The following is a 230,686-nucleotide window of genomic DNA, read 5'->3' as shown; positions in this document are numbered from 1 at the left end:
TGGATTGTGGACGAACCGCGAAAGTGCTTGTCGCATCATCGTTTCGCGTGCGTCGTTCACGTGGGTTGCGTGCGGATGCTGCGTGGACGGGCGGGGGAATCGCTGTTTGGAGTGCTGCTGCGTGTGGATGGCCGTGGACTATGTGGAGTGCCGGACAGTTTCCCTCACGCGGTCCACACGATTTCTGAACTCTGCGCTTTCCTTCATTGTCTCGGCCACGCGCTCGAGCGAGTGGATGACCGTGGAGTGGTCTCGCCCACCGAAGGCCTGGCCGATTTCGACGAGCTGCAGACCGAGGATCTCCCGGGCCAGGTACATGGCGACCTGGCGGGGAATGGTCAGGGTCTTGGTGCGGGTTTTCGATTGCAGCCCTTCGACCGTGACTCCCCACTCGGAGGCGACGCGCTGCTGAATCAGGGCCATGCGGCTCTGGCGCTCGGGGCGCACCGGCGGACCGTCCGGCGCGCGCAGCTTGTCGCGCAGCGCTTCGCGGGCCAGGTCCACGGTCACGACGCGGTGCTTGAGTGACGCGTAGGCCAGCAGCTTGATGATCGAGCCCTCGAGCTCGCGCACGTTCGACTGCACGTGGTCTGCGATGAAGTGCAGTACGTCATCGGGGATCGTGTGCTCGAGGTGATCCTGTTCCGCCTTGCGACGCAGGATGGCGATGCGGTGCTCGAGATCTGGCTGGCCGATGTCGGCCACCATGCCCCAGGCGAATCGCGACGCGAGGCGCGCCTCGAGCTTCGGGATCTCGGAGGGCGGGCGGTCCGAGGTCAGCACGATCTGGCGGCCGGCCTCGTAGAGCGCATTGAAGGTGTGGAAGAACTCTTCCTGTGTGGAGTTCTTGCCGCCAATGAAGTGCACGTCGTCGACGAGGAAGAGATCCGTCTCGCGATAGCGCCGGCGAAAGTCGTGCATCGCGCCCTTGCCGATGGACGTGATGACGTCGTTGGTGAACTGCTCGGTCGTGATGTAGGTGACGCGGGTCTGCGGGGCGCGCTTGAGGATGTCGTGCGCGATGGCCTGCATCAGGTGCGTCTTGCCCAGCCCAGTGGGTCCGTAGAAGAAGAGCGGGTTGTAGGTCTTCCCTGGGGCCTGGGCGACGGCCATCGCGGCGGCAGCGGCGAGGTCGTTGGACTTGCCGATGACGAAGGTGTCGAAGGAGTAGCGGTCGTTCAGCGAGCTGAGCGTGACGTTCTCAGGCGCCTTTTCTGGCTCTATGGTGGCTCTTTCCTGTCCTCTTTCTGGCACGAAAAGGTCCATCTGGCTGCGCTGCAAGCGCTCCTGCTGCACGCGCAGCGCAATCTTCAATGGCTGCCCAAGCGCCACCGGAGCCAGCGACTCGAGCAGCGCCTGGTGCTTGCGCTCGTTCCACTCGACCGAAAACTGGTCGGGTGCATTCAGGGTCAGCGCCTCGCCGGAGAACTCCGCCGGGGTGAGGGGTGACAACCAGGTCTCAACTATGTGATCCGGCAGTTCTGTTCGCGCGCGATCCAGCAGGCGCGACCACACATCGGTGGGGGATAAAGACATCAGGGCAGGAGCGAGCCGATTGTGGAAATCCGAAGGGACGCGAACCTACCCCCCGCCTGTGGATAAGTCAACGCTCGTGACTCCAAACCAGTGCTGCCCAGATGGTTCGCCCGTTGACGTAACCCTAGAGCCGGACTACGTTTAGCGGTCTGTCCGCGATGTGATTTCAGCCTTTTTGGAGCAACGATGGGGAAGCCGACGTATCGCCCGCGCAATAAGCGTCGTATCAAGACGCACGGATTCCGCGCGCGCATGGAAACCAAGTGGGGGCGTGAAGTGCTCAGCCGGCGCCGCAAGAAGGGCCGCAAGCGCTTGACGGTGAAGCTCCCGTCGAAGTACGCGGGCGTCTGAGGATCCACGCCGCGTGGCGTCGCCTCAGCGGCTGACGCGCACGGCCGACCTCGAGCTGGTCCGCCGCGAAGGGAAGCGAGTCCGAACCGCGCTGCTCGAGGTTCGGGTACTCGCTTCCCTTCTTCGTGCGCATCGCATCGGCATCATCGTGCCGCGCCACAAGCAGAGTGCGGTCGCACGCAACCGCCTCAAGCGTCGCCTGCGCGAACTCGCGCGTCGCGAATGGTCGAGCGCGCTACAACCGCTGCCGCCCCACGATGTCGTGCTCCGCGCGGCGCCGGCGGCCTACGCGGCCGACTTCACGCGGCTCGCGCGCGAGATGCAGAAACTTGGCGCGCGCGTCGCCGAGGTCGCGGCGTGAAGACGCTGCTTGTGCTGTTCGTCCGCGCGTACCAGGCGGTGCTCTCGCCCCTGCTGCCCGCGGCCTGTCGTTATCATCCGACGTGTTCGCACTACGCGATCGAGGCGCTCGAGAAACACGGGGCGCTGCGCGGTTCGTGGCTCGCCGCGAAGCGCATCGCCCGCTGCCATCCGTTCCGGCCGGGGGGCTTTGACCCCGTGCCCGACCCGCCGTCCCCACGCCCGACCACCAGTCGAGATGGATAAGCGTTTCTTCCTGGCCCTGTTGCTGACCGGCGCCGTTGTCATCGCCACGCCGCTGATCTTCCGGCAGCCCGTGCCACCCCCCACCGCGATCGCGTCGCTCGAGGGTGGAGACACCCTTCCGGTCGCGACGGCACCGACGCCTGCCGGTGGCGATGCCGCGCCCGCCACCGCCAGTGCCGCCGCCGCGACCCCAACGATGGGACCAGCCGCGAACACCGCCGCGAGCGCACCGGCCGTCGTGGCGGAGACGCTGACGCTCGCCAACGACCTCGCGACCTATCGTTTCAGCACACTCGGCGCGCGCTTCCTTGGCGCGGAACTGCCGCGCTTCGACAAGCTCGGCGAGGACAACGGCACGGTGCAGCTGGAGCACGGCGCTGAGCCGATGCTCGCGTTCCGCCTGATCGCCGGCGGCGACACCATCGCCCTCGACCGCATCGCGTTCCGTTCGATGCGTGAGACGAGCGAGGCCGGCGAGCGCCTGGTGTTCGACGCCTCGCTGGGGGCGGCGTCCACGCTGCGCATCGCGTACACGCTGGCACCGGACAACTACCTCACCCAAGTGACGGTCACGGCGAGCGGCCTGGCGCAGCCGGCGTTCCTGCTCTCCGACCTGCCGACCGGGTTCACGTCGCAGGAAGCCGACACGCAGGAGGACGCCCGACACCTCGCCTACGCGTTCAAGCCGCAGTCGTCGGGCGCCGAGCGCGTGGACTTCCGCAAGCCCGATCCGGGCGAGCGGCTGTTGCGGAGCGGGCCGCACACCTGGGTCGTGGCGAAGAGCAAGTATTTCCTCGTCGGCCTGCTGGCACCGTCCACGGAAGGCTCGCCGCTGGCGGAGCTGCACGTGACCGGCGCCGTGCGCGTGAACAAGATCGCGATGCGCGCGACGGGTACGGTGGTCTCCCCCCTCGCGAACGGCAGCGTCGCCTACGAGCTCTACGCCGGTCCACAGGAGTGGGAACGGATGGTGGCGATGGGTCGCGACTTCGAGAACGCGAACCCGTATGGCGGCTGGATCAGCGGCGTCGTGCAGCCCTTCGCGACCATCGTGATGCGCATCCTGCTCTGGATGAAGCGTACGCTCAACGTCGAGTACGGCTGGATCCTTGTGCTCTTCGGTGTGGCCATCCGCTTGATGATGTGGCCACTCAACACGCGCATGATGCGCTCGCAGATGGCGATGCAGCGTGTGGCGCCACTGATCCAGGAAGCGCAGAACAAGCACAAGGGCGATCCGGAGAGGCAGCGCGAGGCCGTGATGAAGGTCTACGCGGACGCCGGCGTGAGCCCCTTCTCGGCGTTCTCGGGTTGCCTGCCGATGCTGATTCCGATGCCGATCCTCTTTGCGCTGTTCTTCGTGTTCCAGAACACGATCGAGTTCCGCGGCGTGCCCTTCCTGTGGCTGGCGGACATCTCGCTCAAGGATCCGTTCTACATCCTGCCGCTGGCAATGGGCCTCTCGATGTACGCGCTCTCGTGGGTCGGAATGCGCAACGTGCCGCCGAACCCGCAGACGAAGATGATGTCGTACCTGATGCCGGTCATCCTGACGGTGGCGCTGCTCAACTTCGCCTCGGGCCTCAACCTCTACTACACGGTGCAGAACCTGGCCGCGTTGCCGCAGCAGTGGCTGATCGCCAACGAGCGCGCGAAGAACGCAGCGCCCCAGCCGGTGGCCGCGGCGAAGGGTGGAGGCCGGTCGCGGAAGTCCTGAGATGCGCGGCGACACGATCGTCGCGCAGGCGACGGCGGCGGGCCGTGCCGCCGTCGCCCTCATACGGCTGAGTGGTCCCGATGCGCGCGGCATTGCCGCGCGCATCGGCGTTTCAGGGGATCTCGTGCCGCGACGCGCGACGCGCGTCCGGCTGCACGACTGCGATGACGCCAGCACGGCGCTCGACGACGCGCTGGTGACGCTCTTTGTGGCGCCGCACTCGTTCACGGGCGAGAATCTCATCGAGTTCGGTGTGCACGGCGGCAGCTACGTGGCCCAGGCGCTGCTCGGGGCATTGATGGCCGCCGGCGCGCGGCCCGCACTGGCCGGCGAGTTCACCGAGCGCGCCGTGCGTCACGGCAAGCTCGACCTCCTGCAGGCGGAGGCGGTGGCCGACTTGATCGACGCACGCTCGCGGGCCACGCACCGCGCCGCGCTGCGCCAGCTCTCGGGCGCGCTGTCGCGCCGGCTGCTCGCGCTGCGCGAGGCGTTGATCGCCGTCGAGGCGTTGATTGCCTACGACCTCGACTTTCCCGAGGAGGACGACGGCCCGCAGCCGCGCGCACGCGCGGTGTCGGCGGCCGCGGAGGTGTTGGCCGCCCTCGACGCTCTCGGCGCGACCCTGCCAGCCAGCGAGCTTGGCCGCGACGGCGTGGCGGTGGTGCTCGCGGGCGCGCCGAACGCCGGCAAGTCGTCGCTGCTCAACGTGCTCGTGGGCGATGCGCGCGCAATCGTGAGCGAGGTGCCCGGGACCACGCGTGATGCCATCGAGGTGCTGGTGGATGCGCATCCGTACCCCTGGCGGCTCGTGGACACCGCGGGGCTGCGCAGTAGCGATGATGCGGTCGAGCGGCTGGGGCTCGAGGTCAGCGCGCGCTGGTTGGCGCGGGCGCAGATTGTCCTGGTCTGCGGCGAGGACGCCACCGCCTTGGCGGTAGCCGAGCGTGCCGTGGCACAACAACTCTCGGCGGGCGCGAACAACTCCGCGGCCGGCGCCGAGCATTCGCCACAATTGGTCGTGGTGCGCACCAAGGCCGACCTCGCCAGCGACGCGACGCCGACGCCTCCGCACGCGGTAGAGGTCAGCGCGCTGACGGGCGAAGGCCTGGACGCGCTACGTGCCGCCATCACGGCGGCGGTGCAGCAAGCCTATCCAGAACCGCCAGAAGATCAGCCGATGGTGACGCGTGCCCGACACGCCGCGGCAATTGCCGCCGCACGTGAGGAGGTCGCGGCCTTCCGCGATGCCTGGGCTGCCGATGTCCTGCCGGCGCCCGTTGCCGCCACGCACCTGCGCGCGGCCATCCACGCACTCGACGAGCTCACTGGCGCGATCGACGTGGACGAGGTGCTGGAGCGGGTGTTCCGGGCGTTTTGTGTAGGGAAGTAGGACGGAGGTGGAAGGACGAAAGTGAACATCGCGCGCACCGTCGTTCTCCTTCGTCCTCCGTCCTTCGTCCCAAATGACAACGCGCGGCCGGCCCCGGAGCCGGTCGCGCGTGTCCACCTAGCGGTTCGCCCGTTCGTCTAAGCTGTGCGAGCGGCCGCGTCGGCGAATTCGAGAAGTTCTTCGGCCTCGGCCCGGAGTGCCCAGGCGATGCCGCGTTCGTTGATTGCGCTTTCCACCATCTGCGCGCCGAGGTAGTAGCCGGCGCGCTCCGGCAGGACGTGACGCTGCACCGTGCGTGCCTCGTCACTCATCCCGCCCGAGAGCCAGCGCAGGCGAAGGCCGAGACCCGCCCGGTCGAGGTCGTCGGCCACCGCCCGCGCGAGTACGGATTCGAGCTCGCGTACGCGCGCGTATTGCTTGCGCTGATATCCGAAGTATTCCCAGGGCGCGTGCCCGGGGCTGACCAGGCGCGAGGCGTGCACGGCGAGTCCCTCGTTCACGAGGTGCTCGCGGAGCGTGGCCACGCGTCCGGTTTCCCAATAGGAGTAGAAGCCGCCGCCGGCGGCGACGGTGCGGCGCAGTTCGGCGCGGCTGCGCGGCGAGGTATAGCGCACGCCGTGCGCGAGCTCGTGCGCCAGCCACATCGGGATCAGCTCGGGGTCGAGCCCAAGTCCGCGCGTCTGCGTGTTCGCAACGCTGGTGAAGTGCTCGAGGCAGACGAAGGCGACGGCGCGCCCATTGACCACCAGCTCGCCGGCGTTGGCGGCGCCGACGCCGCACATCAGCACGACGTCGACGGTGGAGTCGATTTCAAAGAGCTCGGTGCACGCGGCCTCGGCCTGCTTGGCGAGTGCGACGACATCGGTGCGCTCGAGCATCGCGCGAAGGTCGCTGCGGTCGGCGCGTACGGTCTCGCGCACGACGTCCTGGAAGTGCGGGCCGACGGGTTCGATGACGTAGTTGTGCCAGTACGCCGCGAGCAGCGGACGGTTCGCCTCGAAGTACCGATGATACGCTGCGACGGGATCAACGCTTTGCAGAGCGGCGAAGAAGTCCGGTAGCAGGTTGATGAGCATTCGGCGGGATTGAGGCGTGAGCGGTCGTGATGGGGTCGACCGAACCCGGCGGAACGATACCGAACCTCGTGAATCCAGACAAGAGGACGTGGATCGAAGCAAAAGGTGAAAGGACGAAGGACGAAGGTGAGCTAAGTCACTTTCGTCCTTCGGCCTTCAGACTCCGTCAGCTATCGTGTCCCGAACAACCGATCGCCGGCGTCGCCGAGGCCAGGGAGGATGTAACCGTTCGCGTTGAGCTCGCGATCGAGCGCGGCGGCGAAGATCGGCACGTCCGGATGCGCGGCGTGCAACCGCTTCACGCCTTCCGGAGCGGCGACGAGACAGAGGAACTTGATGCGCGTCGCGCCCGCACGCTTGAGTGATGCGACGGCGCTTGCCGCACTGCCGCCGGTGGCGAGCATCGGATCCAACAGGAAGAAATCACGCTCGGCGGCGTCGCCCGGGACCTTGAAGTAGTAGTCCACCGGCTCGAGCGTGTCGTGGTCGCGGTACAGACCGATATGCCCGACGCGCGCGTTCGGCACGAGGCGAAGAATGCCTTCGACCATTCCGAGCCCAGCGCGCAGGATCGGCACCAGCGTCAGCTTCTTCCCCGCGACCTTGTAGCCGGTCATCGACTCCAGCGGCGTGTCCACCGAGACGGGGCCGAGCGGCAGATCGGCCGTGGCCTCGTAGGCCATCAGCATCGCAATCTCGTCCACCAGCTCCTTGAAGATCTTGGTGGGCGTCGCCTGGTCGCGCAGCAGCGCGAGCTTGTGTTGCACCAGGGGGTGCGAGACGACGGTGAGGCCGGGCAGCGCGGGGGTGGTCGGCATAGGCGAGAAGGTAGTAACTTCGGCGCGATGAAAGAATATCAGGCGGTGATCCTGCGGCTGACGCGCCACCAGCGCGAGGACGAGGACGCATTGACCGACCTCCTGAATGAACGCAGCCGCGGCGGCTGGACGCCAACGATGATGACGCAGGACGGCCAGCGCCTGACGCTGGTCTTTGCGCGAGACGCCGAGCCGGAGCGCTAGTGCGGCTCCAGTTCGTGGGGGCAGCCCGTGAGGTGACGGGGTCAGCGCACCTGCTCCACGTCCACGGCCGGACGATTCTCCTGGACTGCGGCCTGTTCCAGGGACGCCGAGCGGAGTCGACGGCCAAGAACCGGAAGCTTCCGTACGCCGTGGACCGGATCGATGCCGTGGTGCTCTCGCACGCGCACATCGACCACGCCGGGCGACTGCCGTTTCTCGTGAAGGAGGGCTATCGCGGCGCCATCCACAGCACCGTGGCCACGCGCGACCTTTGCGAGGTGATGCTGGCCGACTCCGCCCACATCCAGGAGAAGGACGCGGACTTCCTGGCGCGGCACCGGAAGGAGCGCATCGAGCCGCTCTACGACCTGCGCGACGTCTCGACCACCATCACGCAGATGCGTCCGCATCGGTATCACGACCGCTTCGAGGTGATCCCGGGCGTGACCGGCCGCTACGTGGACGCCGGGCACATCCTCGGGTCCGCGTCCGTGGAGTTGGAGTGGGAGGAGGACGGCGCGACCCGCCGGCTCGGCTTCAGCGGCGACGTCGGGCGCGAAGGCCTCGCCATCATCCGCGACCCGGAGCCGCTGGAGCGGCTCGACTGGATGATCATGGAGTCGACCTACGGCGACCGCGACCACAGCAGCGTCGCTGGCGCGCGCGAGGCGTTGGGAAAGATCGTGAGTGAGACGGCAGCGCGCGGAGGACGCGTGCTCATCCCGGCCTTCGCCGTCGGGCGCACACAGGAACTCCTCTACAACCTCCACGCACTGGTTCGCGCGGGGCAGATTCCGCGCATTCCGATCGTCATCGACAGCCCCTTGGCCACGGAAGCCACGGCGGTGTTTCGCGAGAACGCCGGCGACTTCGACACCAGCGAGCCCTTGGTGCGGAGCACCAACGGCAACGGCGACGCGTTGTTCGACTTCGACCTCGTGCAGTTCACGCCGAACGTCGAGGATTCCAAGGCGATGATGCGGCGCAGCGGGCCGATGATCGTGATTGCTGCCTCGGGGATGTGTGAGTCGGGACGCATCCTGCACCACTTGGCCCACAGCGCGCCGGACCCCCGCTCGACGATCCTCATTGTCGGCTTCCAGGCCGAGCACACGCTCGGTCGCCGCATCGTGGAACGCGCCCCGCAGCTAAAGATCTTCGGGGAGATGGTGACGCGTCGCGCGGACGTGCAGGTGCTCAACGGCTACAGCGCGCACGCCGACCGTGGGGAGCTCGAGGGCTGGCTTGGCGCCGCACGCGAGAGCTCGCCCAAGCTGCAGGACGTCTTCTTGGTCCACGGCGAGCCGAAGGCGCAGGACGCGCTTGCCGAGCGGCTGCAGGCGCTCGGGTACGCCGTGAGCTGTCCAACGCCCGGATCCAATGTCACGCGCTGATGCGCGCGCCAAGATTCTCGAGGGCGCCATCACCCTCGGTGCGTCGCAAGGCGTCGGCGCGCTGAGCCTCCAGGGCATTGCGACGGCAGCCGGAGTCAGCAAGCCGTTGGTGCTCTATCACTTCGGCGACAAGGACGGCGTGTTGCGCGCCCTTGGCGATGCTTTGGTCGCGTCGGACGTGGCGCAGCTGGAGAACGCCGCGGCATCCGATGACGTGCTCGAGTCGTGGCGGTCGCTTGCGCGCAGCGCGGAGCACTCTGGGCGTCGGGCGTTGTTGGCCGCACTTCAGCTTGAAGCCGCCGTTCAGCCGGCTGCGGGTGGGTGGCGCCAGGCGCGCCTCGCCCAAGCGACCGCCGTCGCGCTGACGATCCTCCGAAGCGCGGGACTCACGCCGCGCCACGCGCCGACGCTGCTCGGCACGATGGTGTTGCATCAGCTTGATGGACTCGCCGTGTCAGCGAAGGCCGGTGAGATGGCCCTCGACGCATCGGACGCCCGACAGGACGCGTTCGCCCTGGCCCTACTGGCCCTCGGCGACTGAGCATCCGAGCGCTCCCGCGGGTAGTTTGCACTGATGTCGCCGCGCACTGCCTGGTCGATTCGCCGTCGAGTGGTTCTCACGCTCGGCGGCGTGCTTTGTCTGGGCTGGATGGCGTCGGCGGTGGCTGTGCTTCGTGCGGCCACACACGACCAGGCGGTTGGCGACGATGCTCGGTCGGATGCGATCGTCGTGCTGGGCGCGGCGCAGTATCGAGGACGTCCATCTCCGGTCCTGCGCGCACGCCTGGATCACGCCGTTGGGCTGTATGCGCGTGGCCTGGCGCCCCGCATCGTGATGACGGGCGGGATCGCCGAGGGAGATACGGCGTCCGAAGCCATGGTCGCGCGGGCGTACGCCCTCGAGGCCGGCGTTCCCGACTCGGCGATTCTGCTGGAGAACGAGGGGCGCACCACCGGGCAGAGCCTGGAGCGCGTGGCGCGACTCCTCGAGGCGCGCCGTCTGGGCTCGGTGATTCTCGTCTCGGATCCGTTCCACGTCCTGCGCGCGGGGCGCATCGCCCGTCGGTACGGACTTGAGGTTCGAACCTCGCCGACCCGCACCGACGATGCCTGGCAACGCGTGGGTCGGCAGCCCGGCTACTTCTTTGGCGAGACGGTGAAGGCACCGCTGGCCTTCATCCTGAATTGGTAGGGGCGTGACCGCGGGCGCGCTGCACATCCCCATCGTGGAGCATCGGCTGGCGAACGGGCTGCGCGTGATCCTCTCGGAGGACCACGCCACGCCGATCGTGGCCGTGAACCTCTGGTACCACGTCGGATCGGCAAACGAGCGGGTGGGGCGCACGGGCTTCGCGCACCTATTTGAGCATATGCTCTTCCAGGGCAGCGCGAACGTAGGGGCGAACGAACACTTCGAGCTCATCCAGCGTGCGGGCGGCACCTGCAACGGCAGCACGTGGTTGGATCGCACGAACTACTACGAGACCGTGCCCGCCCATCAGCTCGAGCTGGCCCTCTGGCTCGAGGCCGACCGGATGGCACGCCTGCTGCCGGCAATGACGCAGGAGAAGCTCGACACGCAGCGCGACGTGGTGAAGAACGAGCGGCGCTGGTCGGTGGACAACCAGCCCTACGGCACCTGGTGGGAGCGATTGCCTGCGCTGTGCTTCCCACCGGAGCATCCCTTTCACCACTCGCTGATCGGGTCGATGGACGACCTGTCAGCGGCGAGCCTCGACGATGTCGCGGCGTTCTTCCGCACGTTCTACACGCCGGACAATGCTGTGCTGAGCATCGTGGGCGACTTCGAAGCGACGTCTGCGATGGCGATGGTCGAGCGGCACTTCGGCGGCATCTCGCGCGGTGCCGGGCGGCCTGAGCTTCCGCCGATGGCGCTACCGGCACGTTTCGGATCCTGGCGCCGCGAGACGGTGGAGGACGACGTGGCCGCCGTGCGCAGCTTCCTGGCGTTCCGTGTCCCGCCGGCAGGCAGCGACGCGTGGTACGCGCTCAGTCTGCTGGGCGCGGTGCTCGGCATGGGCGAGGCGGCGCGACTGCCCCGGGCCTTGGTTCGCGAACAGGCGGTGGCATCGGATGCTGGCGCCTACACCTTCGACCTCGCAAAGGGCAGCGACCTGCTCATCTGCGATGTGACGGCGCGGCCGGGCGTGTCGGCGGAGGCGATTGGCGCGGCCCTCGAGGCGGAGATCGAGCGTCTGCGCGCGTCGGGGGTGTCCGAGCCGGAACGCGCCCGTGCGCTGGCGCTGGCCAAGAGCGGCTGGGTGGCCGGCTTGCAGTCGGCGGGGTCGCGTGCCGATAAATTATCGCAGTACGCTACTTATTTCGGCGATGCCCAGTTGGTGAACGAGGAGCTGGCGCGCTACGAGGCCGTCAGTTGCGCGGCGATGCACGAGGCCGCGCAGTCGCTGCTTGGCGAGGACAACCGCGTGACGCTGACCTTCGTGCCGCGCAGCGTCGACCAGGCGAAGGCCGACGGGTCGGGTCCCGGTGCGGCGGCAACCCAGGCAACCGGCGGGTCGGCGTGAGTGGCTCCCCGCGACCCGAGGCCGCAGCGGTGCGGCCGTACCAGTTCCCGGCAGTCCATCGCCACCGGTTGGGGAACGGCCTGCGCGTGGTCGTCGCCCCGATGCAGCGCCTGCCGCTCGTGACGGCGATGGCGCTGGTGGATGCCGGCGCCGTGGAGGATCCCGTGGGCGCCGAGGGGCTGGCGGCGCTCACGGCGCGCACGCTCGACGAAGGCAGCGGATCGCTGGACGGCGCCGCCCTCACGGAACTCTTCGAGTCCTTGGGCACGGCGTTCGAGGCCTCCGCGGACTGGGACAGCAGCGTGGCGCGCATCACGGTGATGCCGCAGCACCTCGATAGCGCCTTCGCCCGGTTCGCTGAGGTGCTGCGCGCACCGAGTTTCCCGGATCGGGATGTGGCGCGGCGGCGCGACGAGCGCCTAGATGATTTGGCGCAGGCGCTCGCCGAACCGCGCGGCCTCGCGGATATGCGCTTTGTTGGGTTCCTCTACGAACCGACTGCGCGGTTCGCACATCCTGCCGGCGGTGACCGACGCAGCGTGTCGCTCCTTGATCGCGACGGCGTGCGGAGTTTCCACGCCACGCGCTATCGGCCGGCGGTGACGACGCTTGTATTTGTCGGCGACATCACGCCGGAGGATGCACTGCGCCTCGCGGAGTCCCGATTCGGCGACTGGCAGGGCGCGCCAGCGGCACCCACGGCGGCTGCGGCGGACGCCGTGCGCAGGGGTCGACGCAGCGTACTCGTGGCAAAGCCTGGCGCGCCGCAGTCGGAGCTGCGCATCGGGCATCGCGGCGTGCCGCGCGGCCACCCGGACTACCTAGCGATCGTCGTGATGAATGCGATCTTGGGCGGCCTGTTCTCGTCGCGCATAAATCTCAATCTTCGCGAGCGCAACGCGTTCACGTACGGCGCGTCGTCGGGCTTCGATTGGCGCCGCGCGGCCGGTCCCTTCGTCGTGAGCACGGCGGTGCAGAGCGACGTGACGGACCGGGCCGTGCAGGAGGTGCTGCGCGAGCTGGACGCGATTCGCGAGTCGCCACCGACGGCGAACGAGCTCAGTCTCGCCACCGACTATCTCGCCGGCGTGTTTCCCATTCGCTATGAGACGACCGCCGCGGTGGCCGGCGCCATTGGCGGTGCGATCGTCTACGGACTGCCGGACAATTGGTTCGAGACCTATCGCGACCGCGTGCAGGCGGTGACAGCGGCGGATGTGCACGCGGCTGCGCGTGCGGTGATCGATCCCGGCCAACTGTTGGTGCTGGCGGTGGGTGACGCCGACGCCGTGTCCAAACCGCTGGAGTCCATCGAGCACGGAGCGCTAAAGGTTGTCATGGCTACCGACGATCCGACGGAGACCGGCACGGCGTGATGCCGTCCACCCAGAGCCCCCACGAGGACAGATGACACAGGAGCCGGGACGCATCGATGGCGCGCGTGCGTGGCAGCATCGCTTTCTCGATGCGCACGTGGACCGCGTGCGATTTCCGGATGGAAGCGAGGGCGAACAGGTCCTGATCCATCATCCGGGCGCATCTGCCGTGGTGCCGGTGTTGAGCGATGCGCGCGGCGAGGATCCACAGCTGCTAATGATTCGGCAGTATCGCTACGCGACGGGCGGATATCTCTGGGAGATCCCGGCCGGACGACTCGAGCCGAACGAGGAACCGATTCGCTGCGCGGAGCGCGAGCTGCTGGAGGAGACGGGATGTCGCTGCGAGCGACTGGTTCCGCTCACGAGCATGTGGACGACGCCAGGCTTCACGAACGAGAAGATCCACCTGTTCATGGCAACCGGGCTCACCCATGGCGAGGCGGCGCGGGAGGCCGACGAGTTTATGGAGGTGGTGCCGCTCCAGATGTCGAAGGCCCTGGAGATGATTCGTGACGGCGAAATCACCGATGCAAAGACAATGATCGCCCTTCTATATGTAGCGGGGTTCTCTGGCGTCCTCGAAAAGTGACACGAGAGTTCCTTCTGGGGGACAGAATCCAACATTAAGTGGCGATTAACACGTTGTAAATCAACAACTTAGGCGCCTTTCCCGGCTGGCACGGCCCCTGCCTTCCATATCGACGGGGGAACACCGACCGACTTCTCATCACGAGGAGACTATGGGAAGCGCAGCCAGGAAGCTCCAGGATCGCCAGGTAGAGTATCGCCCGCTCACCGACCTCAAGACGCTCGATGATGGCGCGTTGGTGACCGAATACTTGCTTGGTCAGACCCGCGCGTTCGACGCGCTGGTGGATCGCTATCAGCACCGCCTGCTGAACTTCATTTACCGAACCGTGGGCGACCGCGAGCGCTCCGAGGACCTCGTGCAAGAGGCCTTCATCCGCGTGCACCGGCACATCGCCCGGTTCGACCACTCGAAGAAGTTCTCGACCTGGATCTACACGATCGCGTCGAACCTCGCGAAGAACGAGCTCCGCAACCGCTCGCGCAATCCGCTGGTGCTGTACCAGACGCTGACGTCGAGCTGGGACGACGACGAGCGCCCGCTGGAGTTCGAGGACTCGTCGATGCGTCCCGACGACATGTACCGCAAGCGGCACATCCGCTCGCTGGTCGAGCAGACGGTCGCCCAGCTGCCGGAGCATCATCGCGAGGTGTTCGTGCTTCGCGAGCTCGAGGGCAAGTCCTATGAAGAGATCGCCGACATCACGCACTGCAACCTCGGCACCGTGAAGTCCCGCCTGAACCGGGCGCGGGCCAGCTTCGCCGAGATCATCGAGCCGGACCTGCGGTAGGAGTAGCACTAGCACGGAAGGGGGGTGGGACCTCCGAAGGCACACCGCAGCCGGAACGCGAAACGTCCTCCAGGGTACCGGAGGGCGTTTCGTACTTTCGGTCCTTCGGTCGGTCCCCCACCGTTCCGTGCCATGATGCCCTGCTCCGATTTTCGCGCCCGCCATCTCGCTTGGCTCGACGCATCCCTCGACGCCCCCGTGGCGCAGCGGATGCGCACCCACGCCGATTCCTGCCCCCGCTGCCAGCGCTTTGACGCGTCCGTGCGGCTGGGGCTCTTGCTCGCCCGCCACACGCAGCCACTGCGGTTCTCGTCGCTCGCGCGTGCGCGGCTGCAGTCGCGACTGAAGGCGCAGCCGCGCGCGGAGCCGCGCCCTACCGGCGCCGCTATATTGCCCTCCTATGGCAGCGGCGACGCACAAGGCGTTCAAGGCAGCATTGGAGTTGGGGGAGTTCGCCCCGGTGTACGTCTTCCACGGTGCGGATGACTACCTGAAGGAGGAGGCGACGCGCGCGTTGGTGGCGCGCGCGACGGACCCCTCCACGCGCGACTTCAACTGCGATCTGTTGCGCGGCGGCGAGATCGACGTTGCTGCGCTCTCCAGCGCGCTAGAGGCGCTCCCAATGTTGGCCGAGCGTCGCGTGGTGGTGCTGCGCGATCCGGCGGCGATGCGGAAGCCGCTGACGGAACGCCTGAAGGCCTATCTCAAGAAGCCGGCGGCCGAGACGCTGCTTGTGTTGGTCGTGCCAGGCGGCAGTAAGGTCGACGCCTGGATGAGCGCCGATGCCGCGGCGCTGGAGTTCAAGGCGCTCGAAGGCGCCGACCTCGCCAAGTGGATTGCGCACGAGGCCCGCACGCATTTGAAGTCGAGCATCACCGCGGAGGCGGCCGAGCGGTTGGCGACCTACGGCGGCAGTGATCTCGCCCTACTCGCGGGTGAGCTGCGGAAGCTCGCCGCCTATTCGGGAAGCGAGACGATCGACGCGGCGGCAGTGGAAGCCATCACCGGCGTGCGTCCGGGCGTGTCGCTCGGCGATCTCTTGGATCGTGCGGCGTCTCGTGACGCGACCGGTGCCGCAGCGCTGGTGGGCGAAGTGCTGGCGCAGCCAAAGCAGTCGGGCGTCACGACAGTAATGGCGCTGACGGCGCAGATGCTGGCGATTGGCTGGGGCGTGGCCGCGCGCGCGCGAGGATTGCCGCAGCACCGGATGGAAAGCGAGTTCTTCGGATTGCTAAAAGCAGGCGGCGGTGTGTACACCGGGCGCGCCTGGGGCGAGGCCGTGAAGTGCTGGGCGCGCGCGGTGCCGAAGTGGAGTCTCGAGGAAGTCGCGCGTGCGATGCCACACCTGCACGCCGCCGACGCAGCGCTGAAGGACAGCAAGGTTTCGAGCGAGGAGCAGATCGTGACGTCACTGCTGTTGGCCATCGTGCCGGCGGCGAGCCGGAGGCGCGCCGCGTGAACACTCGATGCAACAATCCATTCGCTGTCCTAGCGCTGCTGGTCTGTGCAGCCATGGCTGCCGCCGCACCGCTTGCCGCGCAGGGCGCGCTCGCAGACTCCGCCGCCGCCGCGGCGCGACGCGACGCGTTTCTGCGCGCGCAGCAGCAGGTGAATCTCGGACGCGGGGCGCAGGGCCGTGCCATTCTCGATTCCCTGTTGAGCGCCACGCCGGCACGCAGCGAGGCCGAAGCGGACGTGCTGTTTTGGCGCGCGACGATCGCCGAGTCTTGGGACGCCGCGCAGCGAGACTACCTGCGCGTGATGCTGGAACACGAGCGCACGCCCCGTGCCGCAGAGGCAATGCTGCGCTTGGCGCAGGGTGAGGCGACGCGCGGGGACCGAGAGGCCGCGCTGCGCTATCTCGACCGGCTGGAGACGCAGGCGCCGGACTCGCCACTGCGCGCGGACGCTGCGCTGTGGAAGGGTCGCATCCTGATTGATCGCGGTGCGCGGCCCGAGGGTTGTGCGGTGCTGCGCTCCGGACGGCCGCTGGTCGCTGCGGGCGCACTTGAACTCGAGAACCAGTACGACTTCCTGCTTCGCGGCTGTGCCCAGACCGTTGCGATGGATACCACTCGCGCTCCTGGCACAGGCGCCGCGGCGACTCCGCCTTCATCGCGTGCGCCCGCCGCGCCTTCGCCCGCAGCTCCCACCAGCGCGCCAGCCACACCCCCGGCGACAACGCCGGCGTCGACGCCAACTGGCAGCGGCCCCTTCTGGTCCGTGCAGGTTGCGGCCTTCCCCGACGCCGCCACGGCCAACAGCTTCGTCGCCGAGATCAAGGGCCGAGGCTATGAAGCGCGCGTGGATGGGACCAGCGCACCGTATCGCGTGCGCTTCGGGCGCTACGCGACACGAGCGGCCGCCGATACGGCAATGCTCGCCTACCGCACCAAGGAGCGGTCGGACGCCTTCGTCGTGCAGGTGCCGCGCGAATGAAATCCGGGGGCGAGACCCCGTTGATGGCGCAGTACCGGGAGATCAAGGCGCGACATCCGGACGCGATCCTGTTTTTCCGAATGGGCGACTTCTACGAAATGTTCTACGACGATGCCGAGGTCGCCGCGCGCGTGCTCGGCCTCACGCTCACGTCGCGCAACAACGGCGGTGCGGCGGAAGTGCCGCTGGCCGGGATTCCGGTGAAGGCGGCCAGCGAGTACCTGCGGCGCTTCGTCTCGCAGGGATTTCGCGTGGCGATCTGCGAGCAGGTCGAGGACCCGAAGCTCGCCAAGGGCATCGTCAAGCGTGAGGTGATCGAGACCATCACGCCGGGCGCGGCGTTCAGCGATGATCTCCTTGATGGAGACCGCAACAACTTTCTCTGCGCGGTTGTCGTGCGCGCGGAAGGCGTGGGCATTGCGGCGGCCGATCTTTCCACGGGCGAGTTTCGCCTCGTCACGGCGCGCGCGGGCGACGCGGACGCGATGCTCGCGCGGTTGTCGCCGCGTGAAGTGCTCGTCGCGGGCAGCGACAGCGGAACGACCGACGACGCGACCGAAGCGCTGATTGCGCCGCTCGGCGCGTTGGTGACGGCGCGCCAGGCCTGGGAGTTCGACCACGAGCGCGCCGCGGACGCGCTCGCACAACAGTTCGCGGTGGCGTCACTCGAAGGCTTTGGGGTGGGCGCGGCTGACAGCCCAGCTGTCGGGGCGGCCGGCGCCTTGTTGCGCTACCTGCGTGAAGTGCAGCCGAGTGGACTGCCGCACCTGGCGCGTCCGAGTGTCGAACGGCCAGGCGGCACGATGCCGTTGGACGAGATGACGCGGCGCAACCTCGAACTCGTGGAGTCGTTGCGTGGGGGCGAGGACACGGCGGGCACCCTGCTCGCAGTGTTGGATCGCACGCAGTCGCCGATGGGCACGCGCTTGCTGCGGCAGTGGATCCTTGCACCGCTCACGGACCGCGCGGCGATCGACGCGCGCCTCGACGCCGTGGAATCGCTGGTGGGCGACGGCACGGCGCGCGCCGCGTTGCGCGAGGCGCTGGATGGCGTGCGCGATGTCGAACGCCTGGCCGGGAAGTCGGCGGCGCAACGCGCCACCCCTCGTGAACTGCGTGCACTTGGCGACTCGCTCGCGCGGTTGCCACAGGTGGCGACCGCGGTTGGGAAGACCTCACGCGCGGGACTGCTTGCTGCGCTCACCGCGGACTGGGACGATGCGGCCGACCTTGCGGCGCGCATCCGCGCGGCGCTGGTCGAGCGTCCGCCACTCAGCTTCGGCGACGGCGAGACCATCGCGCTCGGGGTGGACGCAGAACTCGACGAACTCCGCAGCATTGCGAGCGGCGGCAAGGACGCCATCGCCGCGCTGCAGGCGGAGGAGCGCACGCGCACGGGCATCGGCTCGCTCAAGGTCGGCTACAACCGCGTGTTCGGGTACTACATCGAAATCACGAACGCGCACAAGGACAGCGTGCCGGCCGACTACCAGCGGCGACAGACGTTGACCGGCGCGGAGCGCTACGTGACGCCGGCGCTCAAGGAGTTCGAAGAGAAGGTGTTGGGCGCCACCGAGCGCATCGAGGCGATGGAGCGGCGCCTGTTCGAGGCGCTGCGCAGCGAGGTGGGCGCAGCCATCGTGCGGTTGCAGGCGATCGCGGCACGCGTGGCGCAGCTGGATGTGTTGGCCTCGTTGGCAGAAGTGGCCGTGCGCGAGGGCTATGTGCGACCGGTGGTCGATGACGAAGCCGTGCTGGAGATCGTGCGCGGGCGGCATCCGGTGGTGGAGCGCATGATGCCGCGGGACCAATTCATCCCGAACGACGTGTCGTTGGCGCCCGACGCGCGGATGATCATCCTCACGGGCCCGAACATGGCGGGCAAGAGCACGATCCTCCGGCAAGTCGGACTGCTCGTGCTGATGGCGCAGATGGGCAGCTTCGTGGCGGCGAGCCGTGCGCGCGTGGGCATCGCGGACCGCGTGTTCACGCGCGTGGGAGCCAGCGACAACCTCGTGCGCGGGCAGTCCACCTTCATGGTGGAGATGGCCGAGACCAGCGCCATCCTGCACTCGGCGACGGCGCGGAGCCTTGTGCTGCTCGACGAGATCGGGCGCGGCACGGCGACCTGGGACGGGCTGAGCATCGCCTGGGCGGTCAGCGAACACCTGCACGAGCGGACGCGCTGCAAGACGATCTTTGCGACGCATTACCACGAGCTCACGCAGCTGGCCGACGAATTTGTATCAGTGCGCAACTATAACGTGGCGGTGCAGGAATCCGGGGACCGGATCCTGTTCCTGCACAGTTTGAAGCCGGGCGGCGCTGACCGGTCGTATGGCATCGAGGTCGGGCGCTTGGCGGGCCTCCCGGCGCCGGTGATTGCGCGGGCGCGGACGCTGCTCAAGGTCTTGGAGAGCGAGCAGTTGGTGCCGGCGCTGACGGCAGGGGGGCGCGGCGCCGCCGCCGCGTCGACGACGGGACCGGGCAAGGTGGGAGCGGGGCGGGGACGGGGAGCCGAGCCCGCAGTGGATCAGCTGGCCCTGTTTGCGGCGCCCGACCCGGTGCTGGAGAAGCTCCGCGACGTGGATGCCAACGCGATGACCCCGCTGCAGGCCCTGGCGTTGCTGGCCGAGCTCGCCGACGAGGCGCGCGGCGAGCGGCCCGGAGTCCCGGCGTCTTCCGGCGTCGCTCCGACGGAAGGCCGTGCGTAGATTCGGGGGATGACCGACTCCCTGCGAAATCGCGAACCCTACGGCAACGTCCTCGAGACGATCGCCTGGACGCCACTCATCCGGCTCAACAAGGTCACGGAAGGCATCCGCACGCCCGTGTACGGCAAGGCGGAGTTCTTCAATCCCGGCGGCTCCGTGAAGGACCGCATTGGGTTGCCGATGATCGAGCGCTTCGAAAAGGAGGGCAAGCTCAAGCCCGGCGGCACGATCGTCGAAGGCACGAGTGGCAACACCGGCATCGGACTGGCGATTGCCGCGGCGCTCAAGGGCTACAAGTGCATCTTCACGATGCCGGACAAGATGTCGCAGGAGAAGGTTCGGTTGCTCAAGGCCTTCGGCGCCGAGGTGATCATCACGCCGACCGCGGTGCCGCCGGACCATCCGGACAGCTACACGTCGATGGCCAAGCGCATCGCGAAGGAGACGCCGGGCGCGGTGCTCGCCGACCAGTTCTACAACCAGGCGAATCCGGAGGCGCACTACGCCAGCACGGGTCCTGAGCTCTGGGAGCAGACGGCCGGCAAGATTACGCACTTCGTGGCAGGCGCGGGCACGGGCGGCACCATCACCGGCACGGCGCGCTACCTGAAGAAGAAGAATCCCAAGGTGCAGATCGTTGGCGCGGATCCTGTGGGGTCGATTCTCGCCGAGACCTGGCGCAGTGGCGGCAAGAACAAGGTTGAGGGCGCGCCATACAAGGTGGAGGGCGTGGGCCAGGACAAGATTCCCGGCACGCTCGATCTTTCGCTGGTGGACGAGTACATCAGCGTGAGCGATCGCGACGCGTTCTCGATGGCGCGGCGCCTCACGCGCGAGGAGGGGCTCTTTGTCGGCGGATCCGCGGGGATGATTGCGCACGCCGCGCTCAGCGTGGCGCGACGTGTGAACGATCCCGACGCGTTGGTGGTCACCGTGCTCTGCGATACCGGCGAGCGCTATCTCTCGAAGCTGTTCAACGACGAGTGGATGCGCGAGAACCAGCTGCTGGACGCCGAGAAGGTGACGCTCGGCCAGCTCCTGGGTGCAAAGGGCGGGCAGATCCCTGCGCTGGTGAGCGCGACACCGGGACAGAGCGTGAGGCAGGCGTTGGGCCTGATGAGCCTGCACGACGTGTCGCAGTTGCCGGTGATGGACGGCGCGAACTGCGTGGGCTCGGTGAGTGAGAGCGTGCTGAGCGTGCGCGGGCTCGAGGACACCAAGGTGCTCGAGCGCACGGTGAGTGACGTGATGGACGCGCCGTTCCCCATCGTGGATGCGCAGACGCCGGCCGATGCTGCAGTGAAGCTGCTCGGGCGGAATAACCCCGCCGTGCTGGTGCGCGATCACGGCACGGTGCAGGGCATCCTCACGCGCTCCGACCTCCTGCAGTTCCTGATGGCGCGCTGACGTGAAGATTCTCGTGCTCTTGGGAGGCAGCTCGGCGGAGCGTGAGGTGTCGCTGTCGAGTGGTGGACGGGTCGCGGAGGCGTTGAAGGCGCGCGGACACACGGTGACGACGGCGGATCCGCATCCGGATCCGTTGGCGGTGCTGGATGCCGCGAGACAGGCCGACGTGGTGTGGATGGCGCTGCACGGCGGCACCGGCGAGGACGGCACCATCCAGGCGCTGTTTGACCTTGCCGGCGTGCGCTACACAGGGAGTGGACATCTCGCCAGCGCGCTGGCGATGGACAAGGATTTGTCCAAGCATCTGTTCCGCGCAGCCGGGGTGCTCACGGCGGACTGGCGGATGGTTATCGCAAACTCCGCTCTGGCCACGCGTGACTGGCGGGAACCGGTCTTTGCGACCGAGACGTTCGCCGCGTTGGGGAATCCGGTGGTGGTGAAGCCCTCAAAGCAGGGCTCGACCGTGGGGCTGGATATCGTGAAAGCACCCCAGAAACTGGCGGGGGCGATCGCTGAGGCGTTCAAGCACGACGACGAGGTGATGCTGGAGGGCTACGTGCCCGGTCGCGAGCTCACGGTCGGGGTGCTCGGCGGGGTGGCGCTGCCGGTTGGCGAAATCATCCCCAAGCACGAGATTTACGACTACGAGTGCAAGTACACGCCGGGGATGGCGGAGGAGCTGTTTCCGGCGCCAATCGACGACGTCGTGCGCGACGAGGCACAGCGCCTGGCGCTGGCCGCCTACGCGGCACTCAAGTTGCGAGGCTGTGCGCGCATTGATTTTCGGTTGCATCCGGACGGGCGGCTGTTCTGCCTTGAGGCGAACACGCTGCCCGGCATGACGGGAACGAGCCTGGTGCCGCAGGCGGCGATGGCGGCCGGGATCGACTTTCCCGAACTCTGTGAGCGCATCGCCGTGGAGGCGTTGCGGTCGGTGGGAGGAGACTGAATGAGTGGAAGTATGCCGTTGGCCGCCGCGTTGGCCGGGGTACCGGCCGGTGTGCAGGCGCTGGGCCCCTGGGCCGGGCGTCGGCAGCTGTTCATCAAGTTCGCGGGCGAGGCCGAGACGGCGACGATGTATATGACGCCGGCGTTGATTCGCGAGCTGCAGCGGCAGATGGGGCGCTCGACGTTCCATTCGATCGCGATCGCCGGGCGCGACCCGCTGGGCAGCGTGCCCTTCCTGAAGGCCGCACTCGACGCTGCCGCGCCGAAGATCCCGGTGATGCTGGATACCGACGGCCTGCGGCCGGAGGAGCTGCCGGAGCTGCTCGGGCATCTCGCGCTCGTGCAGGTGACCGTCGAGTTCACGGGCAATGAAGCGGTGCTCGACCACGTGATCGAGACGCTGCGCGTGGCGGCCAAGGGCAAGGTGGCGCACGCGCTGGCGTTGGTGCCGCGCGAGGACACGACGGACTCCGTGCTGATGCGCCTGATCCAGGAGGCGCACAGTGCGAGCGCCGATACGCAGATCGTGATCCAGCCGCCGACCAACGGAGACGGCACGCCGACGCTGGACCGTCGTTGGGCCACGCTGCTGGAGCAGGCGGTATCCGTGCACGCCGACACACGCCTGGCCGTGAAACTTCCGCCGCCGACGGGGCTACGATAGGCTGATGGCCGACTCACCGCCGATTCAGACTGCGCCGACCGCGCCGCACGCCGGAGGATCCTTGATCCCGCCGGCGACGCTGTGGTTCGTGGGCGCGCTGCTCGGCGTGCACTTCCTGCAGTGGACGGTGGTGCAGCCCGAGGCGATGCAGGCGGTGTTCGGGTTCCGTCGAGGCGACCTGGATGCTGGTCGCTGGTGGTCGGTGGCCACCTACGCGCTGGTGCAGCCGTCGGCATTTGTGCTCGCACTCAACGTCTATATGACGGTGCTGTTCGGCCCGCGGCTGGAACGGTTCTGGGGTTCGCGGCGCTTTGCGGGATTCCTGGCACTGGCTGCGTTGGGCGGATGGATCCTGCACCTGTTTGTCGGTGGCGATGCCACGTTGCTGGGTGCGACGGCCGTTGGGTTCGGCGTGCTTGGTGCGCACGCGATGCGCTGGGGCGGCGAGGAGCGGGTATTGGCCGGCGGATTCACCGTGCGCGTGCGCTGGTTGGCCGCGTTCGTGGCCGCGGTGGTGATGCTCAGCGGACTCGAGGAGCCGATCGGCGGCGGGCTGCCGTTCGTCGCGCACCTCGGCGGTCTCGCCGCGGCCTGGGTGTTTGCGCGCACGACCAGCGTGCTGTTCGTGGAGCGATTCCGCGAAGGCGTGTCGGCGATGCCTGACGAGCCGCCCGAAGACCAGCCGCCCCGCGCCGTGCCCAAGACGCTGCCGCGTTCGCGCGCGCAGCGCGAATCGATTGACGATGTCGTGGCGCGCACGAACGCGGAGTCCTCGCGTCGACAGGCCACCCCGACGCGGCGCCGCGCGCCGCGCCCCGAGGAGTCGCAGGATGCCGCCGCCGCGCCGCCGACGTTGGATGCGATCCTCGACAAGATCTCCGCGGAAGGGCTCGACCGGCTGACGCCGGACGAGCGCCGCGTCCTCGACGACCACTCGCGCAAGCTGCGCGACGAATAATCCCGATGCCACAACCGGAACTGCTGGAGACCTTCCCGAATCCGTATCCCGATCGGGACTACGAGATCTTCATGACCACGCCGGAGTTCACGTCGCTGTGCCCGTTGGGCGGCGTGGAGTCGGATGCGGCCGAGTTGGCGCTGCTCAAGGGCGGCGCGCCGGACTTCGCGACGATCAACATCACCTACGTGCCGGACGCGGAGTGCATCGAGCTCAAGTCGCTCAAGCTGTATCTGTGGAGCTTCCGGAACGACGGGATCTTCTATGAGCGGGTAGTGAACCGTATCCTGGACGACCTGGCCGCGAAGGTGAAGCCGCGGTCGTTGAAGGTGGTCGGCGATTTCAATGTGCGGGGTGGGTTGAAGTCGGTGATCAGTGCGGAGTATCGGAAAGCCTAGGGCAGCGCGACGGTCGTCTTGTGGGGCTCGAGGGCGACAGGTAGGCTTCTCGGCGCCGTTCCTCACCTTGCCTTGACTCCGACGATGCGTCTACGAGCCCTTCTGCTGTGCTCCGTGTTGGCGAGCCAGGACCTTGGCGCCCAATCAATCTCGATCACGCCGTTTGGTGGCATCACGCTGCCGATATCCGGGCGCGTGGTGCAGCGCGTGCCTGCTCCGCCAATATCCGGCCTGGACTCCACGTCACTTGTAAATGAGTTCGAGCAGGGGTACACGCTCGGCTTGGCGGTCGATGTCGATCTTGGCGATCGCTTCGGTGCGGCGGCCCTGCTAAGTCTGAACGCTGCCGAGCGCCGCTCACATCAGAGGGAGATTGAGGGTCCCGGTCGCAGCACGGAGGCGCACACGGTTTCGTTCGCGCTCTTGGGGACTGTTCGAGCCCATCCGACCGACCGCTTATTGCTCCGGCTCAGCGCGGGGCCGGAACTCCTGAGTCTGTCTGGCGGCGCAGCGTCCAACGAGGGCGATGTGCTCCCGCCGTACTACCTCGCCGAGAATAGGGTCGTGCTCGGAGGCCTCGGGACCGCCAGCCTGGCCATCGACACGAGAATGGCGACGCTCTCCCTCGGTGCCGCGTATCGATACTACGCTCCACGCTTCGGCACAGGGCCGAAGGGGTTTGTCGTGGAGCCGTCGATAGTGGAGCAGACCGCCGTCAGCCAGCTGGTGCTCTCGCTTGGCGTTCAGCTACGCGCGCGCGGTGGCGAGCGCTAGATCGGCGAAACCGCCCCCGAACTCCACCCAATACTCCCCCGGCGCCCAGCTCCCCAGCGCGGATACGTCCCCATCAACCGCGCTTCAGTGGCGAGCGCCCCGATCTCCGCCACGACCGCCTCGGCCGCCGTATCCCCAACCTGGTGGTCGAACTCGATGAAGAACCGGTAGCTCCACGGTTCTCCCGTCGGCCGCGACTCCAGCCGCCGAATGCTCACCCCGTGCATCGCCAGCGGCGTGAGACACGCCAGCAGCGCGCCGGGCTGATCGCCAGTGGTGACGACAAACATCGTCCGCGCCGGCGTCCCCGCCGGCAACGTCTGCGGCGTGCGCGATATCCCAAGGAACCGCGTCTGATTGTCCGGCCGGTCCTCGATGTCCGCCTTGAGCACCTTGAGCTCGTAGTGCAGCGCCGCCCGACGACTGGCCACCGCCGCCACCGCCGGGTCGGCCACCTTGCTCACGTCCATCGCCGCGCCTGCGGTGTCGTACGACGGGTGCACCTCGAGCTGCGAGTGCTCAGCGAAAAAGATCTGGCACTGCGCCTGCGCTACGGGATGACACAGCACCGTCGTGATGTTCTCGAACTCGGTGTCGGGCGCGCCGAGCAGGCAGTGGTGCACGGCGACCACCGTCTCGGCGACCACGTGCAGGCCCGGCATCGCTGAGATGGCATCGTGGCTGCCGGCGATGCTGCCGGCCATCGTGTTCTCGATGGGGAGCACCCCGCGGTCGGCGACCCCCGCCGCGACCGACGCCGTCACATCGGCGAAGTCGCGGTACGGGAGACGCTGAACATCGCCACCCCACAACTGCTGGATGGCCTCGTCGGAGAACGAGCCGAGCTCGCCCTGGAATGCGATGCGCAGTCGCGCACGGTCACTCACTACTTCATCAGCTCCGCAACAGGGATCACCGTGATGGGGCCAAGGTTGAGGGCCTCGATGCCTGCACGAATCTGCGACAGATCGCCCACGACGACAATCGTGGCGTTGGATGCCGGGATGAGCCGCTGGGCCACGCGCTGCACGTCCGCCGCCGTGACCTTCTCCACCGCGGCCACATACTCGGCGAGGTAGCTCAGCGGGAGATTGAACGCGGCGAGCGAGGTGAGCTCGCCGGCGATCTGCGCCGTGGACTCGAAGTCGCCCGGCACGCCGAGGGCCAGGTAGGCCTTGGCGCGCGCGAGCTCGTCCTCACCGACGGGTGTGTCGCGTAGGGTGTTCATCTCCTTGAAGAACTCAACGAGCGAGCTGTCCGTGACGTTGGTGCGCACCTGCGAGCTGGCCTGCCAGGCGCCGGGCAGCGGGCGGAACTGGAAGCCGGAGCCGGCCCCGTAGGTGTAGCCCTTGGTCTCGCGCAGGTTGCTGTTGAGGCGCGAGGAGAAGGAGCCGCCGAGGATGGTGTTCATCACCATGATGGCGGCGTAGTCGGGCGTGGTGCGCTCGATGCCCGGCGTGCCGATGATGACGACCGACTGTGCGGCGGCCGGCTTGTCGACGAGGATGACGCGACGCTCGGTGTTGCGGACGGGCGTCGCCATCACAGGCGCGGGCGTGCGCTCGGCGCCCATCGCCCGCCAGGCGTTGCTGCCGAAGCGACGGTCGAGCAGCGTGCGCGCTTCCGTCTCGGAGATGTCGCCAACGACGGTGAACGTCGCGCGCGAGGCGCGGTAGGCGCCGGTGTGGAAGGAGCGCACGCTGGCCGAGTCGAGGGCCGCGGTGCTGGTGGAATCACCCGAGAGCGAATTGTGATACGGGTGACCCTTGGGGAAGAGGGCGGTCTCGAAGGCGCGATTGGCGATGGCGCCGGGCTGGTCCTTGGCCTGCAGCAGTCCCGCGAGGCGCAGGTCGCGCTGGCGCTCGACGTCGGCGGACTTGAAGCTGGGGCGCAGCACGACGTCCGCCATCAGGTCAAGCGCCGGTTCGAGATTCCGCTTGGACACGCGCAGCGTGATGCTGGTGTTGTCCCAGGAGGCGTTGCTGGACAGCGTGGCGCCGAGGAAGGCGATCTCGGACTGGAGGGCGTTGGCGTCGCGCGTGCCGGCGCCCTCGCGGATCATCAGGGCCGTGAACGAGGCGAGGCCGGGATGGTCGTTGTCGAGCCGTCCGCCACCGGCCAGCTGCAGCGTAATGTGCACGAGCGGCAGCTCACGCTGCTCGACGACCTTGACGGCGGCACCGCTGCCGAGCCGCGCGGTCTTCACGGCGGGCAGCACGAGCGCTGGCGCGGGCCCGAGGGCTGGTGCCTTCGAGCGGTCGAAGGCCTGCTGTGCGTCGACGGCCTGAGCGCCGAGCGCGAGGCCGGAGACGATGGCGGCGGCGGCCGCGATACGGGTGGCGCGAATCACTGGGCGATCCTCCGCGTGGCGGCGAGCTCCGTCTTGCCCTGCGGGACGACGCTGAGCGTGACGCGGTTGGTGAGGAGGTACTGGCGCACGACGCGCTGCACATCGGCGGCGGTCACGGCGAGGTAGCGGTCGAGGTCCTTCTGGAAGTAGTCGGGCGTGCCGGTGGCGTAGTAGTAGTTGTTCAGCCGGTCGGCCTTGGCGCTCACGAACTCGAGCGAGTTGAGGAACGAGGCCTCGATGGCATTCTTGGCCTGCTCGAGCTCACGCGCCGTGGGCGGTGCGGCGGCGAGCTTGCGCATCTCGGCGTCCACCACGGCCTGCAGGGTGTCGAGGTGCACGCCGGGGCGCGCGGTGGCCATCACCATGAAGTCGCCGTCGAGGCGCTTCGAGGAGTTGAAGGCGTTGGCGTTGGTGGCCAGCGGGCGGTCGTACACGAGGGCCTGCGTGAGCCGCGAGTTGCGTGCGCCGGAGAGGATGTAGGCGGCGATGTCGAGCGCGGCGTCGTCACGCGAGTACTCGGGCACCGTGTGCCAGGCGAGATAGACACGCGGCAACTGCACGCGGTCCTCGAGCACGATCACGGTGTCGCGAAGCGTGAAGGCGGCGGGCTTGGGGCGCTCGATGGCAGGACCGCGCGGGATCTCGCCGAACATCTGGCGCGCGACGCGGCGCACGGAGTCGGCCTTCACGGCGCCGGCCACGACGATGGTCGCGTTGTTGGGCGTGTAGTAGGTGCGGAAAAACTCCTTCACGTCCTCGAGCGAGGCGGCGGAGAGGTCGGCCATCGAGCCGATGGTGCTCCACGAGTACGGATGCCCGCCCGGGTAGATGGCCTTGGTCAGGTTCTCGAAGGCCAGGCCGTAGGGCTGGTTCTCGTAGCTCTGGCGGCGCTCGTTCTTCACGACGTCGCGCTGCAGGTCGACCTTGGGCGCGTCCATCGTCTCGAGCATCCAACCGAGGCGGTCGGCCTCGAGCCACAGCATCAGCGGCAGCGCCGAGGCGGGGCCGGACTCGTAGTAGTTCGTGCGATCGGTGTTGGTGGAGCCGTTGTTGTTGGCGCCGGCCGCTTCGAGCAGGCGATCGAACTGCGGGTAGGGCGCGTTTTCGGAGCCCATGAACATCAGGTGCTCGAAGAGGTGCGCGAAGCCGGTGCGGCCGACCTTCTCGTCACCCGAGCCGACGTGGTACCAGACGTTGGTTGTCACGACGGGGACGGAGTGGTCCTCGTGGATGATCAGCGTGAGGCCGTTGGGGAGGGTGTCGACGGTGACGGGGACGCGGATTTGGGACTCGGCCGCTTGGCTTAGTGCCGCGAGCAAGGCCAGTGATTGCAGGATGCGGGATGCGGGCATTGAAGGCAGTGGTGAGTTGTGAGTTATGAGTTGTAAGAGTTGAGTAGGTCGGGTTCTGGCTTACCACTCACGACTTTGAACTGCTTGGGATGCGGGGATGCGGGACCACGACTACTGCACGCAGTTGCCGCGCGGGTTGGGCTTGGGCTTGTCGACCAGCGGCCGTTCCGCGGCGTTGGCCACGGCGGTCGCCAGTTCAAACGTATACCGGCTCACCTTTGCGAGCTTGTCGAAATCGATGTACTGCACCTCGTCCGTGACCTGATGGTAATCGGCGTGACCGCCGGTGGACATAAACACGATGGGGATGCCGTACCGGGCGTACATATAGTGATCCGAGCGACAGTAGAACTGCTCGGGGTGGCCGGTGGCGTCGTACTGGTAGTCGAAATCCCAGTTGAAGCCCTTCTCGCGGCTGACGCGCTCGACCATATCGCCCAGCTGGGTGGAGAGGCGGCGCGACCCGATGAGCTGGATGTAGTTGGGGCCGCCGTTCACTTCCTCGCCCGGGCCGCCGCGGCCGATCATGTCGAGGTTGAGCTGCGCGACGATCTTGTCGCGGTCGACGGTCGGGTGGTCCGTGAAGTGCTCGGCGCCAAAGAGGCCGAGTTCCTCTCCGGCGTGCCAGACGAAGAGTATGGAGCGCTTGGGGCGCTCGCGTTGGGCAGCGAAGGCGCGGGCGACTTCGAGGATGCCCATCGAGCCGGAGCCGTCGTCGTCGGCGCCGTTGTAGATGGAGTCGAGGCGCGGCGTGGGGTAGAGCGCGCGGATGGAATCCATGTTCACGTGCACCGAGGCGGCTAGCTCGGCTGTGGCGGGGCCGCCGGTCTCGAGTTGCTTGCGGCGGAGTTCCAGCTGGAAGGCGCGCGTGGAGTCGCGGTCCTCGGGCGCGCCGACGCCGACGTGGTCGCTGTGGGCACCGATGGCGACCATCTCTTCGCGCAGCGACGGGTCACTGCCGCGCAGCAGGGCGACGACGTTGTACGACTCGACGGGCTGCGGCTTGAAGCGATACTGGCCCTGGATCGGCGTGCCGGACGCGCCGATGCGCGCGTCGGCAAGATCACCGACACCGAGGATGCGCGCGGCGGTGGCGCGGGTGATGTGCAGGTAGCCCGGCAGTTCGGGGCCACTGGGCGCGCTGCCGTCGTCGAGCACCATCGCTGCGCTGGCCAAGGCGGCGCGCAGCGATGGGTCCATCAGGTCGAAGTTGGCGACGATGATGGCGGCGGCCTGGGCAAACTGCGCCTGCGCCTGGAGCTTGATGACCGTGGAGTTGTCGAGCGGCGTGGAGACGATCACTGCCTTGCCGCGAACGTCCGCGCCACCGAGGAGCCCGGGCGCACCCCAGACTCCGGCGTAGATGACTTCCGCGCCCTCGACCAGGCGTCCGCGCGGGCCTTGGTTGCGTGGGAGGTAGTCCACGTACGGAGTCAGCGTGCTACCGGCGGCCGTGATGGACGATGTCGCGGTATCAAGCACCGTGGTGATGAGCGGGACGCGTTGCAGGAACGTGCCGCTCTCGCCGGCCGGCTCAAGTCCCATCGCGCGCAGCTCGGAGGCGATGTACGCCGTGGCGCGGCGATGGTCAGCGGTTCCGGTAAGCCGACCGCGCATCGAGTCGGCGGTGTAGCGCTCGAGGCGATCACGGAGCGCGGCGGGCGACATCGGCGCGGCGGCAGCAGCGGCGGCACGGGCGGCGGGGCGTTGCTGGGAGGGGAGCGCGAGCGGAGACAGGGTGGCGACGGCCAAGGCGGCAACGGCCGGGGCGGCAAACGCGGCAACGGCGGCCGTGGCGAATGGGCGGCGCATCATACGGGCGAGGTCAGGGGGAGGTGGCGCGTGGTTGTCCAAGATAGGACAGCGTGGACTGGCTCGGGGTTGCCCCGAGGCCCATACGGGCCAAGTGGACCGAAAGTGCCATCCCGTGCGGACTTAGGCCTCCCTTCCGCGCGCCCTCCCCGCTTGAGACCGGGCCTTGGGGTCACTAATATTCGAGGCTACGGCCAGGTAGCTCAGTTGGTAGAGCAGCGGACTGAAAATCCGCGTGTCGCCGGTTCGATTCCGGCCCTGGCCATCCCGAAGTCCACTACGCGCCCGGCAAGTCGCCGGGCGCGTCGTGCGTTGTGGCCACCTGTCCAAGCGTAACGGTGAAGCGTGCGCCGCCCAATGGCGAGCTGTCAACGCGCACGGTGCCGCCGTGGAAACGCGCGCAGGCCACGACCGAGGCTAGGCCAAGGCCCGTCCCGTCCGGCTTGGTAGTGAAGAAGGGTTCCAGGATATGCGCGCGCACCTCAGGCGAGATGCCCGGCCCATTGTCTTCCACAGTGAGAATCCAGCGACCCTCGCCGCCCGCCGTGAGCGTGACGTGAACGTTGGCGTCGGGCCCGGCCGCCTCGGCGGCGTTCAGCACCAGGTTCAGCACGGCACGCTGAATGATCGAGTCGATACCAACATAGAGCGCCTCGGCAGGCAAGGCAGCGTCGATGCGCGCGTGCCGAGCCCGCCGATGCTGGCGTGCGAGTGCGAGCGCTGCCTCAATGGCGGAACAGAGCTCGATCTCCTGCGCGTTCTCCAGCAGCTCGCGCCCGCCAATCTCGAAGAAGCGGCGATTCCATTCGCTGATACGCTTGAGCGCCTTCGACACCTCGTCGGCCATCTCGGTTCGCGTGCGGTCGCCCTCTAACGATTCGCGAAGAAGGCCGAGGTTCATCGTGGCGATGGAGAGGCCGTTGTTGATGTCGTGCGCGATGGTGCGCGCGAAGGTGCCGGCGAGCACGCTGCGCTCGGCGTTGTGCAGGGCGCGTTGCATCCGGCGCGCGCGGGTTTCCTCCGCGAGGCTACGGCGCAGCGCGGTGAGGATGAGTCCGAAGATGAGCAGCGCCGAACCCACGATGAAGCCGAGTCCCTTGAGGATCTCGATGCGCTCGAGCTCTTCTACGGTGCCCGAGGCTTCGCTCGCGAAGTTTGACGAGACGAAGATGTACAGCGACCCCAACACCAAGTACGTGGCAGCCACGAGCAGCGCCGTACGCATCGGCCGTACAGCGGTCGCTTTGCCCGCTGGGTCTGGGGCGCTGCTGAATTCCATTGGGCCTCAACGCTGGAAGTCAGCACCGGGGGCCGCAAGGTGCAGTTTCGCGACAGCGCCGAACGAAGTCCGAAAGCCGCTAAGTCGCGGCTGCCTCGAGGCGCCGAACGCGTCGCCACTCGAGCCAGACCACGACTGACAGCAGCGTGATCGACACGGCGGAGATGGCGCACCAGGGACAGAAGGTGCGGAGCTTGTAGAACTCCGCCCACTTGAGGCGCGTGGTGAAGAGCAGTGCCGGATACACCATCGCCATCAGGGCGAGCGCGCCGCCGCGCGTGTCGGCGAAGCGTGCGCTGGCGGCGACCGCGGCGGTGATGAACAGGACGCTGTAGCCAACCGCGCCGATCAAGGCGACGTCTACTCCAAAGAACCAACTCCACGGCGAGAACTGCACCAAGGCGCAGCCACCGCCGCCGCCGCAAGCGAGTGCGCCGGCCTTGCCGATCTTCCAGAGGTGCAGGTACGTCGCCACGAAGGCGTTGGCGAGTGCGACGAGCGCGACGAGCTGTCGCCAGGAGAGCCCGGGCAGGCCGCGCGAAGTGGTCTGAGCGTCGCTGGACATCGCGGCGTAAGTTAACGGGCCGCTGGCGCGCCGAGCAGTCGGTACGCAGCGATGGCGATGACCGATGAACCGCGGGAGCCCTTGATGTCAGTCTTGCTGGAACGTTTTTCCGACCTGCACTCCCTGAGCGCGCGCCGCCTCGCCATGTACGCTGCCGTGGTCGTCGCCGGTGCGCTGTCAATGGCGGTTACTGCACCAGCCGTGCAGGCCCAGTCCACCGCGGTGGCCTTCACGAACGTCACGGTGCTGCCGATGGATGGCGACCGACGGCTCAGTAACCACACGGTGGTCGTCCAGAATGGGCGCATCGTGGCGATGGGGCCGAGCGCGCGGACGGCGGTGCCCGCGGGCGCGACGCGCATCGATGGGCGCGGCAAGTTCCTCATGCCTGGCCTGGCAGAGATGCACGCGCACGTGCCGCCGGGTAGCCCGACCGACGAGCAGCTGTCCGACATCATGTTCCTCTACGTGGCCAACGGCATCACCGCGATTCGCGGCATGCTCGGTGCCCCGTACCAAATCGAACTGAAGCGCAAGCTTGATAGCGGTGAGATGCTCGGGCCGCGCTTCTATCCAGCGGCGCCATCGCTCAACGGCAACTCGGCGCCGAACCCCGAGGCGGCGCTGCGCCTCGTGCGCGAGGCCAAGGCCACGGGCTACGACCTCGTGAAGATCCACCCCGGCCTCAGCCGTGAGACCTGGGACGTGGCCGTGGCCGAGATGCGGGCGCAGGGACTCACCTTCGGCGGTCACATCCCGTTCGATGTCGGCATTGTGCACGCCATGCGGAGCGGCATGTCCACCATCGACCACGTGGATGGCTACCTCGAGGCCGCGGTGGACTCCTCCGTGTACGGCAGGGCCAGCGATGCGCGCGTGGTGTTCGGCACGGCGGGTTCGCAGCTCGGGGATGTGATCGACGCCGTGAACCCCAGCATGTTCCCGGCCTTGGCGCGCATGTCACGCGAGCGGCAGGTGTGGAACGTGCCGACGATGTACCTCTGGGAGAACTTCTACAACGACCGCACGCCGGAGGAGCTGGGCGCGCTGCCGGAGATGGCCTACGTGTCGCAGGCGCAGGTGAATGCCTGGATGAACCAGAAGCGTAGTCGCGGGCTGGCGGACGAGAACCAGCGCATGACGCCGCCGCGGCGGGCGCGCTACCTCGAACTGCGGCGACAGATGCTCAAGACCTTGGCGGACGAAGGCGCACCGCTGCTGATGGGCACGGACTCGCCGCAGATGTTCAACGTGCCGGGCTTCGCGCTGCACCGCGAGCTGGAGGTGGCGCGCGCCTCTGGGCTCAGCACGTATCAGGTGTTGGAGAGCGGCACGCGGAACGTTGGGCGATATGTGCGCGAGGCGCTCAAGCAGGATGGCGCCTTCGGCACCGTGGCGGTTGGCCAAGCCGCTGATCTGGTGCTGCTGGATGCCGATCCGTTGTCCGACCTCGGCAATCTCACGAAGCGCTCGGGCGTGATGCTGCGCGGCCGCTGGGTGAGCGCGACGGAAATCAGCGCTGGTCTCGAGCGCATCCGGCAGCGTCACGCCGCAGGCCGCGGAGGGAACTAGCGATGGCGAACTGGCTCAAGCGCATCACCCCCGTGCTGCTCGTCGAGGAGATTGAACCCGTCCTCGCGTTTTGGGATCGCCTGGGGTTCGAGAAGACCGCCGAGGTGCCGCACGAAGGGAAGCTCGGCTTTGTGATCTTCGAGAAGAGCGGCCTTGAGGTGATGTACCAGACGCGCGCGAGCGTTGCAGCTGACGTGCCGGCAATGGCGAATGCGCCGCTCTCCGGGACGTTCTTGTTTCTCGAGGTTATGGATCTCGAAGCGACGATCGAGGCCGTGGAGGGCGCGCCCGTGGTGTTCCCGCGCCGCAAGACCTTCTACGGGATGGAAGAGATCTGCGTGCGGGAGCCCGGCGGGAACACTATCACCTTCGCGATGCCGGTGAGCGACTGAATGTGAGGCGCGCGCGGCCACTTGCCGCGCGCACCCTCGCGATCAGGTCCCGAGCTCGTCGAGGCGCGGGTTCACGATGGTGTTGTAGATGCTCCCGAACGTGAAGCTGAGGCCCACGGAGCCCCCGACGCGGAAGTTCGTGGCCAAGGCGCGCTGACGGGTGAGCACTTCCTCGTCGCTGGCGCCACCGCGCGGCAGGTAGAGCTGGTCGTTCACGCGCGCGGCATCGCCGCGCAGCTCGAGCGAGAGCCCACGCGTGAGGCGCAGCTGCGCCCGACCATTGAAGCTGATGTTGTACGTCGCGGCATCGTGCAGGAAATGCGTGTAACGCAGCGAGGCGTCGATCGTGCCCCACTGCTGGCGCGACTCGCCCGCGAGGATGGCGCGCGCGACAGGCCTCGACTCCGTGAGGCGCTCGTAGATCGTGGGTTCGTTGTAGTCGTAGTAGCGACCACCGAGCGCCACGGCGGCGATGAGCTGCCGCGACGTGGCATCGCGCCAGGGGAACACGTTGTACTCGGCCGAGAGGTCGATGCCCGCCGAGGCCTGCTGGTTGCGGAACTCCGAGCGCCCGCCGGTGACGCGCGTGCCGAAGGACCAATGGTCGGTGAGGCTGCGGACCACGCGCGCGCTCACGTCCGTGGAGCGCAGGACGTAGGTGGGAGTGGTGCTGTCCGAGAGCGTAAAGCGATTGCTGCGATACTCCTCGTAGATGTTGAACGAGAGCTTGAGGTCCTCTGTGGTCCGACTCACGTTCACGCTGCCGTTGAGCTGGTAGTTCGAGTTCAAGCTTTCGGCGCCGCCGCTGCCGTTGGCGCGGAGACGGTACACCCAGAAATTCCACGGATCGCGGATCACCTCAGACGGCGCGGCGCCATCGGAGGGCGCATCATAGCGCAGCGTGAAGCGCGCGCTACCGCTGATACGGAGAGCGTACGGGACCAGCCCCAGCTGCAGCACCTGCGCCAGCTGGCGGCGACGCATGTCGTCGGAGCTGTTGGGCGGCACTGCGGTGCGCAGCGTATCCGCGCGGCCCCCGAAGAGTCCGCGGCCCAGCAGCACGATCGTGATCTCGGTGCCACCGGCGGCCGTGCCGAGCCCAGTGATCAGCGCGTGGACGTCAGCGTCGAGCCGGTCCTGCGTCCAGAGCACGAAGGGCAGTTCCGTGACGAAGAAGTTGCGATCGCAGCCGCCGGTGTGGCAGTCAAGAAAGACGCGCACCCGGGGTTCGGAGGCGGGCTCGGCACGCGCGCCCGGGGCGGGGTCGGCCTGCGCAGCGAGCATAGACGGCAACACGGCGCCGAGCGCGAGAAGCGCCAGGCGCCGCCAACGGCGGGGGATGTACATATCTAGGAATATCGGGTGAGCAGCCGAAAACGTTGACTCGGCCTGCATTCGGCAGACGAGAGAGCTCCCGCTCCGTCACGTGCGCGTTCTGCGAGCGGTTCGCTCCGCCCGCAGTGCTCGTCGCGGCGGTGCCGCTGCCTACTCGTGCTGGCGCATTCCCAGGCGCAGGATGCGCTCGAGCAGCTTGGGATACGGCACGTCGTCGAAGGCCGCCGCTGAGGCAAACTCCTCGTGTTCGGCGATATCCGGATTCGGATTCGCCTCGAGGAAGAAGATGCGGTCTTCGGCGTCCACGCGGAAATCGATGCGCGCGTAACCCGAGAGCTCGAGGATGCGGTAGATGCGCTTGCTGTCGTGCAGCAACCGAGCCTCGACCTCGGGGTGCAGTTCCTGCACGGCCTGGATGTAGATGCCCTTCTTGGCTTGGTACTGCGGGTCGTGCTTGGCCTTGGCCGTGGCGATCAACGGTTCGCCGGGCTCGCTCTTCACGGCCTTGAGCTCCCAGGGCGTGAAGGCGACGAGACGATCGTTGCCGAGCACGCTGACATACATCTCGCGGCCCTCGATGAACTGCTCGGCGATGGCGTCCGTGCCGACGCGCTCGTGCACGAAGCGCACGCGCTCGGCGAGCTTCTCGTCCGAGTCCACGACCGAGGCCTGCGAGATGCCGGTGCTCGAGTGCTCAATCAAGGACTTCACGATCAGCGGGAATCCGAGTCGGCTCGGGCGCCGCACCTTGCGACCGACGGGGAAGACCGCGAAGTCCGGCACGCGGATCCTGTGGTAGTGCAGGAGCTTCTTGGAGAGCGCTTTCCCCCGCGAGAGCATGAGTCCGCGCGGGTTGCAGCCCGTGTAGGGCACCTTCATGAGCTCGAGGAAACCGACGACGTTGTGATCGTACGTCGTCTCGCCGTGGAACTCCTCGAGCATGTTGAAGACGATGTCCGGCTTGAGCACGTCCACGGCCTCGCGCACCGGGCGGAGCTCCCACTGCACGCCGAGCACGTGCACATCGTGGCCGAGCTTGCGGAGGTTGGAGACCACGTCGATCTCCGTCTTCAGCTCGAAGGCCTCCTTGGCCGTGAGCGAGCTGATGACGTCCGGCGGGGCGAGGTCCGGATGCGTGAGGACGAGGATGCGGAGTCGTCTCATACGGCAATCCAGTCGCGGCGGCCCTGGCCGACGAGGAAGCCCATCGTGCGGGCGGTGAGCAGCACCATGAAGTCCACGAGGACCTCGCGGTCGCGGCCGACGACGCGCAGGCGCAACTCGCGGCAGCGGCCGATCATGTCAGTGAGCACTTGGTCGAGCGAGAACTGGTATTCGCCGGTCCAGCGCGACACCGTGCGACGGATGTCGGCGCGGTGGTAGCGCAGGAAGGACGCGGCGGTGGGGCGCTTGCGGTGCCGCGGCTCGTTGGAGAAGAGGCGGAGCAAGTCGTGGTCGTAGGTCTTGGGATACTCGACCGAATATATCGCACGCCGCTGCGTGTAGTGCTCAAAAAGCGTCTTCTTGATGTTGCGGATCGGATCGACGACGCGGCGATCACGCGCGGGTGGCGTGGTGCCGGCGATTTCCTTCATCAATCGATCGACGTATTCGAGCTTCTGCAGCGCGGGCCAGCCGGCGTAGCGCCGACGCCAGTCGCTGCGCGGGCGCAGCCACACCGCGAAGGTTTCCGCGAAGTCCTCGTCCGGATGGCTCTGTGCGTACCAGCGGCGGAGGTGCTGCACGAAGCGCTTGCTGGCGGGATTCGGGCGGTAGGCGTCGGGATACTTGGTGGACGACTTGCCGAAGAGCCGCTGCCACTCGCGGCGCCGATGCAGCTGATAGCCGTGCTGGATGGCGTGGCCGCACTCGTGGCGGAAGATCTTCATGCACTCGTAGTGCGAGCCGCCCTCGACTTCGATGAGTTGGTTGCGCTCGAGTCGCACCAGTCGCGGGTGCAGGAGATAGAACGGCACCGCGAAGCCCGAGACGCCGCTGGGCGAGAACCACTCGTCGGAAACCCAGATGTGGGGCTTGAGGCGGATGCCGCGGTCCTCGAGCTCCTGGTGGAGCTCGTCCACGCAGTCGCCGACCCAGGTGCCCTCGAGCGTGACGCCGAGGTCGCGGATGCGGAGCTGCATCAGGCGTTCGTTGGACCAGCGGGTCCAGGGGAAGCGGGGTGCCATGGGGGGAGGAAGTTGCACGTAGGTGCGCCTGGGCGCGAGCGGGACGGGTGGTGCCCTGGCCACCGAACGGATGCATGGGCGGTCATTCGATGCGGCGACGGGGACGGGTGATGCACACCCTGCTTCAGGTCGCACGCATTGCTTAAACCCATCTGTTAGGTTACTGTCCTGATGCCCACGGTGTTACGGAAGGCAGGGTTCCGGGTCGTGATCTTCCTGCCGCCACGAGAGCACGATCCACCCCACGTGCATGTGCGGAATTCCGACGGCGAGGTCGTGATTGAGCTCGCGCGGCCTGATCAGGGGCAGGTGATCCGCTCCGCTGCTGGCATGAAGACGGCCGACGTGGTTCGGGCATTCCGGCTTGTCGAGGAACGCACCGAGTTCCTGCTGGACCACTGGAGGCGGTACCATGGCTAGGACATCCAAGACCACCATTCTGCGGCAGCTAGCGGCAGCGCGCGCTCACGATGCGGCGGAGCGTGTTCGGGGTCGACGTGCGGAGTCCGCCTCCTACGACCGCGACACCGGGCGGGTGATGCTAGAGTTGAGCAACGGCTTCGTGTTTGGCTTTCCGGCTCGGGCGATACCTGCGTTGGCGAAAGCATCGGCCGACGAGCTTGCGGAGGTGGCGATCAGCCCGGGCGGGGGTGCGTTGCACTGGGCCACGCTCGATGCAGACGTTTCCGTGCCGGGCCTGCTGTTGGCGTCAGTTGACCGGCCGTCGCGGTTGCGCGAGTTGGCGCGTCTTGCGGGGCGTTCACGGAGTGCGGCAAAGGCAGCGGCTGCGAGAGCAAACGGGGCGAAGGGTGGTCGCCCGCGGAAGGCAGCTGAGCGTTGAGAGACGGAGTAGCGACGCGCTCTACTCGCTTCGGGCATTGCCGATCTGATTCCCTCGGAGACTTGCATGAGCAAAGAATCGGGTCCGGCTGCGTGGATTGCACCTACCAGCTGTGCCAAAATCAGCCAGTGCTGCAGAGTCGCTCGATTCTACTAGTGGTTTGCCTCAACGCACGCATCGAGTGCCGGCTTCTCGTTCATCGTCCAGGACTCGTCAACACTACCTGAGACGGTGTCCGCACTAACCAACACCGTGAGCTCGTTCCTGCGCCACTGAATGTACCGAAGATGCTCCCGCTCGCACCTGGTCGTTGGGGCGCCTAGCTCCAATGAAACGGCAGCAACAATTGAATCCGCCAAGTGCCGGGCGGTCTGCCATTTGAGCGTATCGCGGTATGTGAATGCCGCCTGTAGGAGGCGTGACGACTTACCGGATCGAACCAGCACAATCTTGGCGCGGGAGGTTGAGTTTGTGCAAAGGTTAAGCACACCCTCGCTCGCCCATCGAATGTCGATTGTCTGCAGGCACCTAGGTTCGTCGAGCTGACCCTCTCGCTGCACTCTGCGGTCGAGGTCGTTCGCGGGCGAGGTGCAGGCGATGCTGAGTGCAAGCAGCAGCGTGGACCGTGCGATCAAAGCCTTCGTTGCCGTCATGGACGACACCCTTTCTGAGGGTAGCTATGATGGTCTTCACGCTTGCACCATCCTACGGCTTGAAGATAGGCATTCTCGAATCCAAGAGCCGTTCCCTCGCTCTCAATATCCGAGTTTCGCATGCGCTGGAGCGGTGTCGATCTGTACGCCGAATGCCCCGTCTCGTGGACAAGAACGGACGCCACGTTCAGCTGAAAGGGCTCCGTTGCCATCGACTGCGCGACCTTCGTGAGATCAACTGTTATCGTGAGCCCGTCGTTCGACGTATTCCCACGTCCGTATTCCGTTGTTGCATTCTGAATCGTATAGACCTCGTCGGACGTCTCCATGTGCTGCATTCGACTCAGTAGAAGCTCAGCTTCCTCGTTTCCGGCGTCGGCAAGTTGCTGAATTGCACGCTTCGCGTGCGCCCAGTTCCTCTGGAGCGTACCGTTCCGGTCGTTCTTCCAAGCAATCGTCAGACCGAATGGGTCGGAGGCATTAACGGGATCACCACCTGCGTATCCGAAAGTGTTGAGCCCGCCAGCAAGGCCAACAGGGTCCGGCTGCGTGGCCGGACCCGATTCGCGGCCCACACCTCAGAATTCCGCTACACCGCGTCGCTCAGACTCGTAAAGCTGAAGTCCCGCGCCTTCACCGCCGGGAACACCGTCCCGCTGTTCGTGCGCACCGCCGGCCCAAGCGCCTCCAGGTTGTTCAGCATGATCAACCCGGAATCATTGAACCGCATGTTCTTGATGGACCGCGAGATCTTTCCGTTCTCCACCAGGAACGTGCCGTCACGGGTGAGGCCAGTATAGACGAGCGTGCGGTTGTTAATCGGCCGCAGGTACCAGAGCCGCGTCACCAGCACGGCGCGCTCGGAGCCGCGGATCATCTCGTCAATCGACGAGCTGCCTCCAAGCATCTTGAAGCCCGCGCCGCCACCGCCGAACCCGCCACCACCGCCACCCGTGGGCGTCTTGCCCGTGCGCTGGGCCCAGTAGCGATCGTAGGCGAGCTGCTTGAGCACGCCGTTCTCGACCCAGACCTGGCGCGCGAGTGGCAGTCCGTCGCCATCGAACGGCGCACCGAGCACCTGCGGATCCGAGGGGTCCGACACGAACGTGACGCGCGAATCGAGAATCCGCTCGCCGAGCTTCGTGCCGCCTGGCTTGGACATCGCCGAACGACCTTCCTCGGCGGCGCGCGCGCTGAAGGTGCCGCGGATTGCACCGAGTAGGTCGGACGAGGCCTGCGGTTCGAAGATCACCGTGTAGCGGCCCGGCTCGATGGCCGCTGGATTGCGCGAGGCGCGCGCCTTCTCGGTCGTGCTGGCAGCGACGGCGCGGAAGTCGATCTTGTTCCAGTCGTTCTCGTCCACGCCGGTCCAAGACGACCCGGTGCCATCCGTGGTGCGCACCGTGAGCGTGTAGTTGGCGCCGGTGCTGCGATGGAAGGCGAACAGGCCCGCGCTGTTGCCGATGGCGCGCGAGCTCGCGTTGCACTCGATGAACCCGGCGACCTGGAGGTCGTTCGCGTTGCGCGAGAGCTCGAGCGCCGTGAGCGCGGCGCGCGCGCGGTCCTCGGCGCTGAGCCGCGCCGTGGAGTCGTACCAGGCAGGAATCGCCTGGTACTGCTGGGGTCCGAGCTCCGGCATGTGCTCGGGGTCCTCGGGCGCGAGACGCGCGAGCGCCTCGGCCTGCGCCACCGCTTGTTCCAAACCGCGCGGCGAGATGTCGTTCGTCAGCACCGTCGCGTTCCGCTTGCCGAAGTACGACGTGATACTGATGCCGGCGTTGTCCGAGATGCCCGAGGTGGACATCTGGTTGTCGGCGAAACGCACGTTGGTGTCGTAGGACGAGTTCACCGAGACGCGGCAGGCGTCGGCCTTGGAGAGCTTGAGCGCGCGCTGCACGATGTCCTCGCACTCGCTGCGCGAGAGGACGATGGGCTCGTCGAGCACGCCGTGACGCTCGGCGTCACGCGTGGCAATGAGGCGCTTGGGCGCGCGGAAGGTATCGGAGAGCGTGCTCACAGGGTCCGCCCCGTGTTGAGGACGTTGATGTTGCGGAAGACGCAGGGCGGGCAGCCGTGCGAGACCGCGTTGGACTGGCCGGGCTGGCCCTTGCCGTCGTTGAAGGTGCCGCCGAGCTCGTAGGAGGACTGGCCACCGATGAGGTCGATGGAGTTCCAGAACTCGCTGGTGCGCATCACGTAGGCCACGTCCTTGAGCTGGCCGACGATCTTTCCACCGCGCACCTCGTAGCAGATCTGCGCGCCGAACTGCGCGTTGTAGCGCTGCTGGTCAATCGAGTACGACGCGCGCCCGATCATCGCGATGCCGCGGTCGGTGGCGGCGATGAGGTCGTTCCACGAACGATCCACGCGCTGGTCGGGCACGATCGACACGTTCGGCATGCGCTGGAACGCGACATCGCTCCAGCTCTGTGCGTACGCACAGCCGTGCGAGCGCACCGGCATGTTGTTCTTCTCGTACCAGGGCCGCAGCCACTCGGCCTGCTCGCGCGTGGTCTGGTAGTCCCAGAAGAGGCCGTTCTTGATGATGTCGAAGTCGTCCGGCTGCACGCCATCGTCGTCGTAGCCGATGGTCGAGAGCGCATTCGGCTGCGAGCGATCGCCGCGGATGGTGAGGTGGTCGGGGCCGAGGCGCAGCTTGCCGAGCACGTCGTCGGGCGGGGCGATGAAGCTGGTGCCCGCGTAGTTGGCCTCGTAGCCCATCGCACGGTCGAGCTCGGTGGGGTGCCCGATGCTCTCGTGGATGGTGAGGAAGAGTTGCGAGGGATGCAGGATGAGGTCCCAGCGCCCGACATCCACCGAGCGCGCGGTGAGCTTCTCGCGCGCTTGTTCGGCCCAGACGGGCGCGTTGGCGACGATGTCGTTCTCGAGCACGTACTCCCAGCCACGCCCCATGGGCTGGATAACCTCGGGGCCGCGCGTGGCGACCTCCGTGCGGTCGTCGGAAATCGCGGTGACGGACATCGTAACCCAGCTGCGCACGACGTCCTGCGCGATCATCGAGCCCTCGGTGTTCGCGTAGGAACGCTCTTCCTTCACGAAGGAGAGGTTGGAATTCACGAAGCGGATGTTCTTGACGCCCATCGCCGCCGCGTTGGCCTTGAGCAGCAGGTCCACCTTCTCCTCGACCGGGACGCTCCAGGGGTCGATCGTGTAGCTCGACTTCCAGCTGGCGTTGGGATGCACGGCCGTGGGTGCCAGCGTGACGATGCGGTCGCGGGCTACGCGGTTGGCCTTGGCCAGTGCCACGGCCTGGCGCGCCGCGCGCGCGACGCCATCGGGCGTGAGGACGCGGGTGGCGGAGAAGCCCCAGGTGCCGTCCACGATCACGCGCACACCGCAGCCGATTGTGTCGGTGTCGAGCACGTTGGTGACCTGTTGCTCGCGGGTGCCGAGGTTCTGGCGGCGCTGGCGCTGCACGCGTGCGTCGGCCCAGGAGGCGCCGGCGAGCTTGGCGGCGTTGAGCGCGGCCATCAGCAGGACCTTCACCTGCGGGTCGGGCTCGGTGGTCGCCGTGAGGATCGGCGAGGCGGTGGTCGCGCCGACTTGGCGCGAGGCGAGGGCGAGGGCGCTGGCGGTGAGGCCGGCGGTCGCGAGGAAGTCGCGGCGGGACGTCATGCGGCAGGTCTCCGGAGGAACGGGCAGCGAGGCGATGCGGGGTGGGAAGTTCGCGTCCGTGCTCGTCACGGGCAAATCTCCACGTGCATCTATGTACGGCGATGCCGGGCGGGACGCTGAGTGCCGTCGGCTCGCGTCTGCGATCTGCGGGCCGACTCTGGCCCGCGCTCAGCCGAGCTGCAGGATCCGGATCAGCAGGATGGCGAGGGCCACCAGGGCGGCGAGCGAAAGCGCCGCGGTGGCCGCCACGCGCGGCCCGACGTGCCGCATGGTCCTAAGGTCCACCGCGAGGCCCAACGCCGCCATGGCCAACAACGTGAGTTGATGCGAGACCGTGCGCACTGCGGCGGCAGCATCATCACCGATCCATTCCATCGTGCGCGCGGCGGCGAGGAGCGCGAAGCCAACTACGAACCACGGCACGACCTGCGTCCAGCGCAGCTTGGGAGCGTCGGCGCGCCGTCCAGCGTGCGTGAGGGCGGCCACGAGCACGACTGGGCCGAGTAGCAACACGCGCGCGAGCTTCACCAACGTCGCCATCTGCCCCGCGACGACACCGACCGGCAGTGCAGCGGCCAAGACCTGCGGCACCGCGTACACCGTGAGCCCAACGAGCACGCCGAACTGCCGTTCCGAGTAGCCAAGCGGCACCATCAACAGCGGCAGGCCAATCACTGCAACCACGCCAAGCACGGCGGTGAACGCGATGGCCGAGGCCACGTGCTCGCGTGGCGCACCGATGGCCGGGGCGACGGCGGCAATGGCCGAGTTGCCGCAAATGGCATTGCCGCAGCCGACCAGCAAGGCCAGCGTGTGCGGCAGTCCGAGTGCGCGCGCGATGCCGTACGCGGCGGCGAGTCCAAGCGCGACCAAGAGCAACACGCCGGCGGCGAGTGCGGGGCCCGCGCGTACCAACGCCGTGAGGTCAACGGAGGCGCCAAGCAAGAACACCGCGACCTCGAGCACTTCCTTGGCTGCGAAGTCGATGCCGGACGCAAAGCGCTCGGCACGCGGAAGCACCGCGCGCACGAGCATGCCGAGCAGGATGGCAATCACCAGCGCGTCCACCACGGGATGCCCGAGCACCCGCGTCTCGGCGGCGGCAAGCGCTGTCGCCACCGCGGCCACCGCCACGGCAAGCGCGAGCCCGGGAACCCGCGCCGTGAACGCGCTCATCGCGCGCTCAGTGCTGAGCCTTCACCGCAGCAACCACGGCCTCTGCCGTGATGCCGTACTCCTGGTAGAGCTTCTGGTACGGCGCGGAGGCACCGAACGTCTCGATGCCGACGATGGCCCCATCCGCACCGACCCAGCGGTACCAGCTCATCGGATGCGCGGCCTCGACGGCCACGCGACGCACGCCGGCGGGTAGCACGGACTCGCGGTACGCCGCGTCCTGCTCGGCGAAGAGCTCCATCGACGGCATCGAGACAACGCGCGTGGCGATGCCCTCGGCGGCGAGCTGAGACTGCGCCTTGAGCGCAATCTCCACTTCGGAGCCTGTGGCAAGTATCACGGCGCTGGGCGTCGAGCCCTCGGGTGCGTCCTTCAGCACGTAGCCACCCTGTGCCAGGCCTCTCGCCGCGCCGTGCGTCGTGCGATCAATCAGCGGCAGCTTCTGACGCGTGAGCACCAAAGCCACCGGTCCCGTGCGATGCTTCACCGCCGCGCGCCAGGCCTCCGCGGTCTCGTTGGCGTCAGCGGGGCGCAGCACGAGCAGGTTCGGGATGCAGCGCAGCGCGGTGAGATGCTCGACCGGCTGGTGCGTGGGTCCGTCCTCGCCGAGTCCGATGGAGTCGTGCGTGAAGACATAGATGACCTGCTGCTTCATCAGGGCGGCGAGGCGGATCGCCGGCCGCATGTAGTCGGCGAAGACGAGGAAGGTGCCGCCGTAGGGAATGATGCCACCGTGCAGCGCCATCCCGTTCATCACGGAGCCCATTGCGTGCTCACGGATGCCGAAATGGAAGTTGCGGCCGCCGCGCTGCGCGGGCTGGTAGACCGCCGAGCCCTTGATGTTGGTGAGGTTGGAGCCGGTGAGGTCGGCCGAGCCACCTATCAACTCCGGCACTGCGGGCGCGATGGCGTTGAGCACGATGCCCGACGCCGCGCGGCTGGCGATGTTGCCGTTCTCGGCCGTGAACTCTGGAATCGCCTTCTCCCAGCCAGCGGGCAGGTCGCCGTGCCAGCGGCGGCCGAGCTCCTTGGCCTCGCTGGGGAAAATCTTCGTGTAGTCAGCGAAGCGGCGCATCCACTCGGCCTGCAGGTTCACACCGCGTTCCTTGGCCAGGCGCCAGTGCGCGAGCGCTGCGTCGGGCACGTGGAAGGGCTCGGTGGACGGCCAGCCGTAACCTTCCTTGGTGAGCCGGATCTCGTCCTTGCCCAGCGGCTCGCCGTGCGCCTTCGCGGTGTCGGCCCGCGTGGGGGCGCCGAAGCCGATGATCGTCCGCGTGATGATCAGCGTGGGGCGCGTGGTGTCGGACTTGGCCGCGGCGATGGCGCTGTCGATCTGCGACTGGTCGTTGACGTCGGCGATGTGCAACACCTGCCAGCCGTAGGCCTCGAAGCGCTTGGCGTGGTCGTCGCTGCAGGACAGATCCGTGCGCCCGTCGATCGTGATGCGGTTGTCATCGAAGAAGCCGATCAGCTTGCCAAGCTTCTGGTGGCCGGCAAACGACGCGGCCTCGTGTGAGATGCCTTCCTGCAGGCAGCCGTCGCCGGCGATGAACCAGGTCCAGTGGTCGATCACGCCGTGGCCATCGCGATTGAACAGCGAGGCGAGGTGCGCCTCGGCGACCGCCATGCCGATGGCGTTGGCGACGCCCTGTCCGAGCGGGCCCGTGGTGGTCTCGACGCCGGCGGTGTGGCCGAACTCTGGGTGGCCAGGCGTGCGGCTGCCCCACTGGCGGAAGTTCTTGAGCTCGTCGAGCGGGAGGTCGTAGCCGCTCAGAAAGAGCGACGAGTAGAGCAGCATCGACGCGTGCCCGGCGGAGAGCACAAAGCGGTCGCGGTCGGGCCAGTGCGGGTCGGCTGGGTTGTGGCGCATGTGCCGGGTAAACAGCGCGTAGGCCAGCGGCGCGAGGGCCATCGGGGTGCCGGGGTGGCCGGACTCGGCTTGCTGGACCGCATCCATCGAGAGGGTGCGGACGGTGTTGATGGCGAGCTGCTGCAGGGCGGCGTCGGTCTGGGGCACGGGCAGGGGCGTGGCGAGGAGGTCTGGGCGGACCCCTAAAACTAGGCCGTTGTGGAAGGGGTCGCGAAGCGCGGTCCTTGCACGCCAGACATATTTGCGTCAATGGCGCGAATCGGTACGGGTGGCGAGGTCGCCACGCTCTCCAAGGAGCTCTCCGATTTCCTGATCGAGTTCTCGATCGGGCTGCACAAGAACGCCATCTATCCGGCTGGGCATCCGCTGCTGGAGAACACCACGGCGGACCTCAGCGCGCGGCTGGCGACCTTGCTGAAGGAGCGTGCGACGCTCTCGCTGGGTGTGGCCCGGCACCAGTTGATCATCGAGGGTGTCGCAACGGACGAAGCCAATCCGGTGCTGCGGGAGCTTGCGGCGCGCTTGCACCGGCACCACCTGGGCGCCGTGAAGTTCACGCACGGCGTGACCGAGGATGAGCTGACGGATATGCTTGCGACGGTGTCGGTCGATGCCGGCCGGCTGCCGCGACCGCTCGGCCTGGAGGGCCCCGAGGTGCTGACCCAGTGGCCGCACATCCGGCTGTTTCCGCTGACCTTCGCGCAGCTGCAGTTGATCGAGGAAGACCCCGGTGCGTCGGAGGAGGGCGACGGCTCGATGCGGGGCGGGGCGGACCGGGGCAACCGCTCGGCGGCGTTGTGGGTGGGGCTGGCCCGCGCGGCGCTGGTGGCCGAGGCCGACCGCTTCGACTCCGACGATGTCGAGAGCGTGGAACCGACCGTGGTGGCGAAGGCGATCGAGGAGCACAAGCGCGATGCCGCCTACGATCAGGTCGTCGTCGGCTACATGCTGCAGATCGCGGAAGAGCTGAAGACACGGAGCGGGCGTGACGCGGCCGCGCTGCAGCGTCGCATCTCGCAACTCGTCGGGCAGCTCTCGCCGGAGACGCTGGAACGTCTGATGCATATGAGCGGCGACCGCCAGCAGCGTCACAAGTTCGTGCTTGACGCCTCGCAAGGGATGGCGGTGGACGCGGTGGTGGAGCTTGTGCGCGCGGCCGCGCACAGTTCGCAGCAGAACGTCTCGCACTCGATGATGCGGATGCTGACCAAGCTCGCCGCGCACGCGGAGGAGGGCTCCGCGCCGATCCGGTCGCAGGCCGACGGTGCGCTACGCGAGCAGGTCGCCAAGCTGCTCGAGGACTGGCAGCTGGACGACCCGAACCCGGATGGCTATCGCGACGCCCTGGAGAAGATGGCGGCAGCCGCGCCGAAGGCCGTTGCGCAGGAGGTGGCGTATCCGATCGAGCCGGAGCGTCTGCTGGCGATGGGGCTGGAGATCGAGACGCTGGGGGAGCAGGTATGGCGTTCAGTGGCCAAGCTGGCGAACGGTCCCGACCTCGGCCCCCTGCTGGACTTGGTGGACAACGCGCCTGCCGAGTGGATGCGTGCCGTGCTGTGGCGACACGTGGCGACGGCGACGCGACTGCGCGAGCAGCTGCTGGTGGACCCGCTGCCGCAGCCGATTCTTGATCGCCTCGTGCGGCAGATGGGTGCGGCTGCGGCATCGCCGCTGCTTGATGCGCTGGAAGGCACATCGGACGAACGCAGCCAACAGACACTGCTCGGCTTGCTGGAGCGCGTGGGCGCCGAGGCCGGGCCGGAGATCCTCGAGCGGCTACAGGCCGTGCGGTGGTCCCTGTTGCGGCCGCTGATTGCGCTGCTGGGACGGCATCCCGAGTGGCAGTCCGGCTACGACGCCGCGGCGTGGATTCTGCATCCGGATGCTGCCGTGAGACGCGAGGCATACCGCCAACAGTTGCGCGACCCGATGACGCGCGACATGGCCATCGTCGCGGCGCTCGGCGACTCGCACGAGGCCAATGTGCGGCTTGCGCTTGGCGCGGCGATGAACAACTGTCCGCGCGAGGCGGCAGCCGTGCTGCGCAACCGTGCGGACGACGACTTGTTGTCCCCAGACCTCCGAGCCCTTGGCATCCGTGCCTTGGCGTCGGCACGTACCGGCGACACTGCGGTCTGGCTCGTTGGCCGGGTGATCCGCACCAGCAAGTTGCTGAGACGTGACGCGTTGGCGCCCAAGTCCCCGGAGATGCTTGCCGCTATCGAAGGCCTGGCCGTGCATTGGCGGGATACTCGTGAGGCGCGCGCTGCGCTGGTACTGGCGCGGGCGAGCAATGATCCTGAGATCACGGCTGCCGCAGCAATGACGTCCCGACCGACCGCTGCCGTCGACACCCCAACTTCGAATCCTGCGATCCGCGAGGAGCCTGACCCATGATGGAGGCCGTTCGCTTCCTGACCTCCTTTGCGCAAGCGCTCGCGACGATGGCCTTGTATCGCGAGGGGCATCCGGCGCGTACCCGCACCATCGAGGCGGCGTACGAACGGCTCGGGCTGCTGCTGGAGGGCGATCCGCGGCCCCGCTTCAGCTTCCTCGGTACGGATGTCATCTACGGAGAGCTGGCGCTGCGCGAGCTCGGCGACTGGGATTGGGGCACGCGCCTGGCCAACGCCGGCGTGCAGCGGCTGGAATTCCAGCGGGCGACGACGCGCGAGGAGTTTGAGGTGTTCCTGGACGAGGTGCTGGCCAGGCTGACGCTGCAGGCCATCGACAGCTCGACGCGGAGCCCCGAGCGGAGGTCGACCATCAAGTTCGGCGCCATCGGCGTCAAGGGCAGTGAGGAGCCCGTGCGCGTGGCGATGCCGCTCCTCGCACCGGAATCCGAGAAGACGTTGCTCTATACGCTCGGCGAGGAAGCCGAGACCGTCCAGTGGATGCACGGCGAGGTGCAGATGACGGGCGATCTGCCACTGGTCGAGGCGGAGAGCGTTGTGCGCTCGTTGTCCCTGGCGATGCACGGGGACCGCAACATCGTGATGCCGCTGGTGCAAATGAAGGAGTTTGACCAATACACCACAACGCACAGCCTCAACGTGAGCGTGCTCACGATGGGGCTGGCGGAGTGGATGGGAATGTCACCCCGTGACGTGCGCGCCTTCGGCGTGGCGGGACTCTTGCACGATCTCGGCAAGGTGCGCATTCCCAAGGAAGTCCTGACCAAGCCGGGCAAGCTGACGGATGAGGAATGGGCGGTGATGCGCCGGCACCCGGTGGACGGGGCCAAGATCATCTACGAGAGCGATCGCGACCTCGATTTGGCGGCCGCGGTCGCGTACGAACACCACATCATGGTCAACGGGCAGGGCTACCCTAAGCGACACTTCGACCGCGGCGTGCACGCGGCGAGCAAGCTTGTCCACGTCTGCGACGTGTACGATGCGTTGCGTACCAACCGCCCGTACCGCGAGGCCTGGGACGCGGAGCGGGTGCTCACGCACATCGAGGCTGGTGCGGGCCCGGATTTTGACGCGGACGCGGCGGCAGCCTTCTGCGCAATGATGCGCCAGTGGGAACGCCGCGAGGCGGTGCTCTCGTGAGCACGTCACGCTTCCGCTCGTTGCAGGATGCCGACAGCCTCCGCTCGTTGGTCGCCAACCTGCGCGAGGCAATCTACATCACCAACGCCCGCGGGCAGGTGCTGGACGCGAACCCGGCATTCTTCTCCCTGCTCGGCGTGCGCTCGCTGGACGACCTCTCCAACTATGGCGCCAACGAGATGGTGGTCGACCCGTCCCGTCGCCTCGCGGAACTCGAGCAGATCGATCGCGACGGCTTCGTGCGCGACTTTGAGCTGCAGCTCGTCCGACCCGACGGTGCGTTGCTGACCGTGCTCGACACGGTCTACTCCGTGCGGGATGAGGACACGGGCGAAACGCTGTTCCACGGCATTCTGGTCGACATCACCCAGCGCAAGGTGCTCGAGGAGGAGCTGCGCCAGCGCAGCGTGCGCGATCCGCTCACCGGCTGCTACAACCGTCGGCATCTGGCCGAGCTCGACGAGGCCCTGAGCCCCGGTGACGAGAGTTGGGGCTGCGTCTTCATCGACATCGACCACTTCAAGCAGTACAACGACCAGTACGGTCACCAGATGGGCGACAACACGCTCATCCGGATGAGCCGATTCCTGATGCGGCAGGTTCGCGCCGAGGAACCGGTGGTGCGCGTGGGCGGCGACGAGTTCGTGGTCATCCTGCGTGGCGCGAGTGAGGGGCAGGTGCGTGGCGTTGCGGAACGCATGCAGGCCTCGGCGCTGCGCACGGCGCCGGTGCCGTTCAGCCTTGGCTGGGCGGTGCGGCAGCCCAGCGAGTCATTGATGTCCACGATGAACCGCGCCGACCAGAACCTGCTGGCGGTGCGTGTGATCGAGCGCACACCCACGCGCCTGGTCCCGGTGACCGACACCCTCGACGAGCGGCGCTGACGGGGCGGGCAGGGGCTGCGCCCCGCCCGTGTGCAAGTTTTTTGACCGGCGACGTCTCCTTGGTGACCCACACCGGGAGACCGTATGTCGTCGTTGGTTCGTTGGACCCTTGGAGCCCTTTTGGTCCTCTTCGCGCGCCCCGTGGATGCGCAGCGGGACCGCCCCGTGGAATGCGAGCGCATCCAGTGCGTGATGGCGCCCTGTCCGCAGCCGCCGTGCGGACGTCCCGTGCTGGACGGACGCGTCGTGCGCACGTCGCGCGAGGTGAAGGTGCGCCTCGAGGGGCGCGTGCTGCGCTACGAAGTCACCGAGCGCTGGACCAACCGCGGGCATCGCATCGGCGAGGCCGACTATGTGCTGCCATTGCCGCGCGGCGCCGCGTTCGAGGACCTGGCGCTGGAGATCGACGGCGAGATGGTGCGCGGCGAGACGCACGGCGCCGGCGAGGCGCGACGCATCTATGAAGAGATCGTGCGCCGCCAGCGGGATCCCGCCTTGGTGGAGTGGATGGATATGGGCGTGCTCCGCACGCGCATCTTCCCCATTCAGCCAGGCGAGACGCGCACGGTGGTCGTGCGCTTCCGCGCCGTGGCGGAGCGGGAAGGCAACGCGCTTCGCGTGGATGTGCCGGCCCCGCGCGGCGATGGTGCTGAAGGGCGCGGCACCACGCTGGTAATGGAGGTGCCCGATGCCGCGGAGTTCGGCGAGATTTGGTCGCCGACGCACGCAGCGACGACTGGACGCCTGGCGATGCGCCGCACGGTGCGCGTCGAGGACGCCGTGGGCACGGTGACCTTGCTGGTGCCTGTGCGCTCCAGTGCCGGTGCGAGCATCAACGTGTTGGCGCACGCACCGGCGCGGCACGATGGCTACGTGTTGATCACGTTGTCGCCGCCGACCACGCGTCGTGCCGCCACACCGCGCGATGTGACCTTCGTGCTCGACGTGTCGGGTTCGATGAGCGGCGAGAAGCTCGCGCAGGCCAAGGCGGCGGGCCGCCAGCTGCTCAACTCGTTGGGCCGCGCGGACCGCTTCCGGCTCGTCGCCTTCTCGGGCGACGTGCAGGAGTACGCCGATGGCTGGACCGCGGCGACGCGCGAGGCGCGGCGTGACGCTGAGGATTGGCTCGATGGACTGAGCGCCGGCGGCGGCACGAACATCCAGGGTGCGCTGCAGCGTGCATTGGAAACGAACGTGCCGAACGGCCGACTTGGGCTCGTGTTGTTCCTGACCGATGGTGCGCCGACGGTTGGTGAGCGGCGCGCGGAACGCCTGGCGTCGCAGGCCGCCGAGCGTCGCGATGGGCAGCGGGTGTTCACCTTCGGACTCGGCGCCGATGTGAATGCGGCGCTCCTGGAGCGGCTGGCGCTCGATGGTGCCGGCACCGCGCACTTCGTACGGCCTGACGAGGACGTGGAGCGCGTGGTCGGCGTCGTGGCGCAGCGGTTGACGGACCCCGTCGCCACGGACCTGCGCATTCGCGCCGACGGCGTGACGCTGCACGCCGTACAGCCGGCGGGCACGATCGATCTGTTCGCCGGGCAGGAGCTGACGATTCTCGCGCGGTATCGCGGCGATGCCAGCCGCGCGCGCGTGCACATCACGGGCCGCACGTCGCAGGGTCCGGTGTCGTGGACGACGACGGCAAGCTTTCCGGCGCGCCGCAGCGCGGATGCGTTCGTGGGACGGCTCTGGGCCACGCAGCGCGTGGGTTGGCTGAGTGCGGAACGTCGCCGCGGTGGCGCGACGTCCGAGCTCGACGCCGAGATCCGTTCGCTCGGCGAGCGCTGGGGCATCCCGACGGAACTGACGTCGTACCTCGTGCTGGAACCGGGGATGGTCGCGCAGGCCCCTGGGCGGCGTGACGCGGTGCAGCCGGTGTTGCGCGCGGCACCCTCCGTCGCAGGAGCGTCGACGGCCAACGGTAGTGCTGGCAGCGGTGCATCGTTGGCGACGCGTGCGGCCGCGCCCGCCTCGCAGCCCGCCGCGACCGAGTTCGAGCGCGCCAAGGCCGCAGCGGAGATGCGCTCGGCTCGCTCCGAGGCCGCGGCCGACATGGCGCTGGCCGATGCTGGATTGCGACGCGCGGGCCAGCGGCTGTTCGCCCTGCGCGACTCGATCTGGGTGGACAGCCGCGAGGCGGCAGCGAATGCGCGTCGGGTGAGCGTGCAGCCCTATTCGGCCGCATACTTTGCCCTGATGGAGCGCATCCCGGAACTTCGCGCGGTGTTTGCCCTGGGCGATCGGCTCGAGGTGCACGCCACCGGCATCACGCTGCTGCTTGAGTCGAGCGGCGTGGCGCGGCTGGCGGATGCCGAGCTCGATCGCATCGCCAACGCTTGGTGAGCTCGGTGGACACGGCCGAACGTCTCTTCGTCACCTACCACGCGATGCTGGTGCGGTACCTCACGCGCCGGCTCGGGGACCGCGATTGGGCGGAAGAGGTGGCGCAGGAGACGTTCGTCCGTGCCCTCCGACAGGAGTCGATCGTGAACGAGCGCGCCTGGGTGTTCACGGTGGCCAACAATCTCGTGCGCGATGGTGCGCGTCGGGATGCGCGGCACCGGCGACAGCTGGAGCTGATGGCTGCCGAGGCACGCGTCGAGCAGGACGCCGAAGAGGCGTCGGCGGAGCAGACCGTGGAGCAAGCCGAGCGCTTGGCGCTGGCGCGTCGCGCGCTGGGGTCGCTGGCCGAACGGGACCGGCAGGCGCTGCTGCTCAAGGAAGAGGGATTGGACTACGGCGAGATTGCCGCAGTCTTGGAGATCGAGAAGAGCTCGGTGGGCACGACGTTGTCACGTGCGCGCCGGAGACTGGCAGAGGCATACGAGGCCCTGGTAGCGGGCCCTGGGGGAGGTCGGCATGTCGCGTCCTGACGAAGGACTCATCCATACCTATCTCGACGGCGAGTGCACGCCGGACGAGGCGGCGCACGTTGAAGCCTTGATCGCGTCGGATCCGGAGTGGGCGGCGGCGGTCGCGGAGGCGCGCGGGTTGGTGGCGGCGTCGTCGCGGATCCTGTCCGCGCTGGATGCCACACCGGGCGGGGTGCTGCCGGCGGGCAACCGCACGTCGGGTGCGATGGCGAGTACGGCTGCAGGTGGTTCTGCGGCAGTGCGCTCGAGCGATCGCCCGCGATTCCGGCTCAAGGCCTGGCATCGTGCAGCGGCGGTCTTGGTGCTGGTCGTGGGGACTTCGTACGCGGTGAACGTCGCCAGGAACGGCGATCTCGTGGACACGTCGGCAACGAACGCGCAGCCGGCGGCGAAGGCGAGTGAGGCGGGTCCGCAGGGCGAAGCGGCGGATGCGAGTCCGACTGACGCTGCGGCGCCTTCGGCCATCTCGCCCGGCGAGACTGAGCGCGCTTCACGCGCGGCCGCCTCGGGCGCTCCCGCCGGCGCGGCTCCCGCGACCGCTACGACGGCTGGCTCAGCCGTTGCAGCGAACACAGCGGTGCCGACGGCAGAGCCGCGTCGCGAACGGCTCGCTGACAGTGGCGAGGTTTCGGCGGCTGCTGTCGCGGCGGCTGCAGTCTCTGCGCAGCGCGAGGCGCTGCGCACGCAGGCCGCCGTATCCGGCGTACGGGCCGAGTCTGAGGCGCGCGAGCGCGCCGGCGCGCAGCGCCTGGCGGCACCAGCGGTTGCTCCCGCGTCCCAGGCGCTGGCAGCAACGAAGGCGCCAGCTGCGGCTCCAGCGCTGCGGCGTGATGCCGCGGCCGAGGCAACGGCAGATGCCGCTGGAGCTGGCGGCGCGGCACTCGTGGCACGACTCGACGGTTGCTGGCTGGTCTCGTCGCCGGACACGGCGCGCGGACTGCTGCGGTCGCCGACGATCCTGCGTCAGGTTGGCGACACGCTCGTGATTCAACTCTCGGCGGGCGCTACCGTCGGGCTGCGCGTGGTCCGCAGCGCTGGCGTGCTACGTGGTGAACTCACCGCCGTGCAGGCGCCGTGCCCGACGCCGTAGCGCACGGCGGCACGCGCGCGTCGGGTTATGGCTCGTCGGGGAAAGCGGTGGCGATGCGGCGCGCGCAGGCGAGCAAGGCGGTCGCGGCCGCCGCGTGAAACATCAGCGTCGCGATGGAACCGCGCACCGCGATGCGGCCACCGACCACGCCGGCGATGGGATCCAGCTCACCGCGCACCACGGACTTCCACACGGCATACGGCGCCGAGAGCACAATCGGCGCACTGAGTTCGTCGGGATTTCGCAGGCGCGCGTCGTGGCAGCGGCCGCGGTCGAGTTGCAGTTCGACGGCCGTCGCTTCGCCGTAGCCGAGCTCCGGAGTTGCGGGCATCACGAAGGCGACCGGCCAGGTCCACTTCGCAGCCGCGCTACGATAGTCGGCGTCCGACTCGATTGCCGTGCGGAAGGCCGCGGCCCAGTCGGCCGTGAACGGGCGATGCATCAACGCGTCAGCGGACGGACCAGATTTCGACGCGGTTCTCGGTAAAGAGCGGGACGGCAACAAGGCGTCGCGCCGCGTCGAATCCGAGATCCGCCGGGCCGGGCAGGCCGCCGCGGAGCCGGGTCACCGTGCTGTCCGAGAGGAGGTGCAGGGCCGAGTCCGCCCAGCTGCTGAAGAGCGCGCGGCCGTCGGGCAGGAGCACGATTCCATCGCCACCGCCGGGGCCGGTGGCCACCACTCGCACGCTGTCGCTGCCCGGTGTCCAGGCGAAGACGCTTGGCGAGTTGAAGCCGACGATCAACCACGCGTTGCGGCCCGCGTCGAAGGCAATGCCGTTGGCGGCGCTTTGGGCAGGCAGCGTGACTGCGGGGCGCGCGTTGCGGCCATTGAGCACGAACACGCGGCTCTGCCCTGAATGGACCACGTTGCCGGAGGCGTCGAACGTCATTCCGGAATCCGTGATGTAGATGCTGCCATCGGCGGCGGCGGCGACATCGTTGAGAAAGGTCGCGCCCTGTGCGGCGAGCTCGAGCGAGGTGACCGCAGTTCCCGTGGTGACATTGAAGGCACGGATGGCATCGATATCCGAGACCCAGAGCGTGTCGCCGACGAGCGCCATACCCTTGGGCGCGTTCAAGGTGATGTCTTCATCGGCCCCGTTGATGAACGGCAATGAATCCATCACCACACCGTCGGCGGTCAGGCGCAGGATGTAGCCGTTGTCGTCTTTCGCCGTCGGCGACCCGTTGATGTTGCTCACATACCAGACGCCTCGGGCGGCGTCCCAAAGCACGGACTCGGGCGTCGCGAGCCCGGCAGACACCACGGCGAACGGCTGGTTCGGGTCCGTGGATGCCGCATCACCACCGCAGGCGATGGCACCGAGGGACAGGGTGAGCGCGGCGAGCGCCAGACGCGTATCGGTAGGCAAGAATGTCATGACCCAGACTGGTGGAGGTTCGGACGGGGAAATGTACGCCCTTGCGCGGCGCCCCCGCCGTCATCAACATCGCGGTCTGCGGTTCAGGTCCCCACCTATCGGAGGTCGTGCTCGTGGCTGTGCGTGCGTCGTGGTCTCGTCTCGCCGTCGTGGTTGGAACGGCTTTCGTCCTGCTGCCGAGCCTCGCGCCGGCACAGCAAGTGGATACGTCAGCCTACCGTGCCCTGCGATGGCGCGAACTGGGGCCTGCGCGTGGCGGCCGCTCCGTGGCGGTGTCCGGTTCCGCGGCGCGGCCGCTCGAGTACTGGATGGGCACCACCGGTGGCGGTGTCTGGAAGACCATCGACGGCGGCATGAACTGGCAGCCGACCACGGACGATGCCTTCGGCGGCACGATAGGCGCCGTGGCTGTCGCGCCGTCGAACCCGGACATCGTCTATGTCGGCGGCGGCGAGACCCACATCCGCGGCAACACCTCGCACGGCGATGGGCTGTGGAAGACCACCGACGGCGGCAAGACCTGGACGCTGATGGGACTGCGCGAGACGCGACATATCGCGCGGATCCGGGTGCATCCCACCAACGCCGACATCGCGTACGTCGGTGCGCTCGGGCACGCCTTCGGTCCGAACCCCGAACGCGGCGTGTTCAAGACCACCGACGGCGGCAAGACCTGGAATCGGATCCTGTTCCGGAACGACTCCACGGGCATCTCGGATCTGGTGATGGATCCGAACGATCCGAACACGCTGTACGCGGCGTTCTGGCACGCGTATCGCCAGCCGTGGTCGCTGAACTCCGGCGGCCCGGGTGGGGGCATCTTCAAGACCACCGACGGTGGCGCCACCTGGCAGGAGATCACGGCCAACCGCGGGCTGCCTAAGGGCGTGTGGGGCAAGGTGGGCCTGGCCGTCTCGGGTGCGAACTCGCGCCGCGTGTGGGCCATCATCGAGAATGATTCCGGCGGTGTGTATCGCTCGGACGACGCCGGTGCGAGCTGGGAGTGGATCAACCGCGACCGCTCGCTGCGCCAGCGCGCCTGGTACTACTCCAAGATCTTCGCCGATCCCAAGGACACGAACGTCGTGTACGGCCTCAACGTCGGCTTCTTCAAGAGCACCGATGGCGGCCGCACGTTCCGCACGCAGCTGCGGCCACCGCACGGCGACAACCACGACATGTGGATTGCGCCGGACAATCCGATGCGGATGGTGGAGGCCAACGACGGCGGCGCCAACGTGAGCAACAATGGCGGTGAGTCCTGGACCGATCAGGAGTTCGCCACGGCGCAGATGTACCACGTCTCCGTGAGCAACCACTTCCCGTACTGGGTCTGCGGTGCGCAGCAGGACAATTCCACGCTCTGCGGGCCCAGCCGGAAGGAAGGCACGATCGCGCGCGCCGACTGGCAGGACGCGGGTGGCGGCGAGTCCGGCTACGTGACGCCGCATCCCACCAACCCGGACATCGTGTTCGCGGGCAGCTACTCGGGCTATCTGACGCGCAAGGACATGCGCACGGGCCTCGAGCGCAACATCAACGCCTGGCCGATGAATCCGATGGGACATTCATCGGAAGACATCACGCACAAGTTCCAGTGGACCTTCCCCATCGTCGTGTCGACGCACGACCCGAAAGTGTTGTATGTGGGCGGCAGCCAGCTCTTCCGCAGTCGCAACGAGGGCCAGAGCTTCGAGATCATCTCGCCGCGGCTGGCGCGGAACGACCCGCGCACACTCGGCGCCTCCGGCGGTCCGATCACCAAGGACCAGACGGGCGTGGAGACCTACGGGACGATCTTCACCTTCGCCGAGTCGCCGCGGAACGCGCAGGTGCTGTGGGCGGGCAGCGATGACGGCCTCATCCATATTTCGCGCAATGGCGGTGGCGCGTGGACCAACGTGACCCCGCGCGGCATCGGTGATTTCACGCGCGTGAGCATGATCGAGGCTTCGCGATACAACGAGGGCACGGCGTATGTCGCGGCCAATCGCTTCCAACTCGACGATTTCGCGCCCTCGCTGTGGAAGACCACGGATTACGGCGCGACGTGGACGAAGATCGTGACCGGCATCGCGCCGGAGCATTTCACGCGCACGATCCGCGAGGACGATGTGCGCCGTGGGCTGCTCTACGCCGGCACGGAGCGTGGTGTGTACGTGAGCTTCGATGACGGCGGCCACTGGCAGCCGCTGCAGCTCAACCTGCCGCCGGTTCCGGTGCACGACCTGGTGGTGAAGGAAGGCGACCTCGTCGCCGGCACGCACGGGCGCTCCTTCTGGATCCTCGACGACCTCTCCGCCCTTCGGCAATACTCGGCAGACGTCGCGCGGAAGCCCGCGCATCTCTACACGCCGCGCGATGCGTATCGCATCCAGTGGGGTGGCGGCGGATTCGGCGGAGGTGGCGGTGGTGGTAATGCGGCGGCGAGTCGCCCGGGTCAGAACCCGCCGAGTGGCGTCACGGTCTACTACAGCGTGGCCAGCGCCAGTCAGCCGGTGAAGCTTGAGTTCATCGCGCCGGATGGCACGGTGATCGACACCTACGAGAATGACGGCCGTCCGCCGCAGCGGGGTCAGGGTGCGGGACAGGGCGGCGGGCAGGGTGGAGGCGGTGGTGGCTTCGGCGGCGGCGGTGCTGCGGCGCGCCCGGGCAACGCGGTCGGTCTCAACGCCTTCACCTGGGACATGCGCTATCCCGACGCGGTGACCTTCCCGGGCATGATCCTCTGGGCGGGCGGCACGCGCGGCCCGATCGCACCGGCCGGCACCTACAGCGTGCGCCTGACCGTGGGCAGCACCGCCCCGCAGACGGCGCCGTTCAAGCTGCTCAACGATCCTCGGACGGACGCGACGGCCGCGGACCTAGTCGCCCAGTTTGAGTTCCTGATCAAGATCCGCGACAAGACCAGCGAGGCGAACAACGCGGTGCGCACGATCCGCAACGTGCGTGCGCAGATCGAGGCACGGATGGAGGAGCTGCCGCGCATCCGGCGCGCCGCGACGCAGCTGCTCACGCAACTGGCCGCGGTCGAGCAGGAGATCTATCAGGTCAAGAACCAGTCGAACCAGGACCCGCTCAACTTCCCCATCAAGCTCAACAACAAGATTGCGTCGCTCAGTGGCGTGGTCTCGTCGGGACCGTATGCGCCGACCGCGCAGTCGGTGGAAGTGTTCGATGTCCTGGTGGAGCTGCTCAAGGTGCAGACCGACCAGCTCGACAAGCTGCTCAAGGAAGATCTTGCGCGGCTCAACCGGCAGATCCGCGCCGGCGGCAAGGAGCCGATCGTGCCAAGCACGGACCTGCCGACTCCGCCACGCGGTCCCGTGGCGGACGATGACGACATGACGGAGATGCCTGCGGCGTGAGCGCGGGCTTCACCGTGCGCGATGCGACCGCCGCCGATTCGGCGGCGGTTCTCGCGCTCAATAACGCGGCGGTGCCCCACGTGAACGCGCTCACGCCGGACGAGTTCACGTGGATCGTCGAGCGCGCGGGGCACTACCGCGTTGCGGAGGACTCCGAGGGCGTGGCGGGGTTTGTGCTCTGCATCCCCTCGGGCCTCGAGTACTGGAGCGCGAACTACAAGTGGTTCGCAGAGCGCTATGACAGTTTCCTGTATCTCGACCGCGTGGTGGTGGCGCCGCGGCTGCGCCGTGCTGGCGTGGGGCGCGCGATGTACGAGGACCTGCACAAGGCCATCGCCCGGCAGTGGCCACGGGTGGCGCTGGAAGTGAACCTACGGCCGCCGAACCCGGTCTCGATCGATTTTCACCAAGCGATGCGTTACGCAGCGGTTGGTGTGCGCGAGTATGACGACGGCGACAAGGCCGTGCAGATGTTCGTTCGCGAGTTCTGAGCCCCCACCCACGATCAGGTCCCTATGCCCACGATCCGCCTCACGTATCTCGCGCTGCTCGCCTTCCTCGCCGCCACGACGCTCGGGGCCCAGCGCCCTGGCGAGCCGGTCTTCCCGTTCAGCACCGAGGAGCGCTACGACGCCTCACGTGTTGCGCCGTATAGCGGCCGGCACGAGGCGATCTATCGGCACATCGACGCGAACCTCGACGCGCATCTTGCGAACATCCAGCGCTGGATTCGACAGCCGTCGATCTCAGCCCAGAGCGTCGGGATCACCGAGATGGCGACCCTGCTGCGCGATGACCTGCGCGCGCTTGGGTTCAAGGAAACTGCATTGATCCCGACCGACGGGCATCCCGGCGTCTGGGGCTACTACGATGCCGGCGCAGCGCACACGCTGGTCGTCTACATGATGTACGACGTGCAGCCGGTGGAGGAGAATTGGCGCGTGCCGCCGTTCGCTGCGGAGCTGGTGGACACGGAGCACGGTCAGGCGTTGATGGGTCGCGGCGCGACCAACCAGAAAGGACCCGAGCGCGCGTTCCTGAATGCGATCAGCTCCATCATTGCCGTCGATGGCAAGCTGCCGGTGAACCTGATGGTGCTGGCGGAGGGCGAGGAGGAACTGGGCTCGCCGCACTATCCGCAGCTGGTCGATCGCTTCGAGGCGCGACTCCGCACCGCGGACGGGGTCTTCTTCCCGTTCAACGCCCAGGCGCCGGACGGATCGATGGCGATGTCCCTGGGCGTGAAGGGCATCCTGTACATGGAGATGGAGTCGCGCGGCGGGAGTTGGGGCGGCCCGACGCGCGCCGAGATCCACGGGTCGTACAAGGTGATCGTGGATGCGCCCGCCTGGCGGCTCACGCAGGCGCTGGCGTCGCTCACCAGCCGCGACGGCAACACCATCGTCGTGCCCAACTACTACGACGGCATCCGGCCGCCCACGCTCGAGGAGCAGCGCTTGATCAATGCGCTGGCCGCCGCCGGCGGCGAGGAGAGCGGCAACCGCGCGCTCAGTGTGGATCGCTACATCGATGGACTCCGTGGTCGCGACCTGCTGGTGCGGCAGTTCTACCACCCCACGCTGAACATCAACGGCATCGCCTCGGGCTACGCCGGCGAAGGCACCAAGACCATCCTCCCGCACCAAGCCATCGCCAAGGTGGACTCACGCTTGCCGATCGGACTGTCACCTGACTCCGCGCTGGCGCGCATCAAGCGTCACCTCGTGGCCGGCGGGTTCGGCGACATCGAAATCCGCCAGCTGTCGGGCTATCCCGCGGCGCAGACGTCGGTCGAGGCACCCATCATCCAGGCCGCGCTATCCGTGTACCGGAAGTACGGCGTGACGCCGACGCTCTCCCCACGCCTCGCCGGCAGCGCCCCGTTCTACCAGTTCACGGAGCGGCTCCGCCTGCCGCTGCTCTTCAGCGGCATGGGCTACGGCACCGGGGCGCACGCGCCGAATGAGTTGATGCTCGTGCGCCCGAAGGCCGGCTCGAAGGTGGCGGGGCTCGCCGAGATCGAGAAGAGTTATGTGGACCTGCTCTTCTCACTGCGCGATGCAGCCGCCTCGGCCCGCCGCTAGCGCAGCGGAGTCACGTAGCGGCGGGGAGCTGGGGCAGGCTCAGTCGTAGCGCAGGGCCTGCATCGGGTCCGTTCGGCTGGCCCGGAGCGCCGGTACATAGCCGGCGCTCAAGGCAACCAGCGCCAACAGCAGCACAGCAAGCGAGAAGACGAGCGGGTCGTGTCCCTCGAGTCCGAAAAGCAGCGACCGCGCGGCACGGCCAAGGCCGATGGCGCCGAGGATGCCGACGCTCGCACCGATGGCGACCATCACCCCGACCTGCCGAAGCACCATGCCCTGGACGCGGACGCGGTCGGCGCCAAGGGCCATCCGCACGCCGATTTCCCGTGTCCGTTGCGACACCGAGTACGCGAGCACGCCATAGAGTCCGACACCGGCCAGGAGCGTGGCGAGCACCGCGAAAGCCGCCGACAGGATAGAGATCAGGCGGTCCATGAACACGTTGTCCCGTAGCTGTTGCGGCATCGTGCGCAGCTCCTCGACCGGCAGCGCGGCATCGATCCGTCGCATGACTGTGGGAATCGTCGTCAACAGCTGTTCCGGTGGAAGCGACGTGTTCACGTAGAAGTACAGGTTGCCGACAAACCGCTCCTGGACCCAGGGCGTATAGAACACCGGCTGGGGCTCTCGCTTCACATCGTTGTACTTGATGTCTGGCAGCAGTCCCACGATCTGGATGGAGAGCGAATCGCGGAGGCCGCCGGAGCGGCCCATGAACTTGCCTACCGCATCGCGACCGAGGTTGAACTTCTCGGCGAAGGCCAGGTTCACGATGGCGACGCGGGCGCCATCCGCGACGTCGGAGGGGAGGAACTCGCGTCCGGCCAGCATCGCCGTACCCATCGTGCGGAAGTATCCCGCGCCAACGGCGTTGTACCGCGAGTTGCAGTCGACGTCCGGTAGGCAGTCGAAGCCTTGCACGCGAACGTTGTTGCCCCAGCTGCTGCCGCCAAGCAGCGGAACAAGGGCGCTGGTCACGCCGGTCACGCCGGGAATCGCGCGCAGCTCCTCCTCAATGCGTGGGTAGAGCGCCTTCACGCTCAGTGTGTCGTACCCGACGCGCAGTGGCGAGACGGCGAAGGTCACCATCTGGTCCACCGACACGCCGAGGTCCACGCGGCTGACGTTGGCGAGGCTCTTGGTGAACAGCCCGGCGGATACCAACAACGCGGTCGAGAGCGCGATCTGCAGCGTCACGAGCGCCGTGCGGAAGCGCGTGGCTGCGCGCCCTCCGGCGATTTGGCCGGCGCCGGCGCGAATGGTGGAAATGAGGTCTGCACGGGTCGAGTGCAGCGCCGGGAAGAGTCCAAACAGAAATCCGGTCGCCAGGGCCAGGACAGCCGAGAACGCAATCATCGAGGGCCGGATGCTGAATACGAAGGTGGAGTTCGAGTCGGCCGGCAGCAGGGCGGACATCCCCTGAAGGGTCCACCACGCGACGACGAGACTGACCACCCCCCCAACGATTGCCAGCACCATCGACTCGGTGAGCAGCTGCGTGAGCAGGTGCCGTCGCGTCGCGCCGAGTGCCAAGCGAACGCCCATCTCCGTGGCGCGCTGCGCGCCGCGCGAGAGCAGGAGGTTCGCGATGTTCGCGCAGGCAATCAGCAGCACGACGCCGGTGATGCCGAAGAGCATCAGCACCGGGGGGCGCGCCTGCTCGAAGATCGAGCTCTGGCCACGGTTGCCGGGCTCGACCACCACTTCCTTGGCCTTGAACCGCTGCATCGTCTGGTCGCTCATCGCGATCTGCAGCGGGGCCTCGACGTCGGCGAGGATTGGGCGCACGATGCCGTCGAGTCCCGCCTTGGCGGCCTCGGGCGAGACGCCGGGCTTGAGTCGGCCGAACACGTAGACCCAGTAGCTGCGCCGATCCTCGAGACCGTTGTAGTCGCTTAGCCAGGTCCGGGACTGCATCGGCACGTAGAACTGCGGCTCCGATCCCAGCGTCGTGCCGGTGAAGCCGTCAGGTGCCACTCCCACGATCGTGAATGCGCGCCCGTTCACCTGCAGGCGCTCCCCGATGACGTCAGGCCGTCCGCCGAATCGCTCCGTCCATAGGCGATGCCCGATCACCGTCACGTTGTTGTCTGCACCGGGTTCGTTGTCCGCCGGCAGCAGCAGACGCCCGAGCGCCGGCTGGAGACCCAGTGTCGGGAAGTAGCCGCCGGTCACCCACACGCCGTCCTGCACGAGGGGCTCGCCGTCAACCGTCAGGCTCGCGCCAAAGGTTCGGTGCCCCGCGATGCCCACAAGCACGGTCTGCTGCGCCTCGAGGTCGCGGAACATCGGATAGGTCCAGATGACCGTGCAATCACCGGCATTGTTGCAGGAGTCGTTGCCTTGGATGGGACCCGGCATACTGAGATTCACCAGTTCCTGCGGGGCGTGCACCGGCAGGTTGCGCAGCAGGATCTGGTCGAACATCGAGAAGATCGCGGTGTTCGCGCCGATGCCGAGCGCCAGCGAAAGTACGGCGACCGTCGTGACGAAGGGCGCCTTCAGGAGCATTCGCATTGCGTAGGTCAGATTGCGCATCGGAGAGGACGGGGAGGGGAGGCCGGCAGAGCTCGGGGGTACTCCGATGGGACAAGCCGTCTCGGCAAAGGGTTGGAGCCGTGGCGACCGCACCCGCTAGCTTTGCGTAGTGACCCAGCGCGACATCCGCGACCTGCTGCTCCTCGGCGCCATCTGGGGCGCGGCCTTCCTCTTCATTCGCATCGCGGTGCCGGAGTTCGGGCCCGTGGCGTTGGTCGAGGTGCGCGTCATCATCGCGGCCCTGGTGCTGCTGGTGCTGGTCGCTTCGCGCCGGCAGATGGACAAGTTCCGCGGCCATTGGGGACCGCTCACGTTGATTGGCGCCATCAACACAGCGATTCCCTTCGCGCTGTTTGCCTATGCCACGCGCACGGTGCCGGCCGGTTTCGCCGCCGTGCTCAACGCGACGGTGCCACTGTGGGGCGCGGTGCTCGGCGGCCTCTTCTTCAAGGAGACGCTGGGCCGCGACCGCGCGATCGGACTGGCGATTGGCTTTGTCGGCGTTGTCGTGCTAGTCGCGCGCGATCTCACGGTGGGCGGCGGGGCGATGGCCATCGGCGCCGCATTGCTTGGCTCCTCGATGTATGCGGCGTCGGCGCACCTTACGCGCCGACTGTTGCCCGGCATTCCGTCCGTCACGATTGCGGCCGGCAGCCTTGTCGCGTCATCGGCCCTGTTGGCCATCCCGACGCTGTTCCTGCTGCCCGCCGCGCAGCCGTCGGTTGGCGCCTGGGGCGCGACCATCGCACTCGCGCTCATCTGCACGGGTGTCGGCTACGTGCTGTACTTCCGACTGCTCGACAACGCCGGCGCCACGGGCGCGATGGCCGTGACCTATCTCATCCCGCTGTTCGGGATGGTCTGGGGCGCGATGTTCCTCAACGAACGCATCACCGCGCCGATGTTGATCGGCTGCGGTTGCATCCTGCTCGGCGTCGCGGCGACGACGGGCCTGCTCAGGCGAAGTCTGGGACGCTAGCGCCGTCGACCGCCATGCCCATCGCGTGGTAGCCCTTGTCCACGTAGAGCGTGGTGCCGGTGATGCCGCTGGCCAGCGGCGAGCAGAGGAAGGTCGCGGCGGTGCCGACCTCGCGCGCATCGAGCGCCTCAGGCAGGGGCGTGTTGGCCTGGCAGTACTTCACCATGTTGTCGATGATGCCGATCGCGCTGGCGGCGCGCGATGCGTACGGGCCCGCGGAAATCGTGTTGACGCGGATGCCGTACTTGCGGCCGGCTTCATAGGCCAACACACGCGTGTCGCTCTCGAGCGCGGCCTTGGCCGAGCTCATGCCGCCGCCGTAGCCGGGGATGGCGCGCTCGCTGGCCATGTACGTGAGCGACGCAATGCTGCCACCCGTGCGCATCAGCGGTCCAAAGGCACGCACCATCGAGACCAGCGAATACGCGCTGGCGCTCAGTGCGGCGAGGTAGCCGGAACGACTGGTGTCCATCAACGCCTTCTTCACCTCGGGGCCGTTGGCCAGCGAGTGCACGAGGATATCCAGCGGCTTCTCCCCGAAGTCTGTCTCCAGGCGCGAGGCGAGTCCGGAAATGGAGAAGTCGCCGACGTCCTTGTAGCGCTTGGATTCGCGCACGTCCTGCGGTGCATCCTCGAGCGTGTCGTAGACGGCGTCGAGTGGATAGATCTTCTCGAACGACAGCAGCGAGCCATCGGGCAGCTTGCGCGACTCGTCCATCTTCCCGCGCTCGAGCAGGTTGAGGAAGATGTTGAGCGCCGGCGGCCAGGTCGCGACGGAAACCGTGGCGCCGGCCTCGATGAGAGCCTTGGCGATGGCAAAGCCGAAGCCGCCGTCATCGGCGACGCCAGCGACGAGGGCACGCTTGCCCGTGAGGTCGAGAGTCAGCATACAGGGAAATGAAGGGAGTTGATGACGCAGGGCAAGGGTGCATTGGCGTGCGCCTACGTGCCCTTGGGAGCCCGTGCGCCGACGTCAGGGATGCGCCGCGCGCCGCAGCCTGTCACGGATGGCATCCCAGGCCGGCGTGTCCGGCGGCGCTTCCACGAGGAGCTCCTCGCAACCGGCCGCATCCGCCGCGTGCAGCGCGTCGTAGAGTCCAGCGCCGTAGCGCTTCGGATCGGCGCCGAGGCTGCGGCTGAAGGCCAGGGCCGCAGCTGGCGCGCCCTCCGACTGGCAGAGGATGATGCCGGTGTGCGAGCTGTCGGCCGCAGCGAGCGCTGTATCGAGCTGTGACGTCTCCAGCAACCGTACCCGCGCGCGCGGCGCGTAGTGCCGCGCCGACTGCCCCGGCGATCGGTGCACCACGTTCCCGCGCGTCGGCGTAAGACGCCGCGCGGTTGGTCCGACAACCGCCTCGATATCCGCGCGCGAGATCATGCCGGGCCGCAGGACTACTGGTCGGCCGCCGCTCACGTCAACAACCGTGCTCTCGATGCCCACCTGCGACCGGCCCGCATCGAGGATGAGCTCGACGGCATCGCCGAGCCCGTTGGCCACCTGCTGCGCGGTGACGGGCGAGACTTCCGTGAACTTGTTCGCACTCGGCGCGGCAAGCGGCGTGTGGCTCGCGCGGATCAGCGCGAGCGCCACGGGATGGTCCGGCACGCGCACACCGAAGGTGTCGAGTCCCGCCGTGACCGCGTCGGGTACGTTTCCGCGTCGGCGTACGATCAGCGTGAGCGGGCCGGGCCAGAATCGTTCAGCCAGGGCCTGCGCCATCCTCGGCCACTCGCTGGCAAGTTCTCGCGCCTGGTCCACCGATGCAACGTGCACGATGAGCGGGCTGTGCTGCGGACGTCCCTTGGCGGCGTAGATGCGCGCCACGGCGGTCGGGTCCAGCGCATCGCCCGCCAAGCCATACACGGTTTCCGTCGGCATCCCGACCAAGCCCCCGCGACGAATGACGCTCGCCGCGCGGGCCACCACCTCCGCATCGGGCGCAGAGGGATCCACCGAGATGATCTGACCGGTCGTCACGTGACTAACCTAGGAGATCCGCGCTGGCGCGGCGCGCGGTCGCGGCCAGCAGCGCCGCCGCCACGAACAGCGCATCCTCGTCCGGATCGAAGCGCGGCGTGTGCACGCCGGCACGGGAGCGCCCCTCGCGCCAGGTGCCGATGCGGGCAAAGCAACCGTCGACCTTCTCCGTATAGAACGCGAAGTCCTCGCCGCCCATGTTCGCGACGGCGAGTTCCTTGAGTGCAGACTCGCCGAGCAGGTCACGCGCGGCATCAGACATCCACGCGGAGCCGCGCCGGCTGTTTACCAAGGGCGGGGTGCCTTCCGTCACCTTTACGGTGGCCGTGAGCCGATGCGTCGCGGCCACCGACTGCGCCAGGTGCTCCAGTTCCTTAAGGAGCAGCGCGCGCGACTCCGGCCGCGTGGCGCGAATGGTGCCGGCGCAGCGCGCCACTTCCGGAATGACGTTCGGCGCCGAGCCGGCGTCGAGCTTGCCGATTGTGATGACGCCCGGCAGGGCGGGGTCGAGGCGGCGCGATACGATGGTTTGCACGTCGCTAACGAACGCCGCCATCCCGACAATGGGATCGATGGTGTCCTGCGGACGCGCGCCGTGTCCGCCGCGGCCATGGAACTCGATCGCGAAGGTGTCCGTGCTCGCCGCCAACGGACCTTCGGTCGCGACGATCTCGCCGACGGCGTAACGCCAGTCCACGTGCGCGCCGAAAACGGCTGCAACGCCATCGAGCCCGCCGTCCGCGATGACCTTGGGTGCGCCTTCCCCGAGCTCTTCGGCCGGTTGCAGCAGGATGCGCACCTCGCCTACAGCCGGGGACCGCGCGAGCAGCAGCCCTGCACCAACCGCCCAGGTGGCGTGCATATCGTGCCCGCAGGCGTGCATCACCCCGTCGTGCTGGGAGGCGAAGGGAAGCCCCGTGCCCTCTTGAATGGGCAGGGCATCAATGTCTCCGCGCAGAGCGACGGCCGGTCCCTTGCCGGCCGTGCCGGGGATCGAGGCGATCAGTCCGGTGTCCGCGACCTCGCGCACATCCGTGATGCCGCAGGCGAGCAACGCCTCGCGCAGCCGAGCCTGCGTCTGCTTCTCCTTCCACGAGAGCTCGGGGCGGCGGTGCAGCGAGCGTCGGAGCTCGACAAGCAAGGTCCGATCCGACTCGCTGAACTGCGCGAGCACGGTGTCGGGCAACAGGGATGGCGGTGCGCTGGTCATTGCGGTCGGAGCTCCTCCGTGCGGACCGTCAGCGACGCGATGCGCTCACGGTCCACGGTGATCCCGATGCCCGGCGCCTCCGACGGCACGGCCACCATTCCCTCGGCGTCCATCGTCCATTCCGGCGTGACGACGTCCTGGGTCCAGTAGCGCGCGCTCGGCGACAGATCGCCGGGCAACGAGAAGTTCGGCAGTGAGGCCAGGGCGACGTTGTAGGCGCGGCCGATGCCGCTCTCCAACATCCCGCCGCACCACACGGGGACGTTCGCCTGCTCGCAGAAGTCGTGGATGGCCAGACTCTGCGCGAACCCGCCCACGCGCCCCGGCTTGATGTTGACGATTCGCCCCGCCCCCAAGGTCACCATGTCCTGCGCCCGCTCGAGCGAGGTGATGGACTCGTCGAGGCAGAGCGGCGTGCGAATCCGACGTTGCAGCTCTGCGTGACGCACGAGGTCGTCGTAGGCCAGGGGCTGCTCGATCATCATCAGGTTGAGCGGATCCAGCGCCGCCAACCGATCGGCATCGTCGAGCGTGTAGGCGTTGTTGGCGTCGGCCATCAGGTGTGCGTCGTCACCGAGGGCCAGACGCACGGCGGCTACCCACTCCACGTCGTGACGCGGTGCGATCTTGAGTTTGATCTTGCGATACCCGGCGTCGCGGGCCGCGGTGGCCTTGGCGATCAGCGTGCGCACGTCCGGTTGGATGCCGATGCTGATGCCCGTCGCGATCCGGCTGCGCGTGCCGCCGAGCAATCGGGCAAGCGGTAGGCCGGCTTGCACGGCGGCCAGTGCCCAACAGCCCATCTCCAACGCGGCCTTGGCCATGTTGTGGCCGCGGACATCGGTCGCCAGCAGCGCATCAACCTTGGTGTGCGACTCGACGGACTTGCCGAGCAGCCGCGGCGCGAGCCAGCGCACGATGGTCGGCCAGGCCGTGTCCAAGGTCTCGGACGAGTAGTTCGGCGCGTCGTCCACCACGCATTCGCTCCAGGTGCTCGCGCCGTCCCGGTCGAAGAGCTCGAGCAGGAGGATGCGTCGCTCACGCATCTCGCCGGAGGAGATGCGGAACGGTTCGCGGAGCGGGAGATGGATCTCCCGCAGGACGATGCGATCGAGGTGGATCACGGCTCCTGCCGGCGCACGAGGAGGTAGGTGCCGCCCGCTTCGTCGGCGACGAAGCCGCGTACGTGGTAGCCGCGCGTCAGGTAGTGCGCGAAGGCGCGACGCGTCGCGAAGCGCCAGCGGCGTGCCGCCGCGATGTCGGCGGCGGCGAGTGCCGTGATGTCGCGCGGGATGCGAACGCCCACGTTGGCGGACATCGCCAACGGTTGCTCCGAGGCGTCGCTGTCCACTACTACAGCAACGTCCGGCGGCAACGCGTCGAGCGCGACCGCCGACTCGGCGGGATTGACCGGCCAAGAGACGATGAAACGGTCCGTGGGCATATCGCCCTGCAACGGCGAGTTGGTGCCCTCGCCGTACATCGCGGCCACGAACTCATCCACGCGCGCGCCCATACGGTTCAGGTTGAGATGCGCGTTCCGCGCCACCAGCGGGTCGTAGGTCCAGTAGATCGTGTGGACGCCGATACTGCGGCAGTGATCGCGCTGGTAGGACTTGAGGCGTTCCCCGAGCCGCTGGCCCTGCGCCTCGGGCCGCACCGCCAGCATGTCGGACCAATGCGCCAGCTTCCCGTTTCTCAAACCGGTGACGCCGAAGACGAAGCCGAGCAGCGTGCCGTCCTCGGCATAGGCGCCAGCCGCCACGCCGCCGGTCTCCTGCGCGACGAGGAGCATCGCGGCGGGGACCTTTTCGGTAAACCCGCGGCCCCAGGTGAGCTCCTGCAGTTCGACGCACTGCGCGCGGTCGGCGTGGTTCTGGAAATGACGGATGATCACGGAATGGACGCGGCCTGCGGTGCGAGTCTCGGTGGTGACCGCTAAACTACGCCCCGTGCACGGTGTTCGCCTGTTGGTCCTTGCAGTGGCAGCCGCATTGTTGCCGGCGTCGGTGACGGCGCAGGTCGCGGCGGATTCGAGCACGCCTCCGCCCCCGGCCTTCAGTGTCGTCGAGTTGCGGCGCTTCGCGTTCGTCGGCCTGCTGGGTGCGGCTGCCTATGCCGGCGATGCGGCCGTGCGTGACGGCGTTCAGGCCTCGGGGCCACAGGGCAATGCAGTGCTCGACGGCCTCGCCGAGTTCGGCAACGCTTGGGGACAACCGGGTGTTGTGGGGCTGGGGCTGGCCATGTGGGGAGGCGGCCTGCTTGCGAAACGGCCAATCGTTGCGAGCTCCGGACTACGGGCTATCGAAGCCATCACCGTGAGTGGTGCGGTGACCAAGCTGCTCAAGGGCAGCTTCGGCCGTGCCCGTCCATATGTCGCGCCGAATGATCGCACGGATTGGCAGCTGTTCCGCGGCTTCGGGCATTCGAACGGCGAGTACGAGGCAATGCCGTCTGGGCACGCCACCGCGGCGTTTGCCTTTGCCGCCGCCGTGACCGGAGAAGTCGCGCATCGGGCTCCGGCGCACGCGCGCTGGGTCGGAATCGCCACCTACTCCGCCGCTGCAGTAACCGCTTATGCGCGCGTGCACGACGATCGGCACTGGCTGAGCGATGTCACGGTGGGCGCCGGGGTCGGCACGGTCACCGGACTCGCCATCGTGCGATGGCACGCGACGCGACCGAACAACGTGATTGACCGTTGGCTGCTCGCGCCGATTCTGGCGCCATCGCCATCGGGTGGTTGGACCCTTGGCCTCAGGGTCAGCCCGCGATGAACGGCATCTTCATCACTGCGGAGCTCGAGGGCGACCTCGCGAAGCGCATTCACGCGCTGCAGGAGGAGTTCGATCCGAAGATGGCGAACCACCTGCCGCCGCACGTGACGCTGACGGGATCGTCGGGGGCCGGACCCCTGCCGCCGGACACGCCGGTCGAGACCATTCGCGCGGCCCTCGAACCGATTGCGGCGACGACCGCGCCCGTGACGCTGAAGTTCGGGCTCCCCGAACGCTTCGTGGGCCGCAACATCGTCTCGCTGCGACTCGATCCGCACGGGCCGCTGCGCGCGCTGCACGAGCGCGTGAAGACCAGCGGGCTGCCGTTCCAGCCGGCGCGCTATCCCTTCACGCCGCATTGCACGCTCAACCTGTTTCCGGCGCTCACGCCCGAGAAGCTGAAGAAGATGCTCGCGGTGCGGATCACGGAGCCGTTCACGATCCGGCTCCTGCACGTCTATCACACCAAGGAACCGCAGCCGCCGACGCTGTTGTTTGAGGTCGCGCTGACGGGATCCTAGCGCAGCGCCTTGGCGATGGCGCCTTCGATGTCCTGCTTCCCGCCAAGGCCGCTGTACACGACCTTGCCCTGCCCATCGAGCACGACCACGTAGCTGGTGGCCGGCACGTCGTAGGCTTCGACCGCGTTGCCGCGCCGGTCATAGAAGTGCGTGAAGCCGCTGAGGTGCTCTGCCACATAGCGACGCACACGCTCGTCGGACTGGTTGACGCCCACAGCCACGCCGACGAAGCGCACACGGTCTTTGTGCTTTGTGAACGCTGCTTCCATCGCCGGCTCCAACTCGCGGCAGTTCGAGCACCAAGTCGCCCAGAACTCGATCACGGTCGGCTTGCCGCCACCGAGTACGGTGCTGAGGTTCGCCGCGCTGCCATCAAGGGTCTCCACCGCGGCGGCGGGAGCCGTCGTGCCGACGGCGAGCCCGAGTTCCTGGGCCGGGCCAGCTGTGGCGGTCAACGCGCTGAGTGCAATCGAGGCAAGCGCGAGTCGGATTGTGGTCTTCATATCAACAGCTTCCCCATTTCAATCAGGTAGTACTGCGCCACGGCAATCATCACGACGCCGAAGCCCTTCTTCACCCAGTTCATCCAGTTGCCGGCCCGCGGCAAGCGCGAGACGGTGCCGCTGAAGAGGCCGACCAGCACGAGCAGCGAGCACATCCCCAACGAGAACACGAGCAGGTACACGAAACCGAGCGTGGGGCTCCCCTGCGAGCCGACCCAGGTGAGGATCGCGGCCATCACCGGCGCACCGCAGGGTGCGGCCACCAACCCAGACATGCTCCCCATCACGAAGGCGCCGCCGGCCCGACCCGCCGTTCCCGCCGTCGCCGCTCGTGCGGCGAGCGCCGCCGGCAGGCGGACCGGAATCACATCGAACATCGCCAGTGCTGCGATGATGAGCACGTTCGCCATCGCAAAATACAGCCACGGGTTCGTGCTGATGGTGCCGAACATGGTGCCCGTGACGCCGGCGATGAGGCCCAGCGTGGAGTACACGGCGGCCAGTCCGAACACATACGCCAGCGTGAGCACCAACGTGCGCCACTTGGGTGGCTTGGCGTCCCCGACCGTCTGCCCGCCAACGATGGCCGCCGTGATGGGGATCATCGGATAGATGCAGGGATTCAGGCTGGTCAGGACGCCCGCGGCAAACACGAGTCCCAGCGCGACGATGGGACTCGAGGAGAGCTGGGCGGTGAGGCCGGAGAAATCCATAAGATGGGCCGCAGGGGAGGAAGCAGGTCCGTCCTAGAAGAATGGCGCATTGCCCGCGCAAGTTCACCCGACGTCGGCCTCGGTGGCCCCACCAGATGGTCCCTGACGAATCGAACCCTCTTGTGCGCCGCGCCCGGCCAGCACATTCTCCCGTCAATGACGGCGACGCGGCGCGCTCGAGGCGCGGACTGGGTGTGGCATTGCCTGCTTGCAGTCGCCGTCCTCGCGTGCGGCGGCCCGCGTGTCACGCCAGATGATCTGGTAGCGGCGCCCGGCAAGCGCGCCGAGGGACCCGCCGGAATGGTTGCGGCCTCCACGCCAGAGGCCGCCGCGGCCGGTGCAGAGATTCTGCGGCGCGGCGGAAACGCGACCGACGCTGCTGTCGCCGTCGCTTTCGCGCTCTCGGTCACGGATATCTCCCAGACGGGACTCGGCGGCGGCGGCGTCTTGATTGCCTACGACGCGCGTGCCCGACGTGCGCAGCATCTGCAGTTCTATCCGCGCACCGGCGCGGACGCCCGCTGGGCGGACACCTTGTCGGAGGGCGCGCAGGCGCCCGCAGGGCGCGCGGCCGGAGTGCCGGGGATGGTCGCCGGGCTGCTCGAGGCGCACGCACGTTTCGGACGACTCCCGCGCGAAGCGGTGATGGCGCCAGCGATTCGCTTGGCGAGCGATGGATTCGTGGTGACACCGCTGCTCTCCCGCACCATCAGCTCGGCCCGACGTCGGCTGGAGTCGGATCCCGCGGCCACGGCGCTGCTGTTGCCCGATGGCGAACCGCTACGGCCGGGCGACCGACTGGTGCAACCGATGCTGGCCTCCACGCTCAGCGCCATCGCGTCAAATGGACCAACGGCGTTCTACAGCGGTGGTGTAGCGGTGCGTTTGGCGGAGAAGGTGCAGGCTGCGGGCGGACTGATTGCCGCCGCCGACCTCGCCGAGTATCGCGTGACGGACGTGCCTCCGCTGTGCGGCGAGTGGCGTGGGCTCACGGTGCTCGCACCGCCGCCCCCGATGGGTGGCGCTCCGTTGCTGGCGATGCTGCAACTCGCCGAGGCGATGGGCGTCACCGCCTCCACAGGCTTGTCGCGTGCGCCCGCGGCGGTGGCGGGTCTCACCGATGCGATCCGGGCCGTGCAGTCCGACGCACGGTGGTGGCGCGGCGATCCCGATGTGATGGCGGTGCCAGCGTTGGGGTTTGCCAGCGCGGCGTATGCGCGCGATCGCATGCGAGTGGCTGCCGGCCCCGTGGCCGACACGATGGCGATCGGTGACCCTTGGCCGTACGAGACTACGCAGGCAGCGGGCAGCTGCGCGGCGTATCCGCGTGCCGCCGCTGTGCGCGGGACGAGCGACCTGCCTGGCAGCGGCGAGTCCGCGGACGCGACAAGCCTCACTTCGCACCTCGCCGTTGTGGATGCCGAAGGAAACGCCGTGTCCGCCACGACCACGGTCGGCGTGCTCTTCGGGTCTGGCGTCTACACAGATGGATTCTTCCTGAACTCAAGTGCGGGCAATCTCGACGATCGTACACGCGGCCCGCGTCGGGTGGCCAACTCCACGATCGCGCCGGCGCTGTTGCTCGACGGTGCAGGGGTGCGCTTGGTCATCGGTGCGGCGGGCTCGCAGTACATCCAGCCCGCCATCACGCAGGTCACCCTGCGGGTGCTGGCGTTTGGGGAGGATCCCTTCCGCGCCATCTCGGCGCCGCGCATCCAGCCCAACCACCTCCGACGTGACGTGGAGGTGGAGCCTGGGTTCGATCCCGACGTCTACGCGGCGCTAGTGACGCGTGGGTATCGCCCGCTGAGCCGCACGGCGGACATCCAGTTTGGCGGTGTGCACGCGATTCTCGTCCGGCCCGACGGCCGGCGAATTGGTGTCGCGGACCCCCGTCGCGACGGTATTGCAGTCAGGCAGTAGCGCAGTCTCCGCAGTCACACATCACTCCCACGGAGGCGTTATGGAGGGATCCCGTTGCATCGCCAGGCTCATCGGCCTCGCGATGCTCGGCGTGTTGGGCCAGGCGTCCGCGCTGGCCGCACAGACCACGGGTCGCATCACGGGCATCGTGACCGACTCGATGACCGGCCTGCCGATCGCCAGCGTGCAGGTGGCGGTGGCGGGTACGCGGTTGGCGACAACGACGGACGAGGCCGGGCGCTACCTGTTGCCCAGCGTGCCCGTGGGAACGCAAGCGCTCGACGCCCGGCGCATCGGCTACCAGCCGACCGTGCAGCGCAACGTGGTGGTGGAAGCCGGCGCCACGGTGACGGTGAACCTGACGCTGAAGCCGACGGTGCTGAATCTCGAGGCGATCGTCGCCACCGGCGTCGTGGACCCGACCAGCGGCACGCGCGTGCCGTTCACCGTAGGGCGCGTGGAGGCCGACAACCTGCCGGTGCCTGCGGGCAACGCGTTGGAGTCCATCCAAGGCAAGATCGCCGGCGTGACGGTGGTGCCCCCGGGGCAGCCGGGCAGCGGCACCAACATCATGCTCCGCACGCCGACGTCCATCAACAAGTCCAACAGTCCCTTGATCGTGATTGACGGCGTGATCCAGAGCCAGAGCTTTGGCGCCGCCAGCGCGGATCTCGAGGCGCTGGACATCGAGAGCATTGAAGTGATCAAGGGCGCGGCGGCCGCCTCGCTCTACGGCTCGCGCGCCCAGTCCGGCGTGATCCAGATCCGCACGAAGCGCGGCGCCGGCCTCGTCGAAGGAGCGACGCAGTTCCAGTTGCGCAGCGAGTTCGGCAGCAGCGAGCTCAATGGCCAGATCAACTGGGCCAAGAATCACTTCTATTCGGTGAACGCGAATGGGGAGTACGTGGACGGCGCGATGGCCGTCGTGCCGCGCACGGCGCGCGTGGCCAAGCCCGTGCACCTGCGGTTCCAAGACGAGACCTACCGCGATCCCATCTACAACCAGGTCAACCGGTTCTTCGACCCTGGCAACTTTGCCAAGAACTCATTGAGCATCGCGCAGAACAACGCGCGGACCAACTGGTTCTTCTCGATCGTGGACAACGCCGAGGACGGCGTGGTGCTCAACAGTGGCCGGTTCTCGCAGCGGGATATGCGGCTGAACCTCGACCACCGGCCCAACGATCGCTTCTCGTTCGCCGTCAGCGGCTACCACAGCGTCTCGAACCGCCAGGAGCTCTACGGCGACACGTTCTTCGACCTCATCAATCAGGCGCCGGACGTGGACCTGCGCACGCCGGACCCGGATGGCACGCCGTTCCTGTTCCAGGGCGACCCGGAAGGCCGTGAGGAGAACCCGTTGTACGTGTTGGCGACGGAGCAGAATCGTCGTCGCCGCGCGCGCACGATGGGATCTGTCGAGGGCCGCTACGTGCCCTTGGGCTGGCTGACGCTCGACGCCAACCTCAGCTATGACCGCTCGGACCGGCGCGTGAACTTCTTCCTCGACCGCGGCCTGAAGACCGAGGGCTTCCCCACCGGCGGCATCGGTGAGATCAGCCAGCTCACCGGCACCACCACGGCGGTGAATGCCTCGGTCAGCGCCAATGCCCTGAAGCAGTTCGGCGACTTCACCCTGCGCTCCACCGCGCGCTGGCTGCTCGAGCGCGAGGACAACCAGGTCACGGACGCCGAGGGCCAGGACCTCGCCGTGCCCGGCGTGAAGAGTCTCGACAACGCGCGCACGCGCTTCGTGTCGAGCACGCAGGAAATGATTGAGGCGCTCGGCTTCTTTGTCACCGCCGGCGCCGACTATCAGGGCAAGTACATCGGCGACGCGCTGGTGCGCCGCGACGGCAGCTCGTTGTTCGGACCCGAGGAGCGCTGGAACACCTACTATCGCTTCAGCGGCGCCTGGCGCATGGCCGAGGAGTCGTGGTGGATGTTCCCGCAGATCGGCGAGTTCAAGCTACGTGCCTCGCGCGGGACCGCCGGCGGACGCCCAAGCTTCAACGACCACTACGAGACGTTCACGTTCACGGCGGCCGGTGGCGTCGAGAAGCAGAACCTCGGCAACGCAGCACTTCGGCCGGAGCTGGCCACGGAAACCGAGATTGGTTTCGACGCCATCTTCCGCGACCGCTACTCACTGCAGCTCAGCTACATCGACACCGAGGTCCAGGACCAGCTGATCCAGATCCCGCTGGCCGGCTTCTTCGGCTACAGCTCGCAGTGGCAGAACGCCGGCACCCTGACCGGCAACACCTGGGAGGCGACGCTTGAGGCGCAGATCTACCGCACGCCACAGTTCAGCTGGCGGGCCGGCCTCGTGTTCGACCGCACGCGCAATCGCGTGAGCGAGTTCGATCGCTCGTGCTTCGTCACCAACACGATCGCGTACCGCTGCGCCGGGGTCACGATGGGCGCGATGTACGGCTTCCGCTGGATCAAGGGCGTGGAGGAACTCCCGCTCGCCGCGCAGGCCTCGGCCGCCGAGTTCGACGTGAACGACGAAGGCCTCCTGGTCTGGGTTGGCGCTGGCAAGACCTATCGCGACGGCGCGGATCCGACGGGCTGGGGCACCTCGGCGACGATCGACGGCCGCACGTACGGGTGGGGCCTGCCGATTGCCCTGCTCGACTCGACGGGGTCGAACGCCCTCGTGCAGATCGGCGATGGCAATCCGCGCTTCCGCTGGGGCATGAACCACAACGTCACCTGGAAGAACTGGGACTTCTTTGCCCTCGTGGACGTGCAGGTGGGCGGCAACGCCTACAACCAGACCAACCAGCGGATGTATCAGTGGGCGCGCTCCGGCGACGTGGACCAGGCTGGACGCCCGGAAGAGCTCAAGAAGACCATCGAGTACTACGTCGCGCTGTACGCGGCCAACAGCCCGAGCGACTACTTCGTGGAGAACAACGGCTTCGTGAAGCTGCGCGAGGTGTCAGTGCGCTATCGCGTGCCGGCGCGCATCCTCGGCATGGCCGGCGGCCTCGGCATCCGCGATGCGTCCATCTCGCTGATTGGCCGCAACCTGCTCACCTGGAGCAAGTACAAGGGCTACGACCCCGAGGTCGGTGGCACGATCGTGCGGCTCGACAGTTTCGACTACCCGCGCTATCGCACGTTCACGACTGCCGTCACCCTCAACTTCTGATCGAGGATCCCATGCGAAAGCTGTCTTTGATCCTCGTGCTCGCGACCAGCGCCTGCCTGGATCTCGACGTCACGAATCCCAACCTGCCGGATCGCAGTCGTGCGACGGCGGACCCGTTCGCCACTGAAACGGTGGTGGCCAGTTCCTTCCGCACCTGGTGGCAGGTGGCGGGGCACGACGACTACCCCTCGTGGGCGTTTTCGACCATGGCGCGTGAGTTCACCTCGGGCTTCGCCGACTTCGGCCAGCTCGAGACCTCGGCCGAACCACGAGGCTCCTGGAACAACAGTCCGGCCAACGCCCGGCGCAACGTCAACGAACTGCCCTGGTTCACCCTGTATCGCACGAACTCGGCGGTGACCGACGCCCTCAGTGCGTTTGACGAGGGCCTGACCATCGGCGACGCCACGCAGACCCTCCGCGCACGTGCCTTCGCCAAGTTCATGCAGGGCGTCGCGCACGGTTACCTGGGTCTCTATTTCGACCAGGCGTTCATTGCCGACGAGGACCTCGACCTCGATACGCTCACGGTGCCGAATCCGCGGCCGTACACGGAAGTCACCGCGGCGGCCATCGCGATGCTGGACGAGGCCATCACGATCGCCGGTGGCGCCGATTTCTCGTTCCCGGCCGACGGGTGGTTCTATACGGCCATGACGCGGGACGAGTTCGTGCGCCTCGCCAACTCGTTCATCGCCAAACTGATGGTCTACTCGGCGCGCACGCCCGCCGAGCGGGCGGCCGTGAACTGGCCAGGTGTCATCACGCGCCTGGACGCCGGGATCGTCACGGACTTCGCGCCGATTGGCCAGGTGGATATCATCTGGGACGACTGGAAGCGTCTGACCGCGCGCGTGCGTACGGCCTCGCGCCCATCCGACTTCGGGCGGCCCAACTATTGGTTGATCGGTCCTGCCGACTCAACCAACGGGTTCGTCAATTGGGTGAATACGGAGTTGAACAGCCGCGTGGCCTTCCAGATGCGGACGCAGGACCGTCGCATTCAAGGTGCCGGTGGGCCCGCCACGCCCGGTTCGTACATGGGCTACAACCTCAACAACATCTTCGCCGCGAGCCGCGGGACGTACCGCTATTCCTGGTACTACATCCACCGCTACGGCTTGGGCACCAGCTGGCAGGACAGCCCGATGCCCGCCGTGCTGGTCTCGGAGATGAACCTGCTGCGCGCCGAGGCGCACATCCGCGGGGGCAACGCCGCGCTCGCGGTGCCGCTGATCAACGCCACACGCACGGCCAATGGCCAGCTGCCCGACGTCACGATCGATGGGCCGCCGGATGTCGCGGGTTGCGTACCGCGCAAGCTGAACGGCGCCTGCGGCAGTCTGTGGGACGCGTTGCGCTACGAGAAGGGGATCGAAGGCATCGGCGTGGATGGTGTCACCGCGTTCTTCGATGCGCGTGGCTGGCAGACCCTGCCCGAGGGCACGCCACTGCACCTGCCGATTCCCGGCTCCGAGCTCGCGACCCTGCAGCTGACCAACTACACCTTCGGTGGTATCGGCGCGCCGTCCTCGGCGCCGGCGCCGAACGGAGAGGCCTGCCCGGTCGCGTTGGCGCGCTGTCCCTAGCGTTCCAGCATAGGCCGGGAACGCCACGGGGTGGCGGCGAGGCAAGGCCTCGCCGCCACCCCGTGGCCATTGTGCCCCGATCGGACGCTCAAGGTGAAAGGTCGTCGCCCTGCCGCAGTCCGAGAATGACGAGCGGAGTGCGGGCTGGGAGCTCACCGCCGTGCCGCAGGTGAAGCACCACGCCGGCGCGCGAAGCACGCAACTGGCTTTCCTGGCCCGCCGCGTTGCGCCAGGTACCCAACAAGTCTCCGGGACTCACCCAGGCGTCCGCGCGCGTCCGCGGCTGCCATCGACCCGCGCCGGAGTCAGAGAGGACGAGGCGCGCGTCGAGGACCTGTCTCATGTTGCGATTCTCGCCCGCGCGCCCGCCGCGCCAGTCAGCGAGGCCGGAATCCACCACGCCGAGTGCGGCGAGCAGCCGCAGGCTGCCTTGGACGAATCGCGCCGTCGCAACGGGACTTTCTTGCGTGGCGCCCGGTTCGAAGACAGTGATGGCCGGCACGTCCGAGAGATGCGCGGCGGTCTGCAGGAAACGAGACTCTGCGAGTAAGCGCGGCCCGCCCTGGTCCCACACAATACTTTCCACCTCCCAACGCTCGGCCATCCACCGCGCGAGAGAGTCCACACGTGGATTGAGGCCGGGTCGCGCTGCGTAGGCGAACGATCCCACCGACTCCTCCCCGTCGGACCCATGGATATCCACCAGATAGTCGCTCTTCGCGACTATATCGCGCATGATTCGCGCGGCCAAGCGCTGGGTCGGGGTGCCGGCGCTGTCGCCGGGGAAGATGCGATTGAGGTTCAGGCTGTCGAGCGGACTCATCTGGGCGAGGCCGGCGCGGAAGCCCGCCACGTTGGCCGGTGCCAGGATCAGCACGCGTCCGGTCCGGATGCGCCCGGGCAGCAGCACGGCCAGCGACTCGGCGGCGTGCACGGCCGCGACCTTTCCGCCGTGTACGCCGGCCACGAGGGCGACCGTGGGACCGGGTCGGTCGCCAACGACAATGCTCAGCGGGAAATCAGGGTCGAGCGCAGCGTCGCTGCCGGTGCAGGACGTCTGCAGCAGGCCGGCAATCGCCACCACGGCGACGAAGACGAGGGCGTGTCGGCGGGCCCTCAGCGGCGCGGCTGCCGAAGGCCGAGCACGCCCCTCGGCTGCGGGTGTCGTGAACCGAGGCCCCGGAGCGATATTTGGACGGAGTATGGAACGACTGATTCGCATCCCTTCAATGTATGTGGCGGCCGCGTTCGTTCTTGCGGCCTTCACGCCAGCGCTTGGCGCGCAAGCGAGCACCGCGTACACGCGCGCCGCCGACTACTCCGAGGAGGAACGCGGCGACGCCGTGCTCGTGATGATCGACGGCAAGGTGGTGTTCGAGCAGTATCCGCGAAACACGTCGCCGGCGCGCACGCACCTGCTGGCCAGCGGCACCAAGAGCTTCGCCGGCGCGCTGGCCATCGCGGCGCAGGCCGATGGCTTGCTCTCGCTGGACGAGCCGGTGGCCAACACACTCCACGAGTGGTCGCGCGATCCATCGCGCAACGGCATCACGATTCGCCAACTCCTCACGCTCACGAGCGGCGTCGAGGGACAGCTCAACCTCGATCCGCCCAGCTACGCCGAGTCCATCACGGCGCAGGTGTCGGCGGCTCCTGGGGAGCGGTTCCAGTACGGGGCGGCACCGTTCCAGATCTTCGGCGAGCTGTTGCGCCGGAAGCTGGCGCCGCGCAACGAGACCGTCGGCGCCTATCTGAAGCGCCGCATCCTGGACCCCGTCGGCATTCGCACCGGGTTCTGGCGCGGCCTCACGCAGGGCCAGCCGCAGCTGCCATCGGGCGCCTATCTCAACGCGCGTGAGTGGGCCAAGTTTGGTGAGCTGATCCGTCGTGGCGGCGAGTGGAATGGCACGCAGGTGCTGCCGCGCGAGGGCGTGGCCGAGATGCTGCGCGGCACCGAGGCCAATCCGGCCTACGGGCTGACCTGGTGGCTGAACGTGCCGATCAGTGACTCATTGCGCGGCGAGATCCGCCAGCTGCGCAACAACTTTGGCGCCATGGAGACCGTGCCCGGCCTCGAGGGCATGGTCACCGCCGCCGGCGCCTTCAAGCAGCGCCTGTACATCATCCCGTCGCGCAACATGGTTGTCGTGCGCTTCGGCAACAGCGTCGGGCCGCAGTTTGATGACGCCCGCTTCCTCGGGCTGCTCACCGGCGCGATTCGCGAGTAGCCGCGATCGCCGTAGGAAGCGACTGTCGTGGCAGTTGCCTCCATCCTCCATCCTCCATCCTTCGTCGTAAACAGCATGGCTCCGCAATTCATCTATGTGATGAAGGGACTCAAGAAGGTCGTCCCCCCATCCCGCATCATCCTCGACGATATCTGGCTGTCCTTCTATCCTGGCGCGAAGATCGGCGTGCTGGGTCCCAACGGTGCGGGCAAGTCTTCGCTGCTGCGCATCATGGCCGGCATCGACAACGAATTCCAAGGCGAAGCCTGGGCCCACAAGGGCACGCGGATCGGCTACCTGCCGCAGGAGCCCGAGCTCGATGAGTCGCTGGACGTGCGCGGCAACGTCGAGCTCGCGGTCAAGGAGCAGCGAAAGGCGCTCGATGAGTTCAACGCGATCTCCGCGCAGTTCGCCGAGCCCGACGCGGACTTCGACAAGCTGATGGAGCGGCAGGCCAAGCTGCAGGAGTACATCGACCAGCACGACCTCTGGAACCTCGACAACAAGATCGACGTGGCGATGGACGCCCTGCGCCTGCCACCGTCGGATTCCGCGGTGACGCATCTCTCCGGTGGCGAGAAGCGCCGCGTGGCGCTCTGCAAGGTGCTGCTCGAGGAGCCGGACATGCTGTTGCTCGACGAGCCGACCAACCACCTGGACGCCGAGTCGGTGGCCTGGCTCGAACATCACCTCGAGCGCTTCCCGGGTACCGTCGTCGCCATCACGCACGACCGCTACTTCCTCGACAACGTGGCGAAGTGGATCCTCGAGCTCGACCGCGGCAAGGGCGTGCCCTACGAGGGCAACTATTCCGGCTGGCTGGAGCAGAAGCAGCAGCGGCTGGCGCAGGAGGAGAAGGCGGCCAGCGCGCGACAGAAGTCGCTGCAGCGAGAGCTCGAGTGGGTGCGCATGGCACCGCGCGCGCGGCAGGCCAAGAACAAGGCACGTCTGCAAGCCTATGAGGAACTGGCCAGCGAGGCACAGAACGATCGCGTGATGCAAAACGAGATCATCATCCCGCCGGCGCCGCGCTTGGGCAACGACGTCGTGCGCGGCAAGAAGCTCAAGAAGGCCTTCGGCGACAAGCTGCTCTTCGACGACCTGAACTTCGACCTGCCGCGCGCGGGCATCGTGGGCATCATCGGCCCCAATGGCGCCGGCAAGACAACGCTGTTCCGCATGATCAACGGCCTCGAGAAGCCCGACGGCGGCGAGCTCACGATCGGCGAGACGGTCAGCATCTCGTACCAGGACCAGCAGCGCACGTTGGAAGGCAAGCGCACGCTGTGGGAGGAGATCTCCGGCGGCCGCGAGCAGATCATGGTCGGCAAGCGCGAACTCAACTCACGCGCCTACGCGTCGAGCTTCAACTTCAAGGGGCCCGACCAGCAGAAACTCGTGGCGAACCTCTCGGGCGGTGAGCGCAACCGTCTGCACCTCGCCAAGACCGTGATGCAAGGCGGCAACCTGCTGTTGCTCGACGAACCGACCAATGACCTCGACGTCGACACGCTGCGCGCGCTGGAGATTGCGCTATTGGACTTTTCTGGCTGCGCCGTGATCATCTCGCACGATCGCTGGTTCCTGGACCGCGTGGCCACGCACATCCTGGCCTTCGAGGGCAACTCCGAGGTCGTCTGGTACGAGGGCAACTACGGCTCGTACATCGAGGACCTGAAACGACGGAAGGGGCCGGACGCGGACCAGCCACATCGGTTGGCGTACAAGAAGTTGGTACGCTAGCTCAACCGGGCGGACGCAGGCGCGTGAGTCGCGCCTGCACGTCCCGCACCTGCGGCTGCAGCGCAGGCTCCGCATCGCGCCAGAGGTCCACGAAGCGCTCGTACTGCGCGATGGCCCCTGCGCGGTCGCCGCGTTGTTCGTACAGCTCGCCAAGCCGCTTGTGGGTCTGGGCTCCAAACAGCGAATAGGGTTCGGGGTTGTCCCCGATGAATGACGTGAACCGTTCGAGCCACACGAGCGACGAGTCGCTGTTCCCGAGTCTATCGAACGCAACGATTCGCCAGACCGCCGACTCCGACTCGTCGATCATCAGGAGCCGGTCCGCCTCTCCAACCCGCGACAGCATTGCGCCCCACTGCGCGCGCGCGCCGGCGAGCAGTCCGTCGAGAAACGCCACGACACCCGCGGAATCGGGACCGAGGTTCGCCCACAGCAACTTGGCCTCACGGTGCGCGCGCAGGGCGAGGGCGCTGTCCCCGGTCAGGGTCGCAAGGCGCAGGATCATGTCCCACGGGCGTTCCGCCGGATCCATCTCTGCCGGCGGGTGGTCGCGCAACGCGCGCGCCAAGGTCGCGCGCGCATCGGCAGGACGCTGCAGCACCGCGACCTGATTGGCCGCGTGCTGCAACTTCAACCCCAGCTGGATGGCGGGGTTGGGCCGCCCCGCGGTGATGAGCTCGGCGCGACGGGCACTCCAGCGCTCGGACTCCTCGGGCCGGCCTCTGGTGCGCGCAACTCCCGCCGAGGCGCCAAACGCCATGATCCGCTGGGAGGCGGAACCATTGGACGCGGCGACGCTCCGCGCAATCGAGTCCATCACGTCAAATCGATTGTGGCCGCGAGCAACCATGAGGTCCGCCAGCCAGAGACGCTCGCTGTTTGGGAACTTCTGCCGCATGTCCTGGCGCACCGAGTCCATAGCCTCGATCTTGCCGTTGTCCATCAGTGCGCCCAACAGGTTGGTCCACGCGTTCGCGAACCGGGTCTCGCCGGCAATCACCCGCCGGCCTAGCTGCTCGGCCAGTTCGTAGTCTCGCCGTCGAGAGGCAATGACGGCCGCATTGTTGAGGCCCGCGACACCCGCCCCCGGAACCCGGGACGCCGCGAGGTACGCGTCGAGCGCGCGCTGCGGATCCTGCCGCGGGCCGTTCGTGTAGTAGTAGCCCTCGGTGAGCAACCGCTCGAGTTCAGTCAGGCGGTCCCGATGGCGAAACGACGCCTCGACAGCGGCGCGGGCGCGGGCTGGATCCAGCCCGTTGTTGTTCAACTCGGCGGCCATCTTGCGCCAGGCCATCGCGAACGACGAGTCGATCTCCACGGCATCCTGCAGGAGCTCGATGCCGCGCATGTAGTTGCCGGTCTCGTCGATCTGCCGCAGGCCCTCGACATACTTCCGCAACGCCGGCAGCGACGAGGTGGTGACGCGGGACAGCTCGTCCGTCTGCCGCACGCGTCGTAGCGATTCGCCCGTCTTGGCGCGCACGGCCTTTGTCAGGCGCCCGAGCGCTGGCAACAAGTCGTCCTCGCCGGAGGCGGTCTCGCGGAAGGTCGCCATCTCCTCGCCGTCGAGCGCCGAGACAAGTCGCCCCGTGAGCACGTAGGAGTTGCCAAGCTTGGAAATCCCGCCATCGAGCACGGCCTTGGCGCCCTCGCGTGTGGCCAGCTCACGCGCCACGTCGAACGGAAGGATCGAATCCTCCCCGCGGCGCATCCGCGCCATCGCCTCGCGCAGCTGCGCGCGCGACAGGATGTCGAGCGACGATGACTGCGCCAGGTCCGTGCGCACCGCCTCGGCCGCAATCGGTCCCAGCGACGGGTCGTCGGATGGGCTGCGGAAGTCCGCGACAACGATTGTCTCGCGATCCCCGAAGCGTCCCGCGCCCTGCAGCGAGGCGAACGGGCCGACGCCGGCCGCACGCATCACCATGAATGCGATGATGGCCAGCGCGAAGCCGCCGACCGCGATGCCGCCGCCGAGCCAGGTCCGACGCCACGAGATGTGCGGGCTGGCCTTGAGCGCCAGCGTCGCCATCGTGCCCTGCGCGCCGACAGAACTGCCGCCACCCGGCGTCCGCTGCGGTGTGGTCGTATAGGTGCGGTGCACCGTCTTCTGCACGTACCAGGTCCCGAGGATGGCTGGCAGTCCGGCCAGCATCACTCCCACGGCACCGGGGAACGTCCAGTCCGGCAGTCCGATGACCTCCCGCGCCGCCCAGGCCGTCAGCGATACGAGCGTGGTCGCGGCGGCCCAAAGGCCCAGCGCGTGCCCGAGTCGGATGCGCCCGCCGGCGAGAATGCTCGGCGCGGCGGCCGCCGCGCCACTCGAGGTAATCGTGTCGAGGACGCGCGTGAGGTCGCTCGCCGCGTGCGGACGTGCGTCGGGCTCCTTCTCCAGACACTGCATCACCAACGCGGCCAGCGCATCCGGGCAGTCGGGACGCAGCGAACGGACATCCTCGGGTCGCTCGCCAAGGTGCGCGGCCAACAGCTTGGCCGGCGAGAGTCCGTGGAACGGCGGACGCCCGGACAGCAGCTCATATGCCATCGTGCCGAACGAGTACAGATCGGCGCGCGCGTCCGTATTGGGGTCGCCCGCGGCCTGCTCGGGTGACATGTAGGTCGGCGTGCCGATGCTCATGCCAGTCATCGTGAGCGCCGGCTTCGCCGCCTCGCCCCCCGTGCGCGCGGCGCTGATGGCCTTGGCGATCCCGAAGTCCGTGACGGTCGCGCTGCCCGCCGAAATCAGCACGTTGTCGGGCTTGATGTCCCGATGCACCACGCCGTGTCCGTGCGCGTATGCCAGCGCACGCGCTGTATCCCGCAGGATGCCAACGACCTCGGTGATGCCCATCGGCCCCTGCGCGAGTCGCTGGCGCAGCGACTCGCCGTCCACATAGGGCATCGTGAACCAAGGCAGGCCATCCACGTCGCCGGCGGTGAGCACGGGCACGACGTGCGGGTGCTGCAGCTGCGCCGCCAGCAGCACCTCACGCCGGAAGCGCTCCACCGAGAGCCCGGCCAGCAGCTCTGGTGCAAGCACCTTGACGACAACGCGGCGATCAAAGGCGCGCTCGCGGGCGAGGTAGGTGCGCGACATGCCGCCGCCACCCAGTTCGCGCTCTATGTCGTAGTTGCCGGCCAGCGCCGTCTGCAGGCGCTGGCGGAGATCATCGGATCCAAGCGGACTCACGGGCGGGAATATGGCCCTCGCACTCAGGGAGGGCCAGCGCGTCTAGTGTCCGTGCGTCCCCGTCATCGATCCGTTGGCGATTCCCAGGTGGTGCGGGGCGTGATGGTCGCCGAGCGCCACCACGCCGATGAAGCCCAATCCGCGGATGCGCGCCACTGCGCGCGCATCACGCGGGTTGCCCGCCACCGCCGTGAACCGCACGCCACCGTCCACGGGTGTTGCCGTCATCACCACGGAGCCGTCTGGCGTGCCGGTGGCGGCGCGCGACGCGGTCATGCGACGAATCGCCTCCAGCGTACGCCCCGCGCCCAGCACCAAGAACGCGGCGCCGCCGTCGATTGCGTCGCTGCGAACCGTTGCCCGCATCGTGACCTCGTCCATGTCGATGAGATGCTGGCGCAGGGCTTCGATGTTCACCTGCGACCAATCCGTGTTCGGATCCGCATCGAGCATCCGCACGATCTCCGCGATGGCTGCGAACGCCGCCTGGCCGCCCTCACGTGGCGCGGCCGCGGGAGTAGCCGGAGCTGCCGCCGCGTGAGTGGCGTGATCGTGCGACTGCGCGTTGAGCGGCATGGTGCCAACAAGGGCGAGCGCGACAACGGTGCTGAGACGGCGCATACCGACCACTCCCGAGAGCAGTGTGAGGGAAAGGCTGAAGGACTGTCACCACGGTTGAGCGGGAAGATATCCGATGGCGAAACAACACGATATGCACATACATAGATATGCACAGCAACGCGCCCATGCGCACGGCGCTTCGGGCGCAGGAGGAAACGATGAGACTCACCCCGTTCTGCCGGACCACCGGCCTTGCCGCGGCCGCCTTGCTGCTGGTCGCCGCGCCGCTCAGCCCGCAGGCCACGCGAGGCCAGGGCCAACAGGCCCCGCGCGTCCCGCCGGCCACGCGCCCGCAGGATCCCGCACAGACCGCGCAGCAGACGCGGCTGATGACCCGCATGCAGGAGACCCTGCAGCGCACCACGCAGTTGCAGGAGCGGGCCCAACGCCTTGCGGAGGCGGCACGCCAGCAGTTGCAGGCGCGTGCGCAGGTCAGCGAGCGCGAGCGGCTGATGCTGCGGACCTGCGAAGGCCTCGAGCAGCAGGCCCAGCAGATGCGGCAGCTCGCCGAGCGCTCCCGCGAGATGATGCAGCACCGCGAGTTCGCACAGGACCGCGACATGCAACGCGACATGGAGCAGTTGCAGACGCGCCTGCGGCGCATGGCCGATGATCTCGAGGGAGCCTTGGGGCTGATGGAACGCGTGCGAACCCGCACGCAGACCCAGACGCAGGTGCCGCCAGCATGACGTGGCGGGCCGGATGCCAGCAGTGCCTCGCCGCTTGGGGAATGACGGCGATACTGCTGGCGTCCGCGCCTGCGTTCGCGCAGGAGTTCGCGGTTTCCGCAGCTGCCCAGACGAGCAGCGGCCGCTTCATCTTCGACGTGCCAACCCTCTCGAACACCATCACGCTTGGCGCATCGCTCAGCGCCGGCCGATTCGGCCTGGATGGCTACTGGCCGCTGCTCATCCAGAATAGCGGTGCCATCACCTACATCGGCGGACAGCCGGTGCCCACCGGTGGCCCGCGATCCGGCGCCCTGGACGGCCGCTCGCGCGGCGAGCGCGTGCCGTTGCGGCGCGGTGGCAGTGGAGCAGGGGTGCTAGTCGACCGCACGGCACTCATCGATTCGGCCGGGCTCGCCGAGGAGCCGGGACCGTATCGCACCTTTGTGGGCGATCCGATCGTTTCGGCGCGGGCCGTGCTGGTCGACGACTATCGCTACGGCCTCCACGCGTCGGTCTCGGCGAAGCTTCCACTTGCCGATCCCACCGACGGCATCGGCACGGGCAAGCTCGACGCCGGCGCAAGCGTGGACGCCACGGCGTACATCGGCCAGGGACTGCTCGGCGTCGGGCTAAGCCATTGGGTGCTGGGAGACCTTCCAGAGCTCCCGCTGCGAGACGTCACGAGCGCGAGCATCTCGGTCGGCCGGACGCTGGGCGCCTCAGGAAGGTGGACGGCCATGCTGGCGGCCTACGCATCGACTTCGGTGCATCCCGATCTGGCCGCACCGGCGTCCGTTGGTGTGGCGCTTGGCCGGCGCCTGGAGAGCGGGCAATCGGTGTTCGTGACGGTTGGCGCCGGGCTTTCGGAGGCCAGCGCCGATTGGAGCGTGGGGCTCAGCTGGCGACTCGCCGAACGCTACCGAGGCGCGCTACCATAAAGGGTGCCGACAGAAACTTGGCACCACCCCCCACCGTAGGTCGCGCCGTATGCCAACACGCATCGTTCGCACCCTGCTCGTCGCGCTCATCGCCGCGAGCCCCCTGCCTGCGCAGGACGCCATCACGACCGACCTCCTTGACCGCTTCGTCACGGCGTATGACGCGGAGAAGGAGAACCTCAAGGCCGCGGAACCGCGCATTGCGGAGATCGAGGAGAAGATCCGCAAGTTCCGGGAGTGCAAGACGGCCTTCGAGGCCGCCGGCTCCGCGACGCGCAGCCGACTGGGTGGCCTCGCGGCCCGCGCGGGAATTCGCGCACGCTGCGGGGCGAACTCCGAGGCCGACATTGCCAAGGAGAAGCAGGAGGTGCTGGACAAGGCCACTGCGGACGCCGCCAGCGGCAGCGGGTTCAATTCCCAGCAGTTCGGCCGACTCAAGACGCGGCTGGAGCGCATCTTCGCCTTTGGCGACCGCGCTGGCCTCAGCGACACGGAGCTCGCCGCGGTGGACGCGCGGCGTGAGCGCTTCTCGAGTCTCTTCGGTGCCTCCGCGGATATGCGCGCGGTGGCGGATGCAATCGCCGCCGTGGGCGGCGCCGGTGCTGCCGGCGCGCGCCCGATGCCGGGTCAGTGGACGGCCGACTACTCGTGGATGTACATCGGCCAGCTCTTCAGCCTGATGTATGGCACCGGGGCCAGCGTCTTCGATGCGCCCTACGAGCCGGGCCAGTGGACGCGCTGGGAGATTGTCGGCGGCAATGGTGACGATGACAAGGGGATGATGGAACGCGCATTCCTCTCACGCACAGAAGACGGTGGCGAATGGTGGCGGATGAAGAGCGTCAGCTCCTACCGCGACGGTAGCCGGGCGCGCGCCGACACCATTGTGCTGGAAGCGCTGTTCAAGCCGGCGGGTGACGGCGTGCAGCAGCTGGTGCGGATGCGCGGACGGATGCCCGGCGAGACCGAGGCCAACGAGATGATGGTGCCCGAGCAGATGACGACGTTGCGGTCGCTGGGCATGTTCGGGTCCCGGCCCACCAAGGAAAGCGTCGAGGGCGCCACCGTCGGCACCGAGCAGGTTCGTACGCCCGCCGGCAGCTTCAGCGCCAAGCACGTGCGTTTCGGCGGCGCAGGGGCGCGACAGAGCTGGTGGCTCACGGATGCAGTGCCGGGCGGATGGATCAAGTACCAGGTGGCCGGTGACGGCGACGACGCCTCGTTCAGCGTGGTGCTGGTCGCGCACGGCACGGGCGCCAAGAGCGAGCTTGGTTCGAAGTAGGATCAGGGTGCGATAGGGTCAGGAGACTGGCAGACGGCGCGATTCGACGTCGTCGCGAGCCGCGTCGGTCGCGGCGCGGGGCCTCGTACGATACGATTGAGGCGTTCGTTCGCCCCCATCCGTCGTGCGAGGCCCCAATGCGTGTGACGCGTCTGTTGCTCGGTCTGCTGCCCATCGCGATTTCCTCGCCCGCCTTGGCGCAGGCGAGTCGCGGCTTCTCGCTCGAGCAGGTGATGGGCGCGCCGTATCCCACGGAGCTCACGGCGGCGGGCGAGCGCATCGCGTGGACGCTCAATGCCCGTGGACAACGCAATGTGTGGGTCGCCGATGGGCCGGCGTTTGAAGCGCGACGCCTGACCGGGTACATCGCGGACGACGGCCAGGCCATTTCCAGCCTGCGCATCTCCCCTGACGGACGCCACGTCGTCTACGTGCGCGGCGGCGACTTCGGCTCCAATTGGGACGACGCGCTGCCCGTGAATCCCATCGGCATGCCGACGTCTTCGCGCACGGAGGTCTGGACCGTTCCGTTCGACGGCGGTACGCCGGTGTCGCTTGGCGAAGGCGAGAACCCAGTGATCTCTCCACGCTCGGATGTCGTGGTGTTCCAGCGGAACCGCCAGCTGTGGCGCGCACCAATCGACGGGTCGACTCCCGCCACGCGCCTGTTCGAATTGCGCGGCAGCAACGCGGATGCCCAGTTCTCACCCGACGGCGCGCGCATCGCCTTCGTCTCCAACCGCGGGACACACGCCTTCATAGGCATCTATATGAATGCGGACACGCCGATTCGCTGGGTGTCGCCCAGCACAAATCGGGATTGGTCCCCGCGCTGGACGCGCGATGGTCGACAACTGGTGTTCGCGCGACGGCACGGCGCTGGTGGGCCACCCAGCGATCCGCGCCGGCCGGACGCGAATCCGTGGAGCATCTGGGTCGCCGATGCGAGTACGGGCCTGGCGCGGCAGCGCTGGACGAGCGACACCACGCCGCGGGGAAGCGTGCCCAGCACGCAGGGCGGCGTGAACCTGCACATCGCGGCGGGGAATCGCATCGTGTTCCTCAGCTACCAGGATGGCTGGCCACACCTGTACTCGATGCCCCTCGATGGGAGCAGCGCGCCCATCCTGCTGACACCGGGCGAGCACATGGCCGAGCACGTCTCGATGTCGCCGGACGGGCGCCACGTACTCTATTCGGGCAATACCGGGCACGCACGTGAGGACATCGACCGTCGACACGTCGTACGCGCTGCCGTGGATCGAGCGGGCATCGAGGTCCTCACGCAGGGCGATGGACTCGAATGGACGCCAGTGGTGTTGGCTAGCGGCAAGATCGCGGCCATCGGCGCGACGCCGCAGCGTGCACCGGTGCCATTCGTGCTCGACGGGCAAGCACGTCGCTGGGTGGGAGACAACCAGGTGCCGGCGGACTTCCCGGCTGCGAGACTGGTGACGCCACGACAGGTCATCTACACGGCGTCGGACGGAGTGCGCGTGCATGCGCAGATCTTCGAACCACCGGCCGGCGGCCCCGCGCGACGGGCGGCAGTGGTCTACGTGCACGGCGGTCCGCCGCGCCAGATGCTCCTGGGTTGGCACTACGGCGACTACTACTGGAACGCCTACCTGATGAACCAGTACCTCGCGAGCCGCGGGTTCGTGGTGCTGGCCATCAACTATCGGCTGGGCATCGGCTACGGCTTCGACTTCCATCGTCCGCCGAATGCCGGCGCGATGGGGGCCAGTGAGTATCTCGATGTGAAGGCAGCGGGCCAGTATTTGCGGGGCCTGCCGACGGTCGATCCCGCGCGCATCGCCATCTATGGCGGATCCTACGGCGGATTCCTCACGGCGCTCGCCCTCGGTCGCGACTCGCAACTCTTTGCCACCGGCGTGGACATCCACGGCGTACACGACCTCACGGTGGACGGCGGCAGCCGGTTCGGCGGGACCTCGTGGCGCTTTGAGCGCTCCGAAGCACAGATGGACTCGCTGGCCCGTCTCGCCTGGGACTCGTCGCCGGTCTCTGCCGTAGGTAGCTGGCGCTCGCCGGTGCTGCTCATCCACGGCGACGACGACCGAAACGTCCGGGTGAGCCAGACCGTAGACCTCGTGCAGCGCCTCCGCCGGCAGGGTGTCCCGTTCGAGGAGATCTTGATTCCAGACGACACGCACCATTGGATGCGCTGGGAGAACCAGCGGCGAGTCAATGCCGCAATTGCGGAGTACTTGGAGCGAATGCTTCAACCGAACCGGTGATATGCGCCTCCTGATTCATCTGGGCCGATGCGTCGGCCGCGCGTTCGTGATTGCCATCGCCACCGCGACGCTGCTTCTCGGGACCAAGGCATCGGCGCAGCCGCTGCAGCTCGTCGTCCTCGGGACCGGGACCCCGAATGCGGATCCCGATCGCAGCGGACCGGCACTGGCGGTGGTACGCGGCGAGCGTTCGTACTTGGTCGATGCCGGCCCCGGCATCGTGCGGCGCGCGGCGTCGGCGGTGCGCGAGCACAACATCGACGCGCTGAGTCCGCCCAACCTCCGCGTGCTATTCTTGACGCACTTGCACTCGGACCACACGGTGGGCCTCCCCGATGTGCTGCTGAGCGCGTGGACGCTGGAGCGCACGGTACCGCTGCGGATCTTTGGGCCGCCGGGCACGAAGGCGATGGTCGAACACCTCCTCGCCGCCTACCGCGAGGACATCCGCAACCGTCTCGACGGACTCGAGCCAGCGAACGAGACCGGATGGCAGGTCGAGGTCACCGAGATCGAACCCGGCCTCGTGTTCGACGATGGCAACGTGCGTGTCCGCGCCTTTGCCGTGCCGCACGGCGACTGGGCCGTCGCCTTCGGCTACCGCTTCGACTCGCCCGACCGCAGCATCGTGATTTCCGGTGACACGCGCGCCAGCGACGCCGTCATCGAGGCCTGCAACGGATGCGACCTCCTGGCCCACGAGGTCTACTCGGCGCTGCGATTTCAGACGCGTCCTCCTGCCTGGCAGCGCTATCACCTCACGGCGCACACCTCCACCACGGAGCTGGCGACGATTGCGACGCGCGCGCAGGCGCGGCAGCTGTTGGTCTACCATCAGCTCTTTTGGGGAACCGATGACGACGGCCTCGTGGCGGAGCTTCGCGCCGCCGGATACCGAGGACCGCTACAGTCGGCGCGCGACCTCGTGATCTACTGACGTCAGCGGCGCGCCGTCCACGCCCAGGAGAGCACGAGGGTGTGGTTGATTTCGTGCGTCTCGCGCGGTGTGATGCGATTCCACTGGTGCATATATCCGACTTCCAGGCGCTGCCGCGGTGAGACGGGGAACGCCAAGCCTGCACCCACACGGTTCTGCAATCGCTTGGCACGGCCGTCCGCGTGTGCGATGGGCACGAAGATCTCATCCCACACAAAGCCGCGGACGGGTCCAGCAGCGAGGCGCCAGGCGCCGAGCGGACGCTGCGCGCGCACGAAGTACCGGGCGCGTTGCGCGTAGCTGGACGGCGTGAGGTCGCCGCCGGGCTGGACGCTGGCGAGCCAGCGCTGCTCCCAGCGTACGCGATGGGAGATGTCGAGATTCCCCAGCCGCTGGGCGATCGTCGCCTGTTGCCAGATGCGGTGTTCACGCAGCGGCGCTGCGCTCGGCGCCGCTCCGTACGGCGCCGTGGCGATGTAGGCGTAGCCGGCGCCCAGTCGCAGGCGTGGGCGCAGGGTGAACTGCACGCCCGGGCGCAGCAGCACTTGCTGCGGATTCGTGGCCATGCCGTCGCGGCGCCAATGGCCGTCGAACCACAGTGCGGTGCGATCCGACACGGCGTGGTCGAGGAACGCGTTGACCCAGACGGCCGATTGCTGAACCGTGGTCCAATCCGACTGGGCGCGCAGGGATGCCGCGGACGCGGCCAAGAGCAAGAGGGAAAGCCGTCGCATACGGAAGAGTAGTCTCTGGGCGCCGCTACTCGCGCACGCAGCCGATGATGCGGTAGTCCACCAGGCGCCCGCGGCGCGCGAAGCGGATCATGCGTCGCGTCAGCTCAATCGGCAGTCCGCGAGCCGACACATTGCGGCAGAATCCGTCCAGCACTGCCTCGCCCGCGCCCTCGCTCCATCGCACGCGCGCGCCAGCGCCGGCGATGGTGGTCTCCAGTTCATCCGTCGTTTCGAGATTCGCCGCTGGCACGTTGACCAGGCGAGCAAGGCCTGCGATGCGCCACGATCCCGCAGCCCGGGCGGCGAAGACAAGATCGGCAATGCCGAGGCGCCCGCCGCTCGGGAGTGCCTGCAGTGACCGCAGCAGCCATTTGCGGCGGGACTCGAAGTGATAGGCACCATCAACGCACACGACGGCGGACACGTCTGCCGCAAGCGAATCGGGCGAGATGCGCTCGGCGCGTTCGCACTCGATGCTGATGCGGTCAGCGAGTCCCCAGTCGACGATCCGTGCGCGCACCACGCGGGCCAGCGCCGCGTCCGGTTCCACGCCAATCACGCGCGCCACCCCAAAGCGCTCCACCCAGAGCCGCAGGGAGTCGCCGTAGCCGCAGGCGTAGTCCACGACCACGTCTCCCGCCCGCAGCTGCGCGGCCTGGCCCACGCGGAATGCCAGCGCCGTAGCGGCCTCCGCGTAGCTCGCGGCGCCCGGCCAGAAGCCGAGGTTCGTCCACATCGAATCCTGCGCGCCGACGTTGAGCGAGGCGGGATCGATCGGCGGGCGCGGGGCGGGCTGCTGGGACACGCCGGAAACATCGCGGGCGCCGGGCGCAAAGACCACCGGGGCGTCCACGAGGCGATATTCCGACGTGCCCACATTCGAGCGCTACGTCGCCATCGGCGACTCATCCACCGAGGGGCTCGAGGACGCCGTGCCCGGCGCCCGCCACCGCGGCTGGGCGGACCGTCTGGCGCAGCACGTGGCCAGCGCGCAGGGGCGAGCGCTGATGTACGCCAACCTCGCCGTGCGCGGCCGCAAGATCCGTGAGGTCCTCGAGGAACAGCTCGCACCCGCGCTCTCCTTTCGCCCAGACTTGGCGAGCGTATTCGCCGGCACCAACGACATCATCCGCTCGCGCGTGGACCTCGACGCGGTCTGCGCCGATCTCCACACGATGCAGCGGGCGCTGCGCGAGATCGGTGCGACGGTGGTCACCATCACCATGCCGGATCTGAGTGAGGTGCTGCCGTTGGCGCGTCGCATCCAGCCGAGACTCGAGGCGTTCAACGCCAGGGTGAGGGAGCTTTCCGTCGACACGGGATCGCTCGTGCTGGACGTCGCCGCGTACCCAGTGGCCAGCGATCCTCGGCTCTGGCACGAGGACCGACTGCACGCCAACAGCGAGGGCCACCGGCGCATCGCTGCCGGGTTGGCGTATCGCCTTGGCCTGCCGGGATTCGGCGAGGAATGGGGGGCGCCGCTCCCGCCGCGCCCAGCGCCCGGGATCGTGGCGAACGCAACGGCGGAACTTCGCTGGGTGCTCGGCTATCTGTTCCCCTGGATCCTGCGCCGCGTCACGGGCCGTTCGTCCGGCGACGGGGTGTCCGCCAAGCGTCCCGCACTCGAACCGGTCCATCCATAGGATGCAGAGCCTTCACGAGATCCCCATCACCACCATCGACGGTGGCGAGCAGACGCTCGAGGCGTACCGGGGGCAGGTGCTCCTGGTCGTCAACGTCGCGAGCCAGTGCGGCTTCACACCGCAGTACACGGGCCTTGAGCATCTGTATCGCGAGTACGCGGATCGCGGATTCGCCGTGCTTGGGTTTCCCTGCAACCAGTTTGGTGCGCAGGAGCCTGGGGACGAGGCGGAAATCAAGCGCTTCTGTTCGCTGCACTACGACGTGACGTTCCCGCTCTTTGCGAAAGTCGAGGTCAACGGAGGCGGCACGCATCCGCTGTACCGCGTCCTCAAGTCGGAGCGGCCTGGGTTGCTGGGCACCGAGGCCATCAAGTGGAACTTCACGAAGTTCCTCGTCGGGCGTGATGGGCAGGTGCTGAAGCGGTTCGCACCGAACGATGAGCCAGCCGAGTTGCGCAGCGCCATCGAGGCAGCGCTTGGCTGACGCCCGCTGGTCGAGCCGGCTGCGCCGCTGGCTCTCACCCTGGAACCTGCTGACGCTCGCGGTGCTCCTCTGGGCCGCACCGCGACTCCTGCCGCACCTCGGCGCGCTGGTCGGCCTGCGCTCGGGGCCGGATGCGGTCCCCGTGTATGCGTATCAAACGCTCGACGGGGGCGCGGTGTCGGCAGATTCGCTGCGCGGCAAGGTGGTGCTCGTGAACTTCTGGGCGACCTGGTGCGCGCCTTGTCGCGCGGAGATGCCGCTGCTTGAAGCAATGTACGAACGTCACCGCGGCGCAGGACTCGTGATCGTCGGGCTTGCGGTCGACCGGGTGTCCACGGACGCCGTCGCGGCCTTCGTACGAGATCGCGGCGTGACCTATCCGATCGCGCACGTGGACGCGAGGGCGGAGGCGGTGTTTGGTGGAGTACGTGGCTATCCGACCTCATTTCTGCTGGACCGCAGCGGGCGCATCCGCCATACCGTGATGGGGCCGATCGGCCCATTGAGCCTTGAGCCGGCGGTGCGCCGACTGCTCGCAGAACCCACGAACCGCTAACGCTGGACCGACTGCGGGCCGGGCACGAGAGGGCTTGACCGAGGCTTCTTTCGGTGATAATATCACTGAATAGTTATATAGCCATACTCTTACAACCTCCGATGCTTCGAGTCCTTTCGATCGCCGGGGCGCTGCTGCTCAGTGCCGCCTCCCCGCTCGCCGCCCAGCTCTCGCTGGCCGACGCGCTTCGCACCGCCGAGTCCTCGGCCTACGCCAACCGCATCGCCACCGCCGAGGCCTCCGCCCAGGCGGCCGGCCTCGCGGCCTACCGTGGGATTCTCCCGACGCTGCGCGTCGAGGCGGGATACCTCGCCACCAACGACCCCATCAACGCCTTCGGCACGACGCTGCGCCAACGTGCCATCACGCCGGCGGACTTCGATCCGGCACGTCTGAACTATCCCGACGCCGCGCGCGCCAAGATGGCCGGGCTCGTGCTCGAGCAGCCCCTGCTGAACGCCGATGCTTGGACCGGCCGCCGGGCCGCCGGTGCCGCGGCCAATGCGAGCGAGGCGATGGCCGCGTGGACGCGCACCGCGACCAGCACCGATGTCATTCGCGCCTACTACGGTGCGACGCTCGCTGCAGAACGTCGCGCGACGCTCGCCGCCGCGCTTCGTGCCGCAGACGCACACGTGGCGCGCGCGCAGGCGCTCGCCGACACCGGCATGGTCACTCGCGCCGACGCCCTCCTCGCTCGCGTGCGCGCCGGCGAAGTGCGCAGCCAGCTTCTCGAGGCCGAGAACGACGCGGCGATGGCGACGCGCGGCCTCGCCACGCTGCTCGGCGCTGACGCACTCGCAGCGCCGTTGCCGGACGCGCTTCCGGCCAGCGCCGCAATCCTGGCCCAGGCGGCGGCCGACAGCGCGGCAAACGCCGGTGCCGCAATCCGCGCCGACGTTACGGCCGCGACTGCCGCCGCCACCGCCACCTCCGCCGATGCGTGGCGCGCCAGATCCTTGTACCTGCCGCGTCTCAACGGCTTCGCCCGCTACGACTGGAACGATGCCGACGCCTGGTTTGCGAACCAGCGCGCCTGGACCGTCGGCGTGATGGCCACGTGGACTCCCTTCGCAGGCGCCAGCGAGATCTCCGAGGTTCGAAGCACGAACGCCCGCGCCGATGCCGCAACGGCTCGTCGCGAGGCCGCCGTTGCCAACGCCGCGCTCGAGCTCGAACGCTCACACGGCCGGCTGCAGGTCGCCATCGCCCGACTCGGCATCGCCGAGGATGCCGTGGCGCAGTCCGCGGAAGCACATCGCATCGTCGCCCGGAAGTACGATGGCGGTCTGGCCACGATCAGCGAGCTCCTCGAGGCCGCCGCCACCGAAACCCAGAGCCGTCTGATGCTGACGATGGCGCGCTACCAGCTCATTGACGCCACCGCCCAGCGCCGCGTGGCGCTCGGCACCGACCCCCGCACGCTCGTCGCGCTCGACGCCGCCCCCACCACTGACAGCAACCGCTGACCTCCACGATGACCATGACCAAGTTCCGTTCCTATTCCGTACTGGCCATCACGGCCGCCTCGCTGTCCCTCGCGGCCTGCACCAGCGCCGATGCACACTCTGCGGCGGCGACGGCTGAGACCGATCTCGCCACGGATGTCGTGGTGGTGACGCTCGCCGATACGCTGCTGCCCGGCGCACTGCCGGTGACCGGCAACGCGACGGCGCTGCGCGAAGCGACGCTCTCGACCAAGCTGATGGCCTCCGTGCTGGCGGTAGATGTGGTTGAGGGCAGCCGTGTGCGCGCCGGCCAGTCGCTGCTGCGCCTCGACGCCAACGACCTCGCCGCCAAGCGCGAGCAGGTCGTGGCGAACCAGGCCGCTGCGCGCGCGATGCACGCGCAGGCCAGCGCGCAGGCCGCCCGCGTTCGCGCCCTGTTCGCTGATGACGCCGCGCCAAAGGCAATGCTCGATGCCGCCGAAGCCGGGTTGGTGCAGGCGGAGTCCGGGCTGCGTGCCGCGGAAGCCGCCGCGCGCGAGCTCGACGCGGTCGCTGCCTATGCCAACATCACCGCGCCGTTCGATGGCGTGGTCACGAAGCGTTTCGTGGATCCGGGCGCCTTTGCCGCACCGGGCGCACCGCTCCTCGCGCTGCAGGATGCCTCGGCGCTCCGCGTGACCGTGTACGTGGCACCGTCCGCCGCTCGCACCGTGCGTGCGGGTGACACCGTGCCGGTGACGATCGAAGGTCAGGCGGATGTCGCCCGCGTCGAGGGCGTGGTGCCCGCCGCCGCAGGTCTCCACGCCGTGAACGCGCTGGTGCGCAACGCGGACGGCCGGCATCTCGCCGGCAGCGCCGCGACCATGTCGTTGCCTTCCGACGCGCGCCGTGTGCTCACGGTGCCGAGCGAGGCGCTGATCCGTGAGGGTGACCTCGTCGGCGTGGTGCTCCGCACGGCCGCTGGCGACGTGCGCCGATGGATCCGCACGGGTGCCACGCTGAACGGGATGGTTGAAGTGACCGCCGGTCTCCGCGCCGGCGACCAGGTGGTCATCCGCACGCCGGCCGGGGTGGAGTAATGGGCATCTCCGGCAAGATCGCGCAGGCCTTCCTGCGCTCACGGCTCACGCCGCTGGTCACCATCGCCGCGTTGGCGATGGGAGTGATCGGCATCCTGGGCACGCCCCGCGAGGAGGAGCCGCAGATCTCGGTGCCGATGATCGACGTGATCGCGGCCCTGCCCGGCGCGACGCCGCAGGAGATCGAGCAGCGCCTTGCCCGCCCGATGGAGAGCAAGCTGCAGGAGCTCCCAGGCGTGGACCACGTGTACTCGATGGCCGGCGACGGCTTCGCGATGATCACGGTGCGCTTTGCGGTGGGTGAGGACCAGGAGCGCAGCGTCGTGCGCGTGCACGCCAAGCTGCTCTCCGCAATGGACGAGGCGCCACAGGGTACGCTGCCGCCGATGGTGAAGCCGCATTCCATCGACGACGTGCCGATCATGGCCCTCACGCTGCATAGCCCGAGCTACGACGCCAATGCGCTCCGTCAGCTGGCGATGCACATCGAAGAAGAGATCCGCACCGTTCCCGAGGTGGCGCAGACCACTGTGATTGGCGGCGCGCCGCAGCAGGTTGAGGTCTGGCTGGATCCTGCGCGGCTGACGGCGCGCGGCGTGACGCCGGGTGAGGTTGCGCTGGCACTCAGGGGCGCGAACGCACGCGTGCAGGCCGGCGAGTTCGCCTCCGGCGGCAACGTGGTGCGCGTGGATGTCGGCAATGCGCTGGGATGCGCCGAGGACGTGGAGGCAGTGATTGTCTCGACGCGTGGCGGCGCTCCGGTGTCGGTGCGCGACGTGGCCACTGTGCGCGAGGGCTTTGGCGACCCGACGACCTACGTGTCGCACCAGGACGCCGCGACCGCGAGCTCGCCCGCCGTGACCATCGCCATCGCCAAGCGCCCCGGCGCCAACGCGACGGCGGTAAGCCACGCAATCCTGTCGCGGGTGGATGAGGCGCGCACGCGCCTGCTGCCCGCCGACGTCTCCCTCGAGGTGACGCGCGACTACGGCGAGACCGCCGGCGAGAAGGCGTCGGAGCTGATCCTCCACCTGCTGATCGCAACGCTCTCCGTCACGCTGCTCATCTGGTGGTTCCTTGGCTGGCGCGAGGCACTGGTCGTGCTGATTGCGGTGCCGGTGACGCTGGCCCTCACGCTGTTCGTGTACTACGCACTGGGCTACACGCTCAACCGCATCACGCTGTTCGCGCTGATCTTCTCGATCGGCATCCTCGTGGATGACGCCATCGTGGTGGTGGAGAATATCTACCGTCATCTCAAGATGGGCGACCGTACGCCCGAGGTGGCGAGCGTCGAGGCCGTGGACGAGGTCGGCAACCCGACCATCCTGGCCACCTTCACCGTGATCGCCGCCATCCTGCCGATGGCGTTCGTGAGCGGGATGATGGGCCCGTACATGCGTCCGATCCCGATCGGCGCCTCCGTAGCGATGCTGGCCTCGCTGGCCGTGGCGTTCATCGTCACGCCGTACCTGGCGTATCTGCTGCTGAAGAACCACGTGAAGCACGACCTCAACGCGGCACCGCACGAGAAGGCGCACGAGGAGGAGGAAGACTCCGCCTTTGGCCGCTTCTACGCGAAGCTGATGAGCGGACTGATGGACAACAACGGCCGTCGCCGGCTCTTCTATGGAAGCGTGGTCGGGCTGTTGCTGGTGTCGGTGGGCCTGGTCGGCATCCGCGCCGTGCAGGTGAAGATGCTGCCCTTCGACAACAAGTCGGAGTTCCAGGTTGTGCTCGACTTGCCGGAGGGCACGCCGCTGGAGACCACGAATGCGGTCGCCGAGGAAGTGGCGCGCTATCTCCGCACGGTGCCCGAGGTGCGCAGCACCGAGGTCTACGCCGGCACGTCGGCGCCGTTCAACTTCAATGGTCTCGTGCGCCACTACTTCATGCGCAGCGGCGCCAACGTCGCCGATGTGCAGGTAAACCTGCTGCCCAAGCACGACCGCGACCGGCAGAGCCACGACATCGCGGTCGCCGTGCGGCCGGGCGTGGTGGAGATCGCCACGCGCTACGGGGCCTCGGCCAAGGTCGCGGAAATCCCGCCGGGCCCGCCGGTGCTCTCGACGCTGGTGGCCGAGGTCTACGCGGGTGACGACGAGACGCGGATCGCCGCGGCCGAGCGCGTGCGCGCGGTGTTCCTCAGCACGCCGGGCGTGGTCGACGTGGACTGGAGCATCGAGGATGCCCAGTCGCGGCAGACCTACACGGTGGACCGCGCCCGCGTGGCCGCCGCCGGGGCGAATGTCGAGCAGGTGACACAGACGCTCTACCTCGGCCTCTCGGGTGCTCCCGCCGGTATGCTCGCCTCGGCCACGGCGCGTGAGATCACGCCGATCGTGCCACGGCTGCCGGAAGTGGACCGCTCGTCAACGGCTGCGCTGCTCGCGCTGCCCGTCGCGACCATGCAGGGTCCGCAGCCACTCGCCCGCTTCGTCGCCGTGCGTGACGGCGTGCGTGAGTCGGTGCGGATGCGGAAGGACCAGCGTCCGACCATCTATGTGACGGGTGACGTCGCTGATGAAGTTGAGGCGCCGGTGTACGCGATTCTCGCGATGAACAAGGCGCTCGACACGATGCGCGTGAACGGACAGCCGATCGGCATCTACAACGCCGAGCCGCCGGCGACGCTGAACGAAGTCGCCATCAAGTGGGACGGCGAGTGGCAGGTGACCATCGAGGTCTTCCGAGACCTGGGCATCGCCTTCGCCATTGTACTGCTGCTGATCTATGTGCTGGTGGTGGGCTGGTTCCAGAGCTTCGCGATACCGCTCGTGATCATGGCGCCGATCCCGCTCACGCTGGTTGGCATCCTGCCGGGCCACGCGGCCAGCGGCGCCTTCTTCACCGCCACGTCGATGATCGGCATGATTGCGCTCGCGGGCATCATCGTCCGCAACTCGATCCTGCTGGTGGACTTCATCCAGCTGGCCGAGGCGCGCGGCCGCTCGCTGCGCGAGGCGGTGCTGGAGGCGGGGGCCGTGCGCTTCCGTCCCATCGCGCTCACCGCGGCCGCGGTCGTGGTCGGCGGGATCGTGATGGTGCTGGATCCGATCTTCCAGGGACTCGCCGTGGCGCTGATGAGCGGTGCCGTCGTCGCGACCCTGCTTACCATGGTCGTGGTGCCGCTGCTCTACTGGGAGCTGCAGCGTCGCCAGACCGCCGTCGCGGAGGGTTAAGCGATGCGGATGTTCGTCCTGATGTATGGCGGGCCCGACGCGGCCCGCGTGCCGGCGCTGCTCGAGCGCCACGGCGTGACGCACTACACGACCTTCGCGGGCGGCCACGGCGTCGGCAGCACCGGCCGCCGCGAGGGTACCCGGGCCTGGCCCGGCGAGACCACGATGCTGATGAGCGTCGTGCCCGACGAGCAGGTGGACGCGCTGAGCGGCGCGCTGGAGTCGGAAGCCAAGGCGCTTCCGGCCGGCGAACGCCTGCACGTCGCCGTGCTTCCCATTGAACGCTTCTTCTGAGGATTCCCCACGTGTGTGCTGACCGAATCATTCGCCGTTTCGCCGGTATCTTTCTCTTGGCCTCGCTCGCGCTGGGCTGGTTCGTGGACCCGCGCTGGTTCCTCTTCACGGCCTTCGTGGGCCTGAACCTGCTGCAGTCGAGCCTGACCGACTTCTGTCCCCTGGAGCGGGTGCTTGGCCGTCTTGGATTCCCCGGCTGCCGCGCCCGCGTGACCGACTCCCCGAGGTCCTGATGGCCAGCTATTTCGCCACGATTCGCTGGACGCGCGGCGACGATGAGTTCCTTCGTCAGAAATACTCGCGCGGCCACACCTGGCATTTCGACGAAGGCATCACCGTGCCGGCGTCCGCGTCACCGCATGTGCTGCGCGCGCCGTTGTCCGTGGCGGCGGCGGTGGACCCGGAGGAGGCGCTGGTGGCCGCACTCTCAAGCTGCCACATGCTGTTCATCCTCTCGTATCTCTCCAAGGCCGGCTTTGTCGCTGAGTCCTACGAGGATCCCGCCGAAGGCGTGATGGAGAAGCGGCCGGACGGCAAGGTGGCGCTCACGCGCGTGACGCTGCGGCCCACCATCACGTTCAAGGGCACCGCGCCGGACGAAGCGACCTACGCGCGACTGCACCACGAGGCGCACGAGGAGTGCTACATCGCCAATTCGGTGAACTTCCCTGTGCTTCTGGAACCGAAGATGGCGGTCGCTACGGCGTAAGGATCCCGCGCACGTCGCGGACGATCACCGCCGAGATCTCCTCGAGCGGCAGGTCGTTTCGATCCGTGCCAAAGGGCTCCTCGACCTCGCCGGCGAGGAGCTCGAGGCCCATCGTGGCAAAGAACGTGAACATGCTGGCGATGATGGTACCGTAGCCGAACTCCTGCACGAGGCCGAAGGGCATCACCAGCGCGTAGAGCACGACGAACTGCTTCACATAGCTCGAGTAGCTGAACGGGATTGGTGTGTTGCGGATGCGCTCGCAGGCGCCGAGCACGTCGTCGAACCCCTGGAGCAGCGGTGCGGTGACGAGTCGTGCGTCGGTGGCGAGCCGGCCCGCCTCGGCATCCACGCGCACTTCCGCGTGCAGCTCGGACAGGATGCGGTTCGGCACATGAGGTCCGGGTGCGCCGCGCTCGCGCCGGAGGTGCGCAGCGAGCGCCGGCGGAAACTCCGCCAGCAGGTCGGCGTACCGGGAGCGCCGTTCGGCAGGTGCCATGGAAAGCTGCCGCGAGAGTCCACGCGAGATGTTCACCAGCTGTCCCCAGAGCTTGCGCCCTTCCCACCAGCGGTCGTAGGCGGTGTTCGTCCGAAAGACGAGCAGCAAGCCGAGGATGATGCCGAGGATGGAGAGGAAGGACGGTCCGAGAGGCACGGCCACGCGGAACACGTCTGTCTCGATCCACACGACAAGTGCAGCCCAGGCGCCGGCGCCAAGCACGTCGAGGAAGAGGGTGCGGAAAATGGGGCTGCGCGGGAAGTCGAAGAGGATGCGCAGCCAGTTCTTGGGGTCGTAGCTGATCATCGCGATATTATATCGTGCCGGTTCACCCCCAGCCCGCCCCTCCCATGCGCATTGCCGCCGCCCTGATCGCCTTCGCCTTTGTCACGCCGCAGCTTGCCGCACAGCAGGCACCGGCGCAGCAGTCGCCACGCCAGCGACAAGTGGTGCCGATGGACTCGGCTCGCGCTTCGCGGCTCTACGTGAGCGACCGGCCGGAGGACCATCCCTGGTCCAACTGGGATCAGGCGGTCTCGAACAAGGCGCGCACCGACAGCATCTTCGCCGCCCGTAGCAGAGGGGTGATGCGCTACGAGAAGATCTCGTACCGATCGAGCGCCGACGGGCTGGAGATCCCGGCCTACGTGTTCTCGCCGCTGCAGACGCGCGGCGCGCGTGGGCACGCTGCGATGGTCTGGGTGCACGGCGGCGTCCACGGCAACTGGGACCAGAATTACCTGCCGTTCATCATCGAGGCCGTGCAGCGTGGTTATGTGATCGTCGCACCGGAGTATCGCGGCAGCACGGGCTACGGGCGCGAATTCCACGAGGCCATCGACTACGGCGGCAAGGAGCTGGACGATGTGGAGTCGGCCGTGGACTACCTGCAGACGCGCGCCGAGGTGGATCCGGCGCGGATCGGCATCATGGGATGGAGCCACGGCGGGTTCATCACGGCGCACCTGCTGATGCGCGGGGACCGTGCACGCTTCGTGGCCGGAGTGGCGATGGTGCCGGTGACGAACCTCGTGTTCCGCCTCTCGTACAAGGGACCCGGCTATCAGCGTTCGTTCGCCACCATGCAGGCGGTGCAGGGGCTGCCGTTCGAGAAGCGCGAGGAGTACATCAAGCGCTCGCCGTACTACCACGTGGACTCGCTCAAGCGGCCGATCCTTGTACACGTGGCGACGAACGACACAGATGTGGACTTCGTCGAGGCGCAGCAGATGATCGACGCGCTGCGCGCACGGAAGCCGGATCTTGCGGAGACGAAGGTCTACGTCGATCCGACGCCCGGACCGGCGAGCGGCGGCCACACGTTCAACCGACGCGTCAACCGCGAGACCCTGCTGCGCGACGACTCGCCGGAGCAGGTTGACTCGTGGAACAAGGTGTGGGCGTTCCTACAGAAGCACCTCAAGCCGTGATGGGTTCGACGTGACCTCCGAGGCGTCGGGACCGCCGGTGCTGGTTGGGCCGGCGGCCAGGCTCAACGACCGCGTCCGCTTCCTCGTGGAGCTGGCGCGGCGCCTGCATCTGGCCGGCGTCTCGGCGTCACGGCTTGAGGGGGCGATGCGCTCGGTTGCTGCGTCGATCGGCGTCCGTGCGGAGATCTGGTCTACGCCCACGGGGCTCTTGCTCTCGCTGAGTGACGCCGGCACGCCGCACGGCACGCAGGAGACGCGCGTGCTGCGTCTCGAGCCGGGCAACATCCACCTCGGCGCGATGGCACGACTGGACACCATCGCCGGCGAGGTGGTCGCCGGTGCGATGTCGGTGGAGGAAGCCTGGGACGCGATGCACGCGCTCGACCGGCCCATCACAACCCGTGAGGAGCTCGTCGGCGTGGCGGCGTTCGGACTGGCAGCGGCGTCCGTCGCTGGACTGCTTCGCACCAGCTGGGTGGACGTGGTGGTGGCGCTCGTGCTGGGCCTCGTCATCGGCTGGATCGACCTCCTGAGCCGCACGCGGCCGCATCTCAATGCGGCATCGGAGGCAGTGGCGGCCCTGGTGGCGACGGCGCTGGCGACCGCGTTCGCGCACTTCGTCGCGCCGCTGTCGCTGCAGACGGTGATCGTCGCGGCTTTGATCGTGCTGATGCCGGGTCTGTCACTGACCACGGCCGTGGCGGAGTTGGCGTCGCAGCAGCTCGTGACTGGGACGACCCGGTTCGCCGGTGCGATGACGGTGTTGCTCAAGCTGACCTTCGGGTCCGTGGCGGCGTCGCAGCTAGTGCTGGCGGCAGGCTGGGCGCCGATGGCCGGCACACCCGAGCCACTACCGCGGGCGGTCGAGTTCGTGGCGGCCATCGCGGCAGCGTTCTCGTTTGCCGTGCTGTTTCGGGCCAGTCGGCGCGACGTCCTGCTGGTCATGGCCAGCGCCATTCTGGGCTACGTCCTGACCCGCATCGGGAGCAGCTGGTTCGGTGTGGTCGCGAGCGGCACCTTCGCGGGCGCCGTGTTCTTCTCATCACTGACGATGGCGGCCTTGGCCAACCTCTATGGGCGGATGGCGAACCGTCCGGGAGCCCTGGTCCGTGTACCGGGAATCATGCTACTCGTGCCCGGCAGTGTGGGATTCCGGGCGCTGGCCTTCGTGATGGAGCGAGACTACACCTTGGGCTTTGACACCCTTGTGGCGGTGCTCAGCGCCGTGCTGGCCTTGGTGGCTGGGCTGCTGTTCGGGAGCCTGCTAGTCCCTCCCCGGCGACATCTATAGAGAGATGTAGGGACGCCCCCGTCAGCGTCCGGCCCCCGGCTGGGGTAAATTGACGGGTCCTGCCCGGGTGACCGGGCCCTTTGTCCGACCGTCCCTCGTGTGTATGCCACGCTTCCGCTTGAGTGCCCTGTTCCTGCTCCTCCTCGCCACGACTGCCTGCCTTGACGGCGGTGTGTTCGTGCCGCGCATCGACGACGTGAGCTTCGCGCCGGAGCTCAATGTCAACATCGCGTTGTCCACGCGAACGGCATCGGGACTCTACTACCGCGACGTCACGGTTGGGACTGGAAACCTGGTCCGCTCCGCCGAGAGCGGCGATTCGGTTTCCGTGCGCTACGAAGGATTCCTACGCAATGCCTACAAGTTCGATGGCAACCTGACCGCCACCGAGCCGCTGCGATTCGTCACGGGCGACGGGACGGTAATCGACGGCTTCGACGAAGGAGTGCGCGGCATGCAGGTGGGTGGCGTGCGCCAGATCATCCTGCCGCCGGCGCTCGCCTACGGCAGCCGCTCGCAGGCCGGCATTCCCCCCAACAGCATCCTGGTGTTCACGGTGACGCTCACGCGCGCGGTCACCCCAGCCCCGACCATCTGATGAGTGACCGCTCGGTGGACATCGCGCGCAGCGACTGGCGCAGCATCATCGCCCGCTACGCAGGCTCGGACATTCGCGTCTCGCTCTGGCAGCTGTCGAGCACGATGTTCCTGCTGTTCGCCGGGCTGTACATCGCCTACGCGATGATGGTGCCGGCGCCCTGGCTCTCGGCGCTGTTGATCCTGCCGCTCGCGGGGCTGTTGATCCGGACCTTCGTGATCATGCACGATTGCGCGCACGGGTCCTTCTTGCCCTGGCCGAAGGTCAACGACGCCATTGGTTTCGTCACGGGCGTCCTGACCTTTACGCCATTCCAGCAGTGGCGACGCGAGCATGCGCTGCACCACGCGTCGTCGGGCGACCTTGACCGTCGCGGCTATGGCGACGTCACGACGCTGACGGTCTCCGAGTACCGCGCGCTGACGTGGTTTGGCCGGCTCAAGTACCGGCTGTATCGCCATCCGTTCGTGCTGTTTGGCGTGGGCCCGCTGCACATGATGGTGCTGCAGCGCTTTCGGATGCCGAGTCTAGCCAGCGGTGCAAAGCAGCTGTGGAACGTGTGGATGACGAACATCGCACTGCTGGCGGTGACGATGTTGCTCATCGTGCTTTTTGGCTGGAAGGTTGCGCTGCTGGTCTATTTCCCCGCGTACTATCTTGCCGCGGCCGGCGGCATCTGGCTCTTCTATGTGCAGCACCAGTTCGAAGAGGCGTACTGGGAGCGCGGCAAGGAATGGGATTACGCCACGGCCGCAATCACGGGCAGCTCGCACCTGCGGATGCCCGGGATCCTGAACTGGTTTACGGGCCACATCGGGCTGCACCACGTGCATCACTTGGGACCGAAGATCCCGAACTACCGCCTCGCTGCCGCGCACGAGGAGAACGAGGTTTTCCACGCGGCTCCCGTGCTGACGATGCGCACGGCGTTCCGTACGCTGCGGCTCACGCTTTGGGATGAGGAGCGGGGGCGGATGATTGGGTTCCGTGAGTTGCGGAAGTTGCCCGTGTAAGCTGGGATTTGCGTGGCGAGGTTTGCCACAGAGGCACAGAGACACAGAGGCCAACGCGCGCGCTCAACCCTCTGTGTCTCTGTGCCTCTGTGGCAAACCCCACCGATCCTGGCCGAGCGACGACAGCATCAGCGCCGCACCGGAGGCCCGTGTGACGCAAAGACGCGCACCGCACCCGAAGTCTCGAACGCGAGCACGTCATAGCGCTCGTAACCGGACGGCGGGCCCTGCTCCATCCCTGGCGACCCGATTGGCATGCCGGGCACGGCGAGCCCGCGGACTTTCGCCTTCTCCGTGAGCAGGCGTTTCACATCGCCGGCGGGCACGTGGCCCTCGATGATGTAACTGCCCACCACCACCGTGTGGCAGGAGGCGAGGCGCGCGGGAACGCCGAGTTCGCGCTTCACTGTCGCGAGGTCTTCGGTGTTCACCGTGCGGACCGTGAAGCCGTTGCTCTTGGCGTGGTCCACCCAGGCGCCGCAGCACCCACAGGAGGGACTCTTGTAGACGGTCATCGTCGGCAGGGCCTGCGCGCCCGGCGCGGTACCCTGCTGTGCGCCCAGCGCACGGCCGGCAAGTGCACCGAGCGCAACGCCACCGAGTGCCGTAGCGCCTGCGCGCAGGAAGTCGCGCCGATCAAATCGATGGGTCATGGCGTTGCTCCCGTGCTGCCGGAGATTCCCGCCAACGCCGTCACGATAAGCAGCGCGAACTGCGGGCCTTTGTAGGAATCCGGCGTCTCGATGTAGAACTCCTCCGTGCCGTGCGCGCCGCCGCCGCGGCCGCCGCCGTTGATCGTGATGGCCGGGATGCCCATCGAGATCGGCAGGTTGGAGTCCGTGCTCGACGCACCAGTGCGCGGGGTCCAGGCGAGCCCGTCGTCCAGCAGTCGGGCCGCCGCCATCGCCGTGCGCACGATGAAGGCCTCGTCGCTCTGGCCGCCCGTCGGGCGGATGCCGATCGTGTCGTACTTCACCGTGATCGGCGCACGCGAGTTGGGCCAGCGCGCCAGTTCCTCGGCGACGGCCGTGTCGACGGCAGCGCGGATCCGACGGTCCATCTCCATGAGGTTCTCCGCGGACTCGGAGCGCATATCCACGTCCATCTGTGCCATCGGCGTGATTGTGTTCACGCTTGTGCCGCCGCGCACGATGCCGACGTTGAAGGTGGTCTTCGAGCCGGATGGTACCTGAAGGTCCGCAATCCGCGCGATGGCGCGCCCCATCGCGTGCATCGGGTTCGTCATGCCGAAGGCGCCGTAGCTGTGGCCGCCGGGGCCTTCGAACGAGATGGTGTAGCGGTGCGATCCGACGGCACGCGAGGTGATGCCGGCGCCGCCCGAGCCATCCACCGAGATGAAGTAGTCTACCTTGCCGGCGTATTCCTTGGTCAGGAGATGCCTCACACCGCGCAGGTTGCCTGGGCCCTCCTCACCGACGTTACCGACGAACAGCACCCGACCCTTCGGGACAATGCCGATCTCCTTGAAGGCCTTGGCGAGCGTGAGGACCACGGCAAGGCCGCGGCAGTCGTCGCCGATACCGGGACCAGCCACGCGGTTCTCGGTGCGCGTGGTCGTGACGTCGGTCCCCTCGGGGAAGACCGTGTCGAGGTGCCCGGCAATCATCACGGTCGGACCGTTGCCGGCACCGAGTTCAGCGATGACGTTTCCTTCAGCGTCGATGCGTGCATTGGCGTAGCCGAACGAGGTCAGGCGCTTACGGAACTCCTCGGCGCGGGCCTGTTCCTTGAAGGGCGGCGCGGGGATCTCGCAGATCGAAATCTGCTGCGCGAGTGTCCAGGCCTGCTGCGACTGGAGCGCCGACATGGCGCGTTGCACGGCGGGGTCGCGGTCGGCGAGCTGTACGGTTTGTGCCGCGAGGGCCGCGGGGAGCAGCAGCGCGGCAAGGACTGGGCTGTGGCGGAGGGAAAGGCTTGGCATATTCAGAATCTACACGGGACTCCCGCGAATGACCGAGCATCCTTGGTTCCGCCACTACGACCCCGGCGTGCCTCGCACGATCGGGTCCTATCCCGCCGGCACGCTGCTGGACGGGATTGTGGAAGCCGTGCGCGAGCGGCCTGGGGCGCCCGCGTTCCATTTCAAGGGCCGGCAGATGTCCTGGCAGGAGCTCGAGGATGCCAGCGATGCCTTCGCGGTGGCCTTGGCGGCCATGGGGGTGGGGCGGGGCGATCGCGTGGCCTGCGTGCTGCCCAACTGTCCGCAGTTCTTCATCGGCGAGTTGGCGGCGTGGAAGCTTGGGGCGGTCTATGTACCGCTGAATCCGATCTATACCGACGACGAGCTCGCCGGGCCGTTGGAGTCCACCGGTGCCAGCGTCGTGCTCGTGCTAAGCGCCTTCTACGAGCGCGTGAAGGCCGTGCAGCGGCGCATACCGGGTGTGCAGCACGTGGTCGTGACGAACATCAAGGAATGGTTTCCGCCGATTTTGCGCGCGCTCTTCACGTTGTTGGTGGAACAGAAGGCAGGGCACCGGGCCACGGTGCAGGAAGGAGATCCCTGGCTTCCGGCGCTGCTCGAGCGGCATCGTGGCCAGCACCCCGATGCCGCTCGCCCGACGCCGGATGACGATGCGATGCTCCTGATGAGTGGCGGAACCACGGGCACGCCGAAGGCGGTCCGCGTACACCACGGCGGGTTGGTGCAGACCGGTACGCAAGTGAACGCCTGGTTGGGTGCCGTGCTCCCGAAGTGGGAGGGCGTGTACTGCCTGCCGCTGCCGATGTTTCACTCGTACGGCGCGTGCGGCGTGCAGTCGGTGTGCTTCCTGGGGCACAATGCCATCGCGCTGGTGCCGAACCCTCGCGACTTCGACGACCTCGTGAAGACGATCGAGCGCACGAAGCCTGCCGTCTTCTGTGGGGTGCCGACGCTCTACAATGCGTTGCTCAACCATCGCCGCGTGAAGGCCGGAAAGGTGGACTTCCGTTCCATGAAGGCCTGCATCTCCGGCGCGGCGCCAATGATGGTCGAGACGATGAAGCGATTCGAAGCGGCCACGGGCGCGCGAATCGTCGAGGGCTACGCGCTGACCGAGAGCGTGCTGGCCGCGACCGTGTCGCCGCTTCGCGGGCCCGTGAAGCCCGGATCGGTCGGCACCCCGTTGCCGGACGTCGAAGTACGGATTGTGGACGCCGACGATGCGTCGAAGCCGATGGCGCTGGGCGAGACAGGTGAAATCCTGCTCGCTGGCCCGCAGATCATGCGCGGCTACTGGAAAAACGACGCCGAGACGCGGGAAATGCTCCGACGCGATGCCGATGGGCGCTGGTGGCTCCATACCGCCGACCTCGGCTATCTCGACGACGACGGATTCCTGTTCATCGTCGACCGCAAGAAGGACCTGATCAAGATGCGTGGGATGCAGGTGTGGCCGCGCGAGATCGAGGAGGTCATTGCCGAGCACCCCGCGGTGCAGGAAGTCGGGGTCCGCGGTTTCCCGGATCCGGCGCAGGGCGAGGTCGCGGTGGCCTTCGTCGTGCGACGCCTTGGCCAGGCGGTAACGGCGCAGGAGATCAGGCAATGGTGCAAGGACCGAATGGCACCGTTCAAGGTGCCGGCTCGCGTGGTGTTCAAGTCGGACCTGCCGAAGAGCATGGTGGGCAAGGTGCTGCGGCGGTTTCTCACCGAAGAGGCATCGCCCGCGTGAAACGGCACGCGCTGTGCGCGCGCACCGCCACGCTCCGTGTGGGAGCGCTGCTGGCAGCGGCGCTGCTGGCCACCGCACTGGGCTGCCACTCGACGGCAGCGTCCCGTTCGTCCGCGGAATCCGCCGCCGCCGCGTCCGCATCGCGGGCTTCGCAGTCACCCGCAGGCGCGGCACGACACGTGGTCCTCATCTCCTTCGACGGCTTCCGCTGGGACTACATCAATCGTCCAGGTGCCGTGAATCTGCGGGCATTGGCGGCGCGGGGTGTCCGCGCCGAGCGCATGCTGCCCGTCTTTCCATCGAAGACGTTCCCAAACCACTACAGCATCGTCACGGGGCTCACGGCCGAGGAACACGGCATCGTGGCGAACGTGATGCGCGACTCGCAGCTGGGGACGTTCCGGACCAGCGACTCGGCCGCACAGGCGGAGTCGCGATGGTGGGGCGGCGAACCCATCTGGGTGACGGCCGAGCGTCAGGGGCGCCGCGCAGCGTCGGCGTCCTGGCCAGGAAGTGAAGCAGCCATCAAGGGTGTTCGCCCGACCTGGTGGAACCACTATTGGCACGAAGAGCCGGCCGACTCAAAGGTGCAGCGCGTCCTCGCCTGGCTCGCGCTGCCCGCCGATTCGGCACCGGCGTTCATCTCGCTGTACTTCCACGACACGGACACGCAGGGCCACAATTTCGGACCGCAGTCACCACAGGTCGATTCGGCGATTGCACACGTGGACAGCGCGCTTGGCGACCTTGTGCGCGGCGTGGCACGCCTTGGAAAACTCGATGACGTGGTGTTCATCGTGGTCAGCGACCACGGGATGGCCGCCACGAGCCTCGACCGCGTGATCCTGCTTGACGACTACATCGATCTCGACAGTGTCGATGTGGTGGATTGGAATCCAGTGGCGGCAATCGCGCCGCGACAGGACGATGAGCAGCGAGTCTACCGGGCGCTGGCCGGGCGACATCCACACCTGCAGGTGTATCGCAAGGCGGAGATTCCCGAACGCTGGCATTTCCGCGCCCATCCACGCATCACGCCGATCGTGGCGGTGGCGGACGAAGGTTGGACCATCACCTCACGCGAGCAGCTGCAACGTTGGCGCGAGCGGGGTGTGCGTCTGGGAGCGACGCACGGATATGACCCTGCACTGGTATCGATGGGAGCGACGTTTGTCGCCGCGGGTCCGGGGCTGGCCGAAGGTCTCGTGCTCCCGCCGTTTCGCAACGTGCACGTGTATCCGCTGATTGCCCATTTGCTCGGGCTTAGGCCGGCAGCGACCTCGGGGTCGCTGGACTCGGTGCGCGCGGCGTTGCGCCCGGTCGGCGTGTCGTCGCCCGCACAATCCATTCCGCCGCGATGAGATTCGGCACCCAGCACGACCAGGCGACGATCACGTAAGCGGGGGCAAATCCCTGCAAGGCGCTGGCGAGGACTGGGAGCTGCAAGCGTAGCGTCACGGCGGCGAGCATCAGTGCGTAGCTGCGGATCATCCACGCGCGGTGTGTCGGGAAGTCGCGGCGCCGGGCGGCGGCGAAGGCCATCGTTGTCGTGACCAGCGTCGCGAGCGCGAGTCCGGAGAACCCGAGCCGGCTGGCGAGCCCGCCGAACGCGAACATTGCCAGCCACAATCCAGCGGCGGCACCGATCCACGAGGCGAGCACATAGGCCTCGCCGATGCGGCGGTGCACCGCGGGGCGCGCGCGCCGGAGGTCGTGCCGGAAGTTGAGGGCGCCCGCGACGAGTGCAATGGCGCCGAAGACCATGTGGAACCAAATGGCCCAAGGCCGGCGATAGAACGACGCAAGCAGTTCCACGCCGAACGCATCGATGCCGCGGAACTGGAAACTGAGCGCATAGCCCGCGACACCGACGGCCAACACTGCCATCAGGCCCCAGGCCGGCGGGGCGGCGCGGCGCACGGCCACGCCTAGAACTCCCTGCGCTTCATCTCCTTGAACATCTTCTCGCGTTCCTGGTCCGCGTCGTCGGTGACGCGCTGCGGAGCCGTGGCATCGTAGGTCTTGTGCTCGATGTTCCGCGGCTTGGCCTGCTTCTGGATCTTCTTGACCAGGTTCTGGATGGACTTGTCGTCGAGTCCTGACACCGTGACCGTCCTTGGGTGGATGCTCCTGAATCCTACCGCGCGCCGAGGCTGGGCAACAGTTGGTCCGTCACCCAGCGGTGGTCGGGGGCCAGCTTGAGCGCCTGCTGCCACTGCTCGCGCGCCTCCGCTGGCCTGTTCAGCTCCTTCAGTGCGATGCCGAGCCAGATGTGGGCATCCACGCGTCCCCAGATGGGGGCAGGACTTCTGTTTGGGTCCTGCGCAAAGAGCCGTACGGCACGTCGCAGCTCCGGCTCACCCTTGGCGGCACCGCCGCCGAACGCGCGGGGTGCGTTGAGGCGCGAGATGCCGTTGAGCAGGGCGACGCGTGGGTCGTTTGGGAGGGCCGCGACCGCCGCATCCAGCAAACGGAATGACCGCGGTCCGAGTCGGATCGCCGAGAATCCTCCAGCGACACCTGCCAACTGCCCTGTGACGGCACCTTCAAGCGCCAGGACCTGCGCGCCGGCGCCAAGGCGCTGCGCGCGCTGGGCTGCCGCGATGGCCTCTTCCAGCAGCGGTCGCGCGTCGCGCGCACGGCCCTCGATGATTGCCGCGCTGGCGCGTCGGTGCAGCGCGTAGGCGAGGTCGTGCGCCAGCCAGGGGTCACCCGCGACGGCAGCGTGTGCCCTCCGCAACCGGACAATTATCGCATCGATGGTTGCCCAGTCGGCGGCGCTCATCGCTCGCTCGACCACCGGTCGGATAGAGTCGACGAGCGCTCGCGTTGAGCCGGCCGCGAGGCTCCCATCGGCGCCGCCCGGCGTGGTCTGTGCACGCGCCGGAAGCGAGAACACGCTGAGGGCGACCAGCAACAGCAACGCGTCGAACGGCACGCGTCGCAGACCCCGCTCGCCGAGCACCAACGCCTTCACCTCCTACATCCGCGGCGCGCGTCGGAACTCGGCGTCGGCATTCCAAGTCGGCCACTCGCGCGAGTTGGCCAGCGCGCGCGTGAACTCGAGCACGATGTTGCTGAGCTGCACCGCGCCCTTGAGGTCCCAGCTGGGATCGTACTCGTCACCCGGCTGATGGTAGCGCTTGGTCGTGTATTCCTCGGCCTGCGCGTTACCCCAGCCGGCGGGGCGTCCGGCGAAGTCCTCGCCCTCTCCGATGCTGACAGACGGCACACCGGCCTTCGCAAAGGAAAAGTGGTCGGAGCGATAGAAATAGCCGCGCTCGGGGAACGCATCCGGCGAGATGCGCATGCCGCGCGGTGCGATGAGTCGCGCGAGCTGGGGGCCGAGCGAGCTCTTGGTGTCGCCGAGCACGGTGAGGTCGCGCGTCTCGCCGAGGACGTTACCGCCGTCCACGTTGAGATTCGCGACCAGTTGCTCCGTGGGCACCACGGGATTCTGCGCGAGGTAGGCGGAGCCCAAGAGTCCACTCTCCTCCGCCGTCACGAACGCGACGAGCACGGATCGCTGCGGCCGGGGACCGGTGGCGAGTGCGCGGGCAATCGCCAGCAAGTCGGCCGTGCCCGAGGCGTTGTCCAGCGCCCCGTTGTAGATCGAGTCGCCATCGACCACCGGGCCGATGCCGAGGTGGTCCCAGTGCGCGGAGAGCATCACGTGCTCGCGACTGGCGTCGCCCGACTGGCCGGCGATGCGTCCGACGACGTTGTGGCTCTCGAGGTGCTGCACGCTGTTGGTGAAGGAGACGTCGAGGCTGAGGCCTGTCTCCACCGGGCGGAAGTTCCGGGACTCTGCGTTGCGCCGGAGCGTCGCGAGGTCGAGGCCAGCCTCGCGAAGCAGGCCGGCGGCGCGGTCTTCCGTGATCCAGCCGCGGAAGCCGAGCGGCGCCGGCAGTTTGGGGTCGCGCGGCAGCATGCGCTGTTCCTTGGCCCAGCTGCCGACGACGGTTGCCCACCCGTAACCCGCCCGATCGGTGTTGTGGATGATCAACATCCCCGCCGCGCCGCGCCGCTCGGCTTCCTCGAACTTGTAGGTCCAGCGGCCGTAGTAGGTCATCGCGGTGCCGCCGAACAGCGTCGGCTCCTGCGGCGGCGCCGGTGGATCGTTGACGAGCACCAGCAGGATCTTGCCCTTCACGTCCACGCCCTTGAAGTCATCCCAGCGGAACTCGGGGGCGTTGACGCCGTACCCGACGAAGACGACCGGGGCCTTGGCACCGCTCCGCGCGTCCGAGGCTCCGGCCCAGGCGACGACGTCCTCGGGATAGCGCAGGCTCGCGGTCGCCTTGCCGGTCACGGCGATACGCATGCCCGCCGCGTCCGCCGCAACGATGTCGATCGGCACGCGTTGGAGGTACGAGTCGCCGTTGCCGGGCTGCACACCGGCGGCCATCAACTGGGCGACGATGTACTGCTCGGTGAGCGAGCCGCCGCGGCTCGCGGGAGCGCGTCCCTCGAGCAAATCGCTCGAGAGGAACTGGATATGCGCGCGGATCTCGGTCTCGGTGATGTCCTGCGCGCGCAGCGCAGGGGATGCGCCCAGGCAAAGTGCGAGCGCGACGAGGGCGCGGGTCTGCGCCCAAGGGCGCGTGGTGAAGAGGGCCTGTGTCATAGGGCGAAAGGTACCCCGTTCACCACGAGCCGGTCGCTGCCAGGCTCAGCCGTCCGTCAACGTCCACACGTAGCGTGCCACCGCCCGCAGCTGTTCCTCCGGCAGCGGGAAGGCGGGCATCAGGCCGAAACGCTCGATGGCGTGCGCAGGCATCTTGGAGTGCTCCGCGGCGGGGGCCTGCACCCAGCGCACAATCGCCTCGATGCCCGCGCTATCAGTGGCAAACGCCTGGCGATAGTGTCGAATCACGTGCGTCATGGGCGGCGCCGTCTTGGCCGGAGGCGAGACGCTGTGACAGGAGGCGCACAGCACCTCGAAGGTGGCCTTGCCGTCCGGGGTCGCCTGCTGGGCCTTGACGGGCGCGCTGGCGAGCGATGCCAATCCAGCGAGCAGCAAGAGGGTCAGAATCGAACGCATCGGTTCTCCATAGGGGTCTGGCGAAAAATGCGCGCGTGCAGTCGCAGTGGAAGTGAGGGAACCCCTCAACCTTGGTCGGAGGCTCTGCGTAAGTTGCGGGCCATGCTTCGACAGCTGCTCTCCATCCCAGTCTTCCTCACGCTGGTGCTGCCGGGCGCGCTTCGTGCGCAGTCGGGTGCCGAGCGGATACCCCGCGTGCGCACCGTATCGCAAAACGTCCGGCTGGACGGCGTGCTCGACGAGCCCGACTGGGCCCTGGCCGATTCCATCTGGGAGTTCCGGCAGAAGGAACCGATGGAGAACGGCGAGCCTACGGAGCGCACGGTGGTACGCCTGCTGGCCACGCCGAGTGGTCTCGTCATCGGTTGGTGGCTGTATGATCGCAACCCGGCGGGCATCGTGCGCACGCAGCTGCGCCGCGACGCGGAGCTGCGTTCCGACGACTACGTGAGCCTGATGATCGACGGGCTGTCCGACAAGCGCAGCGCGTTCTATTTCCGCACGAACTCGAACGGCGCAATGTGGGATGGCGAGCACGTGACCTTCGAGAGCGGCAACGAGGAGTGGGACGGCGTCTGGGATGTGCGCACGCAGATCAACGCCGATGGGTGGACGGCGGAGATGCTCATTCCCTGGGCCACGCTGCGGTATCCGCGTGATGTCGCGCGCATGGGCTTCAACTTCCGTCGCTTCCTGCCGCGCACGAACGAGGAGCTGCTGTGGCGCGGCTGGCGCCGCACAGAGGGTTTTCGTTTTCTCGAGCGAGAAGGGGCCGTTGCCGGCTTTGCGGACCTGCCGCCGCGAGCGCGCGCCGAACTGCGGCCATATGTCCTTGGCCAGGCATCGCCGGCCGAGCGCGCCTTTGCGACCGATGGCAGCTCGAGCATCGTGGCCCCGTCGGCCTCACAGTTTGACGTCGGGCTGGACGTCAAGATTCCCGTGACCAACACGATCACGGCGGACCTCACGTCGAATCCTGATTTCGCCCAGGCCGACGTGGACCGGCAGATCGTGAACCTCACGCGATTCCCACTGTTCTTCCCCGAACGGCGTCCGTTCTTCACGGAAGGCGCCGGCGTGTTCGCGTTCGGGCGGATCGAGCAGACCCAGATGTTCTATTCACGGCGCATCGGGCTGGGGTCCGGTGGCCAGCCGGAGACGATTCCCTTCGGCCTGCGCTCGCAGGGTCGCGCGGGCCCGTATCAGATGGGCGTGCTGGGTGCCGTGACCAGCGGCTCCGACGACGCGCGCGATGCCGTGTTCCGGTTGCGGCGTGATGTCCTCGGCCGCGGCTTCGTCGGGATGATGGCGACATATAGTGACCGTGCGTCGCGGCCAGGCTCGTACGCGGGTGGCGTCGACTTCAACTTGCCGTACATCGTCGGCGAGGATGACAACCTCGTCGTGACAGGCAACGCGGCCTGGAGCCGCGACAGTGCCGGCGGCGCGACGGGTGGCCACTACCTGCTTGCCGTCGACTATCCCAACGACCACGCCGACATCGTGCTGCGCGCTGAGCGCGTGGATTCGGCGTACAACCCGGCGTTGGGCTTCGTCGTGCAGAATGGGATCTATCGGCTGGCGGGGAACACGCAGATCACGCCGCGTCCGCGCAACGCGAGCATCATTCGGCGCTGGGAGTTCAACCTGCTCGGCTACAACGCCGTGTGGGACCTCGGCGGTCGCCTGGACAACGCGCGTTTCAGCGTTCGGCCGCTGGGCATCCGTTTCCAGAGCGGGGACGTTATCGAGGTGAATGCCTGGCGACTGTTCGACGGACCCGTAACGCCGTTCGAGATTACGGATGGAGTCACCATCGCTCCCGGCAACTACTGGTGGGATCGGGTTGAGGTCGTCTACGAGGGCGCCAATATCCGGCCGGTCGTGTTTCGCACGGAGTGGTCAGCCGGAAACTTCTACCGCGGGCGCCGCCTGGACGGCGAGTTCTCACTGCGGCTGCGGCTACAGCCCCACTACGAACTCACGGCCGAGTTGGAGCGCAACGACATCGACTTGCCGGAAGGCTCGTTCGTGGCGCACACGGCGCGGCTCCGTGCGGATTACGCCATCAATCCGCGACTGACCATCACCGGGTTTGCGCAGTATGACGATGAGTCGGACCGTGCCGCGTTGAACGCACGACTGCGCTGGACGCCACGGCCTGGATCGGACCTGTTCGTCGTGTGGAACTCGGTGTGGCCGATGGAGCCGCGCTCGGCGTTTGCATTCACGCAGCCGCAGAATGGGGCGCTGGTGGTGAAGTACACGCACTTCCTGCGGATCTGAGTGGCGCGGACAGACGACGGCGGGGCTGCGCAACTGCGCAGCCCCGCCGTCTTGTTGCCAGGCGAGACGCTAGGGGACTACGGCGCCGTCGCGTTTCCCTCGAAGTATACCGAGAGGACAACCGTCGGGCCCGTGTAGAACGCCTTGAGCAGCTGGTAGCCCTTGGTGCCAAACGTCCACGCGACAGAGGCGGTCCCGTCGGCGCCAGTCACGGACGTCGTCGCGCTGATGCTACCGCCCGTCCGAAGGTCCCAGGTGATCGGGACGCCAGGTACTGGCAGCCCGTTCGCATCCTTCACGATGACCCGCGGCTGGGGCGAAACCGTCGTGCCGGCAGGGGCGCTGACGCCGCTGCCCGCGACGACCTCCATCACCACCGGTGCCCCGACAACCAGCGGCGTCACATCAACCTCAAAGACCACCGAGGTCTCGCCGTTGTTGTCGAACACGACACCCTCGGGCGCGTCACCGCCGACGCCTGGTGTCGCGACGACGGTGTTGAACCCGACGCCGCCAAGCGTCCAGCACACGCCGGCGTTGCCATTGGCGGACGTCGCCGTCGTGGCGGTGGAGCCGAAGCTCCCACAGGTCAGCTCACCCAACGGTCCGCTGCGCGCTGCGATCGTGCCCGGGCTACCCGCGGGGACCTGCCAGGTCACCGGTACGTTCTCGAGGATGGTGCCCTGTCGAGTCGTCACGGAGACGACCGGATAGCACTCCTCGGGCAAGGGATTGCCCACGGGGCGAGTCGTGCAGTCAGCGGTCGGGGGCAGAACCGTCTCAACTCCGCCCTCAGCCATCAGGCTGGACATCGGCAGCATCCGCGTGAACTCAGACACGGTCCCACTGACGCCACCGCCGGCACGAAGTTTCGTGTCGACCGGCTCGAAGGGGCTGAACTCCGACACCGTGCCGCTGACGCCGCCACCGCGGCGCGGCGTATCCTGCACGACCGCATGCAACGGAGTCGGCGAGAGGAGGTTGGCCGCGGCGCGAATCAATCGCGCGCCGAGCGTCAATGCCGGCGCCGGTTCGTCGCAGCTAAGCGGAGTCGGTGGCGGATCTCCGGCCATCGGAGTTGGCGTGATCACCAACACCGAGTCGCCGAGTCCGTGGCCGAGACGAAGGTCCGGGAAGACGTCAACGGGCACGCCTTCGGCGCACACCGTCACCGTGACGTTGTACTTGAGCTTCGTTCCGCCCGCATTCTGCTGCTCGATGCGGATGTAGCCAGGGTAACGGTCGAGCTTGGTAAGGAGACCGAGCTGCGAGTTCTCGTTTCGCGTGATCGTGACGAGTGTCGGCTCGAACACCGGGTCACCGGGGAACGAGATCGCCGAGGTCGAGTCCTCGTCGTAGAGGATCTGCGGCTGGTCAAGCGGGAAGATCAGGCGTGAACTGCCGGCATCGTCGATAGCAATCGGAATGCCAGCGAAGCAGTAGATCGCGTTGACCAGCAAGGTGACTGCGACATCGCCGCCAGGCAGGGGCGAATGCTCGTTCTTGTCGAGTACGAAATCGACGACGTCATGCGCGCGCTTCACGACCTGGTCGCGTTTCCCCTTGCTGACCTGCTGCGCCAGGTTCTCAATCTTTCCACGCACCGAGTTGTAGCTTGGCGACCCCGCTCCAAATGCCGTCTGCGCAAGCGAGAGCAGTGTGCTCAGGCTCGGCGCCGAGCACGAGACTGCCGAGGCATCGCCGATCGCGGTTGCCGCACGTTCGGGACTGGTCGCAACATCCGCGCACGCGGCGACCGCAATCGCAAGCGCAGCGAGGAGTGAGTGACGAAGACTGCGGGGCATTTTCGACCTTCCTGAGGAAGGGAGGGTGACTGACGGAAGGCCCTCAAGTTGGGCCTAAGTCGTTTACCCAGCAAGCGATATGCCATTCATCGCTCGGGGCGACCTGCTCTCCAGGCCGTCGAAAACGTCGAAATCAGCGCGGAGCGCCCACCAACCGCCGGTAGTCCTCTCGGTCCGCGACTCCCCGGAACCACCAGCCCGGATCGTCGCGTAAAGCCAAGGCCCGCTGAGGGTTAGCTGCAATGTATTCGCGGAGCAAGCGCACCGTGCCGTCCCCGTCGCCTGTGATGGCGAGCACAAAGGCGCCGAAGTACGGCAACTCGCGGTTCGGATCCACGGTCGCATCGCCCTGTGACGCCAGCACCACACGCCGGGCGCTGTCGGCGAGTGTCGGGTTGGTCTCAGCGGCCCGGGCCACGGCGCCAGCCGCCAGGATGCGCATCCACAGCCGGGTGCGCAGCGAGTCGCGCGGCGGGGTGCGCTCCACGATGGAGTCGACCAAGGCCCAGGCGCGCGGGATGCTCACGTCGGGTGCCGACGGCATCGTCATCACGTAGAGTCGGCAGCGCAGTGCGCGCGGGTCCATCGGGAAGCGACGCGAGAAGCGGTCGCACCACTCCTTCGCTGCGGCGGCGTTGCCGAGGTCGTACTGCGCGTTGAACGCGCGCGAGAAGTTGAGGTTGGCACCCTCAAGAAACTCGTCAGCCTCGAAGGCGCGGACCGCAGCGAGATAGATGTCGCTGGTGGTCTTGCCAGGAATGGCGGAGTAGGCCGCCGCCAAGGTGGCGTAGGCGCCGGCCTGGTTGCGGTTCAGTGCGGTGGCACGTTCGAGATCGGCCTGTGCGGCGAGCAGCACCCGATCCTTTTCGGCGGCGCTGGAATACGGCAGTGCGATGTAGCTCCAGAAACGCAATGTGCCCCGGGCCTCGAGGGCATCGGCGTCGTTCGCGTTTCGGGTGAGCGCTCGATCCGCGTGCGCAATCCCAGCTTCCACGAGCGAGCGGATGGCGCTCTGATCTCCGCCGACCGTACGCGAGCGCAGGTAGGCCAGCATGGCGCGCATCGCGGTCGGTCGAGACCACGACGCGTCGAGCTCCTCCGAGACGGCGAGGATGGAGTCGGCGGCGGCATACGCCCGTGCGGCGGCATCCGGCTCACCGCGCCGATACGCGTCCTGCATCGCGCGTTGCTGCTGCAACGCGCGCTGCGTGAGCAGCCAGGCGTCCTGGCTGGTTGTCGCGGCACGCTGCAGCTGCACGCGCAACTCCTCACCCAACTGGCGCCGAATGAGATCGGCGGCGATGGTGCCCAGCGAGTCCTCCAGTTGGAAGATGCTGTCGCGGGAGAGGGCGAAACTCGCGCTCTGCAGTCGCACGCCGCTGGCGTCGTCGAGTCGCAGCGCGACCTGCACGCGATTGCCCGATGGCTCCACATCGCCACGCACGAGGAATCCGACGCGCAGGGCGCGGGCGATGCTGTCCACCGCGACGCCCGCGCCGCGGAACGGCTCCACACCGGCCCGCGAGATCACGGTGATGCTGGGGCTGGTCGAGAGCGTCTGGATGAGCCCGTCGGTGAGCGCATCGGCCACGGGCGCCAGCGAGGAGTCACGACTCAGGTCGCCGAACGGCAGCACCGCCAGGCGCCGCGCCTCTTCGCCCAGGACGGCGGTGCCACGCGGCCCGCGCTGCGTGGCGAACCAAACGCCGGCCGCGGCCAGCACCACCACCGCGGCGGCAGTGGCAAGCCCAATTGGCCGGCGGTACCACGGCTCCAGCGGCAGCTGCGGCACGCCCAGAGAAGAGTACCGAGGTGTCGGCGTGCGCCGCGCGTTCATCACGCGCATCGTGCTGGTAGCACCAAACATCCCGCTCAGCAGCTCGGCGAACTGCTGCGCTGTCTGCGGCCGGTCCACCGGCGTCTTGTTCAGCGCGATGAGGATCGCTTCCTCGATTTCCTCCGGCACCGCCTGGCGCACCACCCGGATGCTCGGCGGCTGCTCCATGAGGTGCTTGGCCATGATGGCCATCGCGTTCGGGCCGTTGAACGGCGGCTCGCCCGCGAGCATCTCGTAGAGCATGCAGCCGAGCGAGTAGATGTCCGCCGTCGGGCCGACAGTGTCGCCGGACGACTGCTCGGGCGCCATATAGACCGGCGTGCCCACCGCCATGCCCGTCTGTGTCAGCTTCTGCTGTCCGGCCTCGCTGGCCGCGCGGGCGATGCCGAAGTCGGCGACCAGTGCGTGGTCGCCTGCAAGCAGGATGTTCTCCGGCTTGATGTCGCGGTGCACGATGCCTTGCTCGTGCGCATAGCCGAGCGCGCTGGCCACCTCGAGCGTGATGCGCACCGCGTCCTCGACCGGCAGCATCTTCTCCCGGTCCAACCGGTCGCGCAACGACTCGCCCTTCACGAAGGGCATCACGTAGTAGAGCAGCCCGTCGGCCTCGCCCGAGTCGTAGAGCGCGAGGATGTGCGGGTGCGAGATCTTGGCGGCGACCTTGATCTCGCGCTCGAAACGCTCGCCGCCAATCGTTGCCGCCAGGTCCGGGTGCAGGACCTTGATGGCTACCTCACGGTCGTGCTTGAGGTCGCGGGCGAGAAACACCGTGGCCATGCCGCCGCGGCCCAGCTCACGCTCGATGCCGTAGCGGCTGCCGAGCGACTCGCGGAGCTTGACGAAGGTGTCGGAGACTTCCTGCGGCGCGACACTGCCAATCGGCGTCGCGCGGTACTCCTTCGTCAGGTTCAGCCCGCAGCGGCTACAGAACAGCGCCCCCTCGTCGAGTGGGGCGCCGCAGTTGGCGCAGGTGTTCGGCGTCAGATCGGAATTCCGCGATGGGGTGTGGAAGCCAGCCTCAGGAAAGTGACGATTGTGAACGCATCAAGCAAGCGAAAACGGGGGCGGCGCCGACTGGCGCCGCCCCCGTCTCCCGCCCGCGGTGCGGGCTACTGCTGATCCATCGTCGTACGCGGTGCTTCGCGGACGGTGGGGTAGCGGATGCCAAGCTGTTCCAAGTACGTCCCATACTTCTTGGGGTCGTAGTAGAACTTCTGCAGCTCCGGCTTGAAGCGCTGCATGATGTCAGCGTTCAGCCAAATCGGCGGCTGGTCCGTCGCCGAGATGAACGCCGTGTACTTCTCGTCCTTGGTCTGCACGTCGCGGAAGTAGGTCCAGGCATCGGCCACCACCTGCGGCTTCATCAGGATGTCGAGCATGGTCAGCGCCTGCACCTTGGCGCCCGCCACCGCGCCCTTGTGGGCAATCGGCGTGGCGGAGGCGATGGAGCTCGACCAGTTGTGGCCCGGCAGGCCGGGGATGTTCGACGGATACCGCAGCGTCACGGTCGGGACGTTCCATGACACGTCGCCAATGTCATCCGAGCCTCCTCCCATCCGCTGGCTCTCGGGCACGGGGCCCGGCAGCGTGAACTCGGTGGCGGTCGACAGCCCGCGCGGGTTGCTGCCCAACTCGCGCTGCAGGCCACGGGCCAGCGCCTGGTCGGCCTCGGACCATTCCGGCATGCCCACACGCTTGATGTTCTCGTAGGTCACTTCGGCGATGGTCTTGTTGAAGTGGCCGCTCCAGCCCGAGCCGACGATCATCACGGTGTCGAGCTCGACGTTGGCCATCATCGCTGCACCGCGCGCGATACGGATGCCCTTCTCGAACAGGGCCTTCGTGCGCTCGTAATCGCGCTCGCGGAAGTAGAACCAGATACTCGCTTCGCTGGGCACGACGTTCGGCTGGTCGCCACCATCGCGAATCACGTAGTGCGAACGCGTCGGCAGCTCGTTGTGCTCGCGCTGGTACTCCCAGCCGGTGCCCATCAGCATCGCGGCGTCGAGCGCCGAGCGACCGCGCCACGGCGCGCCGGCGGCGTGCGCGCTGGTGCCCTTGAAGCGGAAGATCGCCGAGACCAGTGCGGTCTGGCCGCTCTGGCCCCAGGAGACGCCGAGGCCATTGCCGACGTGCGTGAAGAGCACGACGTCCGTGTCCCGGAACAGTCCTTCGCGCACAAGGAAGGCCTTGCCGGCCATCTGTTCCTCGGCGATGCCGGGCCAGAGCACGAGCGTCCCTGCAATGCGCTCGCGGATCATCAGTTCCTTCACCACCAACGCTGCGGCGATGTTCACCGACTGGCCCGTGTTGTGGCCTTCGCCGTGTCCGGGCGCGCCCTCAACGATGGCGTCGAGGAAGCCGACGCCCGGCTTGTTGCTGGACTTCGGGATGCCGTCGACGTCGGAGCCGAGTGAGATGACGGGCTTGGCGCCGGCGGGGCTGACCCAGCGCGCCACCCAGGCGCTGGGCATTCCCGCGTAACCACGCGTGATCTGGAAGCCGTTCTGTTCGAGGATGCCCGTGAGGTAGCGCTGCGTCTCGAACTCCTGCATGCCGAGTTCCGAGAACGAGAACTGATGGTCGATGATCTCCTGGATCAGCTTGGCGCGCGCCTCGACCTTGGTGAGGGCCTCGGCCTTGAGGCGTTCCAGCCGCGCGTCGGTGGCCTGCGCCTGCGCGCTCGCGGCCACGAAGCCGGAGGCGAGCGCGAGGACGGCGGCGCGACGGACGAATCGGTGCATCACGGGCTCCTTGCTGGTGGGGTCTGCTTCGGTCTCCCGAGCGCTACGCACGGGCGACGGCGGGGGTTGAGGGTGGGTCGACAGGCGATGAATGTGCAGACAACGCGTCTCCTGTCCACCGCGTACCGTCTCTAATGATGCGACTCTCCATCCTCTCTCGCCGCCTGCACCGCTGGGGTGCCGTGGCCGTGGGCCTGCCGTTCCTGGTGGTGATTGCATCGGGACTCCTGCTCCAGGTGAAGAAGCAGCTGCCCTGGGTGCAGCCGCCCGAGCAGCGCACGGCGGTCTCCATCCCGAACGTGCCCTGGGACCGCGTTCTGGCGGCGGCGCAGGCGCTTCCGGAGGCCAACGTCCGGTCCTGGGACGACATCGACCGCGTGGACGTGCGGCCGTCCAAGGGACTGCTCAAGGTCGTGACGCTTTCGCGCTGGGAGTTGCAGTTGGCGTTGGACGACGGGCGCGTGCTGCAGGCGGCCTATCGGCGGTCGGACCTGATCGAGCAACTTCATGACGGTTCCTTCTTCGGGGATCCGGTGAAACTCTGGGTGTTCTTGCCAGCGGGGGTGATTGTGTTCGGACTGTGGCTGACGGGGCTGTATCTGTGGCTGTTGCCGATCCTCACGCGGCGCAAGCGGGCGCGGCTTGCGGCTCCGGCGGCGGGTGCTGCCGTTGCGCTGCTGGTTGTCGCGATCGGGTTTGCACCCTGGTCCGGCCTGGACGCGCAAGCACGGACGCGGGGAGCAACCGCGACTGCGTACGTCCCCGGCGCGACCTGGGAGCGTCGGTCGCCCGCCGCGATGGGCGTGGACAGCGCAAAGCTCGCTGATGCGATCGCCTTTGCTGTGCAGAACGAGACGCGTGCCTCGCGCGACATGGAGGAGAACCACTACCGCTCCTTCGGGCGTGAGCCGTTCGGCCAAGGCATCGGTCCGTTCAAGCCACGCGGCCCCAACAGCGGCGTCATCCTGCGCGGCGGCTACGTAATTGCCAGCTGGGGCGATCCGGATCGCGTCGACATGACGCACTCGGTGACGAAGTCGTTCCTGTCGTCTGTGGTCGGCATTGCCGTGGACCGCGGGTTGATCGCCTCGATCGACGAGCCGGTCCATCGCTCGCAGGCGCCGACCTACGTGCTGCGCACGGCCGTGGACGGGACGCCTGGCGAGCGCTACGGCCAGCCGCAGTTTCTCGATCCCTGGGGCACGCCGCACAATCGCACGATCACCTGGCGGCACATGCTGCAGCAGAACAGCGATTGGGAGGGCACACTCTGGGGCAAGCCGGAGTGGGCGGACCGTCCGGCGCAGGACGCGTCGACCTGGACCACGCGCGCGCGCAACGCGCCGGGGACCGTGTACGAGTACAACGACGTGCGCGTGAACGTGCTGGCGCTCGCGGCGACAAACATCTGGCGGCGTCCACTGCCCGAAGTGCTCGACGAGTTCGTGATGACGCCGATTGGCGCGTCGCGGTCCTGGCGCTGGTATGGCTACGACAACGCGTGGATCACCTTGGATGGCCGGCCGGCCCAAGTGGTGTCGGGCGGCGGGCACTGGGGCGGCGGGATGTATATCAACGCGTGGGACATGGCGCGATTCGGCCTGCTCACGCAGCGCCGGGGCGTGTGGGGCACGCAGCGCATCCTCTCCGACGCCTGGGTGACGCAGGCGCTCACGCCCAGCGGACCGAACCCCGGCTACGGCTTCATGAACTGGTTCCTGAACACGGATCGCAAGTGGATGCCGAGTGCACCGGCAAGTGCGTTTGGGCACGTCGGCAACGGGACGAACCTTGTGTTCGTGGCACCGGAGCAGGATCTCGTGGTCGTCGTGCGGTGGATTGAGAACCGCAGCATCGATGCGTTCCTCGGGCGGGTGCTTGGAAGCATCGAGCGCTGACGCGGCGGCCGCCGCGCCGCCACGCCCAGTCGCGTCGCAGCAGGCGGAGCAGGCGCTGCGGCGCGCTGAGCTATTGCGTGCCATCGGGCAGAATGAACCGGCGAAGGAGATTCTGCTGCACACCGGCAAGGTCGCGGCCTTCAGCGCAGCGATGCTCTCCTTCGGACTGCCCTTCGCGGGCGTCGCGATGACGGGTTGGGATGTGGTGCGCAGCACGTTGGCGATTGTGGCCGTCACGCTGGTGATGCGGCGGAATCGCGGCGGCAAGGCGAGCGCATTGCTCCAGAACAACTCGATGCGTGAGCCGCCGCTCACGAGCGCGGAGTTTCTCCGTCGCATCGAGGCCTACCGCGCGTCCATCGCGCCGTACGCGCGTCGCAGTACCTTCGGCATTGCCTCAACGCTCGTCGCAACGCTTGGAGCCCTTGGCCTTGGCGAGGTCTACGCCTGGCCCGACGCCGCGTACTTCTGCCTGCTGGTTGGCTTCTGGGGCGGGTTCCTGGTCTCGATGCAGTACCTTCGCTCCAAGGAGAGCGAGGTTGGCCGGTCCACCGGCGCCCACTGCGAACGCTGCGACGCGGCCTGGCTGGGCAGCAGTAATCCCAACCGCCTCGCGAAGCTCATCGAGGACGTACAACGTTGTCCCCACTGCGGAATGCGACTCACCGAGGACGCCTGATGCGTTGGTCGACCCCACTGTTCCTCACGGCCCTCTGTGCCCAGCTGCTCTCGGCCCAGCAGCCGGCACCCGTTTGGTCCCTGCTCATTCGCAACGGCACCGTCGTGGATGGCACGGGCAACGCGCGATACCGTGCCGACGTTGCCATCGCTGGTGACCGCGTCGTCGCGGTGTCGCGCACCTCGCTCGACGCATCGCGCGCCGCACGCGTCATCGACGCCACCGGGCTGATTGTCGCGCCGGGATTCATCGACCTCCACGCGCACCTCGAACCGCTCCTGCGCTTGCCCGACGCGAAGAGCGCGGTCACGCAGGGCGTCACGCTCTCGCTCGGCGGACCGGACGGCAGCGGTCCCTTCCCCCTGGCTCCGTATCTCGACTCCGCACAGGCCGCGGGGCTCGGGATGAACGTCGCCTACCTCGTCGGACACAACACCATCCGCCGCCGCGTGATGGGGACGGCCAACCGCGCGCCAACGGCGGACGAGCTCGCGCGGATGGTCGCGCTCGTGCGCCAGGGCATGGGCGATGGTGCCTTCGGCATCAGCACGGGCCTGCGCTATGTGCCGGGCTACTACTCCAAGACCGACGAGGTCGTCGCCCTCAGCCGCGCCGCCGCCGATTCCGGCGGCATCTACACCTCGCATCTACGCGAGGAAGGACTCGGCTTGCTCGAGGGCGTCGCCGAGGCGATCACGATCGCGCGCGACGCAGGGATTCCGGTCGTGCTCACGCACCACAAGGCCGTGGGCCAGCCGATGTGGGGCAAGAGCGTCGAGACACTACGGATGGTCGATGAGGCCCGTGCCGCCGGACTCGACGTGATGGTCGATCAGTATCCGTATACGGCGTCCAGCACCGGCCTCGCCGTGCTCATCCCGCCCTGGGCACTCGCTGGAGGCGACGCGGCGTTCAAGGCGCGCACCGAGAACCCCGTGCTGCGCGACAGCCTCACGCGCGGCATCATCGGGCTCCTCAAGACGGATCGCGGTGGCGGCGACACGCGCCGCGTGCAGTTCGGGCGCGTGGACTGGGACCGCTCACTCGAAGGCAAGACGCTGTTCGACTGGGCGGAGCGACGCGGCGTTGGCTCGAGCCTTGAGGCAGCCGCGGAGTTGGTGATCGAAGGTGAGTTGAACGGCGGCGCCTCGATGATCTATCACATCATCGACGAAGGCGACGTGCGGCGCATCATGCGGCATCCGCAGGCGATGGTCGCGAGCGATGGCCGTCTCACCGCGCCTGGCGACGGCGTCCCACACCCGCGTGCCTACGGGACGTTTCCGCGCGTGCTCGGCCACTACGTGCGCGAGGAGGGTGTGCTCACGCTGGAGCAGGCGGTGCACAAGATGACGGGGATGCCGGCGGCGCGACTCGGGCTCGCCGGCCAGCGCGGCTGCCTGGCGGTGGGATGCGCCGCAGACGTGGCGATCTTCGACGCGGCCACGGTTGGCAGCCCGGCGACGTTCACGGCGCCGCACCAGTATGCGACGGGAATCCCGTTCGTGATTGTCAACGGCGTACCGGTCGTGGACCAAGGCCGCTTCACCGATCGCCGGCCGGGTCGCGCGTTGCGGAGACCCTAGCTCCCAGAACGTGTGAAGGCTCCCGCGCCACGAGTGACGGCGGGAGCCTACTCCTGCTGGTGAAGTATGGAGTCCCGATTCGTCACCGCTCTCGCGGCCGGGTCCACCTTCTGCTTCGCGCATGACGGCCCACGCGAAGTGCTGCCCTTCAGAACAGCTCGAGTCGTCTCCAGCGACCTGACGACCGGCTCGGTGGGTCCGAATGTCCACCGGGCATTCCGTTCGACGGCGTCCCGCGGAAGAGATCCGTTCGCACACCAGCCGTCGCGCGAACGCAGAATCAATACTCACCCCGCCCTGCGGCCCCGCAATGGCGAAAGTCCCTACGGCGCTGTCGGGCGTTCCCCGTCGCGTGCACGTTCGGCCGCCGCGACGTGCGCGCCCAGCAACAGCGTCCGCAGGTCGTCGGGGGCGCGACCACTCGAGGTGGCCAAGCGCGTCAGTGCGGCGCGCGCGCCGTGCACATCACCGACCTTAAGGCGCGTGACGACTGCGGCATCAATGAACAGGCCTGGCGCCAACCACGCGATGCCGCGGTCACGTTCCTCGATCTGCGTCGGAATCTCCGCGTTCGCCGCCGCCCACTCGTAGCTGGAGGCGGCGCGCAGGAAGCGCACCGCAGACTGCGCACCCTCAGGTGCGCCAGCGCGCGCCATGTAGCGCTCCATCGCCTCGTAGTACCAGGTATACACGCCACCCATCGTGCCCTGGTGCAGGTCGCGCTCGACCGCCAGCGCCTCGGCTAGCCAGAGCTGCCAATCCACCGGTGCCTGGCCGCTGGCCCACTCCAGGCGCAGGCGCTGCAGGCGCAGGCGTGCCACACGCAGGCGTCGCGTGGCGTCGGTCGTGTCCACGCGGGCATCCTCGCGCGCGAGCCGCGTCGCGATCCCCTGCGCGATGAAGCGATTGTGCGTGAGCGCCGGCGCTGGGTCGTTCAGGGGCGCGATCACGCGGCCGCCAAGCGCCGCCGCGAGGTCGTAGCGCTCGACCGGCAGGATACTGAGGCCCCGGGCCTCGTGTCCGAGGAATCGCGCGCGTTCCGCGCCAAGGTCCAGCCGCGGATAGAAATCGCTGTTGACACCCTCGGCGCCGCTCAGGAGCGGGCGCAGTTCGTCCGAGGTGATGAGCCGCGTGCCTTCAAGCAACCGCGGGGTGATGGGCCGAAAGCGTGCGAGATCCTGCGAAATCGCTTCGGAGGCGAACACCGACCAGTCGGGGCGCGGCAGCGACTCCGCGTTCGACGCGACAACCAGCAAGTCGACGTCGTTCGTCAAAAACAGCGAGTAGGAAGCGAAGTGGCGGTCGAGTGCGATCAACACGCTGAGGACCAACTCGTCCTCGATCTCGTAGAGGTGCAGCCACTGACCGAAGACGCCACCGGGCGCGAGATAACCGGACACCCGCGCGTAGAACTCATCCGTGAAGAGGCCCGACACGCCGCTCACCCAGGGGTTCGACGGCTCGGAGAGGATCAGGTCGAACTGGCGGCCCGCCGCCGCGAAGTACGACTTGGCGTCGTCGAACACGAACGTCGAGCGCGGGTCCTCGAACACGCGACGATTTATCGGCAGCAGCAATCGCGAGGCCTCGACCATCTGCGGTTCGATGTCGATTGTCGTGACGCGCTCTACCTGCGGAGACCCGAGCAGCAGATGCGAGGACATCCCGCTGCCGTGTCCGATGACCGCCAATTCCCTTGCTTGCGGTGCGTGCGCCAGCGTGATCATCGGCAGCAGCAGCTGCGTGGCGTCATCGCCTCGCAACGCGGGACGATCCAAGGGATCGACGTCCGCTGGCAGTTCGCGGAACCAGTGTCGCGTCAGCGAGGCGTCGGGCTTGCCGTTCGTGGCAATTGTGAAGCCGCTATCGCCGCCGAACTGCACGCTGACCGAGGCCGTGCGCCCATCCTTGTAGAAGCGAATGTCACGCGAGCCGACTTCCGGCACGGCGCCGTAGCGGAACACGCCGCTGGTCAGCGTGGTGAGGTCGAACGCGGGCGAAAGTACGGCACCGAGCACGACCGCCGCGCCGGCGACGAGCGCCAGCGTCGCCGTGCGCCGCAGGTCGCTCACATCGCGGGCCCGCCACCAGAGCAGCCACACCCCGAGCGCGATGTCCAAGGCGCCGCCGAGGATGAGCAGTCCGCGCAGGCCGAGGAAGGGCAGCAGGATCAGCGAGGCGAGCGCCACCCCAACGATCGATCCCAGCGTGTTCCACGCGTACACCGTCCCGATGGCGCGCTCACCGGCACCCGCGCCCAGCAAGCCGCGCGTGATCAACGGCAGGGTCATGCCCGCGCAGAAGGTCGAGGGCAGCATCACGGCCAGCGCAAACCCGTAGCGCGCCAGGTTAAACACGGCATAGCCGGGCTCGTTGCGCTGGACGGTCTGCATCAGCCCGGCCATCCAATCAAAGGCACCGAGGTAGAGTCCAAGCGTCGCAATGGCCAGCGCGCCCATCGCGAACTGCACGACGCCGAGCAGGCGCAGCGTGTCGTGCGCCTCGTCGGCGAGGTTCCGCACGTACAGCGCGCCCAGCGCCAGTCCAAGGATGAAGGCCGAGAGCATCAACTCGAACGCGTGCGTGGCGCTGCCGAGCACCAGCGAGAGCATCCGGATCCAGGCGATCTCGTAGATGAACGAGGCGACGGCGGTGCCGAAGCTGACGGCGAGCAAAAGCCGGATGAGCTGGACGCGAACGCCGGCACCCTGCAGGTCGCCGCTGCCGACCGGCGCGACGGCCTCGTCCACGAGTGCAGGAGAGGCCGAAGTGCGATCGTCGCCCGCGGCCTCGGTGCCCGGTACCGCCGCGGCGAACGCGCTTTCCTCATCGTCCTGCGCAAGCCGCACCACGCCAAAGGTGCCGAGCGCGACGACGAGGTTGAGGACCGCCGCGACCACAAGGGTGCCCGGCAGTCCGGCGAGTCCAATGAGATAGAAACCAGACACCAAGACGCCGATGGCGGCGCCAAGCGAGTTCGCGAAGTAGAGAAGGCCCAACACCTGTCCCGACCCGGCCAGCTGCGCGGCGGGATCCCCGAGCCGCCGCAGCACGCCGGCGGTCATCAACGGGAAGGTCGTGCCGAGTAGCACCGACTGCGGCACGATGAGCAGCGCGGCCAGCAGCCACTTGCCGACGAGCAGCGTGGCGCCGCCGCCGAGCGCAGGGAACAGCGTGTCGTACGCGAAACCGCTCGCGAAAGAAAAGACATCGTGGAACAGCAGCCCAATCACACCGACGATGCCTTCGACGGCCGCGTACCACAGCAAGGGCGACCGAACCTGCGTGGATCGCCGCGCCGCGAGCGCGGCGCCCGCCGACATCCCGCCCAGGAAGATTACGAGGACGATGACCTGGGCGTAGGCGCTGTGGCCGACAAGGAGCCCGAGGTAGCGGCTCCAGATGCTCTCGTAGATGAGTCCGGCAGCACCGGAGAGGACAAAGAGCAGCGCGAGCAGAGTCGTCATCGGGACGAATCTACTCGCGGATGGGGCTGCCGCCTTACGGTTTCTCGTTCTCCTCGATCCAGACCTTCGTCCAATACATGATCAGCGTGCACGGCGTCCGGGAATCCGACGGCCAGGCGTAGCGCTTGTATGGTTCGGGCACGCGCTCGTAGACGTCGTAGACCTCGATCGAGTGGATCTGGTCCGGACGGATGAGGATCTCTCGCGCGGTGCGCTCGCGTCCGTTGTAGGCCTCCACCAGGCAGCGCCAGCCCGTCGTTGGCGCCACGGTCCAGTCGAGCCGACCCAGCTCCTGGTTGGTGAACGGTACCTTCCGCAGACCGGTGAGGCCCTCGAACATGTCCGACCAGTAGTCAGGTCGCAGCGCACGCAGTTCGTCAGGCCCGCGAAACTGGCCGATCCCGGCGCGGCGCCGGCACTCGAAGCCGTCGTAACGGAATGCGGCACAGCCATCGTGCGAGGTAATGCGCAACGTGTCGATCAACTGGATGGCACGCCGCATCTGAAAATCCATCGACGCCTGGTTGTCATCGCCGATCTGGATGACCCGCTCCTCGGCGCGGTAACCGGGCGAACGCGCCATCACGACCGACTGGCCCCAAGGCAGGCGCGTGAGCGTGTAGCGGCCCTGTGCGTCCGTGCGCGTGCTGCGCTCGGTCTGGATCGCGAACACCTCCACGCCGCGGATTGGATTCCCCAGCGTGTCCGTCACCACGCCGCGCAGAACGCCGCTCTGCGCCTCGAGCGACCTGGGCACGGGCACCGCCAGCAACATCGCCGCAAGCAGAGCGGCGATGGTCATCGACAGCCGTCGCATCAGCATAGACGCAATGTACGCCGGGCGCAGGTCGAAGTGCCGCCGCTCAGGGACGCTTCAGCCGATCGAAGAACAGCTTGCGCGCCTTCGATACCTTCGGGGCCACCACCACCGCGCAGTACGGATTCTGCGGATTCCGCGCGAGGTAGTTGTCGTGGTACGACTCGGCGGGCCAGAACCGGTCGAGCGGCGCAAGCTCAGTCACGACGGGGTCGGCCCAGTGCGCCTGCGCTGCGGCCACCTTCTCGCGGGCGATGCGCGCCTGCTCATCGTCGTGCGTGAAGATTGCCGAGCGATACTGCGGGCCGACATCGTTGCCCTGACGGTCCTTCGTCGTGGGGTCGTGGATCGTGAAGAACACGTCGAGCAAGTCGCCGTAGGAGATCTCTGACGCGTCGAAGCTGACCTGCACGACTTCGGTGTGGCCCGTCTGCTTCCCGCAAACCTGTTCATACGTCGGGTTCGGAACGTGGCCGCCGGCGTAGCCGCTCTTCACGCCGTGTACACCGCGCAACTCGAGGTAGACGGCTTCGAGGCACCAGAAGCATCCGCCGCCCAACGTGGCGAGCTGCGTGCTCACGCGGACTCCTGCGTCACGCCTGGAAACAACGCCGAGAAGCGCTCATAGCCCTCGGCTGCCAGACGCGCCGCCGGGACGAAGCGCAGCGACGCGGAGTTGATGCAGTAGCGCATGCCATGGGGACCCGGGCCATCGGGAAAGACGTGGCCGAGGTGTGAGTCGGCGTCCTTCGAACGCACCTCGACGCGGCGCATGCCGTGCGAGGAATCCTCCTGCGCCGTCACCTGACCCTCAACGAGCGGCTTGGTGAACGAGGGCCAGCCGGTGCCCGAGTCGAACTTGTCCGTCGAGGCAAAGAGCGGCTCGCCCGAGACGACGTCCACATAGATGCCAGGCTCGTGGTGATTCCAGAACTCATTGCGGAACGGCGGCTCGGTCGCGCTGCACTGCGTGACCTCGTACTGCATCGGGGAGAGCTTGGCGGCGAGCTCGGGGTCGTCTGGCTTTCGCTTCATTGTTGGAGCCGGAAGATGATTCTGGACAATGGGATACGAGTCCTTCGCGAGCAACCGGTGGAGGCGGCGTCCGGTTCCGCTGCTTGACAATGCCGAACAAATACCGAAAGATGTCGGCTCCCAGATCCGAGTTCGCGCATTTCGTTACGGTGAAACCCTGACACGACCCCTTTCGTTGTAAGCAAGTGTTCGCTTGCTTTGTGAAAGCGTTCACATGCCACCAATCCTTCGCTCGATGTCTGAACCAACAAAGCAGCAGCTGCTCGACGCCGCGGTGCGCGTCTACGCGGAATCCGGTTTCCGCGGCGCCACGACGCGCAAGATCGCCGAGGCTGCTGGTGTCAACGAAGTCACACTGTTTCGTCTCTTCGGCTCGAAGGCCGCGCTCATTGAAGCGGCGGTCGAAGCCGTCTCCAAAGTCGGTAGCCGCGCGAAGCTGCCGGAGACGCCGCAGGATCCGGTGCGCGAACTCACCGCCTGGGCGGAGCAGGACCATCGTTTCATGCTCGAGATTCGCGGGATGATCCGAATGTCGATGGCAGAGATGGCGGAGCGCCCCGAGTGTGCGGGCACCGCCGCCGACCATCCCTCCAAGTCGTTCCAAGCACTCACGCGCTACATCGAGCGACTCGCTGCAGGCGGCTTCATTCCGTCCGCTGACGACGCGAAGCCTGCCGCCGCGATGCTGATGGGCACCCTGTTCGCCGACGCGATGGGACGCGACATGATGCCCGAGTCTTTTCCACCCGAACGGACGGCCCCAGCCACTTACGTGCGACTCTTCCTCAAATCCATCGGCGCGACGCTCGCCGCGCTGTTGCTGCTCGTGCTGCCACTCACGGGGGCGCTCGCTCAGCAGCCTGCCCAGCCCGCCGCGACCCCACTCTCGCTGGCCGACGCGCTTCAGCTTGCCGAGCGCCGATCCTTGTCGGTGCGCATCGCCGAGGCCGGTACCCAGCGTGCCGCGGGCCAGATGCGGCAGGCCGACGCGCAGCGGCTGCCGCAGGTGAACGGTACGGCCGCATACCAGCGTGCCATTCAGAATCAGTTCCAGGCCATCTCCGAACGCTTCGCGCCGGACACGGGCACGAGCAGCGGTGGGGGACTCGAGAACTCGCCGCTGGCGCAGATCTTCGCGGCGCCGAACACCTTCACGTTCACGGTCTCGGCCACGCAGAACCTGTGGACGGGCGGCAAGGTGAGCGCGGCACGCGCCGGCGCCCGCGCGGGGTCCGAGGCCGCGAGCATCCAGCTCAGCTCGGCGCGCGCGCAGGCGTTGCTGGACGTGGCGCAAGCGTACTTCGACGCCGTCGCAGCCGAGCGGCTGAAGGACATCGCCGACTCGACCCTGGCGCTCACGGAGCGCACGTTGCGACAGGTAGAGCTGGCACGCTCAGTCGGCACGGCGTCGGAGTTCGACCTGCTGCGAGCGCGTGTGACGCGCGACAACCAACGTCCACTCGCCATTCAGGCAACGGGCAACCGCACGGCCGCGCAGCTGCGGCTCAAGCAGTTGCTCGAACTCCCGCTCAACACGCCGCTCACGCTGACCACGCCGATCCGCGACGACTCGTCGATGGTGACGCCGGCATTGGCGCCGGTGGCGCTGGACGCCGCCCGCACCGTCACGCCGGACACGGCAGTCGAGGCCCGCGCCACCGTGCGACAGGCCACGGCGCAGCTCGAGGCGTCGGAGCGCGCGTTGACGGCAGCACGCCTCGCGCCGCTGCCCAACCTGCAGCTCAGCACGACCTACCAGCGCTTCGCCTATCCGCCGGAAGGCACCTTCCTGCCGGGTTCGCTCGACCTCTACTTCCCGAACTGGAACGTCACGCTCGGCCTCTCGTTCCCGATCTTTACCGGCGGCCGCGTGAGCGGTGAGCGCGCCGTGGCGCAGTCGAACGTGCTCGAGGCGCGGGCGCGGCTCGAGCAGGCGCGCGATGGCGCCGAGCTCGACGCCATTCTCTCCGTGACGGCGTTCGAGCAGGCGCAGGCCGCGTATCTCGCGGCGGTCGGCACGGACGCGCAGGCAGAGCAAGCCTACCGCATCGCCGAAGTGCGCTTCGCCGAAGGCATTTCGACGCCCGTCGAGCTGACGGAGGCACGCGTGCAGCTGGAGCAGGCGCGCCTGCAGCGTGTCACCACGGCGCGCGATCTCGAGGTCGCACGACTGCGCCTCGCCCTGCTGAAGGACCTTCCGCTCGCAATCGGAGGTGCCCGCTGATGCCTGGCCACCTCTTCGTCTGTTCATACCTGCAATCCAACACCTCCACACCCGCCCGTCGGGGGATGGCTTCGATGTCTCGCTTCCCGCTGTTCGCTGCACGTACCGTCCTTGCCCTGTCGCTCGCCGCTGCTGCCTGCGGTCGTGGCGATGCCGCCGAGGACGCTGCCTCGGACTCGCGCCCCACGGTCGCCGTCGGGCCTGAGGCCATCGCCGTGGCCGAGCGGACGACGCTCGCGCTCGGTCCGATGCTCTCCGGCACCTTGGTGGCCGAGCGCACAGCGCAGATCCGCGCTGAGGTGCCGGGCGCCGTGTTGACGGTGACCCATGATCCCGGTGACGTGGTCAAGGCCGGTACCTCGCTGGCCAAGATCGACGACCGCGCCATCAATGACGCGTACCTCTCGGCGCGCTCAGGCTTCACGGCGGCGCAGACCGCGGCGGACCTCGCGGCCCGCGAGTTGGACCGCGCAACGAAGCTGCACGCGGCCGGCGCCATCTCCGACCGCGACCTCGAGAATGCCCGTCGGGCGGATCTCTCGGCGCGCTCGATGCTCGACGATGCGCGCGCCCGCCTGTCGGGCGCCGAGAAGCAGCGCGATGCGGCAAACGTGCTCGCGCCCTACGACGGCGTGGTCTCGGACCGCTACATCAATCCGGGTGACATCGTCGCGCCGGGTGCACCGCTGTTTGCCGTGGTCGACCCAAGCACGATGCGTCTCGAGGCCGCCGTGCCCGCGAGCGACCTCGCGATGCTGCGTGTGGGTGCGCGCGTGACGTTCTCGGTCACGGGTTATCCGGGTCGCACGTTCGAAGGCCGCGTGGCCGGCGTGAATCCGCAGGCCGACCCACAGACGCGCCAGGTGCGACTGTTTGTTCGCATCCCCAATGCGGGCCAGCGCCTGGTGGCGGGGCTGTTCGCTGAAGGTCGGGTGGCGTCCGAGGAGCGCGCGGCGCTCACGGTGCCCGTGACGGCGGTCGATCAGCGCGGGCTGGCGCCTGAGGTCGTTCGATTGAAGGACGGACGCACCGAACGCGTCACTGTCTCGCTTGGCGTGCGCGACGCCGCCAGCGAGCGCATCGAGATCATCAGCGGGCTCGCCGTCGGGGACACGATCCTCGTCGGTGCGGCCCTCGGCATTTCTTCCGGGACGCCGCTCCGCGTGAGCGTGCCGTCCGACACCGCCCAGCGCTGAGGCAACGGCGATGTTCATCTCAGATTTCGCAATCAAACGGCCGCTGATCACCATCGTCTCGATGGTGACGCTGGTGGTGTTCGGGCTCTTCTCCTGGTGGCAGCTGGAGACGGACGAGTTCCCGGACGTGCAGCAGCCCATCATCAACGTGGCCATCCCGTATCCGGGTGCGTCGCCCGACGTCGTCGAGCGCGAGGTGCTCGATCGCGTCGAGGAGGCCGTATCCGGCATCTCCGGCGTGGACCGCATCATGGGCGCCGCGCAGGACGGCTTCGCCAACATCACGGTCTTCTTCGTCTTCGAGAAGGACCTGCAGCAGGCCTCGCAGGACATCCGCGACAAGATCAGCTCCATTCGCTCTGACTTGCCGCTGGAAATGAAGGAGCCGGTGCTGACGCGCTTCGACCCGGCGGACCAGCCCATCGTGCAGCTCTCGCTGAACTCGGTGACGCTCGATGCGCCGTCACTGACGCGCATTGCCGACCCCGGCATCACGCGTGTGCTGCGCGGAATCCCCGGCGTGGCCGAGGCAGTGGTACTCGGCGGCGTGGAGCGCGAACTCACGGTGGAGATCCACCCGCACGCGATGGAAGCGGCCGGCATCACCGTCGCGCAGGTCGTGGGTGCGTTGCAGGCGCAGAACCTCGCGACGCCGGTCGGCCGCATTGCCGGCGAACTCGATGAGCGTTCGATCCGCCTCAAGGGCAAGCTGGAAGGGCCCGAGGACTTCCTGCAGCTGGTGGTGGCCGAGAAGGGTGGCCGCGCGATTCGACTTGGCGAAGTGGCCACGGCCCGCGATGGCACGGCCGAGCCGCGCACGGCCGCGCTGTTCAACGGCCGCGAGGCGGTTGGCATCCTGATCAAGAAGGCCAAGGGCTACTCGACGACGGCCGTCGCGGCCAAGGTGCTCGAGGAGATCGAGGCGCTGCGGCCGACGCTGCCGAGCGGCACGACCATCGACTTGGTGCAGAACTCCGGTGACCGCGTGGAGGCATCGGTGGCCAACGTGCAGAGCACGCTGGTCGAGGGTGCGGTGCTCACGGTGTTGGTGGTGTTCCTGTTCCTGAACTCCTGGCGTTCGACGGTCATCACCGGCCTGGCGCTGCCGATTTCCGTGCTCGCCAGCTTCATCGCCGTGTGGGCCTTCGGCTTCACGCTGAACACGATGTCGCTGCTCGGTCTCTCGCTGGCCATCGGCATCCTGATCGACGACGCGATCGTGGTACGAGAAAACATCGTGCGACACGTGGAGATGGGGAAGGACCATTTCCGGGCCGCACACGAGGGCACCGACGAGATCGGACTCGCCGTGGCGGCGACGACCTTCTCGATCGTCTGCGTGTTCGTGCCGATCGGCTTCATGGCGGGGCTTTCGGGCCAGTGGTTCAAGCCCTTCGCCCTGACGATCGCCTGCGCGGTGCTGGTGTCGCTGTTCGTCTCGTTCTCGCTCGACCCGATGCTCTCGGCCTACTGGCCGGACCCGGAGATCGAGGAGGGGCAGCATCGCTTCTGGATCTCGCGCAAGCTGGATGCCTTCAACAAGTGGTTTGACCGCCAGGCGCGGAACTACACGAAGGTGATCGGCTGGGCACTCGATCATCGGCTGGCGATGATCGGTCTCGCGCTCGGCTCGTTGGTCGGCGCGCTGTGGCTGCAGGGCAACTACGGTGGCTTTGGCTTCGTGCCGGTGAGCGACAACTCCGAGGTGGTGATCCAGGTGGAGACGCCGCCGGGGTCGAACCTCGAGTACACGCGCATGAAGACCGAGGAGGCGGCCGCGCTGGCGCGGCGGCATCCCGAGGTGCGCTACACGTTCACGACCATCGGTGCCGGAGGCGGCATGGATCCGTCCGAGGCGCTGGGCGCCGTGGACCTTGGATCCGTGTACGTGCGCATGACGCCGAAGGCTGATCGTGAGATCTCACAGGATCGCTTCGGCGCCACGCTGCGTGAGGAGGTCAAGCAGATCGGCGGCGCCACGGTGGCGGTGTTCACCAGCGGCTGGGGCGGCGCCATCAAGCAGGTGCAGCTGGAACTGCGCGGCTTCGATGGTCGTCAGCTGCAGACGGTGGCGGACACCGTGCTGCAGATCGTGCGCGCCGTTCCGGGTGCGGTGGACGTGGGACTGTCCACGAAGGGTCAGAAGCCCGAACTGGAGATCACGGTCGATCGAGCGCTCGCCGGCTCGATGGGCGTGACGATCGGGCAGATCGCCCAGTCATTGCGGCCCGCTTTTGCGGGTGTGGACGCGGGTGACTGGGTGGACCCCGCCGGCGAGAACCGCAAGGTTCGCGTGCGTCTCGCGCCCGAGGCGCGCAGTCGTGTGGCGGACATCGAGCGCCTGCCGATCTCGGTTGGTGGCCAGGGCGGTGGTCCGGTGCGGATGATGCCGCTGGGTCAGTTGGCCAGCGTCTCGCAGGGCCTCGGTCCCGCGAAGATCTCGCATCTCGACCGCGACAACGTGATCGTCGTGCAGGGCAACGTGTCCGGCGCCTCGTTGGGCGAGGTGACCACGGCCATCACGCGCGAGATGCAGAAGCTGTCGATGCCCGACGGCGTGACCTGGTCGTTCGGCGGCGAGGCCAAGGACCAGGCGCAGGTCTTCGGCGACATGCTCGCGGCGATGGGCATCGCCCTGCTGCTGATGTACCTGATCCTCGTGATGCAGTTCGGCTCGTTCCTCGAGCCGATCGCAATTCTCATCTCGCTGCCGCTGTCGCTGATCGGCGTGGTGTTGGCGCTGCTCGTCACGGGCGACACGCTCAACATCATGTCGATGATCGGTGTGATCCTCCTGATGGGCATCGTGGCGAAGAATGCCATCTTGTTGATCGACTTCGCGAAGTGGGGGCAGGAGCAGGGAATGGAGCGACGCGAGGCCATCATCGAGGCGGGCCGCGTGCGTCTGCGGCCGATCTTGATGACGACCTTCGCGCTCTGTGCCGGCATGATTCCGGTCTCGTTGGGCCTCGGAGAGGGCGCGGACTTCCGCGCGCCGCTGGGCCGCGCGGTGATTGGCGGCGTGCTGACGTCCACGCTGCTCACGCTGCTCGTGATCCCGACGATCTACGAGATCTTCGACGAGTGGCGCGACAAGGTGGCGGGCTGGTTCAACTTCCCGGTGCGGCCGAAGACCGAGGAGTACATGATCCCGGAGCAAGGTTCGTAACTGCTTTGGCCACAGAGGCACAGAGGCACAGAGACATCTCCGTGTCTCTGTGCCTCTGTGGCAATCAGTCAGTTCTTATCCCGTTGCGACCGATGATCGGCCGCATTGACTCAGCCAGGAAACATCGGCCGCGGCATCCGGCGGTGCCGGTGTGCGAAGAGCCAGGCGCGCTGGGCTTCGGTAAGCACGCCAAGGATCTGGTAGTGCAGCTCCAGCACTGCAGGTCGCAGTGTCTCGGCGATCGGGCGGCCGGTGACGAGGATGGCGTGGACCTCTTCACGCGTCGCGCCGTCCGCGCGGGCTGCGCGCGCTTCCTCGAAGATCGCCTTGAGGGCGTCCAGCTCCTCCTGCCACTCCGTGCGGAACGTGAGGCGGAGGGCTTCGATCTCCGCCTTCTGTTCGTCGGTCAGCTTCAGTGAATCGGGCAGCGGCGGCCGGCCTGTGCGGCCGTCAAAGGGGCGGTCACCAGTCTGCGGACCCATCGTGCCTTCCAGCGCCATGCCCGACTCGCCGAACATCTGTAGCGCGTAGTCGTTCTGGATCGCCGCGGCAGCGGGCGTGAGCGGGGTCTCGGTGCAGGCACCGAGCATCAAGGTCGTGGCGACGACGGGAACCAAGAGCTTCTTCAGCATCGAGCACCTCTGGTGGCCACAAGGCCGGTAGTCGCGCGGCAGGGTGGGAGCCTGCGCGGGTTGATGCCCGTTAGAAGCCGCGACTGATTGAACGTTAATCGGGTCTGGAGCGTAGGGCCCGGACTTCGTCGAGCATCCCGTCCCAGAGGGGCAAGGTGCTGCGCCAGAAGAACCGCCGTTGTGGCCCAGGTCGCCCTTCGCGCGCCTGCCAACGGCCGTACCAATCCATATATCGCGTGCGCATGAGTGGAGGCGGCTCGACGCCGACATCCGCGATGTCGCCGGTGACATACGCCACCAGCGGCACCCCGGCGCGTCGCACCACCGCGGGCACTGACGGCGAGAATCCTGTGCGTCGCAGCCGGGCCTCCGCCGCCGGCGTGACGTGGAGACGGAAGGTGGCCAACACCTCCGCACCCTCGAGCGGGGACACTGCGGAGATCCAGTACCAGTATGGCTGCCCGCTTCGCACACGTCGCACCAGCGGGTCGTCAGGTCGCTCCACTTCGAGCGTCACCGGCCAACGACTCGTGAACTCGGTGGAATCGATCACGACGATGCGCTCATCCGTCTCGTGGAACACGACGATGCCAGGCCCACGATGCGGCCAACGACGCCCGCGCAGCCGCTCCCAGCGCTCGCGCATCCAGGACGGAATTTCATCTTCGCTGGCGAGGTCGGCGTACCAGCGCATCAGCCAGCGGTCGTAGCGCGCGCCGAGCAGCGCGCCCATCCGCTCGCCCGCAGGGCTGCCTGCCGTCGGTTGTTCCAGGGTGTTGAACTCCGCGACCAGGGAGCCACCGCGGGCGACGTGCGACTCCAGCAGTTCCACCTCTGGGAGCGAGAGGCCGCCATACACCAACGTTGATCGCTCGAGCGCCGCGAGGCGCGTCGAATGGGCCACGACTTCTGCGCTGTCTCCTGTGTAGACGCCGTAGGCGTCGGCGAGATAGACGAGGTCCACGCCGGCCAGACGCTCAGCGCTGATGGCCTCACCGCGTCTGGCGATGGGGTCATAGCCCAGGTAGTCGCGCGCGACATCCCAGACCTTCCGGCCGTCTGCCGTCGGGACCCGGCGGTGCGTCAGCCAGAATGCCACGCGATCGTGCTCGCCGAAGCTCGCCTGCGGCACGGTCTTGTCCACCACCAGCACGCGAAGCGGAACTGGCGCGGTGAACTCCCAAGCGAGTCGCGGGACAAGCACGGACAGCGCCAGCAGCAGCGCCATGCCGCGCCAGAGCCAGCGCAGGGGATTCCGCAGGGCCGAGCTGCGATCAGCCTTGAATCCGCTCACGCGATGCTCCCGCGCGCGGCGCGGCGATTCGCGTCGACGGTCATCACGAGCGCGACTCCAATGCAGCATCCTGCAGCAACGCCCAGGCGTCGTCCACGTGGCGTTGCTCGGTCCGCAGGTTGCCAATCGCGATACGCAACACATAGCGGCCGCGCAGCTTGGTGTGCGACAGGAACACGCGCCCGCTCGCGTTCACGCGCTCGAGGATGGCGGCATTGTGCCGCTCAAGCGCGTCTTCGTCGTCGATGCCGCGTGGATGATGGCGAAAGCACACGACGGACATCGTGGTCGGCGCCATCGTTTCCCACATCTCGCTACGCTCCACGCGCGCAGCGAACACGCTCGCCATCTGGCAATGCGCACGCAGCCGCGCGCGCAGCCCTTCCAGTCCAAACGCCCGCAACACGAACCAGAGCTTGAGTGCCCGGAACCGGCGCCCCAACTGGAAGCTGTAGTCGCTCAGCGACAGCGCAGAGTCCTGCTCCGTGGTGCGCAGGTACTCGGGTGTCAATGCGAAGGCGCGCCGGAGCACGTCGGGGTGCCGCGTCCACAGAATGGAGCAGTCCATCGGCGTGACCAGCCACTTGTGTGGATTGAGCACCAGGGAGTCCGCGCGCGCCATGCCATCGAATGCCTCGCGGCGTTCGGGCAGCAGCGCCAGTGCGCCACCGTACGCCGCATCCACGTGCAGCCACAGGCCCTCCGTCTCGCAACGGTCGGCGATTGCGGCGATGGGGTCCACCGCGGTACTCGAGGTGCTGCCGAGCGTCGCGACGACAGCCAGCGGCCGGAATCCCGCGGCGCGATCGGCAGCGATTGCGGTATCGAGTGCATCGAGACGCATCCGGAACGCATCGTCCGTGGAAACGCGCACGAGGTTCTGGTGCCCAAGCCCCAGCGTGATCACCGCCTTGTCCACCGACGAATGCGCCTGGTCGGAGCAGTAGACGCGCAGCCTTGGGACGTCCGTCCGCCCGGCCAGTCCGCGCTGCCGGATGTCGAGTGTTGGGTCACGCTCGCGCGCCGCCGCCAATGCCACCAGCGTGTTGGTGGACGCCGTATCGGCGATCATGCCGAACCAGTCGCCGGGAAGCCCCATGGCGTCGCGGAGCCAGCCAACGGTGACCTGCTCCAACTCGGCGAGGGCCGGTGAGGTGCGCCAGAGAATGCCCACCTGGTTTAGCGCCGCGCTCACCAGCTCGCCGAGGATGCCGGGGACGGAACCCGTGTTCGCGAAGTAGGCGAAGAAGCCGGGATGGTTCCAGTGGGTGACGCCGGGCATCAACACGCGATCGAGGTCCGCGATGATGCGCTCGAGCGGCTCCGCGGACTCCGGCGCGTGTAAGGGAAGGCCCGAGCGGATTCCCCCCGGCGCGACGCGGGCGAGCACCGGATAGCGTTCAGGGGAGCCGAGGTAGTCGCGGATCCAGGCGACGAGGCTGTTGGCGTGCCGCTCAAACTCTTCGAGCGGGATGTCACCGAGCGCTGGGGCGGGAGGCAGTTCCGTCACCAGAGAAAGTGAAAAGGTCGGACGTCACCGGGCAACACCCGTGGAGGTGGACGATGTGGGATGCGGACGATCGGCGGCTCGATGCCGCGGTCTCGCTGGGCATCATCACGGCGGCGCAGGCGGTGGAGATTCGTGCGCTGACGCCTGAGCGGCGCGAGGACACGCCGGCGGCTTCACGCTCCGCACCGGCCGCGGCCATCGGCTACGCGCTCGGCGCGCTCACCGTACTCATTTCCATGGCTTGGTTCCTCAGCGACCGCTGGGAATGGCTGGGGCCCGGCGGTGCGCTCGCCGTGAGCCTGCTCTACGCGGCCGTGTTCCTGGTTGTCGCGCGACGCCTACGGCGCGAGTCGTACCCGATGGCGGCGGGTCTCGCCGTCCTGCTGGCGGTGGGAATGACGCCCGTGGGAACGGTCGCGCTACTGGAGCTGTTCGACGTCTTCGCATCCATGCCCGCCGGAGCCTGCAGTTACCCCGAGTTCATCTTCTGGGGTTGTCGAGGGGAGGAGCTTGTTGTGGAGTTGGCCACCCTTGCTGCCGCGTTGATCGCCCTTCGGCGCGTGCGGTTCTCGCCGCTGGTGCTGCCGATCGCCGTGATTGGGCTCCGGTTCCTCTTTCACGTCACGGCAGCCGTCTTCGGCGCCGGACTCGGCGCCGCTACGTTGGGTTGGACCTGGATGATCGGCGGCAGCCTCTTCGCGGTCACGGCCTATGAGACCTCGCGCCGACAGCGCGGCGACCAGGACTTCGCTCTCTGGCTGCACCTCGTGGCCGCGCTCACTGCGGGCGTTGCGAGCGGCATGTTGATCGATGCGTTCGAGGGGTTCCGGCACCTCCTGATTCCCGGTGCGGCAGTGGCCTTTGCCTTCTCCCTGCGGCTCCAGCGTCTTGTGTGGACCTTGCTCGGCTTGATCTGGTTCGTCGCCTACCTCGGCTGGCTCGCGGCCGAGGTGTTCCGCGATACGCCGTTCTTTCCGATCGTGCTCGCGGCGCTGGGCATCGCGGTGATCGTGGCCACGGTGTGGGTCCAACGGCACAGCGCGCGTCTGGTGGCGCGGTTCGGCGCGCTGGGGTCCGATGGCAAGCCAAGCTTCCCGGGAGCGCCGGCCCTGCTCGTGCTGCCGGCGCTTGTGGCGGCCCTGCAACTGCCCGGTGCCTTGACGCTGGATCGGGCAAACCGTCGCGATGCCGATGCGCGGTTGGCAGTCTCCCGGCGACAACAGGCCGCGCGTCGGGACAGCCTGGAGGCGGTCCGACAGGCACGGGAGTCGGGCTCGACGCAGGAAACCCCGCGGGTGACGCGCCCGTAGTGGGCATCGACCCGCATTTCCCCACACGCCGTGCTGCTGACATCCCTCGCCCTCGCCTTCCAAGTCTCCGTTCAGGTCCGCACCGATTCCGGTCAGGCCGGCGGTAGCATCAGCGTCCGTCCGCCGATCCGAGAGCGCATCGAGGTGACGGACGAGCATCGCCGTACGGCGTTCCGCGATGCGGGCGCCCGCGAGATCCTGCTGCGCGCGCGCGCCGCGCGCCTCGAGCAGGACTCGTCGCTGCTGTCGTACGACGTGAAGAGCTACCAGCGGATCTCGGCGGGGATGTCCCTGCGGGAGACTGCCCGCGACCGCCTGATCTTTCGGAGCGAGAACGCCTCCCACGTGCGATGGCAGCGCGGAATCGGGGCACGTGTAGAAGTGCTCGGGGCGCGGCAGGCCGTGCCGATTGTGCAGGGCATTCGCGAGGCCGAGGAGGAGATGCAGCGCGAGCTCGAGGGCGAGGTCGGCGACATGCTGGCCGTGCCGTACTATCCCGGCAAGGACGAGCTCTGGCTCTTTGAGATGGTGGGCAGCAGCGATGGCAACGGCTCGACCATGCTGGTGCATCCGGTGGCCGAGGGCTCGGAAGCCTACTTCACGTTTCGCAGCGGCGACTCCATCACCATCGCGCTGCCCGACGGCAAGCGCATCACGCTGAAGGAGATCATCGCCACGCCACGGCAGGCGGTGTGGAACCTTGTGGTGGGGTCGTTCTGGTTCGAGACGGACGGCTACCACCTCGCGCGCGCCGTGATGCGATTCTCGGCGCCGATGGACATCTGGGAAACGGTGGAGGCGGAGGATCCGGATGCACGGGAAGACATGCCGAGGCCCGTGCGCGCCATGCTCTCGCCGATGAAGGCCGAGATCACGGCCGTGACCATCGAGTACGGCCTGTTCGAACAGCGCTTCTGGCTGCCGCGCACGCAGGGCGCCGAGGGCTATGCCCGCGTGAGCTTCATGCGTGTGCCGTTCAAGATCGAGCAGCGTTACCAGTACCAGACCGTGAATGCCGCGCTGGCACTCGCGCCGCTGCCGGAGCGTCCCGGCACGGATCGCGATTCCTTGCGCCAGAGCCTGTTCGATCGCGGGCTGGATTCCGCGCAAGTGCGGGATTCCGTGCGGTCGTTCTACCGCACACGAGACTCCCTGAGACGGGAGGATCGCCGCAACAGCTGCGCGACGACGGGTTACTGGGAGTCGATCCAGACGCGCGAGAATGGCCAGTTGCGGATGGCGGTGCAGGTGCCCTGCGACATGGCGAAGCTCGCGTCCTCGCCCGAGCTGCCGCCGTCGATCTATGATCCGGGGGAAGAGCTCTTCGGCGCGGCACAGCGGGACGAGTTGCTCAAGCGGCTGGACTTCGGTCTGCAGCCGGCCTGGTCGCCGCAGCGGCCCTCGGTGGAGTATGGGCTCTCGTTCACGCGCTACAACCGCGTGGAGGGCCTGGCGTCGGGTCTCCGCGTGCGGTCGGCGCTCGGTCGAGGGTTGAACGCTCGACTCGATGTGCGGGGGTCCGTGGCGGACCTCCAGTTGAATGGCGAGTTCGGCCTCTCGCGCACAAACGGTCGTACGGAGCTCGAGGCGGCGCTGTTCCGCCGGCTGAACGTGAGTGGTGACTTCGGCGACCCGCTCTCGTTCGGCGCGTCGCTGCCGGCGCTGTTCTACGCGCGCGACGAAGGCTTCTACCATCGGGCCTGGGGTGCTGAGCTTACGCGGCGACACGTGCCCGGCCGCGGGTTTGAGTGGCGCCTGTTCACGGAACAGCAGTGGACCGCGCCGGTGGAGAGCCGCTGGTCGCTGTTCGGTGGTGCGCACGACGATCGCTTCCTAGGCAACGTGGTGGCGGAGAAGGGCTGGTACCACGGCGCCGGCGTTCGTTGGCGCGCGCATCGAGGGCTCGATCCCTCCGGCTGGCGTGCGACTGCGGACCTGCGGCTGGAGGCGGCCACGGGCCAGCAGGACTACCAGCGCGCGTTCCTTGAGACCACGGTCTCCCGCGGCCTCGGCCCGATCTCGGCGTCGATCACCGGCGCTGCGGGTTATAGCGAAGGCGAGCTGCCGCCGCAGCGACTGTTCTTCCTGGGCGGTCTGCAGAGCGTGCGCGGGCAGACGCCCGGAACCATGGTTGGCGAAAGCTTCTGGATGGGGCGACTCGAGCTGGGGAAGGGCAACGTCGCCGCGCGCCCCGTTGTGTTCGCCGACCTCGGCTGGGCCGGCGCGCGCGATGGCTGGAACGCCATCGGTCGCCCGATGAGCGGCGCCGGCATCGGCGCCAGCTTCTTCGACGGGATGTTCAGGGTCGATCTCGCACGGGGCATCTATCCCCGTTGGCAGACGCGTCTCGATTTGTATCTCGAGGCCCGCTTCTAGCGTCCTTCGCAGAAGGCGGTGATGGGACTGGGCCCGATCGCACGATCGGGCCTGTCAGTCTGTGACATTCTCTGCTTGCGGAAATGTTACAGTGACTGCCTCTTAAACAGTCCAGTAGCCGTACGCCCTAGGCTGCTACTTCCCCGACCGATGCTAACGCCGACGCTGACCGCGCCTACCATTGAGGAGACGAACGCCGAGGTCCTGCTTTGGCAGGCCCGGTATCGCGCCATCTTCCTGCCCCTGGTCGGTTTCTCGACCATTGCGCTGAAGTGGTTCGACGTCATTTCGGCGGAGTCGGTGCTTTCCGGGATCTACAGCGAGCGCCAGCTGCTTGGCATCGCGCTCCTGCTGATGGTGTCCTACCTGGCGTTTCATCGAATCGTTGCCTACGCCCTACGGCGCGGCCCACGGGCCGGGAACGGCTTGGTGTTCGCGACCATCGCCAGCGACATGTTGGTGCTCTTTGGCACGGTGGGCCTCGTCACGCCGCCGGAGAACTACCACCGCTCGTTGCTCGTCTCGATCTTCACGGTGCAGATCACCCAGCTCTTCTTCGGCTGGAGTGCGACGATTGCGAACCTCGTGTTCATCGCGATTGGCTACATGGCGCTGATCGGCGTGGCGTCCGAGTACGGCCAACTGATGCAACCCGCCGAGGAGTTGTGGACCCTGGCGCTCTACGGCATCGGCGTACTCGTGTACGTGGGGCTGCAGGGTGAGGTGACGCGCCGCATGCAGGAGCTGATCCAGCTCTTCGGTCGTGCCCAGGAGGGTGACTTCTCCAAGCCGTACGAGGAAACCGGCGAGCGGATGCCGGATCCCGTGACAGTGATCGGCCGCGCATACAACCGGATGCGCGAGCGTCTGCAGGCGATGGTGCTGTCGGACCCGCTCTCCGGTTGCTTCAACCGCCGCGGTCTCAACCAGATGGCCGAACGCGAGGTCTCGCGCGCGATGCGCGGCAAGAAGGAAGTCGCCGTACTGGCCATCGACGTGGACCTCTTCAAGCGCATCAACGACGAGTACGGCCACCTCACGGGCGACGAGGTCATCCGCGAGGTGGGCGAGCTGTTGCAGGACACGGCGCGCGACGTGGACGTGGTAGCGCGCTTCGGCGGCGAGGAGTTCACGATCCTGGCACCGGACTCGGGCGACGAGGGCGCGCTCATCCTCGCCGAGCGCGTGCTGCACGCCTTTCGCGACCACAAGTTCCGCTCGTTGCCTCCGAACGTCCGCATTACGGCCAGTGTCGGAGTCGCGGCCGACCTCGCGCGCGACGACGAGGTGGCCAAGACCCTGCTCGCGCGCGCCGACGAGGCGCTCTATGTCGCCAAGCGGAATGGTCGCAACCGCGCCGTGCTCTGGCACGCGGGCATGCGCGCGTTCGACGGCTCGATGGCGGGACGGCTGCGGCAGTCAACGCCTGGGATGACGCGCACGGTCATTTGAGTCGGACGCGGTGCGCGGCGCCGGCGGGACTCACGACGTGCTAGCGCGGCGGTAGCCGCAGCGCTCCCTCGCCCGTCAACACCGCGTGGCCGGACACGCGCACGGCCGTCACGGCGCCGTCCTTCTTCTCGGCGCGAACCTGCAGCAGGCTGGGGCGCTCCATCTCGATGCCCTGCCGCACGGTCCAGCCGAACTCGGCGTCGCGCTTCGCATCCTTCATTGCGAGCCAACCACCGAAGGCGGCGACGGCGGATCCGGTCGCCGGATCCTCGGGCACGTTGAGGCCGGGCGCGAACATCCGCGCGCGCCAGTGCTGCTCGCCCTGCTCCGGGTCGCGGGCCGCGACAAAAATCTCCGGCGCCCAGGACTTCTTCAGAGTCTGTTCCCAACGGTCGAGCCGGATGCGCGCGCGCGAGACGGCGGCGACGCTCTTGAGCGGCGCGAGCAGAAACGGAATACCGCAGGAGACGGCCTGCGGCGAGTACGTGCCGCCGACGAAATCCGAGGGCTCCAGCGAGAGGATTTCGGCGAGCGTCGTGACCGTGGGCACCGGCGGGCCGACCTCCGGCAGCTTGGCGACGGAGAGTTCGGCCCAGGCCAAGCTCTCCGACTCCATCCGCACCTCCACGGGCACCGTACCGACGCCGAGCTTGAGCGTCAGCCGACCCTCGCGTGCGCCGCCGAGCGCGCCCTCACACAACGCCAGTGCGGCGGAGGTCCCGATGGTCGGATGGCCAGCGAACGGCATCTCCTCGCCCGGCGTGAAGATGCGCACGCGCCGCGTGTGCACAGCGTCGTCACTGGGATAGCAGAACGTCACTTCGGAGAAGTTGAACTCCCGGGTGATGGGGAGCAGCAACTCCTCGGGGATCTCGCGCGCGTCCGGAAAGACGGCGAGCTGGTTGCCGCCGAACATCCGATCGGTGAAGACGTCCAGGGTCAGGTAACGCATGACGGATGACGAAGGACGGAGGACGAAGGTGAACAACCTTCGTCCTCCGTCCTTCGTCCTCTAGCCCATGTGCGGGTAGCGGTAGTCCTTCGCTGGGACGAAGGTCTCCTTCACTGTCCGCGCGCTCACCCAGCGCAGCAGGTTGAGCTTGCTGCCGGCCTTGTCGTTCGTGCCCGATCCACGCGCACCGCCAAATGGCTGCTGGCCGACCACGGCGCCGGTGCACTTGTCGTTGACGTAGAAGTTGCCGGCGCTGTGGCGCAGCGCAGCGTGGGCCTCGCGCACCGCGGCGCGGTCCTGCGCGAACACCGCGCCCGTCAGCCCGTAGTCCGACGTGCCGTCCACCAACTCCAGCGTCTCGGCCCACTTGGCGTCGTCGTACACATACGCCGTGAGCACGGGGCCGAAGATCTCCTCGCACATCAGCTTGTACTTGGGGTCCTTCGCCTCGACCAAGGTCGGACGCACGAACCAGCCCTTCGAACCGTCCGCCGTACCGCCAGCGATGATCGTGGCGTTCTTCTTGGCGTGCGCGAGATAGCCGCTGATGCGGTCGAAGGCGCGCTTGTCGATCACCGCGCCCATGAAGTGCGAGAAGTCGCTCACATCGCCACACGTGATCTCGTCGAGCATGGCCACCACGCGTGCCTTGACCTCCTTCCACAGTGACTTCGGCACGTAGATGCGGCTGGCCGCCGAGCACTTCTGGCCCTGGTACTCGAAGGCGCCGCGCACCACGGCCACCGCAAAGGCCTCCACATCCGCCGATGGGTGCGCGATGATGAAGTCCTTGCCGCCCGTCTCGCCCACGATGCGTGGATACGAGCGGTACTTGCCCATGTTCTGGCCGATGGTGCTCCACATGGAGTTGAACACGCCCGTGCTGCCGGTGAAGTGCACGCCGGCGAGATCACGATGGCTGAGGGCGACCTTGCTGATCTCCACCGGGTCGCCGGGCACGAAGTTGATGACGCCGGGTGGCAGGCCGGCCTCGTGCAGCAGCTGCAGCGTGTGCCAGGCCGAGAGGATGGCCGCACCCGCCGGCTTCCAGAGCACGACGTTGCCCATCAGCGCAGGCGCGGTGGGCAGGTTGCCGCCGATGGCCGTGAAGTTGAACGGCGTCACCGCGTACACGAAGCCCTCGAGCGGCCGGTACTCGCTCTGGTTCCACATACCCGGCGCGCTGATCGGCTGCTCGGCGCAGAGCTCGCGGGCGAAGGCGACGTTGAAGCGGAAGAAGTCCGTCATCTCGCAGGCGGCGTCGATCTCCGACTGGTAGACGGTCTTCGACTGGCCGAGCATCGTCGCGGCGTTGATCGTGTCGCGCCACGGGCCGGCGAGCAGGTCGGCGGCCTTGAGGAACACGGATGCTCGCTCCTCCCAGGTCCACTCGCTCCACTCCCTCCACGCCTTGCGGCCGCTGGCGATTGCCGCCTGCACGTCCTTGGTGGTAGCGCCGTGCCAGGTGGCTGTCACGTGCCTGTGCTTGTGCGGCGAGGTCGCGTTGGTGGTGCTGCCCTTGTGGCGGATCTCCTTGCCGTCGATCACCACGGGGATGTCGGGCCGCTCGCCCTCCATCGCCTTCAGGCGGGCCTGCAGGGACGCGCGCTCGGGCGAGCCGGGAGCGTAGCTGCGGACCGGCTCGTTCACGGTGGCGGGAAGCTGACGAACGCCGTTTGGCGAGTAGGTAGGCATCGCGAAGTCGGGCTGAAGGGGACAGACGTGGAAATCTAATCCCCCACGCGGCGATACTTCAGGGAGATGAAGCGACGATACCTGCTGCCGCTGCTGCTGCTGCCGGCCTGCCTCCCGCAGCCCGTGCGCTGGGACGCCGAGGTCGAGCGGCGCACCGAGACCCTCAAGGACTCTCTGCGCCTCGAGTTCGATGGCGAACGCCTGTCCTTCGCGACCGCGTGGACACCGCCGAGCTGGCCTGAGGACGCGAGTGCCTGTTTGGCGACTCGCCGCGCGGCGCGTGCACCGGGCGATGAGGCCTACGCATCGTGGTTTGCGGTGAAGCCAGACAGCAGCGTGCACTTGCTGGTGGCCCGCTCGGACGACGGAGGCCGGACGTGGAATCCTGCCGTCGTCGCCGACAGCGCCGACGTCGGCCGCGCCGGCTGCAACCGGCCGGTGCCGTTCATCGCAGCGGATTCGCTCAACAACTACGTGCACGTGGTCTACTATCTGGACGCGCGCGAGGGCGCGGGATTGTTCTTCACGCACACGATGGAGCGTGGCGCGCTCTTCCACGAGCCCGTGCCCATCGTGTATGGGGACCGGCCCTCGGCGGCCTCGGTGGCCTCCCGGGGCGACACGGTGGTGGTGGCATACGAGGATCCGAATAGCCGGATGCCTCGGCTCGGACTCGCCCTCTCGCGTGTGCAGGGCCACATTTTCGAGCATCGCATTCCCGCCTCGGATGAGACGGGCGAAGCGACAATGCCGCGCGTGGCGATTCGTGGCCAGCGAATCGCGGTGGCGTGGATTGCCGCGCAGCGCGGCGGCGGGATGCCCCGCACGGCGATCCGGCTTGGGACCCTGGAGTGGTGAACGGCATGCGTATCCTGTTGGCCGATGACGACCCGCTGATGCGGGACTTGTTGGAGGCGGTACTCGCATCCGCGGGGCACGACGTCACCGCGGTGGAGGACGGCGCCGCGGCTTGGGACCGGTACCAGGCGGAACCGTTCCCGCTGCTGCTCTTGGACTGGGAGATGCCAAAGCGCGATGGCCTCCACGTCTGTCGTGCCGTGCGGGAACACGAAAATGGGGAGCACGCCTACATCGTGCTCGTGACGGGCCGCTCGCAAGCGGACGACCTCGAGCAGGTGCTGGATGCCGGTGCCGACGACTACTTGCCGAAGCCGGTGACGCCGAGCGACGTGGCGGCGCGCCTGCGCATCGCGGAGCGCCGGATGGCCGCCGCGGCGGCGCGACGCAGCGCCGAGGAGGAGCTGCGCAAGGCGCGCTATATGGCAGGCATCGGTGAACTGTCATTGGCGCTGCAGCACGAGATCAACAATCCACTCGCGGCGTTGCTGACGACCTCGGCACTGATCACCGGCGGGATGTTGGAGGACCACGAGATCCCCGAGGCGCAGCGCACGATCGAGACGCAGGCACAGCGCATCGCCACGGTGCTCAAGCGCCTGCGCGACGCCAAGGAGCACAAGAGCGTCGAGTACGCGCACGGGCAGCGGATGGTGGACCTCGGCGAGCGCCGCGGGAAGACACCGTGAGCGCGCCGATCATCGGCGTGCATCCGCCGGATGCTGGCGGCATTCCCATCGCGGTGCGCCGCGCGGCAGCGGCGGGCGCAAAGGCCGTGCAGGTGTTCACCGCACCGCCGACGTACTACAACGAGAAGGTCTCGTTCAAGCCGCCGAAGGTGCAGGCCGCGCACGCGGCGCTGGCCGACGTGGGCCTCGCACCATCGGCGGTGTTCGTGCACGCGGCCTACGTGCTCAACACGGCCTCCCCGGAGGAGGAGAAGGCCCTGCGCGCGCGCAACGGCCTCGCCAAGGAGTTTGAGCGCACGACGGCGCTCGCCGCCTACGGCTGCTGCTTTCATCCCGGCTCGGCGGGCGACTCCGCGGCCGAGGACGCGGCAGTGCGCGTGGGCACCGCGATTCGACACGCCGTCGAGTCCGTGGCCGAAACAGGCAGCGGCACGCGGGTCTTGATCGAGAACACGGCGGGCGCCGGCCGTACGATGGGTCGCACCCCCGAGGAGATCGCCATCATGCTCGAGCAGGTGCCACGCGAGCTACGGCACCGCACGGGATATGGCCTCGACACCTGCCACCTCTTTGCCGCCGGGCACCCGATCCACGAGAGCGCCGAGCGGCTGCGCGAGGTGCTTGACACATTCGAACGGGTGATCGGTGAAGCACCGGCGTTTTTCCACCTGAACGACTCGCAGCATCCCTTCGGTTCGAACAAGGACCGCCACGCCTGGATCGGCGAGGGCGCCATCGGGGCGGAGCCGTTCCGCTGGCTGCTGCAGGACCCGCGTACGAGGGGGATTCCCTGCATCCTCGAGACGCCCGCCGAGCGGAAGGAGGTGGCGGATGACGATGCGAGCGCGGACCCCGCGGACACGCGGATGGTGGCGCTGCTGAGCGGATTCCTCGACGGCTGAGTCTTGCAGGCGACGGTCGCCGCCGCGCAGCCGCGGCGCCGACCCTCCGCGCCATTCCGCGATTCCCGAGCGCCGCCGCCCGTGATTCCCGAGGCCGCCCAGAGGGGCGCTCCCTCTACGCGCCTATTGCGCCCAGAGCGACGGGCCTTACCTTCGAGGGCAGATCGCGCAGTGCTCGACCGGGCGTAGCAGCGTGATCCAACACTCTCCCGAGGAGATTGATCGAATGGCTGCCAAGAAGAAGAAGGCCGCGAAGAAGCCGGCAAAGAAGGCCGCGAAGAAGGCCCCCAAGAAGAAGGCCGCGAAGCGGAAGCCGAACGCCGCGTTCATGAAGCCGGTGACGCCGAACGAGAAGCTCGCCGCCGTGGTGGGCGCCTCGCCGCTGCCGCGCACCGAGCTCACCAAGAAGCTCTGGGTCTACATCAAGAAGAACGGCCTGCAGGACAAGAAGAACCGCCGCATGATCAACGCCGACGACAAGCTCAAGGCTGTCTTCGGTGGCAAGGGTCAGGTCTCGATGTTCGACATGACCAAGCTCGTGTCGAAGAACCTCAAGTAACCGAGGTCCTCGCAGACCGCAGAGGGGCGCGCCGCAAGGCGCGCCCCTCTCGTTTTCCCCCTGCCAAACGGCCAGATTCCCTCGGGACGCGGCTGCTGCCGCCCTGTTGCCCATCACCCGACCCGACGTGGCCAAGAAGCGCCCCTCTGCCGCCAGCAAGCCCAAGAACGTCGTCGCTGCCGCCCGGAGCGGTGGCGGCCCACGCGTGGACCCGAGGAAGTTCTGGGAGGGATTCAAGTCCCTCGCGGCGACGGTCGCGATCTTCCTGCTCCTGCGCACCTTCCTCCTCGAGGCCTACCGCATTCCCTCGGGCTCGATGATTCCCACGCTGCTCGTGGGCGATTGGCTGTTCGTGAACAAGCTGCGATTCGGCCCGCACGTGCCGTTCACGCAGACCCGCCTGCCCGGGTACGCCGAGCCGCGGCGTGGGGACGTGGTCGTGTTCGTGTCGCCGTTCCAGGACTGGCGCATCTCGCGCGTGTTTGACCCGAACGACCCGACGCCGACGGTCGTGAAGCGCATGATCGGGATGCCCGGCGACACCCTGTACTCGCGCGAGGGCGTGGTCCACGTCGACGGCGTGCCGCAGCGACTTGGCTACGCGGCCGCTGCCGACGGGGCGCCGGGTGATTGGAGCGACCCTGCCTTCGCCTGGCAGACCCGCGTGTCCCTCGACAGCACGAGATTCGGGCCGGCACCAGCGCGACCGACGCTCGACGACTGGGGACCCTTCGTCGTGCCGGAAGGGCATTACTTCATGATGGGCGACAACCGCTACAACTCGGTGGACGCCCGTTACTACGGCTTCGTCCCGCGCGACAACATCCGCGGCCGTCCGCTGTTCGTGTACTACTCGTGGAACGCCGATGACTCTGACCGCCCGCTGCCGTTCATCACCGACATCCGGTGGTCGCGGCTCGGACACGTGATTCGCTGAGGCCCCCATGCGTCACCTTCGATTCGCCCTCATCGCACTGCTCGTCGCCGCTGGCTCGGTGCCTGCCCAGCAGGCAGCGCCGTCCACGCCAGCCGCGAAGCCCGACCTCGAGTACCTCACGCCGTTCGGCACGCCCTCGCGTCCGTTCTCGCCGGCCGTGCGCGTCGGCGACCTGATCTTCCTCTCGGGTCAGATCGGCACCAACGCGGATGCCGGCGGAACACTGGTCGAGGGGGGCATCGAGGCCGAGACGCGTCAGACGCTGCTGAACATCCGCCGCGTGCTCGAGCTCGTCGGCTCCGGCATGGACCGCGTGGTGAAGTGCACGGTGATGATGGCGGACATGGCCGAGTGGGACCGCATGAACGTCATCTACCGCGAGATGTTCCCGCCGGGTCGCCTGCCGGCGCGCTCTGCGCTGGGGGCGAACAAGCTCGCCCTCGACGCGCGCGTCGAGATCGAGTGCATCGCCACTCGCTAGTTCGAGGGCGCTAGGCGATGCCGCTGCTGCGGGCCACCGCGGCCACCATCCAGCAACTCGACGAGCCGGCGTTCCTGCGGCGCGTCTCGCTGAACCTGCTTTCGATGGCGCTGCTCACCGGCGCGGGCCTGCGGCTCTATCGCACAGCGGTCCTGCAGTTCGGGTGGAGTGATTCCTGGCTCTGGATCGCCGGCACCTTCATCGGCGGCGCGGTCTTCCTCTTCCTGATGGCCACGCTGCACCTCGGCAACTACACGCTGCGCAGCTGGTGGTGGCGGGCGCCGCTGTTTGCGCTGGTCGAAGCTGGCACTGAGATCCTCGTGAGCCTCGGGCTCACGCTCTTCGGACTCGAGGTCGTTGGCTCCGACACCGCGACGATGGAAGACTGGCAAAGCACGTCGATGCGCATCCTGTTCTTCCGCGTGGCCGGCATCACGATCTTCTCGGTGGTGCTGGCGCTGGTGTCCACCCTGGTGCGCCTGATGCTCATGCGAGCTCGGGAGGAGACGAAGTGATGCGCATCCTGCGCACTGCGCTGTTGGCCGTGGTGACCTGCGCGACGACAGCCACCGTTGCCGCCTCTCAGCAACCGCGGCGTCCATTCGGTACCCTGCGCGAGCAGGCCGAGCTGCGCCAACACTGGCTGGAGCGCCGGCTCACCACCGTGCTGCCGGCCCTGATGCGCCGTCACGGGACGGACATGTGGGTGATCCCGATGCGCGAATACAACGAGGACCCGACGTTCTCCTCGTTGGTGTCGCCCACGACCTTCGCCGCGCGACGCCGCACGATCTATGTGTTCTTCGATCGCTGCGCCGCAGACGGTCGCACGGATCCTGGCGACGGCTCCTGCATCGAGCGCATCGCGCTTGGAGGCACCTCGCAGGGCGGGCTCTACGATGCCCGCCGCGCGGCGGCTGCCGTGGACGCAGGGGCAGAAGCCCGGCAGGCGGAGTTGGTGGGTGACGAACAGTGGTCGCTGCTGCGCCAGGTGATCGAGGTGCGGAATCCGCGCGTGATCCAGATCAATGTCTCCAAGACCTTCGCCTTTGCCGACGGCCTCACGGCCGGCGAGCGCGACGGCATGGTCGCGGCGCTCGGACCGACGTGGAGCGCCCGACTGCGCTCCACCGACGCGGTGCCAGTGGAGTTCATCGCCTCGCGGCTGCCCGAGGAGGCGGAGTTTTATCGCGGCCTGCAGGAGCTGGTCTGGAGCCTCACGCAACGGATGTTCTCGGCGGAGGTCGTGAAGCCCGGCGTGACGCGCACGTCGGATCTCGTCTGGTGGTGGCGGCAGCAGGTGAACGACCTCGGGCTCGGTACCTGGTTCCAGCCCAGTGTGAGCGTGCAACGACGCGGCGCCACGGCGGGCACGCTGGGAGAGGACCCCATCATCCAGCGCGGCGATGTGCTCCACTGCGATGTGGGCATCGTGGCACTGGGGTTGGCGACGGACACCCAGCACAACGGCTACGTGTTGATGCCCGGTGAGACGGCGCCGCCGCCGGGCCTGCAGCGCGCGCTGGCCAACGCCAATCGCCTGCAGGACTTCACGATGGAGGAGCTGCGGCCGGGACGCACGGGGAACGAGGTGCTTGCCGCGGCGCTCGGCCGGATGCGTGCCGAGGGAATCGATGGCACGCTCTACTCGCATCCCATTGGCGTGAACGGGCACGGCGCAGGACCGCTGGTCGGTCGCTGGGATGCGCAGGAGGGCGTGCCCGGCAGTGGCGACGCGCGCATCATCCCGAACATGTGGTACTCGATCGAGCTGCAGGCGACGACGCCAGTCCCGGAGTGGGGCGGCCAGCCGGTGCGGATGGCGCAGGAGGAGGACGCCATCATCGGGCCGGACGGGCGGATCCGCTGGGCGCTGAGGCGGCAGGCGAACCTGTTCCTGATCCGCTGAGTTAGTTTCCGCAGATGCGCAAAGGCAAGAAGGAGCTCATCGTCGTCGGCGACCGCGTCCTGATCAAGGTCGAGGACGGCGAGGAGCGCTCGAAGGTGGGCCTGTACCTCCCGGCGACGGCGGTAGAGGGTCAGGCGGTGCAGGGCGGTCGCATCGTGGCCACGGGCCCCGGCACGCCGCTGCCCGAGGTAACGGACCATCTCGACGAGCCTTGGCGCATCGGCAGCCAGAAGGAGACGCGGCACATCCCGATGCAGGCGCAGGTCGGCGATTACGCGCTCTTCTTCCGCAAGGCGGCCGTGGAGATCACGTTCGATAACGAGCGCTACCTGGTGGTACCGCAGGCCGCGCTCCTGGCCCTGAGCCGCGAGTAAGCCGCGGCTTTCCAACGGAGAAGGAGTAGGACACGATGATGTACGACGAACAATGGATCGCGCCAATGCGCGCGGAGATCGAGACGCTTGGCGTGCAGCCGCTCAAGTCGGCGGCGCAGGTGGACGAGGCGCTCACTCAGACGAAGGGCACGCAGCTGGTGGTGGTGAACTCGATGTGCGGCTGCGCGGCTCGCAACATGCGTCCGGCGGTGGCGCTTGCCCTACGCCATGCGACGCTGCCGGAGCACAAGTTCACGGTGTTCGCCGGCAACGACGTGGACGCGACGCGCCAGGCGCGCTCATACTTCTCTGGCTACGCGCCGAGCTCGCCGAGCATCGCGCTGCTCAAGGACGGCAAGCTGGTGCACATGGTGGAGCGCTTCCAGATCGAAGGCCGCTCGGCCGACGCAATCGCTGCGGACCTGACGGCGGCGTTTGACCAGCACTGTGCGTCGGCTGCCGTTTGAGACTGATGCGCTGAGGGAACTGCTTTGCCACAGAGGCACGGAGACACAGAGGGTTGAGCGCGCACGTTGGCCTCTGTGCCCATACCATCGGCAGCTTCAAAGGGGGCTTGGCGGACAGATCATTCCGCCAGGCCCCCTTGGAAGTTGTAGTTGGCATAGACACAGAGGCCTACCTGCGTTCCGACACCTCTGTGTCTCTGTGCCTCTGTGGCAATGCAGTTAGCAGTTCAAGACTGCCGCACCCACCGCAGCAACTCGCGCATCGACGGCCGCTTGCCGTACATGAGCAGGCCCACGCGATAGATCCTCGCGGAAAGCCAGATGGCCGCCACACAGGCCGCCGCCACACCGAGGAGTGACAAGCCAATTTCCGCTGCGGAGACGGGGGTTGCCGTCATCCGCATCGGCATGATGATCGGCGCCGAGAAGGGAATGAACGACAGCCAGGTCGCCATCGAGCCCGTCGGGTTCGTCATCACCGGCTGCACGAAGATGATGCTGAAGATCAGCAGCATCATCACCGGCTGGGCCGCCTGCTGCGCCTCTTCCTGCGAGCTGACCATCGCACCCACGGCCGCGAACAGCGACGCATAGAACGTGTAGCCAAGCACGAAGTACAGCAGCAGCGCAATCAGGACCAGCGTGTCGATGTTGGGGAACGAGATCTGGGGGAAGTTCTGCACGCCCATCATCGAGAAGATGCGGGCGCGCTGCTCCCAGAAGACGATGCCGCTGGCCGTCCAGACCAGCATCTGCGTGAGGCCCACGGCGCCGACGCCCAGGACCTTGCCGGCGAGCAACGTGTCCGGCTTGACGCTCGAGACAATCACCTCGGCCACGCGAGTCGTCTTCTCCTCGAGCACGCCGCGCAGGATGTTCTGGCCGTAGAGGATGATGCTCATATAGAGCAGGAAGGCCACGCCGAAGCCGAAGAAGGTACTGGCCAGCCCAGAGCCGCTGAGTCCCTCGTCGGTGACCTTCTCGCTGGCGATGCGGATGCGCAGGCGCGTGATGGACTCCACCTGGTCCACGTTGAGACCAGCCCCCTCAAGCCGCGACGACAGCACGGCGTTCCGCACTGCGGCCTCGATGGCCTCGATCTGGCCAACCGAGCCGGCGTCGCGGCCGAAGTAGCGCGCGCGGCCGGAGTTTACGACGCCACTGTCGAGCACCAGCACGCCGTTCTCCTCGCGTGCCTGCACCAGCGCAATCATCTCTTGCTCCGTCGCGGCGACCGCGTCCTGCGTCACGGTGTCCACGCGGGCCATCTCGCCCGGGGTGCTGGCCGCCACTTGTGAGGCCGCCAGCCGCTGCGCCACACGCGCGCCCAGTCCGAGGCCGGTGGCGTCGACGATCCGCATGTTCGTCACCCGCGCCTCACGGATATTGCGCACCGAGAGGTAGCCCGGCAGCACCATGATCGCGCCGAAGAAAAACGGGCCGAACAGCGTGACGATGATGAACCACTTCGTGCGTACGCGCTCGAGATACTCGCGCTTCAGTACCGCCCAGAACTTAGCCATGGCCGGTCATCCCCTCCTCGACGCCGGTGGCGCCGACGCGCTGCAGGAAGATCTGGTGCAGCGAGGGCTGCACGCGCTCGAACCGCTGGATGGTCGCGCCCGCGCCCACCAGGCGCTGCAGGAGTACCTGCGCGTCGCCGGTGGCGCTCAACTCGACCTCGAAGTAACGCCCGTGGTCGTCCACGCGGTCCACCAAGGCCCGGTCCTGGAACAGCGCCGAGACGGCGGTGCTCGCGCTGCCGTCGAGCGCCACCGCCACCGTTCGGCCGGCGTTGTTCGCCTTCACCGAGGCAATCGGGCCGTCGAGCACCTTCTCGCCACGCGCGATGATGCACACGGCGTCGCAGAGCCGCTCCGCATTGTCCATCAGGTGGGTGGAGAAGATCACGGTCTTCCCGCGGCGACGAAGCTCCACCACCGTGTCCTTCAGCGCCTGCGCGTTGATTGGGTCGAGGCCGCTGAACGGCTCGTCGAGGATCACGAGTTCCGGATCGTGCAGCAGCGTGCCGATGAACTGCACCTTCTGCTGCATGCCGCGCGAGAGCTCGTCCACCTTGCTCTTGCTCCAATCCTTCTCCGCCGTGCGCAGCGTGAGGCGCTCCAGCCAATCATCGATGCGGATGTCAGCGGTCTTCCTGTCCACGCCCTTGAGTTCACCAAGAAAGCGGAGGATATCGCGCACCGTCATCTTCTTGTAGAGTCCGCGCTCCTCCGGCAGGTAGCCGATGCGGTCGAGCACCGCGCTGTCGCGGTTGGGGCGCCCAAGGATCGTGATGCTGCCCTCGTCGGGTGCGATCACGTTGAGGATCATGCGGATGGTGGTCGTCTTGCCCGCGCCGTTTGGGCCGAGGAGGCCGTAGACGGTGCCACGGGGGACAGCCAGCGAGAGTTGCTGGACCGCGACGTGCTCGGCGTAGCGCTTGGCTACGTCGCGGATCTCGAGTGCGAGATCGGTCATACGTCTGGGGTTGAAGTGCGTGAAAGGTACCAGCCGGACCCCCTGACGGTACTGGTGCGACGGCAGGTGGACTGCGACACTTCGGTATGCGTCCACTCCACGCCCTCCTCGTGCTCGGCCTCGCGTCCTGCGGATCCGGCAGCGCGGCGGAGCCACTCGTGGTCTACAACGCGGGCAGCCTTGCACGACCGATGCGCGCGGTGATGGACAGTTTCGCGCGGCGCGAGCGGGTGCGCGTTGCGCAGGAGAGCGCCGGTTCCCTGGAGACCGCCCGTAAGCTCACGGAACTGGGCAAGGTGCCGGACATCATCGCGCTGGCCGACGTGGCCGTCTTCCCCGAGTACCTCGTGCCCAACCACGTGGACGAGTACGTGATCTTCGCGCGCAACCGGATGGTGGTCGCCTACACCGGCGACTCCCGATACGCGAGCGAGATCTCGACCGCCAGCTGGCCGGATATCCTGAGCCGCGACGGGGTGGAAGTGGGCCGCTCCGACCCGCAGCTCGACCCCAACGGCTATCGCACGCTGATGGTCTGGCAGCTGGCGGCCGCAACACGGCGCCAGACGGATCTCCCGGTGCAACTCAGGGCGCGGGCACCCGACCGCAACGTGCGCCCCAAGGAAGCCGACCTCGTGGGACTCCTGCAGGCAGGCGAGTACGACTACATCTGGTCCTACGAGTCGATGGCCAAGTCGATCGGGCTGCGATACGTGTTGCTGGGCGACTCCGTGGACCTGTCGCAGCCGGCGCTCTCGGAGTTCTATCGCACCGCCAATGTGACAGTGCGTGGCAAGTCACCGCGTGACTCCGTGACCTTCGTCGGGACGCCGATTGCGTATGCGCTCGCCGTGCCGCGTGCTGCGCCGCATCCGGAACTCGCCGAGCGCTTCCTGCGCTTCCTGCTGTCCGCCGATGGACGGGCGATTCTGCGGCGGGAAGGGATGGATGCGCTCGATGTGCCTGTCACGCGCGCCGGCCAAGCAGCTGATGCGCGCTGAGCCTGCGCCGACACGACTGGCCTGCGCGGTGGCTCGTCGGTGATCGCGACCGCACCGTCGCGGCGGCTGCCGGCCATCGCCAGTGTGCTGGCCGCGGCGCTGGCCTCAGGCCTGCTGCTCTTCCTCGCGGCGCCGATCCTGCGGCTGGTCACGGACTCCGGTGCCGACGGCATCACACGACTCGCCACCGATGCCGAGCTTCGCGCCTCACTCCTGCTCACAGGGTTCTGCGCCACCGCCGCGACCCTGCTTGGCGTCCTCGGCGGCATGCCGCTGGCCTGGCTGCTGGCGCGGCGACGTTTTCCGGGACGCGCAGTGCTCTCGGCGGTGCTGGACCTTCCGCTGCTGATTCCGCATCCGGTAGCCGGCATCGCGTTGCTGCTGCTGCTGGGTCGCGAGTCGGCCGTAGGCGGTGCGGCGCTGGAGATGGGCCTGCGTATCGTCGGCACTCCGCTGGGCATCATCGCGGCGATGCTGTTCGTGTCGGCGCCGCTCTTCGTGAGCGGTGCGCGCGAGGCCTTTGCCAAGGTCGATCCGCGCTTCGAGGGCGTGGCCCGGACACTCGGCGATGCGCCGTGGACGGCGTTCCGTCGCGTGACCTTGCCGCTGGCCGGTCGCGGCCTGCTGGCCAGCGCGGTGGTGATGTGGGCGCGCGCGGTCAGCGAATTCGGGGCGATCGTCATCCTCACGTACAATCCCAAGGTGGCCAGCGTCTTGAGCTATGACCGCTTCACCAGCTTCGGACTCTCCGAGGCGCTGCCGGTGGCTGCGGTGCTCGCTCTGTTGGCGCTCCTGCCGCTGACGCTCTTGCGGACGCTGCGACGGGATCGGGGGGCCGAATGACCGCGCGCGAGCGGAGGTCGTCGTGAGCGGCCTGCGGCTGCGCGATGTGTCCGCGCGCAAGGGACGATTCGCGCTCGACAGCGTGCAGCTGGAGCTTGGGGCGCGCGAGTACGGAGTCGTCATCGGACCGGCGGGGGCAGGGAAGACAACCCTGCTCGAGGTGGTGGCGGGGCTTCTTGCGCCGGAATCAGGCAGCGTCGAACTCGGCGGCGTCGCCGCACGCGGCGTCCCGCCTGAGGCGCGCGACATCGGGCTCGTGTACCAGCACGCGTTTCTCTTTCCGCATCTCAGCGTACGGGAGAACGTTTGCTACGGCGCGCGGGTCGCTGCGGATGCGCACGATGTCGCCGAGCGCTTCGGGGTCACCGAACTGTACGCACGCGATGTCAACGGACTCTCCGGCGGCGAGCGACAGTTGGTCGCACTGGCGCGAGCCCTCGCGCGGCGGCCGGCCCTGCTGCTGCTCGACGAGCCGTTCTCTGCGCTCGACCCGCGCCGGCGTGCCGTCGTGCGGCGGGAGGTGCGCGCGATGCATCGCGAGTGGGGGCTCACCACGCTGCAGGTAACGCACGATTTCGCCGAGGCAGGTATGCTTGGCGACCGTGCCATCCTCCTCGACGCGGGACGCGTGCTGCAGCAGGGCACACCCGCGGAAGTATTCCGTCGGCCCGCGTCTCCGTACGTCGCGGAGTTCCTTGGTGCGGAGAACGTGCTGGGCGGCTCAGCGCGCGAGCTGGGTGAGCTCTCGCCGGATTGGCTGGAGGGAGATCCGGCGGCGTACGCCAAGGGTCATCGCGCGTTCGCCTTCGAGTCCGACGGCCTGACACTCTATGCCGTGGGCGATTTTGCGGAGGGCGCCGGCCACGCCGTGATTCGCGCGGAAGAGATCACCATTGCCCGCGATCAATCGCACGACTCGGCGCGCAATCGATTTGCCGGTCGAGTGGTCGAGGTCGCCACGCTGGGCGCCTTGACGCGCGTGACGGTTGATGTGCGTGGGGTGCTGTTGGTCGCCGCGTTGACCACGCGCTCGGCCGGTGAGCTACGCCTGGAGCCCGGCCTCGCGGTGGTCGCGACCTTCAAGGCGATGGCGGTGCATCTCTGCTGAGGCGCAGGCGTTCCGGCGGGATTGGCGTCACGCGCAATGGCTGGCGGAAGGCGTCCACCCACCAGGTGCGATCGTCCGGAACAGCAAGCCCAGCGTTGAAGAGCGCGTTCAGCGTGCGCGGCAGGACACTGGCCGGCGTGACATTGTCGGGAAAGACCTCGGGGTGGCCCGGCACCCGGTAGGCGGCGAAGACATCGAGCCGTTCGCGCAGTTGGGTTGCCGTTAGCTCTACGAGCGGCACGGTGCGCCCACTCATCGCGTCCTCTGTCATGCGTCCGTGTCCGTGGTCGGACTGGATCAGGATGACAGGCGGGATCTTCGACCGGCGAATGAGTTCGCCCACGGTCTCGAGCACGAGCCGGTTGGCGCAGCGCACCTGGGCGGCGTAGGCCGCGCGGATGGTCGAGTCCGCCGCCGCATCCGCGTCCGCATCGTTGACCGGCCACCACGGCTCCTGCGGCTCGCAGTCCGCGGAGAACTGGTAGGGTTCGTGGGGCAGCAGGGCGTGCACGAAGGAGAAGATCGGTCCACTGCTATCCGGCAGTGTGCGCACGGTCTCGAACTTCCACCGGATCGCTGTGGCCGCCTCCAGCGGATATGGAAACGCTTGCACGCGTTCGCCGGCCGCACTCTGGCAGCCGTGACGCCCGCAGCGGAGCGCAATCAGTGCATCAAACGGTCCGTTGGCACGCCAGCTGTGGAACCACGTCGCCCGGCGCGCAGCGTCCTGCGTCAGGCGGATGTCAGCTCGCGGATGCTGCGATGTGGCGTGGAACGTCGTGGGGAAGAATGCGAAGCGATACCCGCGTTCCTGCAGCGCCGCAATCATTGCGCCCTGCTCAACACGGGCAAAGACCGCGGGCCAGCGCGCTGTCGAGTCGTTCACCGTCTCGTGCACCGGCGCGCCGTCGAGCAGTGTCGCCAACACGAGACTGGTATGTGGATAGTTCGTGCGTGCTGCGGGGGGCAGCACGAACCCGAGCTGCCGCAGCGAATCTTCGAACGCGCGATTGTCCACGCCGTAGGTGGCGGACAGCCACGGCGAAGCCGTGTACTTGTCGAGCACGAACAGATAGATGTCCGGCCGCTCGGCGCTGCGACCGCTGCCCACGTGCGTCTCACCCGCGACGGTTCGCATCGCCGTCGCGGCGCCAAAGACCTGGAAGAGCACCAGCAGTCCCGAGCCGATGCTCAGCGCGCGCACGAATCCCTCGCCCACGGTTAGCCGGCTTGCCACGAACACGGCGAGCCCGCAGAGCAGGGTCCAGAGCAGCACCGAGTCGGCGACGGGAAGCCGGAGGCCGAGCAACACGGCGTATGCCGCGTAGGAAGAGTAGAGCGCCCCCCAAGCGACCACTGTGAGCGCCACGAGCCCGCGGGCAGCGGCGTCCTTTGTGACCGCGCGGCCAACAAGCGTTCCCAGCGCCGCGACGGCCAGCGCTCCCAACACCGACGTCAGCAGATCGCCGAGCCTGCCCGTGCTCGCCAAGCCCGCCTGCCGCCATTGCACCAGCGCAAACCACGCCGCGACAAGGAACGGAAACGGCGCGACGCGCATCGGCTAAGCCCCGAAGCGGTACAGCACGCGGCCACTGTTGCCGACGGGCCTCGTGGCCAGCGCACGAAGCCCCAAGCCGGCGAACGCTTGACGGAAGTCAGCCTCGGCGTACTGCCCGAAGATGTCCTCGCGTGCGCTCAGCAGGCGCTGTACCTGCGGGTCGGTCTTCGGTACCCACTCGACGATGACCTGCCGGCCCAAGCGAGCCAGCATCGCCGCGACGCCCGGCAACGGCACATTGTTGCCGATCGCAAGATGGTGCACGAGGGCCAGCGCCATCACCGCATCGAACGGCCCGCGCCCAGCCAGCGAAGGCCACTCGGCGTGGTCCCAACCCTGCGACGGGCTCGGATTGGTCAGGTCCACCCACACCGGCACGATGCCGGGATCGTCCTGCTGCTCGAGGCGCCGGAAGTGCCGCTCGACGGCCACGGGATCGCCATCCGCCGCTACGACGAGTGAAGCACCCGCGCCCCGCGCGACACGGCTGTACTCGCCGGCGTTGGCGCCAAGGTCGAGCACCGACTTTGCGCCGCTGGACTTCACGAAGTCCCCCACGACCGCGTGCTTGGCCTCGCGGTCCGCGTTCGCGTAGCCCAGGTTCTCCTCGTAGGCGCCCCACTCCGTTCCCGGCGGAGACCACGAAAGCCCTTGAACCGCGCCCTCGAGGTTCAGGACGAGCCCTTCGATGCCGCGATCCGATACGCTTGGCGACTTCGATGTCGCTCCCGCGGCCGCTCCGCCTGCCGAGCCAGCGGCCGTGCGTCCTTTAGTTGCCGAGTGCCGCGCGATGCTCTTGGCGTGCAGGTGGATGTGGAACTGCGCCCACATCGAGAACTTCGTGCGGCCCGGCAAGAGCCGCGACGCGAGATCCAACGGGATACCGTCCACGTACTGCCGCAGCAAGAGACCGAGTCGCACGTCCACCATCGCCTGCAGCGCCAGCGGTGCGAGGAAGTGCTGGCAGAACTGCCGATATGCGATCCACGGTGCCCCGGGCTCGCGCCGCTCGAACGACAGCGTGTCGATGAGCACGGGCTTCCCGCCGCGGAACTGCACATTGAACGCGCTGGCATCCTTGAGCGTCATGCCGTGCGAGAGCGCCAGGCGCTGGATGCGCAGCGTGAGCAGCGCCGCAGCCCTGCGCTGCCCAAAACTCCACTCGTAGGGCAACGAGATGAACGGGATGCGTTCGGGACGCAGAACAAAGGCGGCGCCGGCCTGGGCCGCCTCGCTCAGCGGCCGCTCCTCGTGCGCCACCAGCAGGCCATCGCGAACAAGCGCGTCGTACAGACCGCTCGCGCGAAGATGCTGATAGTGCGGGCGGTATCGCTCCTGCACCTGCCGCAGGAGCACGCCGTTGGCGGTGAAGAGAAAACCGCTCGGGTCGCGGAACGAGCTCCCGATCCGCCCGTCCGCCGTCACTTGGGCTTCTTGAACAGTCGGGCGAAGAAGTCGCGGATGGCCCAGCTCACGCGCTTGATCGAGAGGATCGCACCGAGCACGCCGGCAATCAGGGCCTGCAGGATCACCGATCCGGAGATCGGGTCCAGGTAGGCGTATGTCACGTCCGGTAGGTTCACCATGCGATGCCGTAGTCCTCGCCGAAGTTGCTGGCCGCACCCCAGAAGGAGCGGTGCTTCCTATCCCAAAGTATCGCCGTGATGGGTCCAGAGGTGTAGCGGGCGAAGTCCAGGGAGTATCCCTTACTGCGCAGGTCGTCCCGGACCCAGTCGGGGATGCGCTCGTTCAGCTGCAGGCGCCCCGGCCGCGCATCGTGCGCGCCGAAGCTCGACCGCATCTGGTACGAGTGGAAGCCCGTATGCTCGGCGGCCTGCTGGACGGTGAAGTCGAACTCGACCATCGACAGGAAGAACTGCAGCAGGTCCTGGTCCTGTGTGTCGCCGCCCTGCACGGAGAAGGCCATCCAGGGCTCGCCGTCCTTCATCGCGATGGTCGGCGTGAGCGTCACACGCGGCCGCTTGCCCGGCGTGACCACGTTGTACGGGCCGTCCTCCTCGTCCACCACGAAGCTCTGCATGCGCTGCGAGAGCCCGATGCCCGTGCGGCCGGCAATCACCGCCGGCACCCAGCCACCGCTGGGCGTGATGGAGACCATCCAGCCGCTCTTGTCGGCCGCCTGGATGCTCGTCGTGCCGCGCGTGAACGCCTCAAGGAACTCGGCGTCGAGTTCGTTGGAGGTGGAAGCACCGTCGTTCATCGCGCGGCGACGTAGCGAGTCGGGACGCGGACCCGAGGTGGACCAGCGCTCGAGCAGTGCCGTGAACGGATTCTCGCCCTGCTGGAACTCATACGGATTGCCCGGCCGCACCGCCGCATCGTTGCGCTCGTGGTTCATCATCCCCCAGCGCTTGCGGGCATAGTCCTTGGACATCAGGCCCTGCACCGGCTCCTCGGGCGGGAAGTACGGATCGCCGTAATAGAAGTCGCGGTCCGCATAGGCGAGGTTCATCGCCTGGTAGATGGTGTGGATGTACTGGCCGCTGTTGTAGCCCATCCCCTTGAGGTTCGCGTTCTCGAGGATGTTCAGCGCCTGCAGCAGCACCGGGCCCTGCTGCCAGATCGGGAGCTTGTAGACCTGCACCCCGCGGTACGTCGTCGAGTACGGCTCCTCGATGCGCACTTGCCAGTTGGCGAGGTCCTCCTTGGTGAACAGGCCGCCGTCCTCCTGCACGCCGCGCACGATCTCGTCGGCGATGTCGCCGCGGTAGAAGCGCTCGTAGGCGGCCATGATGGCTTCCTTGCGCGACTTCCGCTGGCGCAGCGCACGCTGCTCGGCTTCGATCAGCTTGCGGAAGGTCGCCGCGAGGTCCTTCTGGACGAAGATCTCGCCAGCGCTCGGGGCCTCGCGCTCCTCTCCCGGGTGTGTAAGGAACACGTTGGGGGAGTACTTCCACTGCTTGATGCGGCGCGCGTTGGCGTTGATGCCGTTCGCGAGCTGCGCCTCCATCGGATAACCCTCTTCGGCCATCTGCAGCGCCGGCGCCAAGACCTGCGCCAACGACATCGTCCCATACTCGGCAAGCATCACCATCAGGCCGCCCGGCGTGCCGGGCGTCACGGCCGCCAGCGGGCCGAACTCGGGTGGGAAGCTCATCCCCTTGCCGCGGAAGAACTCCGGCGTGGCACCCGTGGGAGCAACACCAAGGGCGTTGATGCCGATGACCTTCTTGAGGCCCGGGTGGTAGATGAGGGCCTGCGTCTCGCCGCCGCAGCCGAGCGTGTCCCACATCGTGCAGGTCGCGGCAAGCATCGCGGCGGCGGCATCCACCGCGTTGCCGCCCTGCTGGAAGATCATCGCCCCAGCGGTCGCTGCGAGCGGCTTGCCGGTGACAGCGACCCAGTGCTTGCCGTGGAGCTGCGGGCGTTCGGTGCGCTGGGCGGTGGCCACGGAGGCGTGGCCGAGCGTGAGCGCGAGGATGGCGAGAAGCAGGCGGCACTTGGACATGGCAGGAAGATGCGCGGGTCTGGGTCGGAGGGCTACGGCCACGGTCAACACGCCTCCCAGAGGTCGCGGTTTCCCGCGCTTCTGCCGCCCGGGCCAACGCTGACCGACTCACGCCGACTCAGACCGACTCAGGCCCGCTCAGGCCAGCGCGTCCGCCGCCATCTGCCGACGCACCATCTCGGCGTAGCCCGCGTCGGCGGCCATCAGCGACTCGTGTGTCCCGCGCTCCACGATGCGGCCGTGGTCCATGACGAGAATCAGATCCGCTCGCCGAATGGTCGACAGCCGGTGCGCGATGACAAACGTCGTGCGATGCGCGAGCAGGGTCGCCATCGACGCCTGGATGAGCTGCTCGCTCTCGGTGTCGAGGTTGCTGGTGGCCTCGTCGAGGATCAGGATGCGTGGGTCGGCGAGAATTGCCCTCGCGATGGCCAGCCGTTGCTGTTGTCCGCCCGACAGCTTGACCCCGCGCTCGCCGATCGACGTCTCGTAGCCGCCCGGCAGCCGCTCAATGAACTCGTGCGCATTGGCCTGCCGTGCGGCGCGCTCCACCTCCTCGTCCGTCGCACCCTGTCGCCCGTAGGCGATGTTGTCCCGCACGGAGCCGTCGAACAGGAACACGTCCTGCTGCACGATGGCCAGCATCGAGCGATACGAGCGCAACTTGATGTCCCGCAGGTCCGTGCCGTTCAGCAGGATGCGTCCCGTGCTCGGGTCGTGGAAACGCGCCACGAGGTCCGTCACCGTGGTCTTCCCCGCGCCGCTACGCCCAACCAGCGCCACCACGCTGCCGCCCGGCACGGTGACCTCGAAGTCATGCAGCACCGGCACGCCAGGTCGGTACTCGAAGCCCACCTGTTCGAAATGGATCTCGCGCACCGACGCTGGCGCGTCCACCGCATCGGGTCGATCGGGCTTGTCCTCGTCCATCTCGAGCACGCCGAACACCCGCTCCATCGCCGCCACGGAGCGCTGCAGCTCGGAGAACGAGTTCACGATGTTCCACACGGGGCCCAGCAGGAGGAAGCTGTACCACTGGAACGCCATGATGTCGCCGATCGACGCGCGTCCCTGCACGGCCAGATATCCACCGAACCACACGATCACCACGTTCACGCAACCGACCAACAGCCCCCAGGAGGTCCAGAGCACCATCTCGCGGCGGCGCGCGAACATCTCCTTGCGCACCACGGTGTGCCGACCGAGCAGGTACTCGAGCAGTTCGAGCGTCTCGCGCCCGAACCCGCGCACCACACGGATGCCGCCAAAGGTCTCGCCCACGCGCCCATCAATGCGCTCGGCATCCTCGCGCACCGAGCGGTAGATCGGCCGGATGCGCTTGGCGAAGATGAAGCTCATCAGCATCGCGCCAGGGATCACCGTCATCGCCGCCACGGCCAAGCGCCAGTTGAGCGAGAGCAGGATCCCGATGGCGATGACCAGCTTGAGCACGGAGATCGACGGCGAGATGATCGCCATCTGCAGCAGGCCCGTGGTCGTGTCCACGTCGCCCGACAGCCGCGAGAGGATGCCGCCGGTCTTGAACTCCCAGAGGTTCGGCAGCGGGAGCCGCAGGAAGCGCTCGAACAGCGAGCGCCTGAGCGTGAGCATCACGTCAATGTCGAGCCGCCGCTGCCGGTATTCGCGCGTCATCCCCGTCAGCGCGTTGGCAATCACCACGGTGAGGAACAGCCCGCCTGCCACGTGCAGCAGGTTGAGTCGCGCGCCCTGTTCGAGGCCCCCTGCCAGCAGCACACGGTCGATGATGAACCGCATGAACAGCGGCTCGAGCATCTCAAAGCCCGCACCGATCAGGGCCAACAGGGCCAACAGGCCAATCGCACCGCGATGCGGTCTCAGCCAGGTGACGTAGTGCTGCAGGTTGGCGCGGATCGAACGCGACGGTGGCTTCACGGCCGTCGGGTCGCCACCCTCCGGCAGCTTCGGGCGTTCGTCGCCCAGGCGCCGCGCGCGGTAGTCACGCACGAACTCGAGGTAGCGCTGGCGTGACGAGTGGGAGCGGGGCACGGCGCAAATCTACCTGCCCGTCCCGTCCTGCGGCTCTATATTCACGCCATGGCACAGCCCGAGTCCTCCGCCACTCCAGGGGATGTCACCCAGTTGCTGGCCGCGGCGCGCGGCGGGGACGCGGGCGCGCTCGACGCGCTGTTCCCGCTGGTCTACGCGGAACTGCACCGCGCGGCCGAGCTCTTGCTCAATCGCGAGGCCCAGGGCCACACGCTGCAGGCCACGGCCCTGGTGCACGAGGCCTATCTCAAGATGTCGCGCGGCGGTGCGCCTGACGCCGAGGGCACGGCCCACTTCCTCGGCATCGCCGCGCGCGCCATGCGACAGATCCTCGTGGACCATGCCCGGCGTCGCAAGACCGCCAAGCGCGGTCGCGGCGAGGTCTTCGTCACTCTCGGCGATCACGCCGCCGCCGACGCACCAGAGGCAGACGCCGAGCAGTTGGTTGCCTTGGATGAGGCGCTGACCGAACTCGCCAAGATGGACGATCGTCTCGGACGCGTGGTCGAACTGCGCTTCTTCGGCGGGCTCACCGAGGAGCAGACCGCAGCCGCACTCGGTGTCACGTCGCGCACCGTGCAGCGCGATTGGGCCAAGGCCCGCGCCTGGCTGCACGCGCGGATCGCGCAGGACATCTAGTGCAGCGCAGGAGCAGCGGGGCCCAGGAGCGCTGGCTCAAGCTGTCGTCGCTCTTCGACCAAGCGATGGAGGTCGCGCGCGACCGGCAGGCCCAGTGGGTCGACGATTGCTGCGGCGAAGATCGCGCCATGGCCGACGAGCTCAAGAAGATGCTCGAGGCCTTCCACACCACGGGCCTACTCGACAGTCCCGCGCCACACCTGCCCGACGCGGATGCGCCGATCGCCGAGCGACTCGGCGCCGCGCTGCAGGGCCGATATCGTCTGGGCGAGGAGATTGCCCGCGGCGGGATGGGGGCGATCTTCCGCGCCCACGAGGTCAAGCATCAGCGCGACGTGATCCTCAAGGTGCTGCGGCCAGATTTGGCGATGGCGGTGGGTCGGCAACGCTTCGAGGCCGAGGTGCAGATCGCGGCGCGGCTGGCGCATCCGCACATCATCCCCCTGCTCGACTCGGGCGATGCCGGCGGCCTGCTCTACTTCGTGATGCCGCGGCTGGCCGGTGAGACGCTGCGCGAGCGCCTCGATCGGGTGGGGCCGCTGCCGGTGCCGGCGGCGCTCAAGCTGCTACGCGACATCGCCGATGCCCTGCACCACGCGCACGAGTCCGGCGTGGTGCACCGCGACCTGAAGCCGGAGAACGTGTTCTGCAGCGGCGACCACGCATTCCTGCTCGACTTCGGGATCGCGCAGTACACGTCACGCGAGATCATCACGGGCAGCGGGGCAATCGGCGACGACAGCGACCGCCTCACGCACGAAGGCCACGCGGTCGGCACGCCGCGCTACATGGCGCCGGAGCAGGCGGCCGGGCGCGTGGTGGACCATCGCGCCGACCTCTTCGCCTGGGGCCTCGTGGCCAGTGAGATGCTGCTCGGCAAGCACGGGGGCAACCTCGACATTGGAAGCTCGCGCTCGGACCTGCCGCCGGCGCTTGTTGCGCTGATCTACAAGTGTCTGGTACCCGAGCCGTCGCGTCGCCCGCCGAGTGCAGGCACGCTGGTGGCCGCGCTGGACTCGATGATGGCGGGCGCGCCGAGCGTGATTGACGCGTCTGGCGCCGCGCTCGTGCGCGAAGCGTCGCGCGGACGGACCCTGCGCTGGGCAATCGCTGCGGCGGCGGCCGTGGCGGTCGCGTGGCTTGGCTGGGGCATTGTTCGTCCGCGTGACACGGTTCGCGCTGGCGACCTGGTGATGCCCGTCGCCGTGGCGCCGTTCCGCTTGGACGGCGGCAGTGGTGGCGACGACGTGCGTGGGCGGCTCGCCGGAGCCTGGGTCACACAAGGCCTCCACGAGGCCGGCCTGTTCCAGGTCATCCCCTGGTCCGAGGTCCTCAACGTCACCGACGGCGGTGACGACCCGGCAGAGCTGCTTCGCTCGAGACTGAACGCTGGTACCATCGTGAGCGGCGGCATCTTCAACACCCCCGAAGGGATGACGCTGATCGCCGAGGTGCGGGACGCGCGGCGGGGGCAGTTGCTGGTGTCGGTGGAGCCGGTGAATGTCGCTGCCGACTCGCTGACGCTTGGAGTCCGCCTCCTCCGCGACCGCGTAATGGGCGCGCTGGCCGCCAAGCGCGACGAGCGCTTCGCCTCGGTGGCGCAGGTGCTCGAGCGGCCGCCTACCTTCGAGGCGTACCGGGCATTCGATCGGGCGCTCACGCAGTTCAACCGCCAGCAGTATCGTGAGTCGTACGCGGGCTTTCGCTCGGCCTATGTCGCGGACTCCGGTTTCATTCCGCCACTCGTGTACGCCGCTCAGGCGGCGTGGAATACCGGCCAGTTCGCCGCGCTCGACTCCATCCTTGTCGTGCTCGATGCGCGGCGCGGTGAACTCAGTGACTACCACGACCACTTGCGCGCGTTTCTGCGGTCAACCCTCGCAGGGGACGCCCCCGCCGCGTTCGACGCCGCCTCGCGGGCGGCGGCGCTGGCGCCGGATTCACGCGCCGCCTATGACGCGGCCTTGGTCTCGCTCTGGCTTGGGCGGCCAAAGGATGCCCGCGCGCGTTTCGAGGCCCTGAGCCCCGATCGCGGTGCCATGCTGGGCTGGCCCTCGTACTGGACCAACTTGGCGCACGCGCGCCACCTCACGGGCGATTTCGCGGCCGAATTGAGGGCGGCGCGCGAGATGCGTGCTCGCCACCCGAACCTGCGCGTGGCATGGACGCTCATGGCGCGTGCACTGGCGGCGCAGCACGACACGCTTCGGCTGGACTCGCTGCTGGTCGCCGCCGAGCCGCTGGAGGCCGAGGTGTATTGGTCCCAGGCCAGCCTGCTGGTCGTTGCGGGCGAGGAAATGGCCGCGCACGGGGACACAACGGCGGGCATGCGTTATCTGCGGCGGGCCGAGTCCTGGCTGAATGCCCGCCTGCGCCTGCACCCCAGCGAGAGCGAGCATCTGTTCTGGCTCGGGTCGGCCCTGCACTCGATGGGACGCTACGCCGAGGCCGAGCGTGTGCTGACGCAGCGAGCGCGACAGTCGCCAACGCGCACGAGCTTCCAGGAACAGGCGGCGATGGCCGCCGAGCGCGCGGGCTCACGGGGCGCGCTTGCGCGTGTACGGGCGCCAGAGCCGCAGGACCTTGGGTCGCGTCGGGTGGCCGAGGCGCGGCTGGCAGCGGCGTCGGGCGATGTGCCGGTCGCGACGGCCCAGATGCAGGAGGCCCTTCGCCGCGGCTATCGCAGTTGGCCCTGGCTTCACGGCACGGCGTGGCGGGACTTCCTGGGCGCCGTGGCCGATTCGACGCTGGCGTCGCTGGTGGGCGTGCCGCGCTAGGCGCTACACCCCCGCGAACCGCTCCTGCGTCGCGCGGACAGCCCGCGCCAGCGCGTCTACATCCGCCAGCGTGTTGTAGATCCAGAAGCTGGCCCGCGTCGTCGCCGGCACGCTGAGCCGGCGCATCAGGGGCTGTGCGCAGTGGTGTCCCGCGCGCACGCACACGCCCGCGGCGTCCAACGACGTCGCCACGTCGTGCGGATGCACGTCCGCCATCGCAAACGAGACCACGCCGCTGCGACCCTCGGCCGTCGGCGTTCCAAACACGGTCACGCCCTCGATCTCCGACAGCGCGCGCATCGCCGCGGTCGTGATGAGCAACTCGTGCCGGCGCACCGCCTCCATCCCGAGTCCATCGAGGAAGTCGCAGGCCGCCGCCAGGCCCACCGCCCCGGCCACGTTCGGCGTGCCCGCCTCGAACTTGTGCGGGATCACGTTCCAGGTGCTGTCGTCGTCGTTCACCCACTCGATCATGTCGCCGCCAAACTGATACGGCGGCATCGCGTCGAGGATCGGGCGCCGCACGAAGACGGCGCCGATACCCATCGGGCCACCGACCTTGTGCCCGCTGAAGGCATAGACGTCAACGCCGAGCGCATCCACCTCCACTGCGAGGTGCGGCACGGCCTGCGCGCCGTCGCAGACCAGCAGCGCCGAGGGCGCCGCTGCGCGCGCGGCGGCGACGATCTTGGCCACGGGATTGATGGTGCCCAGCGCGTTCGACACGTGGCCGAAGGCCACCACCTTCGTCCGCGCATCAACCAGACGCGAAAGCATCTCGAGATCGAGGTTTCCTGCCGCATCGAGCTCCACGATGCGAAACTCCGCCCCGACCGCCCGCGCCAGCTGCTGCCACGGCACGAAGTTGGCGTGGTGCTCCATCCGTGTGACCACGACGTTGTCGCCGCGCGATACATTCGCGCGGCCCCAGGCCGTCGCCACGAGGTTCATGCCTTCGGTGGTGCCACGCACGAAGATCAGCTGGTCGGCGTCTGCGATGCCAACAAAGCGCGCCACGCGCTGCCGCGCCTTGTGATACGCCTCAGTTGCCGCCGCCGAGAGCGCATAGGCCCCGCGGTGCGGGTTCGCGTTCTCCGACTCGTAGTAACGACGCAGCGCGTCGAGCACGGCCGCCGGCTTCTGGGCCGTCGCCGCGCTGTCCAGATACACAAGCTCCGGCTGCGCGAGCAGCAGCGGAAAATCCGCGCGCTTCGCCAGTTCCACCGGTGTTGAGGCCCTCATCGCGCACCCCCTGCGCTTCGCTTCACCCAGAGCGCGCCGTCGCGCTCCGTCACGTCAAACCGCACCAAGCCCTGTTCGGCCGGCCCGCCGAGCAGCGCGCCCGTCAGGCAATTGAACTTCGCCCCGTGCCAGCAGCACTCCAGCTCGCCATTCGCGTACAGGGTGCCCTCGCTGAGCGGATACTCCGCGTGCGGGCAGCAATCCTTGTGCGCGAACCACGAGCCGTCGTGCCGCCCGACCACCACGGCGGTGCCGTTCGGTAGAGATGCGCGATACAGCTGCCCGTCCACGACATCGCCTGCCGTGAGCCCGTCGAGCAAAACGGCGCCCTCGGGCGCCGCGGTGCCGCTGCCAGGGTCCGGCGCCGTGGTCACGAGGCGCTCCGCGCGTCCTCAGGCGACTCGGTGGTCACCGTCGCGGCACCATCGAGCGCGGCCTTCATCGCGTGCCAGCTCAGCGAGGCGCACTTCACCCGCATCGGGAACTTGCTCACGCCGCTCAACGCGCGCAGCGGGCCCATCGTCTTGTCGCTGGCCAGCGCGGGATCCTCGCCGGTCACCATCCGATGCACCTTGTCGTACAGCGCCACCGCCTCGGCCCGCGACTTGCCCTTCACGGCATCGGTCATCATCGATGCCGAGGCCTTGGAGATCGCGCAGCCCATCCCCTGGAAGGAGATGTCGGCCACGCGATCGTCCTCGACCTTGAGCCAGACCGTGAGCTGGTCGCCGCAGTTGGGGTTCTTCCCGTCCGCACTGCAGGTCGCGCCGTCCATCGGATGGTAGTTCCGAGGCCGACGGTTGTGGTCCAGGATGACTTCCTGGTACAGCGCGTCGAGGGCGGCGTCAGCCATCGCTACTCCAGCCGCGTGTGCGTGAAGCGCTCGAACACATTGCGCTCCAGCGTGAGCCGCAGCGCGTCGATCTCGATCGTCTCCAGCGCCTCGGCGGCAAACGCGTAGGTGAGCAGCGCCCGAGCGTTGTCGCTGCCGATGCCGCGGCTCTTGAGATAGAAGAGCGCGGTCTCGTCGATGCGGCCCACCGTCGCGCCGTGCGTGCACTTCACGTCGTCGGCGAAGATCTCCAGCTGCGGCTTGGTGTCCACCCGCGCCTGCGGCGAGAGCAGCAGCGCCTTGTTGGTCTGCTTGCCGTCCGTCTTCTGCGCCTGCGGGTCTACGAAGACCTTGCCGTTGAACACGCCGTGGCTCTGTCCGTCGAGGATGCCACAGTAGAGCTCGCGGCTCGCGCAGGACTCGGCGATGTGCTCCACGAAGGTCTGGTGATCCGCGTGCTGCGAACCGTCGAGCACGTAGAGGCCGTTGAGCCGCGCCTCGCTGCCCGTGCCAAGCAGCTTCGTGTAGATGTTCGTGCGCGACAGCGCGCCGCCGGCCGCGTACGAGAAGCTGTGGTAGATGGAATCGCGGCCCTGCGAGACCTGCACAGTGCCGACGTGGAAGGCCTCCGCCCCCTCGCGCTGCAGCTTGTAGTGGTCCACGCGGGCGCCATCGCCCACCACGATCTCGGCGACGGCGTTCACCAGATAGCTGGCGCCACCGAGGCCGACGAAACTCTCGACGAGTGTCGCGTTGGACAGCGGCTCGGCCACGACCAGCAGGCGCGGATGGATCGCCGCGCCCTGTGCCTCGCCGTCCGTCAGGTGCAGGATGTGGATCGGTACGTCCACCACCTCTCCCTTCGGCAGGCGCAGCACGACACCGTCCTGCATGAAGGCGGTGTTCATCGCCGTGAAGGCAGCCTTGTCGAAGGCAGCCAACGTGCCAAGGTGCTGCTCCAGCCACTTCGCGTCCTGGCGCATCACCTCGCTCAGCGGCGAGAGCTGCACGTCGGCGGGCAGGCCCGCGAACTGCGAGAGCGACGGCTCCAGCTGCCCGTTCACGAAGACCAGCCGGTGCCAGTCGGCGTCCACCAGATGCGGTTGGATGTCGCGCAGCGTCAGCTGCGTGGCCGCCGGCTTCACGGACTTGAAGGTGCGCTCTGCGATTGGCGTGACCGAGGTAAAGTGCCAGTCCTCGTCACGCGTGGTCGGGAAGCCCAGCGTGCGAAAGCGCTCGAAGGCCCTCTCGCGCAGTGCGGGCAGCCACGCCGGACCCTCGGCGCCGCCGTTCGTCGCGAAGGCCTCGAACTGTTCTGCGTACGGCATCGTCACGGTCAGACTCCCGCGGTCGCCGCGCCAGCGCGCTCGAGGAGCCAGTCGTAGCCCTTGGCCTCCAGCTCCAGGGCCAGCTCCTTGCCGCCGCTCTTCACGATGCGGCCGCCGGCCAGCACGTGCACGAAGTCCGGCACGATGTAGTTGAGCAGGCGCTGGTAGTGCGTCACGACGATGGTCGCGTTGTCCGGGCGCTTCAGCTTGTTGACGCCCTCGGCCACGATGCGCAGCGCATCGATGTCGAGGCCGGAGTCGGTCTCGTCGAGCACGGCCAGCGTCGGCTGCAGCACGGCCATCTGCAGGATCTCGTTGCGCTTCTTCTCGCCGCCGGAGAAGCCGGCGTTCACGGAGCGCTGCAGCATCGCCGGGTCCATGTCGACCAGCTTGAGCTTCTCTTCCATCAGGTCGAGGAACTCGATGGGATCCAGCTCGTCCTCGCCCTTCGCCTTGCGGATCTCGTTGTAGGCCGCGCGGAGGAAGTAGGCGTTGGTCACGCCCGGGATCTCGACGGGATACTGGAAGGCGAGGAACACGCCCTTCTGCGCGCGCTCCTCCGCCTCGAGCTCCAAGAGGTCCTCGCCCTGGTACTCGATGGAGCCGCCCGTGACCTCATAGCCCGGGTGGCCGGCGATGACCTGCGCGAGCGTGGACTTGCCGGAGCCGTTGGGCCCCATGATGGCGTGGATCTCGCCGGGCTTCACTTCGAGGGAGATCCCCTTGAGGATCTGCTTTTCGCCGGCGGCGGCCTGGAGGTCGGTGATCTTGAGCATATGAATCAGAGTTCCGTTGTAGTCAGAAAGAAAAAAGCGTTTGCCGCAGAGGCACAGAGACACAGAGGCAAGCAAAACGCGGTGGTAGTTCTCGGTGTCTCTGTGCCTCTGTGGCCATCAGCTGCCGTTACCCAACCGACCCTTCAAGCGAAATGCCGAGTAGCTGCTGGGCTTCAAGCGCAAACTCCATCGGCAGCTCCTTGAACACTTCCTTGCAGAAGCCCGCCACGATCAGCGAGATCGCGTGCTCGGCGTTCAGCCCGCGCGCCTTGCAGTAGAAGATCTGGTCCTCGCCGATCTTGCTCGTGCTGGCCTCGTGCTCCAGCGTCGCCGTGTTGTTGGCGATCTCGATGTACGGGAAGGTGTGCGCGCCGCAGGCGTTGCCGATCAGCATCGAGTCGCACTGCGTGTAGTTGCGGGCGCCCTCGGCCTTCGGCAGCACCTTCACCTGGCCACGGTAGGAGTTCTGCCCGTTGCCCGCGCTGATGCCCTTGGAGATGATCGTCGACTTCGTGTTGCGGCCGATGTGGATCATCTTCGTGCCCGTGTCGGCCTGCTGCTTGCCGTTCACCACGGCCACCGAGTAGAACTCGCCCACCGAGTTGTCGCCCTGCAGGATCACCGAGGGATACTTCCAGGTGATCGCCGAGCCCGTCTCCACCTGCGTCCACGAGATCTTGGCGTCCGTGAACGCCTTGCCGCGCTTGGTTACGAAGTTGTAGATGCCGCCCTTGCCGTCCTTGTCGCCGGCGTACCAGTTCTGCACGGTCGAGTACTTCACCGTGGCCCGGTCCAGCGCGACGATCTCGACGACCGCCGCGTGCAGCTGGTTCTCGTCACGCTTCGGCGCCGTGCAGCCCTCGAGGTAGCTCACCGAGGCGCCCTCGTCGGCGACGATCAGGGTGCGCTCGAACTGGCCCGTGTTGGCCGCGTTGATGCGGAAGTACGTCGACAGCTCCAGCGGGCACTTCACGCCCTTCGGCACGTACACGAACGAGCCGTCGGAGAACACCGCCGAGTTGAGCGCGGCGAAGAAGTTGTCCGAGTACGGCACCACGGAGCCCAGGTACTTCTTCACGAGCTCCGGATGGTTGTGCACCGCCTCGCCGAAGCTGCAGAAGATCACGCCGACCTTCTCGAGCTCCGTCTTCATCGTGGTGCCCACGGAGACGGAGTCGAAGATCGCGTCCACGGCGATCCCGTGGAGCCGCTTCTGCTCCGTGAGCGAGATGCCGAGCTTCTCGTAGGTCTTGAGCAGCTCCGGATCGACCTCGTCCAGCGACTGCAGCGGCTTCACGGACTTGGGTGCCGAGTAGTACGTGTGCGACTGGTAGTCGATCGGCGGATACGTGACGTTCGGCCAGTGCGGCTCGGTCATCGTCTGCCAGCGCCGGAAGGCCTTGAGGCGCCAGTCGAGCAGCCATTCGGGCTCGTTCTTCTTGGCCGAGATGAGGCGGACGGTCTCTTCCGTCAGGCCGGCGGGAATCGTGTCCGAGTCGACCTCGGTCACGAACCCGTAGGCGTATTCCTTATTGACGAGTGCTTCGATCGATGAGCTCATGGGGCCCTGCTGGAGTCGGGTGGAGCTAGTAACCCATAAAAATACTCGGGTTTACCTATGGATACAAACCCGACCCCCCGGCTCACACGTTCCCGAACACCTCGACCCGGTCCCGGCCCAGCCCCTTGGCCCGGTACATGGCCTTGTCCGCCTGGTCGATGGCGGCCTCTACCTGCTCCCCTTCCTTCAGCAGGGTGATGCCACCCGAGAGCGTGACCAAGACCTCGGCGCCCTTTGGAAGTCTCACGGGAGAGCCACCGACCGCCTTCCGCACGCGCTCCACGGCCACCAGCGCCTGCGCAGGCGTGGTATCCGGCAACAGGGCCACAAACTCCTCGCCCCCGATGCGGCCGACCATTTGTTCCTCGCGGAGCGTCTGGACGATCCGGTCGGCCACTTCCTTGAGGACGATGTCACCGGCGGCGTGCCCGTAGGTGTCATTGACCTCCTTGAAATGGTCGAGGTCCAACAACGCCACTGCGATGGGCTGCCCACGTCGGCGCGCAGCAGCGATGGCCGGCTCGGCGTCGTCGAAGAATGCCCGGCGGTTCTTCAAGCCAGTCAACTCGTCCACCATCGCCAGGTCCTGCATGCGCGAGAGCGCCAACTCCAACTGGATCTCGCTGGCCTTGGCCTCCTCCAGGGCGTGGTCGCGCTCGACCAGCACCTGCACGTTGTCCACGAACTGCTGCCAGCTGCGCCGCGTGAACAACAGCGAGGTGAGGATGAACACGCCGATCGCGCTCGGCAGCACCGGCTGCGCGGCCGTGTCGTAGCGCACCGACTGGATGAAGAGCGATGACATGAAGGGCAGGAAGTACAGCAGGCTGGCAATCGGTGACGACGAGAAAAACGCCACTGACCCTCCAGTCAGGCCGGCCAGGAGCATGACCATTGTGGCGCGCTCTTCCATCGCTCCGAGCGGGAAGAGGTACCAGGCCGTCACGCCCCACGTGATGCCAGCAAGGCACGAGAACAGCATCGCCCGCTGCTCGTTGCGTTCGCTGACGTCCGTGGGGCGGGTTCGGGAGTGGAGACGTCGCCAGCTGAGCGCAGCGGGCGTCCAGAGCACCAACATCGCCGCGACGAGACCGACGAGGAACGAGTGGTCGGCGAAGTCCCAGTAGGTGATGCCGATGAACACCGCGAGCAGCGGATTGGCCACGAAGACCGTGGGCAGCTGCCGCACACGGTTCACGGCCTGCGAGACGCGCACGGCGCGTCGCAGTGCCTCGGTGCCGGGCTCCACGGAAATCTGCACGGCACAGGATATTGCGCGGACGGCTGGCGAGCCAGAGTGTTGAGGGTCCGGCCACCGCTCCCGGGCCTAGGGCGCCTGCCTCATCCCCCCGCTTCCGGAGGCGATACATGCAGTTCCTGATCGACCTGTGGGTCCCGATCCTCGCCGGCGCCGCTGTCGCGTTCATCGCCTCGGCCCTGGCCTGGACCGTGATGCCGCACCATCGCAAGGAGTACACGAAGCTGCCGAACGAGGACGCCGTGCTCGATGCGATTCGCGCCGGCAGTCCGGGAATCGGTCAGTTTGCCTTCCCCTACGTCGACGACATGAAGGAGGCCAACTCACCGGAGAACAAGGCCAAGCGCGAGCGCGGGCCGTACGGTTTCCTCACGCTGGCAACTCCCGCCGAAGGCATGGGCGGGATGATGATCCAGAGCTTCGTGTTCAACGCGGTCGTGGCGACCTTCACCGCATATGTGGCATCGCACGCGCTGCAACCGGGTGCGGATTATCTCGCGGTCTTCCGGCTGGTCGGCACGATCGGCTTCATGGCCTATGGGCTCGGCACCGTGCCCGACTCCATCTGGTTTGGCAGGCCCTGGAAGGCCTACGCACTGCACGCCACGGATGCCCTCGTGTATGGGCTGTTGATGGGAGGGGTGTTTGGTTGGCTCTGGCCGCGGTAGATCAACTGCAGTTGTAAGTAGTGAGTTGTAAGTCGTAAGAAATGAGCAACGGCGATGCGGATTGGACCCCGCATCGCCGTTGCTCTTCTCTTATCACTTACGACTTACAACTCACCACTGCCGTTCAATCACATCGCCACACGCGAGGCCGAAACCTCCGCCCGCCCGATGAAGCCCTGATCCGTCCCGAACCACAGCAGCCCGGTCTTCGCATCGAAGTACATATGGCGGATGGTGTTGTTGTCTTCCTTGCCGATCAGCGTGCGGCCGAAGAAGGTGTTCGTGCGCGGATCGAAGCCCTGAAGGATCGCGCCGTTGCGGCCGCTCTCCGTCACCCAGATGCGACCCTTCTCGTCGCTGCCCATGCCATAGGGAAGGGAGGCCGGGCCGCCCGGCAGCGGAATCTCCGTGATGCGGCCAGTGGTCGGGTCCACGCGGCCCAGCATGCCGCGCGTGTAGTCCGTGTACCAGACCACGTCGTCCGGCGTGATGGCAATGCGACGGCCGCGGGCGCGCTCGTGCGGCAGCTCATAGGTGGTGAGCTCATACGTCCGCGGATCGATCTTCGCGATCTTGTTTGTGTGGAAGAGATTCACCCACACCTCGCCGCGTGAGTTGAGCTGGATGCCGTACGGGCCGGAACGCGGGGTGCCCGTCTTCACATAGCGGATGGCGCCCGTGCGGACGTTGAGGTGTCCGACCGTGTGCGAGTTCTGCGCCGTGAACCAGATGTTGCCGTCCTTGTCGAACACCATCGTGTGCGGGTCGCGCACCGTGGAGTCGGTCATCGGATAGCGGCGAATCTCGCCCGTTCTCGGGTTCAGGCGCCCGATCATCGCGTTGCGATTGCCGGCAAACCACACCATCGAGTCCGGGCCGACGACGACCGTGTGCGGATTCGTCCCCGGGTCGATCTCATACTTGCGGAACTCGCCCGTCCGCGGGTCGAGTCGCCCGACGTAGTTGCCGGCCTGTCCGGCGAAGAACACGGTGCCGTCCTGGTGAACGAACGGGTCGCGCGGGCGGCCGCCGTACGGCACCTCCCACTCCGCGTTCTGCACCGGCGCGCCCTGCTGCGCCATAGCCTCCGGCGCGAGAAGTACGCTGATGGCGCTGGCAAGCAGCGCCGCTCGCTGGACGTTTCGCATAGCAACCCTCAGGCTACGGTGAACAAGTCTGGGTCCTGCCGGGACCTCCGAACAACGCAGACGGGGGACAGGGCGTTGCCCTGTCCCCCGTCGAACCTACTCGCCAGCGCAACTCGCGCTACGAGCGCAGCGGCTGCCCCAGCCGAATCGGCACCGAACCGTGCGCCTGAAACGTGCGAGCCAGCCTCGACGCCTATTCGCGCCCGAAGTTGATGAGCGGCAACACCTTGAACGGAGCCGGGTTGTCGCGAACGATGTTGACGGCCCCTAGCTGGATGCCGCGCAACCGTTCGGCGTAGTTCACAAGGCCGATGCTCACGCCCTGCTGGAAGCCGCGAATCGCATTCACGCTCGAGACGTTCACGCCCGTCGCCTGGCCACCACGTTCGGTGCGGAAGAGGATCGGTGCGATGATCACACCCTGAGTGGTTTCGGCACCGACCATCGAGGCAACGGCCAGTCCTTCAATCCGCGGCGCGCCGACACCGACGCCGCCGATGGAGACCCAGCGCAGCGTACCGCCGGAACCGACACCGACTCCACCCACCGACAGCCCCGTGATGCCTCCGCCGGCCCCGACACCGATGCCGCCGACGGCGATGCCGCGCACGGAACCGCCGGCACCGACGCCAACACCGCCGACGGCGATGCCGCGCACCGAGCCGCCCGCGCCGACCCCGATGCCGCCAGCGAGCAGGCCGCGCGCGGACCCACCCGCGCCAACGCCCACACCGCCGATCGCGGCGCCGCGCAGGTCACCACCGGCCCCGGCCCCGATTCCACCGGCCAGAATGCCGCGAACGTCGCCGCCCGCCGCCGCACCGACGCCGCCCAGCGCCAAGCCGCGCAGCTCACCGCCCGCGCCAGCGCCGACACCGCCAAGCATCACGCCGCGGATGGAACCGCCCGCACCTACTCCAATGCCGCCCACCGCCGCGCCGCGCACATCATTGCCCGCGCCAGCGCCGACAAGACCAAAGCTGATGCCGGACATCGTGCCGCCAGCGCCGACGCCGACGCCGCCGAAATTGATGCCCGTCATGTCGTTCTCCGCAGCTACGCCGAAGATGCCGAACGACACGCCGTAAATGTTCTCGGCGGCCGTGATCGGGAGGCCGATGGCCGCGCCCGTCACCGTGCCGCCGATGTAGTCGTCGTAGGGACTCCAGATCGTGATGTTCGCGCCGCGCACGCGGTCGAGCTCGCGATCTCGGAAGTTGATGCGGATACCATCAACCCGTGGATAGTTGCCAATCGAAATGACCTTGCGGGCCCGCGGGCCGCTATGGTCGTCCTGGGCCCGCAGCTGCGGGGCCGCCGTCGCGAGGGCGAGCGCCGCGAGGGGCAGTACGCGATGGATGTTGCGCATCGGAAGCGTCCTGAGTGAGAGTGCTGTCGTCCCCTCGTACGCACGCCGTGCGCGAGGGTTTCGCATTCCACTCTGACCGATGCGGGCCCTCGAGGGTTTGAAGGCCCGCCTACGAGGCGATCGCCCGCATGGCCCGCCGCAGCAGCGCCTGCGCCATCGCCACCTTGAAGCCGTTGTGTGCCAGCGGTACGGCATCGTAGAGCGCGCGCTCGGCGAGGGCATCCACGGACTCGTCATCGAGTCCGCCCACGGCCACGTCCTCCTCAACCGAGAGGGCGACCCGCCACGGATGCAGCGCCACGCCCCCGAGGGCCATGCGTACGCTGCCGTCGCGTCGCCGCTGCGCGGCGCAGGAGGCCAGCGCGAAGTCCCACGCCCCGCGCTGCATCAGCTTTTCCCAGTGTTGGGTGCCCCCAGCACTGGCGGCGGGCAGGTGCACGGCAACAATCAAGTCGCCAGCATCCAGCTGCGCCTCGCGCCTGGGGTCGGTGGCCGCACCGTCGTAGAACTGCTCCAGCGATAGGCTGCGCATGGCCGATCCCGCGCGCGCGACCTGGATGCTGGCGTCCAATACTTCGAGCGCCACGGCTGGGTCGCTCGGGTGAACTGCACGGCAGGTCCCGTCGGCCACGATGCCGTGGTACTGGTGTTCGCCGTCCACGGCAGCGCAGTGCGTACCGCCGCGCTTGAAGCATCCGACACCGCGGCGGAAGTACCAGCAGTGATGCCGCTGCGCGAGGTTGCCGCCGAGGCTGCCCTGGTTTCGGAGCGCCGGCGTGCCGACGCTCGCGCAGGCGTCGCGCAGGAGTGGGAACCGCTCCCCGAGTGCACCGTGCTCGGCGAGGTCCGCGATGCTTACGGCCGCGCCAATGCTCGCGCTTCCGTCGGCGTGCAAAACCACGTCGTGCAGTTCCGGGACCTGCCTGACGTCAACGACTTCCGTGGGGGCCAGGATGCCGTCGTTGTAGCAGGGGAGAAGGTCGCTTCCCCCCGCGACTGGCAACGTACCCGATGCGGCAAGCACCGTGAGCGCCTCATCGAGCGAGGTTGCGTGCGTGTAGCGAAAGCTCACGGCGCCGACGAGGAGTCCGCGCGCGGCGGTGCCTGCGTGAAGACGATGAAATCGCCACGCGCGCGGTGCTCCTGCGGATCGACTGTGGCGAGGTTCGGCACCGGGATGAAGCTGACCACGATGAGCCTGGCGCTCGGCGCGCGACGCTGCGTCCGCTCAACCGTGCCGAGGGCAAAGTCCGAGTGGAAGGCGCCGTTCGGGTGCACGACCAGGGTCCGGTGTTGCGCGATGGCGGCTGCGACTGCCTCGCCCATCGCCTCGTCCTTCACGCACTGCGCCTCGTACGTGCGCCAGACCATCGCCTCCGCCTGCTCGGCCGTCATCTGCATGCCGTGCGAGGACATGTCGCCCATCACCTCGCGGAATCGGCGCCAATACTCGTCACGAGGACAGCTGTGTGCTGCTGCCACCAAGCTGCGATCGCCAGGCGGAAGTGAGTCCAGGGCACCGAGCCCACCGCGCGCGACAACCGACGCGATACGACGCGGCACGTTGCCCGCGACCACGGGCCACCCGTGCGCCTTGGCGAACTCGACGAGCGGCCGGTAATCGCTCGCATAGTTCGGCCACGGGCGGCTGCGCTCAAGGAAGCTGCTTTCGCTGATCTCCCCCCTGAGATAGGCGTCGAGCGCCGGCTGGGCGTCCCGTTCGAACATCTCCATGGCGAGCACCAGCGTGTCGGTCCTGCGCCGCGAGAGGCCCTGCAGGATGGCGAACTGCAGCTGGTGCGTGCCGGGATCGTCGTGGAACTCGCCGAGGAAGAGTGCATCCGCGTCGGCGGACGCAGTTAACAACCGGCCGAAGTCGGTGAACCGCCCAGTCTCACTGTCGAAGACGCGATGGGGTGCCAGCGTGCCGCCGCTGACCCGACCAGCCGGTCCGCCCGCCTGTCTAACAGGGGTCGCGCAGGCCGAGACAACTAGCAGAACAAGCGATAAGGCGATAAAATTGGTTTTCATAGTTGTGTGTTGATCGAACGAGTAGAACTCGGCCAGGGCTACAGATTTGGAAGCTCTCATTCTGTAGGTTCACACTACAATCAAGACCAAACAAACAACCAAAAAGAAAATGTAGGCCTTTAAGTCATATTACCGCTCACCGCAAACACGGTTCTTCTATGTGAATTCGGAAATCGCCACCATTATCAGGCTCGTAGAGTCCGCCACGGATGAACTTGCGCGACTCGACCTCGCGGCGAGTCTCGCGAGCCCGTCCGTGGCCTTGGCCCTTTGTGCGGATGTCACGGCCCGACTCGCCGTGAGACCCGGAGCACAAGGTATTGCGGAAGCTCGCGTTTCGCTTGTCGCGGCATCCGTCGACCCCGTCCACGATGCCGCGCTGCCCACGGGCCTGGCTCGAGCGCGCGACGTGGTGGAGCAAGCCGATCGCCTGCTCCGAACCGGCCTACCGCTGACCGTCGCACGACTGCAGCCGTTGCTTCCCGAGCTCGACCTCGGGACAACTGCCCTCGAGGCGGTCCTGAATCCCGGCGGCCAGCCGCGCTCGGTGTTGCTCCGCGCACTGGACGCGGCACGGACCCTCGGCAGCCTGCCCCTCGCCGACCTCGTGCCCACGTTGGTGCTCGGCGCCGCCGGGTTGATGCACCGGGTGCACATCCTGCCCTTCGCCGAGGTCGACCCCGACGCGTTTGCCGAGTCGAGAGCGCTGTCCTCGGACGATGATCACGCCAGCCTGGCTCGGCTGCTGCTCGCCGCCGCGGCGGAGTCGGCGCGGGCGCGACGCGTCGCCCTGAAAGCGGGGCTTCGCGATGCGGCCGACGACGCGTCGCGCCTCGCACCCTTGGGTCGAGCGGCCATCACCGCGCGCCGCGCGCTGGGTCGGCTCCGGCTCGACTTGGCGGCGACCATGCCTCGCCTCAGCGAGGCGCTCGACTGCTCGCGCCCGGCGGCCGCTGACGCTCTCGAACGCCTCGTCGAAGTGGGACTCGCCACCGAGATCACGGGGCGCGGCCGCGACCGCGTGTACGTTGACGCCCTCGCTTGGGCAGTGCCGCCCGCCTAGGCCCGACGTGACGCGTGCGGCTTTGCGCTCGTTTGCAGCATGATGACCCGCTTCTCGACTTGGATTCTCGCGACCGCCGCGCTGCTGCTGAGTGCTGCCTGCGCCGGCACGCCGGCACCGGGTGCGCCGCGCACGGCCAGCGAGCGTGACTATCTGCGCTCGCGCGACATGATGGTGCCGGTGCACGGTGTGCACCCGAAGGACCTGCGCGACACCTACACGGCTCCGCGCAGCGGTGGCCGTGCCCACCTCGCACTCGATGTCATGGCGCGCCGCGGCACGCCGGTCCTCGCCGCCGACGAAGGCATCGTGCGTCGTGTCTCCAGCAACAACCTCGGCGGTCGCACGGTCTACATCGTCGATCGCAGCAACCGCTTCGTGCACTACTACGCGCACCTCGACCGATGGGCCCCCGGCCTGCGCGAGGGACAGCGCGTGCGCCGCGGCGACTACATTGGGACGGTCGGCACCACGGGCAACGCCCCGCGCAACGCCCCGCACCTCCACTACCAACTACTGCGCTACGTGAACAGCCGCATGTGGTGGACGGGCGACCCGGTGAACCCGATCCCCTACCTCAGGAAGAAGGGCAAAAGGCGATGACGATGACGGGCAAGGAGCGCGCAGCGCTGCGCTCCGAGTGCAATACACTGAAGGCGCTGGTGCACGTGGGCGACGAGGGCCTGTCCGGCACGCTGATCGCCGCCCTTGATGAGACGCTGCGTGCGCGCGAGCTGGTCAAAATCCAGCTGAACAAGAACGCGGAAGTCAGCGCCAAGCAGGCGGCCAACGACCTCGCGGCCCGTGTGAAGGCAGAGGTGATTCAGGTCATTGGCCGCACCGCGACGCTGTATCGAAAGAATCCCGCCCTGAAGCGGAAGCCCGGCTCGGCGCCGCCTTGGCGCGCGTAGTCAGCCGCAACGGGTCAGCGGGTCCGCAGCCGACGGAGCGCGAACGTCCGCAGCCGAGCCCGACCTAGGCCTTGTTGTCGAGCGCCGCCAGCACACGCCAGGGCGTCAACGGCAGCTCCAGCACCTCAACCCCCAACGCGTCCGCGACGGCGCCCGCAATCGCCGGCGCTGTCGGCACAATGGCCGGTTCGGCAATCCCGCGCGCGCCGACATGGTTCGCCTTCGTGTCCGCGCCATCAAGGAAGTGCCCATCGATCGCCGGGACATCCGCCAGCGTCGGAATCTTGTAGTCGTGAAGCCCGACATTGAGCGGCAGGCCCATCCGCGTGTCGAGCGCACGTTCCTCAAAGAGCGCGAAGCCCAACCCCTGGATGATGCCGCCCTCGAGTTGCGACTCGGCCAGTGTGGGGTTCACGATGCGGCCGGCGTCGTGCACCGCCACGATGCGCAGCACACGCACGACGCCGGTCTCGGCATCCACCTCGACTTCGGCGAACTGCGCGCCAGTCGTCACGATCGCCGCGTCCTGCGGATTGGGGCCGCGCGAGCCGTGCCCTTGGATCATCACGGAGCCGAGCTTGCCGGTGATCTCCTTGAAGGTCATCGAGCGATCCGTGTCGCGCACGGACACCACGCCGTCCTTGGTCTCCAGAGCGTCCTTGGGCACGTTGAGCAAGCCGCTTGCGGCGTCGAGCAATGCGTTGCGCGCGTCCGCCGCCGCCATCCGGACGGCGGGTGCCAGCGAGGCCACGGTCATCGAGCCCCAGGAGTTACCGGCGTACGGGGCCGCGCCCGTGTCGCCGATGACGGCCCGCACCTGGTTCAGTCCATGCCCCAGCGCCTCCGCAGCAACCTGCGCGACAATGGTGCGCGTTCCAGTGCCGAGGTCCTGTGAACCGGCGAGCACGTCGGCGCTGCCGTCGCTGTTGAAGCGCACGGTGGCGTAGCAGGGCGGGCCGCCGCCCGTGGACCAGATCTGCGCGGCGACGGCGACCCCACGACGTAGATGAGGCTTGCCCGGGACCCTCCGAGGATCCTGCACAGCCTCAGCACGCGGCGACTCGGCGTCGGCAACGGTCCGAGCCCGCCCGCTCCAGCGCGCCCAGCCGAATCGCTCCGCGCCGACTGCGTAGCACTCGTCCAGCCGATTGCCCGAGTATGGGCGGTCCTTCTTCTGATCGCGCTCTGCAAGGTTGCGCCGTCTCAGCTCGAGTGGGTCCATACCGAGCTCAGCGGCAAGCGCATTCATTGCCATCTCGAGTCCGACGCTGCCTTCCGCGTGCCCGGGCGCGCGGAAGGCCGCCATCGCCGCCGTGTTCACGAAGGCGAAGGTCTCGTGCGTGCGGACGTTCGGGCAGCGATACATCTCGTGATAGATCTCGCCGGGCCCGCCCTCCCAGCCGCCGATGCCCAACGGCACCTCGGCAACCAAGTCGATCGCGGTCAGCTTTCCGTCGCGCGTCGCACCGATGCGAACGCGCTGCACGGAGGCGGGCCGGTTTCCCGTATCCACCTGCTCAGCGTAGCGATCCACGAAGCAGGCCACCGGCCGGCCGAGCCGGCGCGCGAACACTGCGGCGATGTAACTATGCGCGCCGGCGTAGTTCTTGGCGCCGAAGCCGCCGCCCATGGCCTGGCAGATCACGCGGACGTTGGAAAGCGGCACCCCAAGTGCCTTCGCGAGGTTGTCGCGCACGCGGTAGATGCCCTGCGTGCTTTCCCACACAGTGAGTGCGTCCCCGTCCCACTCAGCCACCGCGCTGTGCGGCTCGAGTGCGGAGTGCAGCACGCAGGGCGTACGAACCTCGCGGGTGACGACGACATCAGCGGTCTCGAGTCCGGCGTCGACGTCTCCGCGTGTATGCGTTCGCGGCTCCTTGAACAGCAGGTTGTTCTCCAGCCGCGGCCGCACGGGCGCCGCGTCGGGAGCGGTGGCCTGCGCAACGGTTACCGCGTGTGGAAGCCGCTCGAACTCGACGCGAATCAATGCAACGGCACGGTCGGCGATCTCCTGCGACTCCGCGCACACCGCCGCCAGGGGTTGGCCGGCGTAGGTGATCTCCTGGCCGAAAAGTCGCGTGCGGGCGGGCACGTCCGCGGCCAGCAGAACGTCGAGCACACCAGGCACTGCGCGCGCTGTGTCCGTGTGGAGTGCCGTCACGCGCCCGCGCGCCACGGTGGAGCGCAGGATGGCGGCGTACGCCTGGTTCGGGCGCCGCAGGTCCGTGGTATAGCCCGGCCGCCCGGAGGCCTTGGCAAGACCGTCCACCCGACGGGCGCGCGCGCCGACGTGTGTGAGCTCCTCGTTTTCGGTCCACGGCTCCATCTCGAACGCCGGCACCTCCACGACGCGCTGCTCGACGCGCCCCTCGACCTCAACGGTCGTAGTGATGAATCGCCCACCACGGGCCTCAGCCATTGGCCGACTCCCTGATCGTGGCGGCCGCCCGCCGGACGGCACGCACGATCTTGGGATAGGTGCCGCAGCGGCAGAGGTTCCCCGACATCGCCGCGACGATCTGCTCGTCGCTCGGGTTGGGGTTGCGCGCCAGCAGTGCGGCGGCCGCCATCAATTGCCCGGGGGTGCAAAAACCGCACTGCGCCGCATCTTCGGCGGCGAACGCCTCCTGTAGCGCGTGCGGATTGCCGGCGTCACCGAGGGATTCAATGGTGCGGATCTGGCGACCCTCGCAGCCGTGGACGAGGGTCAGGCAGCTGTAGACGGGGCGCCCATCGACGTGGACCGTGCAGGCCCCGCAGGCCCCGGCGTCGCAGACACGCTTCGTGCCAATCAGGCCCAGCGTGTCACGGAGAACGTCGAGCAGGCTCGCGTGTCCGTCAGGTTCCAGCGCGAACGGTCGATCATTGATGGAGAGGCGCACGAGTGGGATTTAGGGGGCCGCCGGAGACCTGTCCAGCTTGAGGCTGCGGCGGGCTGTTCGGCCGTCCCCAACGCGTCTATCTTCCGCTGTGGATATCTGAAAGCCGCATCTCCCACCGAGGACCTCGATGCCGTACGTCATCACCGAAGCCTGCATCAATACGAAGGACAAGTCTTGCGTGGACGTCTGCCCCGTGGACTGCATCTACGAAGGGCCGGACATGCTGTACATCCATCCGGACGAGTGCATTGATTGCGGCGCCTGCGAGCCCGAGTGCCCGGTGACTGCGATCTTCCCCGAGGAGGATGTGCCGGCGAACCTCAAGCAGTATGTGGCGATCAATCGCGAGGTGTTTGAGAAGGAGCCGAAGCCGGGGCGGCCGACTCGCTGATCCGGGGATGAGCGGCAGTCGTAAGTGGTGAGTTGTAAGTCGCAAGAAGTGAGCAACGGCGATGCGGAGGCCACCTCCGCATCGCCGTTGCTTTTCACTTACAACTCACGACTTACAACTCACTACTGCGGTTCAGAACTTCCAAGAGTACCCGACCCTGATTGCCTGCGTCTCGAGGTAATCCGTCGACCGCCACGTGAAGTCCGTCCCCCGGATCGTCCGCCGCAACTGCATCGTGTTCAGCACATCCGTGGCATTCACGATGACCTCGCCACGTCCGCCCTGTACGCTCTTTCGTAGCCCGACATCCAGCGAGTAGCGGCTCTCGATGCGCCCCTGCGGCAGCAGGTCCGGCGCGAGATACACGCTGGTCACGCGCGCATCCCATCCGCCTGGTGCCAGGATCGTGGCGTTCACCTTGAAGTTGCCTGAGACGATCTCCTGCCGCGGAGCGGAGAAGCTGGTGGGCTGCGGATACTGGTTCAGCACAGTGAAGGCACCAACGGTACTGCGATAGACCATCGCGTTCGTGCTCGTCGTGATCCAGTCCGTGAGCGACTGCTGCCACACGAGTTCCGCGCCCGTCATCCAGCTGCGTCCCGCATTCTGCGTGACGTTGTAAAGGATTGAGTCGCCCGGCACACTGGTCGCGATGCGCGTGATGGTCGCGTCGGTGATCCGGTGAAACGCCGCGCCGTAGAGGCTGCCCCGTCCCCAGCTCGCGCGATACCCGAGGTCGGCCGAAGTCGTGAACTGCGGCTGCAGGCCTGGGTTGCCGACCTTGAGCAACTCCGGCTCGTCGTACTTGGGGAAGATGCGGATGTCGCCTTCGTTGGGCCGGTCCACGCGACGGTTCACGAACAGCGAGAGCTTCCGCGAGGGCGAGAACTTGTAGGCCACCCGCACGTTCGGAAACGGCTGCGTGTAGCGATAGCCATCGCTGCGATACGTGTTGTGGTCGGGATTCACGTCGTAGTCGAGGATCACCGTCTCCACGCGCAGGCCGCCCTCGAGCTCGACGGTCTCGCTCTCATACACGTAGTTCCCATACAGCGCCGGGATCAGCTCCCGATACTCGGCGCGCCCGCCCGCGCCGCTGTCGATCGGCGACTGCGGCCCCGGGAAGAACTGCATGTTGGTCGGGATCACGCGACGGCGTCCCTTGAACCCGGCCTCCACGCGACCCTGCCGCAGCGGCCGGATGTAGTCGACGTTGAGGTCCTGCACGTGCTCATCGGCGATCAGTGCGAACGAGTCGCGACCGGTGAACCCGGCCAGGGTGTTCGTGAAGAAGTACTTCTCGTCCTCGCGGTGGAACGAGACGATGCCCGTGACGGTCAGCGAGCGGCCCGGCTGTGGATAGCGCCGCGTGTACACCGCCGTGCCGTAGGCCGCGTAGAGGACCTCGTCTTCCAGGAACTGCCACAGCCGGTAGCGGGTGGCGACGTCATTGCGGAAGTACGGATTGTCGCCATGGTCGATGATGGTCTCCTGGTTGTAGAGCGTGGAGACCGTCAGCGAGCGGTACTCGTCGAACGCGTGGTCGACGCCCGCGCTCACCGTGGCGTAGTCCGTATCGCGGTTGCGGCGCATCTGCTGGATGACCGTCAGCGTATCGCCGTACTGCCGCGTGGCGAATTCGTTCTTGTTGAGCGTGGGCGAGTGCAGCCAGTCGCCGCGCAGGAAGGTGTTGGTGCCGCCCTTGCGGTAGTTGAGCGAGACCGACGGATTGATCTTGGGGGTCACGCGGTACTGCTCGCCCACGCTCGGGAGGTTCGCGCGCTTCTCCCAGAGTGCGCCGGCACCGGCGGTGAGACCGAGGCTGCCGTTGAGGCCGTCCTGTTCTTCCTTCTTGAGGATCAGGTTGATGACGCCGGCGCTGCCGTTGGCATCGAAGCGCGCGCCGGGATTCGTGATGATCTCAATGTTCTCGATGGCCGAGGCCGGGAGGTTGGCGAGGCCGCTCTGGGCGCCGAAGCCGGTGAGTGCGGTCTGCTTGCCGTCGATGAGCACGATGACCTGGTCGCTGCCGCGTAGCTGCACCTTGCCGTCCTGCGACACCGTCACGCCGGGCAGGCTGGCCATCGCCTGCAAGACGGAGCCGCCGGACTGGCTCACGTTGTCGGCCACGCGGAAGGTCCGGCGGTCCATCGCCGCGGACACCTCGTCGGCGCTGGCGCTCACGACCACGCCGCCGAGCTGCGCCGCCGCCGGCACCATCGGCAGGACGCCGAGGTCGAGGAAGGCGCTCAGCTCGCCGACCAGCACCCGCTGCACCAGCGGTTCGTAGCCGATGCGCCTGGCCTCGAGCCGGTACACCCCGCTCGCGAGGTCGCGGAACGTGAATGCGCCGGTCGAGTCCGTGAGCCGCCCTGTCAGAAACGCGCTGTCGCGTTCCGTGCGCAGCTGCACGGTGAGGAAGGGAATCGGCTGCGACGAGCGCGCATCCACTACCTTGCCGAACACGGTGACGCCGGAGGTGCGGCTCTGGGCCGGCAGAATGTCAAAGGCGCCCGCCAGGAGGAGGACGAGCGCCAGGATAGAGCGACGAATCACGAGTGTAGATCCAAAGGGTTTATGCGCGAGACGGCAGCGTCCCGCATTGCCGTTCGCCTCCACCTTCCATCCTCCATCCTCCATCCTACATCGGAAAGAACCGGTCCTTGGCAATGAACAACCCAATGATCGCCACGAACTGCAGGAACGTGGAGATCTCCGACTTCCACGCCTCCGCCCAGAAGAACTCGCCCTCCCCATCCCCGGCCGCAGGCGGCCGCGGCATCCAACGCGGCGTCTTCGCCTTGTAGTCGAGGTACACCTGCCCGAAGATGCTCTCGAGCACGCCCTCCTCGTAGCGCACGATGTAGTAGTACTCGATGGCGAAGATCACCGCGGCCACGGGCAGGAACCAGAGCACCCCGCTGATCGTGATGATGCCCATCCACAGCAGGAAGTTGCCGTTGTAGAGCGGGTTGCGGCTCCAGGCAAACGGCCCGTGCGCCACCAGCTTCTGTACGTTGCGCGATCGGCGGCGCGTGACGGTGCCGGCCGTGGCCACGCCCCACATCCGCCACCACTCGCCTATCACCATGATGATGACGCCAATGAGCGTAGTGCGTGGCGACATGTGGCCGGGCGCGAACAGCGGCACGAGCAGAAAGGGCACCGGCAGCCAGCCGCGATTGCGGAACAGCACCGCGCCGATCTTTGCCGCCGACGATTGCTCGGCCGCGCTGACGTTGGCGTGGTTGGGGGTCGGGGAGGGGGAGGTCAGGGTCTCGTCCTGGAAAGGATTGATGGCCTAGGGAAATCTGGCTTGAATAAAGCCGGCGAGAAGGGCCGTGAACGCCGCCGGGTGTTCGACACAGCTCGCGTGGCCGGCACCGGGAATGATCGCCAGCTGGCTGTCGGGAATGGCGGCGTGCATCGCCTCGGACTCCTTCACTGGCGTGAGCGCGTCCTCGTCGCCGCAGACGATGAGCGTGGGCACGGAGATCGTCGGCAGGGTCGACGCGGCATCGGGTCGCGTGCGCATCGCATCGAGCGCGTCGTGGATGGCCGCGACGCTTGCGCGCCGCATCATCGCGTCGAGGAATGCCACGGCGGCGGGCCGCTTCGCACGTGTCGTCTTGCCCACCATCCCCGTGATCATCTGGTCGGCGATGGCGTCCGCACCCTGCCGCGCGGCGAGCTGCTGCATCGCGACGCGCTTCGCGCGGCCTTCCTCGCTATCCGCGCCTGCGCGCGTGTCGGCCAGCAGCAGGGCCTGCACGCGCGACGGATGGCGCCGCCACAGGGCGAGCGCGAGATAGCCGCCCATCGAGAGCCCACCGATGACGGCCTTGGGGATCTTGAGCGCGTCGAGCACATCCGCGCACCAATCGGCCCAGGCGTCGAGCGACGCGGTGACGGTACTCGCGCTCTCGCCGAAACCCGGCAGGTCCACCGCAACCAATCGTGCGCCACTTGGTGGGGACGCCAGCTGCGCTTCCCATAGTGTGCGGTCGTGGGGAAACCCGTGCAGCAGGAGCACCGGTACGCCGTGGCCTGCCTCGTCGAGGCCGACCGCGCCGTGCGGCGTCTCAAGCACTGCCGCCGTCCTCCTCAGGCAACAGCTCGGGGATGCGCATCTCCATCGTGGGCAACGGTGGCAGATCGTCCTCCACCCAGTACGTGCGCACCGCGACCATCGCAACCGCCAAGACAGGAATGGCCACGAAGAGGCCGAGGAAGCCGAAGACGTAGGCCATGATGACCTGCGCCAGCAGCGTAAGCGCCGGCGGCAGGTCGAGCTGCTCCCGCATCAGATACGGGATCAGCAGGTTGTTCTCGAGGAACTGGATGCCCCAGTAGGCGAGGGCGATGATGCCGGCCTGCTGCGGCGACTCCGTGAATCCCATGAGTACGGCGGGAATCGCCGAGAGCAGCGGGCCGATGTTCGGGATGAACTCGAAGAGGCCGGCCAGTACGCCCAGCGGCAGGGCGCCGCGCACGCCAATCAGCGCGAGCACGATCGTCGTCACGACGCCGATCACGACCATCGCGATCAACTGCGTCTGGAACCACTTGCGCAGCGCGCCGCCCACGGCCGTGAGCGTGGTTCCGAATCGCTCGCGCTGCTCGCTGGGCACGAGCAGCATCATGCCGCGCCGATACACGCGGGGATCGGCGGCGATGTAGAGCGCCACGAAGATGACGAGCACGATGCCGGCCGCGACCACAAACACCGACTGCACCACACCGAACGCAAACTCGGTCAGGCCTTCGGAGTAGCGGTTCGCGGCGGCGATGATGCGGCTGCCGCCCGTGCTGTCCGGCGGCGCGATCGCATCGAGCAGGCGCGGCGACTTGCCGCCGATCCAGGTCTCGAGATTCTGCACGGACTCCGGCAGCTTCGTGCGCAGTTCCGTGGATTGTTCGACAAGCGTCGGACCGGACCAGGCAAAGATCAGCAGCAGCAGCGCCGTCGAGCCGAAGACCACGCCCGCCGCGGCGATCGATCGCTTCACCTTCACCCGCCGCATCACCCATTCGGTGGCACGTGAGGCCGAGAGCCCGAAGAGCACGCCGAGGAAGGTCGTGAGCACCAGCAGCCGCGCAGACCACAGCAGCTGCAGGATGACGATGATGAACAGCACGATGACGGCCGCGCGCACGAGGTCGCCGGTGCGCAGCGGGCGGTCCGGCCGCTGGAGCGAGAAAGAGGTCGTCGGGCGCATGGGCTGAGTCAGGGAATCACGCAGCATACTTCCCGTGGGGCAAGGGCGCCGATGCTCTCGCGCCGGCGGCGGGACCCACCGCTAGATTCACACGGCAGCACCGCCCTCCCGCCACCCGCCCATCCCTCGTGCCCCGCAGCGCTCCCTCGCCCACCGCCGCCTATCTCGATACCGACGCCGCCGTCACCGAATGGCTCACGGCGGCGCGCAAGGCCAGGCGGCTCGCGCTCGACACGGAGGGAGCCAGCTTCCATCGCTACGTCGACCGCATCTACCTGCTGCAACTGTCCACGGACACGCAGCACGCCATCATCGACCCGCTACCCACCGCGGCACCCGCGCTGCTTGGCGCGATGATCGAGGATCCGAAGGTCGAGATCGTCTTTCACGACGCGGACTACGACCTGCGACTGCTGCACCAGGACTATGGGTGGAACGTGCGCCACGTGTTCGACACGCGCGTGGCCGCGCAGTTGCTGGGCATCAAGGCCTTCGGTCTGGCCGCGCTGCTGGAGCGCGGATTCGGCATCAAGCTTGACAAGAAGCACCAGCGCGCCGACTGGTCGATGCGTCCGCTCTCCGCTGACATGCTCGACTACGCCGCGCAGGACACGATGCACCTGCTTGGACTGCGGGATCAGTTGCACGGCGAGCTTGAGAAGAAGGACCGCCTCGCCTGGGCCAAGGAAGAGTTCGAGCGACTCGAATCCGTCCGCTGGCCGACGGACGACGCCGCGAACGCCTTCCTCAAGATGAAGGGCGCGCGCGACCTCACGCGCCGCGAGTTGGCCGTGCTGCGCGAACTCGTGCAGTGGCGCGACGCGACGGCACTCAAGCTCGACCGCGCCACGTTCCGTGTGGTGGGGAACGAGGTGTTGCTCGAGGCCGCCAAGGCGCATCCCGCGAGCAAGCAGACGCTTGGCGAGATCAAGGGCATGCCGCGCGGCATCCTCGAGCGCTCGGCGACGGACATCCTCGCGGCCATCGATCGCGGCATCAACGTGCCCGAGGCGGAGTTGCCACGGTTTCCAAAGGCACCACGCTGGGACCGCGACCCGGAGTTCGATTCCAAGGTCGGCGCACTGAAGCAGGTGCGCGACGCGGCGGCGGCGCGGCTCGAACTGGATCCGGGCGTCATCTGCTCGCGCGAACGCCTGGAGTCCGTGGCGCGGCTGCTGCCGGCCGAGTCCTCGGACATTGCGGTGATCCCCGAGTTCCGGCGCTGGCAGATCGAGGTGCTAGGCGAGGGCTTCGTGAAGGCCTTGGCGCCTTGGCGGAAGAAGGGCGCGACCGGCAAGCCGGCCACGCCCAAGTCCGCCAACAAGCCTGTCACTGGTGAGCCCAAGGATTCGGACTCGCCCTACCTCGACAGCTAGAAACCGAGGTACGCGCGCACGCGCGGCTCGATGCGGTCCGGCGTCCAGGGTGGTGACCACACGAGATTCATCGCCACGTTGCCGACACCCTCGATGGCCCTCACCTGCTGCTCGGCCTCGGACATGATCTCCGGGCCTGACGGACAACCAGGTGAGGTCAGCGACATATCCACCTTCACATCACTGCCACTGACCTCGATGCCGTAGATAAGGCCGAGGTCGAGGATGTTCAGGTTGAGCTCGGGATCCTTCACGCGGCGCAGCGCGAGCTTTACGCGATCCTCGGACACGGCACCGGTGGCAGTCGCCGCGGTTGGCGCGGCGTCGCCGGTCGCGGCGGTGACATCGGTGGAAGGGAGAGAGTCAGCCGGCTTCGCGTCGTCGGTCACTGCGGGAGGTCCTGGTCGTCGGGGCTGGAGGCCGCGCCACTGCGCGGCAGCGTCGTTGGGCGACGAACCAGCGTGCGCGTCGGCGGGTTCCAGTCGGGCGCCTGGTCCACGCGGAAGACCCGCGGCCAGGCCACGGCGCGCAGGGTCGGTTCCGCGGTGATTGCGAGGGCTGCCGCGTCGGCCACGTCGTGACGCACGTCGGCGATGATGATGCCGGGGCGGCGCGCACGCGCATCGTGCACGCGATTGGTCAGGATGATGACGAACAGCTTGCGTTCGGGATCGATCCAGATGGACGTGCCCGTGTAGCCGACGTGTCCGAAGGAGCGCTGGCTGAGGAACTCGCCGGAGCCCCGTTCACCCATCGGGACTTCCCAGCCGTAGGTGCGGTTGCCCTTCACGACCTGGGTGAAGCGGCGCACGGTGGAGTCTTGGATGAGTCGGACGCCGCCGTAGGTGCCGCCGTTGAGCATCATCTGCGCGAAGATCGCGAGGTCCTCCGCGGTGCTGAACAGGCCAGCGTTGCCGCTGATGCCGCCCAGCGTGTAGGCGGTCTCGTCGTGTACCTCGCCATACGCGGCGTGGCCGCGGGGCGGATACATCTCCGTGGGGGCGATGCGGGGCTTGAGGTCCGCGGACGGCTGGTAGCGCGTGTCGTGCATGCCGAGCGGTTCGAAGATTTGGGTCTCGCAGAACTGGTTGAGCGGCATCCCGGAGACGCGCTCGATGGCCAATCCGAGGATAATCGGGCCGAGGTCGGAGTAGTCGACAACGCCGCCAGGGATTGAATTGAGCGCCGTAGTGAGCACTTGGTGTCGCCCTTCTGTCGGGTTCTTGGCGGTAAGCCAGATTCTGCGGCCTGGCGGCAGGCCCGAAACGTGGGCTAACAGATGGCCGACCGTTACCCGGTCCTTCCAGCGGCCCGTGAACTCCGGCAGGACGCTCTGGATCTTCGTGTCGAGCGTCAACTTGCCCTGGTCGTGCAGGATCATCGCCGCTGTGGCCGTGCAGACTGGTTTCGTGACTGAGGCCAAATCGTAGAGGCTCGTCTGCGGGTCCACGCTTCCGCTTGTGCTGCGCCAGCTCAGGCGGCCGTAGCCCTTCTGCCAGACGACGGCGCCGTTTCTTCCGATGATCACCGCGGCGCCTGGGTACGCACCGGCCTTCATTCCCCGGTCGATGATGCGGTCGACCTCGGTGAGTCGCTGGGCCGACATTCCCACGGATGCGGGTGGGCGGACCGGGACTGGGTCACCACCCAGGCTCAGGACTGCGGTGAGAGATACGAGCGGAAGAATCACTGCGGGATACGGGCTGCGGGATGCTGGGTCTGGATGCGAACGGCGATGCGGGTTGGAACTACGCAGAGGGCAGCGGGAACGGGATGCGGGATGATGCGGGGTGCGGGACCGGATGCGGGGGCGGATGCGGGAAAAAACGGATGCGGGAGGGGCTCCCCGCGCCCTAAGGGACCGCCTTCAAGCGCGAAGCGCGTGAAGTACGGTCCCGTGGGGCGTGGGGTGCCCCGACCGCCGCGCGCCATCCCGCATCCCTCAAGACCCAGACACGGGCCATTCCGTCACCTCAAGCAGTCTATACCCGTAGGGTCGGCAGGCAACCCTCCGGGGATACTTCCGTGACAGATTCAGCGTACAGCAGCCATGGCCACTGACCCCCTCACCATACGCCGAGCGATCAACGGCGACGAAGCGGCGTTGCGCTCCCTCTGGGTGGAGCATGCGCCGCGGGTGGATGCCGTGGTTCGACGGCTGGTCGGGGACCCCGACCAGGCGGCGGACATCGCCCAGGAGGTCTGGATCCAGATCTTCCGGGCGCTGCCCACTTGGCGTGGCGACTCGCAGTTCTCCACCTGGGCGCATCGCATTGCGGTGAACCGCACGCTGAATGCCCTGCGCTCGGTGCGGCGAATCGCCAAGCTGGAAGTCGCGATGGAGGACGATACGGTCTCGGTGGACGAGGATATGGACCGCAGCTTCCTCGCCCAGTCCATCGACGAGGCCGTGCAGCAACTTTCACCCGGGGCACGGTCGGTATTCGTGCTCCACGATATCGAAGGCTATACGCACGAGGAGATCGCCCAGGAGTTGGGCATCACCTCCGGCGGTTCGAAGTCCCAGTTGTTCAAGGCACGCGCGAAGCTTCGCCGGCTGCTCGCGCACCTCGTGGATGTCTCCTCGCCGGCGCAAGATCAGGCACAGGCATAGCACTATGAACCAGACCCATCTCTCCACCGATCGTCTCGCGGCCATTGTCGACGAGACCCCGACTGCGGACGAGGCCACGCACCTCGCCGGCTGCTGGGATTGCCGCGCTGAGGTCGCCGCCTATAGGCGACTCGCCCGGCTGTCGGCCATGGCCCCCCTTCCCTCGGAACCGCTCTCGGCGTGGTCGCATCTCGCGCCGCAGTTGCGCGCCGAGGGGATCATCGTCGACGCGGCGCGCCTTGGCGCGCCAGCCACACCACAGGGTGGCGCGGCCGTGTTGCCGTTTCCCTCTTCTGACCGCAAGCCGCGCCTGCAGGTCTGGGCGTTGCGCGCCGCCGCTGGCTTGGCGCTGGTGCTTGGTGGTGCAGCGCTCGGTCGCCTGACGGCTGGCGATATGCCGTTCGGAGGGGCCGATGCGGGCAGCAGCACGGTCGCTGCGGTACCGCATGCCATCTATGACACGCCTGACGATGCGCTGCGTGCGATGACCGCCGCGCAGACCCAGTACCAGTCCGCGGCGGCCTTCCTCGCGTCACGGGACACGGCGTCTCGCTTCGTGGGCATGAACCAGGATTCCTACCGGGCGCGGCTTGCCGCGCTCGACGAGATCGCCGCCACGACGCGGGCTGCGCTGTATCGCGCCCCGCAGGACCCCATGCTCAACCAGTACTACCTGACCACACTCGGTGCGCGCGAGGCGACAATCCGTGAGATCGGTGCCACGCTGCCGGCGTCGAGCCGACTGGAGCGCTACTGATGCGCCACACGACCCGACTCGTCGGACTCCTCGCCGCCGCCGTGGGCTTTCTCGCGGCTGTGCCGGGGCCGGCAGCGGCGCACGCGCAGCAGCAGCCCACGCGCGAGCGGACGCGCGTGACGACCGACACGCTGGTCTTGCGCGCTATCACCACGGGCAACGAGACCGAGGTGATGCGCGTCGTGAACGAGCTGCGCTCGCGAGAGGCCAATATCCTGAAGACGTTGTCCGGAACACCGTTCGAACGCATCGCGGAGCGGCGGTTGCTGGAGGAGGAGTTGGCGCGGATTTCCCGCGAGGCGTTCACCGTGATGAGCGTCATCGAGTCGCGCTGCCTGGAGCAGAAGGCTGACGCGCCGATGGGCTATGTCGGCGTCAACATCAGTTCCGAGGTGAGCGTCGACGTCCTCGGCAACGCGACGTCGCGCTCCGTGATCACGAGCGTCGAGCCTGGATCGCCCGCGCAGGCGGCGGGGCTGCAGTCCGGCGATCGTCTGCTCTCGATTGCCGGCCTCGTGATGCGCGAGCCGTGGCCTGATCTCTCCGGCGTTCTCGAGCCCGGGCGCAACATCGTCGTGCGCGTCAACCGTGACGGGACGCAACGCGACCTGAACGTCACGGTGGCCGCGCGTCCGCGTCGTTGGGACCCGGGCTGCCCGAAGTTCGAACGGGCCATTCAGCCGCTGCGGATGGGCGGCGTCGCCCGCGCGTGGGTGCGCGACTCGGTCGACGCGAACGGCGAGCGCGTGCTCTGGGTCGTCACGCCCGAAGCGCGGACGCCTCCCGTGCCGCCGTCGCCGGCGACAGCCCCCGCGCCGCGTGCCGGCGCGGTGCGGACGCCGCCGACGCCGCCCGCAGCGGAACCCGCGCCGCCGGCCCCGATGGTATTCGCCTACGGCACCACCAGCGGCGGCACCAGCGCGGTGGCGTACTTCGCCGGCGTACAGCTTCGCGCACTCGATGACGATTGGCGCGGTGTGCTGGGCCTGCGCGCCGGTACCGAAGGCGTGTTGGTGAACGAGGTCGCACCCGGCTCGCCGGCGGCCGCGGCAGGGCTCAAGGTCGGCGACGTCGTCACTTCGGTGAACGGCACCGCGGCAACTTCACCGCTGGTCGTCGTGCGGCTCCTCGGTTTGGACGAGGACCAGACCGCGACGTTGCGCGTCGTGCGGGCGCGGGATTCGCGCACCGTGACGCTGCGCTGGGGTGGCGGGCGGTAGGCGTTTTCACGTCTATCGCCACCCCCACGGGTGCCGTATGATTGCGGCACTCGAGCCCCAGGGGTCGCGTGGCCACAGGCAAGCGCAAAGGCACGAAGCAGAAGCCCGCGAAGCGAAAGAAGCAGCCGAGCAAGGTGGTCGCGGCCAAGCGCAGCCCGGCCAAGGCGGCGCGCAAGCCGGCCAAGGAGAAGTCGGCGTCAGCCGCCAAGTCCCGCGCCGCCGCCGCCCCGCGCGACCGCCGTCCCCTCGCTCGCGACGCCGCGATGGCGCTACGCCAGTCGGCGCTGCTGCGCCTGAGCTCCGCCATCGCCGCCGCGAGCTCCGAGCAGGAAATCTGCGAGTCCGTCGTCAACGGCCTGCGCGACGACGCCCTCGGCTACGCCTTCCTCGGTGTCTTCCTCATTGACGAGGCCACCGGCGACCGCGTGATGGTGGCCAGCGTCGGCTGGACCGCCGCGCAACCGGGCTTCCGCCTCGAGAAGGGCCACGGGATCACGGAGCGCGCGTTGCTCGAGGCACGCCTGCACTACACGCCGAACGTGTTGGGTGAGTCCAAGTACGAACCCACGCTGAACAGCGGCTCCGAGGTGGACGTGCCGCTCATCATCGACGGGCGCGTCATTGGCGTGCTCGCCGTGGAGAGCACCAAGCCTGACGCCTTCGACGAGAGCGATTTCGAGATCCTCCAGGCGGCCGCCAACCAGGCCAGCATCGCCATCGCCCGCGCGCGGCTCATCGTGGCGCAGAAGCAGCGCGCCGACGAGCACGAGGCCGTGCTCGCGTCAATGTCCGACCTGCTCACCCAACGCGAACTGCCGCGCACGCTGCAGGCCACGCTCGAGCGCGCCGTCGCGCTGCTCGGCGTCACGGGCGGCGAACTCGCGATCTACGACGCGGCACGCGAAGAGCTCGTCGTCGCCGCCAGCCACCAGATTGGCACCGACACCTCGGGCATTCGGCTGAAGCTTGGAGAAGGCGCGCTGGGACTTGTGGCCGAGTCGCAGCAGCCGCTCATCGTCCCCGACTACCACGCCTGGATCGGCAAGTCGGAGAAGTACAGCGCGGTGCCGGTGAAATCCGTCGTCGCCGCGCCGTTGCTCATCGACCGTCGGCTGGTGGGCGCCATCGCGATGGTGGACGCCAAGTCCACGCGTGAGTTCACCGACGATGCGGTGCGGCTGCTCAACCTGTTCACGCCGCAGGCGGCCATTGCCATCGAGGGCGCGCGACTCTACGAAGAAGCCGCGCGGCAGCGTGAGTTCTTCCGCAGCCTGCTCAACAACAGCCCCGTGGCGATCGTCCAGCTCGACACGGACTACAACGTCGCCTCCTGCAATCCGGCGTTCGAGCAGATGTTCGGCTACGCCGAGGCCGAGGCGCGCGGACGCAACCTCGACGAGCTGATCACGGACCCGAACACGCTGGGCGAGGCCGCGCAGTACAGTCGCGATGCCGTGGACCGCCCGGTGAAGGGCATCGGCCGCCGCCTGCGCAAGGACGGCAGCACGGTCGAGGTCGAGATCCTCGGCGTGCCCGTGATTGCCGACGACTCCCGCGTGGCGCTGATGGGGATGTACCACGACGTCAGCGAGCTCAGCGAGGCGCGGCGCGACGCCGAAGGGGCGAACCGCGCGAAGAGCCAGTTCCTCGCCAACATGAGTCACGAGCTGCGCACGCCGCTCAACGCCATCATCGGCTACAGCGAGATGTTGCAGGAGGAGGCCGAGGACGCGGGGCTCGAGTCCTTCGTCGCCGACCTCACCAAGATCCACACCGCGGGCAAACACCTGCTCGCGCTCATCAACGACGTGCTCGACCTCTCGAAGATCGAGGCCGGCAAGATGGACCTCGTGCTGGAGAGCTTCGACGTCACGGAGATGCTCGCCGAGGTGCGCACGACGATTGAGCCGATGGTGCGCAAGAACCGCAACACCTTGGAGATCACCGCCGACGCGGATATCGGCACGATGCACGCCGACCTCGTGAAGGTGCGGCAGATGATGCTCAACCTGCTGAGCAACGCCTGCAAGTTCACCGAGGACGGCACCATCGGCCTTGAGCTACATCGCGAGGCGACGCCGATCGGCGACGCCTTGCTCGTGCGTGTCCGCGACTCGGGGATCGGCATGACGCCCGATCAACTCGGCAAGCTCTTCGAGTCGTTCAGCCAGGCTGAGTCGTCCACGTCGCGTCGCTATGGCGGCACGGGACTCGGGCTCGCGCTCACCCGCCGCTTCGGCGAGATGATGGGTGGCACCATCACCGTGGAGAGCACGCCCGGTGAGGGCTCGACCTTCACGATGCGCCTGCCGATGCGCGTGGATCCGTCGCGGCGCGCGCAGGCGCCAGCCGCCGCCAGCCAACGGGCCGAGGTGCAGGGCGATGGCAGTGCGGGCACGGTGCTCGTGATCGACGACGATGCCGATGCGCGCCGCCTGTTGCGCAGCGTGCTCGCGGCCGACGGCTTCCGCGTGGTCGAGGCGACCGACGGCGCCAGCGGCCTCGAGGTGGCACGGCGCGAACCTCCCGATGCCATCACGCTCGACATCCTGATGCCTGGCATGGACGGCTGGGAGGTGCTCAAGCGCATCCGGGCCGACACCGAGCTGGCCGACGTGCCGGTCATCATGCTGTCGGTTCTGCACGAACAGCAGATGGCGCTCGCACTTGGCGCCACCGAGTATGTCACCAAGCCCATCGACCGGGCGCAGATGCGGCGCATCCTTCGGCAGCAGCGCGGACGCACCGCAGGCAACACCGTGCTGGTCGTCGAGGACGACGCGGATGTGCGCGCCACGATGCGCAGCGGGCTTGAGCGGGAGGGCTGGACGGTCATCGAGGCGGAGAACGGCCGCGTCGCGCTCGAGCGCCTCGGCGAGCAGGTGCCGGCGTTGATCCTGCTCGACCTGATGATGCCTGTCATGGACGGCGCCGAATTCGTGGCGGCGATGCGTGCGGTCGAGGCCTGGCGCGAGATCCCGGTCGTCGTCGTCACCGCGAAGGACCTCTCGCACGAGGAGCGCGCGCGCCTCAACGGGCACGTGAACGACGTGCTCACCAAGGGCAGCCACTCCCCGCTCGACCTCGCGCGCGACATCCGTGTGCTGATGCGTCGTCGCCCCGCCGCCCACCCAGAGCCCTGAACCCACGCCTATGCCGCGCATCCTGCTGGTCGAGGACAACGAGATGAACCGCGATATGCTCTCGCGCCGCCTGGCGCGCCGCGGTTTCGAGGTCGAGATCGCGGTGGACGGCGCCGAGGGCGTGATGCGGGCGCTCGAGGGCGGATGGGACCTCATCCTGATGGACATGAGCCTTCCCGAGGTGGACGGCTGGGAAGCCACCCGGCAGATCCGGGCCAGCGATGATCGGGGCAAGGTCCCGATCATCGCGCTCACGGCGCACGCAATGAGCGGCGATCGCGACAAGGCGCTGGAGGCGGGCTGCAACGACTACGACACCAAGCCGGTGGACCTGGAGCGCCTGCTCGGCAAGATCGGCGCATTGTTGCCCGCCAAGGAATGAGCGCACCGCTGGCCAAGGAGACGGCCGCGACGTTGCGGCACGAGCTTCGCACACCCGTCAACCACATCCTCGGCTACACGGAGATGCTGCGCGAGGACGCGGCGGATGGCTCCGACGAGGCCGCACGCCTGGACACCATCGTCGCCGTGGGCCGCGATGCGCTGGTGCGGATCAACACCGCGTTGCCGCCGACGGGCGTTGCGGTGCAGGAGGACCTGCGCGCGCTGCTGCACGGATTGCGTGCGCCGCAATCCGATATTCTGGCGGCGATCGATCAGCTACGGCAGCTGCGCGCGGGCGACGCGGCCTACTGCGCGGACCTGGATCGCATCGCGACCGCGGCGGGCCGGCTCACCGACTGGCCGGACGCGGCGGCGCTCACGGCAACCGGTGAGCACACGAGCCGCGCGGCCACCGCGACGCCACTGGAGGGAGTGTCCGCCCAGGTGATGGCGAGCGGGCCCTCGGCGTCCGGTCGGATCCTTGTCGTCGACGACGTCGAGGAGAACCGCAGCGTGCTCTCGCGCCGGCTGTCGCGCGAGGGATACGCGGTGGCCAGCGTCGGCTCGGGTGAGGAAGCCCTCGCGGCCATCGCGGATGGTGGATTCGACCTGGTGCTCCTCGACGTGTTGATGCCGGGCCTCGATGGATTCGGAGTGCTTGAGCGCATCAAGGCCGATCCCGCCACGCGATCCATTCCCGTAATCATGATTTCGGCGCTCGACGACATGGCCAGCGTCGTGCGCTGCATCGAACACGGCGCCGAGGATTACCTTGCCAAGCCCTTCGACCCCGTCCTGCTCCGCGCGCGCATCGGCGTGTCACTGGAAAAGAAGCGTTGGCACGATCGCGAGGCCGACTACCTGCGGCAGGTGACGCGGGTGATCGACGCGGCCAGCGCGGTGGAGGCGGGCACATATGTGCCGGGTGCGCTGGCGTCGATCGTCGCGCGTGATGACGAGCTCGGACGGCTGGCCCGCGTCTTCGACACGATGGCGGCCGGAATCCGCGCGCGGGAAGCACGGTTGCGTGAGCAGCTGCGTGAGCTGCGCACCGACGTGTCGATTGCCACGCATGAGCATCGCGCGCCGGCGCCCGAACCCGAGATGGGCGCGCAGTATGCGCCCGGCACGACACTCGCCGGGCGCTACGAGATCCTCCGGATGATCGGACACGGCGGGATGGGCGTCGTGTACCAGGTGCGCGACCGCGAGCTCGACGAGGTCATCGCGCTCAAGGCGATCGCGGACCACCTGATGGCCGACGATCCGGTGGTCGCCGAGCGCTTTCGTTCCGAGATTCGCCTCGCACGACGCATCTCCCACCGCAACGTCGTGCGCACGCACGACCTCGGCGAGGCCGACGGCGTGGCCTTCGTGACGATGGAGTACGTCGAGGGCCTGACGGTGCGCGAGCTACTGGAGACGCGCGGCAAGCTTGGCGTGAGTAGCGTGCTTGCCTTGGCGCGGCAGTTCACGGAAGCGCTGGCGGTCGCGCACGGGGCGGGCGTGATCCATCGCGACGTGAAGCCCGAGAACGCGCTGGTGGATGCTGAGGGCGTGCTGAAGGTGATGGACTTCGGCATCGCGCGGCTCGCCGAGGCGAGCAGCACGCGCACACAGACAGGGATGACGGTCGGGACGCTTGGCTATATGGCACCGGAGCAAATGGTCGGCGAGGATGTGGATGCGCGCGCCGATCTGTATGCCTTGGGTGGCGTCATCTATGAATGCCTGACCGGGCATCCGCCGTTCGATACGGCGTCCCCGGCGGTGTTCATCGCGAAGGTGTTGACGGTGATGCCAACACCGCCGATCGAGCGGAATCCGGATGTCCCGCCGGCACTCTCGGCGTTGGTGATGCAGTTGTTGGCGAAGACGCCGGCAGAGCGGCCGGCGAGTGCGACGGCGCTGTTGGAGTTGTTGGGAGAGTTGGGCTAGCTCCCGTCATACTGTCCGCCGGCGATGTTCCGGAGCAGATTCGCCTTCGCAGGCCACACTCCCGCGACTCGTCACTTCTCGCAGCAACTGGAGTCTCCCATGGAAGCCCCCGCCAAACCTCCCACGTGGTACCGTGTGGGATCCTGGATGCTCTTCGCCTGGATGCTCGTCGGCGTGCTCTCGTTCTACAACTCGGAAATGATGACGGCGGAGGCTCTCGCGGCGCTCCCATCCGAGATGCAGACGCTGGTCGCGGCTACACCACTCTGGATGCGCATCATCTATGGGGTGGCCACCGTCTCCGGCTTGGCGGGGGCGGTCGGCCTGGTGATCCAGAAGGCGTGGTCAATTCCGGTGCTCACCGTCTCGCTGCTCGCCGTGCTCATCCAGATGGGCTACTGGCTCTTCGGGATGGGAGCGCTGGCCACGCTGGGCTCCGCTGCGGCGGGGATGCCCTTGGTGGTGACCGTGCTCGGGGCTTTCGCAGTGTACTTCGCCGTCGTGGCGCGTCAGCGCGGCATCATTCGGGGCTAGCCGCCGCGCGCGTGACGCCAGCGTCGAGGACAGCCGTCAGCACAACGCCAACGGCGTAGCACAACAGGTCACTCCAGAGGAAACCTTGGCCGAGCACCGGCGCGCCAAGGCCGCTCGCACGCTCGGTGCTACACCCGCTCTTCAGGATCGGCGAGAAACCACTCGACGCGTCCGCAACCCACGCAGGCCAGCGTCGCCGCGGAGCGGTTCGCCCAGTCGAGGTTGAGGAAGCTCATGCCCGCTGTGTTCAGCTGGGCCCGTCCCTCGACAAAGTGCTCCCCGCCGCAGTGCGCACAACGCACAGGCCTGCACGCGACCTCGAACTGCTCGCCCGTCGGCCCTTCCGTCATCGCCTTGGCACCTGCGGCGAGGGCACTGAAGAACTTCTTCATCGGCTCTCCTGATGGATGGTCAGCCCGCGGACGGGAACGCTAGTCGGCGGGTCCCGCTGGGACCAGATGTCGGGTCGCGCGCCCAAAGCGCGCAGCCCTACCTGACGGACTGGAACACCAACCCCGGGCGACCGGACACCCATCGAGGATACCATGACGACGGCAATGGCAGAGCAGGTGGTCAACGCGAATCAGGCACTGTGGGAGAAGGGTGACTTTACGCGCATCGCCGAGTCGATGCGCCAGAGTGGCGACGAGCTGGTGGGCGGTTTCGGGCCGCTCAAGGGCATCCGGCTGCTCGAGCTCGGCTGCGGCGACGGCACCACGGCCGTGCCGGCCGCGCAGCGCGGCGCACAGGTGACGGGTATCGACATCGCCCGCAACCTGGTGGCTGCCGGCAACGCACGGGCGGCGGCATTGGGTCTCGACAACCTGTCATTCCACGAAGGCGATGCGTCGAACCTCGCCGGCGTGGCCGACGCCAGCTTCGACATGGCCGTGACGATCTTCGGCGCGATGTTCGCGCCGCGTCCCGTCGACGTGGCGCGCGAGATGGTTCGCGTCGTGCGTCCCGGCGGGCGCATCGTGATGGGCAACTGGATCCCCAACGACCCCACGCTGGTTGCCCAGGTGCTCCGCATCAGTTCGGCGTACACGCCGGCCCCGCCCGCTGGCTTCATCAGCCCGATGACCTGGGGCGTGGAGGAGCAGGTCATCGAGCGATTCACGGCCGCCGGCGTCGCGCGCGAGAACATCACCTTCAGCCGCGAGACGTTCACGTTCCGCACGCCCGACTCGCCCGCTGAGTTCCTGGCCACCTTCCGCGACTACTACGGCCCGACGATGAACGCCTTTGCGGCCGCGCGGGCGCAGGGTCGGGAGGCCGAGCTGCAGCGCGAGCTCGAGGAGCTGTTCGTCCGCGAGAACCGCAGCTCGGAGGGGACGGAGATTCCTGCGACCTTCCTGCTCGTGACGGTGCAGCGCTAGGACAGACTCAACGCGTTCCGCGAACCCCGACGGTGAACAGGTGTGACATGACTCCGGGGTTCTCGGTCGCGGAGCCGGCGTTCGAGATGTGATGCAGTCGATAGCTGAGGACCAATCCGGAGCCGTCGGGTGGCCCGACGCGGAGGCCGGCTTCGAGTGCGGCCGTGAAGTTGAGGATTCCGCCCAATGTTGTGGGCACGGCCTTGTTGAAGATCAGGGCGCCGCCCGTTGCGCCAATCGATGGCGAGACGCGCCGGTTCTGGCGGAAGTGCATCGTGATACCGAGCGGTGCGACGCCGATTCCGGTTGCGGAGCCGTGCGGGAAGAGGCCGGGTCCCCGCTCAGGGCTGGCCACGCAGAGTGCGCCCGGGTTGCAGGACAGTCGGTCCAGGCCGGCGAGACTGATGTACGGCGGCGAGAGCAGCGCCAGCGGGATGAGGTCGATGTGCCAAGTCGTGCGGCGGGACGCATCTGGGTCGGGCGGACCGCCAAGGTCCTGCGAGAATCGCAGCGCGAAGATGGCCAGATTCATATCCGGCGTCTCGCCGAGGATGCCCCACTGTGGAGAGCCCTGGGCCAATCCGCCCCAGATCTCCAGGAAGCCGCCGGAGTTCTGCGGGGACTTCTCCTGCGACGGCAGCGGCGTGCTCGTGACGCACAGTGCGAGCAGGGACAGAAATGACGCGCACAGCCGGCGCGGCGTGGAAAACGGCATGCTCACCATACCTTGCCGGTGCCTGCGCCTGTCACCGACGGCTGCAGCGCCTCACTCAATTCACGCGGTAGATCCGCACGATTGGATACCCGTCGTCCGACTCGGTTGCCGCCGCCAGCCAGGGCCCGGCCAGCGAAAACGACCCGAGCACGCCCGGAACGCGCAGCTCACCAAGAAACTCGCCGGAGTCCGCAAACACATCGAAGACGGTGACCGTGTGGTCCCCGCGCATGGTGCGCAGCCACAGGCGACCGCGGTCGTCGTACTGTAGGCCGTCGATCGAGACGTGCGGCTTGAGATCCGGATTGCCGCCCGGACGAGGTGCGGGCGGCGCCCCTCGCGCAGGCGCCGCACCGCGCTCTGCCGCCACACGCGCAGCTGCGCGCTGCCGGGTACGCTCTTGCGCAGCCAGCTCCTCGGCAGTGCGCCGCACCTGCGGGATCTCGCGGGTGAGTGTGCGCAGCAGTGTCCCGTCGCGATCAAAGACCTGAACGCGGTACGTATTGATGTCGCGGATGAGTGCCAATCTTCCATCGGTCGCGATCGCCATCGCCGTGAACACGATGGCGCCGGGCTCGCGGGGCTCCGTCGGCAACGCGAAGTATGGCTGGCCCGAATCCGCGGCCGTCCACCGCTCGAGACGGTAGCCACCGCGGAAGTCGTCGATCAGCATCACGAACTCACCGCTGCTGCCTCGCGCCGCGACGGTGGGTGCGAATCCCCGGAACGAAGCGCTCCCGCGAAACGCCCCGGTTGCGTCCAGCCGCGACACGCGACGCGCGCCCATGTCGACCACCTGCACTCCTGTCGGTGCGAGCATGGCCCACAGCGCGCGCTGGAATTCTCCCGGACCGCTACCTGCCACACCGGCACTCCACGCGGGCGAGCCGTTCGCCGCAAACCGGCGCACGAACGGAGCGCTATTCGTGAGGACGAGCACGCCGCCATCGCTGTCCACGCTCACGTCGAGCAGCTCGCCGAACTCCTGCGGGCCGCCACATTCCTCACAGCCGATGCTCGCGACCGGAGTCACGCGTGGCAGCTGGGCGGCCGCCGGCGCGGTGGCGCAGGTCAAGGCGGTGGCGAGAGCGAGCAAGGTGGGACGCGACATTGGTTGGAAGATGAGGGTTCCGGTTCGACCCGCAGACTCACGCGATGGTTTGTCCCGGTGCCGGAAATTCCAGGATGGGAAGCAGGCGATCGGGCGCCCCGGGCATCGGCGCCGGCTGCGCGCCGATGCGCCGTGCTCCCAGACGCTCGTAGAACGTCGCAGCATTGGGGTCGGAGATGACGCGGATCGCATGACCCGGTCGCGTGGCCGCCTCACGCAGTGCCTGCGCGACGAGTGCGGCGCCAACACCGTGCCCCATGCAGTCAGGGCGCACCCAGAGGTGCGCGATCTCCGAGTACTCGGACTGGCGCTCAAGGGAAACGAGTCCCAGGAGGCGGCCGCTGTCCTCTGCCGCGAAGACTGCGTTTGCGGATACATATGAAGGCGAGAGTGTGAGTTCATCCTCCCACGCCTCGAGCCAGGCCGGCGGATATCCCCAGTGCGCCTTTGCCGCCTTCGCGATCTCGCTGAGGGCGGGGGCGTCGCTGGGCTCCGCGCGTCGGAGGCTCACCGCGAGTCGGCCATCGTCCCAGCGCCCGTGGCGCGGAAGGCGAGGAAGAAGAGCACACCGAGCATCAGGTCGATGCAGCCGAACGTCAGGACATCCGCGCCCACGCGGCCCGCTGCGAACAGCAGCAGCACCGGCACGCCGAACACGAGCTTCTCGACGATCGCCGGCAACATCAGCAGTCGGTAACGCTGGACGTCACGTGAGATTACCAGGAACACCAGTTGCCACGCCAAGGCGACGCCGACGAATCCATAGAAATGTTCCGGGCGCTGTAGAGGACCAGGCAGCGGAGGACCGATGCCGAGTTCGAGCAGGTACTGCGGGGCCAGGACGAGGAGCCCGTAGACGCCTGCCCAAAAAAACACGCGGCGGGGGAACGCGAGAGAGCTCGACATAGATCACTCCGGGAGGTCGCGAATCTCAATACGCACTACCTGTCGGACCCAGCGCGTGGGTCGGTGATCACCTTCGACAATGATGCGACGTGGCGCACGTTCGGGCGGAAGCGGCTTGCCGTCCTCGCGGTCCACCACAACCACGCGGCGTCCGCCGATGCTCGGGTCCAGGTCACTGAGCGCAATGAGCGCGGAGTAGCCGTCGGAGCCGACGAAGACCACGACGCGCCGCAGTTGAGCGCCGCGCAGTGAGTCGACCGGCGTCAGGCCCGCGAGCCGCAGGACATCGCGAAGGTCGTGGCCATCAAAGGTGAATGTCGTGTTGTGGGCCGCCGCCGTGCCGCTGACGCGGGGAAGCGACTGGAGTTCCGCCGGCGCGAGGGAGCGCGAGATGCCATCCGGTCCACGGATGGTGAGTGGTTCGAGCGACTGTGCTCCAAGACTCGGCGCGCCGAGGGCCAACGCGAGCGCAAGAATCAACCGATTCACGTTCAATGTGGGATAGGAGGTCAACAACGGTTGCGCCCGGCGGCGCTGTGCGCCAGACAGCTCACGGCCACACCCGCCCCGGCGGCAGCTCGTAGGCAAGCCGTACCGTGCGTCGGTCGCGCTCACTGAGTTCGGTCACATATACCTGCGCGGCCATCACACTGGTCGTGTCCTGCGGATGGTCCAACCCCAACAGGTGCCCGACCTCGTGGCGCGTGATCGCACGCACGCCATCCTGCGAGACCCGGCGTCCGTCGGGTAGCTGCAGGGCCAGCTGGATGTTCCCGCCCACGATCCAGCCGTGCTGGTCGTAGCGCCAGCTGGTCTGACCGGTCATCCGCTCGTCGAAGCGTTCGACCCAGGTCACCAGCACCTCGGCGCGCGCCGAATCGCGAACGATCGTGAAGAGCAGGGGAAGACCGAGGCCTTCCCAGGCGGTAAAGCCCTCGCGCACGAGGGCGGGGTATGCATCGTCCCAATTCGGCCCGGACGCCGCCTGCACCCACACGCGCATCGGCTCGGCCCGACGATCCGGCCAGCGGTAGTTCCAGCCGCCACGGGCGGCGAGCAGCTCGGGGAGGTATGTGCTCGGACCGCGCGCATCCAGGGAGAATGCGATCCGCACGGAGTCGCGCTCGGGTTCGGGAAGTCCGCTGGTCACGGACACCGCATTCCCTGGACGCCCGACATCGGGAGTGCCGGACGCGTCAAAGGCGTCCGCCATCGCCTGCGCGGTGGAGTCCAGTGAGGCGTTGGGAGCAGGCGTGAGTTCGCGCGCCAGCTTCTGTCCCTCGCGTCGCAGCAGGAGGGCGAGCAGCACAAACGCGGCGCTGAACCAGAACAACCGCCGCCACGGACTTCCCGGTGCGCGCGCCACGCTCAGGCGTCCAGGAAGCGCAGCGCGGCGTCGAACACCATCGCCGGCCACTCGAAAAACGGCATGTGGCCGCAGTCGGGGACGCGCAGGACGTGGGCACGCGGGACCAAGCGCCCGATTGCGTCGGCTTCGACCGGCGGGATGCAGTCCTGCTCGCCGTGGAAGAGCAGCACCGGTGCGCCGACCTTGGTCAGCGTCTGCCGCCAGTCATAACCCTCGCGACGCAGGCGCGCGGCAACCGCTGCACCGGTGATGCTGATGGCCAGGGGCGGCGGCGCGAGCAACGCCGTGGGATCGTGGAACCAGGCCGGATAAAACGCGCGACTGTAACGCGCATGCAGCTCGGGCCAATCGTCCATCAGGGCGCGCGGATCGAGGCCCGCGAGCGTGGCGCGCTCCTCGTCCATATCACGCGCGGCCAAGTGCGCCACGGCGCGCCCGTGCAGGCCCTCGAGCCATCCCGAGGTCGGGCCGACGGCATCGAACGTGACGATGCGTCGCACGCCCGCGATATCCTCGGCGGCGGCGAGCAGCGCGATCCCGCCACCCCAGGAGTGCGCCGCGATATCCCACTGCGAGATGCCCAGGGCCTCACGCAGCGCGACAATGTCCAGGGCGTCGTGCTCGATGCGTGCGGCCCTGGCGCCCGGTGGCGCCTGCGAGTCGCCACGTCCGCGCTGGTCGTAGAGGATGACCTGCCGGTTGTCGGCGAACGGCGCAAAGGTCGGCCACAGTAGGTCGTGACCGTAGATCATCCCGCCGTTCACGGCCAGCAGCGGGATGCTGCCCGGGACCGGAGGGGAGAGCCGCACCGAGAAGTCGAGGCCGCGGACACGGACGATGCGCCGTTCCAGCGACGGCGTGCGGGGGCGACTGCGGCGCCAGGCGGCAAGGCGGTCTTTGGCGGTGGGCTCGTGCACGGTGCATAAGGTAGCGCGCGGAACGCCGCGGTAGGCGCCCCGGCTTGACACTATTCCCGCGGTGCGGCGTACTGATGTCGCGCGCAGCGGGGTCGAATGGACCCGTCGACCGACCCGCCGTGCCGCGAGACATTCAACGGATGGGAGTGGAACCAGTATGAGTCGTAGTCTCGGCGTCTTCGTGGCGCTCTTTTTTTCGTCCGCACTGACGGCCTGCGCCACCACTGGCGCCACGTTCGGAAGCGGTGTCGGCGACGCGATGCTCTCGCGCGCACCGTTCTATGCCGGGGCCTCACGGACGGCGGCGCTCGCCGCTGGCGTGCCCGTCGGCGCGCTGCCGATCGTCTTCCAGCCGCGCGACGGATCCAATGAGATCTTCGAGCCGTCGGCCAAGCCGGGCACGGCGCTCGCGCAGTTGCTGGTCGAGATGAACACCTTCCTGGATTCGCTTAGGGCGGCGAACGGAGCCCAGCCCCTGCGCGTGATTGCCAGCGGGGTCAGCGGCGTAGCGCCCGACGTGCGATTCGGCTGCTTCACGGAAGGGGATCTGCCGGGCGCGGACTGTGTGGCCCGCGGCGATTCCGCGTTGGGACGCGTGGCCAACCTGCAGCAGGCGAAGCTCAGCGTCGGCCGGCCGTCAAGCGAGTGGGTGGCCAGCGCCGCCAGCGCGATGGACGCGGCGGGTGTGGCGCACGTCCTGGTCATTCGCCTCGAGATAGGGCAGCTCTGGCTGCGGCAGCAGGGAATCGCGGGTCGGAAGTCGGTCGAGATCGGCAGCGACAACGTGGTACCGGTGCCTTGGCTCACGTCGCTGGAGACACCCGTCAGTGTGCTCCAGCTGACCGGGGCGCTGGTGGGCCGCGATGGCAAGGCGGTGCGCATCGGCGCTGAGGGCATTCTGCCGAAGCGCACGCCGCTGCTCGCAAGCGGGATGGGCGCCGAGTCGCTGCTCTCGGACGCTGACGTGCAGAACGCGCGCACCTTGCGGCGCGAGGAACTCCCAGGGGCGCCGCTGGCGTGGCAGGAGGCTCTCGTGCAGCTGGTACAGCGGCTGACGCGATAAGCCGCGAACGCGCCCCGCTCAACAGGCGCGCATTGGCTGGCAGGAGGGCTCCGATCCGAAAGGAATCGGGGCCCTCTTGACATAGGGGTAGGGGGTATCTAGAATCATACCCGTGAGGGGTATGTAGCCCCCGCCGGCCCACCGGGCCGACACCCTGGAGAAGCGGCAATGGCGAAGGAGACGCTGGAAATCGGCGGGATGACCTGCGGGCACTGCCTGCGCACCGTCAAGAACGCACTGGAGAGCATCGACGGCGTGAGCCTCGAGGAAGTCCGGATCGGCAAGGCGACGGTCGACTACGACGAGACGAAGGTCCGGAAGGACGCGATTGCCGAAGCCATCCGCGACGCGGGCTACACCGTCCTCGCGACCTTGTAACCGGAGGCCGCGATGACCGGATTCGACCTGCTCGTCCTGGCCGCTGCGGCCACTGGCATCGCGGCGGTGAATTGGTGGTTCTTCGTCGCCGGGCGCAGCGCGCCCGCGGCCGCAGTGGCGGACTCGGCCGGCGTGGCCGAGGTGGAGATCATCGTGGACGGTGGCTACAGCCCGTCGACCGTGCAGGTCCCTGTAGGGCGCCCGGTGCGCCTCGTGTTCGATCGCCGCGACACGTCCTCCTGCTCGGAAGAGGTGGTGATTCCCGAGTTCAACGTGCGTCGCTTCCTGCCAAGCGGGGAGCGCACCGTCATCGAGCTCACGGCGAGTGCGGCTGGCCGGTTCCCCTTCACCTGCGGCATGAGCATGCTGCGGGGCACGATCATCGCCAATGACTGACCACATCACGACCCGGATCCCCGTCCAGGGGATGACCTGCGCGGCTTGCCAGTCGCGGGTGCAGAACACGTTGCAGAAGTCGGCCGGCGTCTCGGATGCCAGCGTCAACCTCATGATGGGCACGGCGACGGTCACCTATGATCCCGCGACCACCAAGCCCGAGGCGCTGGTCGAGGCCATCAAGCAGACAGGCTATGACGCCTCGATGCCGCAGACGGACCGTAGCGCCTTCGAGGAACAGGAGGCGCGCGACAAGGCGACGGCCGAGGAGTTCACGGATCTCAAGATCAAGGCGATTGCCAGCGGTGCCATCGGCCTCGTGGCGATGGCGTTGATGCCGCTGGGGCACTCGTTCATGTGGCTGGACTGGGTGTTGCTTGTGGTCACTGGCGTCACCATGGCATCCGCGGGGCAGCACTTCTACGTCCGCGCGTGGAAATCCTTCACGCACCACTCGGCGGACATGAACACGTTGGTGGCCGTCGGAACCGGCGCAGCGTACCTGTACTCGATCATCGCGACCGTCTGGCCGTCATTCTTCACGAGCCGCGGCGTGTCGGCCGACGTCTACTACGAAGCGGTGATTCTGATCATCGCGTTCATCCTGACGGGGAACGCGTTCGAGGCGCGCGCCAAGCGCAATACGGCGACGGCGCTGCGCGCGCTGGTGCAACTGCAGCCCAAGACGGCCCGCGTGCTGCGGAATCTCGTGGAGCAGGACGTGCCGATCGAGGAGCTTGCAGCGGGCGACACTGTGGTTGTGCGGCCGGGTGAGCGCATCCCCGTGGACGGTACGATCACGAAGGGTGAGAGCGCAGTGGACGAGTCCATGCTCACGGGCGAGTCGATGCCCGTGGCCAAGAAGGTCGGTGACCGCGTCATTGGCGGCACGATCAATCGCACCGGCGCGTTCCGTCTGAGCGCCACGACGCTGGGTGAGGACTCGGTGCTCGCGCAGATCGTGAAGTTGATGCGCGACGCGCAGGGGTCGCGGGCGCCGATCCAGGCATTGGCCGACCGCATCTCATCGGTGTTCGTGCCGATTGTCATCTCGATTGCGATTGCGACGTTCGCCGCGTGGGTCATCCTGGCGACCGACGCTTCGTTCGTGCGCGCCTTTGCCGCCGCGGTGACGGTGCTGATCATAGCTTGCCCCTGCGCCATGGGTCTCGCCGTCCCGACCGCGGTGATGGTGGCGACGGGCAAGGGCGCCGAGCTCGGCGTGCTCATCAAGGGTGGTGAGGCGCTGCAGCGCGCGGGTGACATCTCGACGATCGTGCTCGACAAGACCGGCACGGTGACGGAAGGCCGCCCGGCGGTGACCGATGTGGTCGTCGCGGAAGGTGTGGAGGAGTCGAAGCTGCTGGGTGAGGTGGCGGCGCTTGAGGCGCTCTCCGAGCATCCGCTTGCTGAGGCCATCGTGCGGCATGCGCGCGAGGGTGGGCACGCGCAGGGCACGGTCGAGGGCTTCGAGTCGGTGACCGGCAAGGGCATCGTCGGCGTCGTAGACGGCGCAGCGATGGCAGTGGGCAACGCCGCGCTGATGGCGGACTATTCCATTGATGTGGCGCCGATGTCGGAGGCCGCGTCGAATCTGTCGGACAAGGGCCGTACGCCGATGTATGTGGCCCGCAATGGGGAACTGGCGGGACTGGTTGCCGTGGCGGATCCCATCAAGGAGAGCTCGAGAGAGGCCATCGCGCGCATGCACACGCTCGGACTCACGGTCGTGATACTGACCGGTGACACGGAGCGCACGGCCAAGGCGATTGCCAAGGAGGCGGGCATCGAGCGCGTGGTGGCGGGTGTGCTGCCCGAGGGCAAGGTTGCCGAGATCGATCGCCTGCAGAAGGAGGGTCAGGTGGTGGCGATGGTCGGTGATGGTATCAACGACGCGCCGGCGCTGGCGCAGGCTGACGTCGGCATGGCCATCGGTACGGGCACGGACATCGCCGCGGAGGCGGCCGACGTGGTGCTGATGCGCGGCGACCTGCGGGCCTCGGCGCAGGCGGTGGAGCTCTCGCGCCGCACGATGCGCACGATGAAGCAGAACCTGTTTTGGGCCTTCATCTACAATGTGATTGGAATCCCGGTGGCGGCGGGTGTACTCTACCCGGCCTTCGGCCTGCTGCTCACGCCGGTGATGGCCAGCGCCGCGATGGCGTTCAGCTCAGTGAGTGTGGTGACCAACTCGCTCCGCCTGCGGCGGGCGCGAATCGTCTAGGAGAGGAGAGCGCGATATGGCAGCGGCCAAGAAGGAACTTCCCAGCGTGCAGGCGGCTTGTCACTGTGCGACGCACGAGGATGGCGGCGGTCGCAAGGCCGTCGCCGTGGACCCGGGCATCAAGGACAACAACCTCAAGCGGCTCCGCCGCGTCGAGGGCCAGGTGCGCGGACTGCAGAAGATGATCGACGAGGATCGCTACTGCGCCGACATCCTGACGCAGATCTCGTCGGTGCAGGAGGCGCTGCGGTCGGTAAGTCGCAACCTGATGCGCAACCATCTCAAGCACTGTGCCTCGCACGCCATCCAGAGTGGCGACGCGGAGGCCGAGGCGATGTACGACGAGTTGGTGGACATGATCTACAAGAGCAGCCGGTAACCCCGAGAGCCATGGAACTGGGCATCTACACGTTCGTCGAGCACACACCGGACCGCACGGGCGCACTCATCCCGCGCGAGCAGCGCATTGCCAACCTGCTGGGGGAGGCCGCACTCGCCGACGAGGCGGGGCTCGATGTGTTCGGTGTCGGCGAGCATCACCGGTCTGACTATCTCTCGTCCACGCCGGCCGTGCTACTCGCGGCCATCGCGGCGCGTACCAAGCGCATCCGACTGTCGAGCGCGGTCACCGTGCTCAGCTCCGACGATCCGGTGCGCGTGTTCCAGGAGTACTCCACGCTCGACCTCATCTCCAATGGTCGCGCGGAGATCCTTGCGGGTCGCGGGAGCTTCATCGAGTCCTTCCCGCTCTTCGGCTACAACCTCGACGACTACAACGAGCTCTTTAGCGAGAAGCTCGAGCTGCTGCTCAAGCTGCGGAGCGAGGAGCGCGTGACCTGGCAGGGGCAGTTCCGCGCGCCGCTGCAGGACCAACCCGTCTTCCCGCGGCCGCTGCAATCGCCGTTGCCGGTGTGGGTGGCGGTGGGTGGCACGCCGCAGTCCGTGGTGCGCGCCGCCACGCTCGGCCTGCCGATGGCGCTGGCCATCATCGGGGGATCACCGGAGCGTTTCGTGCCGTACGCCGACCTCTACCGCGAGGCCTGGGCGAAGGCCGGCCACGATCCCGCGCAGGCAAAGCTCAGCATCAACTCGCACGGCTTCATTGCCGACGATGCGGCAAGGGCTGCAGAGGTCGCGTTCCATCCGTACATGTACCAGATGGGCAAGATCGGCCGCGAGCGTGGATGGCCGCCGCCGACGAAGCATCAGTTCGACGCCGAGCGCTCGGCGAAGGGTGCCGTGCTCATCGGCGACCCGCAGCAGGTGGTCGACAAGATCCTCTGGGAGCACGAACTGTTTGGGATGCAGCGCTTCACGCTGCAGCTCACCGTGGGCGCGTTCCCGCACGCGGAGACCATGCGGGCCATCGAGTTGTTCGGCGGCGTGGTGGCGCCGGCGGTAAGAAAGGCGATTGGCGCGGACCGCGACGCTCGTGCTGACGTGTCCGCTGTCAGCGAGGCATCGGTCCCGTCCTAATCAACGGGCGCGAGACCTAGCGCGACGCGTCGTCCAGGTTGTCGATCAGCGTGCGCGCGTTGCGCTGCAGGCCGTCGAGCTTGGCTCGTTTCATGGCTGAGCCGCGGAACGCCTCGCGATAGGCCGAGTCGTCCATGCTCAGGAGGAGTCGCGCCAGGCTTCGAGCGTCCGTGCCGGCAACAGGCGCACGCGCGGCAAGCGCTTCGTCCGGCAGTTCCCGTGCGAACTTCACGTTCCAGGGACAGACGTCTTGGCAGATGTCGCAGCCGTACAGCGTCTCACCGAGCGCACCGCGGAACTCTTCGGGAATCTCGCTGCGTGACTCGATGGTGAGGTAGGAGAGGCAGCGCCTCGCGTCCAGCACCTGCGGCGAGACGAAGGCGTCCGTGGGACAGGCGTCGAGGCAGCGCGTGCAGGTCCCGCAGTGTTCCTGCTCGAACGGCACGTCGGGCGCGAGCGCGAGGTCCAGGAACAGCGCGCCGATGAAGAAGAACGAACCCAGCGTGGGATCGATCAACATCGTGTTCTTGCCGAACCAGCCGAGTCCGGCGCGACGCGCGAGGTCGCGCTCGAGGATCGGGCCGGTGTCGACGTAGGCGCGGCCGCGCACATCGTCACCTCGCTCGCGTCGGACCCAGTCCAGAAGTTCGTCGAGCCGATCCCACATCACGCGATGGTAGTCGGCGCCTCGGGCGTATCGCGCCACCGGGCCTGTGGGCTGCTTGCCGCCGTAGTCGAGCAGTACCACGAGCGCGGAACGCATCCCGGGTTCGGGGCGCGTGGTGTCGGCGCGCAGGGCCGCCCCGCGTTCGAGATACGCCATTTCTCCGTGGTGGCCAGCTTCGATCCACGTGGCGAACGCGTCGTGTGTCTCTGCGGGGCCGAGCGTGGCGATCCCCGCGCGGTCGAAGCCGACACCCAAGGCCTGCGCCTTGAGTAGGGCTGCAAAGGTGGCGCCGGTCTCCCTCAGGGAAACCGCGCGGCCCAGCGCGCGTAGCGAATCACGTCCTGCACCGGCGGCACGGCGTCGTAGTCGCCGTAGGCCGTGTACATCCGCCAGCGCACGTAGTCACGCGCGGGCAGCGGCAGGAACGGCAAGCGCATCCACCAGCGGTTGCGACGGAAGCGCCACGCCACCGTGAGCAGGTCCCGCGCAAGGGCGGGATTCACGATGGCGCGTGGGACCAGGCGCAGGACGAGCGACCACATACGGGAAAGATATCGCGCGGCAGGGCGTGTAGCTTTCCCGCGATGTGGCTCTATCGGGCGATGCCCCTCATCTCCGAGCTGGCGGTGCGCTCGTACTACCGTGTGAGCGTGTCGGGCGCGCGCCTGCCCGCGACCGGTCCGGTGCTGCTGGTGGCGAACCACAACAACTCGCTGGTGGATCCGGCGTTGGTCGCGTCGATGGCCGGCCGCAACGTGCGATTCCTGGCCAAATCGCCACTGTTCACGCATCCGCTGATCGGATGGCTCATCAAGGGTGTGGGTTCCGTGCCGGTGTACCGGCAGCAGGACGATCCCACGCGGCTCGCGCAGAACCTCGACACCTTCCGCGACGTGCATCGCGTGCTCGCGGCGGGCGACGTCGTCGGCATTTTCCCTGAGGGCACCTCGCACTCCGCCTCCCGGCTCGCGCCCCTGAAGACCGGCGCGGCGCGCATCGCCATCGGGGCCGCGGCGCAGCTTGGACGCGACTTCCCCATCGTCGCGATGGGATTGGTCTTCCGCGACCGCGACACGTTCCGCTCAGAGGCGCACGTGATCATCGCCGAGTCGTTCTCCTGGAATGACTTGGTCGGCGACGTGAACAATCGCGTGGCGGTGCGCGAGTTGACACAACGCATCGAGCGCGCGATGCGCACGGTGTCGCTGAATCTCGAGGCTTGGGAGGACGAGCCATTGGTGCGCACCGCCGAGGGAGTGTGGCGCGCGGAGTTCTCGCGGGGTGAGACGGTGGACGCTGCGGATGAGGTCGCGCGGCTGCGCGTGACCAGCGAGGCACTGGCGGCGCTGCGCGACGGCGGGGCGGACGCGTGGAAGCCCACGGCAGACGCGTTGCGCGAGCACGGACGGGCACTGAGGCGCTACGGGCTCACGCCGCAGACCTTGGTCGAGGAGATCTCGGCGGGTCAGGCCCTGCGCTGGGCGGCGCTGCGCGTGCTGCTGTTGCCGTTGATCGCCGTTTCAGTGGCGGGCGCGATCTGGTTCTGGCTCGCCAAACGCGTGACGGTGATGGGGGCTGCGTATACGGCGCGCATCGAGGGCGAGGACACGATTGTCACACACCGTGTGCTGGTGGGCGCGGTGATCTTTCCCCTGTGGATCGTCGCGACCTCGCTGGTCCTTGGCGCCTTCTATGGCTGGCTTGCCGGCCTCGCGTCGATGCTGCTGCAGCCGGCGTGGGCAGCCGCGGCCTTGGTGATTGGCGAACGACGACAGGCGATGTTCACCGCCGTGCGCCGCTACCTGCTTCGGCGGTTCATCGGAAAGCGCCTGCGCGCACTGCGCGAGGCGCAGCGAGAGATCGCGTCGCAGTTGCAGGTACTGCTCGCAGCCGTGGGCCCACCAGCGGCGCGCTAGCTTCGCGCGAGCTGCGTCCCGCCAGCGCGCGACAGGAAGCTCCCGCCGTCGAGAACCACATCGCGCGGCGACGCGAGTCCGAGCGCCTCGAGCGCGCTCGCATAGATCTCGGTCGTGCGGCGCGGCGTGGCGTCGACGCGCCTCGACATCAACAGCGGTACGAGCATCTGGTCACGTCGCAGCGCGCCGTGGCCGCTGTAGTGCAATGACGGCTCCCAGCGGGCGCGCAAGTCCCAGCCGTGGGCCGCCGAGAGGATGATGTCGCCCGAGCGCGGCGCGTTGGCGAGTGCAAGGATCTGCACGAGAGAGTCGGGATACGCGGACTCGCGCGTGAGCTGCCAGGCGGTCGTGGGGTCCACGGCGCGGACGGGACCACCGAGTTGCAGCGGATCGCCGTCGAGTGGCTCGTAGGTCAATCGGGCTTCCGGGTGATGCGGGTTCGGCAGCGCACAGGGGCCCAGCGTCGCGAACGCCTCTGGCGACGTGAACTCGATGGACACGCGGGCCCGGCCGTGCGTGCGACTCAGGACATCGCAGGACAGGTCGACGCGCGGTACGAGCGCGAGGTCGACTGCCGGTCGATGGAGCAGCAGGCCAAGAAGCGATCCAAACCTCGCTTCGAAATGCTCCCAGCCTCGATTGTGCTCTTCATCGAGCGCAACGTAGATGTGAGCCATACAGTTTCCGCTCACCATCACGCCAACATCGCGCCCTTTGAGCACATTCGGATGAGCCTTGACAGACCATCCGGCGTCGGAAACGGTCCGCTCGAGGTCTTCGTGATTGGCAACGTCTTCGTGTCCGTGGTCGCTCACCACCCAGATCTCAAGTTCGCCGCCACGACCGTCCGCCCCGGCGTCTGCCTGCAATCGCGCAACCGTCGCGTCCACGGTCTTGAGCGCCTGCAGCACACGCGGATCGTCCTGCCCGAATCGGTGCGAGAGCTTGTCCACCCCAGGGTGCGCGAGAAACGCGACCCGCGGCCGCTGCGCGCGCACTCGGCGCGCGAACTCCTCGCCCAGCCACCTGTCGAAGCGCAGCCACGAGTCGACGTCCGCGCGGAAGTGAGTCCACGCCATGCGCGCTGCGAAACCAGTGCCCGTCCCGATGCGCCGTCGTCCACGGAGACCGCGCCCGATGTAGGTGAAGCCGCCGAGCGAGCGGGGTTCGACCTCAAACAGTGTGCGAGCTTCGGGAGTCAGGTCCTTGTCGGCCCGCATCCCTCCGATCCCCACGTAGCTGCGCGCGTGTGCCGGCCACAGCGTGTTGAACCGGGAACGATCGTACCAACGGAGGCCGGGTAGCCCGGCGCGCCCCGGATGCATGCCCACGAGGAAGGGCGTGTACGCGCTCCCGGTGACCGAGGGAAACACGGTAGTGATCGTGTGCGCGGATCCCTGCGCGCGCACGCGGGCCAGGGCCGGGAGCTCGCCCGCATCGATCGCCCGCCACAGCGTCTCCGGCCGCGCGCCGTCGGCCACCACGATGCAGAGCGTCACGCGTCAACGTAAACTTCACGCCCTATGGCGTCCAAGAAGCGCTCAGGTGGCAACACCGTGAAATCCAAGGCGATGCCCGCCTCGAAACCCGCTCGCACCGCTTCCGGCAAGAAGGCCGACGCCGCGCGGCTTGAGGAGGCGCAGCATGATGCGGTCGCGGGCCTCAAGGAACGCATGGCGGAAGGTGCGCGTGCGTCCGCGAACTACAAGATGCCGAAGGACGAGGTCCTGCCGCGCGCGGCCACGGACGATTCCATCGGTGACTTCTCCTGGGCGCTGACCGAGGACGCACGTCTCCTGCAGTACGGTGGCCCGCGCAGCGACTTCCGCGCCACCGATCCCTGGCGCGTGATGCGCATCAACACGGAGTTCGTTGAAGGCTTCGACAAGCTGGCGGGGATCGAGAAGGGCGTGAGCATCTTCGGCTCTGCGCGCACGCACCCCGATGACCCGCAGTACCAGGCCGCCGTCGAGACGGCGCGTCTGCTTGGCGAGAAGGGATTCAGTGTGATCACGGGTGCGGGCCCGGGCATCATGGAGGCGGCCAACAAGGGCGCGCGGCTCGCCAAGGCGCCGTCCTATGGCTGCAACATCGAGCTGCCGTTCGAACAGGGCGCGAACCCCTTCGTGGACACGCTGGTGAGCTTCCGCTACTTCGCCGTGCGGAAGACAATGTTCATCAAGTACTCCAGCGCCTTCATCATCTTCCCGGGCGGCTTCGGCACCTTCGACGAACTCTTCGAGGCGCTGACGTTGATTCAGACGGGGAAGATCTCGCAGTTCCCCGTCGTGCTCTTCGGCACGCACTACTGGGCCGGTCTGGTGCGCTGGATTCGCTCGCGCGTGCTGGCCGAGCGCAAGATCTCGCCGGGGGACATGGACCTGATGGTCGTGACGGACGACCCCGCGGAGGCGGCGCGGGTGGTGGAGGACGCGTACCAGCTGCAGCTCAAGACGGCGATGCGGCGCGCGCGCGCGGAAAACGGGGAACGCTGAGTACGCGTTTCGCCTGCTTGCGGAATGCTGTGAATGACGAATCAACCAGGGAACGGTGAACGGTGACGGGTAAAGGCAAGGGCGATTCCGGTCGGGAGCGCGGTGGGTTCAAGGCCTCGCGGCACGGCACGGGCAAGTCAAACGCAGAGCGCGCGAGCGCAGCGGGCGACAAGGCCGCGCAGAAGCGCGCCGCCGAGCAGCGCGAGGCCAAGAGCCACAAGGTTGGGACGAAGCCGGCCAGCACTTTCTTGCGTGGCAAGAAGATCGACCCGCGGAAGCTCGACGGCTCGGAGACCGTGGTGCAGCTCGTCGAGGGCGCGTTCCAGAGCTACAACTCCGGACGGCTGCGCGAGGCCTGCGGCCTGTTCACCGAGCTGATGCTTGAGAAGGACGTCACGGTCGGGATGACGCTGACCGGTGCGCTGACGCCAGCGGGCCTCGGGATGAGCACCATCATCCCGCTGATGGAGGCAGGCTTCGTGGATTGGATCATCTCCACGGGCGCGAACCTCTACCACGACGCGCACTTCGGGCTCGGGCTCTCGATGCACCGGGGCAACCCACAGGCGTCGGACACGGTGCTGCGCGAGGAAGGTGTGGTGCGCATCTACGATGTGTTCTTCGACTACGACGTGCTGCTCAGCACGGACGCGTTCTTCCGGAAGATCATCCGCGCGCCGGAGTTCCAGCGGCAGATGTCGAGCGCGGAGTTCCACCATCTCTGCGGCAAGTATCTGGTGGAGCGCGAGAAGGCGCTGGGCATCCCGCAGAAGTCGCTGCTGGCGGCGGCCTACCGCTGCGGCGTGCCGATCTATACCAGCTCGCCCGGCGACTCGAGCATCGGCATGAACGTGGCGGCGCTGGCGCTCGAGGGCGGCGGCTGCGTGATCGATCCCAACAAGGATGTGAACGAGACGGCGAGCATCGTGCTGCACGCCAAGCGGAAGGGCGGGAAGAGTGCGGTGCTCATTGCGGGCGGTGGTTCACCCAAGAACTTCGCGTTGCAGACGGAACCGCAGATCCAGGAAGTGTTGGGCATCGATGAGAAGGGGCACGATTTCTTCCTGCAGATCACAGATGCGCGGCCGGACACCGGGGGACTCTCGGGTGCCACGCCGGCCGAGGCGGTGAGCTGGGGCAAGATCGATCCCGACCGACTTCCAGACGCGGTGGTGTGCTACCTCGACTCGACCATCGCGCTGCCGATCCTGACAAGCTACGCGCTGGCCAAGCGGAAGAAGCGGAAGCTCAAGCGGCTCTATGATCAACGTGGGGCGATGATGGCGACGCTGGTGGCGGAATTCGAGAAGGCGAATAAGGGCTGATGTAGGGGTAGGACGGAGGATGGAAGCTGAACGGCGATGCGGGGTGAGCCCCGCATCGCCGTTCGTTCTTTCCTGTTGCCGTATCGGCCCGCGCGCACATCAAGGCGTCAGCGCAAACCCGAACGGGAGCTCCACCAGCTGGCGAATCGCCGCGCCACCGACACGCCCGGGGGTGAACCGCAGCTGCGGCAGCACGCGCCGCACGCTTGCCACGAAGGCCTCGTGCGAGGACTCAAGGATCTCGATGCTCTCCGGTTCCACGCGGCCGTTGGTGCCGACCACGAAGCGCACGCGCACGAATCCCTCCACGCGCGCTGCGCGCAGCATGTCGGGATACCGCGGTAGCGGGTGGTCCGGGCGCAGCCGCGCGGGGACCTCAACCACGTCGGCCGAGTAGGGCGCGGCAGTGCCGGATCCCGGCACGCCGGTGACAGCGCCGCCGGGCTGCTGGGCGGCGCCAATCAGCGTTCCGGGTGTGGTCAGTGCGGGTCCCGGTTTGGGCAGCCCGATGGGTACCGCGCTGGGGGCGGGAACCGACGGCAGGTTCACGTCGGGCAGTTGCGGCGTCGCATCCACTGGCGACGTCTCCACCGGCGTCGCCGCAGCGGGCGCCGCGACGCGAGGTGTGGTTGCCGGCTGTGGGTTCGCGATGAACACGATCGGGTCCCGCACGATGGCGGGGGCCCGCGGGGCTTCACGCACCGTTGTGGCGACGACCGCCGTCGCAATCAGTGCGGCGTGAAGCGAGAGGCTGACGAACGCTGCATTCCCCGCGCGCTCGCGCGCAGGCCGTGAGGCGACAAGCGTGCTGAACATCGCGTCCCCCTTGAAGGTCCTGCGACATCGTACATCGCCAGGATTAGGGGATGCCCCTCTGCAGCATTACGGCTGGATTACGCCTCGATGAGGCGTCGATGCCCCCGCTAGACCAGCATACCCGCCAGCGACGCCGACATGAACGCCGCGAGGTTTCCGGCCACCATCGCCCGCAGGCCCAGTCCGGCGATCTCACTCTTCCGCTCCGGCGCCAGTCCGCCGATCCCCCCGATCTGGATGGCGATGCTGGAGAAGTTCGCGAAGCCGAGCAGTGCGTAAGTGAGGATGATCGCCGATCGCGGCTGCAGCAGCTGTCCGGCCGCGAGGTCGGAGCCGAACTGTGCGTAGGCCACGAACTCGTTCAGCGTGGCCTTGAGGCCGATGAGCGAGCCCACGTAGGCGGTGTCCTGCCAGGGCACGCCCATCACCCAGGCCAGCGGCCGAAGCAGTGCGCCGAGGATGCCCTGCAGCGAGGCGTTCTCGACCCCGACGAGTGAGCCGCCGAAGCCCAGCAGCGCATTGAGCAGCGCCACCAGCGCCACGAAGGCCATGAGCATTGCGCCCACGTTGATGGCCAGTTGCACGCCCTGCGCGGCGCCGTTGGCCGCGGCTTCGATGACGCCACCGTCAGACGAGCCGCGGCCGACGGAGAGAAACTTCCAGCGGCCCGGTCGCGGCGGGGCGGTCTCCATCGCGGCCGCGGCGTCCCCGAGCCCAGCGCGCGTGACCGGGGTTTCGGTCTCCGGCAGGAGAATCTTGGAGAGCACAAGACCGGCGGGCGCGTTCATCACGCTTGCCGCCAGCAGATGCGACGCGATGCCTGGGAACCATCCGGACAGCATCCCCACGTACGCGGCCAACACGCCGCCGGCCACAGTCGCGAAGCCGCCGACCATCACGGTGTTCAGCTCGCTGCGCGTCATCTGGCCCACGAAGGGCTTGATGAGCAGCGGCGCCTCGGTCTGTCCGAGGAAGATGTTGCCCGATGCACTCAAGGTCTCGGCGCCCGAGGTGCGCAGCGTCTTCTGCATCACCCAGGCGAGCCCCTTCACGATGAGTTGCATCACGCCGAGGTAGTACAGCACCGACATCAGCGCGGAGAAGAAGATGATGGTCGGCAGCACATTGAAGGCGAAGAACGCGCCGGTCTGGGCGACCGACGACGCGCCCTCGAGCGCTGTGCCGTCCGGCGCCGTGACGGGCACCGTGGACTGTACGAGGTTGCCGAAGACGAAACGCGCGCCCTGTTCCTGGAAGCCGAGCAGGGCCGTGATCCACTCACCCACCTTCTGAAAGACGGCGCGTCCGGTGTCGGTCTTGAGCACGAGCAATCCGAACACCGCCTGCAAGCCGAGTCCCGAGCCCACGAGCCGCCAGTTGATGGCCTTGCGGTTGTAGGACATCGCCAGCGCGATACCGAGCATCGCGGCGATACCGAGGAGTCCGATC

Annotated in this window: 202 protein-coding genes, 1 tRNA gene and 1 pseudogene (1 of these 204 running past the window's edge); 114 read left to right on the top strand and 90 right to left on the bottom strand. The window is 67.8% G+C overall.

Annotation, left to right across the window (positions count from 1 at the left end):
• Nucleotides 1-138: 138 nt before the first annotated feature.
• Complete coding sequence (gene dnaA / locus KF709_07030; protein MBX3174149.1) at nucleotides 139-1,536, bottom strand: chromosomal replication initiator protein DnaA; 1,398 nt, start codon at nucleotides 1,534-1,536, stop codon at nucleotides 139-141.
• Nucleotides 1,537-1,722: 186 nt separating this feature from the next.
• On the opposite strand from dnaA, the gene rpmH reads away from it, so the two are divergent.
• The 5 genes from rpmH to mnmE are packed head-to-tail and all read left to right on the top strand — an operon-like array spanning nucleotide 1,723 to nucleotide 5,600.
• Nucleotides 1,723-1,887, top strand: a complete 165-nt coding sequence (gene rpmH / locus KF709_07025) for a 50S ribosomal protein L34 (protein MBX3174148.1) — start codon at nucleotides 1,723-1,725, stop codon at nucleotides 1,885-1,887.
• Between the two features lie 13 nt (nucleotides 1,888-1,900).
• The gene (gene rnpA / locus KF709_07020) at nucleotides 1,901-2,248 is read left to right on the top strand and encodes a ribonuclease P protein component (protein MBX3174147.1); all 348 of its coding nucleotides are present in this window, start codon (nucleotides 1,901-1,903) and stop codon (nucleotides 2,246-2,248) included.
• Nucleotides 2,245-2,493 (top strand): membrane protein insertion efficiency factor YidD, encoded by a 249-nt coding sequence (gene yidD, locus KF709_07015; protein ID MBX3174146.1) that lies wholly within the window; start codon nucleotides 2,245-2,247, stop codon nucleotides 2,491-2,493. Before rnpA ends, yidD begins: the two co-directional genes overlap by 4 nt.
• Nucleotides 2,486-4,210, top strand: a complete 1,725-nt coding sequence (gene yidC / locus KF709_07010) for a membrane protein insertase YidC (GenBank protein MBX3174145.1) — start codon at nucleotides 2,486-2,488, stop codon at nucleotides 4,208-4,210. Before yidD ends, yidC begins: the two co-directional genes overlap by 8 nt.
• 1 nt (nucleotide 4,211) lies before the next feature.
• The gene (gene mnmE, locus KF709_07005) at nucleotides 4,212-5,600 is read left to right on the top strand and encodes a tRNA uridine-5-carboxymethylaminomethyl(34) synthesis GTPase MnmE (GenBank protein MBX3174144.1); all 1,389 of its coding nucleotides are present in this window, start codon (nucleotides 4,212-4,214) and stop codon (nucleotides 5,598-5,600) included.
• Nucleotides 5,601-5,737: 137 nt separating this feature from the next.
• On the opposite strand, the gene KF709_07000 is transcribed toward mnmE, so the two are convergent.
• The gene (locus KF709_07000) at nucleotides 5,738-6,676 is read right to left on the bottom strand and encodes a hypothetical protein (protein MBX3174143.1); all 939 of its coding nucleotides are present in this window, start codon (nucleotides 6,674-6,676) and stop codon (nucleotides 5,738-5,740) included.
• Nucleotides 6,677-6,846: 170 nt separating this feature from the next.
• Nucleotides 6,847-7,494 carry a uracil phosphoribosyltransferase gene (gene upp, locus KF709_06995; GenBank protein ID MBX3174142.1) on the bottom strand — a complete coding sequence of 216 codons (648 nt, stop codon included), beginning with the start codon at nucleotides 7,492-7,494 and terminating at the stop codon, nucleotides 6,847-6,849.
• Nucleotides 7,495-7,521: 27 nt separating this feature from the next.
• Here upp and KF709_06990 point away from each other — a divergent pair, with 27 nt between their 5' ends.
• The 18 genes from KF709_06990 to KF709_06905 all read left to right on the top strand — a co-directional run bounded on the left by KF709_06990 (nucleotide 7,522) and on the right by KF709_06905 (nucleotide 24,698).
• Nucleotides 7,522-7,698: a hypothetical protein gene (locus tag KF709_06990; protein ID MBX3174141.1), complete on the top strand. Its 177-nt coding sequence runs from the start codon at nucleotides 7,522-7,524 to the stop codon at nucleotides 7,696-7,698.
• On the top strand, nucleotides 7,698-9,092 hold the full coding sequence (locus tag KF709_06985; GenBank protein MBX3174140.1) for an MBL fold metallo-hydrolase: 1,395 nt from the start codon (nucleotides 7,698-7,700) through the stop codon (nucleotides 9,090-9,092). The genes KF709_06990 and KF709_06985 overlap by 1 nt, the downstream gene beginning before the upstream one ends.
• Nucleotides 9,079-9,633, top strand: coding sequence for a TetR/AcrR family transcriptional regulator (locus KF709_06980; protein ID MBX3174139.1), 555 nt, complete (start codon nucleotides 9,079-9,081; stop codon nucleotides 9,631-9,633). The genes KF709_06985 and KF709_06980 overlap by 14 nt, the downstream gene beginning before the upstream one ends.
• Before the next feature lie 33 nt (nucleotides 9,634-9,666).
• Nucleotides 9,667-10,284 carry a YdcF family protein gene (locus tag KF709_06975; protein MBX3174138.1) on the top strand — a complete coding sequence of 206 codons (618 nt, stop codon included), beginning with the start codon at nucleotides 9,667-9,669 and terminating at the stop codon, nucleotides 10,282-10,284.
• A gap of 4 nt (nucleotides 10,285-10,288) precedes the next feature.
• Nucleotides 10,289-11,638 carry an insulinase family protein gene (locus tag KF709_06970; protein ID MBX3174137.1) on the top strand — a complete coding sequence of 450 codons (1,350 nt, stop codon included), beginning with the start codon at nucleotides 10,289-10,291 and terminating at the stop codon, nucleotides 11,636-11,638.
• Complete coding sequence (locus KF709_06965) at nucleotides 11,635-13,014, top strand: insulinase family protein (GenBank protein MBX3174136.1); 1,380 nt, start codon at nucleotides 11,635-11,637, stop codon at nucleotides 13,012-13,014. Before KF709_06970 ends, KF709_06965 begins: the two co-directional genes overlap by 4 nt.
• 31 nt (nucleotides 13,015-13,045) lie before the next feature.
• The gene (locus KF709_06960; GenBank protein ID MBX3174135.1) at nucleotides 13,046-13,606 is read left to right on the top strand and encodes an NUDIX hydrolase; all 561 of its coding nucleotides are present in this window, start codon (nucleotides 13,046-13,048) and stop codon (nucleotides 13,604-13,606) included.
• A 151-nt stretch (nucleotides 13,607-13,757) separates the two neighbouring features.
• A complete protein-coding gene (locus KF709_06955; GenBank protein MBX3174134.1) occupies nucleotides 13,758-14,396 on the top strand; it encodes a sigma-70 family RNA polymerase sigma factor in 639 nt (212 codons plus the stop codon).
• Nucleotides 14,397-14,528: 132 nt separating this feature from the next.
• Entirely contained in the window at nucleotides 14,529-14,882 is a 354-nt protein-coding gene (locus tag KF709_06950) for a zf-HC2 domain-containing protein (protein MBX3174133.1), read from the top strand.
• Nucleotides 14,797-15,855 carry a DNA polymerase III subunit delta gene (holA, locus tag KF709_06945; GenBank protein ID MBX3174132.1) on the top strand — a complete coding sequence of 353 codons (1,059 nt, stop codon included), beginning with the start codon at nucleotides 14,797-14,799 and terminating at the stop codon, nucleotides 15,853-15,855. The genes KF709_06950 and holA overlap by 86 nt, the downstream gene beginning before the upstream one ends.
• Before the next feature lie 53 nt (nucleotides 15,856-15,908).
• Nucleotides 15,909-16,835, top strand: coding sequence for an SPOR domain-containing protein (locus KF709_06940; GenBank protein MBX3174131.1), 927 nt, complete (start codon nucleotides 15,909-15,911; stop codon nucleotides 16,833-16,835).
• Nucleotides 16,832-19,549, top strand: a complete 2,718-nt coding sequence (mutS, locus tag KF709_06935) for a DNA mismatch repair protein MutS (protein ID MBX3174130.1) — start codon at nucleotides 16,832-16,834, stop codon at nucleotides 19,547-19,549. The genes KF709_06940 and mutS overlap by 4 nt, the downstream gene beginning before the upstream one ends.
• Nucleotides 19,550-19,558: 9 nt before the next feature.
• Nucleotides 19,559-20,956, top strand: coding sequence for a cystathionine beta-synthase (locus KF709_06930; GenBank protein ID MBX3174129.1), 1,398 nt, complete (start codon nucleotides 19,559-19,561; stop codon nucleotides 20,954-20,956).
• 1 nt (nucleotide 20,957) lies between these two features.
• A complete protein-coding gene (locus tag KF709_06925; protein ID MBX3174128.1) occupies nucleotides 20,958-21,905 on the top strand; it encodes a D-alanine--D-alanine ligase in 948 nt (315 codons plus the stop codon).
• The gene (locus KF709_06920) at nucleotides 21,906-22,568 is read left to right on the top strand and encodes a hypothetical protein (GenBank protein ID MBX3174127.1); all 663 of its coding nucleotides are present in this window, start codon (nucleotides 21,906-21,908) and stop codon (nucleotides 22,566-22,568) included. It abuts the gene before it with no gap.
• A 61-nt stretch (nucleotides 22,569-22,629) separates the two neighbouring features.
• On the top strand, nucleotides 22,630-23,526 hold the full coding sequence (locus tag KF709_06915; protein ID MBX3174126.1) for a rhomboid family intramembrane serine protease: 897 nt from the start codon (nucleotides 22,630-22,632) through the stop codon (nucleotides 23,524-23,526).
• Nucleotides 23,527-23,531: 5 nt separating this feature from the next.
• A complete protein-coding gene (queF, locus tag KF709_06910) occupies nucleotides 23,532-23,924 on the top strand; it encodes a preQ(1) synthase (protein ID MBX3174125.1) in 393 nt (130 codons plus the stop codon).
• A gap of 84 nt (nucleotides 23,925-24,008) precedes the next feature.
• Nucleotides 24,009-24,698 (top strand): hypothetical protein, encoded by a 690-nt coding sequence (locus KF709_06905; protein ID MBX3174124.1) that lies wholly within the window; start codon nucleotides 24,009-24,011, stop codon nucleotides 24,696-24,698.
• On the opposite strand, the gene KF709_06900 is transcribed toward KF709_06905, so the two are convergent.
• The 4 genes from KF709_06900 to KF709_06885 form a co-directional block, all read right to left on the bottom strand.
• On the bottom strand, nucleotides 24,695-25,585 hold the full coding sequence (locus tag KF709_06900) for an ACT domain-containing protein (protein ID MBX3174123.1): 891 nt from the start codon (nucleotides 25,583-25,585) through the stop codon (nucleotides 24,695-24,697). The two genes, KF709_06905 and KF709_06900, sit on opposite strands and share 4 nt — an antisense overlap.
• Nucleotides 25,585-27,048, bottom strand: coding sequence for an insulinase family protein (locus tag KF709_06895; GenBank protein MBX3174122.1), 1,464 nt, complete (start codon nucleotides 27,046-27,048; stop codon nucleotides 25,585-25,587). The genes KF709_06900 and KF709_06895 overlap by 1 nt, the downstream gene beginning before the upstream one ends.
• Nucleotides 27,045-28,400, bottom strand: coding sequence for an insulinase family protein (locus KF709_06890; protein ID MBX3174121.1), 1,356 nt, complete (start codon nucleotides 28,398-28,400; stop codon nucleotides 27,045-27,047). Before KF709_06890 ends, KF709_06895 begins: the two co-directional genes overlap by 4 nt.
• A 111-nt stretch (nucleotides 28,401-28,511) precedes the next feature.
• Nucleotides 28,512-30,212 (bottom strand): M20/M25/M40 family metallo-hydrolase, encoded by a 1,701-nt coding sequence (locus KF709_06885; protein MBX3174120.1) that lies wholly within the window; start codon nucleotides 30,210-30,212, stop codon nucleotides 28,512-28,514.
• A 192-nt stretch (nucleotides 30,213-30,404) separates the two neighbouring features.
• Here KF709_06885 and KF709_06880 point away from each other — a divergent pair.
• A tRNA-Phe gene (locus KF709_06880) sits at nucleotides 30,405-30,477 on the top strand.
• Between the two features lie 12 nt (nucleotides 30,478-30,489).
• On the opposite strand, the gene KF709_06875 is transcribed toward KF709_06880, so the two are convergent.
• Both KF709_06875 and KF709_06870 read right to left on the bottom strand, forming a co-directional pair.
• Nucleotides 30,490-31,437, bottom strand: a complete 948-nt coding sequence (locus tag KF709_06875) for a hypothetical protein (protein MBX3174119.1) — start codon at nucleotides 31,435-31,437, stop codon at nucleotides 30,490-30,492.
• A gap of 133 nt (nucleotides 31,438-31,570) precedes the next feature.
• Nucleotides 31,571-32,056, bottom strand: coding sequence for a hypothetical protein (locus KF709_06870; GenBank protein MBX3174118.1), 486 nt, complete (start codon nucleotides 32,054-32,056; stop codon nucleotides 31,571-31,573).
• 84 nt (nucleotides 32,057-32,140) lie between these two features.
• Between KF709_06870 and KF709_06865 the strand changes: the two genes are divergently transcribed.
• Entirely contained in the window at nucleotides 32,141-33,628 is a 1,488-nt protein-coding gene (locus KF709_06865) for an amidohydrolase family protein (protein ID MBX3174117.1), read from the top strand.
• Nucleotides 33,629-33,630: 2 nt separating this feature from the next.
• The gene (locus tag KF709_06860) at nucleotides 33,631-34,020 is read left to right on the top strand and encodes a hypothetical protein (protein MBX3174116.1); all 390 of its coding nucleotides are present in this window, start codon (nucleotides 33,631-33,633) and stop codon (nucleotides 34,018-34,020) included.
• A gap of 42 nt (nucleotides 34,021-34,062) precedes the next feature.
• On the opposite strand, the gene KF709_06855 is transcribed toward KF709_06860, so the two are convergent.
• The 3 genes from KF709_06855 to KF709_06845 form a co-directional block, all read right to left on the bottom strand.
• The gene (locus KF709_06855) at nucleotides 34,063-35,367 is read right to left on the bottom strand and encodes a hypothetical protein (protein ID MBX3174115.1); all 1,305 of its coding nucleotides are present in this window, start codon (nucleotides 35,365-35,367) and stop codon (nucleotides 34,063-34,065) included.
• Between the two features lie 138 nt (nucleotides 35,368-35,505).
• Complete coding sequence (locus KF709_06850; GenBank protein MBX3174114.1) at nucleotides 35,506-36,519, bottom strand: hypothetical protein; 1,014 nt, start codon at nucleotides 36,517-36,519, stop codon at nucleotides 35,506-35,508.
• Complete coding sequence (locus KF709_06845; protein ID MBX3174113.1) at nucleotides 36,516-37,541, bottom strand: putative zinc-binding metallopeptidase; 1,026 nt, start codon at nucleotides 37,539-37,541, stop codon at nucleotides 36,516-36,518. Before KF709_06845 ends, KF709_06850 begins: the two co-directional genes overlap by 4 nt.
• 207 nt (nucleotides 37,542-37,748) lie before the next feature.
• Between KF709_06845 and KF709_06840 the strand changes: the two genes are divergently transcribed.
• Together KF709_06840 and KF709_06835 are read left to right on the top strand one after the other, a co-directional pair.
• The gene (locus KF709_06840) at nucleotides 37,749-37,961 is read left to right on the top strand and encodes a DUF4160 domain-containing protein (GenBank protein MBX3174112.1); all 213 of its coding nucleotides are present in this window, start codon (nucleotides 37,749-37,751) and stop codon (nucleotides 37,959-37,961) included.
• Nucleotides 37,954-38,382, top strand: coding sequence for a DUF2442 domain-containing protein (locus KF709_06835; protein MBX3174111.1), 429 nt, complete (start codon nucleotides 37,954-37,956; stop codon nucleotides 38,380-38,382). The genes KF709_06840 and KF709_06835 overlap by 8 nt, the downstream gene beginning before the upstream one ends.
• 1,242 nt (nucleotides 38,383-39,624) lie before the next feature.
• Here the strand turns inward: KF709_06835 and KF709_06830 are convergent.
• From KF709_06830 to tkt, 4 genes are all read right to left on the bottom strand, one after another.
• A complete protein-coding gene (locus KF709_06830) occupies nucleotides 39,625-41,052 on the bottom strand; it encodes a TldD/PmbA family protein (GenBank protein MBX3174110.1) in 1,428 nt (475 codons plus the stop codon).
• Entirely contained in the window at nucleotides 41,049-42,671 is a 1,623-nt protein-coding gene (locus KF709_06825; protein MBX3174109.1) for a TldD/PmbA family protein, read from the bottom strand. Before KF709_06825 ends, KF709_06830 begins: the two co-directional genes overlap by 4 nt.
• A gap of 168 nt (nucleotides 42,672-42,839) precedes the next feature.
• Nucleotides 42,840-43,847, bottom strand: a complete 1,008-nt coding sequence (locus tag KF709_06820) for a putative sulfate exporter family transporter (GenBank protein ID MBX3174108.1) — start codon at nucleotides 43,845-43,847, stop codon at nucleotides 42,840-42,842.
• A gap of 7 nt (nucleotides 43,848-43,854) precedes the next feature.
• Nucleotides 43,855-45,804, bottom strand: coding sequence for a transketolase (gene tkt / locus KF709_06815; GenBank protein ID MBX3174107.1), 1,950 nt, complete (start codon nucleotides 45,802-45,804; stop codon nucleotides 43,855-43,857).
• A 162-nt stretch (nucleotides 45,805-45,966) separates the two neighbouring features.
• On the opposite strand from tkt, the gene KF709_06810 reads away from it, so the two are divergent.
• From KF709_06810 to KF709_06785, 6 genes are all read left to right on the top strand, one after another.
• On the top strand, nucleotides 45,967-48,114 hold the full coding sequence (locus KF709_06810; GenBank protein ID MBX3174106.1) for a hypothetical protein: 2,148 nt from the start codon (nucleotides 45,967-45,969) through the stop codon (nucleotides 48,112-48,114).
• Nucleotides 48,111-49,274, top strand: coding sequence for an HD domain-containing protein (locus tag KF709_06805; protein MBX3174105.1), 1,164 nt, complete (start codon nucleotides 48,111-48,113; stop codon nucleotides 49,272-49,274). The genes KF709_06810 and KF709_06805 overlap by 4 nt, the downstream gene beginning before the upstream one ends.
• Entirely contained in the window at nucleotides 49,271-50,158 is an 888-nt protein-coding gene (locus KF709_06800) for a sensor domain-containing diguanylate cyclase (GenBank protein ID MBX3174104.1), read from the top strand. The genes KF709_06805 and KF709_06800 overlap by 4 nt, the downstream gene beginning before the upstream one ends.
• Before the next feature lie 84 nt (nucleotides 50,159-50,242).
• Nucleotides 50,243-52,504 carry a VWA domain-containing protein gene (locus KF709_06795; protein MBX3174103.1) on the top strand — a complete coding sequence of 754 codons (2,262 nt, stop codon included), beginning with the start codon at nucleotides 50,243-50,245 and terminating at the stop codon, nucleotides 52,502-52,504.
• Nucleotides 52,501-53,034 carry a sigma-70 family RNA polymerase sigma factor gene (locus KF709_06790; GenBank protein ID MBX3174102.1) on the top strand — a complete coding sequence of 178 codons (534 nt, stop codon included), beginning with the start codon at nucleotides 52,501-52,503 and terminating at the stop codon, nucleotides 53,032-53,034. The genes KF709_06795 and KF709_06790 overlap by 4 nt, the downstream gene beginning before the upstream one ends.
• Nucleotides 53,021-54,124 (top strand): hypothetical protein, encoded by a 1,104-nt coding sequence (locus KF709_06785; GenBank protein ID MBX3174101.1) that lies wholly within the window; start codon nucleotides 53,021-53,023, stop codon nucleotides 54,122-54,124. Before KF709_06790 ends, KF709_06785 begins: the two co-directional genes overlap by 14 nt.
• A gap of 25 nt (nucleotides 54,125-54,149) precedes the next feature.
• Here KF709_06785 and KF709_06780 read toward each other — a convergent pair whose 3' ends face one another.
• Nucleotides 54,150-54,566 carry a hypothetical protein gene (locus KF709_06780; GenBank protein MBX3174100.1) on the bottom strand — a complete coding sequence of 139 codons (417 nt, stop codon included), beginning with the start codon at nucleotides 54,564-54,566 and terminating at the stop codon, nucleotides 54,150-54,152.
• A gap of 7 nt (nucleotides 54,567-54,573) precedes the next feature.
• Nucleotides 54,574-55,506, bottom strand: coding sequence for a hypothetical protein (locus KF709_06775; protein ID MBX3174099.1), 933 nt, complete (start codon nucleotides 55,504-55,506; stop codon nucleotides 54,574-54,576).
• Between the two features lie 41 nt (nucleotides 55,507-55,547).
• Between KF709_06775 and KF709_06770 the strand changes: the two genes are divergently transcribed.
• From KF709_06770 to KF709_06760, 3 genes are read left to right on the top strand one after another with little or no spacing between them, the layout of a single operon-like run.
• Nucleotides 55,548-58,874 carry a glycosyl hydrolase gene (locus KF709_06770; protein ID MBX3174098.1) on the top strand — a complete coding sequence of 1,109 codons (3,327 nt, stop codon included), beginning with the start codon at nucleotides 55,548-55,550 and terminating at the stop codon, nucleotides 58,872-58,874.
• A complete protein-coding gene (locus KF709_06765) occupies nucleotides 58,871-59,365 on the top strand; it encodes a GNAT family N-acetyltransferase (protein ID MBX3174097.1) in 495 nt (164 codons plus the stop codon). Before KF709_06770 ends, KF709_06765 begins: the two co-directional genes overlap by 4 nt.
• A gap of 24 nt (nucleotides 59,366-59,389) precedes the next feature.
• Nucleotides 59,390-60,958 (top strand): M20/M25/M40 family metallo-hydrolase, encoded by a 1,569-nt coding sequence (locus KF709_06760; GenBank protein ID MBX3174096.1) that lies wholly within the window; start codon nucleotides 59,390-59,392, stop codon nucleotides 60,956-60,958.
• A 39-nt stretch (nucleotides 60,959-60,997) separates the two neighbouring features.
• Here the strand turns inward: KF709_06760 and KF709_06755 are convergent, their stop codons facing one another.
• Nucleotides 60,998-63,475 (bottom strand): ABC transporter permease, encoded by a 2,478-nt coding sequence (locus KF709_06755; GenBank protein ID MBX3174095.1) that lies wholly within the window; start codon nucleotides 63,473-63,475, stop codon nucleotides 60,998-61,000.
• 130 nt (nucleotides 63,476-63,605) lie between these two features.
• Between KF709_06755 and KF709_06750 the strand changes: the two genes are divergently transcribed.
• Nucleotides 63,606-64,475, top strand: coding sequence for a DMT family transporter (locus KF709_06750; protein ID MBX3174094.1), 870 nt, complete (start codon nucleotides 63,606-63,608; stop codon nucleotides 64,473-64,475).
• Here the strand turns inward: KF709_06750 and KF709_06745 are convergent.
• From KF709_06745 to KF709_06725, 5 genes are all read right to left on the bottom strand, one after another.
• Nucleotides 64,453-65,364 carry an enoyl-[acyl-carrier-protein] reductase gene (locus tag KF709_06745; protein MBX3174093.1) on the bottom strand — a complete coding sequence of 304 codons (912 nt, stop codon included), beginning with the start codon at nucleotides 65,362-65,364 and terminating at the stop codon, nucleotides 64,453-64,455. The two genes, KF709_06750 and KF709_06745, sit on opposite strands and share 23 nt — an antisense overlap.
• An 84-nt stretch (nucleotides 65,365-65,448) precedes the next feature.
• Nucleotides 65,449-66,453: a threonylcarbamoyl-AMP synthase gene (locus KF709_06740; protein ID MBX3174092.1), complete on the bottom strand. Its 1,005-nt coding sequence runs from the start codon at nucleotides 66,451-66,453 to the stop codon at nucleotides 65,449-65,451.
• Between the two features lie 4 nt (nucleotides 66,454-66,457).
• A complete protein-coding gene (locus tag KF709_06735; GenBank protein ID MBX3174091.1) occupies nucleotides 66,458-67,663 on the bottom strand; it encodes an amidohydrolase in 1,206 nt (401 codons plus the stop codon).
• Nucleotides 67,660-68,787, bottom strand: coding sequence for an o-succinylbenzoate synthase (gene menC, locus KF709_06730; GenBank protein MBX3174090.1), 1,128 nt, complete (start codon nucleotides 68,785-68,787; stop codon nucleotides 67,660-67,662). Before menC ends, KF709_06735 begins: the two co-directional genes overlap by 4 nt.
• Nucleotides 68,784-69,560 (bottom strand): GNAT family N-acetyltransferase, encoded by a 777-nt coding sequence (locus KF709_06725; GenBank protein ID MBX3174089.1) that lies wholly within the window; start codon nucleotides 69,558-69,560, stop codon nucleotides 68,784-68,786. Before KF709_06725 ends, menC begins: the two co-directional genes overlap by 4 nt.
• Before the next feature lie 55 nt (nucleotides 69,561-69,615).
• Here KF709_06725 and KF709_06720 point away from each other — a divergent pair, with 55 nt between their 5' ends.
• Together KF709_06720 and KF709_06715 are read left to right on the top strand one after the other, a co-directional pair.
• Nucleotides 69,616-70,440, top strand: a complete 825-nt coding sequence (locus tag KF709_06720) for a phosphatase PAP2 family protein (GenBank protein MBX3174088.1) — start codon at nucleotides 69,616-69,618, stop codon at nucleotides 70,438-70,440.
• Nucleotides 70,437-70,961 (top strand): 2'-5' RNA ligase family protein, encoded by a 525-nt coding sequence (locus KF709_06715; GenBank protein ID MBX3174087.1) that lies wholly within the window; start codon nucleotides 70,437-70,439, stop codon nucleotides 70,959-70,961. The genes KF709_06720 and KF709_06715 overlap by 4 nt, the downstream gene beginning before the upstream one ends.
• Here the strand turns inward: KF709_06715 and KF709_06710 are convergent.
• Together KF709_06710 and KF709_06705 are read right to left on the bottom strand one after the other, a co-directional pair.
• The gene (locus KF709_06710) at nucleotides 70,958-71,464 is read right to left on the bottom strand and encodes a TlpA family protein disulfide reductase (GenBank protein ID MBX3174086.1); all 507 of its coding nucleotides are present in this window, start codon (nucleotides 71,462-71,464) and stop codon (nucleotides 70,958-70,960) included. The genes KF709_06715 and KF709_06710 overlap by 4 nt on opposite strands.
• A complete protein-coding gene (locus KF709_06705; protein ID MBX3174085.1) occupies nucleotides 71,461-72,177 on the bottom strand; it encodes a sulfite exporter TauE/SafE family protein in 717 nt (238 codons plus the stop codon). Before KF709_06705 ends, KF709_06710 begins: the two co-directional genes overlap by 4 nt.
• A gap of 156 nt (nucleotides 72,178-72,333) precedes the next feature.
• Between KF709_06705 and KF709_06700 the strand changes: the two genes are divergently transcribed.
• Genes KF709_06700 through KF709_06690 form a run of 3 tightly spaced genes read left to right on the top strand, consistent with a single transcriptional unit; the run spans nucleotide 72,334 to nucleotide 78,849 of the window.
• Nucleotides 72,334-74,100: a gamma-glutamyltransferase gene (locus KF709_06700; protein MBX3174084.1), complete on the top strand. Its 1,767-nt coding sequence runs from the start codon at nucleotides 72,334-72,336 to the stop codon at nucleotides 74,098-74,100.
• A gap of 40 nt (nucleotides 74,101-74,140) precedes the next feature.
• Nucleotides 74,141-77,260 (top strand): SusC/RagA family TonB-linked outer membrane protein, encoded by a 3,120-nt coding sequence (locus KF709_06695; GenBank protein MBX3174083.1) that lies wholly within the window; start codon nucleotides 74,141-74,143, stop codon nucleotides 77,258-77,260.
• Between the two features lie 11 nt (nucleotides 77,261-77,271).
• The gene (locus KF709_06690) at nucleotides 77,272-78,849 is read left to right on the top strand and encodes a hypothetical protein (GenBank protein MBX3174082.1); all 1,578 of its coding nucleotides are present in this window, start codon (nucleotides 77,272-77,274) and stop codon (nucleotides 78,847-78,849) included.
• A gap of 88 nt (nucleotides 78,850-78,937) precedes the next feature.
• Here the strand turns inward: KF709_06690 and KF709_06685 are convergent, their stop codons facing one another.
• Nucleotides 78,938-79,930 carry a succinylglutamate desuccinylase/aspartoacylase family protein gene (locus KF709_06685; protein MBX3174081.1) on the bottom strand — a complete coding sequence of 331 codons (993 nt, stop codon included), beginning with the start codon at nucleotides 79,928-79,930 and terminating at the stop codon, nucleotides 78,938-78,940.
• Nucleotides 79,931-80,051: 121 nt separating this feature from the next.
• Here KF709_06685 and KF709_06680 point away from each other — a divergent pair, with 121 nt between their 5' ends.
• Both KF709_06680 and ettA read left to right on the top strand, forming a co-directional pair.
• Complete coding sequence (locus KF709_06680) at nucleotides 80,052-81,077, top strand: serine hydrolase (protein MBX3174080.1); 1,026 nt, start codon at nucleotides 80,052-80,054, stop codon at nucleotides 81,075-81,077.
• A 75-nt stretch (nucleotides 81,078-81,152) separates the two neighbouring features.
• Nucleotides 81,153-82,820 (top strand): energy-dependent translational throttle protein EttA, encoded by a 1,668-nt coding sequence (ettA, locus tag KF709_06675; GenBank protein MBX3174079.1) that lies wholly within the window; start codon nucleotides 81,153-81,155, stop codon nucleotides 82,818-82,820.
• Nucleotide 82,821: 1 nt separating this feature from the next.
• Here the strand turns inward: ettA and KF709_06670 are convergent, their stop codons facing one another.
• Together KF709_06670 and KF709_06665 are read right to left on the bottom strand one after the other, a co-directional pair.
• A complete protein-coding gene (locus KF709_06670; GenBank protein ID MBX3174078.1) occupies nucleotides 82,822-86,010 on the bottom strand; it encodes a protein kinase in 3,189 nt (1,062 codons plus the stop codon).
• 42 nt (nucleotides 86,011-86,052) lie between these two features.
• The gene (locus tag KF709_06665) at nucleotides 86,053-86,631 is read right to left on the bottom strand and encodes a hypothetical protein (GenBank protein MBX3174077.1); all 579 of its coding nucleotides are present in this window, start codon (nucleotides 86,629-86,631) and stop codon (nucleotides 86,053-86,055) included.
• Nucleotides 86,632-86,789: 158 nt separating this feature from the next.
• On the opposite strand from KF709_06665, the gene KF709_06660 reads away from it, so the two are divergent.
• The 5 genes from KF709_06660 (at nucleotide 86,790) to KF709_06640 (ending at nucleotide 92,720) form a co-directional block, all read left to right on the top strand.
• On the top strand, nucleotides 86,790-87,320 hold the full coding sequence (locus KF709_06660) for a hypothetical protein (GenBank protein MBX3174076.1): 531 nt from the start codon (nucleotides 86,790-86,792) through the stop codon (nucleotides 87,318-87,320).
• A gap of 41 nt (nucleotides 87,321-87,361) precedes the next feature.
• Complete coding sequence (locus tag KF709_06655) at nucleotides 87,362-88,240, top strand: hypothetical protein (protein MBX3174075.1); 879 nt, start codon at nucleotides 87,362-87,364, stop codon at nucleotides 88,238-88,240.
• 49 nt (nucleotides 88,241-88,289) lie between these two features.
• A complete protein-coding gene (locus KF709_06650; protein MBX3174074.1) occupies nucleotides 88,290-89,522 on the top strand; it encodes a hypothetical protein in 1,233 nt (410 codons plus the stop codon).
• A 137-nt stretch (nucleotides 89,523-89,659) separates the two neighbouring features.
• On the top strand, nucleotides 89,660-91,783 hold the full coding sequence (locus KF709_06645; protein MBX3174073.1) for a S9 family peptidase: 2,124 nt from the start codon (nucleotides 89,660-89,662) through the stop codon (nucleotides 91,781-91,783).
• A 1-nt stretch (nucleotide 91,784) separates the two neighbouring features.
• Nucleotides 91,785-92,720, top strand: coding sequence for an MBL fold metallo-hydrolase (locus KF709_06640; protein ID MBX3174072.1), 936 nt, complete (start codon nucleotides 91,785-91,787; stop codon nucleotides 92,718-92,720).
• Nucleotides 92,721-92,722: 2 nt separating this feature from the next.
• Here the strand turns inward: KF709_06640 and KF709_06635 are convergent, their stop codons facing one another.
• Together KF709_06635 and KF709_06630 are read right to left on the bottom strand one after the other, a co-directional pair.
• On the bottom strand, nucleotides 92,723-93,454 hold the full coding sequence (locus tag KF709_06635) for a DUF2490 domain-containing protein (protein MBX3174071.1): 732 nt from the start codon (nucleotides 93,452-93,454) through the stop codon (nucleotides 92,723-92,725).
• A 25-nt stretch (nucleotides 93,455-93,479) separates the two neighbouring features.
• A complete protein-coding gene (locus KF709_06630; GenBank protein ID MBX3174070.1) occupies nucleotides 93,480-94,331 on the bottom strand; it encodes a class I SAM-dependent methyltransferase in 852 nt (283 codons plus the stop codon).
• Between KF709_06630 and KF709_06625 the strand changes: the two genes are divergently transcribed.
• From KF709_06625 to KF709_06585, 9 genes are all read left to right on the top strand, one after another.
• A complete protein-coding gene (locus KF709_06625; protein ID MBX3174069.1) occupies nucleotides 94,324-95,097 on the top strand; it encodes an SGNH/GDSL hydrolase family protein in 774 nt (257 codons plus the stop codon). The genes KF709_06630 and KF709_06625 overlap by 8 nt on opposite strands.
• Before the next feature lies 1 nt (nucleotide 95,098).
• Nucleotides 95,099-95,581, top strand: a complete 483-nt coding sequence (locus KF709_06620) for a glutathione peroxidase (protein ID MBX3174068.1) — start codon at nucleotides 95,099-95,101, stop codon at nucleotides 95,579-95,581.
• Nucleotides 95,574-96,137: a TlpA family protein disulfide reductase gene (locus tag KF709_06615; protein MBX3174067.1), complete on the top strand. Its 564-nt coding sequence runs from the start codon at nucleotides 95,574-95,576 to the stop codon at nucleotides 96,135-96,137. Before KF709_06620 ends, KF709_06615 begins: the two co-directional genes overlap by 8 nt.
• 101 nt (nucleotides 96,138-96,238) lie before the next feature.
• Nucleotides 96,239-97,606: a TolC family protein gene (locus tag KF709_06610; GenBank protein ID MBX3174066.1), complete on the top strand. Its 1,368-nt coding sequence runs from the start codon at nucleotides 96,239-96,241 to the stop codon at nucleotides 97,604-97,606.
• Between the two features lie 8 nt (nucleotides 97,607-97,614).
• On the top strand, nucleotides 97,615-98,664 hold the full coding sequence (locus KF709_06605) for an efflux RND transporter periplasmic adaptor subunit (protein MBX3174065.1): 1,050 nt from the start codon (nucleotides 97,615-97,617) through the stop codon (nucleotides 98,662-98,664).
• Complete coding sequence (locus tag KF709_06600; GenBank protein ID MBX3174064.1) at nucleotides 98,664-101,846, top strand: efflux RND transporter permease subunit; 3,183 nt, start codon at nucleotides 98,664-98,666, stop codon at nucleotides 101,844-101,846. Before KF709_06605 ends, KF709_06600 begins: the two co-directional genes overlap by 1 nt.
• 3 nt (nucleotides 101,847-101,849) lie before the next feature.
• The gene (locus KF709_06595; GenBank protein MBX3174063.1) at nucleotides 101,850-102,140 is read left to right on the top strand and encodes a hypothetical protein; all 291 of its coding nucleotides are present in this window, start codon (nucleotides 101,850-101,852) and stop codon (nucleotides 102,138-102,140) included.
• 11 nt (nucleotides 102,141-102,151) lie between these two features.
• Nucleotides 102,152-102,373, top strand: a complete 222-nt coding sequence (locus KF709_06590) for a DUF2892 domain-containing protein (GenBank protein ID MBX3174062.1) — start codon at nucleotides 102,152-102,154, stop codon at nucleotides 102,371-102,373.
• On the top strand, nucleotides 102,370-102,849 hold the full coding sequence (locus KF709_06585) for an OsmC family protein (GenBank protein ID MBX3174061.1): 480 nt from the start codon (nucleotides 102,370-102,372) through the stop codon (nucleotides 102,847-102,849). The genes KF709_06590 and KF709_06585 overlap by 4 nt, the downstream gene beginning before the upstream one ends.
• Here KF709_06585 and KF709_06580 read toward each other — a convergent pair.
• Nucleotides 102,839-103,654, bottom strand: a complete 816-nt coding sequence (locus KF709_06580) for a bestrophin family protein (protein MBX3174060.1) — start codon at nucleotides 103,652-103,654, stop codon at nucleotides 102,839-102,841. The two genes, KF709_06585 and KF709_06580, sit on opposite strands and share 11 nt — an antisense overlap.
• Before the next feature lie 44 nt (nucleotides 103,655-103,698).
• On the opposite strand from KF709_06580, the gene KF709_06575 reads away from it, so the two are divergent.
• The 4 genes from KF709_06575 (at nucleotide 103,699) to KF709_06560 (ending at nucleotide 107,680) form a co-directional block, all read left to right on the top strand.
• Nucleotides 103,699-104,778, top strand: coding sequence for a S9 family peptidase (locus KF709_06575; protein ID MBX3174059.1), 1,080 nt, complete (start codon nucleotides 103,699-103,701; stop codon nucleotides 104,776-104,778).
• 10 nt (nucleotides 104,779-104,788) lie between these two features.
• Nucleotides 104,789-106,069 carry a threonine/serine exporter family protein gene (locus KF709_06570; protein MBX3174058.1) on the top strand — a complete coding sequence of 427 codons (1,281 nt, stop codon included), beginning with the start codon at nucleotides 104,789-104,791 and terminating at the stop codon, nucleotides 106,067-106,069.
• Between the two features lie 103 nt (nucleotides 106,070-106,172).
• A complete protein-coding gene (locus KF709_06565; GenBank protein MBX3174057.1) occupies nucleotides 106,173-106,667 on the top strand; it encodes an FKBP-type peptidyl-prolyl cis-trans isomerase in 495 nt (164 codons plus the stop codon).
• Nucleotides 106,667-107,680, top strand: coding sequence for a fatty acid desaturase (locus tag KF709_06560; GenBank protein MBX3174056.1), 1,014 nt, complete (start codon nucleotides 106,667-106,669; stop codon nucleotides 107,678-107,680). Before KF709_06565 ends, KF709_06560 begins: the two co-directional genes overlap by 1 nt.
• Before the next feature lie 128 nt (nucleotides 107,681-107,808).
• Here the strand turns inward: KF709_06560 and KF709_06555 are convergent, their stop codons facing one another.
• The gene (locus KF709_06555; GenBank protein MBX3174055.1) at nucleotides 107,809-108,333 is read right to left on the bottom strand and encodes a DUF411 domain-containing protein; all 525 of its coding nucleotides are present in this window, start codon (nucleotides 108,331-108,333) and stop codon (nucleotides 107,809-107,811) included.
• A complete protein-coding gene (locus tag KF709_06550; GenBank protein MBX3174054.1) occupies nucleotides 108,330-109,622 on the bottom strand; it encodes a M20/M25/M40 family metallo-hydrolase in 1,293 nt (430 codons plus the stop codon). Before KF709_06550 ends, KF709_06555 begins: the two co-directional genes overlap by 4 nt.
• Before the next feature lie 28 nt (nucleotides 109,623-109,650).
• Between KF709_06550 and KF709_06545 the strand changes: the two genes are divergently transcribed.
• Nucleotides 109,651-111,351, top strand: coding sequence for an AMP-binding protein (locus KF709_06545; GenBank protein ID MBX3174053.1), 1,701 nt, complete (start codon nucleotides 109,651-109,653; stop codon nucleotides 111,349-111,351).
• On the top strand, nucleotides 111,348-112,712 hold the full coding sequence (locus tag KF709_06540) for an alkaline phosphatase family protein (GenBank protein ID MBX3174052.1): 1,365 nt from the start codon (nucleotides 111,348-111,350) through the stop codon (nucleotides 112,710-112,712). The genes KF709_06545 and KF709_06540 overlap by 4 nt, the downstream gene beginning before the upstream one ends.
• On the opposite strand, the gene KF709_06535 is transcribed toward KF709_06540, so the two are convergent.
• Genes KF709_06535 through KF709_06515 form a run of 5 tightly spaced genes read right to left on the bottom strand, consistent with a single transcriptional unit; the run spans nucleotide 112,615 to nucleotide 116,395 of the window.
• Nucleotides 112,615-113,277 (bottom strand): DUF2306 domain-containing protein, encoded by a 663-nt coding sequence (locus KF709_06535; protein ID MBX3174051.1) that lies wholly within the window; start codon nucleotides 113,275-113,277, stop codon nucleotides 112,615-112,617. The two genes, KF709_06540 and KF709_06535, sit on opposite strands and share 98 nt — an antisense overlap.
• Before the next feature lie 2 nt (nucleotides 113,278-113,279).
• Nucleotides 113,280-113,456 carry a hypothetical protein gene (locus KF709_06530; protein MBX3174050.1) on the bottom strand — a complete coding sequence of 59 codons (177 nt, stop codon included), beginning with the start codon at nucleotides 113,454-113,456 and terminating at the stop codon, nucleotides 113,280-113,282.
• A gap of 32 nt (nucleotides 113,457-113,488) precedes the next feature.
• On the bottom strand, nucleotides 113,489-114,328 hold the full coding sequence (locus KF709_06525; protein MBX3174049.1) for a tetratricopeptide repeat protein: 840 nt from the start codon (nucleotides 114,326-114,328) through the stop codon (nucleotides 113,489-113,491).
• 3 nt (nucleotides 114,329-114,331) lie between these two features.
• On the bottom strand, nucleotides 114,332-115,978 hold the full coding sequence (locus KF709_06520) for a M28 family peptidase (GenBank protein MBX3174048.1): 1,647 nt from the start codon (nucleotides 115,976-115,978) through the stop codon (nucleotides 114,332-114,334).
• A gap of 45 nt (nucleotides 115,979-116,023) precedes the next feature.
• A complete protein-coding gene (locus KF709_06515) occupies nucleotides 116,024-116,395 on the bottom strand; it encodes a c-type cytochrome (GenBank protein ID MBX3174047.1) in 372 nt (123 codons plus the stop codon).
• A gap of 102 nt (nucleotides 116,396-116,497) precedes the next feature.
• Between KF709_06515 and KF709_06510 the strand changes: the two genes are divergently transcribed.
• Nucleotides 116,498-118,681 carry a carbohydrate binding family 9 domain-containing protein gene (locus tag KF709_06510; protein MBX3174046.1) on the top strand — a complete coding sequence of 728 codons (2,184 nt, stop codon included), beginning with the start codon at nucleotides 116,498-116,500 and terminating at the stop codon, nucleotides 118,679-118,681.
• 77 nt (nucleotides 118,682-118,758) lie between these two features.
• On the opposite strand, the gene KF709_06505 is transcribed toward KF709_06510, so the two are convergent.
• The 3 genes from KF709_06505 to KF709_06495 form a co-directional block, all read right to left on the bottom strand.
• Nucleotides 118,759-120,285: an Ig-like domain-containing protein gene (locus KF709_06505; GenBank protein ID MBX3174045.1), complete on the bottom strand. Its 1,527-nt coding sequence runs from the start codon at nucleotides 120,283-120,285 to the stop codon at nucleotides 118,759-118,761.
• Nucleotides 120,286-120,619: 334 nt separating this feature from the next.
• Entirely contained in the window at nucleotides 120,620-123,100 is a 2,481-nt protein-coding gene (locus KF709_06500; protein MBX3174044.1) for a protein kinase, read from the bottom strand.
• Nucleotides 123,101-123,432: 332 nt separating this feature from the next.
• A complete protein-coding gene (locus tag KF709_06495; GenBank protein MBX3174043.1) occupies nucleotides 123,433-125,067 on the bottom strand; it encodes a peptidase dimerization domain-containing protein in 1,635 nt (544 codons plus the stop codon).
• A gap of 134 nt (nucleotides 125,068-125,201) precedes the next feature.
• On the opposite strand from KF709_06495, the pseudogene KF709_06490 reads away from it, so the two are divergent.
• From KF709_06490 to KF709_06475, 4 genes and pseudogenes are all read left to right on the top strand, one after another.
• A pseudogene (locus tag KF709_06490) lies at nucleotides 125,202-125,681 on the top strand (PepSY domain-containing protein).
• A gap of 183 nt (nucleotides 125,682-125,864) precedes the next feature.
• Nucleotides 125,865-126,965 carry a serine hydrolase gene (locus KF709_06485; protein ID MBX3174042.1) on the top strand — a complete coding sequence of 367 codons (1,101 nt, stop codon included), beginning with the start codon at nucleotides 125,865-125,867 and terminating at the stop codon, nucleotides 126,963-126,965.
• Nucleotides 126,946-127,644, top strand: a complete 699-nt coding sequence (locus tag KF709_06480) for a hypothetical protein (GenBank protein ID MBX3174041.1) — start codon at nucleotides 126,946-126,948, stop codon at nucleotides 127,642-127,644. The genes KF709_06485 and KF709_06480 overlap by 20 nt, the downstream gene beginning before the upstream one ends.
• The gene (locus KF709_06475; GenBank protein ID MBX3174040.1) at nucleotides 127,644-129,230 is read left to right on the top strand and encodes a D-aminoacylase; all 1,587 of its coding nucleotides are present in this window, start codon (nucleotides 127,644-127,646) and stop codon (nucleotides 129,228-129,230) included. Before KF709_06480 ends, KF709_06475 begins: the two co-directional genes overlap by 1 nt.
• Nucleotides 129,231-129,553: 323 nt before the next feature.
• Here the strand turns inward: KF709_06475 and KF709_06470 are convergent, their stop codons facing one another.
• From KF709_06470 to msrB, 4 genes are read right to left on the bottom strand one after another with little or no spacing between them, the layout of a single operon-like run.
• Entirely contained in the window at nucleotides 129,554-132,697 is a 3,144-nt protein-coding gene (locus KF709_06470) for a hypothetical protein (GenBank protein ID MBX3174039.1), read from the bottom strand.
• A gap of 34 nt (nucleotides 132,698-132,731) precedes the next feature.
• Entirely contained in the window at nucleotides 132,732-133,520 is a 789-nt protein-coding gene (locus KF709_06465) for a carboxypeptidase regulatory-like domain-containing protein (GenBank protein ID MBX3174038.1), read from the bottom strand.
• 40 nt (nucleotides 133,521-133,560) lie between these two features.
• Nucleotides 133,561-134,094 (bottom strand): peptide-methionine (S)-S-oxide reductase MsrA, encoded by a 534-nt coding sequence (gene msrA, locus KF709_06460; GenBank protein MBX3174037.1) that lies wholly within the window; start codon nucleotides 134,092-134,094, stop codon nucleotides 133,561-133,563.
• Nucleotides 134,091-134,549, bottom strand: coding sequence for a peptide-methionine (R)-S-oxide reductase MsrB (gene msrB / locus KF709_06455; protein MBX3174036.1), 459 nt, complete (start codon nucleotides 134,547-134,549; stop codon nucleotides 134,091-134,093). The genes msrA and msrB overlap by 4 nt, the downstream gene beginning before the upstream one ends.
• A 235-nt stretch (nucleotides 134,550-134,784) precedes the next feature.
• On the opposite strand from msrB, the gene KF709_06450 reads away from it, so the two are divergent.
• The 3 genes from KF709_06450 to KF709_06440 all read left to right on the top strand — a co-directional run bounded on the left by KF709_06450 (nucleotide 134,785) and on the right by KF709_06440 (nucleotide 141,138).
• The gene (locus KF709_06450) at nucleotides 134,785-136,773 is read left to right on the top strand and encodes a TolC family protein (GenBank protein MBX3174035.1); all 1,989 of its coding nucleotides are present in this window, start codon (nucleotides 134,785-134,787) and stop codon (nucleotides 136,771-136,773) included.
• Between the two features lie 74 nt (nucleotides 136,774-136,847).
• Nucleotides 136,848-137,969: an efflux RND transporter periplasmic adaptor subunit gene (locus KF709_06445; GenBank protein MBX3174034.1), complete on the top strand. Its 1,122-nt coding sequence runs from the start codon at nucleotides 136,848-136,850 to the stop codon at nucleotides 137,967-137,969.
• Nucleotides 137,970-137,979: 10 nt separating this feature from the next.
• Nucleotides 137,980-141,138, top strand: a complete 3,159-nt coding sequence (locus tag KF709_06440) for an efflux RND transporter permease subunit (protein MBX3174033.1) — start codon at nucleotides 137,980-137,982, stop codon at nucleotides 141,136-141,138.
• A 110-nt stretch (nucleotides 141,139-141,248) separates the two neighbouring features.
• Here the strand turns inward: KF709_06440 and KF709_06435 are convergent, their stop codons facing one another.
• The 3 genes from KF709_06435 to KF709_06425 all read right to left on the bottom strand — a co-directional run bounded on the left by KF709_06435 (nucleotide 141,249) and on the right by KF709_06425 (nucleotide 144,577).
• Nucleotides 141,249-141,770 (bottom strand): hypothetical protein, encoded by a 522-nt coding sequence (locus KF709_06435; GenBank protein ID MBX3174032.1) that lies wholly within the window; start codon nucleotides 141,768-141,770, stop codon nucleotides 141,249-141,251.
• Between the two features lie 94 nt (nucleotides 141,771-141,864).
• A complete protein-coding gene (locus tag KF709_06430) occupies nucleotides 141,865-143,064 on the bottom strand; it encodes a hypothetical protein (GenBank protein ID MBX3174031.1) in 1,200 nt (399 codons plus the stop codon).
• Nucleotides 143,065-143,107: 43 nt separating this feature from the next.
• Nucleotides 143,108-144,577 carry an amino acid decarboxylase gene (locus KF709_06425; GenBank protein MBX3174030.1) on the bottom strand — a complete coding sequence of 490 codons (1,470 nt, stop codon included), beginning with the start codon at nucleotides 144,575-144,577 and terminating at the stop codon, nucleotides 143,108-143,110.
• A gap of 50 nt (nucleotides 144,578-144,627) precedes the next feature.
• On the opposite strand from KF709_06425, the gene KF709_06420 reads away from it, so the two are divergent.
• The 3 genes from KF709_06420 to KF709_06410 all read left to right on the top strand — a co-directional run bounded on the left by KF709_06420 (nucleotide 144,628) and on the right by KF709_06410 (nucleotide 149,712).
• On the top strand, nucleotides 144,628-145,884 hold the full coding sequence (locus KF709_06420; GenBank protein MBX3174029.1) for a hypothetical protein: 1,257 nt from the start codon (nucleotides 144,628-144,630) through the stop codon (nucleotides 145,882-145,884).
• Between the two features lie 30 nt (nucleotides 145,885-145,914).
• Nucleotides 145,915-148,260, top strand: a complete 2,346-nt coding sequence (locus KF709_06415) for a hypothetical protein (GenBank protein ID MBX3174028.1) — start codon at nucleotides 145,915-145,917, stop codon at nucleotides 148,258-148,260.
• A 150-nt stretch (nucleotides 148,261-148,410) separates the two neighbouring features.
• Nucleotides 148,411-149,712: a diguanylate cyclase gene (locus KF709_06410; protein ID MBX3174027.1), complete on the top strand. Its 1,302-nt coding sequence runs from the start codon at nucleotides 148,411-148,413 to the stop codon at nucleotides 149,710-149,712.
• Nucleotides 149,713-149,752: 40 nt separating this feature from the next.
• Here the strand turns inward: KF709_06410 and KF709_06405 are convergent, their stop codons facing one another.
• Both KF709_06405 and pruA read right to left on the bottom strand, forming a co-directional pair.
• Entirely contained in the window at nucleotides 149,753-150,664 is a 912-nt protein-coding gene (locus KF709_06405) for a PhzF family phenazine biosynthesis protein (GenBank protein MBX3174026.1), read from the bottom strand.
• Nucleotides 150,665-150,724: 60 nt separating this feature from the next.
• A complete protein-coding gene (gene pruA, locus KF709_06400) occupies nucleotides 150,725-152,359 on the bottom strand; it encodes an L-glutamate gamma-semialdehyde dehydrogenase (protein MBX3174025.1) in 1,635 nt (544 codons plus the stop codon).
• 66 nt (nucleotides 152,360-152,425) lie between these two features.
• Between pruA and KF709_06395 the strand changes: the two genes are divergently transcribed.
• The 10 genes from KF709_06395 (at nucleotide 152,426) to KF709_06350 (ending at nucleotide 159,535) form a co-directional block, all read left to right on the top strand.
• Nucleotides 152,426-153,217, top strand: coding sequence for an exo-alpha-sialidase (locus KF709_06395; protein ID MBX3174024.1), 792 nt, complete (start codon nucleotides 152,426-152,428; stop codon nucleotides 153,215-153,217).
• Between the two features lie 5 nt (nucleotides 153,218-153,222).
• Nucleotides 153,223-153,906, top strand: coding sequence for a response regulator (locus KF709_06390; GenBank protein ID MBX3174023.1), 684 nt, complete (start codon nucleotides 153,223-153,225; stop codon nucleotides 153,904-153,906).
• Nucleotides 153,903-154,808, top strand: a complete 906-nt coding sequence (locus KF709_06385) for a deoxyribonuclease IV (GenBank protein ID MBX3174022.1) — start codon at nucleotides 153,903-153,905, stop codon at nucleotides 154,806-154,808. Before KF709_06390 ends, KF709_06385 begins: the two co-directional genes overlap by 4 nt.
• Nucleotides 154,809-155,034: 226 nt before the next feature.
• Nucleotides 155,035-155,367, top strand: a complete 333-nt coding sequence (locus tag KF709_06380; protein ID MBX3174021.1) for a hypothetical protein — start codon at nucleotides 155,035-155,037, stop codon at nucleotides 155,365-155,367.
• Nucleotides 155,368-155,473: 106 nt separating this feature from the next.
• On the top strand, nucleotides 155,474-156,304 hold the full coding sequence (lepB, locus tag KF709_06375) for a signal peptidase I (GenBank protein ID MBX3174020.1): 831 nt from the start codon (nucleotides 155,474-155,476) through the stop codon (nucleotides 156,302-156,304).
• A 7-nt stretch (nucleotides 156,305-156,311) separates the two neighbouring features.
• Complete coding sequence (locus tag KF709_06370; protein ID MBX3174019.1) at nucleotides 156,312-156,785, top strand: RidA family protein; 474 nt, start codon at nucleotides 156,312-156,314, stop codon at nucleotides 156,783-156,785.
• 17 nt (nucleotides 156,786-156,802) lie between these two features.
• Nucleotides 156,803-157,300 carry a hypothetical protein gene (locus tag KF709_06365; protein ID MBX3174018.1) on the top strand — a complete coding sequence of 166 codons (498 nt, stop codon included), beginning with the start codon at nucleotides 156,803-156,805 and terminating at the stop codon, nucleotides 157,298-157,300.
• A complete protein-coding gene (locus tag KF709_06360) occupies nucleotides 157,300-158,694 on the top strand; it encodes an aminopeptidase P family protein (protein MBX3174017.1) in 1,395 nt (464 codons plus the stop codon). The genes KF709_06365 and KF709_06360 overlap by 1 nt, the downstream gene beginning before the upstream one ends.
• 14 nt (nucleotides 158,695-158,708) lie before the next feature.
• Nucleotides 158,709-159,068 (top strand): co-chaperone GroES, encoded by a 360-nt coding sequence (locus KF709_06355; GenBank protein ID MBX3174016.1) that lies wholly within the window; start codon nucleotides 158,709-158,711, stop codon nucleotides 159,066-159,068.
• A gap of 38 nt (nucleotides 159,069-159,106) precedes the next feature.
• Entirely contained in the window at nucleotides 159,107-159,535 is a 429-nt protein-coding gene (locus KF709_06350; GenBank protein MBX3174015.1) for a BrxA/BrxB family bacilliredoxin, read from the top strand.
• 227 nt (nucleotides 159,536-159,762) lie between these two features.
• Here the strand turns inward: KF709_06350 and KF709_06345 are convergent, their stop codons facing one another.
• Both KF709_06345 and KF709_06340 read right to left on the bottom strand, forming a co-directional pair.
• The gene (locus KF709_06345; protein MBX3174014.1) at nucleotides 159,763-161,058 is read right to left on the bottom strand and encodes an ABC transporter permease; all 1,296 of its coding nucleotides are present in this window, start codon (nucleotides 161,056-161,058) and stop codon (nucleotides 159,763-159,765) included.
• Nucleotides 161,051-162,016 carry an ATP-binding cassette domain-containing protein gene (locus KF709_06340; GenBank protein MBX3174013.1) on the bottom strand — a complete coding sequence of 322 codons (966 nt, stop codon included), beginning with the start codon at nucleotides 162,014-162,016 and terminating at the stop codon, nucleotides 161,051-161,053. Before KF709_06340 ends, KF709_06345 begins: the two co-directional genes overlap by 8 nt.
• An 86-nt stretch (nucleotides 162,017-162,102) precedes the next feature.
• Between KF709_06340 and KF709_06335 the strand changes: the two genes are divergently transcribed.
• From KF709_06335 to KF709_06325, 3 genes are read left to right on the top strand one after another with little or no spacing between them, the layout of a single operon-like run.
• Nucleotides 162,103-163,017, top strand: coding sequence for an extracellular solute-binding protein (locus KF709_06335; GenBank protein ID MBX3174012.1), 915 nt, complete (start codon nucleotides 162,103-162,105; stop codon nucleotides 163,015-163,017).
• 39 nt (nucleotides 163,018-163,056) lie between these two features.
• Nucleotides 163,057-163,860, top strand: a complete 804-nt coding sequence (locus tag KF709_06330) for an ABC transporter permease (protein MBX3174011.1) — start codon at nucleotides 163,057-163,059, stop codon at nucleotides 163,858-163,860.
• Between the two features lie 22 nt (nucleotides 163,861-163,882).
• Nucleotides 163,883-164,968: an ABC transporter ATP-binding protein gene (locus tag KF709_06325; GenBank protein ID MBX3174010.1), complete on the top strand. Its 1,086-nt coding sequence runs from the start codon at nucleotides 163,883-163,885 to the stop codon at nucleotides 164,966-164,968.
• Here the strand turns inward: KF709_06325 and KF709_06320 are convergent.
• The 5 genes from KF709_06320 to KF709_06300 all read right to left on the bottom strand — a co-directional run bounded on the left by KF709_06320 (nucleotide 164,940) and on the right by KF709_06300 (nucleotide 172,023).
• The gene (locus KF709_06320) at nucleotides 164,940-166,526 is read right to left on the bottom strand and encodes a hypothetical protein (GenBank protein ID MBX3174009.1); all 1,587 of its coding nucleotides are present in this window, start codon (nucleotides 166,524-166,526) and stop codon (nucleotides 164,940-164,942) included. The genes KF709_06325 and KF709_06320 overlap by 29 nt on opposite strands.
• A 3-nt stretch (nucleotides 166,527-166,529) precedes the next feature.
• Nucleotides 166,530-167,951, bottom strand: coding sequence for a class I SAM-dependent methyltransferase (locus tag KF709_06315; protein ID MBX3174008.1), 1,422 nt, complete (start codon nucleotides 167,949-167,951; stop codon nucleotides 166,530-166,532).
• The gene (locus KF709_06310; protein ID MBX3174007.1) at nucleotides 167,948-168,094 is read right to left on the bottom strand and encodes a hypothetical protein; all 147 of its coding nucleotides are present in this window, start codon (nucleotides 168,092-168,094) and stop codon (nucleotides 167,948-167,950) included. Before KF709_06310 ends, KF709_06315 begins: the two co-directional genes overlap by 4 nt.
• An 11-nt stretch (nucleotides 168,095-168,105) precedes the next feature.
• Entirely contained in the window at nucleotides 168,106-169,995 is a 1,890-nt protein-coding gene (locus KF709_06305) for a gamma-glutamyltransferase (GenBank protein MBX3174006.1), read from the bottom strand.
• 138 nt (nucleotides 169,996-170,133) lie between these two features.
• Complete coding sequence (locus tag KF709_06300; protein MBX3174005.1) at nucleotides 170,134-172,023, bottom strand: ABC transporter ATP-binding protein; 1,890 nt, start codon at nucleotides 172,021-172,023, stop codon at nucleotides 170,134-170,136.
• 48 nt (nucleotides 172,024-172,071) lie between these two features.
• Here KF709_06300 and KF709_06295 point away from each other — a divergent pair, with 48 nt between their 5' ends.
• Nucleotides 172,072-172,662 (top strand): sigma-70 family RNA polymerase sigma factor, encoded by a 591-nt coding sequence (locus KF709_06295; protein ID MBX3174004.1) that lies wholly within the window; start codon nucleotides 172,072-172,074, stop codon nucleotides 172,660-172,662.
• Complete coding sequence (locus KF709_06290) at nucleotides 172,662-175,439, top strand: serine/threonine-protein kinase (protein ID MBX3174003.1); 2,778 nt, start codon at nucleotides 172,662-172,664, stop codon at nucleotides 175,437-175,439. Before KF709_06295 ends, KF709_06290 begins: the two co-directional genes overlap by 1 nt.
• A 3-nt stretch (nucleotides 175,440-175,442) precedes the next feature.
• Here the strand turns inward: KF709_06290 and KF709_06285 are convergent, their stop codons facing one another.
• The 7 genes from KF709_06285 to KF709_06255 form a co-directional block, all read right to left on the bottom strand.
• Entirely contained in the window at nucleotides 175,443-176,681 is a 1,239-nt protein-coding gene (locus KF709_06285) for a SufS family cysteine desulfurase (GenBank protein MBX3174002.1), read from the bottom strand.
• Nucleotides 176,678-177,055 (bottom strand): Rieske 2Fe-2S domain-containing protein, encoded by a 378-nt coding sequence (locus KF709_06280; GenBank protein ID MBX3174001.1) that lies wholly within the window; start codon nucleotides 177,053-177,055, stop codon nucleotides 176,678-176,680. Before KF709_06280 ends, KF709_06285 begins: the two co-directional genes overlap by 4 nt.
• Nucleotides 177,052-177,534, bottom strand: a complete 483-nt coding sequence (locus tag KF709_06275; GenBank protein ID MBX3174000.1) for an SUF system NifU family Fe-S cluster assembly protein — start codon at nucleotides 177,532-177,534, stop codon at nucleotides 177,052-177,054. Before KF709_06275 ends, KF709_06280 begins: the two co-directional genes overlap by 4 nt.
• A 2-nt stretch (nucleotides 177,535-177,536) precedes the next feature.
• Complete coding sequence (gene sufD / locus KF709_06270) at nucleotides 177,537-178,847, bottom strand: Fe-S cluster assembly protein SufD (GenBank protein ID MBX3173999.1); 1,311 nt, start codon at nucleotides 178,845-178,847, stop codon at nucleotides 177,537-177,539.
• A 2-nt stretch (nucleotides 178,848-178,849) separates the two neighbouring features.
• The gene (sufC, locus tag KF709_06265; GenBank protein ID MBX3173998.1) at nucleotides 178,850-179,623 is read right to left on the bottom strand and encodes a Fe-S cluster assembly ATPase SufC; all 774 of its coding nucleotides are present in this window, start codon (nucleotides 179,621-179,623) and stop codon (nucleotides 178,850-178,852) included.
• Between the two features lie 121 nt (nucleotides 179,624-179,744).
• On the bottom strand, nucleotides 179,745-181,178 hold the full coding sequence (gene sufB, locus KF709_06260; GenBank protein ID MBX3173997.1) for a Fe-S cluster assembly protein SufB: 1,434 nt from the start codon (nucleotides 181,176-181,178) through the stop codon (nucleotides 179,745-179,747).
• Between the two features lie 82 nt (nucleotides 181,179-181,260).
• Nucleotides 181,261-182,439, bottom strand: coding sequence for a diguanylate cyclase (locus tag KF709_06255; GenBank protein MBX3173996.1), 1,179 nt, complete (start codon nucleotides 182,437-182,439; stop codon nucleotides 181,261-181,263).
• Between the two features lie 107 nt (nucleotides 182,440-182,546).
• Here KF709_06255 and KF709_06250 point away from each other — a divergent pair, with 107 nt between their 5' ends.
• Nucleotides 182,547-183,104, top strand: a complete 558-nt coding sequence (locus KF709_06250) for a hypothetical protein (protein ID MBX3173995.1) — start codon at nucleotides 182,547-182,549, stop codon at nucleotides 183,102-183,104.
• A 128-nt stretch (nucleotides 183,105-183,232) separates the two neighbouring features.
• Here the strand turns inward: KF709_06250 and KF709_06245 are convergent, their stop codons facing one another.
• The 4 genes from KF709_06245 to KF709_06230 all read right to left on the bottom strand — a co-directional run bounded on the left by KF709_06245 (nucleotide 183,233) and on the right by KF709_06230 (nucleotide 187,487).
• Nucleotides 183,233-184,252 (bottom strand): hypothetical protein, encoded by a 1,020-nt coding sequence (locus KF709_06245; GenBank protein MBX3173994.1) that lies wholly within the window; start codon nucleotides 184,250-184,252, stop codon nucleotides 183,233-183,235.
• A gap of 193 nt (nucleotides 184,253-184,445) precedes the next feature.
• Nucleotides 184,446-185,621, bottom strand: a complete 1,176-nt coding sequence (locus KF709_06240; protein ID MBX3173993.1) for a hypothetical protein — start codon at nucleotides 185,619-185,621, stop codon at nucleotides 184,446-184,448.
• Between the two features lie 109 nt (nucleotides 185,622-185,730).
• Nucleotides 185,731-186,693, bottom strand: a complete 963-nt coding sequence (locus KF709_06235) for an FAD binding domain-containing protein (GenBank protein ID MBX3173992.1) — start codon at nucleotides 186,691-186,693, stop codon at nucleotides 185,731-185,733.
• The gene (locus tag KF709_06230; protein ID MBX3173991.1) at nucleotides 186,690-187,487 is read right to left on the bottom strand and encodes a ChaN family lipoprotein; all 798 of its coding nucleotides are present in this window, start codon (nucleotides 187,485-187,487) and stop codon (nucleotides 186,690-186,692) included. Before KF709_06230 ends, KF709_06235 begins: the two co-directional genes overlap by 4 nt.
• A gap of 574 nt (nucleotides 187,488-188,061) precedes the next feature.
• Between KF709_06230 and KF709_06225 the strand changes: the two genes are divergently transcribed.
• From KF709_06225 to KF709_06215, 3 genes are read left to right on the top strand one after another with little or no spacing between them, the layout of a single operon-like run.
• On the top strand, nucleotides 188,062-188,715 hold the full coding sequence (locus KF709_06225; GenBank protein MBX3173990.1) for a hypothetical protein: 654 nt from the start codon (nucleotides 188,062-188,064) through the stop codon (nucleotides 188,713-188,715).
• 39 nt (nucleotides 188,716-188,754) lie between these two features.
• Complete coding sequence (locus KF709_06220; GenBank protein MBX3173989.1) at nucleotides 188,755-189,318, top strand: M23 family metallopeptidase; 564 nt, start codon at nucleotides 188,755-188,757, stop codon at nucleotides 189,316-189,318.
• On the top strand, nucleotides 189,315-189,626 hold the full coding sequence (locus tag KF709_06215) for a YhbY family RNA-binding protein (GenBank protein MBX3173988.1): 312 nt from the start codon (nucleotides 189,315-189,317) through the stop codon (nucleotides 189,624-189,626). Before KF709_06220 ends, KF709_06215 begins: the two co-directional genes overlap by 4 nt.
• A gap of 64 nt (nucleotides 189,627-189,690) precedes the next feature.
• Here the strand turns inward: KF709_06215 and KF709_06210 are convergent, their stop codons facing one another.
• Together KF709_06210 and KF709_06205 are read right to left on the bottom strand one after the other, a co-directional pair.
• Nucleotides 189,691-192,045, bottom strand: a complete 2,355-nt coding sequence (locus tag KF709_06210) for a xanthine dehydrogenase family protein molybdopterin-binding subunit (GenBank protein ID MBX3173987.1) — start codon at nucleotides 192,043-192,045, stop codon at nucleotides 189,691-189,693.
• Complete coding sequence (locus KF709_06205) at nucleotides 192,038-192,508, bottom strand: (2Fe-2S)-binding protein (GenBank protein ID MBX3173986.1); 471 nt, start codon at nucleotides 192,506-192,508, stop codon at nucleotides 192,038-192,040. The genes KF709_06210 and KF709_06205 overlap by 8 nt, the downstream gene beginning before the upstream one ends.
• Nucleotides 192,509-192,635: 127 nt before the next feature.
• On the opposite strand from KF709_06205, the gene KF709_06200 reads away from it, so the two are divergent.
• Nucleotides 192,636-192,899 carry a ferredoxin family protein gene (locus KF709_06200; protein ID MBX3173985.1) on the top strand — a complete coding sequence of 88 codons (264 nt, stop codon included), beginning with the start codon at nucleotides 192,636-192,638 and terminating at the stop codon, nucleotides 192,897-192,899.
• 132 nt (nucleotides 192,900-193,031) lie between these two features.
• On the opposite strand, the gene KF709_06195 is transcribed toward KF709_06200, so the two are convergent.
• From KF709_06195 to KF709_06180, 4 genes are all read right to left on the bottom strand, one after another.
• A complete protein-coding gene (locus KF709_06195) occupies nucleotides 193,032-195,455 on the bottom strand; it encodes a TonB-dependent receptor (GenBank protein MBX3173984.1) in 2,424 nt (807 codons plus the stop codon).
• A gap of 85 nt (nucleotides 195,456-195,540) precedes the next feature.
• A complete protein-coding gene (locus KF709_06190) occupies nucleotides 195,541-196,095 on the bottom strand; it encodes an isoprenylcysteine carboxylmethyltransferase family protein (protein ID MBX3173983.1) in 555 nt (184 codons plus the stop codon).
• A 105-nt stretch (nucleotides 196,096-196,200) separates the two neighbouring features.
• Complete coding sequence (locus KF709_06185) at nucleotides 196,201-196,989, bottom strand: alpha/beta fold hydrolase (GenBank protein ID MBX3173982.1); 789 nt, start codon at nucleotides 196,987-196,989, stop codon at nucleotides 196,201-196,203.
• Nucleotides 196,982-198,118 (bottom strand): AI-2E family transporter, encoded by a 1,137-nt coding sequence (locus KF709_06180; GenBank protein ID MBX3173981.1) that lies wholly within the window; start codon nucleotides 198,116-198,118, stop codon nucleotides 196,982-196,984. The genes KF709_06185 and KF709_06180 overlap by 8 nt, the downstream gene beginning before the upstream one ends.
• Nucleotides 198,119-198,246: 128 nt before the next feature.
• Between KF709_06180 and KF709_06175 the strand changes: the two genes are divergently transcribed.
• On the top strand, nucleotides 198,247-199,494 hold the full coding sequence (locus KF709_06175; protein ID MBX3173980.1) for a ribonuclease D: 1,248 nt from the start codon (nucleotides 198,247-198,249) through the stop codon (nucleotides 199,492-199,494).
• Here KF709_06175 and KF709_06170 read toward each other — a convergent pair.
• Together KF709_06170 and KF709_06165 are read right to left on the bottom strand one after the other, a co-directional pair.
• Nucleotides 199,491-199,784 (bottom strand): DUF59 domain-containing protein, encoded by a 294-nt coding sequence (locus tag KF709_06170; GenBank protein MBX3173979.1) that lies wholly within the window; start codon nucleotides 199,782-199,784, stop codon nucleotides 199,491-199,493. The genes KF709_06175 and KF709_06170 overlap by 4 nt on opposite strands.
• A 95-nt stretch (nucleotides 199,785-199,879) precedes the next feature.
• Nucleotides 199,880-201,100, bottom strand: a complete 1,221-nt coding sequence (locus KF709_06165) for a serine hydrolase (GenBank protein ID MBX3173978.1) — start codon at nucleotides 201,098-201,100, stop codon at nucleotides 199,880-199,882.
• A 444-nt stretch (nucleotides 201,101-201,544) separates the two neighbouring features.
• Here KF709_06165 and KF709_06160 point away from each other — a divergent pair, with 444 nt between their 5' ends.
• The 7 genes from KF709_06160 (at nucleotide 201,545) to KF709_06130 (ending at nucleotide 210,084) form a co-directional block, all read left to right on the top strand.
• Entirely contained in the window at nucleotides 201,545-202,108 is a 564-nt protein-coding gene (locus KF709_06160) for a sigma-70 family RNA polymerase sigma factor (protein ID MBX3173977.1), read from the top strand.
• Nucleotides 202,109-202,112: 4 nt separating this feature from the next.
• On the top strand, nucleotides 202,113-202,865 hold the full coding sequence (locus KF709_06155; GenBank protein ID MBX3173976.1) for a hypothetical protein: 753 nt from the start codon (nucleotides 202,113-202,115) through the stop codon (nucleotides 202,863-202,865).
• Nucleotides 202,865-204,085 (top strand): PDZ domain-containing protein, encoded by a 1,221-nt coding sequence (locus tag KF709_06150; protein ID MBX3173975.1) that lies wholly within the window; start codon nucleotides 202,865-202,867, stop codon nucleotides 204,083-204,085. The genes KF709_06155 and KF709_06150 overlap by 1 nt, the downstream gene beginning before the upstream one ends.
• 68 nt (nucleotides 204,086-204,153) lie before the next feature.
• Entirely contained in the window at nucleotides 204,154-207,228 is a 3,075-nt protein-coding gene (locus tag KF709_06145; GenBank protein ID MBX3173974.1) for a response regulator, read from the top strand.
• 10 nt (nucleotides 207,229-207,238) lie between these two features.
• Nucleotides 207,239-207,610 (top strand): response regulator, encoded by a 372-nt coding sequence (locus KF709_06140; GenBank protein ID MBX3173973.1) that lies wholly within the window; start codon nucleotides 207,239-207,241, stop codon nucleotides 207,608-207,610.
• On the top strand, nucleotides 207,607-209,550 hold the full coding sequence (locus tag KF709_06135) for a protein kinase (protein MBX3173972.1): 1,944 nt from the start codon (nucleotides 207,607-207,609) through the stop codon (nucleotides 209,548-209,550). Before KF709_06140 ends, KF709_06135 begins: the two co-directional genes overlap by 4 nt.
• Before the next feature lie 147 nt (nucleotides 209,551-209,697).
• Nucleotides 209,698-210,084 (top strand): hypothetical protein, encoded by a 387-nt coding sequence (locus KF709_06130; GenBank protein ID MBX3173971.1) that lies wholly within the window; start codon nucleotides 209,698-209,700, stop codon nucleotides 210,082-210,084.
• A 128-nt stretch (nucleotides 210,085-210,212) separates the two neighbouring features.
• On the opposite strand, the gene KF709_06125 is transcribed toward KF709_06130, so the two are convergent.
• The gene (locus KF709_06125; protein MBX3173970.1) at nucleotides 210,213-210,476 is read right to left on the bottom strand and encodes a hypothetical protein; all 264 of its coding nucleotides are present in this window, start codon (nucleotides 210,474-210,476) and stop codon (nucleotides 210,213-210,215) included.
• Between the two features lie 153 nt (nucleotides 210,477-210,629).
• Between KF709_06125 and KF709_06120 the strand changes: the two genes are divergently transcribed.
• Nucleotides 210,630-211,463, top strand: coding sequence for a methyltransferase domain-containing protein (locus tag KF709_06120; protein ID MBX3173969.1), 834 nt, complete (start codon nucleotides 210,630-210,632; stop codon nucleotides 211,461-211,463).
• Between the two features lie 7 nt (nucleotides 211,464-211,470).
• On the opposite strand, the gene KF709_06115 is transcribed toward KF709_06120, so the two are convergent.
• From KF709_06115 to KF709_06085, 7 genes are all read right to left on the bottom strand, one after another.
• On the bottom strand, nucleotides 211,471-212,184 hold the full coding sequence (locus KF709_06115) for an acyloxyacyl hydrolase (GenBank protein MBX3173968.1): 714 nt from the start codon (nucleotides 212,182-212,184) through the stop codon (nucleotides 211,471-211,473).
• 49 nt (nucleotides 212,185-212,233) lie between these two features.
• Entirely contained in the window at nucleotides 212,234-213,289 is a 1,056-nt protein-coding gene (locus KF709_06110; protein ID MBX3173967.1) for a hypothetical protein, read from the bottom strand.
• Nucleotides 213,290-213,326: 37 nt separating this feature from the next.
• Complete coding sequence (locus KF709_06105) at nucleotides 213,327-213,800, bottom strand: GNAT family N-acetyltransferase (protein MBX3173966.1); 474 nt, start codon at nucleotides 213,798-213,800, stop codon at nucleotides 213,327-213,329.
• Nucleotides 213,797-214,195, bottom strand: a complete 399-nt coding sequence (locus tag KF709_06100) for a hypothetical protein (GenBank protein MBX3173965.1) — start codon at nucleotides 214,193-214,195, stop codon at nucleotides 213,797-213,799. Before KF709_06100 ends, KF709_06105 begins: the two co-directional genes overlap by 4 nt.
• Nucleotides 214,196-214,198: 3 nt before the next feature.
• Nucleotides 214,199-214,684: a molybdopterin-dependent oxidoreductase gene (locus tag KF709_06095; GenBank protein ID MBX3173964.1), complete on the bottom strand. Its 486-nt coding sequence runs from the start codon at nucleotides 214,682-214,684 to the stop codon at nucleotides 214,199-214,201.
• A gap of 61 nt (nucleotides 214,685-214,745) precedes the next feature.
• Complete coding sequence (locus tag KF709_06090) at nucleotides 214,746-215,561, bottom strand: matrixin family metalloprotease (GenBank protein ID MBX3173963.1); 816 nt, start codon at nucleotides 215,559-215,561, stop codon at nucleotides 214,746-214,748.
• Nucleotides 215,562-215,563: 2 nt separating this feature from the next.
• The gene (locus KF709_06085) at nucleotides 215,564-216,481 is read right to left on the bottom strand and encodes an alpha/beta hydrolase (protein MBX3173962.1); all 918 of its coding nucleotides are present in this window, start codon (nucleotides 216,479-216,481) and stop codon (nucleotides 215,564-215,566) included.
• Between the two features lie 157 nt (nucleotides 216,482-216,638).
• On the opposite strand from KF709_06085, the gene KF709_06080 reads away from it, so the two are divergent.
• From KF709_06080 to KF709_06055, 6 genes are all read left to right on the top strand, one after another.
• On the top strand, nucleotides 216,639-217,544 hold the full coding sequence (locus KF709_06080) for a hypothetical protein (GenBank protein MBX3173961.1): 906 nt from the start codon (nucleotides 216,639-216,641) through the stop codon (nucleotides 217,542-217,544).
• Between the two features lie 168 nt (nucleotides 217,545-217,712).
• Entirely contained in the window at nucleotides 217,713-217,922 is a 210-nt protein-coding gene (locus tag KF709_06075) for a heavy-metal-associated domain-containing protein (protein MBX3173960.1), read from the top strand.
• A 12-nt stretch (nucleotides 217,923-217,934) separates the two neighbouring features.
• Nucleotides 217,935-218,318, top strand: coding sequence for a cupredoxin domain-containing protein (locus KF709_06070; GenBank protein MBX3173959.1), 384 nt, complete (start codon nucleotides 217,935-217,937; stop codon nucleotides 218,316-218,318).
• Nucleotides 218,311-220,542 (top strand): copper-translocating P-type ATPase, encoded by a 2,232-nt coding sequence (locus KF709_06065; GenBank protein ID MBX3173958.1) that lies wholly within the window; start codon nucleotides 218,311-218,313, stop codon nucleotides 220,540-220,542. The genes KF709_06070 and KF709_06065 overlap by 8 nt, the downstream gene beginning before the upstream one ends.
• Before the next feature lie 16 nt (nucleotides 220,543-220,558).
• On the top strand, nucleotides 220,559-220,921 hold the full coding sequence (locus tag KF709_06060; protein MBX3173957.1) for a metal-sensitive transcriptional regulator: 363 nt from the start codon (nucleotides 220,559-220,561) through the stop codon (nucleotides 220,919-220,921).
• A gap of 11 nt (nucleotides 220,922-220,932) precedes the next feature.
• On the top strand, nucleotides 220,933-222,018 hold the full coding sequence (locus KF709_06055) for an LLM class flavin-dependent oxidoreductase (GenBank protein MBX3173956.1): 1,086 nt from the start codon (nucleotides 220,933-220,935) through the stop codon (nucleotides 222,016-222,018).
• Between the two features lie 16 nt (nucleotides 222,019-222,034).
• Here the strand turns inward: KF709_06055 and queG are convergent, their stop codons facing one another.
• Nucleotides 222,035-222,940: a tRNA epoxyqueuosine(34) reductase QueG gene (gene queG, locus KF709_06050; protein MBX3173955.1), complete on the bottom strand. Its 906-nt coding sequence runs from the start codon at nucleotides 222,938-222,940 to the stop codon at nucleotides 222,035-222,037.
• A gap of 44 nt (nucleotides 222,941-222,984) precedes the next feature.
• Complete coding sequence (locus KF709_06045; protein MBX3173954.1) at nucleotides 222,985-223,227, bottom strand: hypothetical protein; 243 nt, start codon at nucleotides 223,225-223,227, stop codon at nucleotides 222,985-222,987.
• 42 nt (nucleotides 223,228-223,269) lie between these two features.
• On the opposite strand from KF709_06045, the gene KF709_06040 reads away from it, so the two are divergent.
• Nucleotides 223,270-224,601 carry a 1-acyl-sn-glycerol-3-phosphate acyltransferase gene (locus KF709_06040; GenBank protein MBX3173953.1) on the top strand — a complete coding sequence of 444 codons (1,332 nt, stop codon included), beginning with the start codon at nucleotides 223,270-223,272 and terminating at the stop codon, nucleotides 224,599-224,601.
• Here the strand turns inward: KF709_06040 and KF709_06035 are convergent.
• Nucleotides 224,598-226,100 carry an alkaline phosphatase family protein gene (locus KF709_06035; GenBank protein MBX3173952.1) on the bottom strand — a complete coding sequence of 501 codons (1,503 nt, stop codon included), beginning with the start codon at nucleotides 226,098-226,100 and terminating at the stop codon, nucleotides 224,598-224,600. The two genes, KF709_06040 and KF709_06035, sit on opposite strands and share 4 nt — an antisense overlap.
• A 210-nt stretch (nucleotides 226,101-226,310) precedes the next feature.
• Here KF709_06035 and KF709_06030 point away from each other — a divergent pair, with 210 nt between their 5' ends.
• Both KF709_06030 and KF709_06025 read left to right on the top strand, forming a co-directional pair.
• Entirely contained in the window at nucleotides 226,311-227,096 is a 786-nt protein-coding gene (locus KF709_06030) for a TIGR00730 family Rossman fold protein (protein ID MBX3173951.1), read from the top strand.
• 62 nt (nucleotides 227,097-227,158) lie between these two features.
• Nucleotides 227,159-228,421 (top strand): deoxyhypusine synthase, encoded by a 1,263-nt coding sequence (locus tag KF709_06025; GenBank protein ID MBX3173950.1) that lies wholly within the window; start codon nucleotides 227,159-227,161, stop codon nucleotides 228,419-228,421.
• Nucleotides 228,422-228,520: 99 nt separating this feature from the next.
• Here KF709_06025 and KF709_06020 read toward each other — a convergent pair whose 3' ends face one another.
• Nucleotides 228,521-229,237 carry a TonB family protein gene (locus KF709_06020; GenBank protein ID MBX3173949.1) on the bottom strand — a complete coding sequence of 239 codons (717 nt, stop codon included), beginning with the start codon at nucleotides 229,235-229,237 and terminating at the stop codon, nucleotides 228,521-228,523.
• 107 nt (nucleotides 229,238-229,344) lie between these two features.
• On the bottom strand, nucleotides 229,345-230,686 hold the 3' portion of the coding sequence (locus tag KF709_06015; protein MBX3173948.1) for a hypothetical protein. 104 nt of this gene lie beyond the right edge of the window; the window shows 1,342 of its 1,446 coding nt (coding positions 105-1,446); its start codon lies off the right edge, out of view; the stop codon is at nucleotides 229,345-229,347.

This window comes from Gemmatimonadaceae bacterium (assembly GCA_019637445.1).
Lineage (GTDB): Bacteria > Gemmatimonadota > Gemmatimonadetes > Gemmatimonadales > Gemmatimonadaceae > Pseudogemmatithrix.
This window is presented reverse-complemented; position numbering and strand designations above follow the sequence as displayed.

Coding starts and splice junctions, on each gene's coding strand:
- KF709_06215 (MBX3173988.1), top strand. CDS start 189,315: ATGACGATGACGGGCAAGGAGCGCGCAGCGCTGCGCTCCGAGTGCAAT.
- KF709_06875 (MBX3174119.1), bottom strand. CDS start 31,437: ATGCGTACGGCGCTGCTCGTGGCTGCCACGTACTTGGTGTTGGGGTCG.
- KF709_06710 (MBX3174086.1), bottom strand. CDS start 71,464: ATGAAGACCACAATCCGACTCGCGCTTGCCTCGATTGCACTCAGCGCG.
- KF709_06595 (MBX3174063.1), top strand. CDS start 101,850: ATGCGGATGTTCGTCCTGATGTATGGCGGGCCCGACGCGGCCCGCGTG.
- KF709_06440 (MBX3174033.1), top strand. CDS start 137,980: ATGTTCATCTCAGATTTCGCAATCAAACGGCCGCTGATCACCATCGTC.
- KF709_06920 (MBX3174127.1), top strand. CDS start 21,906: ATGAGTGGAAGTATGCCGTTGGCCGCCGCGTTGGCCGGGGTACCGGCC.
- KF709_06640 (MBX3174072.1), top strand. CDS start 91,785: ATGCGCCTCCTGATTCATCTGGGCCGATGCGTCGGCCGCGCGTTCGTG.
- KF709_06510 (MBX3174046.1), top strand. CDS start 116,498: ATGCTTCGACAGCTGCTCTCCATCCCAGTCTTCCTCACGCTGGTGCTG.
- KF709_06560 (MBX3174056.1), top strand. CDS start 106,667: ATGAGTGACCGCTCGGTGGACATCGCGCGCAGCGACTGGCGCAGCATC.
- KF709_06905 (MBX3174124.1), top strand. CDS start 24,009: ATGCGTCTACGAGCCCTTCTGCTGTGCTCCGTGTTGGCGAGCCAGGAC.
- pruA (MBX3174025.1), bottom strand. CDS start 152,359: ATGCCTACCTACTCGCCAAACGGCGTTCGTCAGCTTCCCGCCACCGTG.
- KF709_06420 (MBX3174029.1), top strand. CDS start 144,628: ATGTGGGATGCGGACGATCGGCGGCTCGATGCCGCGGTCTCGCTGGGC.
- KF709_06635 (MBX3174071.1), bottom strand. CDS start 93,454: ATGCGACGGCTTTCCCTCTTGCTCTTGGCCGCGTCCGCGGCATCCCTG.
- KF709_06180 (MBX3173981.1), bottom strand. CDS start 198,118: ATGCGCCCGACGACCTCTTTCTCGCTCCAGCGGCCGGACCGCCCGCTG.
- KF709_06320 (MBX3174009.1), bottom strand. CDS start 166,526: ATGCGCGTCGCGCCGTTTCCGTTCCTTGTCGCGGCGTGGTTTGCGCTG.
- KF709_06410 (MBX3174027.1), top strand. CDS start 148,411: ATGCTAACGCCGACGCTGACCGCGCCTACCATTGAGGAGACGAACGCC.
- mnmE (MBX3174144.1), top strand. CDS start 4,212: ATGCGCGGCGACACGATCGTCGCGCAGGCGACGGCGGCGGGCCGTGCC.
- KF709_06475 (MBX3174040.1), top strand. CDS start 127,644: ATGCGTTGGTCGACCCCACTGTTCCTCACGGCCCTCTGTGCCCAGCTG.
- KF709_06785 (MBX3174101.1), top strand. CDS start 53,021: ATGTCGCGTCCTGACGAAGGACTCATCCATACCTATCTCGACGGCGAG.
- KF709_06100 (MBX3173965.1), bottom strand. CDS start 214,195: ATGTCGAGCTCTCTCGCGTTCCCCCGCCGCGTGTTTTTTTGGGCAGGC.
- KF709_06735 (MBX3174091.1), bottom strand. CDS start 67,663: ATGACCAGCGCACCGCCATCCCTGTTGCCCGACACCGTGCTCGCGCAG.
- KF709_06295 (MBX3174004.1), top strand. CDS start 172,072: ATGGCACAGCCCGAGTCCTCCGCCACTCCAGGGGATGTCACCCAGTTG.
- KF709_06860 (MBX3174116.1), top strand. CDS start 33,631: ATGGCGAACTGGCTCAAGCGCATCACCCCCGTGCTGCTCGTCGAGGAG.
- KF709_06820 (MBX3174108.1), bottom strand. CDS start 43,847: ATGAGCGCGTTCACGGCGCGGGTTCCCGGGCTCGCGCTTGCCGTGGCG.
- KF709_06120 (MBX3173969.1), top strand. CDS start 210,630: ATGACGACGGCAATGGCAGAGCAGGTGGTCAACGCGAATCAGGCACTG.
- KF709_06395 (MBX3174024.1), top strand. CDS start 152,426: ATGAAGCGACGATACCTGCTGCCGCTGCTGCTGCTGCCGGCCTGCCTC.
- KF709_06305 (MBX3174006.1), bottom strand. CDS start 169,995: ATGTCCAAGTGCCGCCTGCTTCTCGCCATCCTCGCGCTCACGCTCGGC.
- KF709_06950 (MBX3174133.1), top strand. CDS start 14,529: ATGATGCCCTGCTCCGATTTTCGCGCCCGCCATCTCGCTTGGCTCGAC.
- KF709_06450 (MBX3174035.1), top strand. CDS start 134,785: ATGTCTGAACCAACAAAGCAGCAGCTGCTCGACGCCGCGGTGCGCGTC.
- KF709_06345 (MBX3174014.1), bottom strand. CDS start 161,058: ATGGCTAAGTTCTGGGCGGTACTGAAGCGCGAGTATCTCGAGCGCGTA.
- KF709_06275 (MBX3174000.1), bottom strand. CDS start 177,534: ATGGCTGACGCCGCCCTCGACGCGCTGTACCAGGAAGTCATCCTGGAC.
- KF709_06520 (MBX3174048.1), bottom strand. CDS start 115,978: ATGACACAGGCCCTCTTCACCACGCGCCCTTGGGCGCAGACCCGCGCC.
- KF709_06165 (MBX3173978.1), bottom strand. CDS start 201,100: ATGTCGGCCCAGCGACTCACCGAGGTCGACCGCATCATCGACCGGGGA.
- KF709_06250 (MBX3173995.1), top strand. CDS start 182,547: ATGCAGTTCCTGATCGACCTGTGGGTCCCGATCCTCGCCGGCGCCGCT.
- KF709_06500 (MBX3174044.1), bottom strand. CDS start 123,100: ATGGCCACGGTGTTTCTCGCCCGCGACCTCAAGCACGACCGTGAGGTA.
- KF709_06755 (MBX3174095.1), bottom strand. CDS start 63,475: ATGCGAATGCTCCTGAAGGCGCCCTTCGTCACGACGGTCGCCGTACTT.
- upp (MBX3174142.1), bottom strand. CDS start 7,494: ATGCCGACCACCCCCGCGCTGCCCGGCCTCACCGTCGTCTCGCACCCC.
- KF709_06760 (MBX3174096.1), top strand. CDS start 59,390: ATGCCCACGATCCGCCTCACGTATCTCGCGCTGCTCGCCTTCCTCGCC.
- KF709_06930 (MBX3174129.1), top strand. CDS start 19,559: ATGACCGACTCCCTGCGAAATCGCGAACCCTACGGCAACGTCCTCGAG.
- KF709_06390 (MBX3174023.1), top strand. CDS start 153,223: ATGCGTATCCTGTTGGCCGATGACGACCCGCTGATGCGGGACTTGTTG.
- KF709_06020 (MBX3173949.1), bottom strand. CDS start 229,237: ATGTTCAGCACGCTTGTCGCCTCACGGCCTGCGCGCGAGCGCGCGGGG.
- KF709_06405 (MBX3174026.1), bottom strand. CDS start 150,664: ATGCGTTACCTGACCCTGGACGTCTTCACCGATCGGATGTTCGGCGGC.
- KF709_06435 (MBX3174032.1), bottom strand. CDS start 141,770: ATGCTGAAGAAGCTCTTGGTTCCCGTCGTCGCCACGACCTTGATGCTC.
- KF709_06655 (MBX3174075.1), top strand. CDS start 87,362: ATGACGGCGATACTGCTGGCGTCCGCGCCTGCGTTCGCGCAGGAGTTC.
- KF709_06160 (MBX3173977.1), top strand. CDS start 201,545: ATGGCCACTGACCCCCTCACCATACGCCGAGCGATCAACGGCGACGAA.
- KF709_06545 (MBX3174053.1), top strand. CDS start 109,651: ATGACCGAGCATCCTTGGTTCCGCCACTACGACCCCGGCGTGCCTCGC.
- KF709_06665 (MBX3174077.1), bottom strand. CDS start 86,631: ATGCGCCGTCTCAGCACCGTTGTCGCGCTCGCCCTTGTTGGCACCATG.
- KF709_06960 (MBX3174135.1), top strand. CDS start 13,046: ATGACACAGGAGCCGGGACGCATCGATGGCGCGCGTGCGTGGCAGCAT.
- KF709_06040 (MBX3173953.1), top strand. CDS start 223,270: ATGTGGCTCTATCGGGCGATGCCCCTCATCTCCGAGCTGGCGGTGCGC.
- KF709_06700 (MBX3174084.1), top strand. CDS start 72,334: ATGACGGCGACGCGGCGCGCTCGAGGCGCGGACTGGGTGTGGCATTGC.
- KF709_06220 (MBX3173989.1), top strand. CDS start 188,755: ATGATGACCCGCTTCTCGACTTGGATTCTCGCGACCGCCGCGCTGCTG.
- KF709_06825 (MBX3174109.1), bottom strand. CDS start 42,671: ATGACGTCCCGCCGCGACTTCCTCGCGACCGCCGGCCTCACCGCCAGC.
- KF709_06890 (MBX3174121.1), bottom strand. CDS start 28,400: ATGCCCGCATCCCGCATCCTGCAATCACTGGCCTTGCTCGCGGCACTA.
- KF709_06975 (MBX3174138.1), top strand. CDS start 9,667: ATGTCGCCGCGCACTGCCTGGTCGATTCGCCGTCGAGTGGTTCTCACG.
- KF709_06065 (MBX3173958.1), top strand. CDS start 218,311: ATGACTGACCACATCACGACCCGGATCCCCGTCCAGGGGATGACCTGC.
- KF709_06870 (MBX3174118.1), bottom strand. CDS start 32,056: ATGTCCAGCGACGCTCAGACCACTTCGCGCGGCCTGCCCGGGCTCTCC.
- KF709_06660 (MBX3174076.1), top strand. CDS start 86,790: ATGAGACTCACCCCGTTCTGCCGGACCACCGGCCTTGCCGCGGCCGCC.
- KF709_06565 (MBX3174057.1), top strand. CDS start 106,173: ATGCCACGCTTCCGCTTGAGTGCCCTGTTCCTGCTCCTCCTCGCCACG.
- KF709_06075 (MBX3173960.1), top strand. CDS start 217,713: ATGGCGAAGGAGACGCTGGAAATCGGCGGGATGACCTGCGGGCACTGC.
- KF709_06110 (MBX3173967.1), bottom strand. CDS start 213,289: ATGTCGCGTCCCACCTTGCTCGCTCTCGCCACCGCCTTGACCTGCGCC.
- KF709_06695 (MBX3174083.1), top strand. CDS start 74,141: ATGGAGGGATCCCGTTGCATCGCCAGGCTCATCGGCCTCGCGATGCTC.
- KF709_06980 (MBX3174139.1), top strand. CDS start 9,079: ATGTCACGCGCTGATGCGCGCGCCAAGATTCTCGAGGGCGCCATCACC.
- KF709_06605 (MBX3174065.1), top strand. CDS start 97,615: ATGACCATGACCAAGTTCCGTTCCTATTCCGTACTGGCCATCACGGCC.
- KF709_06855 (MBX3174115.1), bottom strand. CDS start 35,367: ATGTACATCCCCCGCCGTTGGCGGCGCCTGGCGCTTCTCGCGCTCGGC.
- KF709_06600 (MBX3174064.1), top strand. CDS start 98,664: ATGGGCATCTCCGGCAAGATCGCGCAGGCCTTCCTGCGCTCACGGCTC.
- KF709_06775 (MBX3174099.1), bottom strand. CDS start 55,506: ATGACATTCTTGCCTACCGATACGCGTCTGGCGCTCGCCGCGCTCACC.
- KF709_06850 (MBX3174114.1), bottom strand. CDS start 36,519: ATGAGACGACTCCGCATCCTCGTCCTCACGCATCCGGACCTCGCCCCG.
- KF709_06835 (MBX3174111.1), top strand. CDS start 37,954: ATGGCTAGGACATCCAAGACCACCATTCTGCGGCAGCTAGCGGCAGCG.
- rpmH (MBX3174148.1), top strand. CDS start 1,723: ATGGGGAAGCCGACGTATCGCCCGCGCAATAAGCGTCGTATCAAGACG.
- KF709_06360 (MBX3174017.1), top strand. CDS start 157,300: ATGCGCATCCTGCGCACTGCGCTGTTGGCCGTGGTGACCTGCGCGACG.
- msrB (MBX3174036.1), bottom strand. CDS start 134,549: ATGAAGCGAAAGCCAGACGACCCCGAGCTCGCCGCCAAGCTCTCCCCG.
- KF709_06745 (MBX3174093.1), bottom strand. CDS start 65,364: ATGCTGACTCTCGACCTCACGGGCAAGCGTGCCCTCGTCGCTGGCGTC.
- KF709_06030 (MBX3173951.1), top strand. CDS start 226,311: ATGCCGAAGGACGAGGTCCTGCCGCGCGCGGCCACGGACGATTCCATC.
- KF709_06140 (MBX3173973.1), top strand. CDS start 207,239: ATGCCGCGCATCCTGCTGGTCGAGGACAACGAGATGAACCGCGATATG.
- KF709_06335 (MBX3174012.1), top strand. CDS start 162,103: ATGCGTCCACTCCACGCCCTCCTCGTGCTCGGCCTCGCGTCCTGCGGA.
- KF709_06200 (MBX3173985.1), top strand. CDS start 192,636: ATGCCGTACGTCATCACCGAAGCCTGCATCAATACGAAGGACAAGTCT.
- KF709_06780 (MBX3174100.1), bottom strand. CDS start 54,566: ATGCATCGCCCGTTCACGGCCGACTGGGCCGCGGCCTTCCGCACGGCA.
- KF709_06955 (MBX3174134.1), top strand. CDS start 13,758: ATGGGAAGCGCAGCCAGGAAGCTCCAGGATCGCCAGGTAGAGTATCGC.
- sufB (MBX3173997.1), bottom strand. CDS start 181,178: ATGAGCTCATCGATCGAAGCACTCGTCAATAAGGAATACGCCTACGGG.
- KF709_06365 (MBX3174018.1), top strand. CDS start 156,803: ATGCCGCTGCTGCGGGCCACCGCGGCCACCATCCAGCAACTCGACGAG.
- KF709_06650 (MBX3174074.1), top strand. CDS start 88,290: ATGCCAACACGCATCGTTCGCACCCTGCTCGTCGCGCTCATCGCCGCG.
- KF709_06150 (MBX3173975.1), top strand. CDS start 202,865: ATGCGCCACACGACCCGACTCGTCGGACTCCTCGCCGCCGCCGTGGGC.
- KF709_06795 (MBX3174103.1), top strand. CDS start 50,243: ATGTCGTCGTTGGTTCGTTGGACCCTTGGAGCCCTTTTGGTCCTCTTC.
- KF709_06125 (MBX3173970.1), bottom strand. CDS start 210,476: ATGAAGAAGTTCTTCAGTGCCCTCGCCGCAGGTGCCAAGGCGATGACG.
- KF709_06370 (MBX3174019.1), top strand. CDS start 156,312: ATGCGTCACCTTCGATTCGCCCTCATCGCACTGCTCGTCGCCGCTGGC.
- KF709_06285 (MBX3174002.1), bottom strand. CDS start 176,681: ATGAGGGCCTCAACACCGGTGGAACTGGCGAAGCGCGCGGATTTTCCG.
- KF709_06845 (MBX3174113.1), bottom strand. CDS start 37,541: ATGGCACCCCGCTTCCCCTGGACCCGCTGGTCCAACGAACGCCTGATG.
- KF709_06495 (MBX3174043.1), bottom strand. CDS start 125,067: ATGCACCGATTCGTCCGTCGCGCCGCCGTCCTCGCGCTCGCCTCCGGC.
- KF709_06130 (MBX3173971.1), top strand. CDS start 209,698: ATGCTCTTCGCCTGGATGCTCGTCGGCGTGCTCTCGTTCTACAACTCG.
- KF709_06080 (MBX3173961.1), top strand. CDS start 216,639: ATGAGTCGTAGTCTCGGCGTCTTCGTGGCGCTCTTTTTTTCGTCCGCA.
- KF709_06380 (MBX3174021.1), top strand. CDS start 155,035: ATGGCTGCCAAGAAGAAGAAGGCCGCGAAGAAGCCGGCAAAGAAGGCC.
- KF709_06350 (MBX3174015.1), top strand. CDS start 159,107: ATGTACGACGAACAATGGATCGCGCCAATGCGCGCGGAGATCGAGACG.
- ettA (MBX3174079.1), top strand. CDS start 81,153: ATGGCTCCGCAATTCATCTATGTGATGAAGGGACTCAAGAAGGTCGTC.
- KF709_06940 (MBX3174131.1), top strand. CDS start 15,909: ATGGCTGCCGCCGCACCGCTTGCCGCGCAGGGCGCGCTCGCAGACTCC.
- holA (MBX3174132.1), top strand. CDS start 14,797: ATGGCAGCGGCGACGCACAAGGCGTTCAAGGCAGCATTGGAGTTGGGG.
- KF709_06355 (MBX3174016.1), top strand. CDS start 158,709: ATGCGCAAAGGCAAGAAGGAGCTCATCGTCGTCGGCGACCGCGTCCTG.
- KF709_06550 (MBX3174054.1), bottom strand. CDS start 109,622: ATGCCAAGCCTTTCCCTCCGCCACAGCCCAGTCCTTGCCGCGCTGCTG.
- KF709_06705 (MBX3174085.1), bottom strand. CDS start 72,177: ATGGATTTCTCCGGCCTCACCGCCCAGCTCTCCTCGAGTCCCATCGTC.
- KF709_06990 (MBX3174141.1), top strand. CDS start 7,522: ATGAAAGAATATCAGGCGGTGATCCTGCGGCTGACGCGCCACCAGCGC.
- KF709_06715 (MBX3174087.1), top strand. CDS start 70,437: ATGAACGGCATCTTCATCACTGCGGAGCTCGAGGGCGACCTCGCGAAG.
- KF709_06805 (MBX3174105.1), top strand. CDS start 48,111: ATGATGGAGGCCGTTCGCTTCCTGACCTCCTTTGCGCAAGCGCTCGCG.
- KF709_06610 (MBX3174066.1), top strand. CDS start 96,239: ATGCTTCGAGTCCTTTCGATCGCCGGGGCGCTGCTGCTCAGTGCCGCC.
- queF (MBX3174125.1), top strand. CDS start 23,532: ATGCCACAACCGGAACTGCTGGAGACCTTCCCGAATCCGTATCCCGAT.
- KF709_06865 (MBX3174117.1), top strand. CDS start 32,141: ATGTCAGTCTTGCTGGAACGTTTTTCCGACCTGCACTCCCTGAGCGCG.
- KF709_06485 (MBX3174042.1), top strand. CDS start 125,865: ATGGGCGTGGACAGCGCAAAGCTCGCTGATGCGATCGCCTTTGCTGTG.
- KF709_06245 (MBX3173994.1), bottom strand. CDS start 184,252: ATGCGAAACGTCCAGCGAGCGGCGCTGCTTGCCAGCGCCATCAGCGTA.
- KF709_06155 (MBX3173976.1), top strand. CDS start 202,113: ATGAACCAGACCCATCTCTCCACCGATCGTCTCGCGGCCATTGTCGAC.
- KF709_06210 (MBX3173987.1), bottom strand. CDS start 192,045: ATGGCTGAGGCCCGTGGTGGGCGATTCATCACTACGACCGTTGAGGTC.
- KF709_06620 (MBX3174068.1), top strand. CDS start 95,099: ATGCAGAGCCTTCACGAGATCCCCATCACCACCATCGACGGTGGCGAG.
- KF709_06135 (MBX3173972.1), top strand. CDS start 207,607: ATGAGCGCACCGCTGGCCAAGGAGACGGCCGCGACGTTGCGGCACGAG.
- KF709_07000 (MBX3174143.1), bottom strand. CDS start 6,676: ATGCTCATCAACCTGCTACCGGACTTCTTCGCCGCTCTGCAAAGCGTT.
- KF709_06340 (MBX3174013.1), bottom strand. CDS start 162,016: ATGACCGATCTCGCACTCGAGATCCGCGACGTAGCCAAGCGCTACGCC.
- tkt (MBX3174107.1), bottom strand. CDS start 45,804: ATGGATGCGGTCCAGCAAGCCGAGTCCGGCCACCCCGGCACCCCGATG.
- KF709_06810 (MBX3174106.1), top strand. CDS start 45,967: ATGGCGCGAATCGGTACGGGTGGCGAGGTCGCCACGCTCTCCAAGGAG.
- KF709_06470 (MBX3174039.1), bottom strand. CDS start 132,697: ATGACGACTCTGCTCGCGCTGCTCTTTGTCCTCTCCGGTGCTGCCGGA.
- KF709_06680 (MBX3174080.1), top strand. CDS start 80,052: ATGGAACGACTGATTCGCATCCCTTCAATGTATGTGGCGGCCGCGTTC.
- dnaA (MBX3174149.1), bottom strand. CDS start 1,536: ATGTCTTTATCCCCCACCGATGTGTGGTCGCGCCTGCTGGATCGCGCG.
- KF709_06690 (MBX3174082.1), top strand. CDS start 77,272: ATGCGAAAGCTGTCTTTGATCCTCGTGCTCGCGACCAGCGCCTGCCTG.
- mutS (MBX3174130.1), top strand. CDS start 16,832: ATGAAATCCGGGGGCGAGACCCCGTTGATGGCGCAGTACCGGGAGATC.
- KF709_06580 (MBX3174060.1), bottom strand. CDS start 103,654: ATGATCAGCTACGACCCCAAGAACTGGCTGCGCATCCTCTTCGACTTC.
- KF709_06885 (MBX3174120.1), bottom strand. CDS start 30,212: ATGCGCCGCCCATTCGCCACGGCCGCCGTTGCCGCGTTTGCCGCCCCG.
- yidC (MBX3174145.1), top strand. CDS start 2,486: ATGGATAAGCGTTTCTTCCTGGCCCTGTTGCTGACCGGCGCCGTTGTC.
- KF709_06060 (MBX3173957.1), top strand. CDS start 220,559: ATGGCAGCGGCCAAGAAGGAACTTCCCAGCGTGCAGGCGGCTTGTCAC.
- KF709_06070 (MBX3173959.1), top strand. CDS start 217,935: ATGACCGGATTCGACCTGCTCGTCCTGGCCGCTGCGGCCACTGGCATC.
- KF709_06465 (MBX3174038.1), bottom strand. CDS start 133,520: ATGCTGATGCGACGGCTGTCGATGACCATCGCCGCTCTGCTTGCGGCG.
- KF709_06055 (MBX3173956.1), top strand. CDS start 220,933: ATGGAACTGGGCATCTACACGTTCGTCGAGCACACACCGGACCGCACG.
- KF709_06240 (MBX3173993.1), bottom strand. CDS start 185,621: ATGCGCAACATCCATCGCGTACTGCCCCTCGCGGCGCTCGCCCTCGCG.
- KF709_06445 (MBX3174034.1), top strand. CDS start 136,848: ATGTCTCGCTTCCCGCTGTTCGCTGCACGTACCGTCCTTGCCCTGTCG.
- KF709_06045 (MBX3173954.1), bottom strand. CDS start 223,227: ATGTGGTCGCTCGTCCTGCGCCTGGTCCCACGCGCCATCGTGAATCCC.
- KF709_06575 (MBX3174059.1), top strand. CDS start 103,699: ATGCGCATTGCCGCCGCCCTGATCGCCTTCGCCTTTGTCACGCCGCAG.
- KF709_06555 (MBX3174055.1), bottom strand. CDS start 108,333: ATGACCCATCGATTTGATCGGCGCGACTTCCTGCGCGCAGGCGCTACG.
- KF709_06645 (MBX3174073.1), top strand. CDS start 89,660: ATGCGTGTGACGCGTCTGTTGCTCGGTCTGCTGCCCATCGCGATTTCC.
- KF709_06515 (MBX3174047.1), bottom strand. CDS start 116,395: ATGCGTTCGATTCTGACCCTCTTGCTGCTCGCTGGATTGGCATCGCTC.